Source organism: Stenotrophomonas sp. (genome assembly GCF_050737575.1).
Lineage (GTDB): Bacteria > Pseudomonadota > Gammaproteobacteria > Xanthomonadales > Xanthomonadaceae > Stenotrophomonas.
On sequence record NZ_JBOHXW010000001.1, the window covers coordinates 399,888 to 630,573 of the forward strand.

Annotated in this window: 202 protein-coding genes and 7 tRNA genes (1 of these 209 running past the window's edge); 62 read left to right on the top strand and 147 right to left on the bottom strand. The window is 62.6% G+C overall.

What is annotated here, in order from left to right; translation table 11 throughout:
- The 4 genes from ACREP4_RS01865 to ACREP4_RS01880 all read left to right on the top strand — a co-directional run.
- Window positions 1-522: the final stretch of a polysaccharide biosynthesis/export family protein gene (locus tag ACREP4_RS01865; protein ID WP_431594506.1), read on the top strand. Its footprint begins 585 nt before the window's first position; the window shows 522 of its 1,107 coding nt (coding positions 586-1,107); its start codon lies beyond the left edge, outside the window; it ends in the stop codon at window positions 520-522.
- Between the two features lie 12 nt (window positions 523-534).
- The gene (locus ACREP4_RS01870) at window positions 535-1,215 is read left to right on the top strand and encodes a YjbF family lipoprotein (RefSeq protein ID WP_431594507.1); all 681 of its coding nucleotides are present in this window, start codon (window positions 535-537) and stop codon (window positions 1,213-1,215) included.
- Window positions 1,212-1,964: a capsule biosynthesis GfcC family protein gene (locus tag ACREP4_RS01875; protein WP_431594508.1), complete on the top strand. Its 753-nt coding sequence runs from the start codon at window positions 1,212-1,214 to the stop codon at window positions 1,962-1,964. The genes ACREP4_RS01870 and ACREP4_RS01875 overlap by 4 nt, the downstream gene beginning before the upstream one ends.
- Before the next feature lie 101 nt (window positions 1,965-2,065).
- Window positions 2,066-4,129, top strand: coding sequence for a YjbH domain-containing protein (locus ACREP4_RS01880; RefSeq protein WP_431594509.1), 2,064 nt, complete (start codon window positions 2,066-2,068; stop codon window positions 4,127-4,129).
- A gap of 687 nt (window positions 4,130-4,816) precedes the next feature.
- On the opposite strand, the gene ACREP4_RS01885 is transcribed toward ACREP4_RS01880, so the two are convergent.
- From ACREP4_RS01885 to ACREP4_RS01930, 10 genes are all read right to left on the bottom strand, one after another.
- Window positions 4,817-6,076, bottom strand: a complete 1,260-nt coding sequence (locus tag ACREP4_RS01885) for a hypothetical protein (protein ID WP_431594510.1) — start codon at window positions 6,074-6,076, stop codon at window positions 4,817-4,819.
- Entirely contained in the window at window positions 6,048-7,115 is a 1,068-nt protein-coding gene (locus ACREP4_RS01890) for a glycosyltransferase (protein ID WP_431594511.1), read from the bottom strand. Before ACREP4_RS01890 ends, ACREP4_RS01885 begins: the two co-directional genes overlap by 29 nt.
- The gene (locus ACREP4_RS01895) at window positions 7,112-7,951 is read right to left on the bottom strand and encodes a WecB/TagA/CpsF family glycosyltransferase (RefSeq protein ID WP_431594512.1); all 840 of its coding nucleotides are present in this window, start codon (window positions 7,949-7,951) and stop codon (window positions 7,112-7,114) included. The genes ACREP4_RS01890 and ACREP4_RS01895 overlap by 4 nt, the downstream gene beginning before the upstream one ends.
- Window positions 7,891-8,535 carry a glycosyltransferase family 32 protein gene (locus ACREP4_RS01900; RefSeq protein WP_431594513.1) on the bottom strand — a complete coding sequence of 215 codons (645 nt, stop codon included), beginning with the start codon at window positions 8,533-8,535 and terminating at the stop codon, window positions 7,891-7,893. Before ACREP4_RS01900 ends, ACREP4_RS01895 begins: the two co-directional genes overlap by 61 nt.
- Window positions 8,532-9,641: a polysaccharide pyruvyl transferase family protein gene (locus ACREP4_RS01905; RefSeq protein ID WP_431594514.1), complete on the bottom strand. Its 1,110-nt coding sequence runs from the start codon at window positions 9,639-9,641 to the stop codon at window positions 8,532-8,534. The genes ACREP4_RS01900 and ACREP4_RS01905 overlap by 4 nt, the downstream gene beginning before the upstream one ends.
- Window positions 9,638-11,026 (bottom strand): Coenzyme F420 hydrogenase/dehydrogenase, beta subunit C-terminal domain, encoded by a 1,389-nt coding sequence (locus ACREP4_RS01910; RefSeq protein WP_431594515.1) that lies wholly within the window; start codon window positions 11,024-11,026, stop codon window positions 9,638-9,640. Before ACREP4_RS01910 ends, ACREP4_RS01905 begins: the two co-directional genes overlap by 4 nt.
- The gene (locus ACREP4_RS01915) at window positions 11,023-12,303 is read right to left on the bottom strand and encodes a polysaccharide biosynthesis C-terminal domain-containing protein (RefSeq protein WP_431594516.1); all 1,281 of its coding nucleotides are present in this window, start codon (window positions 12,301-12,303) and stop codon (window positions 11,023-11,025) included. Before ACREP4_RS01915 ends, ACREP4_RS01910 begins: the two co-directional genes overlap by 4 nt.
- A gap of 23 nt (window positions 12,304-12,326) precedes the next feature.
- On the bottom strand, window positions 12,327-14,537 hold the full coding sequence (locus tag ACREP4_RS01920) for a polysaccharide biosynthesis tyrosine autokinase (protein ID WP_431594517.1): 2,211 nt from the start codon (window positions 14,535-14,537) through the stop codon (window positions 12,327-12,329).
- Window positions 14,538-14,607: 70 nt separating this feature from the next.
- Entirely contained in the window at window positions 14,608-15,042 is a 435-nt protein-coding gene (locus ACREP4_RS01925) for a low molecular weight protein-tyrosine-phosphatase (RefSeq protein ID WP_431594518.1), read from the bottom strand.
- A 104-nt stretch (window positions 15,043-15,146) separates the two neighbouring features.
- Window positions 15,147-16,598 carry an undecaprenyl-phosphate glucose phosphotransferase gene (locus ACREP4_RS01930; protein WP_431594519.1) on the bottom strand — a complete coding sequence of 484 codons (1,452 nt, stop codon included), beginning with the start codon at window positions 16,596-16,598 and terminating at the stop codon, window positions 15,147-15,149.
- Between the two features lie 638 nt (window positions 16,599-17,236).
- Here ACREP4_RS01930 and galE point away from each other — a divergent pair.
- The gene (gene galE / locus ACREP4_RS01935) at window positions 17,237-18,244 is read left to right on the top strand and encodes a UDP-glucose 4-epimerase GalE (protein WP_431594520.1); all 1,008 of its coding nucleotides are present in this window, start codon (window positions 17,237-17,239) and stop codon (window positions 18,242-18,244) included.
- A 203-nt stretch (window positions 18,245-18,447) separates the two neighbouring features.
- Here galE and kdsA read toward each other — a convergent pair whose 3' ends face one another.
- The gene (kdsA, locus tag ACREP4_RS01940; protein WP_431594521.1) at window positions 18,448-19,293 is read right to left on the bottom strand and encodes a 3-deoxy-8-phosphooctulonate synthase; all 846 of its coding nucleotides are present in this window, start codon (window positions 19,291-19,293) and stop codon (window positions 18,448-18,450) included.
- Window positions 19,294-19,552: 259 nt separating this feature from the next.
- Here kdsA and amaB point away from each other — a divergent pair, with 259 nt between their 5' ends.
- The 6 genes from amaB to ACREP4_RS01970 all read left to right on the top strand — a co-directional run bounded on the left by amaB (window position 19,553) and on the right by ACREP4_RS01970 (window position 25,265).
- Window positions 19,553-21,085, top strand: a complete 1,533-nt coding sequence (gene amaB / locus ACREP4_RS01945; protein WP_431594522.1) for an L-piperidine-6-carboxylate dehydrogenase — start codon at window positions 19,553-19,555, stop codon at window positions 21,083-21,085.
- 88 nt (window positions 21,086-21,173) lie between these two features.
- Window positions 21,174-21,461: a DUF4190 domain-containing protein gene (locus ACREP4_RS01950; RefSeq protein WP_431594523.1), complete on the top strand. Its 288-nt coding sequence runs from the start codon at window positions 21,174-21,176 to the stop codon at window positions 21,459-21,461.
- A gap of 7 nt (window positions 21,462-21,468) precedes the next feature.
- Complete coding sequence (locus tag ACREP4_RS01955) at window positions 21,469-22,239, top strand: class I SAM-dependent methyltransferase (protein ID WP_431594524.1); 771 nt, start codon at window positions 21,469-21,471, stop codon at window positions 22,237-22,239.
- Between the two features lie 4 nt (window positions 22,240-22,243).
- Window positions 22,244-23,299 (top strand): quinone-dependent dihydroorotate dehydrogenase, encoded by a 1,056-nt coding sequence (locus ACREP4_RS01960; RefSeq protein ID WP_431594525.1) that lies wholly within the window; start codon window positions 22,244-22,246, stop codon window positions 23,297-23,299.
- Window positions 23,296-24,342, top strand: coding sequence for a UDP-N-acetylmuramate dehydrogenase (gene murB, locus ACREP4_RS01965; RefSeq protein WP_431594526.1), 1,047 nt, complete (start codon window positions 23,296-23,298; stop codon window positions 24,340-24,342). Before ACREP4_RS01960 ends, murB begins: the two co-directional genes overlap by 4 nt.
- 53 nt (window positions 24,343-24,395) lie before the next feature.
- Window positions 24,396-25,265, top strand: coding sequence for a DMT family transporter (locus tag ACREP4_RS01970; protein WP_431594767.1), 870 nt, complete (start codon window positions 24,396-24,398; stop codon window positions 25,263-25,265).
- A 194-nt stretch (window positions 25,266-25,459) separates the two neighbouring features.
- Here ACREP4_RS01970 and ACREP4_RS01975 read toward each other — a convergent pair whose 3' ends face one another.
- From ACREP4_RS01975 to trpB, 55 genes are all read right to left on the bottom strand, one after another.
- Window positions 25,460-25,726, bottom strand: coding sequence for a putative hemolysin (locus tag ACREP4_RS01975; protein ID WP_431594527.1), 267 nt, complete (start codon window positions 25,724-25,726; stop codon window positions 25,460-25,462).
- Between the two features lie 129 nt (window positions 25,727-25,855).
- Window positions 25,856-25,932 (bottom strand) — tRNA-Pro (locus tag ACREP4_RS01980).
- 61 nt (window positions 25,933-25,993) lie between these two features.
- Window positions 25,994-26,350, bottom strand: a complete 357-nt coding sequence (locus ACREP4_RS01985; protein WP_431594528.1) for a MerR family transcriptional regulator — start codon at window positions 26,348-26,350, stop codon at window positions 25,994-25,996.
- Window positions 26,331-26,630 carry an integration host factor subunit alpha gene (locus tag ACREP4_RS01990; RefSeq protein ID WP_232147785.1) on the bottom strand — a complete coding sequence of 100 codons (300 nt, stop codon included), beginning with the start codon at window positions 26,628-26,630 and terminating at the stop codon, window positions 26,331-26,333. The genes ACREP4_RS01985 and ACREP4_RS01990 overlap by 20 nt, the downstream gene beginning before the upstream one ends.
- Window positions 26,631-26,651: 21 nt before the next feature.
- On the bottom strand, window positions 26,652-29,033 hold the full coding sequence (gene pheT, locus ACREP4_RS01995; protein ID WP_431594529.1) for a phenylalanine--tRNA ligase subunit beta: 2,382 nt from the start codon (window positions 29,031-29,033) through the stop codon (window positions 26,652-26,654).
- An 85-nt stretch (window positions 29,034-29,118) separates the two neighbouring features.
- Window positions 29,119-30,114 carry a phenylalanine--tRNA ligase subunit alpha gene (gene pheS / locus ACREP4_RS02000; RefSeq protein ID WP_431594530.1) on the bottom strand — a complete coding sequence of 332 codons (996 nt, stop codon included), beginning with the start codon at window positions 30,112-30,114 and terminating at the stop codon, window positions 29,119-29,121.
- A gap of 200 nt (window positions 30,115-30,314) precedes the next feature.
- Window positions 30,315-30,674: a 50S ribosomal protein L20 gene (rplT, locus tag ACREP4_RS02005; protein WP_431594531.1), complete on the bottom strand. Its 360-nt coding sequence runs from the start codon at window positions 30,672-30,674 to the stop codon at window positions 30,315-30,317.
- A 10-nt stretch (window positions 30,675-30,684) separates the two neighbouring features.
- Window positions 30,685-30,882, bottom strand: a complete 198-nt coding sequence (rpmI, locus tag ACREP4_RS02010; RefSeq protein ID WP_002811096.1) for a 50S ribosomal protein L35 — start codon at window positions 30,880-30,882, stop codon at window positions 30,685-30,687.
- Between the two features lie 286 nt (window positions 30,883-31,168).
- A complete protein-coding gene (gene infC, locus ACREP4_RS02015) occupies window positions 31,169-31,708 on the bottom strand; it encodes a translation initiation factor IF-3 (RefSeq protein ID WP_269791908.1) in 540 nt (179 codons plus the stop codon).
- A gap of 53 nt (window positions 31,709-31,761) precedes the next feature.
- Window positions 31,762-33,666, bottom strand: coding sequence for a threonine--tRNA ligase (gene thrS, locus ACREP4_RS02020; RefSeq protein ID WP_431594532.1), 1,905 nt, complete (start codon window positions 33,664-33,666; stop codon window positions 31,762-31,764).
- Window positions 33,667-33,974: 308 nt separating this feature from the next.
- Window positions 33,975-34,048, bottom strand: a tRNA-Cys gene (locus ACREP4_RS02025).
- Between the two features lie 77 nt (window positions 34,049-34,125).
- Window positions 34,126-34,201: transfer RNA gene (locus ACREP4_RS02030), tRNA-Gly, on the bottom strand.
- Window positions 34,202-34,379: 178 nt separating this feature from the next.
- A tRNA-Gly gene (locus ACREP4_RS02035) sits at window positions 34,380-34,455 on the bottom strand.
- Between the two features lie 28 nt (window positions 34,456-34,483).
- A tRNA-Gly gene (locus ACREP4_RS02040) sits at window positions 34,484-34,559 on the bottom strand.
- A 48-nt stretch (window positions 34,560-34,607) separates the two neighbouring features.
- Complete coding sequence (pgsA, locus tag ACREP4_RS02045; RefSeq protein ID WP_431594533.1) at window positions 34,608-35,222, bottom strand: CDP-diacylglycerol--glycerol-3-phosphate 3-phosphatidyltransferase; 615 nt, start codon at window positions 35,220-35,222, stop codon at window positions 34,608-34,610.
- 8 nt (window positions 35,223-35,230) lie between these two features.
- A complete protein-coding gene (uvrC, locus tag ACREP4_RS02050; RefSeq protein WP_431594534.1) occupies window positions 35,231-37,078 on the bottom strand; it encodes an excinuclease ABC subunit UvrC in 1,848 nt (615 codons plus the stop codon).
- A complete protein-coding gene (locus ACREP4_RS02055; protein ID WP_431594535.1) occupies window positions 37,075-38,490 on the bottom strand; it encodes a hypothetical protein in 1,416 nt (471 codons plus the stop codon). Before ACREP4_RS02055 ends, uvrC begins: the two co-directional genes overlap by 4 nt.
- Window positions 38,487-38,975 (bottom strand): low molecular weight protein-tyrosine-phosphatase, encoded by a 489-nt coding sequence (locus tag ACREP4_RS02060; RefSeq protein ID WP_431594536.1) that lies wholly within the window; start codon window positions 38,973-38,975, stop codon window positions 38,487-38,489. The genes ACREP4_RS02055 and ACREP4_RS02060 overlap by 4 nt, the downstream gene beginning before the upstream one ends.
- Window positions 38,972-39,736: a 3-deoxy-manno-octulosonate cytidylyltransferase gene (gene kdsB / locus ACREP4_RS02065; protein ID WP_431594768.1), complete on the bottom strand. Its 765-nt coding sequence runs from the start codon at window positions 39,734-39,736 to the stop codon at window positions 38,972-38,974. The genes ACREP4_RS02060 and kdsB overlap by 4 nt, the downstream gene beginning before the upstream one ends.
- A 70-nt stretch (window positions 39,737-39,806) precedes the next feature.
- Complete coding sequence (lpxK, locus tag ACREP4_RS02070) at window positions 39,807-40,829, bottom strand: tetraacyldisaccharide 4'-kinase (protein WP_431594537.1); 1,023 nt, start codon at window positions 40,827-40,829, stop codon at window positions 39,807-39,809.
- Window positions 40,829-42,577, bottom strand: a complete 1,749-nt coding sequence (gene msbA, locus ACREP4_RS02075) for a lipid A export permease/ATP-binding protein MsbA (RefSeq protein WP_431594538.1) — start codon at window positions 42,575-42,577, stop codon at window positions 40,829-40,831. Before msbA ends, lpxK begins: the two co-directional genes overlap by 1 nt.
- On the bottom strand, window positions 42,574-42,996 hold the full coding sequence (locus ACREP4_RS02080) for an ExbD/TolR family protein (protein ID WP_431594539.1): 423 nt from the start codon (window positions 42,994-42,996) through the stop codon (window positions 42,574-42,576). The genes msbA and ACREP4_RS02080 overlap by 4 nt, the downstream gene beginning before the upstream one ends.
- Window positions 42,997-43,002: 6 nt before the next feature.
- Window positions 43,003-43,668 carry a MotA/TolQ/ExbB proton channel family protein gene (locus ACREP4_RS02085; RefSeq protein WP_431594540.1) on the bottom strand — a complete coding sequence of 222 codons (666 nt, stop codon included), beginning with the start codon at window positions 43,666-43,668 and terminating at the stop codon, window positions 43,003-43,005.
- The gene (locus ACREP4_RS02090; RefSeq protein WP_431594769.1) at window positions 43,562-46,069 is read right to left on the bottom strand and encodes a DNA internalization-related competence protein ComEC/Rec2; all 2,508 of its coding nucleotides are present in this window, start codon (window positions 46,067-46,069) and stop codon (window positions 43,562-43,564) included. Before ACREP4_RS02090 ends, ACREP4_RS02085 begins: the two co-directional genes overlap by 107 nt.
- A 307-nt stretch (window positions 46,070-46,376) precedes the next feature.
- Entirely contained in the window at window positions 46,377-48,485 is a 2,109-nt protein-coding gene (pnp, locus tag ACREP4_RS02095; protein WP_431594541.1) for a polyribonucleotide nucleotidyltransferase, read from the bottom strand.
- 147 nt (window positions 48,486-48,632) lie between these two features.
- Window positions 48,633-48,893 (bottom strand): 30S ribosomal protein S15, encoded by a 261-nt coding sequence (gene rpsO, locus ACREP4_RS02100; protein WP_431594542.1) that lies wholly within the window; start codon window positions 48,891-48,893, stop codon window positions 48,633-48,635.
- A 172-nt stretch (window positions 48,894-49,065) separates the two neighbouring features.
- On the bottom strand, window positions 49,066-49,977 hold the full coding sequence (truB, locus tag ACREP4_RS02105; RefSeq protein ID WP_431594543.1) for a tRNA pseudouridine(55) synthase TruB: 912 nt from the start codon (window positions 49,975-49,977) through the stop codon (window positions 49,066-49,068).
- 113 nt (window positions 49,978-50,090) lie between these two features.
- Window positions 50,091-50,468 (bottom strand): 30S ribosome-binding factor RbfA, encoded by a 378-nt coding sequence (gene rbfA, locus ACREP4_RS02110; protein WP_431594544.1) that lies wholly within the window; start codon window positions 50,466-50,468, stop codon window positions 50,091-50,093.
- Window positions 50,469-50,543: 75 nt separating this feature from the next.
- Window positions 50,544-53,201, bottom strand: a complete 2,658-nt coding sequence (gene infB / locus ACREP4_RS02115) for a translation initiation factor IF-2 (protein ID WP_431594545.1) — start codon at window positions 53,199-53,201, stop codon at window positions 50,544-50,546.
- Window positions 53,202-53,296: 95 nt separating this feature from the next.
- The gene (nusA, locus tag ACREP4_RS02120) at window positions 53,297-54,808 is read right to left on the bottom strand and encodes a transcription termination factor NusA (RefSeq protein WP_431594546.1); all 1,512 of its coding nucleotides are present in this window, start codon (window positions 54,806-54,808) and stop codon (window positions 53,297-53,299) included.
- A gap of 4 nt (window positions 54,809-54,812) precedes the next feature.
- Window positions 54,813-55,403 carry a ribosome maturation factor RimP gene (gene rimP / locus ACREP4_RS02125; protein WP_431594547.1) on the bottom strand — a complete coding sequence of 197 codons (591 nt, stop codon included), beginning with the start codon at window positions 55,401-55,403 and terminating at the stop codon, window positions 54,813-54,815.
- A gap of 201 nt (window positions 55,404-55,604) precedes the next feature.
- Window positions 55,605-55,681 (bottom strand) — tRNA-Met (locus tag ACREP4_RS02130).
- A gap of 201 nt (window positions 55,682-55,882) precedes the next feature.
- Entirely contained in the window at window positions 55,883-57,343 is a 1,461-nt protein-coding gene (gene nuoN / locus ACREP4_RS02135) for an NADH-quinone oxidoreductase subunit NuoN (RefSeq protein ID WP_431594548.1), read from the bottom strand.
- Window positions 57,344-57,379: 36 nt separating this feature from the next.
- Window positions 57,380-58,891, bottom strand: coding sequence for an NADH-quinone oxidoreductase subunit M (locus tag ACREP4_RS02140; RefSeq protein WP_431594549.1), 1,512 nt, complete (start codon window positions 58,889-58,891; stop codon window positions 57,380-57,382).
- A 19-nt stretch (window positions 58,892-58,910) separates the two neighbouring features.
- Window positions 58,911-61,022 carry an NADH-quinone oxidoreductase subunit L gene (nuoL, locus tag ACREP4_RS02145; protein WP_431594550.1) on the bottom strand — a complete coding sequence of 704 codons (2,112 nt, stop codon included), beginning with the start codon at window positions 61,020-61,022 and terminating at the stop codon, window positions 58,911-58,913.
- Window positions 61,023-61,028: 6 nt separating this feature from the next.
- Window positions 61,029-61,334, bottom strand: a complete 306-nt coding sequence (nuoK, locus tag ACREP4_RS02150) for an NADH-quinone oxidoreductase subunit NuoK (protein ID WP_057633757.1) — start codon at window positions 61,332-61,334, stop codon at window positions 61,029-61,031.
- Window positions 61,331-61,984 carry an NADH-quinone oxidoreductase subunit J gene (locus ACREP4_RS02155; RefSeq protein ID WP_431594551.1) on the bottom strand — a complete coding sequence of 218 codons (654 nt, stop codon included), beginning with the start codon at window positions 61,982-61,984 and terminating at the stop codon, window positions 61,331-61,333. The genes nuoK and ACREP4_RS02155 overlap by 4 nt, the downstream gene beginning before the upstream one ends.
- A 9-nt stretch (window positions 61,985-61,993) precedes the next feature.
- Entirely contained in the window at window positions 61,994-62,482 is a 489-nt protein-coding gene (gene nuoI / locus ACREP4_RS02160; RefSeq protein WP_057633763.1) for an NADH-quinone oxidoreductase subunit NuoI, read from the bottom strand.
- A 3-nt stretch (window positions 62,483-62,485) separates the two neighbouring features.
- Entirely contained in the window at window positions 62,486-63,580 is a 1,095-nt protein-coding gene (gene nuoH, locus ACREP4_RS02165) for an NADH-quinone oxidoreductase subunit NuoH (RefSeq protein WP_431594552.1), read from the bottom strand.
- Window positions 63,577-65,823, bottom strand: a complete 2,247-nt coding sequence (gene nuoG / locus ACREP4_RS02170) for an NADH-quinone oxidoreductase subunit NuoG (protein ID WP_431594553.1) — start codon at window positions 65,821-65,823, stop codon at window positions 63,577-63,579. Before nuoG ends, nuoH begins: the two co-directional genes overlap by 4 nt.
- The gene (nuoF, locus tag ACREP4_RS02175) at window positions 65,820-67,157 is read right to left on the bottom strand and encodes an NADH-quinone oxidoreductase subunit NuoF (protein WP_431594554.1); all 1,338 of its coding nucleotides are present in this window, start codon (window positions 67,155-67,157) and stop codon (window positions 65,820-65,822) included. Before nuoF ends, nuoG begins: the two co-directional genes overlap by 4 nt.
- Window positions 67,158-67,160: 3 nt before the next feature.
- Window positions 67,161-67,688: an NADH-quinone oxidoreductase subunit NuoE gene (nuoE, locus tag ACREP4_RS02180; protein WP_431594555.1), complete on the bottom strand. Its 528-nt coding sequence runs from the start codon at window positions 67,686-67,688 to the stop codon at window positions 67,161-67,163.
- Window positions 67,689-67,779: 91 nt separating this feature from the next.
- Window positions 67,780-69,009 (bottom strand): NADH-quinone oxidoreductase subunit D, encoded by a 1,230-nt coding sequence (locus ACREP4_RS02185; RefSeq protein ID WP_431594770.1) that lies wholly within the window; start codon window positions 69,007-69,009, stop codon window positions 67,780-67,782.
- Between the two features lie 89 nt (window positions 69,010-69,098).
- Window positions 69,099-69,851, bottom strand: a complete 753-nt coding sequence (locus ACREP4_RS02190; protein ID WP_431594556.1) for an NADH-quinone oxidoreductase subunit C — start codon at window positions 69,849-69,851, stop codon at window positions 69,099-69,101.
- Between the two features lie 33 nt (window positions 69,852-69,884).
- Window positions 69,885-70,439, bottom strand: coding sequence for a NuoB/complex I 20 kDa subunit family protein (locus ACREP4_RS02195; protein ID WP_431594557.1), 555 nt, complete (start codon window positions 70,437-70,439; stop codon window positions 69,885-69,887).
- Window positions 70,430-70,786 carry an NADH-quinone oxidoreductase subunit A gene (locus tag ACREP4_RS02200; protein WP_431594558.1) on the bottom strand — a complete coding sequence of 119 codons (357 nt, stop codon included), beginning with the start codon at window positions 70,784-70,786 and terminating at the stop codon, window positions 70,430-70,432. The genes ACREP4_RS02195 and ACREP4_RS02200 overlap by 10 nt, the downstream gene beginning before the upstream one ends.
- Before the next feature lie 111 nt (window positions 70,787-70,897).
- Window positions 70,898-70,982: transfer RNA gene (locus ACREP4_RS02205), tRNA-Leu, on the bottom strand.
- 48 nt (window positions 70,983-71,030) lie between these two features.
- Window positions 71,031-71,462 carry a preprotein translocase subunit SecG gene (gene secG / locus ACREP4_RS02210; protein ID WP_431594559.1) on the bottom strand — a complete coding sequence of 144 codons (432 nt, stop codon included), beginning with the start codon at window positions 71,460-71,462 and terminating at the stop codon, window positions 71,031-71,033.
- A 28-nt stretch (window positions 71,463-71,490) separates the two neighbouring features.
- Window positions 71,491-72,246 carry a triose-phosphate isomerase gene (gene tpiA, locus ACREP4_RS02215; protein ID WP_431594560.1) on the bottom strand — a complete coding sequence of 252 codons (756 nt, stop codon included), beginning with the start codon at window positions 72,244-72,246 and terminating at the stop codon, window positions 71,491-71,493.
- A 163-nt stretch (window positions 72,247-72,409) separates the two neighbouring features.
- A complete protein-coding gene (locus ACREP4_RS02220) occupies window positions 72,410-73,348 on the bottom strand; it encodes an isopenicillin N synthase family dioxygenase (RefSeq protein WP_431594561.1) in 939 nt (312 codons plus the stop codon).
- Window positions 73,349-73,421: 73 nt separating this feature from the next.
- The gene (gene glmM / locus ACREP4_RS02225; RefSeq protein ID WP_431594562.1) at window positions 73,422-74,777 is read right to left on the bottom strand and encodes a phosphoglucosamine mutase; all 1,356 of its coding nucleotides are present in this window, start codon (window positions 74,775-74,777) and stop codon (window positions 73,422-73,424) included.
- On the bottom strand, window positions 74,777-75,658 hold the full coding sequence (gene accD / locus ACREP4_RS02230) for an acetyl-CoA carboxylase, carboxyltransferase subunit beta (protein ID WP_431594563.1): 882 nt from the start codon (window positions 75,656-75,658) through the stop codon (window positions 74,777-74,779). Before accD ends, glmM begins: the two co-directional genes overlap by 1 nt.
- 353 nt (window positions 75,659-76,011) lie before the next feature.
- Window positions 76,012-76,815: a tryptophan synthase subunit alpha gene (trpA, locus tag ACREP4_RS02235; RefSeq protein ID WP_431594771.1), complete on the bottom strand. Its 804-nt coding sequence runs from the start codon at window positions 76,813-76,815 to the stop codon at window positions 76,012-76,014.
- A gap of 7 nt (window positions 76,816-76,822) precedes the next feature.
- A complete protein-coding gene (locus ACREP4_RS02240; protein WP_431594564.1) occupies window positions 76,823-77,428 on the bottom strand; it encodes a hypothetical protein in 606 nt (201 codons plus the stop codon).
- Window positions 77,429-77,439: 11 nt separating this feature from the next.
- Window positions 77,440-78,657, bottom strand: a complete 1,218-nt coding sequence (gene trpB, locus ACREP4_RS02245) for a tryptophan synthase subunit beta (RefSeq protein ID WP_431594565.1) — start codon at window positions 78,655-78,657, stop codon at window positions 77,440-77,442.
- 95 nt (window positions 78,658-78,752) lie between these two features.
- Here trpB and ACREP4_RS02250 point away from each other — a divergent pair, with 95 nt between their 5' ends.
- On the top strand, window positions 78,753-79,643 hold the full coding sequence (locus ACREP4_RS02250) for a LysR family transcriptional regulator (protein WP_431594566.1): 891 nt from the start codon (window positions 78,753-78,755) through the stop codon (window positions 79,641-79,643).
- 169 nt (window positions 79,644-79,812) lie between these two features.
- On the opposite strand, the gene ACREP4_RS02255 is transcribed toward ACREP4_RS02250, so the two are convergent.
- The 13 genes from ACREP4_RS02255 to prmB all read right to left on the bottom strand — a co-directional run bounded on the left by ACREP4_RS02255 (window position 79,813) and on the right by prmB (window position 98,169).
- On the bottom strand, window positions 79,813-80,907 hold the full coding sequence (locus ACREP4_RS02255; RefSeq protein ID WP_431594567.1) for a toxic anion resistance protein: 1,095 nt from the start codon (window positions 80,905-80,907) through the stop codon (window positions 79,813-79,815).
- A 65-nt stretch (window positions 80,908-80,972) separates the two neighbouring features.
- Window positions 80,973-81,701: a hypothetical protein gene (locus ACREP4_RS02260; RefSeq protein ID WP_431594568.1), complete on the bottom strand. Its 729-nt coding sequence runs from the start codon at window positions 81,699-81,701 to the stop codon at window positions 80,973-80,975.
- Between the two features lie 10 nt (window positions 81,702-81,711).
- Complete coding sequence (locus ACREP4_RS02265) at window positions 81,712-87,063, bottom strand: DNA repair ATPase (RefSeq protein WP_431594569.1); 5,352 nt, start codon at window positions 87,061-87,063, stop codon at window positions 81,712-81,714.
- 134 nt (window positions 87,064-87,197) lie between these two features.
- Window positions 87,198-89,201, bottom strand: coding sequence for a hypothetical protein (locus ACREP4_RS02270; protein WP_431594570.1), 2,004 nt, complete (start codon window positions 89,199-89,201; stop codon window positions 87,198-87,200).
- Window positions 89,201-89,884 carry a hypothetical protein gene (locus tag ACREP4_RS02275; protein ID WP_431594571.1) on the bottom strand — a complete coding sequence of 228 codons (684 nt, stop codon included), beginning with the start codon at window positions 89,882-89,884 and terminating at the stop codon, window positions 89,201-89,203. Before ACREP4_RS02275 ends, ACREP4_RS02270 begins: the two co-directional genes overlap by 1 nt.
- Window positions 89,885-90,061: 177 nt before the next feature.
- Window positions 90,062-90,733 (bottom strand): phosphoribosylanthranilate isomerase, encoded by a 672-nt coding sequence (locus ACREP4_RS02280; protein WP_431594572.1) that lies wholly within the window; start codon window positions 90,731-90,733, stop codon window positions 90,062-90,064.
- Complete coding sequence (gene truA / locus ACREP4_RS02285; RefSeq protein WP_431594573.1) at window positions 90,730-91,503, bottom strand: tRNA pseudouridine(38-40) synthase TruA; 774 nt, start codon at window positions 91,501-91,503, stop codon at window positions 90,730-90,732. The genes ACREP4_RS02280 and truA overlap by 4 nt, the downstream gene beginning before the upstream one ends.
- 44 nt (window positions 91,504-91,547) lie before the next feature.
- Window positions 91,548-91,907, bottom strand: coding sequence for a VOC family protein (locus ACREP4_RS02290; protein WP_431594574.1), 360 nt, complete (start codon window positions 91,905-91,907; stop codon window positions 91,548-91,550).
- A 10-nt stretch (window positions 91,908-91,917) separates the two neighbouring features.
- A complete protein-coding gene (locus ACREP4_RS02295) occupies window positions 91,918-93,795 on the bottom strand; it encodes a FimV/HubP family polar landmark protein (RefSeq protein ID WP_431594575.1) in 1,878 nt (625 codons plus the stop codon).
- 93 nt (window positions 93,796-93,888) lie between these two features.
- A complete protein-coding gene (locus ACREP4_RS02300; RefSeq protein WP_431594576.1) occupies window positions 93,889-94,914 on the bottom strand; it encodes an aspartate-semialdehyde dehydrogenase in 1,026 nt (341 codons plus the stop codon).
- Between the two features lie 83 nt (window positions 94,915-94,997).
- Complete coding sequence (locus ACREP4_RS02305; protein WP_431594577.1) at window positions 94,998-96,050, bottom strand: 2-hydroxyacid dehydrogenase; 1,053 nt, start codon at window positions 96,048-96,050, stop codon at window positions 94,998-95,000.
- Complete coding sequence (aroC, locus tag ACREP4_RS02310) at window positions 96,043-97,140, bottom strand: chorismate synthase (RefSeq protein ID WP_431594578.1); 1,098 nt, start codon at window positions 97,138-97,140, stop codon at window positions 96,043-96,045. The genes ACREP4_RS02305 and aroC overlap by 8 nt, the downstream gene beginning before the upstream one ends.
- A 99-nt stretch (window positions 97,141-97,239) precedes the next feature.
- Complete coding sequence (prmB, locus tag ACREP4_RS02315; RefSeq protein ID WP_431594579.1) at window positions 97,240-98,169, bottom strand: 50S ribosomal protein L3 N(5)-glutamine methyltransferase; 930 nt, start codon at window positions 98,167-98,169, stop codon at window positions 97,240-97,242.
- Window positions 98,170-98,392: 223 nt separating this feature from the next.
- On the opposite strand from prmB, the gene ACREP4_RS02320 reads away from it, so the two are divergent.
- Window positions 98,393-99,040, top strand: a complete 648-nt coding sequence (locus tag ACREP4_RS02320) for an SCO family protein (RefSeq protein ID WP_431594580.1) — start codon at window positions 98,393-98,395, stop codon at window positions 99,038-99,040.
- Window positions 99,037-99,885, top strand: a complete 849-nt coding sequence (gene asd / locus ACREP4_RS02325; protein ID WP_431594581.1) for an archaetidylserine decarboxylase — start codon at window positions 99,037-99,039, stop codon at window positions 99,883-99,885. Before ACREP4_RS02320 ends, asd begins: the two co-directional genes overlap by 4 nt.
- Window positions 99,886-100,065: 180 nt before the next feature.
- On the opposite strand, the gene ACREP4_RS02330 is transcribed toward asd, so the two are convergent.
- Window positions 100,066-101,646 (bottom strand): transglycosylase SLT domain-containing protein, encoded by a 1,581-nt coding sequence (locus ACREP4_RS02330; protein ID WP_431594582.1) that lies wholly within the window; start codon window positions 101,644-101,646, stop codon window positions 100,066-100,068.
- Between the two features lie 123 nt (window positions 101,647-101,769).
- Between ACREP4_RS02330 and ACREP4_RS02335 the strand changes: the two genes are divergently transcribed.
- The gene (locus ACREP4_RS02335; RefSeq protein ID WP_431594583.1) at window positions 101,770-103,275 is read left to right on the top strand and encodes a helicase HerA-like domain-containing protein; all 1,506 of its coding nucleotides are present in this window, start codon (window positions 101,770-101,772) and stop codon (window positions 103,273-103,275) included.
- 3 nt (window positions 103,276-103,278) lie between these two features.
- A complete protein-coding gene (greB, locus tag ACREP4_RS02340) occupies window positions 103,279-103,782 on the top strand; it encodes a transcription elongation factor GreB (RefSeq protein WP_431594584.1) in 504 nt (167 codons plus the stop codon).
- Here greB and ACREP4_RS02345 read toward each other — a convergent pair whose 3' ends face one another.
- Both ACREP4_RS02345 and rimO read right to left on the bottom strand, forming a co-directional pair.
- Complete coding sequence (locus tag ACREP4_RS02345) at window positions 103,783-104,616, bottom strand: DUF3025 domain-containing protein (RefSeq protein WP_431594585.1); 834 nt, start codon at window positions 104,614-104,616, stop codon at window positions 103,783-103,785.
- The gene (rimO, locus tag ACREP4_RS02350) at window positions 104,613-105,974 is read right to left on the bottom strand and encodes a 30S ribosomal protein S12 methylthiotransferase RimO (RefSeq protein WP_431594586.1); all 1,362 of its coding nucleotides are present in this window, start codon (window positions 105,972-105,974) and stop codon (window positions 104,613-104,615) included. Before rimO ends, ACREP4_RS02345 begins: the two co-directional genes overlap by 4 nt.
- A 396-nt stretch (window positions 105,975-106,370) precedes the next feature.
- On the opposite strand from rimO, the gene ACREP4_RS02355 reads away from it, so the two are divergent.
- The 3 genes from ACREP4_RS02355 to ACREP4_RS02365 are packed head-to-tail and all read left to right on the top strand — an operon-like array spanning window position 106,371 to window position 107,648.
- A complete protein-coding gene (locus ACREP4_RS02355; RefSeq protein WP_431594587.1) occupies window positions 106,371-107,030 on the top strand; it encodes a dienelactone hydrolase family protein in 660 nt (219 codons plus the stop codon).
- Complete coding sequence (locus ACREP4_RS02360) at window positions 107,027-107,449, top strand: HIT domain-containing protein (protein WP_431594588.1); 423 nt, start codon at window positions 107,027-107,029, stop codon at window positions 107,447-107,449. The genes ACREP4_RS02355 and ACREP4_RS02360 overlap by 4 nt, the downstream gene beginning before the upstream one ends.
- 31 nt (window positions 107,450-107,480) lie before the next feature.
- Window positions 107,481-107,648, top strand: a complete 168-nt coding sequence (locus tag ACREP4_RS02365) for a LiaI-LiaF-like domain-containing protein (RefSeq protein WP_170183049.1) — start codon at window positions 107,481-107,483, stop codon at window positions 107,646-107,648.
- A gap of 72 nt (window positions 107,649-107,720) precedes the next feature.
- On the opposite strand, the gene dcd is transcribed toward ACREP4_RS02365, so the two are convergent.
- Both dcd and apbC read right to left on the bottom strand, forming a co-directional pair.
- Window positions 107,721-108,293 carry a dCTP deaminase gene (gene dcd, locus ACREP4_RS02370; protein ID WP_431594589.1) on the bottom strand — a complete coding sequence of 191 codons (573 nt, stop codon included), beginning with the start codon at window positions 108,291-108,293 and terminating at the stop codon, window positions 107,721-107,723.
- 163 nt (window positions 108,294-108,456) lie between these two features.
- Complete coding sequence (gene apbC, locus ACREP4_RS02375; protein ID WP_431594772.1) at window positions 108,457-109,302, bottom strand: iron-sulfur cluster carrier protein ApbC; 846 nt, start codon at window positions 109,300-109,302, stop codon at window positions 108,457-108,459.
- A 284-nt stretch (window positions 109,303-109,586) separates the two neighbouring features.
- Here apbC and ACREP4_RS02380 point away from each other — a divergent pair, with 284 nt between their 5' ends.
- Complete coding sequence (locus ACREP4_RS02380) at window positions 109,587-112,592, top strand: TonB-dependent receptor domain-containing protein (RefSeq protein WP_431594590.1); 3,006 nt, start codon at window positions 109,587-109,589, stop codon at window positions 112,590-112,592.
- A gap of 79 nt (window positions 112,593-112,671) precedes the next feature.
- Here the strand turns inward: ACREP4_RS02380 and ACREP4_RS02385 are convergent, their stop codons facing one another.
- Window positions 112,672-113,124 carry a transposase gene (locus tag ACREP4_RS02385; protein ID WP_431594591.1) on the bottom strand — a complete coding sequence of 151 codons (453 nt, stop codon included), beginning with the start codon at window positions 113,122-113,124 and terminating at the stop codon, window positions 112,672-112,674.
- Window positions 113,125-113,347: 223 nt separating this feature from the next.
- Here ACREP4_RS02385 and ACREP4_RS02390 point away from each other — a divergent pair, with 223 nt between their 5' ends.
- Entirely contained in the window at window positions 113,348-116,194 is a 2,847-nt protein-coding gene (locus ACREP4_RS02390) for a TonB-dependent receptor domain-containing protein (protein ID WP_431594592.1), read from the top strand.
- Between the two features lie 63 nt (window positions 116,195-116,257).
- On the opposite strand, the gene ACREP4_RS02395 is transcribed toward ACREP4_RS02390, so the two are convergent.
- Window positions 116,258-117,907 (bottom strand): sulfotransferase, encoded by a 1,650-nt coding sequence (locus ACREP4_RS02395; RefSeq protein WP_431594593.1) that lies wholly within the window; start codon window positions 117,905-117,907, stop codon window positions 116,258-116,260.
- A gap of 52 nt (window positions 117,908-117,959) precedes the next feature.
- Window positions 117,960-119,555: a phytoene desaturase family protein gene (locus ACREP4_RS02400; protein WP_431594594.1), complete on the bottom strand. Its 1,596-nt coding sequence runs from the start codon at window positions 119,553-119,555 to the stop codon at window positions 117,960-117,962.
- Between the two features lie 315 nt (window positions 119,556-119,870).
- Here ACREP4_RS02400 and ACREP4_RS02405 point away from each other — a divergent pair, with 315 nt between their 5' ends.
- Window positions 119,871-121,964, top strand: coding sequence for a M13 family metallopeptidase (locus ACREP4_RS02405; RefSeq protein WP_431594773.1), 2,094 nt, complete (start codon window positions 119,871-119,873; stop codon window positions 121,962-121,964).
- A gap of 278 nt (window positions 121,965-122,242) precedes the next feature.
- Window positions 122,243-124,249, top strand: a complete 2,007-nt coding sequence (locus ACREP4_RS02410; protein ID WP_431594595.1) for a M13 family metallopeptidase — start codon at window positions 122,243-122,245, stop codon at window positions 124,247-124,249.
- 96 nt (window positions 124,250-124,345) lie between these two features.
- On the opposite strand, the gene ACREP4_RS02415 is transcribed toward ACREP4_RS02410, so the two are convergent.
- The 7 genes from ACREP4_RS02415 to ACREP4_RS02445 form a co-directional block, all read right to left on the bottom strand.
- Window positions 124,346-124,990, bottom strand: a complete 645-nt coding sequence (locus ACREP4_RS02415) for a rhomboid family intramembrane serine protease (RefSeq protein ID WP_431594596.1) — start codon at window positions 124,988-124,990, stop codon at window positions 124,346-124,348.
- A 42-nt stretch (window positions 124,991-125,032) separates the two neighbouring features.
- On the bottom strand, window positions 125,033-125,383 hold the full coding sequence (locus tag ACREP4_RS02420) for an MGMT family protein (protein WP_431594597.1): 351 nt from the start codon (window positions 125,381-125,383) through the stop codon (window positions 125,033-125,035).
- Window positions 125,380-126,321: a DMT family transporter gene (locus ACREP4_RS02425; protein ID WP_431594598.1), complete on the bottom strand. Its 942-nt coding sequence runs from the start codon at window positions 126,319-126,321 to the stop codon at window positions 125,380-125,382. The genes ACREP4_RS02420 and ACREP4_RS02425 overlap by 4 nt, the downstream gene beginning before the upstream one ends.
- A gap of 251 nt (window positions 126,322-126,572) precedes the next feature.
- Entirely contained in the window at window positions 126,573-127,925 is a 1,353-nt protein-coding gene (gorA, locus tag ACREP4_RS02430) for a glutathione-disulfide reductase (RefSeq protein WP_431594599.1), read from the bottom strand.
- Window positions 127,922-129,172, bottom strand: coding sequence for an NAD(P)/FAD-dependent oxidoreductase (locus ACREP4_RS02435; RefSeq protein WP_431594600.1), 1,251 nt, complete (start codon window positions 129,170-129,172; stop codon window positions 127,922-127,924). The genes gorA and ACREP4_RS02435 overlap by 4 nt, the downstream gene beginning before the upstream one ends.
- 16 nt (window positions 129,173-129,188) lie before the next feature.
- A complete protein-coding gene (locus ACREP4_RS02440) occupies window positions 129,189-130,406 on the bottom strand; it encodes a DUF418 domain-containing protein (protein ID WP_431594601.1) in 1,218 nt (405 codons plus the stop codon).
- 214 nt (window positions 130,407-130,620) lie between these two features.
- Window positions 130,621-131,100: an FKBP-type peptidyl-prolyl cis-trans isomerase gene (locus tag ACREP4_RS02445; RefSeq protein WP_431594602.1), complete on the bottom strand. Its 480-nt coding sequence runs from the start codon at window positions 131,098-131,100 to the stop codon at window positions 130,621-130,623.
- A 110-nt stretch (window positions 131,101-131,210) separates the two neighbouring features.
- Between ACREP4_RS02445 and ACREP4_RS02450 the strand changes: the two genes are divergently transcribed.
- From ACREP4_RS02450 to ACREP4_RS02460, 3 genes are all read left to right on the top strand, one after another.
- Window positions 131,211-131,738 (top strand): C40 family peptidase, encoded by a 528-nt coding sequence (locus ACREP4_RS02450; RefSeq protein ID WP_431594603.1) that lies wholly within the window; start codon window positions 131,211-131,213, stop codon window positions 131,736-131,738.
- A 105-nt stretch (window positions 131,739-131,843) separates the two neighbouring features.
- Window positions 131,844-132,590, top strand: coding sequence for a C40 family peptidase (locus ACREP4_RS02455; RefSeq protein WP_431594604.1), 747 nt, complete (start codon window positions 131,844-131,846; stop codon window positions 132,588-132,590).
- Between the two features lie 195 nt (window positions 132,591-132,785).
- Complete coding sequence (locus ACREP4_RS02460; RefSeq protein ID WP_431594605.1) at window positions 132,786-134,126, top strand: sigma-54 interaction domain-containing protein; 1,341 nt, start codon at window positions 132,786-132,788, stop codon at window positions 134,124-134,126.
- 178 nt (window positions 134,127-134,304) lie between these two features.
- Here the strand turns inward: ACREP4_RS02460 and ACREP4_RS02465 are convergent, their stop codons facing one another.
- From ACREP4_RS02465 to ACREP4_RS02495, 7 genes are all read right to left on the bottom strand, one after another.
- Window positions 134,305-135,639: a hypothetical protein gene (locus ACREP4_RS02465; RefSeq protein ID WP_431594606.1), complete on the bottom strand. Its 1,335-nt coding sequence runs from the start codon at window positions 135,637-135,639 to the stop codon at window positions 134,305-134,307.
- A gap of 53 nt (window positions 135,640-135,692) precedes the next feature.
- Window positions 135,693-136,460, bottom strand: coding sequence for a hypothetical protein (locus ACREP4_RS02470; RefSeq protein ID WP_431594607.1), 768 nt, complete (start codon window positions 136,458-136,460; stop codon window positions 135,693-135,695).
- Between the two features lie 12 nt (window positions 136,461-136,472).
- Window positions 136,473-137,174, bottom strand: a complete 702-nt coding sequence (locus ACREP4_RS02475; RefSeq protein ID WP_431594608.1) for a C39 family peptidase — start codon at window positions 137,172-137,174, stop codon at window positions 136,473-136,475.
- Between the two features lie 149 nt (window positions 137,175-137,323).
- Window positions 137,324-138,778 carry an adhesin gene (locus ACREP4_RS02480; RefSeq protein ID WP_431594609.1) on the bottom strand — a complete coding sequence of 485 codons (1,455 nt, stop codon included), beginning with the start codon at window positions 138,776-138,778 and terminating at the stop codon, window positions 137,324-137,326.
- Between the two features lie 45 nt (window positions 138,779-138,823).
- Window positions 138,824-139,423 (bottom strand): hypothetical protein, encoded by a 600-nt coding sequence (locus tag ACREP4_RS02485; protein WP_431594774.1) that lies wholly within the window; start codon window positions 139,421-139,423, stop codon window positions 138,824-138,826.
- A gap of 35 nt (window positions 139,424-139,458) precedes the next feature.
- Window positions 139,459-139,992: a hypothetical protein gene (locus ACREP4_RS02490; protein ID WP_431594610.1), complete on the bottom strand. Its 534-nt coding sequence runs from the start codon at window positions 139,990-139,992 to the stop codon at window positions 139,459-139,461.
- Window positions 139,993-140,336: 344 nt separating this feature from the next.
- Window positions 140,337-141,659, bottom strand: coding sequence for a dicarboxylate/amino acid:cation symporter (locus ACREP4_RS02495; RefSeq protein WP_431594611.1), 1,323 nt, complete (start codon window positions 141,657-141,659; stop codon window positions 140,337-140,339).
- Between the two features lie 149 nt (window positions 141,660-141,808).
- Between ACREP4_RS02495 and ACREP4_RS02500 the strand changes: the two genes are divergently transcribed.
- From ACREP4_RS02500 to ACREP4_RS02515, 4 genes are all read left to right on the top strand, one after another.
- A complete protein-coding gene (locus tag ACREP4_RS02500; protein ID WP_431594612.1) occupies window positions 141,809-143,515 on the top strand; it encodes an alkaline phosphatase in 1,707 nt (568 codons plus the stop codon).
- Between the two features lie 214 nt (window positions 143,516-143,729).
- The gene (gene tilS / locus ACREP4_RS02505) at window positions 143,730-145,028 is read left to right on the top strand and encodes a tRNA lysidine(34) synthetase TilS (protein ID WP_431594613.1); all 1,299 of its coding nucleotides are present in this window, start codon (window positions 143,730-143,732) and stop codon (window positions 145,026-145,028) included.
- Window positions 145,029-145,060: 32 nt separating this feature from the next.
- On the top strand, window positions 145,061-145,321 hold the full coding sequence (locus tag ACREP4_RS02510) for an exodeoxyribonuclease VII small subunit (protein ID WP_269791507.1): 261 nt from the start codon (window positions 145,061-145,063) through the stop codon (window positions 145,319-145,321).
- The gene (locus tag ACREP4_RS02515) at window positions 145,311-146,189 is read left to right on the top strand and encodes a polyprenyl synthetase family protein (protein ID WP_431594614.1); all 879 of its coding nucleotides are present in this window, start codon (window positions 145,311-145,313) and stop codon (window positions 146,187-146,189) included. The genes ACREP4_RS02510 and ACREP4_RS02515 overlap by 11 nt, the downstream gene beginning before the upstream one ends.
- Here ACREP4_RS02515 and ACREP4_RS02520 read toward each other — a convergent pair.
- From ACREP4_RS02520 to pmbA, 3 genes are all read right to left on the bottom strand, one after another.
- On the bottom strand, window positions 146,167-146,385 hold the full coding sequence (locus ACREP4_RS02520; protein ID WP_431594615.1) for a hypothetical protein: 219 nt from the start codon (window positions 146,383-146,385) through the stop codon (window positions 146,167-146,169). The genes ACREP4_RS02515 and ACREP4_RS02520 overlap by 23 nt on opposite strands.
- Before the next feature lie 11 nt (window positions 146,386-146,396).
- Window positions 146,397-146,801: a DUF4870 domain-containing protein gene (locus ACREP4_RS02525; protein ID WP_431594616.1), complete on the bottom strand. Its 405-nt coding sequence runs from the start codon at window positions 146,799-146,801 to the stop codon at window positions 146,397-146,399.
- A 106-nt stretch (window positions 146,802-146,907) separates the two neighbouring features.
- Complete coding sequence (pmbA, locus tag ACREP4_RS02530; RefSeq protein WP_431594617.1) at window positions 146,908-148,275, bottom strand: metalloprotease PmbA; 1,368 nt, start codon at window positions 148,273-148,275, stop codon at window positions 146,908-146,910.
- A gap of 234 nt (window positions 148,276-148,509) precedes the next feature.
- On the opposite strand from pmbA, the gene yjgA reads away from it, so the two are divergent.
- Window positions 148,510-149,106, top strand: a complete 597-nt coding sequence (gene yjgA, locus ACREP4_RS02535; RefSeq protein WP_431594618.1) for a ribosome biogenesis factor YjgA — start codon at window positions 148,510-148,512, stop codon at window positions 149,104-149,106.
- Window positions 149,107-149,323: 217 nt separating this feature from the next.
- On the opposite strand, the gene tldD is transcribed toward yjgA, so the two are convergent.
- From tldD to ACREP4_RS02555, 4 genes are all read right to left on the bottom strand, one after another.
- A complete protein-coding gene (gene tldD / locus ACREP4_RS02540) occupies window positions 149,324-150,769 on the bottom strand; it encodes a metalloprotease TldD (protein ID WP_431594619.1) in 1,446 nt (481 codons plus the stop codon).
- A 141-nt stretch (window positions 150,770-150,910) separates the two neighbouring features.
- Entirely contained in the window at window positions 150,911-154,732 is a 3,822-nt protein-coding gene (locus tag ACREP4_RS02545) for a YhdP family protein (RefSeq protein WP_431594620.1), read from the bottom strand.
- Between the two features lie 39 nt (window positions 154,733-154,771).
- Window positions 154,772-156,262, bottom strand: a complete 1,491-nt coding sequence (rng, locus tag ACREP4_RS02550; RefSeq protein ID WP_431594775.1) for a ribonuclease G — start codon at window positions 156,260-156,262, stop codon at window positions 154,772-154,774.
- A gap of 5 nt (window positions 156,263-156,267) precedes the next feature.
- Entirely contained in the window at window positions 156,268-156,864 is a 597-nt protein-coding gene (locus tag ACREP4_RS02555; protein ID WP_431594621.1) for a Maf family nucleotide pyrophosphatase, read from the bottom strand.
- 132 nt (window positions 156,865-156,996) lie between these two features.
- Between ACREP4_RS02555 and ACREP4_RS02560 the strand changes: the two genes are divergently transcribed.
- Together ACREP4_RS02560 and ACREP4_RS02565 are read left to right on the top strand one after the other, a co-directional pair.
- The gene (locus tag ACREP4_RS02560; RefSeq protein ID WP_431594622.1) at window positions 156,997-157,734 is read left to right on the top strand and encodes an SIMPL domain-containing protein; all 738 of its coding nucleotides are present in this window, start codon (window positions 156,997-156,999) and stop codon (window positions 157,732-157,734) included.
- 314 nt (window positions 157,735-158,048) lie between these two features.
- Entirely contained in the window at window positions 158,049-158,711 is a 663-nt protein-coding gene (locus ACREP4_RS02565; RefSeq protein WP_431594623.1) for an energy transducer TonB, read from the top strand.
- A 268-nt stretch (window positions 158,712-158,979) separates the two neighbouring features.
- On the opposite strand, the gene ACREP4_RS02570 is transcribed toward ACREP4_RS02565, so the two are convergent.
- Genes ACREP4_RS02570 through ACREP4_RS02595 form a run of 6 tightly spaced genes read right to left on the bottom strand, consistent with a single transcriptional unit; the run spans window position 158,980 to window position 165,568 of the window.
- The gene (locus ACREP4_RS02570) at window positions 158,980-159,399 is read right to left on the bottom strand and encodes a type IV pilin protein (protein ID WP_431594624.1); all 420 of its coding nucleotides are present in this window, start codon (window positions 159,397-159,399) and stop codon (window positions 158,980-158,982) included.
- Between the two features lie 8 nt (window positions 159,400-159,407).
- Entirely contained in the window at window positions 159,408-162,965 is a 3,558-nt protein-coding gene (locus tag ACREP4_RS02575; protein ID WP_431594625.1) for a pilus assembly protein, read from the bottom strand.
- Between the two features lie 11 nt (window positions 162,966-162,976).
- Window positions 162,977-163,534: a pilus assembly PilX family protein gene (locus ACREP4_RS02580; RefSeq protein ID WP_431594626.1), complete on the bottom strand. Its 558-nt coding sequence runs from the start codon at window positions 163,532-163,534 to the stop codon at window positions 162,977-162,979.
- Window positions 163,531-164,550, bottom strand: a complete 1,020-nt coding sequence (locus ACREP4_RS02585) for a prepilin-type N-terminal cleavage/methylation domain-containing protein (RefSeq protein WP_431594627.1) — start codon at window positions 164,548-164,550, stop codon at window positions 163,531-163,533. Before ACREP4_RS02585 ends, ACREP4_RS02580 begins: the two co-directional genes overlap by 4 nt.
- Window positions 164,547-164,993, bottom strand: coding sequence for a type IV pilus modification protein PilV (gene pilV, locus ACREP4_RS02590; RefSeq protein ID WP_431594628.1), 447 nt, complete (start codon window positions 164,991-164,993; stop codon window positions 164,547-164,549). Before pilV ends, ACREP4_RS02585 begins: the two co-directional genes overlap by 4 nt.
- Window positions 164,993-165,568, bottom strand: coding sequence for a GspH/FimT family pseudopilin (locus tag ACREP4_RS02595; protein ID WP_431594629.1), 576 nt, complete (start codon window positions 165,566-165,568; stop codon window positions 164,993-164,995). The genes pilV and ACREP4_RS02595 overlap by 1 nt, the downstream gene beginning before the upstream one ends.
- Before the next feature lie 115 nt (window positions 165,569-165,683).
- On the opposite strand from ACREP4_RS02595, the gene ACREP4_RS02600 reads away from it, so the two are divergent.
- Window positions 165,684-166,703 carry a sensor histidine kinase gene (locus ACREP4_RS02600; protein WP_431594630.1) on the top strand — a complete coding sequence of 340 codons (1,020 nt, stop codon included), beginning with the start codon at window positions 165,684-165,686 and terminating at the stop codon, window positions 166,701-166,703.
- 200 nt (window positions 166,704-166,903) lie between these two features.
- Here the strand turns inward: ACREP4_RS02600 and ppnN are convergent, their stop codons facing one another.
- The 5 genes from ppnN to grxD form a co-directional block, all read right to left on the bottom strand.
- Window positions 166,904-168,292 carry a nucleotide 5'-monophosphate nucleosidase PpnN gene (gene ppnN / locus ACREP4_RS02605; protein ID WP_431594631.1) on the bottom strand — a complete coding sequence of 463 codons (1,389 nt, stop codon included), beginning with the start codon at window positions 168,290-168,292 and terminating at the stop codon, window positions 166,904-166,906.
- A gap of 111 nt (window positions 168,293-168,403) precedes the next feature.
- Window positions 168,404-171,640, bottom strand: a complete 3,237-nt coding sequence (locus tag ACREP4_RS02610) for a TonB-dependent receptor (RefSeq protein WP_431594632.1) — start codon at window positions 171,638-171,640, stop codon at window positions 168,404-168,406.
- A 218-nt stretch (window positions 171,641-171,858) separates the two neighbouring features.
- The gene (locus tag ACREP4_RS02615) at window positions 171,859-172,452 is read right to left on the bottom strand and encodes a YhgN family NAAT transporter (protein ID WP_431594633.1); all 594 of its coding nucleotides are present in this window, start codon (window positions 172,450-172,452) and stop codon (window positions 171,859-171,861) included.
- Entirely contained in the window at window positions 172,449-173,165 is a 717-nt protein-coding gene (locus ACREP4_RS02620) for an SDR family NAD(P)-dependent oxidoreductase (RefSeq protein ID WP_431594634.1), read from the bottom strand. The genes ACREP4_RS02615 and ACREP4_RS02620 overlap by 4 nt, the downstream gene beginning before the upstream one ends.
- 23 nt (window positions 173,166-173,188) lie before the next feature.
- Window positions 173,189-173,509, bottom strand: a complete 321-nt coding sequence (gene grxD, locus ACREP4_RS02625; RefSeq protein WP_431594635.1) for a Grx4 family monothiol glutaredoxin — start codon at window positions 173,507-173,509, stop codon at window positions 173,189-173,191.
- 120 nt (window positions 173,510-173,629) lie between these two features.
- On the opposite strand from grxD, the gene ACREP4_RS02630 reads away from it, so the two are divergent.
- On the top strand, window positions 173,630-174,208 hold the full coding sequence (locus ACREP4_RS02630; protein ID WP_431594636.1) for a superoxide dismutase: 579 nt from the start codon (window positions 173,630-173,632) through the stop codon (window positions 174,206-174,208).
- An 87-nt stretch (window positions 174,209-174,295) separates the two neighbouring features.
- Here the strand turns inward: ACREP4_RS02630 and ACREP4_RS02635 are convergent, their stop codons facing one another.
- From ACREP4_RS02635 to purE, 3 genes are all read right to left on the bottom strand, one after another.
- The gene (locus tag ACREP4_RS02635) at window positions 174,296-174,631 is read right to left on the bottom strand and encodes a carboxymuconolactone decarboxylase family protein (RefSeq protein ID WP_431594637.1); all 336 of its coding nucleotides are present in this window, start codon (window positions 174,629-174,631) and stop codon (window positions 174,296-174,298) included.
- 69 nt (window positions 174,632-174,700) lie between these two features.
- Window positions 174,701-175,843, bottom strand: a complete 1,143-nt coding sequence (locus ACREP4_RS02640; RefSeq protein ID WP_431594638.1) for a 5-(carboxyamino)imidazole ribonucleotide synthase — start codon at window positions 175,841-175,843, stop codon at window positions 174,701-174,703.
- Window positions 175,840-176,343: a 5-(carboxyamino)imidazole ribonucleotide mutase gene (purE, locus tag ACREP4_RS02645; protein ID WP_431594639.1), complete on the bottom strand. Its 504-nt coding sequence runs from the start codon at window positions 176,341-176,343 to the stop codon at window positions 175,840-175,842. The genes ACREP4_RS02640 and purE overlap by 4 nt, the downstream gene beginning before the upstream one ends.
- 59 nt (window positions 176,344-176,402) lie before the next feature.
- On the opposite strand from purE, the gene ACREP4_RS02650 reads away from it, so the two are divergent.
- From ACREP4_RS02650 to ACREP4_RS02665, 4 genes are all read left to right on the top strand, one after another.
- Window positions 176,403-176,672 carry a Trm112 family protein gene (locus ACREP4_RS02650; protein ID WP_431594640.1) on the top strand — a complete coding sequence of 90 codons (270 nt, stop codon included), beginning with the start codon at window positions 176,403-176,405 and terminating at the stop codon, window positions 176,670-176,672.
- Complete coding sequence (nadC, locus tag ACREP4_RS02655) at window positions 176,672-177,529, top strand: carboxylating nicotinate-nucleotide diphosphorylase (RefSeq protein WP_431594641.1); 858 nt, start codon at window positions 176,672-176,674, stop codon at window positions 177,527-177,529. The genes ACREP4_RS02650 and nadC overlap by 1 nt, the downstream gene beginning before the upstream one ends.
- Before the next feature lie 114 nt (window positions 177,530-177,643).
- Complete coding sequence (locus ACREP4_RS02660) at window positions 177,644-178,642, top strand: DUF2272 domain-containing protein (RefSeq protein ID WP_431594642.1); 999 nt, start codon at window positions 177,644-177,646, stop codon at window positions 178,640-178,642.
- Window positions 178,643-178,756: 114 nt separating this feature from the next.
- Complete coding sequence (locus tag ACREP4_RS02665; RefSeq protein WP_431594776.1) at window positions 178,757-179,107, top strand: DUF3301 domain-containing protein; 351 nt, start codon at window positions 178,757-178,759, stop codon at window positions 179,105-179,107.
- A gap of 341 nt (window positions 179,108-179,448) precedes the next feature.
- On the opposite strand, the gene ACREP4_RS02670 is transcribed toward ACREP4_RS02665, so the two are convergent.
- From ACREP4_RS02670 to ACREP4_RS02695, 6 genes are all read right to left on the bottom strand, one after another.
- On the bottom strand, window positions 179,449-179,889 hold the full coding sequence (locus ACREP4_RS02670; RefSeq protein WP_431594643.1) for a ClpXP protease specificity-enhancing factor: 441 nt from the start codon (window positions 179,887-179,889) through the stop codon (window positions 179,449-179,451).
- 122 nt (window positions 179,890-180,011) lie between these two features.
- Window positions 180,012-180,650: a glutathione S-transferase N-terminal domain-containing protein gene (locus ACREP4_RS02675; protein WP_431594644.1), complete on the bottom strand. Its 639-nt coding sequence runs from the start codon at window positions 180,648-180,650 to the stop codon at window positions 180,012-180,014.
- 138 nt (window positions 180,651-180,788) lie between these two features.
- Window positions 180,789-181,532 (bottom strand): cytochrome c1, encoded by a 744-nt coding sequence (locus tag ACREP4_RS02680; RefSeq protein WP_431594645.1) that lies wholly within the window; start codon window positions 181,530-181,532, stop codon window positions 180,789-180,791.
- Window positions 181,525-182,784, bottom strand: a complete 1,260-nt coding sequence (locus ACREP4_RS02685) for a cytochrome b (RefSeq protein ID WP_431594646.1) — start codon at window positions 182,782-182,784, stop codon at window positions 181,525-181,527. The genes ACREP4_RS02680 and ACREP4_RS02685 overlap by 8 nt, the downstream gene beginning before the upstream one ends.
- Before the next feature lie 2 nt (window positions 182,785-182,786).
- Window positions 182,787-183,407, bottom strand: coding sequence for a ubiquinol-cytochrome c reductase iron-sulfur subunit (gene petA, locus ACREP4_RS02690; RefSeq protein WP_431594647.1), 621 nt, complete (start codon window positions 183,405-183,407; stop codon window positions 182,787-182,789).
- Window positions 183,408-183,579: 172 nt separating this feature from the next.
- A complete protein-coding gene (locus ACREP4_RS02695) occupies window positions 183,580-184,506 on the bottom strand; it encodes a lytic transglycosylase domain-containing protein (RefSeq protein WP_431594648.1) in 927 nt (308 codons plus the stop codon).
- A gap of 143 nt (window positions 184,507-184,649) precedes the next feature.
- Between ACREP4_RS02695 and miaB the strand changes: the two genes are divergently transcribed.
- The 8 genes from miaB to ACREP4_RS02735 all read left to right on the top strand — a co-directional run bounded on the left by miaB (window position 184,650) and on the right by ACREP4_RS02735 (window position 192,731).
- The gene (gene miaB, locus ACREP4_RS02700) at window positions 184,650-186,095 is read left to right on the top strand and encodes a tRNA (N6-isopentenyl adenosine(37)-C2)-methylthiotransferase MiaB (protein WP_431594649.1); all 1,446 of its coding nucleotides are present in this window, start codon (window positions 184,650-184,652) and stop codon (window positions 186,093-186,095) included.
- Between the two features lie 552 nt (window positions 186,096-186,647).
- On the top strand, window positions 186,648-187,634 hold the full coding sequence (locus tag ACREP4_RS02705) for a PhoH family protein (RefSeq protein WP_431594650.1): 987 nt from the start codon (window positions 186,648-186,650) through the stop codon (window positions 187,632-187,634).
- Entirely contained in the window at window positions 187,631-188,116 is a 486-nt protein-coding gene (gene ybeY / locus ACREP4_RS02710; RefSeq protein ID WP_431594651.1) for an rRNA maturation RNase YbeY, read from the top strand. Before ACREP4_RS02705 ends, ybeY begins: the two co-directional genes overlap by 4 nt.
- A gap of 78 nt (window positions 188,117-188,194) precedes the next feature.
- The gene (locus ACREP4_RS02715; protein ID WP_431594652.1) at window positions 188,195-188,881 is read left to right on the top strand and encodes a hypothetical protein; all 687 of its coding nucleotides are present in this window, start codon (window positions 188,195-188,197) and stop codon (window positions 188,879-188,881) included.
- 78 nt (window positions 188,882-188,959) lie between these two features.
- Window positions 188,960-189,535 carry a hypothetical protein gene (locus ACREP4_RS02720; protein WP_431594653.1) on the top strand — a complete coding sequence of 192 codons (576 nt, stop codon included), beginning with the start codon at window positions 188,960-188,962 and terminating at the stop codon, window positions 189,533-189,535.
- 71 nt (window positions 189,536-189,606) lie between these two features.
- Complete coding sequence (locus ACREP4_RS02725; protein ID WP_431594654.1) at window positions 189,607-190,485, top strand: HlyC/CorC family transporter; 879 nt, start codon at window positions 189,607-189,609, stop codon at window positions 190,483-190,485.
- Window positions 190,486-190,523: 38 nt separating this feature from the next.
- On the top strand, window positions 190,524-191,708 hold the full coding sequence (locus tag ACREP4_RS02730; protein ID WP_431594777.1) for a DUF4105 domain-containing protein: 1,185 nt from the start codon (window positions 190,524-190,526) through the stop codon (window positions 191,706-191,708).
- A gap of 15 nt (window positions 191,709-191,723) precedes the next feature.
- A complete protein-coding gene (locus tag ACREP4_RS02735; protein WP_431594655.1) occupies window positions 191,724-192,731 on the top strand; it encodes a magnesium and cobalt transport protein CorA in 1,008 nt (335 codons plus the stop codon).
- Window positions 192,732-192,829: 98 nt separating this feature from the next.
- Here ACREP4_RS02735 and ACREP4_RS02740 read toward each other — a convergent pair whose 3' ends face one another.
- From ACREP4_RS02740 to ACREP4_RS02770, 7 genes are all read right to left on the bottom strand, one after another.
- The gene (locus ACREP4_RS02740; RefSeq protein ID WP_431594656.1) at window positions 192,830-194,197 is read right to left on the bottom strand and encodes an NAD-dependent succinate-semialdehyde dehydrogenase; all 1,368 of its coding nucleotides are present in this window, start codon (window positions 194,195-194,197) and stop codon (window positions 192,830-192,832) included.
- A 189-nt stretch (window positions 194,198-194,386) separates the two neighbouring features.
- Complete coding sequence (locus ACREP4_RS02745) at window positions 194,387-195,232, bottom strand: ABC transporter permease subunit (protein WP_431594657.1); 846 nt, start codon at window positions 195,230-195,232, stop codon at window positions 194,387-194,389.
- A complete protein-coding gene (locus ACREP4_RS02750) occupies window positions 195,229-196,161 on the bottom strand; it encodes an ABC transporter permease subunit (RefSeq protein ID WP_431594658.1) in 933 nt (310 codons plus the stop codon). The genes ACREP4_RS02745 and ACREP4_RS02750 overlap by 4 nt, the downstream gene beginning before the upstream one ends.
- Window positions 196,158-197,288 (bottom strand): ABC transporter ATP-binding protein, encoded by a 1,131-nt coding sequence (locus ACREP4_RS02755; RefSeq protein ID WP_431594659.1) that lies wholly within the window; start codon window positions 197,286-197,288, stop codon window positions 196,158-196,160. The genes ACREP4_RS02750 and ACREP4_RS02755 overlap by 4 nt, the downstream gene beginning before the upstream one ends.
- Before the next feature lie 502 nt (window positions 197,289-197,790).
- Entirely contained in the window at window positions 197,791-198,915 is a 1,125-nt protein-coding gene (locus tag ACREP4_RS02760) for a polyamine ABC transporter substrate-binding protein (protein WP_431594660.1), read from the bottom strand.
- 233 nt (window positions 198,916-199,148) lie between these two features.
- The gene (locus ACREP4_RS02765; protein ID WP_431594661.1) at window positions 199,149-200,546 is read right to left on the bottom strand and encodes a glutamine synthetase family protein; all 1,398 of its coding nucleotides are present in this window, start codon (window positions 200,544-200,546) and stop codon (window positions 199,149-199,151) included.
- Window positions 200,547-200,552: 6 nt separating this feature from the next.
- The gene (locus ACREP4_RS02770; RefSeq protein WP_431594662.1) at window positions 200,553-201,311 is read right to left on the bottom strand and encodes a gamma-glutamyl-gamma-aminobutyrate hydrolase family protein; all 759 of its coding nucleotides are present in this window, start codon (window positions 201,309-201,311) and stop codon (window positions 200,553-200,555) included.
- A gap of 176 nt (window positions 201,312-201,487) precedes the next feature.
- Here ACREP4_RS02770 and ACREP4_RS02775 point away from each other — a divergent pair, with 176 nt between their 5' ends.
- The 3 genes from ACREP4_RS02775 (at window position 201,488) to ACREP4_RS02785 (ending at window position 204,808) form a co-directional block, all read left to right on the top strand.
- A complete protein-coding gene (locus ACREP4_RS02775; protein ID WP_431594663.1) occupies window positions 201,488-202,780 on the top strand; it encodes an NAD(P)/FAD-dependent oxidoreductase in 1,293 nt (430 codons plus the stop codon).
- Between the two features lie 170 nt (window positions 202,781-202,950).
- Window positions 202,951-204,258 carry a GGDEF domain-containing response regulator gene (locus tag ACREP4_RS02780; RefSeq protein WP_431594778.1) on the top strand — a complete coding sequence of 436 codons (1,308 nt, stop codon included), beginning with the start codon at window positions 202,951-202,953 and terminating at the stop codon, window positions 204,256-204,258.
- An 88-nt stretch (window positions 204,259-204,346) separates the two neighbouring features.
- On the top strand, window positions 204,347-204,808 hold the full coding sequence (locus ACREP4_RS02785) for a bacteriohemerythrin (RefSeq protein WP_431594664.1): 462 nt from the start codon (window positions 204,347-204,349) through the stop codon (window positions 204,806-204,808).
- A gap of 138 nt (window positions 204,809-204,946) precedes the next feature.
- Here the strand turns inward: ACREP4_RS02785 and ACREP4_RS02790 are convergent, their stop codons facing one another.
- Window positions 204,947-206,245, bottom strand: a complete 1,299-nt coding sequence (locus tag ACREP4_RS02790; protein WP_431594665.1) for an MFS transporter — start codon at window positions 206,243-206,245, stop codon at window positions 204,947-204,949.
- Window positions 206,246-206,593: 348 nt separating this feature from the next.
- On the opposite strand from ACREP4_RS02790, the gene ACREP4_RS02795 reads away from it, so the two are divergent.
- Window positions 206,594-207,028, top strand: a complete 435-nt coding sequence (locus ACREP4_RS02795; protein ID WP_431594666.1) for a PepSY domain-containing protein — start codon at window positions 206,594-206,596, stop codon at window positions 207,026-207,028.
- Here ACREP4_RS02795 and ACREP4_RS02800 read toward each other — a convergent pair.
- Window positions 207,025-207,312: a putative quinol monooxygenase gene (locus tag ACREP4_RS02800; RefSeq protein WP_431594667.1), complete on the bottom strand. Its 288-nt coding sequence runs from the start codon at window positions 207,310-207,312 to the stop codon at window positions 207,025-207,027. The two genes, ACREP4_RS02795 and ACREP4_RS02800, sit on opposite strands and share 4 nt — an antisense overlap.
- Window positions 207,313-207,654: 342 nt before the next feature.
- A complete protein-coding gene (locus ACREP4_RS02805; protein ID WP_431594668.1) occupies window positions 207,655-209,154 on the bottom strand; it encodes an aldehyde dehydrogenase in 1,500 nt (499 codons plus the stop codon).
- Between the two features lie 167 nt (window positions 209,155-209,321).
- On the opposite strand from ACREP4_RS02805, the gene ACREP4_RS02810 reads away from it, so the two are divergent.
- The 8 genes from ACREP4_RS02810 (at window position 209,322) to ACREP4_RS02845 (ending at window position 217,747) form a co-directional block, all read left to right on the top strand.
- Window positions 209,322-210,197 (top strand): plasmid replication/partition related protein, encoded by an 876-nt coding sequence (locus tag ACREP4_RS02810; protein ID WP_431594779.1) that lies wholly within the window; start codon window positions 209,322-209,324, stop codon window positions 210,195-210,197.
- 52 nt (window positions 210,198-210,249) lie between these two features.
- Window positions 210,250-210,894, top strand: coding sequence for a DUF5671 domain-containing protein (locus tag ACREP4_RS02815; RefSeq protein WP_431594669.1), 645 nt, complete (start codon window positions 210,250-210,252; stop codon window positions 210,892-210,894).
- Window positions 210,891-211,319, top strand: a complete 429-nt coding sequence (locus ACREP4_RS02820) for a hypothetical protein (RefSeq protein WP_431594670.1) — start codon at window positions 210,891-210,893, stop codon at window positions 211,317-211,319. The genes ACREP4_RS02815 and ACREP4_RS02820 overlap by 4 nt, the downstream gene beginning before the upstream one ends.
- A gap of 66 nt (window positions 211,320-211,385) precedes the next feature.
- Entirely contained in the window at window positions 211,386-212,609 is a 1,224-nt protein-coding gene (locus ACREP4_RS02825) for a DUF445 domain-containing protein (RefSeq protein WP_431594780.1), read from the top strand.
- 537 nt (window positions 212,610-213,146) lie between these two features.
- Window positions 213,147-215,366 (top strand): TonB-dependent siderophore receptor, encoded by a 2,220-nt coding sequence (locus ACREP4_RS02830; protein ID WP_431594671.1) that lies wholly within the window; start codon window positions 213,147-213,149, stop codon window positions 215,364-215,366.
- Window positions 215,367-215,475: 109 nt separating this feature from the next.
- Window positions 215,476-215,802: a DUF3649 domain-containing protein gene (locus tag ACREP4_RS02835; protein ID WP_431594672.1), complete on the top strand. Its 327-nt coding sequence runs from the start codon at window positions 215,476-215,478 to the stop codon at window positions 215,800-215,802.
- Window positions 215,799-217,421: a PepSY-associated TM helix domain-containing protein gene (locus ACREP4_RS02840; protein WP_431594673.1), complete on the top strand. Its 1,623-nt coding sequence runs from the start codon at window positions 215,799-215,801 to the stop codon at window positions 217,419-217,421. Before ACREP4_RS02835 ends, ACREP4_RS02840 begins: the two co-directional genes overlap by 4 nt.
- Entirely contained in the window at window positions 217,418-217,747 is a 330-nt protein-coding gene (locus tag ACREP4_RS02845; protein ID WP_431594674.1) for a DUF3325 domain-containing protein, read from the top strand. The genes ACREP4_RS02840 and ACREP4_RS02845 overlap by 4 nt, the downstream gene beginning before the upstream one ends.
- 332 nt (window positions 217,748-218,079) lie before the next feature.
- Here the strand turns inward: ACREP4_RS02845 and ACREP4_RS02850 are convergent, their stop codons facing one another.
- The 3 genes from ACREP4_RS02850 to ACREP4_RS02860 form a co-directional block, all read right to left on the bottom strand.
- A complete protein-coding gene (locus tag ACREP4_RS02850; RefSeq protein WP_431594675.1) occupies window positions 218,080-218,619 on the bottom strand; it encodes a GNAT family N-acetyltransferase in 540 nt (179 codons plus the stop codon).
- 19 nt (window positions 218,620-218,638) lie between these two features.
- On the bottom strand, window positions 218,639-220,780 hold the full coding sequence (gene rlmKL, locus ACREP4_RS02855) for a bifunctional 23S rRNA (guanine(2069)-N(7))-methyltransferase RlmK/23S rRNA (guanine(2445)-N(2))-methyltransferase RlmL (protein WP_431594676.1): 2,142 nt from the start codon (window positions 220,778-220,780) through the stop codon (window positions 218,639-218,641).
- 139 nt (window positions 220,781-220,919) lie between these two features.
- Window positions 220,920-221,447, bottom strand: coding sequence for a hypothetical protein (locus ACREP4_RS02860; RefSeq protein ID WP_431594677.1), 528 nt, complete (start codon window positions 221,445-221,447; stop codon window positions 220,920-220,922).
- A 51-nt stretch (window positions 221,448-221,498) separates the two neighbouring features.
- Here ACREP4_RS02860 and ACREP4_RS02865 point away from each other — a divergent pair, with 51 nt between their 5' ends.
- Window positions 221,499-222,062, top strand: coding sequence for an N-acetylmuramoyl-L-alanine amidase (locus tag ACREP4_RS02865; protein ID WP_431594678.1), 564 nt, complete (start codon window positions 221,499-221,501; stop codon window positions 222,060-222,062).
- 18 nt (window positions 222,063-222,080) lie between these two features.
- Here the strand turns inward: ACREP4_RS02865 and ACREP4_RS02870 are convergent, their stop codons facing one another.
- Genes ACREP4_RS02870 through ACREP4_RS02880 form a run of 3 tightly spaced genes read right to left on the bottom strand, consistent with a single transcriptional unit; the run spans window position 222,081 to window position 224,761 of the window.
- Window positions 222,081-223,007 (bottom strand): DUF1684 domain-containing protein, encoded by a 927-nt coding sequence (locus tag ACREP4_RS02870; RefSeq protein WP_431594679.1) that lies wholly within the window; start codon window positions 223,005-223,007, stop codon window positions 222,081-222,083.
- A gap of 51 nt (window positions 223,008-223,058) precedes the next feature.
- Window positions 223,059-223,961, bottom strand: coding sequence for a sulfurtransferase (locus ACREP4_RS02875; RefSeq protein ID WP_431594680.1), 903 nt, complete (start codon window positions 223,959-223,961; stop codon window positions 223,059-223,061).
- Window positions 223,958-224,761, bottom strand: coding sequence for a CoA pyrophosphatase (locus tag ACREP4_RS02880; RefSeq protein WP_431594781.1), 804 nt, complete (start codon window positions 224,759-224,761; stop codon window positions 223,958-223,960). Before ACREP4_RS02880 ends, ACREP4_RS02875 begins: the two co-directional genes overlap by 4 nt.
- 351 nt (window positions 224,762-225,112) lie before the next feature.
- Between ACREP4_RS02880 and ACREP4_RS02885 the strand changes: the two genes are divergently transcribed.
- Together ACREP4_RS02885 and ACREP4_RS02890 are read left to right on the top strand one after the other, a co-directional pair.
- Window positions 225,113-225,547, top strand: coding sequence for a post-PEP-CTERM-1 domain-containing protein (locus ACREP4_RS02885; protein WP_431594681.1), 435 nt, complete (start codon window positions 225,113-225,115; stop codon window positions 225,545-225,547).
- Complete coding sequence (locus ACREP4_RS02890; RefSeq protein WP_431594682.1) at window positions 225,544-227,232, top strand: PA domain-containing protein; 1,689 nt, start codon at window positions 225,544-225,546, stop codon at window positions 227,230-227,232. Before ACREP4_RS02885 ends, ACREP4_RS02890 begins: the two co-directional genes overlap by 4 nt.
- On the opposite strand, the gene ACREP4_RS02895 is transcribed toward ACREP4_RS02890, so the two are convergent.
- The 3 genes from ACREP4_RS02895 to asnB all read right to left on the bottom strand — a co-directional run bounded on the left by ACREP4_RS02895 (window position 227,229) and on the right by asnB (window position 230,348).
- Complete coding sequence (locus ACREP4_RS02895) at window positions 227,229-227,927, bottom strand: type VI secretion system Vgr family protein (RefSeq protein WP_431594683.1); 699 nt, start codon at window positions 227,925-227,927, stop codon at window positions 227,229-227,231. The genes ACREP4_RS02890 and ACREP4_RS02895 overlap by 4 nt on opposite strands.
- Window positions 227,928-228,148: 221 nt before the next feature.
- Entirely contained in the window at window positions 228,149-228,574 is a 426-nt protein-coding gene (locus ACREP4_RS02900; RefSeq protein WP_431594684.1) for a RidA family protein, read from the bottom strand.
- 88 nt (window positions 228,575-228,662) lie between these two features.
- Window positions 228,663-230,348: an asparagine synthase B gene (asnB, locus tag ACREP4_RS02905; protein WP_431594685.1), complete on the bottom strand. Its 1,686-nt coding sequence runs from the start codon at window positions 230,346-230,348 to the stop codon at window positions 228,663-228,665.
- Window positions 230,349-230,686: the final 338 nt, after the last annotated feature.

The following is a 230,686-nucleotide window of genomic DNA, read 5'->3' on the forward strand; positions in this document are numbered from 1 at the left end:
CTGGATCCAGTTCAAGCGGACTTGTCCGGCATCCGCCTGACCCGCGATGGCATCACCCACATCATCGACCTGGACCGCATCGGCCAGGACCGTGCCGGCGCCAATATCTATCTGAAGGCTGCCGATCAGATTTACGTGCCCTACCTTGATCGCAAGGAAGTATTCGTCGTGGGCGAAGTGAGCCAACCGGGTGCGTTGAGCTTCCGTACTGGCGACATTTCACTCAGCCAAGCGCTGGGGCGCGCGCGCGGCCTGCTGCAGACCACGTCCAACGGCAATGCCATCTACGTCATCCGTGGCGCCGGTGATCTACAGCAGGCGCCGTCCAAGGTATTTCATCTGGAAGCCCGCTCCCCGGCCGCTTTCGCGGTGGCGAGCCAGTTTGAACTGTTGCCGGGCGACGTGGTGTTCGTCGGTGCCGCGGGCGTTACCCGCTGGAGCCGCTTCGTCAATCAGCTGCTGCCGTTCTCGGCAATCATCAGCAACGCGGCCAGCACGCGCAGCGATCTCGACAGCAATTGACGCCGCTGAATGATGAGCAGGAACGCTCCGATCAGCTGGCCGATAACGCGCCTCATCTTCACCCTGCTTCTGCTGGTTGCGATGACCGGTTGCGGCGCGATTGGTCAGTCCAGCGTCAAGGCGGTTCGCCTGGCAATTCAGGGCGCCCCGGATGTGCAGGCCACAGCGGACGAAGTGGCCGCCAATCGCTTCCCGCAGATCAAGGTCACCGGCCCAAGCGGCGGCGCCATTCTGGTGCTTGGCAACCTCGATGGCGGTCGCCAAGCGTGGTACAGCAGTGAGCGCAGCATCGTGTTTCTGCGCGACGGCGTGGTTGTCGCCACCCACGGCGGCAGCCCCGAGCTGCGGCAGATGTCGATCATCGGCACGCATCCCTTTCACGACTTGCGCCAGCTCAAACCTGGCACGCGCGTCGTACGTCGCTATGACGTGATGCCCGGCCATCGCTATGGCATGCACGTCACCGGCACCCTTCAGAAGCAAGGCAACGAGCGCGTGCAGATTCTGGGGCGAACGCGCGAACTGCTGCATGTCCGCGAGCAACTGAGCGGCAGCGGTTGGAAGCGCGACAACCACTATTGGGTTGACCCCGGCAACGGCTTCATCTGGAAGAGCGTGCAGGCCATTGCGCCCGACACCAGCCTGGAAATCGTCCAACTCAAACCCTACGCTCCGGACCTCAAACCGCGATGAACCAGCGCCTGCCCGCCGCAATACTCGGCATGATGCTGGCCGCATCCAGCCACGCAGCTTCACCGATCAACATCGAAGCGCTCGGCAGTGTTCGTCATCCGGGCATGCACACCTTGCCCACGGATGCGCGTTTGAGCGCCGCAGCGCTTGCCGCTGGCCCTGACGAGCAGGCGTACATGTTGGGCGCCGCATTACTGCGCTCGCAGGCTGTTCCCGCTCAAGCCAGGCTGAAAGCCGGCGTGTTGTTCGACCTGGAATTGCTGGCAGCGCAATCCTCCACCGCCGAGGCGGCAACGCACATGCAGCGCCAGTTCCAGCACATGCCGGTGACCGGCCGCGCCATGCAGATGCTGGACCCTCGCCCACTTGAAGCGACACTCGCGCAGAACACGCCAGCACAGAACGGCGACCGCCTCGTCTATCCGCGCCGGCCCGATACGGTCAGCGTCATCGGCGCGGTGCTGAAACCGTGCACCTTTCGCCACGATTCGCTCACATCGGCGACGACGTATCGCGCGCAATGCCCTGCCTTTCCCGCTGCGAACAGGGATGCGCTATTCGTCATCCAACCGGATGGAAGTCATCAAAAGATCGGCATTGCAGCGTGGAATCGCCAACGCGCGACATCACTCGCGCCAGGCGCGGTCGTGTTCGTGCCCTTGGCCGAACACCTGGTGCGCAACATCGCTCCCGCCATCAATGAGGAAGCGGCCGCCTTCCTTGCCACCCAGGTATTGGATGCCCGCTGAGCATGAACATGAAAGTTTCCCCGTCTACGTCGCTAGCCGGCGCTGGCTTGGCACTGCTTGCGCTCAGCATCTGCAACGTGCTGCACGCACAGGAAGGGCCCATGCCCACCGCCAGCGACTGGGGGGGCATTGGCTTGCTGCAGACACCTACCGCGCGCATGGCCGATGAAGGTGAACTGAGCTTCACCGCAAGCCACACCTCGCCCTACAGCCGCTACACCATGACCTTGCAGCCGATGCCTTGGCTGGAGGGCTCGTTCCGCTACATCTCGGTGGCCAACCGGCGTTACGGCTCGGAGTCGTTGAGCGGCACGCAGAACTACAAAGACAAATCCATCGACTTCAAACTGCGCCTGCTGCGCGAAAGCCGCTGGATTCCCGAGGTCGCCATTGGCATGCGCGACATCGGCGGCACGGGTCTGTTTTCCAGCGAATATCTGGTCGCTAACAAGCGCTGGGGACCGGTGGATGCGAGCCTGGGGTTGGCCACGGGCTACATCGGCAATCGCGGTGATTTCAGCAACCCGCTGCGACATATCGATGACCGATTCGCGACCCGACCAGGCTATGAGAACAGCACCGTCACTGCCGGCAGTTTGAACACCAGCGGCATGTTCCGTGGCCCCATTGGCGTGTTCGGCGGCCTCAGCTACCAAACGCCTTGGAAGCCGCTGCAGCTGAAGCTCGAGTACGAAGGCAACGATTACCAGCACGAGCCGCAGTACAACCACCAGCGCCAGCGTTCGCCGATCAATGTTGCTGCTACCTACATGCCGCACCGGAATCTGCAGTTGCTGGCTGGCTGGGAGCGCGGCAACAAAGCCGTGTTTGGTATCAGCATTCACGGCAACCTTGCCCAGGCGCGACCGTCGCCTAAACCGCTCGATCCGCCACCGTTCAATTCGCGGGCACAGCGTGCCGCCAATGCGGCTGCCGGAGCAGCATCGCCCCGGAAGATGGCAACTGATTGGCCCACCATCGCCGAACAACTTGAAGAGAATGCAGGTCTGCGCGTCTCCCGGATTTCCCGAAAAGGACCGGAGCTGATCGTCACCGGCGAGCAACAGCGCTATATCCAACCTGCACAAGGACTGGGCCGCACCGCACGCGTCCTCGACGCTTCGCTGCCCAACGACATTGATTGGCTCACGGTCCGCAACACGCGCGCCGGCGTGCCCATTGTTGAAACCAGCATCAAGCGCGACGTGTTCGCGGCCTATCTGGACAACCGCGCAACGCTGCCGCAGTTGGCGCGCAACATCGAACTGGGGGCGCCCCCCAATCAGTACCGCCACACCGTGTATGAAGCACCGCTGCGTCATTTCAATGGCGAGTTCAATGTGGGCTACCGCCAAACGCTGGGTGGACCGGACGGCTTCATCCTGTTCCAGCTGACCGGCCTGTACACCGCGGATCTACACTTCACGCAGAACCACTGGCTGCACGGCGTACTGAGCTACAACGCGTACAACAACTACGACAAATTCCGCTATGACGCGCCGAGCCGCCTACCGCGTGTACGCACGCATATCCGTCAGTACCTGACCACCGAAGACCTCACGCTTCCCAATCTGCAGTTGACCAGCACCGCTCAACTGGGGCGCGATCTCTACGGAATGGCCTATGCCGGCTTGCTGGAGACCATGTACGCCGGCGTTGGCGTGGAACTGCTGTACCGCCCATTCGGCCGATCATGGGCGCTTGGTTGGGATCTGAATCAGGTTCGACAACGCGACTTTGACCAGCGTTTTTCCCTGCGCGATTACCGCGTCACCACCGGCCATGCCAGCCTGTACTACAGCTGGGGAACGCAGCAGAAGATGGTCGGCACGCTCAGCGCCGGGCGCTACCTGGCCAAGGATTGGGGCGCCACCGTGTCGGTGGCCCGCATGTTCAACAATGGCGTCAGCATGGGCGCGTATGCGACCAAGACCAACGTGTCATCGGAAGACTTCGGTGAAGGCAGCTTCGATAAAGGCATTTTCGTCTCGGTGCCGTTCGACCTGATGCTCCCCCGCTCCACCCGATCCCGCGCGAACCTCAACTGGAATCCGCTCTATCGCGATGGCGGCGCGCGACTGACACGGCGTTATGAGCTGTTCGTGCTGACAGCGGAGCGGGATACAGATGCGATCCGTCACAACCTCACAGAAACAACCCTTTAGCTATAGCTCTAGCGGGACTCACAAAGAGCGAGGTGACGCTGGCCCCCTATGCGAGCGTGTGTGATGGCCCAGCGGTCTCCGCTCAAGTCCTATAGTTAATGCAGCGACATAGTCTGCTTCCGCGATCAGCATCCCAAACATCTGGTATCGGAGTCGTTGAGGAAGGCGCCCCACTTCCAATCACCTCTCCGGGTGTCGCAGAGAACGCTCGAGCACGGCCTGTGGCATACGCTAAAGACCTGATTCAGACCGGCCAAGGTTGTGTGGGGCTAGCCACCGCAGGACAAGTTCCCACGCTTCGCGACACTAAGCCAGCCGTCTTTTCCGCCCCATCCACGGCACATAGCCGCGGCCCAGTGCTGATCCGAAAGTTCGACTCGGGATCCTTTAGGCTTGGCACCCTGCCCGTCCCCAAAAGCCTACTTACGGACCTGCCAGCTTTTGACCTGGAATATCCGTAGTACCGGAAGCCCCCTCCTGTACTTCGGCACGGAAAATTCGGCTTCTAGTTTTGTTGGAATCCTGGTTCACGTGGGTACTGGCCACGTACGTCTTCAACCTTGGCCTGCATGTTGCACGCTTTCCATCCCCGACCCAACTCTAGATCTCCCGCGAGGTCAGATCGAAATGGTAGTGAACAATAGCAATCGTTACTCGCCCTGCATGACCTCAAAGAACAGCGTCGCCTTATGCCGGGCCGTCCAGCTCTTGATCTCCTCTTCGATCACCTCGCTCATCAGTGTCTCTTCTGGAAAAATTAACGCTTGAGCAGATTCTTGGTGGGTCCTTGCGCCTTCGCACCCCCAGCGCCAAAGCGATTGCCAAACTGACGAAGACGCTGTTCATTGCCGAAACAGAAAGTGCCGAACTACAAATGATCCCCAAAAACACCAACACCTCGATAGTAGAGTAACCGCTCCCGCGAAGAGCCCGGGCCAGGAACCCCAGCAGAAAGAGAAGCCCCAAGACTCCATGATCGAAAATGGCACGAAGGAAGTAGGAATGGAGAATGACTGAATAACAGCGCCCATCGCCTGTGAAACTGAAAAGCTCCTGGTAATAGACCAAGCTACTGCAGGCGTAACTGGAAAGCGGCGTTAAAGGGGCACTGCCGAAGAGAAACTTCCAAGCGGGCCAATATTCAACCTCGCTCGCAAATACCATCATGAAGTTGTACCGATCTATCGACTCCACTCCCCCGCCATCTGATCGAAAGGCGAAAATCGAAGCCGCGACCAGCGCCAGCACTGCAAGTCCGGCCACATGAAAGAAGGTTCGAAGCGTAAGCCGATTGAGAAAAATGCCACAGTAGAGCATCAGCAGTGCAAGCATCGAGCTTCGCGAGCCCGAAAGACCAATAACTGCAGCCAGCACGCCGAACCAAACAGCCCATTTTGGCCCAAGATCATCCCTCAATACATAAAATACGATTACGAGAAAAATGATCTCGAAGTTATTTTCCACGTACAACCCCGGCCGAGACCCCATTCGCGGCGTAAGATCAAGAAGCGCGGAATAGGCATACTTCAAGAACATGATGACAAGCAACAATTTGACGAGCCTAACCGCCCTTTCTCTCGAAAATACGTTCCTCCTGAAGAACACGCACAAGGGAACAATGTAAAAAAATGCCTTGTATGCTTGCGCGAAATCCAGAAAACCGGCAGGCATCGAAAACGTCATCAAAGCATACGAAATACCCACATAGAGGATCGCAGCAGCGAAGAATCCGATGAGGGGGCGCTTCGGAATTCTAAATACCAACAGGGCACACATCAGAAGCACCATCTCGAAGATGGCATTCGCGGGAAGCACGTTGTACTCGAACGGACTCAAAAGCCCGACCAACCCTACAAGCAAGAAGGAATAGAAGTACAACTTGTCCGCCAATTCGGCTATCGATAAGCGCATCGAATTTCTACCAGAACTTCCAGCCACTGAATCCATGACCGCTCAAGAACACCTTCCTTCCTCGCAGCACCTTACTTAACAATCTCGCAACACCACCCCGAAAGCTCTTTACCACCGCCATAACAATAGGCACACCCCATCCGGCTCGGAAAGCTATCAAAACATAAAGGCGCTGGCTAAGCGAAAGACTCCTTCCCATTAGCATCCTGCGATCGGACGGAATTTCGCTAAAAAATTGACAGGCATCGGAGTAGCAATCCCGATAAGTCAGCAGACTACATCCACTCCAAAGCCCTGCAGCAAACTTCGGCAACGAATAGAAGAAGAGTTCCTTGATGATCGATGGCCCCACGCGCGCCTCTTCACCCTTTGAAAAACGCAACAGATGAGTCAACGCAACGAGCTGGTCGCCGAAGCGGGTGTAATTCCCATGGATACTTGACACTGCACGAACGCCATACCGATATCGCACCAACTTATCCACGCTGATTCTCGTTGAGCCAAGCAACCATAAGGGAACCACCGCCAGATCCTCATGAATCCTGCCTTCCAAAAATTGAAGATTCGGCTTAAAGAAAATTTCCCGTCGAATGATCTTATTCCAGGCACTGTGACCGAGAACATCAAAGCGAGTTATCGAATTGACCTCAACAGGGCCACTCTCAAACGGCGGCCTAACGGTACCCAGAGAGCACTCCGCATCAACGTCATAGCTCTCAAATCCAGTCAGGAGCAGATCAAAATTACCGGGAGAGAACTGCGAAATAAAATCAGATGGCCGCTCAACCATCACCATGTCGTCCACGTCAACAAACCACAGATAGCGCCCACCTGCCTCCCGAGCACCGAGATTCTTCGCACGCCCCTGTCCACCATTCTCTAGATGCAACACTTTGACGGACGAAAACTGTGCAGCGAAGCTGTCCAATGAACCGCCTGTGTCGTCGGTTGACCCATCATTCACCAGTACCAGATCCACACCTTCGACATCCAGCAACGGCCGCACCGATGCCAGGAACGACGACAGATGCGAGCTTCCGTTATAAACGGGTACGATGATCGAGAGTAGGCTCATGACCCGTTTCCAGGTGGATTCTTAATCGCTTTCCAGCGAATCTGAGCGTCAGCGAAGAAAAAGTGCTGGTAATCAACCAGATAGCGGCGCCACAGGCGGCGCGGCTCTCGGAGCAAGCGATAGGGCGCGCGCAGATTCAGCCGATTGATCCAATCGGGATAATATGTGACCCCGGATACCGAGGCTTGGTCAAGATAGCCCCCGCATGTAAAACCCAACCCTTTCCAGCCTGACGCCTTCAGGCCGAGAAGAAACTGATCTTGCCTAGGCGCTCCCATACCGCAAATAACCACGTCGATCTGTTTTTCATCCACACATTGATAACAATCTCGCAACTGTGTCGAACTTTCAAAGAAACCAGAGCGAACCATCACTACATCCACATCGAACACTTCACGAAACAGTGATGCCGCGGTTTCCGCGACCCCAGTCATACCGCCAATCAAGGCAACCCGCAGACGATGCTCTCGACAGAACGAGAGCACCTGCGGGGCCAACGAGTTGCCATCGAACGACTGCCGAGGCACTGACCGCCCCAGCTGTCGCGCAGCACTTGACGCCAACAGCTCGCCATCGGGAAACACTACATCGAATGCACTCAGTGCCTCAAAATACTCTGGACAATCCATCATCACCCGCACTGAATACGGATTGACGAACGTAACCAGTAGCGCCTCATTCAGCTCCACGCTGAAATCACGCCAATCAGGCATTGGCTTGGATAAAAGACCAACGAGTTGTTGCAACCGTCCCGCTGCACTTTCCCGCTCCGCACTCACAACCCGAGCTTCTTCAATGCACGGGATACGAGACTCTGCCGCCAGGACTTTCCCCAATGATGGATTGCGTACGTGTCCCGCGTGATACTACTGAGCATCAGCTCCTTTACAGGTCGCGAAGCGTCATATGGGTTGTATGGATAAAAGTGCTCTTCGGACAGGACGGAGATCGTGTCCGGATCGCCGGCTGCAATGCAGGCCATGGCCACCTCTGGTGCAATGAGATATGACTTTCGTGCAGAGAATCTATCGTCGATATAATTCATGCATGCGCGGGGAAACCAATGCCCTGGAACAGAACCAATCACACCGGTGGTAGGCCGACCAGGCGCCTCCCTCCCCAAGAAGCAGGCATTATCCAACAGCGGGTCGAATGACTTAACCACCTCGATATCGGCATCCAAGTACACCCCCCCCTCTTCACTGATGGCGCGAAGCCGGATGTAATCCGATAGAAAGGCCCACTGCCCCTTCTTCAGACAATGCCTGAGAAATGGGGTATCGAGTCTCGAATTCGATTCATCCCATCGCACGAGGCGATAGCCCGGCAGCTTCTCGAGCCAACTGTCCACACATCGCTGATACAGCGGCGGCAACTCCCTGCCACCGAACCAGCAATAATGAATAACTCTAGGAATCATACTGAAGCTCCTCGCGCAAGGGCAGCAGCCAAGAAGTCGCGCGAATCCCTTCTCAGCTCCGCGAGGCGTTGATTCACGACAACGTAATCGATCACCCCGCTGGGATAATGCACCTCGCCCTCGACGGCCTCAATCAAACGGTCCTGCAAACCAAGCAACGTCAATAGTGATTTGAAGCGCGTCAATCCGCGAACAATATTGCCGACTGCAACGAACTGCTTCTCAAAAACAATTGAGAAGATCATTCCATGATAGGAATCAGTTACCACGAATTCTGCATCACGAAAGCGGCACAACCACTCCCCCATATTCACGTAACCAGCCAGATCTACTTCTGGCGCGGCAACGATCACCTTCGACAGCCGTTCGGATCGTTGCACCGCTTCCACGACGGCAAGCGTCGCCGCAGAACCATCCAACACGTAGGCATACAAGCCACGTTCCGCGCGGCCCGTTGCCAACGCCGCGACCACCGACTCATGAAAGCTACGGTCTATCAACAATGTGGGATCAAGCACATGAGCTACACCCTCGCAGCCGAAGTACTCGGCGCACAGAGCGATACCACTATCTTCACGAACCGATACTGCGCTGAAACCTGATAGCAGGCGCGATACAGCAGCTACCTTGTACTCATCCGTCCAGCGATCGGTACCAAAAGACGCCGCATATGAAATGCGTCGAACCATCGAACCCTCAAGAAACGAAAGGAAGTAGCTGTCATAGAAGCCATCATCGATGTAATCAAGGCGCCAGACCTGGTCGCTTCCAACTACAACAGTATCCACACCAAGACGATCACATTCTGCCTTTAGCTCCAAATCCGAATAACAGAGACGAGACTTCCCGGGCAGGAATTCATCAATGAATTTCGCATGCCGCTGCAGCTTGAGGTGCTGATTCCGGAAGTTCGCCAGATTCTGGCCCGGCAACCACTTAAGAACCTCGACAATCGCTCGCTTCCACCACACCCTGTTGTGCGCTTTACGCAGAAGTACCGGATGATGTCCGAACTCCTGCAGTAACGCATACAGCGCTGCGGCCTGGATGATGCCTCCATAATTGGAGTGCAGAGGCAGCGTCAGCAGCCCAACTCGTTGCATCATGACCTTCTTCCCCATGGCCGGAGGACAAGCGCGTGGAGCACTGCCCTCAGTGTTCGATACGTCCTGCGTAGCAGTTGACGACTTTGATGGTTGTAGAGCACGTCGTATGGCAGAAGCCTCAAGAAGTACCAGGCCAGTCCTCCTCGTCGTTTCGCGACTAGCAACGCGCCGTGCGAGGCTTGTGATAGCCGCATACGCGTGATGTACCGACGCGCCTGCAACGACGTCAAGCCACCCTCAGAGGGCGGCACACGTTTGTGCGGACGCCAGATTCCACGCGTGTCCATATAGGCCAAGCGTGCCCGCAACCCCTCCCCCCGATGGCGGAAAGTGGCCGCTTGCGATTGGTGAATCCGCGCGGGCTCAATTGCATCAAGTGCAACATCTCCACGCTCATACGCATCGATCAACAATCCCCGGATGACTGGATTGCGAACGATCACCACGTTGGTCCCGAGGCTGTTCATCACATACTCCGGCAACCATGCATCGCCCAGAACTACGTCCGCAGTTTCGCAAGCAACATCGTCACAGAAGTCGCATGCCAGCGGCTTAAACAACCCCAGCCCCCAATCAGAGCCGTAGAGGCGAAAATTTTCGACTTGCTCTGTTCGATCATGCGAGCGCACTTCTATGGAATAGTCATTGGCAGGCCGCAGTTTGTCCTTGACACGAAAATCGACATCAACCAGCTGCTTCGGCTCGACACCCAACTGCCAAGCAAGCGATTCCGCAAAGCCTCGCGACTTCATATGGCCGCAGAATATTCCAACAAAGTATTTGATCTTCCCGTGCAAAAGCGGGTCTGACGCCACGGCTTGACGCAGGGCCTTGATGTGACAAGGAACTCCGGTGATTGCAAAGCTACGCCCACTCCCCCGACGCACCTGATCGAGAACATCGTGAACTCCAGTAGGGTAGTAGATCGACTTCACACGCGATCGCAGTTCCTCGATCGTGTCTGAAATCAGGTACTCAAAGAGTCCTTCACCGGGGCCACGCCCCACGTGGATGACCGCATCCACCTCACCACATCGGAGCAGCTCCTCCAGCACCCACGTCGTCAATCCACCCGAACTCCCGGTGGCACGATGAGGGCCTCTCACAGCATGACCTGCATGTAAGGTCAAATAGAATCCGGTTGATGGATGATGCCTGATGCCCTGCAAACCGCCGAAGAGTGGAGCTGCAATCTGGTCTTCATTCTGGCCATCGCCGAATGGACAGGTATCCGCAGCGAGCTCATCCAGTTGTGGATGGACCGGTTCAGGCATTCCGAGATCATTGACGCGCATTCTGACGCCCGATTCCGCAGACGCACAGCCACCACAGCCTACGCAGTAGCCACCCTTGACGACATCTCCCAGCGAAATGCGCCCTTTCATGCCTGAAAACCGTGACAAAGGAATCGGTTCGCAGCTCGTATATATAGCCCCACGAGCAGGGCTTCGGTCACAACTGCGGCGAGGATGGCCCCATTGATTCCAGCGATACCTATCAGCAGATAATTCAACAGCAGATTGACACCTGCGACGATCGCCATGATGCGAATCTTCGACCGCATGCGATCACCCGTACTGAGAATGGCTCCCGCACTGGTAGACACCAGCCGCATTGGAATACAGGGCGCTAGCCAAGCAAGTATTTTTGCGGCCATTGAATACTCCGAGCCGAACAGCAAGGGGACCAAGTACGGTGCCGACACCGCGACTGCAATAGCCGCCACTATCCCCAGCCCCAGCATGTATCGGTTTCCATCCCGATAAGCAGCCCGGAGCGCATCGGGGCTCTGATACGCCCACCGATGAAACCGAGGCATCAGCAGCTTCTGGTAAATGGCTGTCGGCAGCAGGTACAGCGCAGCCAGCAGACTGACCGCCACGCCCAAGCCGGCGGTCGCTTCAGGCCCCAGATAGTGGCTGACAAAGATGATGGCGCTCTGGAAGTAGATCAGAAAAAAGAAATTGCCCAGACCAAAAGCCCAAGCCCCTGATGCAACTTCCGATACAGTTGGCGGCGTAACAGCCACGCCTGTTGCGGTATTTCTGTGCCCGACAATGTTCATTCCGCCGGATGCCACGCTGACTATATGAGGAATGCCCGCAATCGCCAGAACACCACCTACCACCGCATACATCCAGGCAAACGTCATCGCATCGGACAAGCGGGCCGTCATCAGCACCCACACTACCAGCAGAAAACGCATCACCTGCGGCATGATCTGCCATGACATCAGCGGCACCGCTCTCTCTTCCAGCAGAAAGCGAGTTGCCACAATCTCCGCACTTGCAGTCGACAACAAGGTGATAGAGAGAATCAAGATACATCCGGCAACCGGATCCTCGATGCCCATGCTGATCACGGCCCATATCGCAACGCCCAGCATGGTCGTCAATGTACTGGTCACACAGAATAGAAAAGTTGGCCGTATCCAGCGCATGGCCTGCCAGCCCTCACAACCGAACACTTTCAGCCAGAATCCTTGCAAACCAAAGCCGGCCAACGGCGAAATTATATTGATTGCGGTGAACGCAGCGACGAATATCCCGTACTCATGCGGCCCAAGCACGCGGGCGGTCAGCACTTGGGTAAGGAAGGCCAAGCCTGCCCCTCCGATCACAAAAAGACAGACGACCGAGATGTTTTTGATTGAATGATTCATGATAACTAACCGCTTTTCCGATCTCAGGAAGCGGTTGAGCTGTACTCGTAGTAGCCATAGCCGTAGGAATCGGTTGCCTTCCGCTTGACCGCATTGAAGACCACCCCCTTCAACTGAACCTTGTTTTGCTCGAATCGATTGCGAGCTGACTCCAATTCCCTGCGCTGATTCAATCCACAGCGCGCCACGAGCAAGCAGATACCAGCATGACTGCCGACGATCGCCGCATCTGTGACAGCCAGAATCGGAGGTGTATCGATGATGATCAGATCGAACCGCTCTCCTACTTCTGTCAGCAGATCGGTGAAGTTTCGATGCATCAATAGTTCCGATGGATTTGGCGGAATGGCTCCCCGCGAGATAAAGCTCAGGGTTTCAAGGCCAGGAACCGTATGAACAACGCGCTCAAGCACAGCGCTACCCGCCAGAAGTTCTGACAGCCCCGGCCCCTGCTTCGTGCCGAATATTTTGTGAAGCACGCCTTTGCGCATATCAGCATCAATGATCAACACTCGTTGCCCAGCCTGCGCGACCACTCCGGCCAGATTCGAAGAGACAAATGTTTTACCCGCTCCAGGAGTGGCTCCTGAGATCACAACCACATTGTTCTTGGATTCCAACCTAGCGAAGTGCAGGCTCGTCCGCAGACTCCGTATCGCTTCAACGGCCAGGTCAGCGGGGTTGATCAACGCAAGCAGCTTGGCTTCGACAACGCCACTCGGTTGGATCGACAACTCGCTCTGCTGCTGAACACTAAGCGGGATGGCGGCGTAAACCGACATACCCAGCGCCTCGATCTGCGCGGGATCTTCGATACCGCGACTCATCAGCTTCCGGAGCAAAACCAGGCCGATAGACAGGAACAATCCTGTCATCATTCCGATCGCGACTATCAGCAATCTACGTGGCGCAACCGGAGTGGATTTGTCCACCTCGGCCGCATCCACGATGCGGACATTTCCTACGGAACCCGCACGGGCCACATCAAGCTGTTGGACCTGATTTAGCATCGCTGTGTACATTTCGTTCGCCACCTTCAAGTCACGCGTCAGCCGCAACAACTCCTGCTGCGCTTCCGGCAATCGTCTGACTTGTCCAGCGAAGCCGCGCCTCCGCTCTTCCAGATCGCCCACTTGGCGTAGCAATGTCCGGTAAGCAGGATGATCTCGCGTGAATTTTCCTTCCATCTCGGCTCGCTGCAACTGCAATTGCTGAAGAGCAGCCTCGATAGCCACCTCCTGATCGAGCAGACCTTTTGTCTGCAACGCCAGATCTACGGAATTCGCCCTGGTCTGGTAATCACTGAGTGCAGCCTGCGCCGTCTCTACCTGCACTCGAACAACAGGCAATTGCTCCCTGACAAACTTCAACTGCGCGGATGCCTCGGCGGAACCCCGCTCCACGTTCTGACTCACATATGCTGAAGCAACCTGCTGAAGAACTGTCCGTACCAATTCCGGCTCTACCCCTTCATAAGCCAATCGAAGGATTCCGGAATTTTTACCGGCCTCGGTAACGACCACTGCCTTCTGCAACCGATTGACAACACTACGCTCCTCCAACCGAGTCACCTGAAAGCGCATGCCTGGATGCGCTCGCATCTCCGACACCTGCATAGTCATACCCGCACCCGTTGCCAGCGTCCCCACCTTCCCCGCCAGCAGCTGTTCGCCCTTACGGTCAAAGAGGACGTAGTCGCCATCAACACCGGCAACCAGGTGTAGTTTCTCGCCTAGAAGATCACTGGGCACGTCCATCTGGTGGATCCTGAGCCGCTCTCCTCCCCAGCCAAACTGATTCAATCCAAAGCGGACATCCGACAGAGCCTGCGAATGGCTTGCCTCAGCACGCCTCGCAAGAAGCCCGCCAAATACTGGAAAACGTGAGGAACTCACCTCGATGTCGAGCCCCAGCGTCCGCACCGCGCTACCTATTACGCTGCGGGATGAGATCAAGGCCATCTCAGTATTTGCATCCGCAGCTCCTCTACCGAGACCCAATGACTGGGCAACATCCGTTACCCCCAAGACGGCGGGAGTTCTGGATTCCACTTGCACAACAGCATCAGCCCGATAGACCGGAGCAGCCAACAACGCATAGATTCCAGCTACCAGAACGAACGCTCCGGTGATGGATGCAATCCACCACTTGTGATCAAGCAGCACCCCCATCAACTCACGAAGATCGATCTCATCGGCATTGCTCTGAGCACTTTCGCGCATGTCCGTCTTCATCAAACCTGTTGCTCTTCTTTCCAGAAATCGATTTCCATGAGTGCGAATTGAAACGCGGACTCAATGGCGTTTATAGATAGCGACACCAACCGGCCACAGCTTCCTCGATCAATCCATGAACATGCTCAAAAGCCGCACGCTGCTGCCGATACGGATCCGGAATTTCTCGCTCCGATTGCCACTTCCCAAGAAGAAATGCCTTCCCAGTCGTGTGCGGGGCGACAGCGACAATCCGATCCAAGTGCTTCAGCTCCATCACCAGGATCAGATCGGCCCAGCGCAATAACTCATCGTCAATCTGTCGCGCCTTATGGGCGCTTCCATCTAGGCCAACCTCCTGCAACAGCGCCTTAGAGGTAGCATCCATTGGGCGGCCAGCCATCGCGGCCAAGCCCGCTGATGCAACCTCCAGATCGCGTCCAGAGACAGCTGCGCGAAGCATCACCTCTGCCGCAGGGCTTCGACAGATGTTGCCCACGCATACCAGCAACACCTTCCTGAACATCTGTAATCCTACGAATCCAAATCAATAGAAGCTCTGCGAAATCTACGAGCGCCAAGTGCGATCACACGCCGCTGGCACGGGAGCACTCCACCGTCCTGCCAACATCAATACGCTGCCCGTTGACCAAGCACCTTTACAGCGGTCAGCAGAATGATCCGCAGGTCCAAAACAGGACTCCAACGACGGATGTAGTCAATGTCGTACTGCACGCGCTTTCTCATCGACCGTATATCCGGAGTTTCGCCACGCAGCCCATGCACCTGTGCCCAGCCAGTAATTCCTGGTTTGACGTAATGCCGGTGCATGTAACGCTCTATCAAACGCTCATAATGATTGTTGTGCTGAACTGCATGTGGGCGTGGACCCACTACCGACATGCTTCCGCCAAGTACGTTGAATAGCTGCGGCAGCTCATCCAAACTCGTTCTTCGCAAAAAGGCACCAAGCCGCGTAACACGCGGGTCATTCCTGGATGCTTGAGTAATCTTTCCAGGAACGTCCTGATGGACGCGCATGGAACGAAACTTGAGCATCCAGAACTCCCTTCCGGCAAGGCCGTGTCGGCGTTGCCGGAATAACGCAGGACCTGGCGAGCTCAGCTTCACAGCCACTGCCAGCAGCGCCAGCAAGGGCGCCAACAGAGTTAGCGCAGCCGCGGCAACCACTAGATCGAGAACCCGCTTGATCAAACGGTAGTCCTGTTTGGCCAACCCTTGACGGATGCCAATCATCGGCACGTCCCCGGTAAAGTGCACCCCCGGGTTCAGCATGCCAAGGCCGCTGATATCGGGAATCAGCCGCACGGGGACGGGAAAGCGCTCGATCACCTTCAACACACTTTTTACCGGAGCAGTCCCACTCAACGGCAATGACACCCACACTTGGTCAAACGCGCCACGATGCTCCTCCATGTAACTGGCCAGATTCTCCAGAGAGCCCAACCGCGGTGGCGCCGCACTTTCTCGCAATGGAACATCGTCGGCACTGGAGAAGTAGCCAATTACCTTCTTCCCGATTTCCGGCTTTCCGGTGAAGAGGCGATGCAACTTCAAGGCAGGCCCACGCAGGCCAATCAACAGCACACGCTCACAATCCAGACCCCGAGCTCGCAGCCTGTGCAGTTGCACGCGCACGGCAACCCTGGAAATCGTAAGCATCAAACCGCCAATCACGTACCACAGCACCAGCCATGCAGCGGGAACCGTGCCCCCCATGCCTGTCCATCTTGCATACAGCCCAAATGCAGCAAATGCCACACTCCATGCCAACAGCAGCAATCCGACATCGGCGAAGAAGCCTCGAAGCCACCAGCTTCGGTACACCGGAATCGTGGTGAAACACACCATCACGTTCAACAAAAGTGCACCGAATGACATGCGAGCCAGTGAACTCGGCGCCTGCATCCCACTGAGCAGAAGGTGAGCGACTACCGCTACAGCAAGCACAGCAGTCGCATCAAGGAGACGCAACGCGAGATCCAAAGCCACACGCCCTTCGACGCGCACACGCGTCGACCCGAACTTGGCCGGTGCCTTTTCTGCAACTCCATGCGTCACTTGCCACTCTCCTTGAAAATCCGGCAGCGCTTCGACAAGGCCACCTCAGGCAGCCCTGAAACAAGAGCACTGCCTCTCGACATATTCCGCACAAAAGCTGCGACACAAAATTCCGCTCAGAATGGTCGAATTAGAACTACGATCACATGATTGATCGGCGGCATTTAACCAACTACTTTCCGTGCATACCAGTGCACAACACCAGTTTCAGACCATGCTGACCTATGACCGTCAGCTACGTCCCAAATGCCACGATTAACCACTAGGAATCAGGACAATTCCCAGCTCAATATCAAAGCACCCAATGCTTTCGGCACGCTGAGGTCCGTCGACCAGATACCGAAATCTCACTATCCGACCAGAACGACGTCGCCGGATGAGCCAATTTTCCGCGGGCAAGTGGATCAACCAGCTATCCGACCTACCGCTACTACCGAAGATGGCGACAGCGCAGATCAGATGATTCCGATCTAGCTCCAGGCGATGCATGGCGCAGCGTGCAATAGAGAAAGGAATCGGTTGTCGGGAATGCTGCTGGTTCTCCGCCCGATATCGGAACCGATCAATTATTCACGGCTAGCGTTACCATCGCTGCACATCATTCCCGCACTAACTCGTTCTACCGGAAACGTTCATTGATGAACTCAAAGCCATCCAACATCCTCATCTGCGGCGGCGCCGGCTACATCGGCAGCCACATGGCTCACTGGTTGAGCGAACACGGCCACACCGTCACCGTGCTGGACAACCTTTCCACCGGGCATCGCGATGCGGTGCGTTGGGGCGAGTTCGTCGAGGCCGATCTGCTGGATTCCGCGTCGCTGGATCGCGCCTTCCAGGGCCGCCGCTTCGATGCGGTCATGCACTTCTGCGCCCGCTCGCTGGTCGGTGAGTCGGTCAGTCAACCGAATGCGTACTACGCCAACAACGTCACCGGCACGTTGAATCTGCTCGATGCCATGCGCCGGCACGGCGTTGATCGCATCGTGTTCTCATCGACTGCTGCGGTGTTCGGCAATCCGGTCAGCGAGCGGATTGATGAGGATCACCCGAAGCAGCCGATCAATCCTTACGGCGCCAGCAAGTTGATGGCCGAGCGCATCTTGGCCGATGCCGCGACCGCCTATGGCCTGCGCTCGGTCGCGCTTCGCTACTTCAATGCGGCGGGTGCCCTGCCCGATCACGGCATTGGCGAGGCCCATGCCTGCGAAACCCATTTGATTCCCAACGTGCTGCGTGCCGCGCTTGGCAATGGGCCGGCGCTGAAGGTATTCGGCGATGACTACCCGACCACCGATGGCACCTGCGTGCGCGATTACGTGCATGTGCAGGATCTGGCGCAGGCGCATGCACTCGCACTCGCGTACATGGAAAGCAACGAGGGCGCGCATGCCTTCAACCTCGGCAATGGCCGGGGCTTCTCCGTGCGCGAAGTGATCGACTGCGCGCGTGCGATCTCCGGTCACGCGATTCCGTATGAAGTCGCACCGCGTCGTGAGGGTGATCCGGCAACCCTGGTGGCATCGAGCCAGAAGGCGCGCGAGCTACTGGGTTGGCAGCCGCGCTGGACCGAACTGGCGCCGATCGTCGAGAGCGCCTGGCGCTGGCATCGCGATCCGCCGAGCTGGTTTCCGAGTCACGCCTGATCTGGCGTCACGGATGTTCGATAAAGAAACAGCGCTGCCATAACTACGGCAGCGCTGTTTCTGTTTGAGCTGCATTCAATGCATTGATTGAAGTTGCACTCCACGTCCGCTGCCTTGCGCATACGAACGACGATTCCGCTCAAGAACCACACTAACCGGCGGTCGCACTGACACACCGGTCGCGCGTTCTACATCGCCCGAACTCAGGCGATATCCAGCACCGGGAACGACTTCACCAGCTCATCCAGCGCCTTGATCTGCGCCAGGAACGGCTCCAGCACATCGAGCGGCAAAGCGCTGGGGCCATCGCAGCGGGCGTTATCCGGGTCCGGATGGGCTTCCAGGAACAGACCGGCGATACCGACCGCCATGCCGGCACGTGCCAGCTCGACCACCTGACGACGGCGACCGCCCGATGCCTCACTGCCCGCGTCGCGACGCTGCAAGCTGTGGGTGACGTCGAAGATCGCCGGCAGGCCGCCGGTGGCTTCAATCATTTCGCGGAAGCCGAGCATGTCGACCACCAGATTGTCGTAGCCGAACTGCGCGCCACGCTCACACAAAATAATGCGTTCGTTGCCCGCCTCGCGGATCTTGCTGGTGATGTGCTTGATCTGGGTGGGGCTGAGGAACTGCGGCTTCTTTACGTTGACCGCGCGACCGGTGCGGGCGATGGCGGTGACCAGGTCGGTCTGCCGTGCGAGGAAGGCCGGAATCTGCAGCACGTCCACCACTTCCGCCACAGGTCCGGCCTGCGCAACTTCGTGCACGTCGGTGATCACTGGCACGCCGAAGCGCTGCTTCACCTGCTCGAAGATGCGCAAGCCTTCTTCCATACCAACGCCACGGAACGAAGTGATCGACGAACGGTTGGCCTTGTCGAAGGACGCCTTGAACACATAAGGAATCCCCAACTTGCGGGTGACCTCCACATAACGTTCAGCGGCGTACAGCGTGGAGTCCAGGTCCTCCAGCACGTTGAGTCCACCAAAGAGCACGAAGGGCAGCTTGTTGCCAACCACAACGCCATCGGAAATCGTTACGTTCATTTGTTCGTCCTGTTCAACATCAGGGGAAGCCCCCGCCAAGGTGGGCGAATATCGCCGAAATCGGCGCCGAGCGACAGCACTTCGCGCCGCGACGCAGCAGGCGCGCAACTGATCAATGCAAGCCAGCGGGCCGCGGCCATTTCAGCCAGACGCGCCAGCGTAGGGCCATCGGTTCACTCTGATACTATGTGGCGCTCACCCCGTCGCCCCCACTGCACCCACGACGGCGCCAAAATAACGTTTAGAAACAGGAGTTTGCATGTCTTCCGAGCTACTCAAGGCTTTGGCTCTGGATGCCACCAACGCTGGCACCTATCTGGGTAATGGGGAATGGTCGGCCGCCACGGGCGCGGGCGTCCTCAAGCCGCAGAACCCGACCACCGGCGAGGTGATCGCAGAAGTTCAAGCCACGACCGAGGCTGATTACGAAACCGTGATCGCCCGTGCGCAGGAAGCCTACAAGGTGTGGCGCACGACGCCCGCCCCGCGTCGCGGCGAAGCCGTACGCCTGTGCGGCGAAGCACTGCGCAAGCACAAAGATGCGCTGGGTTCGCTGGTGGCGCTGGAAATGGGCAAGTCCAAGCCGGAAGGCGACGGCGAAGTGCAGGAGATGATCGACATCGCCGACTTCGCACTGGGCCAGAGCCGCATGCTGTACGGCTACACCATGCACTCCGAGCGCCCGGGCCACCGCATGTACGAGCAGTACCACCCGCTGGGCCTGGTCGGCATCATCTCGGCCTTCAACTTCCCGGTTGCGGTGTGGAGCTGGAATGCATTCCTGGCCGCCATCTGTGGCGACATCTGCATCTGGAAGCCGTCCAACAAGACGCCGCTGACCGCCATTGCCACGATGAAAATCTGCAATAACGCACTCAAGGACGGCGGTTTCCCGAACCTGTTCTTCCTGATCAACGATGCCGGCACCGCGCTGTCGGAAAAGATGGTCGAAGACCGCCGCGTGCCGCTGATCTCGTTCACCGGTTCGACCCAGGTCGGCCGCACCGTCAACCAGAAGGTCGCTCAGCGTCTGGGCCGTTGCCTGCTGGAACTGGGCGGCAACAACGCCATCATCATGGACGAGACCGCCGACCAGAAGCTGGCCGTGCCGGGCATCGTGTTCGGCGCCGTCGGCACTGCCGGCCAGCGCTGCACCACCACGCGCCGCTTGATCGTGCATGAATCCATCTACGACAACGTGCTGGCCACGCTGGTCAAGGCGTACAAGCAGGTCGAAGGCAAGATCGGCGACCCGACCGATGCCGCCAACCTGATGGGCCCGTTGAACAGCCCGGAAGCCGTGCAACAGTTCCTCGGTTCCATCGCCAAGGCCAAGGCGGCCGGCGGCACCGTCGAAACCGGCGGCACCGCCATCGACCGCGCGGGCAACTTCGTGCTGCCGGCGATTGTCACCGGCCTGAAGAACAGCGATGAAATCGTCCAGCACGAAACCTTCGCGCCGATCCTGTACGTGATGAAGTACAGCACCCTGGATGAAGCCATCGACATGCAGAACGGCGTGCCGCAGGGGCTGTCGTCCTCGATCTTCACCGAGAACCTGAAGACCGCCGAGAAGTTCCTGTCGGCTGCCGGCAGCGACTGCGGCATCGCCAACATCAACATCGGTACGTCCGGTGCGGAAATTGGTGGCGCTTTCGGTGGCGAGAAGGACACCGGCGGCGGTCGTGAGTCCGGTTCGGATGCGTGGAAGGTGTACATGCGTCGCCAGACCAACACCATCAACTACTCCGATTCGCTGCCGCTGGCCCAGGGCATCAAGTTCGACCTGTGATGAACGCGGCTCCCGCTTCGGCGGGAGCCTTTCAACGATGCGGACGGGATACCCCCGTCCGTCTCCGCATCTGATTGGAGGTTCAACGATGAGCATCCCCGCACCACGCCAGACCAGCACGTATGCCGTGATCAGCCTGGTTGCCGGTATTCTCGGCTGGACCCTCATCCCCTTCCTGGGCAGCATCGGCGCCATCATCTTCGGCCACCTGGCACGCGGTGAGATCAGCCGCAGCAACGGCCGGATGGAAGGCGATGGCTTGGCAATCGCCGGGCTGATCCTGGGCTGGTTGTCGGTGGCGATGTGGATCATCGGCATCCTCGCCTTCATCCTGTTCTTCGGCGGCTTGGCCTGGATCGCAGCATTGAATTCGTGAGGTCCGCATGAGTCACTCTGATTCAACCGAACGCTTCAGCAGCCGCGTAGCCGACTACGTCCGCTATCGCCCGGGCTATCCGCCCGCGCTGCTGGAATGGTTGCATCACGACATCGGCGTACCGAGCGAAACGCGCGTTGCCGATATCGGCGCAGGCACCGGCATTTCCACGCAGGTGTTTCTGGCGGCCGGCCACCCGGTGATCGCCGTGGAGCCCAACGGCCCCATGCGTGATGCCGCCTCGCAATGGCTCGGTGCCGACTATCCGCGCCTTCAGCTCGTCGACGGCACTGCCGAAGCCACAACCCTCGCCGACGCCAGTGTCGGCTTGGTCGCTGCAGCGCAGGCCTTTCATTGGTTTGACACCAACGCGGTACGCCGCGAATGGGCGCGTATTCTGCAGCCCGGCGGCATGGCCTTGGTGTTCTGGAATTCCCGTCTGTTGGACGCCTCGCCCTTCCTTCTTGGCTACGAGCGCCTACTGATCGACTACGGCACCGATTACACCGAGGTCGCCGAGCGTTACCAAAGTGATGACGAAATGCGCGTCTGGTTCGGCGACGGCCTGCGCGGCATCGCGCGCTTCCCGAACGTGCAGCATCTGGATCTGGAAAGCCTGCGTGGCCGCTTGTTGTCTTCCTCGTATGCGCCGCAAGCCGGGCATCCGCGCCACCTTCCCATGCTGGCCGCACTGCAGCAGTTGTTCGATGCCTGCGCCGTCAACGGCCAGGTTGCCTTCGAGTACCAAACCCGTGCGTTTATCGGCACGTTGAACTGAGCTTATGTATTCCATTGCCCGCCCCTTTTTGTTTGCTTTCGACGCCGAGCGCGCGCACGGTCTCGCACTGTCCGCGCTGGACCTGGCCTGGCGCACCGGCACCACACCGCTGGTCGCAAGCCGCGCCAAACCGCTGCCGACCACGGTTTATGGTTTGAATTTTCCCAATCCCGTTGGCTTGGCTGCTGGCCTGGACAAAAACGGCGAGCACATCGAAGCGCTGTTCGCGCTGGGCTTCGGCTTTGTCGAAATCGGCACCATTACCCCGCGCCCGCAGGAAGGAAATCCCAAGCCGCGCCTGTTCCGGCTGCCCAAGCACGGCGCCATCATCAACCGCATGGGCTTCAACAACCTGGGCGTGGATGTGCTGGTGAAAAACGTCGAGCGCGTACGCAATCGCCCCGGCCCGCTCGGCATCAACATCGGCAAGAACAAGGACACGGCCAACGAAGATGCGTTGTCCGATTACCTGATCTGCATGGAAAAGGTGTACCCGCTGGCCGACTACATCACGGTCAACATTTCTTCGCCCAACACTGCCGGTCTGCGCGAGCTGCAGGAAGAACAGGCATTGCGTCGCCTCATCACCGGCTTGCGAGATGCACAGGAACGGCTGGCCAGTCAGCACGGTCGCCGCGTGCCGATGCTGGTCAAGGTGGCGCCGGACCTGAACGATCGCGACATCGACGCCGCCGCGCGTGTACTCAGCGAACTCAGCGTCGATGGCGTCATCGCCACCAACACCACCATCAGCCGTGGGTCGGTTGAAACCGATCCGCTGGCCAAGGAAGCAGGCGGTTTGTCGGGCGTACCGTTGCTGGGTCAGTCCACGCTGGTGCTGCGTCGCTTGCGCGCGCGCCTGCCGGAATCCGTGCCGTTGATCGGCGTGGGCGGTATCAGTTCCGGCGCTGACGCCGTGGCCAAAATGGCCGCTGGCGCCTCGCTGGTGCAGTGCTACAGCGGCTTGATCTTCCAGGGCGCCGGCTTGATCGGCGACTGCGTCGATGCGATTCGTCGCCGTCGCGAATCTCCTTCCGGAGGCGCCGTCGCACCGCTATGACGACCACTCCCCCCGCCTGGTCGCTCACTGAGCGCGCTTCGCTGCAGCACCTCAATACCTTCCACGTCACTGCGTATGCGCCGCGCCTGTTGCAGGTGAACGATCCCGCCGCCCTTCCCGAAGTGCTGGCCACCATCGTCGGCAACAGTCCCCTGCTGGTACTGGGCAGCGGCAGCAATGTGCTGCTGGCTGCCGACCCGGAAGGCACGGTGCTGACCTTCAACAACCGCGACATCACCATCCTTGAGCACCGCGCCGATCACGCCATCGTGCGCGCCGGTGCTGGCGTCATCTGGCATGAGCTGGTGGCGTGGTCGCTGGGCGAAGGCTTGTCTGGACTGGAAAATCTGGCGCTGATTCCCGGCACCGTGGGTGCCGCGCCCATCCAGAACATCGGCGCCTATGGCGCGCAGGTGGGCGATTTCATCCAGACTGTCGAAGTCTGGGATACGCGGGAGCAGACGTGGGCGCGACTGGATCAGGAAGCCTGCCGCTTTGCGTACCGCGACAGCCTGTTCAAGCACGAAGCCGATCGCTACCTGATTACCGCTGTCGAGTTCCGCCTGCCGCTGCTGCATGAGCTGCGGCTGGACTACGCCGGCATTCGCGAAGAACTCAAAGCCATGGGCATCGACCTGCCCGTCGCCGCCGATGTCGCCAACGCCGTCATCGCCATTCGTCGCCGCAAACTGCCCGATCCCGATGTACTCGGCAACGCCGGCAGCTTCTTCAAGAATCCGGTGCTGCCGTTGGATCAGGTGAACGTGCTGCTGCAGCACTATCCGGAATTGCCGGTGTTCCCGGGCAATGACGAAGGCAGCCGCAAGATCTCCGCCGCATGGATGATCGAAGCCAGCGGCTGGAAAGGACAGCGCGACGGCGATGCCGGCATTTCGCCCAACCACGCCTTGGTGCTGGTCAATCACGGCGCGGCGACGGGTGCTGAGCTGTTGGCGCTCGCGCGTCGCGTGTCGGCATCCGTGCTTGAGAAATTTGGTGTACTCATCGAACCAGAGCCAAGGCTGATCGGCGCGCAGTGGTGAGTAATTCTGCAACCCCCTCTGCCCTTTCCATCCCGGTACGCGCGGCGCTGTTGATGTTTGGCAGCGCGATGGCGTTCGGCCTGATGGCCATCGCCATCCGCTACGCCACCCGCTACGTACCCACCCAGGAAGTCGCCTTCTTCCGCAACGCCTTCGGCTTGCTGGCGCTGTTGCCGGTCCTGCTACGCCCGGGCCGCGGCTCACTTCGTACGCAGCAGCTGCCGCGCTATTTCATGCGCAGCGCAATCGGCCTGGCCTCAATGCTGTGCGGCTTCTGGGCGATAGGTCACCTGCCGTTGTCGCAGGCCATCTCGCTGTCGTACTCGACGCCGCTGTTCGTGACCATCGCGGCGGTGTTGTGGCTGGGCGAAAAGGTGCGCATTCGACGCTGGGCGGCGGTGATCGCCGGCTTCATCGGCGTGCTGGTGATCGTGCGCCCAGGCTCACACGGCTTCGAGGCCGGCAGCCTGATCGCCGTGTTGGCCGCTTTGCTCAGCGCGCTGGTCGCCATCCAGATCAAACAACTCACCCGCATCGACGGCCCGGACACCGTGGTCTTCTACACCTACGTATTCTGGGTGCCGTTGTCGCTGGTGCCTGCCTTGTTTGTCTGGGTATGGCCCGCCGGCATCGCCTGGTTGTGGCTGCTGCTCACCGGCGTGATGGGCACGGCCGGCCAGCTGCTGTGGACCCGCGCATTGAAACTGGGCGAAGTCTCGGCACTGACGCCCATCAGCTTCACCCAGCTTCCGCTCGTCGTCGTCATGGGCTGGCTGCTGTTCGGCGAAACCCTCGACCGCTGGACCGTACTCGGCGCGCTGATCATTCTCGGCTCCAACGCCTACATCGCCCATCGCGAAGCCGTTCTGGCACGCCGGTCCGCCACGCAATCGCCCATAGCCGCCGCCAAGCCCGGCGAATAAACCGGGCAGCCCGCGCTCCGCGTTCGAGCAACCTCGGGGTGCAGCGAGCCGAGCGCACAGGTAGTGCCGAGCCATGCTCGGCAGAGCCTCACAAGGAATCCTGCCTTACGCGCACCCTGCTGCTGCAGAACGCGCGACGCCCAAGCCGTCAGATCAAACAAAAGCAAAACCACACCCAAGATCAATCACGCAAATCAGCCAGCCGGCTTCGGATTGTCGCTGCGAAAAAGCTCCCACTCGTCCACCTGCGACCCATCAGGTAAGTGGCACACGCCAAACTCACCACCATCCTTATCCTTCCGGATCTCCACCTTGCCGCCCTTGCTCACGCAATGCACCGAGGCAGGATTGGCCATCCCGATCCGCTGTGGCCCAACCTCAACCTTCGCCTCCTTGGCCGCACAACCCGCCAAAACACCAGCAGCGATGACGACGCCAAAACAGCCTACGGATGACTTCATGGTTCAGCTCCTTCAGCGCCTCTGATGACAGGCAACAGCGATCACGCTAGCAAAGCTCCGGTCAAGAACGGCAGAAAGCAAAAAGGGCCTGTGCAACGAAGCGCAAGCCCTTGTTCTTAAATCAGTAATTGGTCGGGACGGCCGGATTTGAACCGACGACCCTCTGCCCCCCAGGCAGATGCGCTACCAGGCTGCGCTACGCCCCGATCGTTACTGCTTCGCCTTGCGGCGAGCCGGCGATTATACCGGCTTTGAATCAAAAATGGATCAGCGGCGCAGCAATTGCAGCACTTCTTCCAACTCCATCCGCACCTGCTTGATGATCTGGTTGCTCAGTGCCGACTCTTCCTTGGCACCGTCGCCTTCCAGGCGCAAACGTGCGCCACCGATGGTGTAACCCTGTTCGTACAGCAGGCCGCGGATCTGCCGCACCATCAGCACGTCATGGCGCTGGTAGTAACGACGATTGCCACGGCGCTTGCCCGGCTCAAGGCTGGGGAACTCGGTTTCCCAGTAGCGCAGCACGTGCGGCTTGACGTCGCACAACTCGCTGACCTCACCAATGGTGAAGTAGCGCTTTGCCGGAATCGGCGGAAGTTCGCGGTTACTGCCCGGATCCAGCATATGCCTCTACCCTTTCCTTGAGCTTCTGGCCCGGACGGAAGGTCACTACCGTACGAGCGGAAATCGGAATTTCCTCGCCGGTTTTGGGGTTGCGGCCCGGGCGCTGGTTCTTGCGCCGCAGGTCGAAATTGCCGAAACCGGACAGTTTTACCTGACGCCCCTGTTGCAATGCATCGCGCAGCACATCGAAGAACGCGTCGACAAACTCCTTGGCCTCACGCTTGTTCAGACCGACTTCGTCGAACAGACGATCCGCCATCTCCGCCTTTGTCAATGCCATACCAGCTCCCTGTGTGCCGCCTCAACCACGGATCTTTGCGCCGTGCCCGCGATCAATGGCAGCCACCACCTCGGTGACCACGGTCTCGATGTCGCGATCCGTGAGAGTGCGTGATTTGTCCTGCAGAATCAAGCCCATAGCCAAGCTCTTGAAACCCGGTTCGACGCCCTGCCCAACATAACGATCGAACAGCACCACCTCGCGCAGCAGCTCACCTGCCGCCTGTCGAATGGTCGCAGCCAACTCGGCCCAGCTGACCGATTCAGCAACTGCCACCGCCAGGTCACGGCGCACTGCCGGGAACCGCGAAAGCTCGGCTGAGCGCGGCAATGCACGTCCCGCCAACGGCTCCATATCCAGCTCGAAGCCCAGCACGTCCACATCGATGTCCATCGCCTTGGCCACGCGCGGATGCACTTGGCCGATCCAGCCGATGCACTGGCCGTCGCGCCAGATATCGGCCGAACGGGCCGGGTGCGCATACGCACGCTGCGAGGCACGGAACTCCAGCACAGCGCCGGAAGCAGCAGCCAGCGATTCCAGGTCGCCCTTCAGATCATGGAAATCCACCTTGCGCGCCTTATCGCCCCACTGCAGCGCAGCGGCGTCGCCGCATACGGCGGCAGCGATACGCACCGTCTCCTGCGGTGCCGGCCTGCCCTCGCCGGCGGTCTGCGCGAACACGCGGCCCACCTCGAACAAACGCACACGCCCCGCCTGACGGGCCACATTGCGGCCCAGCGTTGCGACCAGCCCCGGCAGCAGCAGCGGGCGCATCACCGCCAGCTCGGCGGACAACGGGTTGGCCAGCGGCACCAGAGCTTCGTCCTGGCTCCACTGTGCAAGCAACTGCGCGTCAACGAAGGCGAAGTTGATGGTTTCCAGCATGTCGCGCGCCACAAGCTGCCGACGCACGGACAGATCGTCCAGACGCGTCTCGCTCGGCATGGCGATGCGCGCAGCGCCGCCCGGCAACGTGGTCGGGATCTTGTCGTAGCCGTGGATGCGGGCCAGCTCTTCGATCAGATCCTCTTCGATGGCGATATCGAAGCGGCTGCTCGGGCCAGTCACAGCCCAGCCATCGGCGGCGGCCTCCACCTTCATGCCAAGCGCGCGCAGGATGCGCTCGACTTCGGCGTCTTCAATCTGGATGCCCAGCACGCGCAGGATGCGTGCGCGGCGCAGCGTGATGGCAGCAGCCACCGGCAGATCGGCTTCGCGCGCAGCCTCGGTGACCGGCGCCGGCGTACCGCCCGCCAGCTCCAACACCAACTTGGTTGCATATTCGATCGCGGTACGCGGCAACTGCGGATCAACGCCGCGCTCAAAACGATGGCCGGCGTCAGTGTGCAGGCCCAGCTTGCGGCCGCGCCCCATGATGGCGGCCGGCGCGAAATGCGCGGCCTCCAGGAACACGTTCTTGGTTTCGTCGGTCACGCGGGTATCGAAGCCACCCATCAGGCCGGCAAGACCCACCGGACGGTCTGCATCAGTCACCACAAGGAAACTGTCGTCCAGCGCGGCGTCGCGACCATCCAGCAGCTTGAGCGTTTCACCCGCACGCGAACGACGCACCGCGACACTGCCCTTGAGCGTATCCAGATCGTACGCGTGCATCGGCTGGCCCAGTTCCAGCATCACGTACTGGGTGATATCCACCAGCAGCGACACCGGGCGCACGCCACTGCGACGCAGACGCTCGGCCATCCACAACGGCGTGCGTGCGGCGGTGTTCACGCCTTCAATCACACGACCGAGGTAGCGCGGCGCTTCAGCGCCTGCATCGAGTTGGATCGACAACTCACGCGATCCCTGCGCCGGCACCGCAGCAGCGGCAAACGGCAGCACTTCGCAATGCGTCGCAGCGGCCACATCGAAGGCGATGCCACGCACGCTGAAGCAATCCGCACGGTTCGGCGTCAATTTGATTTCGATACTGGCATCCGGCAAGCCGAGATAGTCGACCAGCGACATGCCGACGGCTGCGTCATCGGGCAGCTCCAACAGACCGGACGCATCGCTGTCCAACCCCAGCTCCTTGGCCGAGCACAACATGCCGTTGGACTCCACGCCACGCAGCTTGGCCGGCTTGATCTTCAACTCGCCGATCTGCGCACCCACCATCGCCAGCGGTGCGACCAGCCCGACACGCGCATTCGGTGCACCGCAGACAATCTGCAGCAGCTCGCCCTGCCCCGCATCGACCTTGCACACCTGCAGACGGTCAGCTTCCGGATGACGCTCGGCTTCGACAATGCGTGCAACCACTACGTGATCCAGGCCAACGCCCAACGCCGTGACTTCCTCGACCTCCAGGCCAATGGCAGTCAACACCGCGCTCAATTCATCGCGCGAAACGTTGGTGGGAACGTGGCTACGCAGCCAGCTTTCGGAGAATTTCATCGTTTTCCATCCTGGTGGGCCGGCGCATGCGCCTGGCCTGTGTGGAGATACCGCAGCCGAGCATTACTCGGCGCTGACATGGGGCTCAGGCGAACTGGCGCAGGAAGCGCACGTCGTTCTCGAAGAACGCGCGCAGGTCATTCACGCCATAACGCAGCATCGCAAAGCGCTCTACGCCCAGGCCGAATGCAAAGCCGGTGTAACGCTCCGGATCGATGCCGACACTCCTCAGCACGTTCGGATGCACCATGCCGCAGCCCAGCACTTCCAGCCAGCGAGTGCTGCCATCGGGCTGCTGCCACGCGATATCCACTTCCGCACCCGGCTCCACGAACGGGAAATAGCTCGGCCGGAAACGCATCTCGAAATCGCGTTCGAAGAACGCACGCACGAACTCGGACAACGTGCCCTTGAGGTCGGCGAAGGTGGAATGCTCGTCGACCAACAGGCCTTCAACCTGATGGAACATCGGCGAGTGGGTCTGGTCGCTGTCGCTGCGGTACACCTTGCCGGCGGCAATCATCCGCAACGGTGGCTTGTGATCGCCCATGTAACGCACCTGCACACCGGAGGTATGCGTACGCAGCAGACGGCCATCGCCGAAATAGAAGGTGTCGTGCATGGCGCGCGCCGGATGATGCGGCGGGAAATTCAGCGCCTCGAAATTGTGCCAATCGTCCTCAATCTCCGGACCTTCAGACAACTCATAACCCAAGCGACCGAAGATCTCGGTGATGCGCTCCAAGGTACGCGTGACCGGGTGCAACCCGCCGCGTTCGCCATGACGGCCCGGCAATGTGACGTCGATACTTTCCGAGGCCAGACGCGCATCCAGCGCAGCGTCTTCCAACAGCACCTTGCGCTCACCCAGTGCAGTGGAAACCGCGTCGCGTGCGAGGTTGATCGCCTCACCAGCTGCCTTGCGCTCGTCGGCCGGCAATGCGCCGAGCTGCTTGAGCTGGGCAGTGATGCTGCCGCTCTTGCCCAACAGCGAAACACGCAGGTTTTCCAGCGTTTCCGGGCTCTGCGCCGCGGCCACATCGGCCAGCGCCTGCGCAGTCAAGGATTGGATATCACTCATGGGATCGACGAAACCTCTGGCCGGCGTGCCTACGCGGTAAGCGCCGGGCCGACCCCCGTCGCCACCATTGCTTGATCGCCGCGCAATCATCGGCAGCGGCAATCAACACAAAAAAGAATGGGGAAGGACTTGCGCCCTTCCCCATGCATTGTCTCACCACAGCCGCTGCGCGTGAACGCTACAACTGCTGCAGGAAGAACTTACGCTGCCAGTGCGCTCTTGGCCTTTTCTGCCAGCGCGGCAAAACCGGCTGCGTCGTGCACAGCGATATCAGCCAGCACCTTACGGTCCAGGGTGATACCAGCCTTGAGCATGCCATTCATGAAACGGCTGTAGCTCAAGCCGTTGATGCGAGCAGCCGCATTGATGCGGGTGATCCACAGCGAACGGAAATTGCGCTTCTTCTGCTTACGGCCAATGTAGGCGTACTGCTGTGCCTTGATGACTGCCTGCTTGGCAACGCGGAAAACCTTGCGACGGGCGTTGTAATAGCCCTTTGCGAGATCCAATACTTTCTTGTGGCGGCGGCGCGCCTGCACACCACGCTTTACTCGTGCCATGGTTCAGTCCTCAGAGGTAGGGAAGCATACGGTCCAGACGGCCTGCGTCTTCTGCACGGACGTGATTCGTCTGACGCAGGTTACGCTTCCGCTTGGTCGCTTTCTTCGTGAGGATGTGGCTACGGTTGGCGTGACCGCACTTGTACTTGCCGGAGGCGGTCTTGCGGAAACGCTTGGCCGCCGCCCGGTTGGTCTTGATCTTGGGCATTGCTATGTCCTTGATGGTCGCTTTTCACTGACTGGGCGGTGGCTACGCCACACTTTCCGTCCGTGCCCTTGTCTGTTTAAAGCCCACACTCCCGATGGAGGCAGGCAGGTCCTGGGTAACACAAACAACAATCCCGGCGAACCGGGCCGCCCATTATGCCCACGAAGCCAGCCACTTGCAATCGCAAGCAGCGCTGATCTCAATGGGAAATGAGCATACAAACAGGGAGGCCGGCTTTTCGCCCCTCCCTGTTCAGCTGACAGGCGGCTTGATGCCGCCTTGCCGCTTACTTCTTCTTCGGCGCGATCATCATGACCATCTGCCGGCCTTCCAGGCGCGGACGGGACTCGATCACGATGTCCTCACCCAGATCGGTCTCGATCCGGTTGGCCATTTCGCGACCCAGTTCCTGATGGCTCATTTCACGACCACGGAAGCGGATGTTGACCTTGATCTTGTCGCCTTCTTCCAGAAAACCGCGCATCTTGCGCAGCTTGATCTGGTAGTCGCCCTCGTCCGTGACCGGACGGAACTTCACTTCCTTGATCTCGACCTGCTTGGTCTTCTTCTTGGCCTCATTGGCCTTCTTCTGCGCTTCGAACTTGAACTTGCCGAAGTCCATGATCTTGCACACAGGCGGATCGGCCTGCGGCTGGATTTCGACCAAGTCGAGACCCTCATCTTCGGCCATCGACAGCGCTTCATCGCGCGTCAACACACCAATCATTTCTCCGTCACTGCCAATCACGCGGACGCGCGGCACACGGATTTCCTGATTTTTGCGGTTCTGTTTGTTGTCAGGGGTACTGATATTGCAATCTCCCAGTGGAATCGAACCGGCCCCAACGGATATCCGCGGGGGCCGGGGCTCTAACGTGCTTACTGCTTCAATTCGGCCTGCAGCCGTTCGACAAAGGCCTGGACAGACATCGAGCCCAGATCCTCACCCGACAGCGTACGTACTGCCACGGCGCCATTGTCTCTCTCGCGGTCGCCCACGACCAGCAGATATGGCACCCGTTGCAGGGTGTGCTCGCGAATCTTATAGCCGATCTTTTCGTTGCGCAAATCGGCCTCGACCCGGAAGCCTTGATCCGCAAGGGTTTTGCGAACCTGCTCAACGTACTCGGCCTGCGCGTCGGTAATGTTGGCCACCACGACCTGAACGGGCGCCAGCCAGGCCGGGAATGAGCCGGCGTGGTTCTCGATCAGGATGCCGATGAAGCGCTCCATCGAACCGACGATGGCGCGATGCAGCATGACCGGGTGCTTTTTCTGGCTGTTTTCGTCCACGTACTCGGCGCCCAGACGGCCCGGCATCATGAAGTCGACCTGCATGGTGCCCAGCTGCCAGGTACGACCGATGGCGTCCTTCAGGTGGTACTCGATCTTCGGACCGTAGAACGCACCTTCGCCCGGCAGCTCCTGCCACTCGACACCGCAATGCGACAGCGCCGTGCGCAGTGCGCCTTCGGCCTTATCCCAAGTGGCATCGTCGCCGAGACGCGATTCCGGACGCAGCGCGATCTTGATCTGGATGTCGTCGAAACCGAAGGCCTCATACACCGCCAGCGCCTGCTGGTGGAAAGCCGTCACTTCGGCTTCAACCTGGCTTTCGGTACAGAAGATGTGGCCATCGTCCTGAGTGAAACCACGCACGCGCAGGATGCCGTGCAGCGCGCCCGAAGGCTCGTTGCGGTGGCACGAACCAAACTCGCCATAACGGATCGGCAGATCGCGATAGCTGTGCAGGCCCTGATTGAACACCTGCACGTGGCCCGGGCAGTTCATCGGCTTCAACGCGTAGGTGCGCTTCTCCGATTCGGTGAAGAACATGTTGTCCTGGTAGTTGTCCCAATGACCGGACTTCTGCCACAGGCTCACATCCAGAATCTGCGGACAACGCACTTCACCGTAACCGCTGTCGCGATACACCTTGCGCATGTACTGCTCGACGACCTGCCAGATCGACCAGCCCTTCGGGTGCCAGAACACCAGGCCCGGCGCCTCTTCCTGCAGGTGGAACAAGTCCTGCTGCTTGCCGATGCGACGGTGATCGCGCATTTCGGCTTCTTCGATGCGCTTGATGTAGGCCTCAAGCTGCTTTTTGTCGGCCCAAGCGGTGCCGTAAACGCGCTGCAACTGCTCGTTTTTGGCATCACCGCGCCAGTACGCGCCAGAGATGCGCGTCAGCTTGAAAGACTTCAGGAAACGCGTGTTCGGCACATGCGGGCCACGGCACATGTCCACGTATTCCTGGTGGTAGTACATACCCATCGCAGTGATGTCATCGGACATGTCTTCGATCAAGCGCAGCTTGTAGTCCTCGCCACGCGCCTTGAAGATTTCGATCACTTCCGCACGTGGCGTCACCTTCTTGATGACGTCGTAATCGGTGGCGATCAGCTCTGCCATGCGCTTCTCGATCGCCGCCATGTCTTCCGGCGTGAACGGGCGCTCGCTGTAGATGTCGTAGTAGAAACCTTCCGCGATAACCGGGCCGATCACCATCTTGGCGTCCGGGTACAACTGCTTGACCGCATGGCCGACCAAGTGCGCGCAGGAGTGGCGAATGATCTCCACACCTTCTTCGTCTTTGGCAGTGATGATGCGCAGCGATGCGTCGTGAGCGATCACATCGCTGGCATCCACCTGCACGCCATCCACGACGCCGGCAATGGTGGCTTTGGCCAGACCGGCGCCGATGGATTGGGCCACGTCCATGACGCTGACCGGATTTTCGAATTGACGGACGCTGCCGTCTGGGAGAGTGATGTTGATCATGGGGATTCACCAGAAGCCATTGCCGGTTTTCGGCGCGGCATGACAGGAAATTCGGGGCAATAAAAAAGCGCCACAACGGCGCCTGCAACAGGGCTGTGGCGTGGCATCAACAGTGGGCAGCGGTAGTGCTCATGTCACACACTCGACCGGCGTTTTTGCGCGGGCCACCTATCAACAGGAGTTCGGCTGAATTCTAGCGCAATCGGCGCACGATGGCCGCCCCTTCGCCAGCCCGGCTTGGCAGGTCCAGATCAAAGCGGAGCCAAATTTCGGGCAAAAGAAAAGCCCTGATTTCTCAGGGCTTCAAATGGAGGCCTGGGTCGGAATCGAACCGGCGTACGCGGATTTGCAATCCGCTGCATAACCACTCTGCTACCAGGCCAAACTTTGCAACTTGAACTACCGGGAGACTTCTTCCCGATATGAAAAAACCCCGTTTTACGGGGTCTTTTCAGAATTTGGAGCGGGAAACGAGACTCGAACTCGCGACCTCAACCTTGGCAAGGTTGCGCTCTACCAACTGAGCTATTCCCGCTTGGGATGCGGCGCATTCTACAGACTTCAGAATCAACGCGCCAGCATTTTTAACAATTTTCTTCACATCATTCGGGAGTTGCTTCCAACTTCCTTCAGGGAACATCCGTTGCCAGCCGCGGCGACGAACCACCCAACCCCTCAAGGCGCCATACAGGACGGCAGCCTCTAACTTGAACTGGAGCGGGAAACGAGACTCGAACTCGCGACCTCAACCTTGGCAAGGTTGCGCTCTACCAACTGAGCTATTCCCGCATGAGGCGGTACCAATTCAATCCCAAACTGGAGCGGGAAACGAGACTCGAACTCGCGACCTCAACCTTGGCAAGGTTGCGCTCTACCAACTGAGCTATTCCCGCTTGGGAGGCGAAATTCTACAGGCAATCGCCTACCTGTCAACAGCCCTTTCAGCTTTTTCTGGCGCGTTCGCGTGCAGTTTTTTCTTCTTCGCGCAGACTCGGCCATGCAGCCACCATGTATTGCACGCCCGAGATCAAGGTCAGCATCGCGGCAATGGCCAGCATCCAGTCACCGATATGGAAAACCGGCGCCCCCATCCAGATATCCGTGTACGGCACTTTGGGCGAAACCGAATACAACAGACACAACAGCGCAACCATCTGCGCGGTGGTCTTGACCTTGCCGATCATCGCCACGCGCACCTTGGCACGCTGCCCGATCTCGGCCATCCATTCGCGCAATGCCGACACCGCGATTTCGCGGCCGACAATCACCGCCGCCCAGAATGCCATCCACGGCGTGGGATGCCCTTGCACGATCAGGAACAGCGCCACCGCCACCATCAACTTGTCCGCTACCGGATCAAGGAAAGCGCCGAATGCAGAATGCTGCTCGTAGCGTCGCGCCACCCAGCCATCGAGCCAGTCGGTAATTGCCGCCAGGCCGAAAATGGCCGCCGAGGCGAAGTTGGTCCAGGCATAGGGCAGGTAAAACACCAGCACCAGTACCGGGATCATCACGATCCGCAACAACGTCAGCCAGGTGGGGATGGTCAATTTCATTAAATGTATTACTCCGCTGTCAAATCGGGAACCGACAGGCCATGAAGGTTAGCGTAGATACGCGCGGCCAGGGCATCATTGATTCCTTCCACCCGGGCGATTTCCGCCTCGCCAGCGGCTTTCAGCCCCGCCATTCCGCCGAAATGCTTGAGCAGGCTCGCGCGCCGACGCGGACCGATGCCGGGAATATCTTCCAGCTTGCTGGTCATGCGCGCCTTCTGGCGGCGACCACGGTGCCCAGTGATTGCGAACCGATGTGCTTCGTCGCGCACCTGCTGAATGAACTGCAGGGCCGGCGAAGCCGCGCCAGGGCGCAGTTCGCGCCCATCGGGCAACACCAGTGCTTCGTGCCCGGCGCGCCGCTCCACACCCTTGGCCACGCCTACCAGCACCACGCCTTCGACGCCCAGATCGGCCAACGCCGCCTGTGCCTGCGCCAACTGGCCGGCGCCGCCGTCGATCAACAGCACGTCGGGTAGCACGCCGCCCTCCTCCACTGCACGTCGGAAGCGGCGATCAATGGCCTGATGCATGGCCGCGTAGTCATCGCCCGGCTCGATGCCGCTGATGTTGTAGCGCCGGTATTGCGCGCGCACCGGCCCGGCGGCGTCAAATACCACGCAGGACGCCACCGTGGCTTCGCCCATCGTGTGACTGATATCGAAACACTCCACGCGCTTGACCGGCTCGGCCAGGCCCAGCAAGTCGCGCAATGCATCGCTGCGCGCCCGTTGCGCACCTTGGCTGTCCATTTCCGTGACCAAGGTGATCTGCGCGTTGCGGCTGGCCAGTTCGACGTAGCCTGCGCGCTCGCCACGCACGTTCCATTTCAACACCACTTTGCGTTCGGCCGACGCACTCAATGCGGCTTCGATCATCTCCGCATCGGGAATCTGCCGATCCAGCAGCACTTCCGGCGGCGGCGCGTGTTCGACGTAGTACTGCGACACGAACGCGGCCAGCACTTCCTCGGCGCTGTCTTCGCCATTGGTTCGCGGGAAAAACGCGCGCGTACCAAGGTTGCGACCATCGCGGAACGCCAACAACATCACGCACGCACTGGCGCCTTGCATGGCGCAGGCGAGCACGTCCAGATCGGCGGCTTGCCCATCCACGTATTGACGGTTCTGCATGCTGCGCAGCGAGGCAACAAGATCGCGCAGACGCGCAGCGCGCTCGAATTCCAGCGCATCGCTGGCTGCCTGCATCGATTGCATCAATTCATCGGCAAGCTGGTCACTCTTTCCTTCCAGAAACAACCCCGCGCGCCGCACCGATTCGTCGTAATCGGCCTGCGCCACCAGCTCCACGCACGGCGCGCTGCAACGGCCAATCTGATACTGCAGACACGGCCGCGAGCGATTGCGGAACACGCTGTCTTCGCAGCTGCGCAGCTTGAACAGCTTGTGCATCAAATTCAGCGTTTCGCGCACCGCACCGACGCCCGGATACGGGCCGAAATAGCGGCCAGGGATTGCGCGCGGACCGCGATGCAGCGCGATGCGCGGCCATTGCTCACGGGTCAGCAGCACCTGCGGATAGGTTTTGTCGTCGCGCAGCGAGACGTTGTAACGCGGCGACAGCGACTTGATCAGCTGGTTTTCCAGCAGCAGCGCCTCGGCTTCGGTGCGGGTGACGGTCGCGTCCATCCGCACCACCTGCGACAGCATCATCATGATGCGGGTGCTTTTGGGCGAGCCGTTGAAATAGCTGCCCACACGCTTGCGCAACGCACCGGCCTTGCCGACGTAGAGCAGCGTGTCGTCGGCTGCGTACATCCGGTAGACGCCGGGCGCGGTACTCAGCGCGGCAGCGAATGCCTTGCCATCAAATGCGGGGGAAGCTGCTTCGTTCATCCTTCAATCGGCACGTCACTCAACTCACCACTGAGCGGATCAAACCGAAGCACGGCGTGCGCGTCGGTTTCGGCGATCCAGATCGCGCCAGCGGCCACCGACAACGCGCCGGGGCCATGCAGGCGACGCGGCAGGTTGACGGTGGAAATATCACCACCACCCAGTCGCAGCGTGCGCAACGAGCCATTACCGGCGTCGGCGATCCACAACATTGGCGAATCCGGGCCCATCGCGATTGCCAGCGGGTATTGCAGACGCGCATTCAAACGTGGCCCGTCGACATTGCCCGACTCCCACGGCCCCTGCCCGACCAAGGTCTGCACCAGGTCGCCTCGCAGTTGCACCGAGCGGATCGCCGAACCCAGCGAGTCACAGACATACAACGTCTGCTGTACAGCCACCACGCTGGTCGGCTGGGCGAACGCGGCCAGATGCCCGCTGCCGTCACGCACTTCCACCGGGCCAGCACCCGAGCGCCAGCGCAGTTCGCGGCTGCCCAGGTCGTAGCTCCAGATGCGGTTGTCGCCGGCCATGGCGATCAGGATTTGATTGTCGGCCACCGCCACATCGGCCGGATGGTTCAGCGCACTGTCCCAGGGCTGGTTCAACACGCCGGCCTGCGGGTCACCTGCGCGCCCGTTGCCGCACAAGGTGTCCACTTGTCCGCTCTGCAGGTGGATGCGGCGCAGCGCGTGATTACCGGTGTCGGCGACGTACAACACGTCGCGCACCAGCGTCAGCCCTTGCGGCCGGTTGAAGGCTGCTTCGCCAAGGCCGCCATTGATCAGGTCCGCGCTGCCCAAGCCGAATTGGCGCAGCACGCGACCGGCGTGATTGCACTCCAGGATGCGGTGATGGCCGGTATCGGCTACATACAGGCGCTCCGGGGTGACGACCAACCCGCCGGGGAACAACAGCGGCAGACGCGGCTCGGCATTGATCTCGCGAGCACCAAAGCCCTCTTCATCCAACGGCCGCTGCTGGCCTTCACACAGCCCGTTGAGCGCCCGCTCCAACTCACCTGTCGCACCGACCAAGCGTTCCTGCTCGATGCCCTTGGCATCCAGCAGAACCAGCGTCGGCCATGACTGCACGTCGAACTGACGCCATGCATCCCAGTGCGCGTCCAGCACGATGGGCGCGCTCACACCCTGCCGGCGCAACAGCTTCAACGCCTGCTGCGGTTCGCGCTCGAACTCGAAGCGCGGCACCTGCACCACAATCAGATGCAGGCGCCCGGGATTGCGGGCCTGCCAGCGCGTCACTTCAGCGACACGCTGCATGCTCCAGACCGAGGCGCCGTTGACGAAAGCCAGTGCCACCGGACGACCGCGCAGCTCCTGCAGGGTGGCAGGTGCCGCGTTGAGCCAGATGCCGGACGTGGGCAGTTCCATCGCGCGTTTTTCGTTCATGTCGGGATTATGCCGGAGTCATCTCGTTGGAACAGTCGCTGCACCGTCGCGCGGGCGGCCGCGTCCACCAGTGTCCAGCTGCGCTCAAAATCCGCATCGCCACCGTAATAGGGATCGGGCACCACCGCGCTGTCGCTGATACCGGCCCACGGCAGCCACAGCACCGCCCGGTCACTGGCCTCTGCAGGTGCGAGCTTCAGCGCCTCAGTCAGGTTTTCGCGGTCGGCGCAGAAGATGTGGTCGAAATGCAGGAAATCCTCGGTGATCAGCTGTCGCGCCCGAAGCGTGGAGATATCCACCCCATGCCGCTTTGCGCAGGCCACGGCGCGACGATCCGGCGGATCTCCCGCGTGCCAGCCCGACGTGCCAGCCGAGTCCACCTGCACCCGACCGGCCAGGCCGGCCTCGGCGATCCGCGCACGCAGCGCGCCCTCGCCCATCGGTGACCGGCAGATGTTGCCCAGGCAGATCACCAGCAGCTTCAAAGCGCGCCCTTCATCAGCGCATCGGCGCGCTCAAGATCTTCCGGCGTATCGATACCCGGCGGGAACGGCGCCGGCGACAACGCCACGGCGATGCGATGCCCGGCTTCCAGCACCCGCAACTGTTCCAGCGATTCGATCTGCTCCAACGTGCCCGGCGACATCGCCGCGAACTGCTGCAGAAAGCCGGCGCGGTAGCCATAAATGCCGATGTGCCGCAGCCACTGCGCGGCCGGCAGCGCGTCGCGTGAACGCGCAAAGGCGTCGCGATGCCACGGAATCGGCGCGCGACTGAAGTACAGGGCATCGCCGTGTACGGTGCGCACCAGCTTGACCACGTTGGGATCGAACAAGGTCGGCGCATCTTCCACCGGCGTGGCCAGCGTGGACATCGGCGCACCGCTGTCGGCCAGCACGCTGGCGACGGCTCGAATGCCGGCGGCCGGTGCAAACGGCTCGTCACCCTGCAGGTTCACCACGATCACATCGTCGGCCCAACCCGCTTGCCGGGCACACTCGGCCAAGCGGTCGGTTCCCGAGGCATGTGCCGGGTTGGTCATTGCCACGCGGATGCCATCCAGGCCATCGACCACATCGGCGATGCGTGCGTCGTCGGTGGCTACCCAAACCTCAGTGGCGCCAGCCGCCAAGGCACGGCGCGCGACATGCAGCACCATCGGCTCGCCAGCCAGCAATGCCAGCGGCTTGCCTGGCAAACGCGTGGACGCGTAACGAGCGGGAATGGCCACCACGAATTCTGGAATCACACTCATCTCAACTCCTTGCAGCGACAGCCGAACTGCCGCTCGATCATTCCCTGCCGTACACGACACGTCATTCGCGCGCCAGCTTGCCCAAGCGATCAAGCAGCGCGATCCAGAAGGCCGCTGGCAGTTCGGCCTGCAACGGCACGGCGTAATGCCAGCGATTGGCGAAACTGCGGCATTTCACCGCGTCCTTTTCGGTCATCAGCACCGGCAATTCGCTGCCGAATGACAGATCCGAAGCCACGTAGCGATGGTGGTCGGCAAAGGCATGCGGCACCACGCCAATGCCGCGCGCACGCAGCATCTGGAAGAAGCGCTGCGGATTGGCAATGCCCGCCACCGCATGCACGCGCTGGCCCGCAAAGGACTGCAGCAATTGTTCGCGACCGCCGTTCAACGGCCGCGCACTGGTGATACGCAAGCGCATCGACCACTCACCAAAGCCCGCGCCGGCAACGTCGCCGGTTGCATCACTGGCCTGCCCCAGGTTGACCACGCGGAAGTCACATTCGCGCGCACGCGCCACCGGCTCACGCAAGGGACCGGCCGGGATCATGCGGCCGTTGCCGTAACGGCGCACCGCGTCGACCACTTCAATTTCGATATCACGCGCTAAGCGGTAATGCTGCAGGCCGTCGTCGCAGACCACCACGTCGCAACCAACCTCCATCAAAGCCTTGGCCGCAGCAACGCGGTCGGCGTCCACGCGTACCGGCGCACCGGTTTTCCAGGCGATCAACGCCGGCTCATCGCCGCCCAGCTCGACGGCCAACTCCGACGTGACCCAACGCGCCGTCCCTGCTTCGTCGCGACCATAGCCGCGACTGGCGACGCCGGGCTTCCAGCCGGCCTCACGCAAACGATTGACCAGTTCAATCGTCAACGGTGTCTTGCCGGTGCCGCCAGCGGTGATGTTACCCACCACGATCACCGGCACGGCGACCTGCTTACTGCGCAGCCAGCCGCGCCGATACAGCTGTCGTCGCAAGCCGGAAACACCGGCATACACCGGCGCCAGCACCTTGGCGAACAACGGCACGGGCGCGTCGTCGTACCAATAGGCCGGCGTCTGCGGACCACGCTTCTCCATCAGTCCTGGCTCTCCCGGAACTGCATGCGATACAGGTGCTCATACAAGCCGCCCAATGCCAGCAATTGCTGGTGGGTGCCGCGCTCGACGATGCGGCCCTGATCCATCACCAACACCTGATCGGCATGTTCGATGGTGGACAGGCGGTGCGCGATGACCAGCGTGGTGCGGTCGGGCATGAGCTTCTGCAGTGCGTCCTGCACCAGACGCTCGGATTCGTTGTCCAGCGCGGCAGTGGCTTCATCCAGAATCAGGATCGGCGCGTCCTTGAGCATCGCGCGCGCGATGGCAAGACGCTGACGCTGACCACCGGACAGTTTGCCGCCCTTGGCACCGACCTGCGCATCCAAACCCTCGGGCATCTGCTCGACGAACTCCAGCGCATTCGCGCCAGCAATGGCTCGGTTCAAGGCATCGGGGCCGCGCTCGCGCAGCTCACCGTATGCGACGTTCTCCGCGACGCTGCCATTGAACAACGTGACCTGCTGGCCGACCAGAGCGATCTGCCGACGCAGATCAGCCAGTTTGTAGTCCTGCAGCAGATGACCGTCGAGCAGGATCTGTCCGGCTTCCACTTCGTAGAAACGCGGAATCAGCTTGATCAAGGTCGACTTGCCGCTACCGGAACGGCCAACAATCGCGGTAACCGTTCCCGGCTGCGCGATGAAGCTGATGTCCTGCAATGCCGGCTTCGGCTGCCCTGGATAACGGGCGGTGACATTGCGGAACTCCAGCTCGCCTTTGGCGCGTGCCAACGGCACAGTGCCGGTATCAGGTTCATCGGCTGAATCCAGTACCGCAAACAAGCGCTGCGCCGAAGCGATCCCGCGCTGGGTCATGTTCTGGACGTTGGTCAGCTGCTTGAGTGCGGGGATGATGGCCAACATCGCCATCAACAAACCAACGAAGTCACCGACGGTCAGGCGCCCTGCTGCGGCCTCGTGACCGGCAATCAACAGCAATGCCGCCAATCCCACCGAACCAATCAACTGCACCATCGCCGAAGAAATGCTGCGCGTTGCTTCCACCTTCATTGCCAGGCGCAGGTTGGTGTTGGCCAGCGACGAATAACGCTCCAGCTCATTGGGCTGCGCACCGTAAATCTTCACTTCCTGATTGGCCGACAGGGTCTGGTCCGCCGCCTGCAACAGATCTGCACCACTTTCCTGGATGCGATGACTGATGCGGCGATAGCGCTTGGCCACTTTGTTCATCACCCAGGCCAGCGGTGGCGCCAACGCGAAGATGGCAAGCGTTACCTGCCAGCTCAGGTACAACATCACGATCAGCGCGCCCAGCGCCTGCAGCGACTGCTGCAGCACCACTTTCATCGCATCCACGGCGGCCTGCGCGACTTGGTCGCTGTCCGAACCCAACCGCACCAGCATTGAAGGCACCGGCTCGGAATCGAAGCGCTGCCCGGGTAGGCGCATGTACTTGCCCAGCACCCGCACACGCATGTCGCGGGCGATGCTGCGCGCGGCTTTGCCCATGCCGATATCAGTCAAATAGCCCGCCACACCACGCAGCAGGAACAAGCCGACAATGGCCAGCGGCATCCAAACGTTGATGTCCTTCGGATTCACCAGACTATTGGTGACCGGGCTCATCATCGCCACGAAGTAACTGCCCGCACTGGCCTCGACCAGCATGCCCAACCCAGCCAGCAGCAACAGTCCGCGATACGGCTTTGCAAACGCCAAGAGCCGTTTGTACGTCTGCCAAGCGGTTTCCGTCGTAATGCTCATGGCTTCGCCTCCGGCGCCGTGGCAATCGCGATCCTGCGGAACCCCAGCTGACCCAACGCATCCTGCGCGGTTACCACGGCCTGGTACGGCGTGCGTGCATCGGCACGCAGCAGCACCGTCTGTTCGCGGTCATCACCGGCAACCTGCGCGATGGTCTGCTTGAGTGCTTCCACGTCGGTGCGCAGCACTTCCTGGTCATTGATGAAGTAGCGGCCATCGGCATTCACCAACACGCTCAGCGAGCGCGGCGGCGAGGTGTTCTTCTGATCACTGGCCGTTGGCAACTGCACTTGCAGGGTCGAGCGTGCATCAAACGTGGTGGTGACCACGAAGAAGATGATCAGCACCAAGATCACATCGATCAATGGCACCAGATCGATATGCGGTTCGTCCTGGCTGCGGCTATCGCGGATGCGCATCGTGACTCAGGCCTTCGCGGTTGCTGCCGGGCGCGGCGCTGCCGCGGCGGCGTTGGTCGTCAGCACGGCGGCGCGGCCATCCAGCGAATCCAGCAACGCAGACGCTTCCTGCTCCATTTCGATCACATAGCCATCGATGCGGCTGCGGAAATGACGATGGAACATCAACGCCGGGATCGCCACGATCATGCCGGTAGCGGTGCACACCAGCGCCTTGCCGATGCCGCCGGCCAGCTGATTCACATCGCCCACGCCGTGGTCGAGGATGCCCATGAACATCTGGATCATGCCGACCACCGTGCCCAGCAGGCCCAACAACGGACCGGCCGACGCAATGGTGCCCAGCGCATTGAGGAAGCGCCCCATCCGGTGCACCAGATGACGGCCAGTGTCCTCGATGCGCTCGCGGATCTGGTCGCGCGGACGATTGCGGGCTTCCAGTGCCGCAGCCAGCAGTGCGCCGAGCGGAGAGTTGGCACGCAGTGATTCGATATGCGAGGCGTCCAACTTGCCGCGTGCGGCCCAGTTGCGGACTTCCTGCCCCAGCCCCGGCGGCAGCACCTCGTTACGGCGCAGGCTCCAGAAACGCTCCAGGACGATCGCCAACGCCAGCACCCCCAACAACAACAACGGCAGCATCGGCCAACCGCCGGCCTTGACCAGTTCCCACACGTTCCAACCCCTCCGGCACCATGGCCGTCTGTTCGATCCCGGATAGGATAGCAGCCGCCCGCGCCCGCTCAGCGGCATCCCACCAGCGTGAACGCGCCATCCGCCGCTCACGCAGCTGCAAGCCGTCGCGACCCAGCCAGACCCGCACCGCGCCGCTACCTGCACTGCCCAGCACTTCGGCACCGGCACGCTGCCAACGCGCGACAACGTCACGGCGCGGATGGCCAAACCGATTACCGTGCCCAGCCGATACCAACGCCAAGCGCGCACCGGTCGCCCCCACGAAATCCGGGCCGGATGAATTGCCGCTGCCGTGATGCGGCAGCACCACCACATCCGCCTTCAGCTGCGCCCGCGCACGCTTGACCAACCCGCGCTCGATCACCTCGCCAACATCGCCCATGAGCAGCACCGAGCCGTGCCTGCCCGCCACCTTCAGCACACAGCTGGATTCATTGCGCAGATACGGGAAGTCGGCGACCGGATGCAGAAACTCAAAGCGCACGCCATCCCATTCCCAAGCGTGACCGGCCACACACTCAGAAGCCGCCGGCCACGGCAACCCCGGCGGCGCATGCAGCTCGTCCACAGGCAACGCCGCCTGCACGGCGGGCACGCCACCGGCGTGATCGTGGTCACCATGACTGATCACCAAACGATTCAGCCCATCCACGCCCAATGCCCGCAGCGCCGGCACCACCACCCGTTCGCCAGCATCAAAGCCGTCACGTACCGCCGGGCCCGCGTCGTACAGCAAGGTGTGCTGCTGCGTGCGCACCAGCACCGACAATCCCTGGCCTACATCCAGCATCACCAGCTCGAACTCCTCCTTGGCCGGCAGTTCACGCCAAGGCAGTAACAACGGAAGCCACAACAACAGTGCCAGCGGCTTGGCCGGCACCCCGCTCGGCAACAACATCCATAGCGCGCCCAACAAGGCCAACGGCAACGCGAACCACGCAGGCTCAGGCAGCCACCACAACGAGAAGCGAGTGCCCGCAAGAAATTCAAACAACGGCCAACTCAGATCAAAGCACCATGCCGATGCGCGCCACACAAGCGCGCCACTCCCTGACCACACCACCTCCAGCGCAGTACCGAGCACCGCCAACGGCACCACCACCAGGCTCCACCAGGGAATGGCGACCAGATTCGCCAATGGCCCAATCGCCGACGCCTGACCAAACAACATCGCACTCAACGGCAACAAGCCCAGCGTCGCGACCCGCTGCGCGGACAGAAAGCCACGCAACCAATGCGTGCGCTCCGGCAGACACCACGCCAACCATGCAACGCCCGCAAAACTCAGCCAGAAGCCCGCACTCAGCACCGAAAGCGGATCGACCAGCAGCACCGCCAGCGCGGCCAAACCCAGCGAACCCAACACATCGACCGGCCGCCGCCACAAACGCGCCAGCACGATCACCGCCACCATCAACACCGTGCGTACCGTCGGCAACGCGAAGCCTGCTACCGCCGCATAAACCAGCGCCGCGATAAATGCACCCGCAGCTGCCGCCTGCGGCCGTGGCCAGCGCAGGCCCAACCACGGCAGCAAACGCCAGATGCCGCCGATCAACCAAGCGCCACACACCGCCACCATGCCGACATGGAAACCGGAGATCGCAATCAGATGCGTCAGCCCGGTGGCGCGCAGCCGCTGCCAGTCGTCATCGGTGAGGCCGCGCGTGTCGCCCAGGGCCAATGCCTGCACATAACGCGACGATGCCGATGGCACCTGCCCCGCAATGCGCGAAGCCATGCGCTGCCGCCACACCGCCAGTCCACTTGGCGGCGCAAGCAAACGTGCGGTTTCCGGAGACCGCACCAAACCTGTCGCACTGATCCGCTGCGCAAGCGCATGCCGCTCGGCATCAAAGCCACCGGGATTGGACAGCCCACGCGGCACACGCAGCCTCACCTGCAGTCGCCAACGCTGACCGGCATGCAATTGCATGCGCGGGCCCGGCGATGTGGCGCCGAAATCGTCGTACCACGACAGCTGCAGCCGCCGTCCCTGCAGGTGAGGCGTTGTGTCGTCGCCGTCCACCCGCAACAGAAAGCGCGTCCGTCGCGCCTCATGCTCCGGCAGGCTGATCACCGCACCGCTGACCGTGAATTCACGTCCTTCTGCAGCGAACGGCAGCTGCGCCGCCAATCCCCAACCGGCATGCAGACCGACCCAGCCGATTCCCGTCAACACCACACCCGCAAGCCGCAGGCTCCGGCCGCGCCACCACAACACGATGCCCGCTATCGCGAACAACCCGGACACCGACAACGGCGGCAGTACAGGCGCCCCAATCGCCGCGCAGATGCCCGTTAGAAAAAACACTGCGACGGCCTTGCCGGCGACCGGAACTTCCGCTGCGGCGAACGCGAGCCGACCGCGTGCGCGCATCCCTGTTTGACTACCGCCCATGTCTCGCCCCTTCTGTTCCCAGAAGATGCTTGGCCAACAGGATCCTGAAGCACCATCGGCAACAAAGGCCGGCGCAGGTCGGGCAACGCCGCGCCCAACTGTTAGTGCCAAGCCATGCTCGGCAGCGGCCGCACCGGCAATGTCAGAGCACAGCATGACTGCGCAACTGAGCGTGGTCTGCCATAACGCCGCGCCACGCTCAGCACTCACTTCTTCCAGCAAAAAAAGAACAAAAAAAAAAGCGGACCCGAAGGCCCGCTCTTTCTTTCAGCGAAACACCGCAGCCTTATTCGGCCGGGGTGCCCTCGCCTTCTTCAACGGCCTTCATCGACAGGCGGATACGGCCCTGCTTGTCGACTTCCAGCACCTTGACCTTGACCACATCGCCTTCCTTCAACACGTCGCCAACCTTCTCGACGCGGTCGCTGGAGATCTGCGACACGTGCACCAGACCATCCTTGCCCGGCAGGATCGTGACGAACGCACCGAAGTCCATGATCTTGGCGACCTTGCCTTCGTAGATGCGGCCCGGCTCGACGTCCGAGGTGATCTGCTCGATGCGGGCCTTGGCGGCCTGTGCAGCGGCGTTGTTCACCGAAGCGATGGTGATGGTGCCATCGTCCTGGATGTCGATCTGGGTGCCGGTTTCCTTGGTGATGGCCTGGATGGTCGAGCCACCCTTGCCGATCACTTCGCGGATCTTGTCCGGGTGGATCTTGATGGTCAGCAGACGCGGCGCGTAATCCGACAGCTCGGCACGCGGCGAGGTCAGGCCGTGCGCCATTTCGCCGAGGATGTGCAGACGGCCAGCCTTGGCCTGCTGCAGTGCCTGCTTCATGATCTCTTCGGTGATGCCTTCGATCTTGATGTCCATCTGCAGGGCGGAGATGCCCTCAGCGGTACCGGCAACCTTGAAGTCCATGTCGCCCAGGTGATCTTCGTCACCCAGGATGTCGGACAGGACGACGAAACGCTCGCCTTCCTTGACCAGGCCCATGGCGATACCGGCAACCGGCGACTTGACCGGCACGCCGGCGTCCATCAGCGCCAGCGACGAACCGCAGACCGACGCCATCGACGAGGAACCATTCGACTCGGTGATTTCCGACACAACACGGATGGTGTACGGGAAGGCTTCCAGCGACGGCATCACTGCCAGCACGCCGCGCTTGGCGAGACGGCCGTGGCCGATTTCGCGACGCTTAGGGCCCATCATGCGGCCGCACTCACCCACCGAGTAGGGGGGGAAGTTGTAATGGAACAGGAAGTTTTCCTTGTACTCACCGGCGACGGCGTCGATCACCTGGCCATCACGGGCGGTGCCCAGGGTGATGGTCACGATGGCCTGCGTTTCACCGCGGGTGAACAGCGAGGAACCGTGGGTACGCGGCAGCACGCCGGTCTTCACGGCGATCGGGCGGACGGTGTCCAGCGCACGGCCGTCGATGCGGACCTTGGTGTCCAGCACCGAGTTACGCATGGTGCTGTATTCCAGCTCGCCGAATTCCTTCGACAGCTCGGCCGGGTTCCAGCCTTCAGCGGCAACGCGGCCAGCCAGGGCTTCAACCGTGTCCTTCTTGATCGCCGAGATGGCGTCGCGACGCTGCAGCTTGTCACGCACCTGGAAGGCTTCGCCCAGCTTGTTGCCGACGGCTTCCTGCAGCGCGCTGATCAGCGTGGTGTTCTTGGCCGGAGCAACCCAGTCGCTCGGCTTGGTACCGGCTTCAACGGTCATCTCATTAATGATGTTGATGACCTTCTGCATTTCGCGGTGACCGAAGGTCACAGCGCCAAGCATCACTTCTTCGGACAGCAGCGCGGCTTCGGATTCGACCATCAGCACGGCATTAGCGGTACCAGCGACCACCAGCTCCAGCTGCGATTCCTTCAGCTCCGACACGGTCGGGTTGAGGATGTATTCGCCATCCTTGTAACCCACCTTGGCCGCAGCGATCGGACCCTTGAACGGGGTGCCGGCCAGCGACAGCGCAGCCGAGGCACCGATCAGGGCAGCGATGTCGCCGTCCACGTCCGGGTTCATCGACATCACCGTAGCGATGATCTGGACTTCGTTCTTGTAGTCTTCCGGGAACAGCGGACGGATCGGACGATCGATCAGACGCGAGATCAGCGTTTCCTTCTCGGTCGCACGGCCTTCGCGCTTGAAGAAGCCACCCGGGATACGGCCGCCGGCGTAGAACCTTTCCTGGTAGTCAACGGTCAGCGGGAAGAAGTCCTGGCCTTCGCGCGCGCTCTTGGCGGCGACGGCAGTGACCAGCAACACGGTGTCGTCCATCTTGACGATGACTGCGCCGCCGGCCTGACGGGCGACTTCGCCGGTTTCAAGCGTGACGGTGTGTTTGCCGTACTGGAAGGTTTTGGTGATTTTTGCCACGGAAGTTCCTTGGAATGCTTTCTTCGAATGGACCGTTGCCAACCCATGCCGGCAATGGTTGGCCGGGCGGTTCCGGCCGATCTACGACGATTTTGAAGCGCTTAAAACAAAGCCGCGGCGCATCGCTGCGCCGCGGCGGTATTTCGATTAGCGGCGCAGGCCGAGCTTTTCGATCAGTGCCTTGTAGCGAACGACATCCTTTTTCTTCAGGTAGTCGAGCAGGCTACGACGACGGTTGACCATCTGCAGCAGGCCGCGGCGGCTGTGGTGATCCTTCTTGTGCTCCTTGAAGTGACCGCTCAGCAGTTCGATGCGTGCGGTCAGCAGGGCCACCTGGACTTCCGGGGAACCGGTGTCGTTGGTGCCACGAGCGTTGTTCTCAATAACTTTCTGGGTGTCGATCGACATTGTTTTTTCTCTTTGATGCGTGGCCAGCAGGAACGTACAAAACGCACCGCACAGCTCGCCGTTTGAAATAACCGCCTGCCGACGGCAGGACAGTGCCCCTTCAAGGGCCGCAAAATTGTAACGACCTCAACCATTTGCCACAAGGAGCGGGTGGTACTAGGCGCTTACTCGTTCAGAGATTGAAGCGACGCTGTGGGCTCAACCGCCCGTCCGCTTCCACCTGCCCCAGCCCCAGCGGCAGGCCGTCCAGGCCGAAGACACCGGCCAGACCCTCCGGCCACTCTGGATTGCGCAAGCGCTGGCCAAGGCAGAAGCGGGTAGCCTGGCCCGGATCGAGCTCCACCCGGCCAAAACTGCTCAGGCCCGCATCGATCGGCAGCAGCCATTCCAGCAACGACGCTTCATCACCCCGTTCAGCCACTTCACGCAGGGCATCCAGCCCGATCATGTGCGGCGCCATGAATGGCTCCACCCACAACCGGCGCAGCGCCGTGATGTGCGCGCCGCAGCCCAGCACCTCACCCAGATCGCGGGCGATGCTGCGGATGTAGGTGCCCGAACCACAGGTCACCCGCAGCGACAGGCGCTCGCCCTCCTGGGCCAGGATTTCGATGTCCTGCACATGCACTTCACGCTCCGGCGCCTCGATGGTCTCGCCGCGGCGCGCCTTCACATACAGCGGCTCGCCGCCCTGCTTCAGGGCCGAATAAATCGGCGCCCGCTGCAGGATACGGCCAGTAAAACCGGCCAATGCCGCTTGCAATTGCTCACGACTGATCGCCGGCACGGCGCGCTCGCGCAGCACCACGCCATCGGCGTCATCGGTGTCGGTGGTTTTGCCCAGCGTGATTTCAGCGTCATACGCCTTGGCCGAGCCCAACAGCAGGCCGGCGATCTTGGTCGCCTCGCCAAAACACAGCGGCAGCAGGCCAGTGGCCAGCGGATCAAGGCTGCCGGTGTGGCCGCCCTTCTCTGCACGGAACAAACGGCGGGCCACCTGCAGCGCGGTGTTGGAGCTCATGCCGGCAGGCTTGTCGAGCAGAACGATGCCGTCCAAACGACGGAATTGAATACGGGGGCGCATGAAACACCATTCTCGGGCCGGCGCGAGATCACTCCACGCTCGGCGGGAACTGGAAACAACCTGCAACGTTGAGCGCAGGCCAGATATGACAACAGCCCTTGCGGGCTGCTGCTTCATTCTTCGTCGGAGCCAGGCTTCTGTTCCGATGGCGGAAGCAGATCGCGCAACAGATTGTCGATGCGCTCACCACGGTCCACCGAATCGTCGTAGTGGAAATGCAGCTCCGGCACATGCCGCAGCTTCATCGCCCGGGCCAGCGCCATGCGCAGCTCATACGCGATCTCGCGCAGGCCCTTCATCGCCTCTTCCGAACGTTCCGGCATCAGCGCGGTGACGAACACCTTGGCGTGAGCCATGTCGCGGGTGATTTCCACGTCCGAAACGCTGACCGAGGGCAGCCCATGCTCGCGCACAGCCGCGTGCACCAGCGTGCCCAGATCACGGCGGATCTGCGCGGAAACACGGTCAGTACGGTGGAAAGTCTTCGGCACGTTGTCTAGCTCGCTTGATTGTTGCGTTGATGAAACAAGGCCGGCCCGCGCACTGCGGACCGGCCGATACTGCAATTACAGGGTACGCGGCACTTCGATACGCTCGAAGCACTCGATCTGATCGCCCGGCTTCACGTCGTTATAGGCCTTCACGCCGATACCGCACTCGGTACCGTTGCGAACTTCTTCCACGTTTTCCTTGAAGCGACGCAGCGATTCCAGCTCGCCCTCGAACACGACCACGCTGTCGCGCAGCACGCGGATCGGCTTGTTCCGCTTGACCACGCCTTCCACGATCATGCAGCCCGCCACAGCACCGAACTTCGAGCTGCGGAAGACGTCGCGGACCTCGGCAATACCGATGATCTCTTCGCGGATCTCCACACCCAGCAGACCGGAAGCCACCTGCTTCACCTGGTCGATCACGTCATAGATGATCGAGAAGTAACGCAGGTCCACGCCGTTGGATTCAATGATGCGGCGAGCCGAAGCATCTGCACGCACGTTGAAGCCGATCACGGTGGCCTTGGAGGCGACCGCCGAATTGGCGTCGGACTCGGTGATGCCGCCCACGCCGGAGTGGATCACGTTGATGCGGATGTCGTTGTTGGACAGGCCGACCAGCGACTGGCTCAGTGCCTGCACCGAACCCTGGACGTCGGCCTTGATCAACAGGTTCAACACCTGCTGGCCTTCGCCCTTGCCCAGCTGCGACATGATGTCTTCCATGCGGCTGCCGGCAGTGGCCACCAGGCGCGACTCGCGACGCTTGGTTTCACGCTGCTGTGCAACGTCCTTGGCCAGACGCTCGTCTTCGACGACGACAAAGTCATCGCCTGCTTCCGGCACGCCGGACAGACCCAGCACCTGCACCGGAATCGACGGGCCAGCTTCAGCCACCTGACGACCGGCCTCATCGAACAAAGCGCGCACGCGGCCGTACTGAATGCCGCACACCAGGTAATCGCCCTTCTTGAGCATGCCCTGCTGCACCAGCACCGTCGCGACCGGGCCACGGCCCTTGTCCAGCGAAGATTCGATGACCACGCCCGAGGCGCGGCCTTCGGACACAGCCTTCAGCTCAAGCAATTCAGCCTGCACCGAAATCGCGTCCAGCAGATCGTCGATGCCCAGACCGGTCTTGGCGGAGATTTCCACCATCTGCACGTCACCACCGAAGTCTTCGGCCACGACTTCCTCAGCGAGGAGTTCGTTCTTGACCCGCATCGGATCAGCCGAGGACTTGTCGATCTTGTTGATCGCAACCACGATCGGCGCCTTGGCGGCACGTGCGTGCTTGATGGCTTCCTTGGTCTGCGGCATCACGCCATCGTCGGCGGCAACCACTACCACCACGACGTCGGTGAGCTGCGCGCCACGGGCACGCATCGAGGTGAACGCGGCATGGCCCGGGGTATCCAGGAAGCTGATCACGCCCTTCGGCGTATCAACGTGGTACGCACCGATGTGCTGGGTAATACCGCCGGCTTCGCCAGTGGCGACCTTGGTGCGACGGATGTAATCCAGCAGCGAGGTCTTGCCGTGATCGACGTGACCCATGATCGTGACCACCGGCGGACGCGTGACCGCATCGCCCTGGTTCACATCATTGATGGCCAACAGCGCGTCTTCGGCGTCGTTGTTGCCGGCACGCACGGCCTTGTGGCCGAGTTCTTCGGTCACCAGCACGGCGGTGTCATGGTCGATGGACTGGGTGATGGTGGCCATCACGCCCATCTTGAACAACGCCTTGACCACTTCGCCGCCCTTCAGGGCCAGCTTCTGTGCCAGATCGGCGACAGTGACGGTCTCGCCAATGGCGATCTCGCGCACCACCGGTGCCGTCGGACGCTCGAAGCCGTGACTGCCACTGCTGTTGCGCGACTGATCATTGCCACGACGGCCCTGCGGTGCACGCGCACCCGGACGGCCACGGGAATTGTTGTTATTGCTGTTGCCGCGGCGTGCACGGTCGGATGCCGACAAGTGCAGCTGGCCACCAAAACGGTTGCCGCCATCACCATCGGAACGCGACTTGTTGCCGGGCTTGGCATTCGCACCGCCACGGTCATCACGCGCCGGAGCGGGTGCTGAGGTCGGTGCGCGTGCCACGCCGGGCGCAGGACGTGCGCTCTTGGCCGGAGCCGGTGCCGCAGCGACTTCCGACTTGGCCGGAGCAGCCTTGGCAGCTTCGGCTGCCTTGACGGCGTCCTCAGCAGCCTTGCGCTCGGCCTCTTCGCGCTGACGCTCAGCGTCTTCGGCCGCCTTCTGGCGAGCGATGATTTCCTCATCACGCGCACGATCCTTCTCGGCCAGCATGCGCTGTTCGTCCAGATTGCGCTGACGCGACTCTTCGAGCTTGCGCAGGATATCTGCACGCTCTTCGTCCGGCGTCATCGCAGCCTTGCCACCTTCCGGCTTGACGTAGGTACGCTTCTGGCGAACCTCGACATTGACCGTGGTCTTGCTGCGACCAGCATTGACCGTCACTTCCTGGTGCTTGCGACGCGCCAGGGTGATCTTTTTCGGCGCGGCCTCAGCCTCGTCGGCGGGCTGCTCTTCCTTGCCGTGGGAACGGCGAAGGAAACCAAGCAGCTTCACTTTCTCGGTACTGGTCACGATCTGATCGGGACCGCTGAATTTCATACCGGCCTGAGCCAGTTGTTCCAGCAGTTTCTCGACCGGCGTGTTGACCAGTTCGGCGAGCTTGCGGATGGTGGTTTGCTGCGACATTCGGATCCTATGATCTTGTTGGCGCCCCCTCGATACAGACGAAGGCAGCGCGGAGTCTACGCCCTGAGCGGCTCAGGGCAATGTTCATCGCTGGCTCATTCGCCACGCTCCAGGCGGGCGATCTCCTCGGCGCGGGCTGCCAGGACCAGCGCCGCGGCGCGTTCAAGATCCATACCCTCAATGCCGAACTCCAGAACCTCGTCGGCAGCCAGATCCGACAGATCCTCGCTCGTACGCACGCCGTGACCGGCCAATGCATACGCAGTTGCTTCATCCATGCCCTTCAATGCCAGCAGGTCGTCGGAAGGCACGCCATTTTCGGCACCCTCTTCCACTGCCAGCGCTTCATTCAGCAGCGCATCGCGAGCACGGGCGCGCAGTTCCTCGACGATGTCCTCGTCGAAGCCCTCCACCGCCAGCAACTCGCCGACCGGCACGTAGGCAATTTCTTCCACGGTGCCGAAACCTTCGGTCACCAGGATGCCTGCGATTTCCTCGTCCACTTCCAGCTTGTCCATGAACAGCTGACGCGCAACGACCTGCTCAGCCTCGGACTTCGCCGTGACCTGGTCCTGCGTCATCACATTCAGCTGCCAACCGGTCAGGCGGCTGGCCAGACGCACGTTCTGGCCGCCCTTGCCGATGGCCTGCGCCAGGCGATCTTCCGCCACGGCCAGATCCATCGAGTGACGGTCTTCATCAACAATGATCGACTGCACTTCGGCCGGCGCCATCGCATTGATGACGAAGTTGGCCGGGCTCTCGTTCCACAACACGATATCCACGCGCTCGCCATTGAGCTCGTTGGACACCGCCTGGACGCGCGAACCGCGCATACCGATACAGGCACCGATCGGATCGGTGCGGGTGTCGTGTGCCAGCACCGCGATCTTGGCGCGGTCGCCCGGGTCGCGTGCACAGGCCTTGATCTCGACCAGGCCCTGGCCGACTTCCGGCACTTCGAGCTTGAACAGTTCGATCATGAATTCCGGCGCGGCGCGGCTGATGAACAGCTGCGGGCCACGCGGTTCCGAACGGACTTCGGCCAGGTAACCACGCACGCGGTCGCCAGCGCGCAGTACGTCGCGCGGAATGCCCTTGTCCTTCGGAATGAACGCTTCGGCGTTGCCGCCCAGATCCACATAAATATTGCCACGCTCAGCGCGCTTGACCACACCGGTCACCAGCTCGCCCACGCGATCCTTCCACGCATCGACAACCTGCTGACGCTCGGCTTCGCGCACACGCTGCACGATCACCTGCTTGGCAGCCTGCGCGGCGATGCGACCGAAGTCCGGGTTTTCAATCTGCTCTTCGATGTAATCGCCGAGCTCGACGCCGTCGGCTTCCTCGATCGCATCCATCATGCGGATCTGACGGTCCGGCGATTCCATCACCACGTCATCAGCAACCACTTCCCAGCGACGGAACGTTTCGTAGTTGCCGTCTTTCTGGTTGATGGACACGCGCGCAAGCACGTCCTGATCGGGATAGCGCTTCTTCGCCGCCGAGGCCAGCGCCGCTTCGATCGCGTCAAAAATCACTTCACGCGGCACGCCTTTTTCGTTGGCGACTGCGTCAACTACCAGCAACAGTTCCTTGCTCATCGGCTCACTCCGCGCGCGGCTTTTTGGCCGCCGGTTCGTTGTTGGATTTATTCTTGGCCTTGTCACCCTGCTTGGGCGCCGGACCAGTCGGTTTGGTCGGAGCAAGGCCCAAAGCGGCCCAGTCCGGAATGATGCGAGCCTTGTCGATGTTGTCGAACGAAGCCACAAACGGCTTGCCATCCACAACAAACGTCACAGTGCCCTTGGCCAGATCCACTTCAGCGATCTCGCCCTGCAGACGGCGGCGGTTCTCCTGCGGCAACTTCAAGGCCACCTTGGCCGACTGGCCCAGGTGCTGCTCGAAATGCTCCAGCGTGAACAGCGGGCGATCAACGCCCGGGGAAGACACTTCCAGCGTGTAATTACCGCTGATCGGATCTTCCACATCCATCTGCGCCGACACTTCGCGGCTCACCCGCTCGCAGTCGTCTACATTGACCATGCGCTCAGGCTGTTCGGCCAGCGGCACGTCAATGTAAAGGCGCAGCGTCGCGCCGCCGGGTGCCGGCAAATACTCGACGCCCAACAAATCGAGCCCCAACGCTTCCACGGTGGGGCCCAGCAGATTCGCGATTTCAGTAGCTTTGTCGCTCACAGCCTGCCTTGTTTCGATAAATGAGGACCGGCGTTACCCAGTCGGGACTTTCCGTATTGCGGAAACAACAAAGGGCCCATCAGGGCCCTTTGTCCGGCATGAATCCGGTGAATTGGATTCCGGTTACAAGAACGGAAGCATTCGTTCTTGCGAGCCCAGACTCTGGCCTTTATCAGCATGACTGATGATAAAGGCCGAAGCTGGTAGCGGGGGCAGGATTTGAACCTGCGACCTTCGGGTTATGAGCCCGACGAGCTGCCAGACTGCTCCACCCCGCAGCAGAAGCGGAATTATGAAGTAATTAAGCGAAAGTTGCAAGCTTTATTTACTTCACCGATTTCCCCGTTTCGGGAGAAACCACCGGAAGAAACTCTTCCGGGTGAACCACCTTTCGGTGATTCCGACTTCGCCGGTGAACCGGCGCCGTCGTCAACTCAGGAGGTGAATATTACACGTTTCACGAGAGTTTGTATCGTTTTTTATGACAAATGTGCAAAAGCATTGCGCATCCACTCCAGAATCGGCCCCAAACCCAGCGGCAGCACCAGAAGTACGATGGAATTCACGCCCAGCACGATGCCCAGGATGCGGTCATTGTTACGCGGCAACGGCTCACCCACCGGTTCATCAAAGTACATGACCTTGATGACACGCAGGTAGTAGAAGCAGCCGATCACCGCACAGAGGACACCCAGCAGCGCCAGCCACAGCAAACCGCCGTTGACTGCCGCGCCCAGCACCGACAACTTGGTCCAGAAGCCAAGGAACGGCGGGATACCGGCCAACGAGGCCATGATGCACAGCACCAGTCCAGCCATCCACGGACTACGGGCATTCAAACCCTTGAAGTCCTCGATGTTCTCGGCTTCAAAGCCGGCGCGCGACAAAGCAATGATCGCGCCGAATGCGGCGGTCGACATGATGGCGTACGCCACCGCGTAGAACATTGCGGCCGAATAGCCCTGCTCGCCACCACCGGCAATGCCCATCAGCAGGAAGCCGATGTGCGAAACGGTCGAGTACGCGAGCATGCGCTTGAGGTTGGTCTGCGCGATGGCCATCAGGTTGCCGACGATCAGCGACAAGGCAGCCAGGCCAGCCAGCACATACTGCAGCTCGGCCGACAACGGGCCAACGCCCGCTTCCAGGAGGCGATATGCCATGCCGAAAGCCGCCAGCTTCGGTGCCGAACTGATGAACAGTGCGATCGGCGCCGGCGCACCCTGATAGACGTCGGGCAGCCACATATGGAACGGCGCGGCGCCCAGCTTGAAGGCCACGCCGGCGATCATGAACACGGCACCGGTCAACAGCAGCAGGCGTTCATCGGAATGCGCGATGGCGGCATGAATCACGTCCAGGTGCAGCGAGCCGGTGGCGCCGTAAACCAGCGACATGCCGTACAGCAACAGACCCGAGGCCAACGAACCCAGCACGATGTACTTCATGCCGGCTTCCGCCGCCAACTTGTTCTCACGGTTGCTGGCAACCAGTGCGTAGGAACACAGCGCCAGCAACTCCAGGCCCAGGTAGACCATCAGCAGGCTGCCGGCCGAAACCAGGATCATCATGCCGGCGGTGGCGAACAGGATCAGCACCGGGATTTCGCCCTGGAACAGATTACGTTCGCGCAGGTAGCTCCAGCCGTAGACAAGGCTCAAGCCACTGACCAACACCACCACGGTCTTCATGATGTCGGCGGCGTTGTCACGGATGAACATGCCGTGGAACACCTCGCCCTGCCCGCCCACGCCGCCAAGCAGCATCACGAAGGCGACAGCAAGGATGGCTACCGAGATGAAATGGGTCCAGACCTTGTGTCGATCACTGATGAACAGATCAAGGATCAGCAGAGCGAAGGCGCCACCAATCACCACCATTTCTGGCAGCAACGGCGGGAGGTCGGCGGTGGTCAACGGCAGAAGCGTCGGCGTGGTCATCATCAAATCCTGGAATCAATACTCTCGACGGGCCGCTTAGAGCAGCTTGCTCGATGCGATCTGCATCGCCAGCTTGGCGATGGACGGCTCCATCAGGTCGGTCAACGGCTTGGGATACAGGCCCAACGCCAGCGTACCGACGGCGAACACACCCAACACCAGCCATTCACGGCCGTTGATGTCCTTCAGCTCGGCGACATGGGCATTACCCACTTCGCCGAAGAACACACGCTTGTACAGCCACAGCGAATACGCGGCGCTGATGATCAGCGTGGTGGCAGCGCCCAGCGCAACCAGCGGATTCCATTGGAATGCGGCCAACACGATCATGAACTCACCGACGAAACCGCTGGTGCCCGGCAGGCCCGAGTTGGCCATGAAGAACAGCAGTGCAAAGGCGGCAAACCACGGCATCACGTTGACCACACCGCCGTAATCGGCGATGCGACGGCTGTGCATACGGTCGTACAGCACGCCCACGCAGGAGAACATGGCGCCGGACACGAAGCCGTGCGAGATCATCTGCACCATCGCGCCCTGCAGGCCCAGACGGGCTGCGTCGGCGTTGCCGGCCTCACGCACCAACCACAGTGCGGTGAAGGTGCCGAGGGTGACAAAGCCCATGTGCGCGACGGACGAATAAGCGATCAGCTTCTTCATATCGTCCTGCACCATGGCCACCAGACCAACGTAGATCACCGCCACCAGCGACAGCGCGATCACCAGCCATGCCCACTCGCTGCTCGCGTCCGGCACGATCGGCAGGTTGAAGCGCAGGAAGCCGTAGCCACCAATCTTCAGTGCGATGGCCGCCAGGATCACCGAACCGGCAGTCGGCGCTTCAACGTGCGCGTCCGGCAGCCAGGTGTGCACCGGGAACATCGGCACCTTCACGGCGAAGGCGATCAGGAACGCGAAGAATATCCACGTCTGCTCCTTGGCCGAGAGCTGCAGCTGATACAAGTCGGCCAGCTGGAAGCTGCCACCCTTGATGTACAGGTAGACCAGTGCCACCAGCATCAGCACCGAGCCGAGGAAGGTGTACAGGAAGAACTTCATCGCCGCGTAGATACGACGCGGGCCGCCCCAGACACCGATGATCAGGAACATCGGGATCAGCATGGCTTCGAAGAACACGTAGAACAGCATCGCGTCGGTCGCGGCAAAGATGCCGACCGTGACACCTTCCAGAACCAGGAAGGCGGCAACGTACTGATTGACGCGCTTGTCGACCACGCCCCAGGCACCGATCAATGCCAACACACCGATCAGCGTGGTCAACAGGATCAGGGCGATGGCGATGCCATCAACGGCAAGGTTGTAGCCAATGCCGAAGGCCGGGATCCACGGATGCTGCTCGACAAACTGCATGATGTCGGCCGCAGTGCGGTCGTAACCGCTGAGCAGACCGAGGCTCAACAGGAAGGTGAGCAGTGCCACCGCCAAGGACGCCCAACGGGCGGCCTGAGCGTTGCGCAAGGCGAGGATCAACGCACCGCCGAGAATCGGCAGCCAGATGAGAATACTAAGTAGAGGCCAGTTCGACACGTCTTCTATTCCGTACAAGTCAACGCCAGAAATGCATCAGCAGGCCCAACAGGGCAATCAGACCGATGATCATTACGAAGGCGTAGTGATAGAGGAAACCGGATTGGGTGCGGCGCAGCAGGTTGGCAGCCAGTTCGACCACGCGGGCCGTACCGTTGACCGCTATCCCGTCGACGACCGTGCTGTCCACGGCACGGGCGGCCTTGCCGAGCTGCACACCGCCGCCGGCGAAGCCGTCGATCCAGAGCTTGTCGAAGCCGTACTTGTTTTCCAACACCGAAACCACCGGCGCCAGACTCTTGCGGGCCTTGCCTGCCAGTTCCGGCTTCCAGACGTAGAACGCCCAGGCCAGCACGAAACCTGCAACCGTCAGCCAGAACGCCGGCATCTGCATGCCGTGAATCGCGTAGGCCACCGAGCCGTGCCAGAACTCGGCACCGACCGCAGCAATGGTGTCACGCGCCGGATCGTAGAAGTCCACGATGCCGGTGAAGAACGACATTGCCTGGCCCGGCACGCCAACCGCAGCAGCGTGACCGTCCCAACCGGTACCGAACAGCATCGGGCCGATGGTGAAGAAGCCGATCAGCACGGACGGAATGGCCAGCAGGATCAACGGCACCGTCACTACCCACGGCGACTCGTGCGGCTCATGCGCACCATGACCGTGATGGTCATCGTGATCATGGCCGTGATGACCGTGGTCATCATGCGCATCGCGGAAGCGCTCCTTGCCGAAGAAGGTCAGGAACAACAGGCGGAAGCTGTAGAAGCTGGTGACGATGACGCCACCCAACACTGCCCAGTAGCCATACGTCGCTACCCAGCTGGCGTTGGCGTCATGCGCATGCAGCGCCGCGGCTTCGATGATGGTGTCCTTCGAGTAGAAACCCGAGAAGAACGGCGTACCCACCAGCGCCAACGTACCGATCCACATGGTGATGTGGGTGATCGGCATGTACTTGCGCAGGCCGCCCATCTTCATCATGTTCTGTTCGTGGTGCATGCCGATGATCACCGAGCCGGCACCGAGGAACAGCAGCGCCTTGAAGAAGGCGTGGGTCATCAGGTGGAACACGGCGCCGGAGTACGCCGACACGCCCAGTGCAACGGTCATGTAGCCCAGCTGCGACAACGTCGAGTACGCAACCACGCGCTTGATGTCGCTCTGCACGATGCCGATCAGGCCGGTGAAGAACGCGGTGGTGGCACCAATGAACAGGATGAAGTCCAGCGACGCCTGCGACAGCTCGAACAGCGGCGACATGCGGGTGACCATGAAGATACCGGCGGTCACCATCGTCGCGGCGTGGATCAGTGCCGAAATCGGGGTCGGGCCTTCCATGGAGTCCGGCAGCCACACATGCAGCGGAACCTGTGCCGACTTGCCCATCGCACCGATGAACAGACAGATGCAGATGACGGTGGCGATGCTCCACTGGTGATCGCCGATCAGCTGCACCATGGCATGGCCGGTCGCGTCCGAACCCAGCACGCTGCTGGCGTTGGCAAACACCGTGGCGTAATCCAGCGAGCCGAACGCCCACAAGATACCGCCGATACCCAGCAGGAAGCCGAAGTCGCCGACGCGATTGACCAGGAAGGCCTTCATGTTGGCGAAGATGGCGCTGGGCTTCTTGTAATAGAAACCAATCAGCAGGTACGACACCACACCCACCGCTTCCCAGCCGAAGAACAGCTGCAGGAAGTTGTTGCTCATCACCAGCGTGAGCATGGAGAAGGTGAACAACGAGATGTAGCTGAAGAAGCGCTGGTAACCATCATCCTCGGACATGTAGCCGATGGAGTAGATGTGCACCAGCAGCGACACGAAGGTCACCACCACCATCATCATCGCCGTCATGCGGTCGATCATGAAACCGACGTGGGCCGAGTACTGGCCGACCTCGAAGAAGGTGTAGAGGTTCTGGTTGAACGGTTGCGCCCCGCCCCAAAGCAGCTGGTACAGCGTGTGCGCCGAAAGCGCAAAGCTGACCGCCACGCCGAGGATGGTGACGTATTGGGCGCCCTTGCGCCCGACCTGGCGTCCGAAGAGGCCGGCGATGATGCTGCCGAGCAGCGGTGCAAGCACCGCCACAATCAACAGACTCTTGGAGAGAGTGATTTCCATCTCGGATCAGCCCTTCAACGAATCGACTTCGCCCACGTTGATGGTGTGGCGGGTACGGAACAAGGTCACCAGGATCGCAAGGCCAATTGCAGCTTCCGCTGCGGCCACGGTCAGGATGAAGAACACGAACAGCTGTCCGGCGGTATCGCCGAGCTGACGCGAGAAGGCTATGAAGTTGATGTTCACCGACAGCAGCATCAGTTCGATCGACATCAACAGCACGATGATGTTCTTCCGGTTGAGGAAGATGCCGGCTACGGAGATGCAGAACATCACCGCGCCCAACGCGAGCATATGGCCCAGAGAAATCATGGCTTGGCCTCCTCGCCACCATCGGTTTTCGTTTCCGACTGCACGACCGGCTTTTCAGCGGCCATCTTGACGATGCGCAGGCGGTCTTTTGCCTTGGTCATGGTCTGCTCGGTCGGGTTCTGCGTCTTCAGGCCCTGACGACGGCGCAGGGTCAGCATCACAGCTGCCACCACGGCGACGGTCAGGATCACGGCCGCGAACTCGAACGGCAGCAGGTACTCGGTGAACAGGCTGCGGGCCAGCCAGGTGACATTGGAGGTATCGGCCGCAACCGCAGCGGCGTTGTCCACCGGGAACGGCGCGGTACGGGCCTTGATGCCGATCAAGGTCAGCATCTGCACCAGCATCACCACCGCGACCACCAGGCCGACCGGCAGGTAACGCACCCAGCCTTCACGCAGATTGGTGGTGTCGATGTCCAGCATCATCACCACGAACAGGAACAACACCATCACCGCGCCGACATACACCAGCACCAGCGTGACACCCAGGAACTCGGCCCCCACCAGCAGCCACACGCAGGCCACCGAGAAGAAGGTCAGGATCAGACACAACACGGCATACACCGGGTTGCGCACGCTGATCACGGACGCAGCAGAAATGCCTGCGATGACCGAGAAGAACCAGAAAGCAATATTTACCCAATCCATCTCAAGACCTCAGCGGAAGGCAGCGTCGGCGGCGCGGCGCTCGGCGATTTCGGCTTCAAGCCGGTCGCCAATGGCCAGCAGCTGCGGCTTGGTGATGATGTTCTCGCCACGCTTCTCGAAGTGGTACTCAAGAATGTGGGTCTCGACGATCGAGTCCACCGGGCAGCTTTCTTCACAGAAGCCGCAGAAGATGCACTTGAACAGATCGATCTCGTAACGCGTGGTGCGGCGGGTGCCGTCTTCGCGTTTGGCCGAGTCGATGGTGATGGCCAGCGCCGGGCACACCGCTTCGCACAGTTTGCAGGCGATGCAACGCTCTTCACCATTGGGATAACGGCGCAGCGCGTGCAGGCCACGAAAACGCGGCGACTGCGGGAACTTCTCCATCGGGTACAGCACGGTGTACTTGGGCTTGAACGCGTACTTCAGCGTCAGCCACAGGCCGCCGAGCAGCTCGAGGAGCAGCAGGCTTTTGAAATAGTGGGTGATCTTATTCATGAATCAAACGCCCTTCTGGATCACGCCGTAGAACACCATCAGTGCCGTCACCGCGATCCAGAAAATGGTCAGCGGGATGAACACCTTCCAGCCCAGACGCATGATCTGGTCATAACGGAAGCGCGGGAAGCTGGCACGGAACCAGATGTACGCACTGGCGAAGAACAGCACCTTGAGCAGCAACCACGGCCAACCGCCGGTCCAGATCCAGTTGATCCACGGCGAGATATCCGCCGTGACCCAGCCCTGGATCGGGCTCAGCCAGCCACCGAGGAAGAAGATCGCGATCAGGAAGCTGACCAGGATCATGTTGGCGTACTCGGCCAGGAAGAACAGTGCAAATGCACCGCCGGAGTACTCCACCATGTGGCCGGCAACGATTTCCGACTCGCCTTCCACCACGTCGAACGGCGCGCGGTTGGTTTCGGCGACGCCGGACACCCAATACACGACGAACAGCGGGAACAGCGGCAACAGGAACCAGTCGAACAGACCGGAGTTACCCTGCTGCGCCAGCACGATCTCGGTCAGGTTCAAGCTGCCGGCCGCGATCATCACGCCAACCAGTGCGAAGCCCATCGCGATTTCGTAGCTGACCACCTGTGCGGCAGAACGCATCGCACCGAGGAAAGCGTACTTGGAGTTGGACGCCCAACCAGCGAGGATCACGCCGTACACGCCGAGCGAGGTCATCGCCAGCAGATACAACAGACCAACGTTGGCGTTGGACAGCACCAGCTTGTAATCGAAAGGAACCACTGCCCACGCCGCGAACGACGGAGCCAGCACGATCAGCGGCGCCAGGATGTACATCGCCTTGTGCGCACTGGCCGGAGCGATGATTTCCTTGAACAACAGCTTGGTGACGTCAGCGAAAGCCTGCAGCAAGCCGCCCAGACCGACATACATCGGCCCGTGACGCACATGCATCCAGCCAATCAGCTTGCGCTCCCACAGCACGTAGAAGGCAACCGAGATGATCACCGGCATGGCGATCAAGAGAATCTTGATCACCGTCCACAGCACGATGCCGATGTCGCCCAGGGACATGAACCACTGGAACAAGGGCTCGATCGCGTTTAACAGCAACTCGTTCATGCAGCCACCACCGTTACACGAGCGGCACCCAGCGGCGCGGTTGCGCCGTGGCCCGATTCAATCCACACCGTACCGGCGGCGACACGCGCATCGACCACCACCGACAACGTGGCACGACCTGCATCGGTACCGACCTTGGCCATCTGGCCTTCGCTCAGCTGCAGACGCGCGGCGTCCTGAGTGTTGAGCACGATGCGCGGTTCGTTGTTCAGCGGATGCGACTGCAGCGCCTGCGCACGACGCACGACGGCGTCGGTGCGGTAGATCGCCGGGGTCGATGCCACTTCCAGGCCTTCACCAGCCAGCTGCGGCTGCGCCGAAGCGGCAACCTTCACCGAGACCGGCTGCAAGCCAGCACGCAGGCCTGCCAGATCGGTGAAACCGAAACCTGTCAGCTGCATGTCACCGCCCAGGGCGCGCAGCACACGCCAGCCCTCGCGGGCCTCGCCTTGCAGCTTGCCGCCGGCGCGCGTGGTCTGCTCACGACCGTCGAGATTGGTCAGCGTCGCGTCAATTTCCGGCAGCGCACCAATCGGCAGAATCACATCGGCCACATCACGGGTCGAGGTGCAGGCGAACTGGCTGAACGCGACAACCTTGGAACCGGCCAGCGCCTTGCGGGCGGCGGCAGTGTCGGCGAAGTCCAGGCCCGGCTCGATGCCATACAACACATAAGCCTTGCGCGGCTGCGCCAGCATTGCGTTGACGTCCTTGCCGGCCGGCAGCACGCCAGCGCGGGACAGGCCAATCGCATTGGCACCCTGCGGAATGCGGCACAGCTTGGCGCCCGTAGCAGCAGCGAAGTCGCTGACAGCAGAACGGATCGCAGCGGCCTGCGGATGATTTTCAGCAATGGCGCCGACGATGATGACGGTGTTCTTGCCACCCTTCACCGCGTCAATCAGCTGCGCGTTGCCCAGTGCGTCGACGAAGCGTGACGGTGCGACGATCTGCTTGCCGGCCAGCTTGAACGCAAAGTCGAAATCAACCGGGTTGATCGTGAAGATCTGCGCGCCATTCGTGGTCTGTGCCTTGCGCAGACGCGCATGCAGCAGCGGTAGTTCGTGGCGGATATTGCTACCCAGCACCACGATACGGTCAGCAGCTTCGATCTCGGCCAGCGAGGTGCCAAATACCTCAGCAACCGGCGCATCGGAGAAGTCGCGATTGTTGATGCGGTGGTCGATGTTGTTCGAGCCCAGTGCCGCCGCCAGACGCGACAGCAGCGCGCCCTCCTCGTTCGAGGTGGACGGGTGCACCAGCACGCCAAGGTCATCACCACGGTTGGCTTCAAGAATTTCGCGGGCAGCGGCCAAACCCTCGGCCCAGCTCACGTCCTTCCACTCACCATTGATCTTCTGCATCGGCTTGGTCGCGCGGTCTGCAGCGTACAGGCCCTGGTGCGAATAACGATCACGGTCGGACAGCCAGCATTCGTTGACCAGCTCGTTGTCACGCGGCACCGCGCGCAGCACTTCGCCGCGACGCACGTGCAGGAACAGGTTCGAGCCCATCGCATCGTGGTAACCCAGCGATTCGCGTGCAGTCAGTTCCCACGGGCGTGCCTTGAACTGGAACACCTTGTTGGTCAGCGCGCCGACCGGGCAGACGTCGATGACGTTGCCGGACAACTCGGTGGTCAGCGGCTTGCCGTCGTAGGTACCGATCTGCAGGTTCTCACCGCGGTACATGCCACCCAACTCGTAGGTGCCAGCGACATCGGCGGTGAAGCGCACGCAACGCGTGCACTGGATGCAGCGGGTCATCTCGGTGGCAACCAGCGGCCCCATGTCCTCATCAACCACAACGCGCTTGCGCTCGTTGAAGCGGCTGACCGAACGGCCGTAACCCAGCGACACGTCCTGCAACTCGCACTCGCCGCCCTGATCGCAGATCGGGCAGTCCAGCGGGTGGTTGATGAGCAGGAACTCCATCACCGAACGCTGGTACTTGAGCGCCTTCTCGTTGCGGGTCTGGATTTTCATGCCATCCATGACCGGCGTGGCACAGGCCGGTGACGGCTTGGGCGACTTTTCAACATCGACCAGACACATACGGCAGTTGGCCGCGATCGGCAGCTTCTCGTGATAGCAGAAGCGCGGGATCGGAATGCCAGCCTTGTCGGCGGCCTGGATGATCATCGAACCCTTGGGTACGACCAACGCCTGGCCATCGATCTCGATGGAGACGTGCCCATCCGGCACGACTGGCGTCACATTGGGATTTGCCGGTTGCGCGCTCATGCGGCAGCAGTCTCCACCTTCTTGCCGTCAACCATCGAATGACCGTTGACGATGTAATACTCGAATTCATCCCAGAACTGGCGCAGGAAACCCTGGATCGGCCATGCGGCCGCTTCACCAAACGCACAGATGGTGTGGCCTTCAATCTGCCCCGCCACTGTCTTGAGTTGGTGCAGGTCTTCCATCGTTGCCTGACCTGCAACGATGCGCTCCAGCACGCGGTGCATCCAGCCGGTACCTTCACGGCACGGGGTGCACTGGCCGCAGGATTCCTTGTGGAAGAACTGGCTGATGCGGCAAGCAAACTTCACGCAGCAGACACTGTCATCCAGCACCACGATGGCACCCGAACCCAGGCCGGAACCCAGTGCACGGATGGTGTCGTAATCCATCGGCAGACCCTTCAGCTCGGCAGCGGTAAGCACCGGCATGGAGACACCACCGGGGACCGCGCCCTTGAGCGTGCGACCCGGCTTCAAACCACCGGCAAGCGCCAGCAGCTCGTCGAAGGTCGTGCCCAGCGGCACTTCGAAATTGCCACCGCGCTGCACGCAACCGGAGACCGAGAAGCACTTCGGGCCGCCGTTGGCGGTCTTGCTCAAGCCCTTGAACCATTCCGGACCGTTACGGATGATCGCTGGCACCGACGCATAGGTCTCGGTGTTGTTGATCGTCGTCGGCTTGCCGTACAGGCCAAAGTTCGCCGGGAACGGCGGCTTGTAACGCGGCTGGCCCTTCTTGCCTTCCAGCGACTCCATCAGCGCGGTTTCTTCGCCGCAGATGTACGCACCGGCGCCCAGCGCGCCGTAGATATCGATATCCGCACCGCTACCCAGCACGTTCTTGCCCAGCCAGCCGTGCTTGTAGGCATCAGCCAAGGCCTGCTCGAAATGCTCGAACGGCTCGTGATGGAACTCACCACGCAGATAGTTGTAAGCAACCGTCGAACCGGTGGCGTAGCAGGCAATCGCCATGCCCTCCACCACCGAATGCGGGTTGTAACGCAGGATGTCGCGGTCCTTGCAGGTGCCCGGCTCCGATTCGTCCGAGTTGCACAGGATGTACTTCTGCACATCACCCTTGGGCATGAAGGACCACTTCAAACCGGTCGGGAAGCCCGCACCGCCACGGCCGCGCAGGCCGGACTGCTTGACCATCTCGATGACGTCGGCCGGCGGGATCTTCTCCTCGAGGATCTTGCGCAGCGCGGCGTAACCGCCAGTCTTCAGATAGCTCTCGTACGACCACGGGGTGTCGTAATGCAGCGTGGTGTAGACCACGTTGTGCGGAAGCGGCGCCGGTCCGACCGGGCCCTTGGATTCGTGGTGTGCCATGTCTTACTCCAGCCCATCCAACAGCGCGTCGACCTGATCCAGCGTCAGGCGCTCATGGTAATGACCGTTGATGACCATCATCGGTGCGCCAGCGCAACCGGCCAGGCACTCTTCCTCTTTCTTGAGGTAGACGCGGCCGTCAGCGGTGGATTCACCGTGCTTGATGCCCAGCTTCTTCTCGCAATGGCGGACGATGTCGTCGGCGCCGTTGAGCCAGCAGCTGATGTTGGTGCAGATAGCGACGTTGTTGCGGCCGACCTTCTCGGTCTCGAACATCGAGTAGAAGGTGGCGACCTCGTAGGCCCACACGAACGGCAGATCCAGGTACTTGGCCACGCCGGCGATCAGCTCGTCGCTGAGCCAGCCCTGGTTCTGTTCCTGTGCCGCATGCAAGCCCTGCAACACGGCCGAACGCTTGCGCTCGGGCGGGAACTTGGCCAGCCAGTGATCGATGTGAGCACGGGTCTTGTTGCTCAACACCACCATCGGGTCGACGTCACGCGCCGTCTCGAAATTACCTGTCGCCTTCATCGGCCGACCTCAACGAATACCAGATCATGAAGAACCGATGCCCGCAGCAGACAAGCCGCGCAGGCACCGGACGTTGTGTTGTTAGCCGGCATTACCGGTCGACCTCACCGAACACGAGATCGTAGGTGCCGATCATCGCCACCACGTCGGCCAGCATATGGCCGCGCACGATCGAATCGAGCGAGGACAGGTGAGCAAAGCCCGGCGCACGCAAGTGCGCACGGAACGGCTTGTTGGCACCGTCGGAAACCAGATAGCAGCCAAACTCGCCCTTGGGCGCTTCCACTGCGGCATAGGTTTCACCGGCCGGCACGCAATAGCCTTCGCTGAACAACTTGAAGTGGTGGATCAACGCTTCCATGTCGTCCTTCATCTCCGCACGCGCGGGAGGAGCGACCTTGAAGTTCTTGACCATCACCGGGCCGGGGTTGGCCTTCAGCCACTGCACACACTGCTTGATGATGCGATTGGATTCGCGCATCTCGGCAATACGGACCAGATAGCGGTCGTAGCAGTCACCGTTGGTGCCCAGCGGGATATCGAAATCAACCGCATCGTACTTGGCGTACGGCTGCTTCTTGCGCAGATCCCAGGCAATACCCGAACCACGCAGCATCACACCGGTCATGCCCCAAGCCAGCGCATGCTCCGGCGTGATCACGCCGATACCGACCGTACGCTGCTTCCAGATACGGTTGTCGGTCAGCAGGGTTTCGTATTCGTCGACGCGCGAGGGGAACTCATTGGTAAAGTTCTCCAGGAAGTCGAGCAGCGAGCCTTCGCGCGAAGCATTCAAACGCTTCAGCGCATTGCCCTTGTGCCAACGCGATTCCTTGTACTTCGGCATCGTGTCCGGCAGATCGCGGTAGACGCCGCCCGGACGGTAGTAGGCCGCATGCATGCGCGCGCCAGAAACTGCTTCGTAGCAGTCCATCAGCTCTTCGCGCTCACGGAAGGCGTACAGCATCACTGCCATCGCGCCCAGATCGAGCCCGTTGGAGCCCAGCCACATCAAGTGGTTCAGGATACGAGTGACTTCGTCGAACATGGTACGGATGTACTGCGCACGCTCCGGCACTTCGATACCCACCAGGGTTTCGATGGCGCGGACATAAGCGTGCTCGTTGCACATCATCGAGCAGTAATCCAGTCGATCCATGTAACCGATCGACTGGTTGAACGGCTTGGACTCGGCCAGCTTTTCGGTCGCGCGATGCAGCAGACCCACATGCGGATCGGCACGGACGATGGTTTCACCGTCCATTTCCAGAATCAGACGCAACACACCATGTGCGGCCGGATGCTGCGGGCCGAAGTTCATCGTGTAGTTGCGAATCTCCTGCCGGGATTCGGCCGGATTACTGGCAAAGGCCTGCGAGGCCTGATGGAATTCCTTGTTTACTTCCGCACTCACTTGCTTGCCTCCGTCTGCGCGCGCTCGCCTTCCGCGGTCTGGAAGCGGGCGTCATCGCGGATCACGCGCGGCACGCCGACGCGCGGCTCGACCGAGGTCACCGGCTCGTACACCACACGCTTCTTTTCTTCGTCGTAACGCACTTCGACGTTGCCGATCAGCGGGAAATCCTTGCGGAACGGATGACCCACAAAGCCGTAATCGGTCAGGATGCGGCGCAGATCCGGGTGACCCTCAAAGATCACGCCGTACAGATCGAACGCTTCACGCTCGAACCAGTTCAAACCCGGCCAGATGTCCACCAACGACGCAACCACCGGCAACGACTCGGTCGGCGCGAAGCAACGGATGCGCAGCGCCTGGTTGTGCTGATAGGAACGCAACTGGGCAACCACCGCGAAGCGCTGCTTCGGCAGTGCGTCGGGCTGGGCGCCATTGGCGGCTTCATGGCTGGGGAATTCACCCCAGGCGAAACGACCGGCACCGGTGCCTTCCACGCCGCGGCTGAAGCCGTGCGAGGAGACATCGGAGGTATCCCATTCGTCGCTGCCGTAGCCGAGGTAATCGACACCGCACAGGTCGGTGGCGTGCTCGAAGCCGAATTCGTCACGCAGCGCCAAAGCGACCACATGCCAATCAGCCGACGGAACCTCCAGCGTCACTTCGCCGCGCGGTTCAACCACAGAGACCTGCGCACTGGCGAAACGCGCGCGAAGTCGGTCAATGAGTGAAGATGCTTGCTGGGCCATGGGGGCTGGCGTGCTCTTGATTTGAAAAGGGGGTCAGCGGGCGATGGTCTGGGTGCGCCAGATCTTCTTCTGCAGCTGAAGAATGCCGTACACCAGCGCCTCAGCCGTCGGTGGGCAGCCCGGGACGTAAACGTCCACCGGCACCACACGGTCACAGCCACGCACCACTGCATAGGAGTAGTGGTAGTAGCCGCCACCATTGGCGCAACTGCCCATCGAGATGACCCATTTCGGGTCAGGCATCTGGTCGTAAACCTTGCGCAGCGCCGGGGCCATTTTATTGACCAGCGTGCCAGCAACGATCATGACGTCAGACTGACGCGGCGACGGACGGAACACGATGCCGTAGCGATCCAAGTCCAGGCGCGCCGCACCGGCGTGCATCATTTCCACCGCACAGCAGGCCAGACCGAAGGTCATGGGCCACATCGAGCCGGTACGTGCCCAATTCAACAGCGCATCAACGCTGGTGGTCACATAACCCTTCTCGAGCAGAGGGTTGTCGCCTTCGGGACGGAGAATGTCATCAACCCGCCCTTCCGGGATCGGATTGTTCATCAGGCCGTCGAGAGTCTGAATCACTCCCATTCCAGCGCTCCCTTCTTCCACACGTAGATAAAGCCGAGGAACAGCATGCCGACGAACAGACCCATGGTGACGAGCGAACGCGCGCCCAGCTCCATGAAGACCTGGGTCCAAGGCACGATGAAGATGATTTCCAGATCAAAGACGATGAACTGGATGGCGATCAAGTAGTAACGCACGTCGAACTTCATGCGCGCGTTTTCGAACGCCTCGAAGCCACACTCGTATGCGGAAAGCTTCTCACTGTTCGGCGAACGCGGAGCGAGAAACCGACCGATGAGCATCAGCGTCACGCCGATGCCGGTGGCGACGATCAGAAACAGCAGGGACGGCAAATATTCGGCCAGCACAGCGATTCTCTCTTGCCTCTGCCCTGAACGCCTGACGGCGACGGGACATGGGGGATTGACGGGACTTGCCACGCCGGGCGCTGCTACGCCCGCGAACCCGCTTACAAACTATGGTGCCCAAGAGGGGACTCGAACCCCTACGACTCTCGTCGCTACCACCTCAAGGTAGTGCGTCTACCAATTCCGCCACCTGGGCCTACGTCAGCACTACTGGTCAGCAGTGCGCCGCGTATTGTAACCGTCTTCAGTCTTTTTGTGAGCCTTCGACCGGCTTTTCTTCATTCCCTGACGGAATATTTTCTGCCGGGACAGTTGCCTGCGGCACTTCGCCCACAGCCGCAGCCGGCGGAGCGGCCTGCAGCTCACCGGCCGGCACTGCCGGGGCAGCCACCGGAGCGACGGCTTGCGACATCACACCCAGGCCTTCACCCGTCGGGCGAGCACCATGGGTGGCGTACCACGCCATGAACAGACTGATGCCGAAGAACACCACGGCCAGCCACTTGGTGGACTTGGACAGGAAGTTGGATGCACCACGCGCACCAAACACCGTCCCGGAGGCGCCCGCACCAAAGCCGGAGCCCGCAGCGGCGCCGGAGCCACGCTGCATCAGGATCAGCGCGATCATCGAGATCGCCACCAGCACATAGACCACATTGAGGATCAACATCAGCATTTTTGAAATCCGTCCCGGACAATTCCAGTTAGCGACCGGCGGCTGCCCTCGCGATGGCCAGAAAATCGGCCGCCACCAGTGAAGCGCCACCTACCAGCCCGCCATCCACGTCAGGCTGTGAGAACAGCTCTGCTGCATTGTCGGGCTTGACGCTGCCACCATAGAGGAGCGGCAACGAATCGGCGATTCTAGCATCGCGCTCGGCGACTACGCCACGAATGAACGCATGCACGGCCTGCGCCTGCTCCGGGCTGGCGGTGCGACCGGTGCCGATCGCCCATACCGGCTCATAGGCCACCACGGCTTTGGCGAATGCCTCGACCCCGGCCAGCTCCAGCACCGGCGCCAGCTGCGCGGCAATGACCTGCTCGGTCTGGCCGGTTTCGCGCTGCTCCAGCGTCTCACCGACACACAAGACTGGGATCAGGCCAGCATGAATTGCCGCCACGAACTTGCGCGCCACCAGCTCGCTGCTTTCGTGATGGTACTGACGCCGCTCGGAATGGCCCACCAAGCCGTAGCGCGCACCGACATCCACCAGCATCGTCGCCGACACTTCGCCGGTATAGGCGCCCTTCTCATTGCAGCTGACATCCTGCGCGCCAAAGGCCAGTGCAGTGCCCTCGAAGTCTTCCACCAGATCGCCCAGGTAAGGCAGTGGCGGCAGAATCACCAACTCCACACCTTCCAGTGGCAGCCCAGCGGCCACCCGCCCCACCAGTTCGGTGGCGAATTGACGACTGCCATGCAGCTTCCAGTTACCAGCAACGATCTTGCGGCGCATCCTGAGCCACTCCCTATAAAAAATGTGGGCAAAGGATAGCTGAAATAGCGACACCAGCAGGACAATCGCCGGACATCGCGGGACAAGATGCAAAAACGCCGCCGAGCCAATGGCTGCGACGGCGTCGTTTTCATCCCGACTGGCAGAGGCCAGCAGCCGGCACTTACTTCAGCTTGATCTCGCGCAGGCGCTCTTCAAGGAAGCCGTGGGCGGTGATCGCCTCCGGGTAGCGGCTCGGGTTTTCCGGAGTGATGCACGAGGGCAGCACATCAATCAGGAAATCCGGGTTCGGGTGCAGGAAAAACGGCACCGAATAACGCGGCTTGCGCGCCAGCTCGCCCGGCGGATTGACCACGCGGTGGATCGTCGACGGGTACACGTGGTTGGTCAGGCGCTGCAGCATGTCGCCGATGTTGACCACGATGGTGTCCGCGTCCGAAGTGAACGGCACCCACTCACCCTCATGCGACTGCACCTCCAGGCCGGCGGCGCTGGCACCGACCAGCAAGGTGATGAAGTTGATGTCGCCATGCGCACCGGCGCGGACATTGGGGATGTCCTCGGTGGTGATCGGCGGGTAGTGGATCGGGCGCAGGATCGAGTTGCCGTTATTGGTCTTGTCGGCAAAGAACTCCTGCGGCAGACCGATGTGCAGCGCCAGTGCCGACAGCACGCGCGAGCCCAGTTGATCCAGCTTTTGGTACAGGCCATAGCCGTGCTCCTTGAAGCCGGGCACTTCGCTCGGCCACAGGTTCGGCGGCATCACTTCGCGATACTTGGAGTCATCGCCGATCTCACGGCCGATGTGCCAGAACTCTTTCAGATCGAAATGTGCGGAGCCCTTGGCGGTTTCCACGCCGAACTGCGTGTAGCCCCGCGCGCCACCGCCGCCAGCGATGTGGTACTGCTTTTTGGTCTCTTCCGGCAACGCGAAGAATGCCTTGAACACGCCATACGCGGCGTCGATATCGGCCTGCGGAATACCGTGGTTGCGAATGCCCGCAAAACCCCATTCACGATACGCCGCGCCCAGCTCGGCCACAAAGGCCTCACGGTCGGTATCGAAGCGGGTGATGTCGAGGGTGGGAATACGGGAACTCATTCAACTACTCCAGAGAAAGGAACGGGGCGCCGGCTATTGAAACCGACGCCCCGGCAACAACCTATGATCCAGCTCAAACCTGTGCGGCAGCCGAACGCACTGCTTCGGCCAGGGCCTCAAGCGTGGAGGCCATCAGGCCAGCCTCATCAGCCTCGACCGTGACCCGCACCACCGGCTCGGTACCGGAGGGACGCAGGAATGCCCTGCCCCGCCCGGCAACTGCCGCCTGTGCCGCAGCCAGTGCAGCCTGCACCGGATCGCTCTTGACCACTTCACGCGCGCCCGATTCCAGTCGCACATTGATGGTTTTCTGCGGCACCGCAGACAGCCCCGCCATCGCCTGCCGCAGACTGATATCTGCCCGGCCCAGCACTTCCAGCACCTGCAGCGCACTGACGATGGCATCACCGGTGGTGGCACGGTCCAGGCACAGAATGTGACCCGACGCCTCACCGCCCAGCGTGCCATTACCTTCAACCAGCGCCTGGTGCACGTAACGGTCACCGACGTTGGAACGAACGAACGGAATACCCAGGCGCTCCAGCGCCTGCTCCAGCCCGTAATTGGTCATCAGCGTGCCGACCACCGGACCGCGCAGGCGGCCATTGGCCTGCCACGCCTTGGCCAGGATATAGAGCAGGCCGTCGCCGTCCACTGCCGCACCGGTGTCATCGACCATCAACACGCGGTCGCCGTCACCGTCGAACGCGATGCCCATGTGGGCGCCGGTCTCGACGACTTTGCGCGACAGGTTGTCGATATGCATCGAACCCACGCCGTCATTGATATTGACGCCGTTCGGCTCGGCGCCGATGGCAATCACCTCAGCACCCAGCTCGCGGAACAGCAGCGGCGCGACGTGGTACGTGGCGCCATGGGCGCAATCCAGCACCACCTTGAGGCCGTGCAGATAGAAATCACGCGGCACGCTGGCCTTGCAGAACTCGATGTAACGGCCGACCGCATCGCGCGCGCGCACCGCCTTGCCCAGGTGCTCGGATTCCACCGTGGTGAACGGCTGATCCAGCGCTGCTTCCAGCGCCAGCTCAGTGGCGTCGTCAAGCTTCTCGCCTTCGCCGGAAAAGAACTTGATGCCGTTGTCGTAGTGCGGATTGTGCGAAGCACTGATGACAATGCCCGCGTCCGCGCCCAGCGTGTGCGCCAGAAACGCCACTGCTGGGGTAGGCATCGGGCCGATCAACTGCACGTTGGCCCCGGCTGCAACCAGGCCCGCCTCCAGTGCCGACTCGAACATATAGCCGGAAATCCGCGTGTCCTTGCCAATCACCACGGTCGGCTGGCGGCCCTTGCGCTCGACCAGCACGCGACCGAGCGCATTGCCCAGGCGCAACACGAAATCAGCAGAGATAACGCCCTGCCCGACCCGACCGCGAATGCCGTCGGTACCGAAGTACTTGCGGGCCGCCATCACTCAATCACTTCTTCGTGCTGCGGCTGACGCATCATCATCGCCAGCAGGTCAGCCAAGCGGTCACGCATTTCGCGGCGGTCGCAGATCTGGTCGATGGCGCCGTGTTCGAGCAGGAACTCCGAACGCTGGAAGCCTTCCGGCAGTTTTTCACGCACGGTCTGCTCAATCACGCGCGGGCCGGCGAAGCCGATCAGCGCCTGCGGCTCGGCGATGTTGATATCGCCCAGCATCGCGAACGAGGCCGACACGCCACCGGTGGTCGGGTGGGTCAGCACCGAGATGTAGGGCAGACCGGCTTCACGCAGCTTGGCCAGCGCGGCCGAGGTCTTGGCCATCTGCATCAGCGAGAACAGGCCTTCCTGCATGCGCGCGCCGCCGCTGGCGGAGAAGCACACGTAAGGCGCGCCCATTTCCAGCGCAGCCTCGGCAGCCAGCGAGAAACGCTCGCCGACCACCGAACCCATCGAGCCGCCCATGAAGGCGAAGTCGAACGAGGATGCCACCAGCGGGCGTCCCTTCAACAGGCCGCGCATGGCGATCAAGGCGTCGTATTCGCCCGTGTTTTTCTGGCTGGCCTTGATGCGCTCGACGTATTTCTTCTGATCCTTGAACTTGAGCACATCGGTCGGCCCGAGGCGGGCGGCGATCTCGGTGGTGCTATCGGCATCAAAGAGCGCTGCCAGGCGCGCGCGCGCGCGGATGGCCATGTGATGTCCGCACTTCGGGCAGACCTCAAGGTTCTCTTCCAATTCGGGGCGGTACAGGGCCGCGCCACAGCTGCTGCATTTTTCCCAAAGACCCTCTGGGACGCTGCGCTTCTTGGACGGTGTGTTGTCGGTGCGGATGCCCGACGGCATCAACTTGCTGAGCCAACTCATGCGGAATGATGGTTCCATTCAGGGCGGCCCGAAGGCCGCGACAGGGCCGACAGTCTAGCTCACCGCTGCGACCACGGCGCATCCTGATTGGCTCGAAACCCTACTGCTGCGTACGTTTGCACTGTGCCAGACCGCCCGCCGCCGCACGACCAGATCCTGCTATCTGCCATTGAAATGCGGCCTTGGGCAGGGTGACAAGAACACGGCGGCCTGCTTTGCTGCGCTCCATGCAGCCCGGGGAAGCGCAGCGCCCCCCCCGGGGCTACACTGCCCGCCCGTTTGTCGGCGCAGGCACCTATATCGCTTCGGTAGAAGCCTTCTGCTTTCCCGCCCGCACCGTTTAACCGGCTGCTTCAGTTCCCCAGAGCTTGGCGCAGCGGCTTGAGGAAACGGCTGGCCGCCTCGGCGGCTTCTGCGGGACTTGCCGCGTCGGCCATGACTGAAACCAAGGCACTACCGACCACCACGCCATCGGCATCCACCGCCATGGCGGCGGCGCTGGCCGCATCCTTGATGCCGAAGCCAGCCACCACCGGCACCGTGGAACGGCTGCGCAATTGCCGCAGCCGCTCGCCGGCCGCGACGCTGTCCAGACGCTCGGACGCACCGGTAACGCCGGCAAAGCTGACGTAGTACAGATAGCCCTGCGCGGCGTCGCACAGGAGGTCGAGACGAGCATCCGTACTGGTTGGCGAGGCCAGCAGAATCAGCGCCAGCCCGGCGGCAGTGAACGCGGCACGGGTTTCCTCGGCCTCTTCCGGCGGCAGGTCCACCAGCAACACGCCGTCTACGCCAGCGGCAACCGCCTCGCTGGCAAAGTTGGCGGCGCCTCGGATCTCAACCGGATTGAGATAGCCCATCAGCACCACCGGCGTGATCGCATCACGCGCACGGAATGCTGCCACACTCTCGAAGAGGTAGCGCAGGTTCGCGCCCCGGGCCAACGCGTGCTCGGAACTGCGCTGGATGGTGGGGCCATCGGCCATCGGGTCGGAAAACGGCACGCCCAGCTCGATCACATCCGCGCCGGCCTCGACCAGCGCATGCATGACCGGCACCGTGGCTTCCAGCAACGGATCGCCCGCGGTGATGAAGGGAATCAGCGCCTTACGGCCGGAGGCCCGCAGACGGGCGAAACAATCGTCGATTCGGGTCACGGCCATCTCAAGCACATCCTTCAATCAGTTCAACCGCTTCAGGCTGGCCCCAGTAGATCGAGGTCACCAACCCATTGAGTGTTTCCAGGCGAATGGCCAGCTTGGCGGCCTTATCGGTCCAGGTCAGGTAGTCGCCATCGGGCGAGACATACGCATGCGGGCTGGTCACCACACCGGCGGGAAGGCGCTTCTTTGCCTCGATCACGCTCATGCCCACCCACACACCGAACGGCAGTACCGGAGCGTCTGCTGCCGGCGCATCGACCTTGATGCTGGGATCGTCCATGCCATCCACCTCGAACCGGGCGATGTGGTCGGCCAGCACCATCATCGACATGCCTTCCGGCAGACTGCCCTTGTCGTAGTACTCGCAGTCGCCTTCCATCAGTTCGCGCATGCCCGCCGAGACGAACACCTTGTCTCCCGGCGCCTTGCCGAACGGAGCGCCGATGCGCAGCTCGCCGAATTGAGCGAGATCAGCGGATGACGAAGCCACAGATGCCGCTGCAGGAACCGCAGCGCTCGAAACCGGCGCTGCAGGCGGCGCCACATCCTGCTCGGCCGGCTTGCAGGCAGCCAATGCCGCCACCGCGCACAACAACGCGCCTCGCATGACCGGGCCGTTCACAACACCAACCCTTCGCGTGCGGCGATGGTGTGCACGTCCTTGTCACCACGGCCGGACAGGTTGCACAGCACCAGCGCATCCTTGGGCAGCTCGCGCGCCAGCTTGATCGCCTGCGCGACCGCGTGGCTGGATTCCAGCGCCGGCAGAATGCCCTCGATGCGGGTCAGGCGATGGAACGCGGCCAGCGCCTCTTCGTCGGTGATGCCGACGTATTGCGCGCGACCGGTATCGGACAGGAACGAATGCTCCGGGCCGACGCCGGGGTAATCCAGACCGGCGGAAATGGAATGCGTCTCGGTGATCTGGCCGTCGTCATCGCACAGCACATAGGTGCGATTGCCGTGCAGCACGCCGGGGCGACCGGCCGAAATGGACGCGGCGTGGCGACCGGTATGAATACCGTCGCCCGCTGCTTCGGCGCCGTAGATCTTCACTTCACGGTCGTTGAGGAAGGCATGGAACAGGCCAATGGCATTGGAACCACCACCGACACAGGCGGTGATGGCATCCGGCAGGCGACCGTAATCTTCCAGCATCTGCGCGCGCGCCTCGCGGCCGACGATGGCGTTGAAGTCACGCACCATGCGCGGGTACGGGTCCGGGCCGGCGACGGTGCCGATGATGTAGAAGGTGTCGCGCACATTGGTCACCCAGTCGCGCATCGCTTCGTTGAGCGCGTCCTTGAGCGTGGCCGAGCCGCTGCTCACCGGCACCACGGTCGCGCCCAGCAACTTCATCCGGTAGACGTTGATCTTCTGCCGCTCGATGTCGGTGGCGCCCATGTACACCACACATTCGATACCCAACCGCGCCGCCACGGTGGCAGTCGCCACGCCGTGCTGGCCGGCGCCGGTCTCGGCAATGATGCGGGTCTTGCCCATGCGCGCGGCCAGCAAGGCCTGGCCGATGGTGTTGTTCACCTTGTGCGCGCCGGTGTGGTTCAAATCCTCGCGCTTGAGCAGGATCTGCGCACCGCCCACATCCTTGCTCAGGCGCTCGGCGTGGTAGATCGGGCTGGGACGGCCAACGTAATGCTTCAGGTCCTTGTCGTAGGCGGCAATGAAGGACGGATCGGCCCGCGCTTGGTCGTAGGCGGCGGCCAATTCCTGCAGCGGCCCGACCAGCGTTTCAGCGACGAAGCTGCCGCCGTAGCGGCCGAAATGCCCGCGCGCATCGGGGAAGGCGTGGAAATCAGAGATCGACGGATCAGTCATGGCATCACAGCTTACGAAGAACAGGTCTGCACTCTAACGCAGGCCAGATGACATAAAAATCGATTCTTTCGCGGCCATATGTTAGAAAAACTCACATGAAACCCAGCCAATCCCTGCCTTCACTCAACGCCCTGCGCGCTTTCGAGGCCGCCGCCCGGCTGCGCAGCGTCAGCCAGGCCGCGGCCGAACTGCACGTCACCCACGGCGCGGTAAGCCGGCAACTGCGCGCGTTGGAAGACGAACTCGGGCTGGCCCTGTTCGAGCGCGATGGGCGCGGCATCCGCCCGACCGCGGCGGGCAATCGTTTGCTGGAAGCAACCTCCGGGGCGTTTTCACAGTTGCGTGACTGCATCGCCTCGCTGCGCCGCCCGCAACGTGGCGACGCGTTTGTGCTGGGCTGCCCCGGCAGCCTGCTCGCCCGCTGGATGATTCCGCGTCTGCAGAACCTGCAGCGCGATCTGCCGGGACTGACCCTGCACCTGGCCGCACAGGACGGCGACTTCACACCCCACCTCGACGGCCTGGATGCCGCGCTGCTGCTCGGCCAAGCGCCGTGGCCAACCGGATGGACCGTGCACACGCTGGCGACCGAACGTATCGGCCCGGTGTTCAGCCCGTCGATCAAGGGCGCACAGGTACTGGCGCATCAGCCAGCCGACGCGGTGCTGGCCCATGAACTGCTGCATACACGCTCGCGCCCGCAGGCCTGGCCGACCTGGGCCGCGCTCAATGGCATCGAGGCCGCCGCGCTGCGCTACGGCACTGGTTTCGAGCACCTGTATTACCAGTTGGAAGCGGCGGTGGCCGGGTTGGGCATCGCCATCGCACCGGAACCGCTGGTCGCCGACGACCTGGCCAATGGCCGATTGATCGCACCGTGGGGTTTCGTCGATACCGAAGGCTGCTGGGCCTTGTGCACGGCTGGCAACAACGACGACCCGCGCGTATTGAAACTGGCAGAGTGGCTCCAACGCCAACTCGCCTGAGTCCCAGTGCAGGAGCGGCCTTGGCCGCGAAGCTGATGTTCTGCACGCCGTACGCGAAAGCCGCAACCCGGCATTGCCGGGTTACAGGTTATTTCTGCAGCCGAACCTTCGCTTGCTTCGCGGCCGAGGCCGCTCCTACATGCTGCGAAGTCGATTGGCGTTGGCGGCGTCAGCCCTGCGTCGGGGCGGCCAGGCGTTGCTGCACATCCTCGCGCAGGCGCGCCAGCTCTACTTCGGCCTGCTGCCGCTGCTGCATGCCTTCGCGATGGATGCTGCGCACTTCTTCGACCGTGGCAATCAACTGCTCGTGCACGTGCCGCAATGTGGCCACGTCAATCACGGCGCGTTGATTGGCCTTGGCGGTTTCCACCGAGGTTTGACGCATCAGGTCCGCATTGCGGCGCATCAGCTCGTTGGTCGCGTCGTCGATGGCGTTGGACAACTCAACTGCGTTTTTCTGCTCGCCCAGCGACAGCTGGATGGCGAACTGGCGCTTCCACGAGGGAATGGTGATGTCACGCACCGCGTTGAATTTTTCAATCAACTGAATCGCGTTGGCCTGGATCAGCCGGATCATCGGCAGCGACTGATCAGCCGCGTGCTGCATCACCGTCAGATCGCCGACGCGCTTGTCCAGCAGGCGGATGGCGTTGTCGATCTCGCCACGGCGGATGCGCGATTGCGGATCCTCCAGGCCCACCAGCGATTGCAGTTCACCATTGAGCTCAGCCAACCGCTGCTTGCCTGCGGCGACATGCAGACCAAGACTCTGCCGCTCGTCGCGGACGATGGCGTGCATGCGGTCGAACTCGCCAACACGTTGGCCCATCGTCGCCTGCTGCGTACCGACGTCGCGCATCAGCTGTTCGATCTGCTGGTTGGTGTCACTGAACTTCTGCACCAGCTCGCCCTTGGAGGCGCGCATGCGGTCGATCAGGCCGCCGATCACCGGCACCTTGGAGCGCTCATTCAAGCCGTCGAGTTTCAGCGAGCGGGCAATGCGCACCACCTCGCCCAGTTTGTCGCCCGACGCATCCAGGTCGCGGTTGCGGACATGCTCCAGCAACTGCGTGGAGAACGCAGCGCTCTTGCCGGCGGCTTCGCGCCCAAACACATGCAGGTTGCCGGGGCTGATGTCGTCCAGGCTGCGCGTGATCTGGGCGATCTGCGGGCGGTCGGCTTCGGTCAGGCCCAAGGCAACCAGCGCGGTGACATCCAGCGCCACGGAGAATTCGGCCGGCACCGGCATGTTGTCCTGGGTCATCTGCAGCTCTCCTTGAGGATGATGCGCGGCGCGGCGCGCGAGTCTTGGAACACGATTGAAGCGTTTCAGCGAAGTCTAGCCTGCATCGCCTCGACCTCGGCCAGTATCCGTGCCTGCGCGTCCGCTGCCGAGGCCAGCCGTGCCGACATGCCCGCCGCCTGGGTGGCCAGCACCTGCTGCCGCCACAGCGGCAGCAGCACGTCGCGGATGCGCTGATAACGCTCCAGCAATTCGACACCCTGCGCATGCAGCAGCTGCAGCTGCGACGCTTCCAGCGCACGCAGCCGAGCCACGCTGCGCAGGTGCTGCAGACGCCGCTGCAGCGCAGCAGATATCAACTCTTTATCTGGACCGACCTGTGCCTGGACATCGAGCAACACGCGCTCGCCCGCCTCGGCCCAGGCATCAATCGCATTGACCGCAGCACCGACAAAAGCGGCCTGCTCCAGCCGTACCGGCAACCCGCGCCGCAAGTCGGCGACGATGCCGTCGGCACGCAACAGGCAGACATCCAGCTGCCCGGCCAGGCGTTCGGCCTGCGCCTGCGCTTCCACGTCGCGCCCCAGCAGCCTCCCCAACAAACCAACGCTACGACGAATGGCGCCGACATCGTGCGCGCGCATGGCCTGATGGATGTTGTCCATCTCAGCCACCAAACGCACGGCGGCATGGTCGTTGTCGGAAGGCGATGTCTTCTGCTCGACCACCGCCAGCAGCGGCGCGCCATAGTTGGCCACCGCCAACGGATCCTCCAGCGCCAACGCAGGAACCGGCGGCTCCGGCAAACCGATCATGCCAGCAGACTCAGGATTCACCGGACGCATCGTCCTTATGACTGCCCTGCTGGCCCGGCACCACCACTTGGCCACCGTAGAAGTGCCGCATCAGGGCTTCATCCAGCGCCTTCTCTTCCGGGCTGCGTGCTCGGCGAACCCGCGGCGTGGGCTTCTCTGTCGCGGGTTCCTTGGCCAACCAGTCACGCAGTTGCGCCGCGAGTTGCGTCAACGCGTCGCCTACTTGACCTTGGCGTTGCTGCGAATCGGCCAATGCGCGCAGCAGCGGCTCGAAATCCTGCACCGGCGCCGCCAGCGGCGTTTCAGCCTGCGCGACAACGGGCGTCGGCCGTGCGGCCACTGCCTGCAGCAAGGCAACGATCTGCTCCCACGGTACTTCCGACGCTGCAGTCACCGGAGCTGCGACCGGCACCTCATCGGCGCGCAGCCCCTGCAGGCCACTGGCGATATCGGCCAGCTGCGCGACGACGCGCGCGCCGGTATCGGCATCGTCGCCGCCCATGGCCTTGTCGCGCATGAAGTCGCGCTTGATCTGCTCCCAACGTGCCAGCTGCGTCGCGTCCATCACTTCGCGCAATTCGGCGAGCTTGAGCAGGTTTTCTTCGGAGCCGCTGGTGAGCAGCTGCGACTCGCCAAGGTAATGGTCAGTCACCAGCTGCTGCAGCTCGGCGGCATTCATCACCGGCGAAATCTTCTCCGACAGCTTGTTCATGTTGCGGTAGCTGCCCTGCAGCCGGAACGAGGGCTCAACGCGGTACTTGTCCGACTGCGCGGCGCTGGCGATGTATTGCTGGTTGACCCGATACACCACCTCGCGCACCTGCATCAGCCGCTCCAGCGTGGCGACGATCTCGTTGATCTCCGCGCCGCTGTAGGCATGGCTCAATGCATTGGTCGAAACCTCCTTGCCGCTGGCCTTGTCCACCAGCACATAGAGATCGGCCAAGTCGCGCGTGGCCATCGGCGCCAGTACCTGGCTGGAGGTGAGGCTGTTCTCGATATAGCTGAGCTTGAAGGCCTCTTCCATTCCGCCGAGTACATCGCCGAGGTTGTAGATATCGGCACGGTTGGCCAGCATATCCGGCACTTTGAACACTTCGCCGGACTCGGTGTACGGGTTGCCGGCCATCACCACACAGAATTTCTTGCCACGCAGATCGTAGGTCTTGGTGCGGCCTTTCCACACACCCTCAATGCGACGGGTGCCGTCGCACAGCGAGATGAATTTTTGCAGAAATTCCGGATGCGTGTGCTGGATGTCGTCGACATACAGCATCGTGTTGTTGCCCATCTCCAGCGCCAGATTGAGCTTCAACAGCTCCTGCCGCGACGTGGCATCCGGCGCCTGCTCGGGATCCAGCGAACGCACTTCGTGGCCCAGCGCCGGGCCGTTGATCTTCATGAAGACCAGGCCCAGACGATTGGCCGCGTACTCCATCAACGTGGTTTTGCCGTAGCCGGGCGGGCTGATCATCATCAACAAGCCCATCAAATCACTGCGCTTATTCTCGCCAACCGTGCCCATCTGCTTGGCCAGGTTGTCGCCAATGATCGGCAGATAGACGTCGTTGATCAGTTTGTTGCGCACGAACGAACTAAGCGGGCGCGCCTGGAACTCGGAAAGCCGCAATGCGTCACGCTCGCGCGCACTGATGCGATGGCGCAGCGCCTGATAACGCTCGAAGCCGGGCTGAAACTGGTGCCGATGCGCCTGCCAGCGGCCAAGAAAATCATCTACCGACAATGGCAGATGTCCTTCGCGAATGCGCGGGTGCTCGCCGAGCAATCCAGCCACATCGGCGATCAGCGTCACATCGCGCACCTGGCTGCGCAGGCTGCGCTCAGCCAGCAGCATCGCCACGGCCTCCGGCACATAGCCCGCCAGCGCGACAAATTGCGGCTGACTGCACATTGCCTGCAGCCAATGTTCGACCTGTGCCCACTGCAGCGCCGGCCGCTTGGCCAGCTTCTGCAACGAACGATCAAATGCTTCGCTCTGCGCTGCGACCTGCAGCTGTTCGCGCAGACCATTTACCAGCTGCCGCGCATAGCCGCTGAAGCCAAACGTCGGTTCGCCAGCCGCCAGTTCGGCGAGCAGGTAGTCCGCACCGGTCATTGCTGCGGCCGTGTCGAACGACAGCTCGTTCTCCGCCTGAAAAGCCGCCAACGCCTCCGCGATTTCACTGCGCAAGGCATCCAAGCCTTCGCGTGCAGCAAACATGCGGGCGATGGCAAATGCGCCTGCGGCGCGCTCGACCCACTGCACAACGTCTTCACGTTTGCCTTCGCGCGACCAGAACAACAACGCCAACGCGCGCGCAGCCGGCGCATGGACCAAGGCACCAGCGCTTTGATACAGCGGCAACAACGCCTGCAGAATCAGCGTGGCGTCGTGGTCGTGAATGCCTTTTTCGTAACCTTCGCGGTAACGCGGTGCTGCGAAGTCGCGCACACGCTTACCGAGCACGTCGGCCTGCGCCGCATCGCGCAGCAGCAGCTCCACACTCAATCCGTCGCGGCCGAGGATGGCCGCATCCAGAATCAAACCGGCCAGATACTCGCCGCGATACAGCGTGGGCGACTCCGAATCCAGCGTCACCGGCCAGTAATCGCGCAGCGCTTCCAGCTCCGGATCGACAATGGATTCGTAGTAGTCGGTTCCAGTCAGGTGCACCGACAAGCCATCACCGCGCGGCAGGATGGTCAAATCCAGCGGTTGCGTATTGACGCTGAAACGGTGGCGACCAAGGCGAATCACATTGCCGCCGCTCTCGAACAGATCGCTGCGATCACGCAATGCACGCACCGCTTGGTCGCGCACGCCTTTCAAGCGCGCGTCGACATCATCGGCCTTGACGCTGTCCTTGTACTCACGCAGACGCTCGGCCAACTCACGCAACTTCAGAATCAGCGGATCGCCGGCAAAGAAGGCATTGAGCTCGTCCACCGTGGTAAAACGCTCGGCGCGTTTGGCCAAGCCCTCAAGAATACGATTGGCGGCATCCAGCACCGACTGCGCCTTGCGCTGACGGGCATCCAGCAAGGTCTGCTTGTGCGACTCGAAGGTGTCCAGCAACTCCTCGCGCTTGTTGAGGATGTCGCCAAGGAACTGTTCGTGCTCGCCGAACTGGCTCTCCAACTCTTCCAGCTGCACCATCAAGCGCGACAACTGTTCGTCGGCGCGCTCAGGATCGGTCGCCAGGCCGAGTGCGCTGGTGATGGCCTGACTGAACAGCGAGAACTGCGCGCCGAACTGCGCAACGGCCTCGGCCGAGCCCAGCGAACGACGGCGCTGGTCAGCACGTGCGCGCGACTGGTTGAGCTTGGCGTAAATGCCGGAAATCGCCTCGACCACGCGTGTGCGCTGCGCGGCGTCATCCACCTTCAAGCTGGCCATCAGCTCGGAGAGCATGTCCAGCTCGCCCGACATCGCCTGCATCTGCTCGATCTGCGTGGACAGCTGTTTTGCGGTCTCCGCCTGCTGGGCGATGGAGTCCAGCTCCTGCAGGCGTTCGCCAAACGGCAGCAGCGCCTTGTCGCTACCGAGGAACTCGCCCGTCGCCACGCCGACGCGATCATGCGCATCCTGCAGCGAAGCGTTCATCGCATCAATCGCGGCGACGTCCACATAACGGAAGTCGCGCACGGTCAACAGCCGCCCGCGCAGCTTGCCGACCTCGCCCAATGCCTCGACGAACTCGCTGATCCTCGTCCAGTTCTGCGGCTGCACGCGACCAAGCAAGGCGCGGTGCTGACCGGTGACGTCGGCCATCGCCTGCGCCGACTGCTTGCGGATGCTCTCGACTTTCTCGTACTCATCGAGCATCGATTCGCCGGTCGCACTGATCTCGCGCAGCAGCGTGGCCGCGCCTTCGCAGTTGGCGTCGTCCAGCCAGTGGTGCGTATCAAACAGACGGCGTGCGTTGTGGGTCAGCAACTCGTAGCGCTGCAATGACACCTCGCGGCTGTCGATCTCACGCCCCATGTCCAACAGGTTTGAGATGCCGCGCACCAACTCGGCGTTGCCGATACGCGCCATGAAGCTGGTGCCGGCCGGCCGGTGCGCGGCGAACTCGTCACTGCTGAACGGCGTCTGCCAGACCTGCATCGGATGGATGCGGGTCGGCTCCTGATTTTCGGCGTTGAACAACACCATGCGGCCGTCGCGCAGGAATGCGTAACCCAGCCCGAACACCGGATTCTGCAGCGCCCTCTGGATGCTGTTGTAAACGAACAGCGCCGACTTGCCCGCCTCGCGTTCGTAGAAGATGTACAGCATGTCCTCGCCGTTGGGCGAGCGGATGGAGCGCTTGTAACGCATGCCCTGCATCGAGGCATCGAATGCCTTGTGTTCGCCGCTTTGCAGGTAGTAGCCACCGGGAAAAATAATGCCGTGGTCGTCCGGCAGCTGCACGCAGGCCTGGACGATGGCGTCATTGCGCACCACCTTGCCGGTCAACGTGTTGAAGATCAGCCCGCGACACACGTCCTCGCGATACGGCTGCACCTTGAGCAGGATCAGCGAACCCACCTGGGTGAACTCGATGTCGGCGTCATCCACCGACTGGGTGCTGTCCTCGACCGGCTCGCTGTAGACGCCCTGCCCGGTCTCGGTGTTGTTCTCGACCTTGATGGTCAGGTCGCCGCCGGTGGTTTCCACGAAGATCGTGTCGAGGATGTTCAGGTGCGGGAAGCGCCCGGTCACCAACATGTCGCGGCTTGCCCGCGTCCACTCGAAGTCAAACGGCGGCGGCAACGCGATGTCGCGCTCGCCGCGTGCATCGATGTAAGTCAGCTCGCCACTGGGCGGCAACGACCAGCGGAACACCCGCACGTCGCTGCTGCGCTCACCAATCTGAAACGCGGCCAGCAACTTGCCGTCGCGCACGATCAGCTGCAACAGCCGCGCATGCTTGTAGTAGGCGTAAAGCTCGGTGAAGTCGTGCACAAAGCCCGGCTGGGCGAGGAAACTGGTTTTCAGGTCAACCGGGGTAACGTCGTAGCCCTCGGCGCCTTCCACCATGCGGTACAGGCCAAACACATCCTCGACGCGCGTCTGCGTCTTCAAACCGATGAACACGTTGTAGCCGAACAGCAACAGGTCATCGCCGACCTGCACGATGTCGCGGCCGACGCAGTTGTTTTCGGTGCGGATGCGGAAGCGCCCGGCGACCTCCATGCGGCTGTCGCCGAACTCCTGCAGGCGCCGTTGGTTCATCACTTCGACCAACTGCCGCAGGCGCGTGCCTTGATCGCTCAGGCGCTTGCGCAGTACCTCGTAGGCGCCGCCCTGCGCCACCGCTTGATCGGCGATGGAACCGGCATCGGTCGAAACTGCGGAGTCCTGGTTTGTATCGGCCATCGGTTGTTCCCTGCCATGACGCCGCGCGGCCGATCAGCAGCAGAGCGAGCGCCATCATTCACGCCAGCACCGGAACCACGCCCGGCACCCTCGATTGAACGCCTGGGCGATGAACCGCCCAGGCGCGTGCTCACTCAGCCTGCATCCGTCTCGGCAGCCGCACCGCCATTGGTGAGCTGCCTGGACGGTTTGCCGCGTGCAGCCATGTCCACACCCAGGTAGCGCTGCATCAAGTCCTGCACGATCGGACTCTTGTCGGTGAGGCCCTCAATCGACCGGCCCAGCGACACCGCCTTGACCAGATTCTCGAACATGCCGCCGTCACCGCCGACCATGTCGATGTCGGCATTGCGCAATGCACTGGCGACGATCTCGGCATTCTCCTTGGACACTTCCTTGCCGGCATCCAGCGTCGCCATGGCCTGCTTCAGGCTGGTTTCCAAGGTCATGCGGAACTCTTCGTGACCGCGCGCCGTGTCGCCCAACGAATCGATCGCCAGGAACTTGCGGGTCAAGCCTTCGGCTTCGGCCGACAGCTTCTTCTCGATCACCGAAGCTTCGGCCAGGCCCAGCGTCTCGGTCGCAGTCGCCTTGGCGCGGCCCATCTGCTCTTCGCCCAGCGCATGTGCGGCCAGCTGCTCGGCCAGCACGCGCGCCTCGGCGCTGCCCTGCTTGAAGTTGGCATCGGCCATGGCATCGACCACGCGCGCTTCGGCAATGCCGACCTTCTCGATAGCCAGCGCACCGGCTTCCTTGACCTGCGCATCCGCCAGACCCGGCGCCGCACGTTCGGCGCGGACGCCATCCGCCAATGCCTTCTTGGCTTCGGCCTGCTTGCCGGCGGCGTCGAACTCCGCCTGTGCCAGCGTGGTGATTTCCACCGCCTTGTGCTTGGCGGCAGCCTCGCTGGCCTCGGCTTCCTTGACCTGCTTGAGCAAGGCTTCCTGCGCCCGGGCTTCGGCTTCCAGAATGGTGACCTGCTTCAAGCGGTCGGCCTCGGACACCTGACGCACTTCCTTGATGCGTTCTTCTTCCTGCGCAACGGTCTTGTCGATGGAGATGCGTTCGCGGGTGATGTTGGCCACGTCCATCTTGCCCTGCTCGACCACCTTGTCACGCTCCACGCCCTGCAGCTGCACTTCGCGGTCGGTGGTGACCTGCTCCAACTGGCGCGCACGCGCAACGCGCTCGACTTCAATGGCGACTGCACGCTGGCGGTTCTGCTCGGCCACTTCCACTTCGCGCAGGCGGTTCTGATCGCGGATATCGATCAACTGCTGCGCCTCGATGCGGGCGTTCTCCGACAGCTGGCGCTGCTCTTCCTGCACCTTGAGCGTCTCTGCTTCCTCGCGGGCGCGAATGGTTTCCACCTCACGCTTCTGCCGCGCTTCGGCTTCGGCCTGCTCGCGTTCCAGCGCAAGCGTGGCTTCCTTGGCTTCGACATTCTTCTTGGTGATGGCCAGTCGCTCGTTCTGCGCCAGGTCATTGGTGATGACGTTCTGCGCAGCGGTCAGCTCGGTGATCTTGCGGATGCCTTCGGCGTCCAGGATGTTGCTCGGGTCGAGCAATGACTTCGGCGTCTGTTCCAGGTAATCGATGGCCACGTCTTCCAGCGCGTAGCCGTTCAGATCGTTGCCGATCACCGCGATGATTTCGTCGCGGAACTCCTGGCGCTTCTCGAACAACTGGGTGAAGTCGAACTTCTTGCCGACCGTCTTCAGCGCTTCAGAGAACTTGGCGTTGAACAGTTCGTCCACCGCGTTCTTGTCCGATGCACGATCGGCGCCAATGGCTTTGGCCACGCGCAGCACGTCGGCCTGGGTTTCGTTGACACGCAGGTAGAACGCCACGGTGATGTCGGCGCGCATGTTGTCACGGCAGATCAAGCCTTCCTTGCCACGGCGATCCACCTGCAAGGTGATCAGGCTGATGCGCATGTGTTCGGCGCGGTACAGCACCGGAATGATCAACGCACCGGTGAAGTGCACCTTGGGCGTGGCGCTCATGTCGTTGACGATCAGCGCAGTGCCTTGGTCAACTTTTTTGTAGAACGCTTTGAACAGGCCTGCCAGCCCCAGGAAAAACACCAGCAGGATGCCTACGCCAATTACGAACGGGGCCAGCGCAGCTAGACTCATCAGTGGATCTCCTTGTCGCCTGAAACGTGAGGAATGGAAACGTCCAACGCTGGCAGTTCGGCATCGCCGACCACCAGGTAGTGATTGTGTTCGCGCAGATAGTCGACCAGGCGCACCTGGTCGCCGCGCACATAGCGGCGGCCATCGCGGCTGCGCACCTGCAGGATCAGCCCCGCGCCGCCGTCATCGACCTGCGCATAGCCGTGTTCAGCCGTGACCTCGGGGGAAGTCACCCGCCCGGCTTTGCCGAGAATGGATTCCTGTTCGACCGGACGCAGCTTCATCAGCAGGCGGCGGATAGGCCGCAACACCCACGAAGAAACCACCGCACCGGGAACCAGCGCACCGATAGCCACGGCGCTGCCAATGCCCCAGCGCAGCGGCGTGGGCAGAGATTGAAGCAGGAAGAGGTGGACCAGATAGGTGATCGTCCAACCGAAGAAAGCCAGCAGCAGTACCACCAGCATGGTCGGCGCACCGCCCAGACCCAGCCGCGCGAACATCGCCGCCAGGCCAGTGGCTCCGTCATCGCCGGAATGAAAATCGGCACCATCGCCGCTGCCAATGCCGCCGTCATCGACGATGCCGGTCGCGGCCAGCATCCAGTAGATCACGGCAAAGCAAAGCACGACGCTATATGGCAGCGTCGGATATGACAGCACTACATCCAGAAATTCCGCCATGTACCCTATCCATGTGGCACTCGGCTACCGTGCGGCTCGCTCCTTTCCATCGTGGAAAGACGCGGGCTATCCCCGCAGGCATCCGTGCATTCGCCCTTGCCGCATCATAAGGGAATACCCCTACGCAGGAACGCCCGGCACTCCGGATTGCCAATCGCCATGACTCAGTGTGTGACGTCAGCCTGCAGATTCAGTTTCATCGACAGCGGCGTCGGCACGGCGCACTTCCTCGACAAACTGACGCATCTTGTAGCCGTCCTTGAGGCCCGGCGCGGACTCGATGCCGCTGGACACATCCACGCCCCAAGGCTGGGTCACGAGAATGGCGTCATGCACGTTTTCCGGGCGGATGCCGCCGGCCAGCAGGTACGGGCGGTGCACACCGGACGGAATCCGTGACCAGTCGAAGGCCACACCGGTGCCGCCACTGCCGCCCTGCGCATGGCTGTCGAACAGGAAACCGGCCGCATGCGGGTACATCTGCTGCAGGCCGCGCACGGTGACTTCGGCGCCGCCGCCCATGGCGATGGCCTTCAGGTACGGCATGTTGAAGCTGCGGCAGAACGCGTCGTCCTCGTCACCGTGAAACTGCAACAAGGTCGGCCGTACCGCGCGCAGCACTTCGCGGATTTCCTCGCGATTGTTGTGTTGGAACAGCGCCACCACATCCACCATCGGCGCGATGGCCTGGCGCATTGCCCGCGCCTCGGACGGTGCCACGCGGCGTACGCTGCCTTTGGCGAAGATGAAGCCGATGGCGTCCACGCCCAGTTCGCTGGCCAGACGGATATCGCCGGCACGGGTCATGCCGCAGAACTTGATGCGGGTACGGAACAAGGTACGGCTCATAGCGTCACCTCTGCCGGCAATTGCCAAGCATCAGAATACAGCGGCCCGACGAACACCAGCCCCTGCGGCGGCGCAGTCGGCCCAGCCAGATTGCGGTCACACCCAGCCAACAGCTCGCTGATCCATTCCTCCGGCTTCTCACCAGCCCCCACCATCAGCAGCGAGCCGACGATATTGCGCACCATGTGATGCAGGAAGGCATTGGCTTGGACCTGCACTTCGACCACGTCGCCCTGACGACTCACCGTGATTTCGTGCAGGTGCCGGCGGCCGTGCGTTGCCTGGCACTGCGAGCTGCGGAATGCACCAAAATCGTTCTCGCCCACCAGCCGCTGTGCGGCGCGATGCATGGCATCGGCGTCCAACGCGCGGCGCTCCCAGCTCAATATCTGCCGATACAGCGCCGGACGAATCTGGCGATTCAACAAGCGATAGCGGTACCGTCGCGCCTTGGCCGAGAAGCGTGCGTGAAATGCATCATCGACCGGCACACACCAGCGCACGCAGATCGACGGCGGCAGATGTGCGGTGGTGCCCAGCACCCAATTGCGCGGCGAGCGCTCCACCTCACTGTCGAAATGCACCACCTGGCATTCACCATGCACGCCGGCATCGGTGCGGCCGGCACAGACCACGGTGATCGGCGCATTGGCCATTTTTGACAACGCATCCTGCAGCGTCGCCTGCACACTTACGCGGCCGCCTTCCCCGAGCTGTTGCCAGCCCTTGAACTCGCTGCCGTCATATTCCACGCCCAGCGCGTAACGCATCTTCAAACCTCTTGTTTTCAGGCGCCGCAGAACGCGGCTGCCACTTAGTCGCTGTCGCGCTCGGACCACACCGCCAGCTCATTGCCACCGGGCTCGATGAACTGAAAACGGCGGCCGCCGGGGAAAGTGAAGATCGGCTTCACCACGTTGCCGTCGCGGGCTTCCACCTCGGCCTGTGCCGGCGCCAATTGCGCGGCGTACAACACCAGCAACGGCGCACCCGCCTCGGAAGTCACCGGCGTGCCGCGAAAGAAGCCACCTTGCAGCAGCCCGTCATCGAAAGCGGTGTAATCGGGGCCGTAATCCTCGAACGTCCAGCCAAACACCTGCTCGAAGAAACGACGGCTGGCGGCCGGGTCGCGCGAGGCAAATTCCACATAATCGATACCACGTTCGCGCTTCATCTCAAGCCCCTCAGCCGAGTCGATTCAACAGCTCAAGGGCTTCGTTCCGCGCCGACGGATCGCTGCCAACGGCCACTTCGTTGAGCAGCGTGCGCGCGGTTTCTGCGTCACCCAGGTCCAGATAGGCAATGGCCAGCTCCAACCGTTCACGGCCAGCGGGCGCTGGGTTCAGCGGTGCAACCGCAGCCATGTCACCAGCCAGCCAACGGGCCTCATCGGCGGCGGCCGGCTCGGAGACCGGTGGCCCTTCCTGCGGGCGCGCATAACCGCGCGATGCTTCAAACATGAAGGTCGGTTTGTGCTCAACCGGCGGCAGCGGATCAACCGCAGCCGGCGCTTCGGGGATCACCCAAGCCGGTACATCGACAACCTGCGGCTCGCGCGTTGCGTGACCTTCTTCCTTCCAGCTTTCGGCGACGAACGCGGCCGGCGCGTCGACATCGGCGACCGGCACCTCGTCACCAACGCGGTCAAGTTCGGCGGCGGTTGCCGGCATGGCGGAAGCCAGCGCCTCGGCATTGAAGCCATCCCGCGATGCAGCCTTCAGCGGCGAGGGCTTGCGGCGGCGTGAGAGCAGCCATGCCACGGCGCCCAGCACCAGCAGTGCCAAGCCCAGCCACAACCATCCCAGCGAAGCGGCGGCCTCCTGCTTGTTGCTTGCAGCCAAACGCTGTTGGGCAGCAGCCAGATCCGAATCCTTCATCGCAATCAACGATTGCTGCTGTTTCTGCAGCTTTTCCAGCTCGGCGACGCGATCACGCAGCTCCTGCATTTCCACATCGCGCGTGGCGAGGTCTTCCCGCGCCTGTTGCAGTTGTTCGTTTGCCAGCATGTCACCCTCGCCGCCGGCATCGAGGCCGGTCGTCATTCCTGCAGTCTGTTGACCACCGGCAACGGCCGGGGCGATCTCCAACCGCGCGTCACTCGGCGCTGCGGTGGCATGGGGGTTGGCAGCGGATTTTGCCGCAGCTGCCGCATCAGCGATGGCCGGTTGCGGGATTGGTGCACGCGCCTGGCGCCATTGCGCGGTCTGCTCGCGGACGATGTTGCGGGCTTCGACGGCGTTGACCCGTGCCAGTTCTTCCTCGGCCGGCGTACGCAGCACCGCGCCCTGCTTGAGCAGGTTGACGTTGCCGCGAATGAAGGCTTCCGGGTTGGCACGCATCAACGCGACCATGTTCTGGTTCAACGAATAGCCGTTTTCGCGGGTCAGTGCGCTGGCGATCTGCGACAAGCTCTGACCGCGCTGCACCGGAGCCAACACCCCCTCAGCGTGCGGCGCAGCGGCGACTGGCGGACGTGCGGCGGCACGAACGGGAGCCGCCGGTGCGGCCGGGGCAGCCATTGGCGTGGCAACCGGCTGCGGCACTTCCGCCGGTGCCTGCGGCAGCGGCTCTGGATCGCGAACAATGAGGTTGGACGGCGCGGCCTCCGGTGCATCGATCACCGGCTCGGCAACGGCCGTGGCGGTTTCCGGCGCGGCGACCAAGGCCGAGTACTCGCGCACCAGCCGGCCCTGCCCCCAATCCACTTCGATCAGGAAGCCCACCGAGGGCACCTGCACCGGCGTGGAACTGGTCACGCGAATCACCGCGCGGCCTTCGCGGTCCTGGGCGAACTGGAACTGCAGCTCGCTCACCAGACCATCCGGTGGCGGCAGCCCGACACGCTCGAAGGTTGCCGGTGCGGCCAGCCCTGCGCGGGCGTTGTCCAGTTCGCTCGAATCGCTGGTGATGACCGGAATCTCGGCCACCAGCGGCTGCCCGGGCTTGGACAGCACGCGGATGTTGCCCAGCCCCAAGGCCATCGCGGCGCTGCTGAACAGCGCCAGGATGAGAACCATCACGCCTTGTATGGAGCGCATCGCGCCTGTACCCGGAAGTTTCATGGCGGCAAATATAACGGCTGTACCGCCTTTCTAGTACCGCGCTGTGCACACGGAGGTAACAACGCCGGCATTGCGCCGGCGTTGTCTGCCACCTCAGCCGCCGTTGGCGACCAGTTCGGCCACCTGCACCGCGTTGAGTGCGGCGCCCTTGCGGATGTTGTCGGCCACCACCCACATGTTGAGACCCCGCGGGTGCGAGATGTCTTCACGGATGCGGCCGACGTAGACCGGGTCGGTGCCCGAGGCATGGGTGACCGGGGTCGGGTAACCGCCCGCCTTGCGCTCGTCCACCACCTTCACGCCCGGTGCGGCGGCCAGCAGTTCGCGGGCCTGCTCGGTGGTGATCTTCTTCTTGGTCTCGATGTTGACCGCCTCGGAGTGGCCGTAGAACACCGGCACGCGCACGGCGGTCGGGTTCACCAGAATGGTGTCGTCGCCGAGGATCTTGCGGGTCTCCCAGACCAGCTTCATCTCCTCCTTGGTGAAGCCGTTGTCCAGGAACTCGTCGATGTGCGGGATCAGGTTGAAGGCGATCTGCACCGGGAACTTGGTCGGCTCGATTTCCTGGAAGCCCAACAACTGCGCAGTCTGCTTACCCAACTCTTCCATGCCGCTCTGGCCAGCGCCGGACACCGACTGGTAGGTGGCGATGTTGATGCGCTCGATGCCGTATTCGCGATGGATCGGCGCCAGCACCGGCATCAGTTGCATGGTCGAACAGTTCGGGTTGGCGATGATGCCGCGCGGGCGGTTCTTGGCCGCTTCCGGGTTGACCTCGGACACCACCAACGGCACGTCATCGTCGTAACGGAAGGTGGAGGAGTTATCGATCACCACCGCACCAGCAGCAGCAAACTTCGGCGCGAACTCCTTGGAAATGCCACCACCGGCCGAGAACAGGGCGATCTCGACGCCGGCCGGGTCGAACGTGGCCAGGTCTTGGATGGTGATCTTCTGACCTTCAAAGTCGACCGTCTGGCCGGCCGAACGCTCGGAGGCGAGCAAAGTCAGCTTGCTGATCGGGAAGTCGCGCTCAGCCAGGATCGACAACATGGTCTGGCCAACAGCGCCAGTGGCGCCAACAACGGCTACATGGAAACGACGGGCTTCATTGCTCATGGGGTGCACTCGTAAAAGGTTTGGGGGGGGACACACGTCGAGCCAGGTTCGGGGAACCTCCAGCGGTCAGCCGCAGAGGCTCCCTACCGTTTTTTGCTGTCGATTTTGCTGGCGGTAATGGTCATGCGGGCGCTGCCGTTGGTCAGCAGATCGGCATTGATCGCATTGGCGGGACGGCCGGCTTCCGGCCCCAGGCCCAACCCGGCCAGCAGGTTGTCCACCGCCACCTGCACCATCGCCCGGCGCGTGGCCAGCGATGCACTGCCGATGTGCGGGGTCAGCACGATGTTGTCCAGCGCCAGCAGTTCCGGGCGCACGTTCGGCTCGTTTTCGTAAACGTCCAGCCCCGCCGACGCCAGCCGGCCATTGCGCAGCGCATCCACCAGCGCCAGCTCGTCAACGATGCCACCACGGGCGATGTTCACCAGCGTGGCGGTGGGCTTCATCTTCGCCAGTGCGGCGGCATTGATGATGTGGTGATTCTGCGCGGCGTACGGCAGCACCAGGACCAGGTGATCGACGCTGGCCAGCAGCTCATCGAAGCCGACATAGCGTGCGCCAACCGCCTGCTCCTGCTCGGCCGGCAGCCGCGAACGGTTGTGGTACAGCACGTTCATGCCAAAGCCGTGATGACCACGACGGGCAATGGCCTGGCCAATGCGGCCCATGCCGAGAATGCCCAGCGTGCTGCCATGCAGATCAGCGCCGAGCATGGTGGTGAACGACCACTGGCCCCACTTGCCCTCGCGTAGCCAACGGTCGGATTCGACAATGCGCCGCGCCGCCGCCATCAACAGCGAGAAGCCGAGGTCAGCCGTGGTTTCGGTGAGAACGTCTGGCGTATTGGTGGCGATGATGCCGGCCGCACCCAACGCGGCAACATCCAGGTTGTTGTAGCCCACACCGACATTGGCGATGATCTTCAATTCCGGTGCGTTGGCGATTTCGGCGGCGCCGATGCGATCGTTGAGCGTGACCAGCGCACCGTCCACATCGGCCAGATGCGTGGCAATCGCGGCACTGTCGTGCGCGCCGACCTCATCGGTGGCAACCACGTCGCAGTACGCCGCCAACTGCGCGACGGTGTCGTCGAACAGTGGCTGCGAAACCCAGACGCGCGGTCGTTGATCAGCCATCGACGTGACCGGGGATGCGCGGCGCCATGTCGCCGACATCGCCACATTGCGCGCGGTGACGCAGCGCCTGGTCCACCAGCACCATCGCCAGCATCGCCTCGGCGATGGGCGTGGCGCGGATCCCTACGCACGGGTCATGGCGACCGGTGGTGATCACATCCACCGCATTGCCGGACGTATCCACCGTGGCGCCCGGCAGGCGCAGGCTGGAGGTCGGCTTTAGCACCATCGACGCGACGACCTGCTGCCCGGTGGAAATGCCACCGAGGATGCCGCCGGCATGATTGGACTGGAAGCCTTCCGGTGCGATCAGGTCGCGATGTTCGGTGCCCTTCTGCGCGGCGCTGGCGAAGCCGTCGCCGATCTCCACACCCTTGACCGCATTGATGCTCATCAAGGCCGCAGCGATGTCGCCATCCAGCTTGCCGTAGATGGGTTCACCCCAACCGGGCGGCACGCCATCGGCAACTACATTCACGCGCGCACCGACCGAATCACCGGACTTGCGCAGCGCATCCATGTACGCCTCCAGCGCCGGCACCTGTGCGGCGTCGGGCCAGAAGAAGGGGTTCTCTTCAACCGCATTCCAGTCAAAACCGACCGGAGTGATTTCGCCCAGCTGCGACAGGTAGCCGCGCACGGTCACGCCGTACAGTTGCTTCAACCATTTCTTGGCGATGACGCCAGCCGCCACGCGCATGGTGGTTTCGCGCGCCGAAGAACGGCCGCCACCGCGCGGATCGCGGATGCCGTACTTCTGCCAGTAGCTGTAATCCGCATGGCCCGGGCGGAACTGCTGGGCAATGTTGCTGTAGTCCTTGCTGCGCTGATCGGTATTGCGGATCAGCAGCGCAATCGGCGTGCCGGTGGTGCGGCCTTCGTAGACGCCGGACAGGATTTCTACTTCATCGGCCTCACGACGCGCCGAAGTGTGGCGACTCTTGCCAGTGGCACGGCGCTGCAGATCGTGCGCGAATTCTTCCGGCGCGATCTCCAGCCCCGGAGGACAACCGTCGATCACACAGCCGATGGCCGGCCCGTGGGATTCGCCAAAGGTGGTGACACGAAAAAGATGTCCGAAAGTGTTCACGTTGCTGTTTTGCTCTCGCTGTCTGCGGTTGCCCTGCTGCCGTCATTCCCACGAAGCCGGCGAAGACGACAAAGGCGCGAGCCTTCGTCGTCAGCCTTCTTAGGCCCGTGCTGCCGCCAGTTCGGCGATCCGGTCGTGGTGGGCGCGCAGTTCGCTCGCCTCCACTGCAAAGATGCCCATCTGCCCGACCTTGAACTCGATCCACGACATGTAGACCTCCGGCAGCAGCTTGATCAGGTGCTGTTCGGATTCGCCCACTTCGCAGATCAGCAGACCTTCTTCGGTGAGGTGATCCGGCGCGTCGCGCAGGATCTTCAGCACCAGGTCCAGGCCGTCGTCGCCGGCACGCAGCGCCAGGTCCGGCTCATGCGAATACTCCTGCGGCAGCGCGTCGGTCTCGTCATTGGTGACGTACGGCGGGTTGGTCACGATCAGATCGTAGACGCGGCCCTTCAGTCCGTTGAACAGGTCGCTCTTGACCAGCTCCACGTTGTAGGCCAGCAGGCGCTCCTTGTTCTCCACTGCCAGCGACAGCGCGGCATCATTGACGTCGCTGCCGTCCACCTGCCAGTTCGGGTAGTAATGGCCCATGGCGATGGCGATGCAGCCCGAACCGGTGCACAGGTCCAGCGCGCGGCTGACATCGCGGCCGGCCAGCCACGGCTCAAAGCCATTGAGGATGAGCTCGGCAATCGGCGAACGCGGCACCAGTGCACGCGCATCGCTCTTGAAGTTGAGCCCGGCAAACCACGCTTCGCCCGTCAGATAAGCAGCCGGCAGGCGCTCGCTGATGCGGCGCTCGAACAGTGCCAGCACACGCTCGCGCTCTTCCAGCAGCACGCGCGCAGCGCCGTACGCCGGGCCGAGATCCGGCGGCAGGTGCAGGCTGTGCAGGGTCAGCTGGGTCGCCTCGTCCAAGGCGTTGTCGTAGCTGTGGCCGAAGGTCAGACCTGCGGCATTGAAACGGCTGGCGCCGTAACGGATCAGATCGATGATCGTGTGAAGTTCAGCGGCCGCTTCGGCAGTCATGGCATACGGAAATACTTGAATGGTCTGCGATTATAGGCGCCTGCCCGGTATATTGAGCGCCCAGTTGCAGCGGAAACTTCGGCGATAGCCGCCAACCGGCACCGAATCAACCGCCAAAACCGCATCCTGGTGCAGCGGCGGATGCCGGCAATCCCCTACACTCGCGTGCCCCGCCTGTGGCCCAGTGCCTGCGGCGGCACCCTCTTGAACGGAAGCAACGGCCATGTTCAGCCGCAATACCAGCATCATTCTCGCCATCGCCCTGGCCGCCGGACTTGGCCTGGTCCTGGCCCAGAAGGTCTTTGGCCCGAGCAGCCAGGGCACCGCCGGCAGCAGCTCGATCATCTTCTACGGCACGCCGCGGACGCTGCCGGAGTTCGATCTGGCCCAGTCCGACGGCACCCGGCTGATTCCCGGCGAGCTGCGCGGCCATTGGACCCTGGTGTTCCTGGGCTTCACCTCGTGCCCGGACGTCTGCCCGACCACCCTGACCGAATTGGCCCAGGCCCAGAAGCAGTGGCAGTCCATCCCCGACAGCCTGCGCCCGCGCGTGGTCTTCGTCTCGGTGGACCCGGAGCGTGACACCCCGGCGCGACTGGGCGAATACGCCCACGCCTTCCACAAGGACACCATTGCCGCGACCGCCGACGTGCCGTCGCTGGAGCGCTTTGCCACCTCGCTGGGCATGCTGTTCCAGAAGGTGCCGGGCAAGCATTTTGAAGAAAACCCGGGCGACTACAGCATGGATCACTCGGCCAGCATCGCCGTGCTCGATCCGCAAGGCCGTCTGGCCGGGCTGATGCGGCCCCCATTCAATCCGCAGGCCATCGCCAGCGACCTGATCAAGCTCACCGAGAACACCGCACCATGAGTCTGGTAACAACGCTCAGCTACATCCTGCCCCACCGCCTGCTGTCCTCCGTGGCGCGCTCGCTGGCCTATTCGCAGAACCCGCGGATCTCGCGCTGGCTGATCGACACCGTCAGCAGCAAGTTCAACGTCAATCTGGCCGAAGCCGCCAACCCGGACCCCCGCAGCTACCCCAGCTTCAATGCGTTCTTCACCCGCGCTTTGAAGCCCGGCGCACGCGTCGCCGCTGCCGACCCGCGCACGTTGACCATGCCGGCCGATGGTCGCATCAGTCAGTTGGGGCCGATTGCCGACGGCCGCATTTTCCAGGCCAAGGGCCAGTCGTTCACCGCCGCCGAGCTGCTGGGCGATGCCGCCGACGCCGAGCCGTTCAACAACGGCCTGTTCGCCACCGTGTATTTGTCGCCGCGTGACTATCACCGCGTGCACATGGCCTGGACCGGCACCCTGCGCGAAACCGTGCATGTCCCCGGCCGCCTCTTCAGCGTGGGCACCGATGCGGTCGCCAACGTACCGGGCCTGTTCGCCCGCAACGAGCGACTGGTGTGCCACTTCGATACCGATTTCGGCCCGATGGTGCAGGTGATGGTCGGCGCACTGCTGGTCAGCGGCGTGGAAACGGTGTGGAGCGGCGAGGAAATCCCTGCTTACGGCGACCGCATCACCCGCAAGGACTGGCGCGGCAAAGGCATCACGCTGGAGCGTTTTGCCGAGATGGCGCGCTTCAACTACGGCTCCACGGTGATCGTGCTGCTGCCGCCGGGCGTGGCAGCGTTTGATCCTGCATTGAAGGCTGAGAGCCCGGTGCAGCTGGGTCAGCCGCTGGCGAAACTGCTGCAAGGCTGATCGCAGGCTGGGAGGGAACGAAGCGTACTCCCAGCCTGCTTGGGTGCAACGGTAAGGCTGGGATTGCCTCCCAGCCTACGAAATGCCTGAGAATTCCTCCTCGCGACCGACCCAACCAACAAAGCACAACAAGAAAGGGCGCCTTGCGGCGCCCTTTCTTCGTTCAAGCAAGCGCCGAACTCAGCGGCGGCAGCCTTCCAGTTTCAGGCTCTGCCCGGGCTTCAGCGCATAAGCCGGTGCACGAAGGCCGTTGGCACGCGCCAGCGCGGGAACTCCGCACTGGAAACGGTTGGCGATGCTGCCCAAGGTATCGCCGCGAACCACGGTGTAGCTACGCGGCGTGCGACGGGCCGGAGCGGGTGCCGGACGCGGTGCGGGCGTCGCCACCGGCGGTGCGGCCTGCGCGGCCTGCATTGCCTGCACATCACCCACCGCGACGCTGCCGGTGAAACTTGCCGCCGACGGGCGCTTGATTGCTGCATTGATATCGGCGGTGATCAAGGTGCGCGCCAGATCCGCCCGTGGGCCGCTCACGCAATACCGGTTGTACAAACCGGCGATGCGGGTGGTGGCGTTGATGGTGGTGCCGGCCGGAATCCAGCCGTCAGCCTCGTAACGCGGATTGAGGTTGCGCAGCGCGCGCATGTAGCCATCACGGGTGCCGGTGCTACCCAAGCAGATGGTCAACTCATAGATCGTGGTGGACTTGGCCAGGCGAATCGTCGCCGGCTGCGCGTTGATCTTGGGAAGCTCCACGCCGTACTGCTGCGGGTGCAGGAATATCCACGCGGCGGCGATCACCATCGGCACGTAGTCCTTGGTTTCGCCCGGGAACTGGTTGTAGGCCGAATCGGTCCAGAAGCTCTGCCCGCCTGCCTCACGGTAAATGCGGGCAGCGCGGCCCTCGCCGCCGTTGTACGCGGCCAGCGCGTACTCGATGTTCTTATTGAGCCCGCGCATGCGCTCATTCATATAGGCCGCACTGGCCTCGGCGGCGCTGCGCGGATCAAAGCGCGTGTCAAAGCCGGTGCCGTCCGGGCCCAGACCGAAGCGGCGGCCGGTGGCCGGCATGAACTGCATCAGGCCCGCTGCACCCACGCGCGATGAGGCATGCACGCGGCCATTGGATTCCTTGGCCATGATGCCGAACAGCAGCGCCTCAGGCAGGCCGTTCTTCTCCCACTCCGGCCACATCACCGGACGCAGGTTCATGTAGTTCTCGTAGCTGGTCAGCAGCGACGGACGCATATCGGTGAGCCAGCGGCGGATGCCGGCCTGGATGGCCGGGTTGTACTCGACCATGTCGTCGAAGGCGTGGCGATGATCGTTCAGCAGCGCTGCCGCACGCGCAGCCTCGGGCACGTTGGCGATCAGCGGCGCAATGTGATCCGGGTCGGCTTCCAGCGGCCCAACATCTTCGGCCACATCTTCACCAGTGCTGTCGGACTGCTTCTTGAGCAGGCGCTTATACGTGGTCAGCAGGCCGCTGACCTGGCAGCCTTTCTGCGCGATGCAGGCGGTGAGCACGTCCTCCATGTCCTCCAGCGCCGCATCGGCTTCCACGGTTCCGCGCGGATCGGCATTGGTCACCAGCACCAGCGCGTCGTTGTAACGCTTCTCTGCGGCGGTCATGCGCGCATCGATGGCGTCCACCTTGGCCTTGTCGCGGGCAGAGATGGCGTGGGCGGCCGGCATCACGGTCAACAGCGTGGCGGCTACCAACAATGGCAAGGGACGAACCGAAAACAGGGAAACGGGCATCAGCGACACTGCAGACGAAAGGTGAAGCAGGGTAGCCGCCGGACTTGTCCGGGGGCAACAATGGCACCGCGCCGATACAGTCGGCCGTTAGAATCCTCTCCTCATTCATCTCTGAGTGCCTCCATGGACCCGATCCTGCTCGGCAAAGGCGTCACCGACGACATCGCCGTCACCCTGCTCCCGCGTTTCGGCAACCGCCACGGCCTGGTGGCCGGCGCAACCGGCACCGGCAAGACAGTGACCCTGATGACGCTGGCCGAAGGGTTCTCGCGACTGGGCGTGCCGGTGTTTCTTGCTGACGTGAAGGGCGATGTGGCCGGCCTTGCGGTCGCGGGCGAAGGCAGCGAGAAGCTGGCCCAGCGCGCGGCCGAACTCGGCGTCCCCGATTACGCGGCAGCGGCCAGCCCGACCGTGTTCTGGGATCTGTACGGCAAACTCGGCCACCCGGTGCGTACCACCGTCAGCGAGATGGGCCCCACCCTGCTCTCGCGCATTCTTGAATTGAACGACACCCAGTCCGGCGTGCTCGACATCGTCTTCAAGCTGGCCGACGACCGTGGCCTGCTGCTGCTCGATCTGGACGATCTGCGTGCGCTGCTCGGCCTGGTCGCCGAAGAACGCAAGGACATCTCCACCGAATACGGGCTGGTCAGCGCGCAGTCGGTGGCGGCGATCCAGCGCTCGCTGCTGCGCCTGTCGCAGGACGGCGGCGAAGCCTTCTTCGGTGAGCCGGCGCTGGAACTGGCCGACATCATGCGCGTCAATCATGACGGCCGCGGCGTGATCGGCATCCTCGCCGCCGCGCAGCTGATCCTCAAGCCGCGCCTGTATTCCACCTTCCTGCTGTGGCTGCTGTCCGAGCTGTTCGAGCAGCTGCCGGAAGTGGGCGACCTGGAAAAACCCAAGCTGGTTTTCATCTTCGACGAAGCGCACCTGCTGTTCGACGACGCGCCGCCGGCACTGGTGCAGCGCATCGAGCAGGTGGTGCGCTTGATCCGCTCCAAGGGCGTGGGCGTGTACTTCTGCTCGCAGTTCCCGGATGACGTGCCGGGCAACATTCTTGGCCAGCTCGGCAACCGCGTGCAGCACGCGCTGCGTGCGTTCACCCCACGCGACCAGAAGGCGGTCAAGACCGCAGCCGAAACCTTCGTGCAGAACCCCAAGCTCGACGTGGTCGCCACGCTGTCGCAGCTGGGCACCGGCGAGGCGTTGGTTTCCACACTGCAGGACAAGGGCATTCCCTCGCCGGTGCAGAAGACCTTGATCGCACCGCCGCGTTGCCGCATGGGCTCGATCACCGATGCCGAGCGCGCCCAGGTACGTGCCGGCAGCCCGGTCGGCACCCGCTATGACACCCCAGTCAACCGCGAATCGGCCGCTGAACTGCTGGCCCAGCGCGCGGAAAAAGTGGTCGAAAAAGCCGATGCGCCGAAGGCCCGCACCCGCGAGCAGGACGAAGCACAGGAAGGCGGTTTCGGCCAGAGCATCAAGGACGCCATCTTCGGCACCAAACGCCGCCAGGGCATGATCGAAACGATGGCCAAGCAAACCACCCGCACCGTCGGCACCAAGCTGGGCAACCAGATTGTGCGCGGCATCCTCGGCGGCATTTTTGGCGGAAAGCGCTGATCCATGAGCCGTTGGCGCCCGCCTGCCGAGAAGAGCACCGCACTGATCACGCCGCAGGGTCATGCGCGCCTGAAAACGGAACTGGATGAACTGTGGCGTCAGCGCCGGCCGGAAGTGGTCAAGGCGCTGGCCGCCGCAGCGGCCGAAGGCGACCGTTCCGAAAACGCCGAGTACACCTACCGCAAGAAGCAGCTGGGCGAGATCGACCGCCGCGTGCGCTACCTCAGCAAACGGCTGGAAGCCCTGCGCGTGGTCGACACCACGCCCAGTGACCCGGAGGCTGTGTTCTTCGGTGCGACGGTCGAGCTGGAGAACGTGGCTTCCGGCGAAAGCCACACCTACCGCATCGTCGGCCCCGACGAAACCGACGCACCCAGCGGCTACATCAGCATCGACTCGCCACTGGCGCGCGCCTTGTTGAAGAAACGTATCGACGATGAGTTCGCAGTCGAGCTGCCGAGCGGTGCCACCCGTTTTGTGTTGGTCGACGTCAGCTACGAAAGCTGATCAACGCAACGGACGCGGATACACGCGGCCTTCGCGCAAGGGGCGGAAGTAGTCGGCCTGCGCGTAGAAGTCCGCGTCCTGTTGCGGATGCCAACCGGGTACGCCGGCCAGCGGCAACGGACGCAGCTCCGCCGGCGCAGCAAGCACCTCACCGGCCATGATCGCTTCGGCGACGCGCGCAATGCAGGCCGAATCATCATCGCCCTGCACCACCAGGCACTTGCCAACCAGCAAGCGCCCCGGCACCAGCATCTGTTCCATCAACGCGTGACCAATGACGCCCGCGACGGCGATATCGCCGTTGCGCCAGCGCGCGGCATGCGCCTGAAAAAGTGTTGACCAGTCGTGCGTATCCCACGCATCAACCAGCGCGATATCACGCACCCGCACGATCACACCGGTTTCGTCGAACTGGGTCAGCGCCTGCTGCGCGCGATTACGCACTGTCGGCCCCGTCACTGCGATATGCCGGCATTGCTGCGCGTTGAACGCATGTTTGATGGCCGGATAGCGCGCCCAGACCATCGCATTGAACAGGTCATGCCAGTTCTGCAACCGCGTAGCGATGCGCCCCTGCTGGATGCGGATTTCGTAATGCTCGCCGTCTTCCAGCAACGCCGCGTCCTGCGCGACGAAACAGCGACCCGGCAACGACATGCACGCGTTGAGTGTTTCGATATCCGGCCAGTCATCGGCCGTCATCAGCGCGTGCCACGCCGCGAATTCGCCAAACAATGGGTGCTGAAAACAAGCCGCATCCACCTGCTCACGCGGTGGCGCGATAAAGCGACGCCGGGCAGTGCCAGCGCCGCTTTCAGCCGCTGCTTCGGTCACAGCACCTTGAGATCGAACGGCGTGCTATTCGCTTCAATGATCGCGTCGCCAAACAGATCGTGATCGTCGCTTTCGGTGATCTCGACGTTGACGAAATCACCGATGCGCAGTTTGGCTTCAGCGGCATTCTGGATATGCACCAGGCCGTCGATTTCCGGCGCGTCGGCCTTGGACCGGGCCACGGCGATGCCGTCTTCGATCACATCGACCAGGCACTGCTGCACGCTGCCAATCTTGGATTCAAGCTTGGCGGCGGAGATGGCGGCCTGCTTTTCCATGAAACGCGCCAGACGCTCCTGCTTCACTTCTTCCGGCACGGGATCGGGCAGATCGTTGGCGGTCGCGCCGTCCACCGGCGAGTACGCGAATGCGCCGACGCGGTCGAGCTGGGCGACATCGAGGAATTCGAGCAACTGCTCGAACTCGGCATCGGTCTCGCCGGGGAAGCCGACGATGAAGGTCGAGCGCACGGTGATGTCCGGCGCGATCTCGCGCCAGCGCAACACGCGCTCCAACGTTTTGTCGACCGCACCTGGGCGCTTCATCAACTTCAAAATACGCGGGCTGGCGTGCTGGAACGGAATGTCCAGGTACGGCAGGATTTTGCCTTCGGCCATCAACGGCACCACGTCATCCACATGCGGATACGGGTAGACGTAATGCAGGCGCGTCCACGCATCCAACTCGGACAGACCTTCGCACAGCGCCTTCATGCGCGTGGCGTATTCCTTGCCGCGCCAGGTGCCCGGCGCGTACTTGCGGTCCACGCCGTAAGCCGAGGTGTCCTGCGACACGACCAGCAGTTCGCGCACACCGCCCTTCACCAGGCGCTCGGCCTCGCGCAGCACCTCGTCAACCGGGCGCGATACCAGATCGCCACGCATCGACGGGATGATGCAGAAGCTGCAACGGTGGTTGCAGCCTTCGGAAATCTTCAGATAGGCGTAATGGCGCGGGGTCAGCTTGATGCCGTAGTCCGGCACCAGATCCACGAACGGATCATGCTTGGGCGGCAGCGCCGCATGCACCGCGTCCATCACGCTGACGTAATCCTGCGGGCCGGACACCGACAGCACGTCCGGGTAATGCTCGCGGATCATGTCGCCCTTCTTGCCCAGGCAGCCGGTGACGATGACCTTGCCGTTCTCGTTCATCGCCTCGCCGATCGCGTCCAGCGACTCCGCCACGGCCGAGTCGATGAAGCCACAGGTGTTGACCACCACCACGTCGGCCGAGTCGTAGGACGGCACGATGCTGTAGCCCTCCACCCGCAGCTGGGTGAGGATGCGCTCGGAATCGACCAACGCCTTCGGGCAGCCAAGGCTGACGAAGCCGACTTTTGGGTTCAGCTGGGACATGTTCACGAAATTCTTGGGGCCGGGGCCGGAATGACCGCAGGGCCGGAAAGCGGGCGATTATACCGACCCCCAGCCGCCGCGCCCTGCAACTGGCTTAATGGGGCCAAGCAAGACAAAGATCCGCAAAGCCCCTCTCCCGCATGCGGGGTGAGAGGGGCAGCTTGCGAACCACTGGTTCGCTGCCCCACGAACGCCCTTGCGCCAGCGCAAGGGCCGGGGCGCGGAGCGGGGGTTGGAGTGAGGGGGCGCCGCAATCCCCTCCGCCGCAGCGACGACGAACGCGTCGCCACGCGCCTGAAGGCGAACTATGGAAAGCTCCCCCCATCCGCCCTCCGGGCACCTTCCCCCGCAAGCGGGAGAAGGGAACCTGACATTCCCACCACCACGGAGCGTCTCATGCCCCAATGGATCACCCTCCCCACTGCCCTCGGCCCGGTCCGCGCCTGGCAGGCCTTGCCGGAAGGCACCCCGCGCGCCGGCCTGGTCGTCATCCAGGAAATCTTCGGCGCCAACGCGCATATCCGCCATGTCGCCGAACAGTACGCCGCCGAGGGCTATGCGGTGCTGGCGCCCAACTTCTTCGACCCGCTGCAGCCGGGCCTGGAGCTGGACTACGACGCCGATGGCGTCAGCCGTGGCAAGGAACTGGTGACCGAGCTGGGCGTGGATCGCGCCGTCAGCATCGTGGAAGCCGCGGCCCAACAGCTGGCCCAGTACGGGAAAGTCGGCACGGTCGGCTACTGCTGGGGCGGCACCATCGCCCTGCTGGCTGCGCAACGACTGGGCTTGCCGTCCGCCAGCTACTACGGCGCCCGCAATGTGCCATTCCTGGACATCCCCTTCAAAGCCCCGGCGATCTTCCACTTTGGCGACCAAGACGCCTCCATCCCAGCCGCCGCCGTTGCAGCGCACCGTGAAAAGCAACCCACATTGCCGGTATATGTGTACCCGGCCGACCACGCCTTCAACCGCGAGGTCGGCATGCACTACCACGCTCCCAGCGCCGAACTGGCGCGCGAACGCACCTTGGCCTTCTTCAGCGAGAACCTGCGATGACCGAAGCTGTGACGTCCGATTTCGAACTCGATACCCGCCTTGCCGCCGACAGCGTATTGATTGCTGACGGGCCGCTGTCCCAGATCCGCCTGATGAACGACGACCGCTTTCCGTGGGTCGTGCTGGTGCCGCGCGTACCCAACGCCAGCGAGTGGATCGACCTGGATGGCGGTCAGCAACGGCTGCTGCTGGCCGAGATCAACCAGATCTCCCAGCACCTAAAGCAGAAACCCAATGTCACCAAGATCAACATCGGCGCGCTGGGCAACATCGTCCGTCAGCTGCACATCCACCTGATCGGCCGCAACGAGAGCGACCCGGCGTGGCCCGGCCCAGTCTGGGGCAGCGGCAAGGCGCAGCGCTTCGATCCAGACGTGTTGGCGCAGCGTGTCGAAATCTGGCGCCAGCGGCTACGATAAGCGCCTTCCCACCCAACGGACATTTCCGCCGATGCGCTCCAATTTGATCGCCGCCCTGATCCTGATCATCGTCGGCCTGTTTTTCCTGGCCAAGAACCTGGGCTGGATCAACGGCAACATCGGCACGATGCTGGCCACCTGGTGGCCGGCCATTCTGGTGGCCGTCGGTATCGGCATGTTGTTCGGGCGCGGCAAGTAAGCGCCGCCAGCCGGAAACAGGAAGGGCGCGGAATTCCGCGCCCTTCTTTTATCTGCAAACCGTCTGCGCCGATCAGGTGCGCGGCAGGGTCACGCCGGTCTGGCCCTGGTACTTGCCACCGCGGTCCTTGTACGAGGTCTCGCAGATGTCGTCCGGGTCGGCCTGGAAGAACAGCATCTGCGCCACGCCTTCATTGGCGTAGATGCGCGCCGGCAACGGCGTGGTGTTGGAGAACTCCAGCGTCACGTGGCCTTCCCATTCCGGCTCCAGCGGCGTGACGTTGACGATGATGCCGCAGCGCGCGTAGGTGCTCTTACCCAGGCACACCACCAGCGTGTCGCGCGGAATACGGAAGTACTCCACAGTGCGCGCCAGCGCGAACGAATTCGGCGGGATGATGCACTCGTCGGCGACGATGTCCACAAAGCTTTTCGGGTCGAAGTGCTTGGGGTCGACGATGGTGGAGTTGATGTTGGTGAACACCTTGAACTCACGCGAGCAACGCACGTCGTAGCCGTAGCTGGACGTGCCGTAGCTGACGATCCGCTGGCCATCCACCTGCTTCACCTGGCCGGCTTCGTACGGCTCGATCATGCCGTGCTGTTCGGACATGCGGCGGATCCAACGGTCGCTCTTGATGCTCATTCAATGATCCTGATTGCGTGGTGCCGCAGCATGGCCACGGCGGTCGGGGTGGCCGATTCTAGCGTAGACCCGGCGCCCATCCGTACCCGTCAATATCCGGGTACACATATATATAAGAGACTCAGGGATGCCGGGCCTGTCTGTCCAACCCCCTGATCCGGCGTCAGATCAGCGACGAGACAATCGGAATGCTGGCGCGCGGCCGCTTGGCCAGCTCCTCCATCATCCGTTGCGCCGCCGCCAGGTAGGCCTTGGCCGCTGCCGAATCCGGTGCCGAGACCACAATCGGCGTACCCGCATCGCCCTGCTCACGGATGCCAATATCCAATGGCAACGAGCCCAGCAACGGCACCCCGTACTGCTCGGCCATGCGCTGGCCACCGCCCTCGCCAAACAGATGCTCGACGTGACCACAGCCGGAGCAGGTGTGCATCGCCATGTTCTCGACGATACCGAGCACCGGCACCTCGACTTTCTCGAACATCTTCAAGGCCTTGCGCGCGTCCAGCGTGGCGATGTCCTGCGGCGTGGTGACAATCACCGCACCGGCCACCGGGATCTTCTGCGACAGCGTCAGCTGGATGTCACCGGTACCCGGCGGCAGATCGATCAGCAGGAAATCCAGGTCATCCCACAACGTGTCGTTGAACAGCTGTGTCAGCGCAGATGTCGCCATCGGCCCGCGCCAGATCATCGGCGAGTCCTGTTCGATCAGGAAGCCGATGGACATGGCTTCCACTCCGAACGCCCGTAGCGGCTCGATGCTCTTGTTGTCCGGGCTTTCCGGGCGGCCACTCAAGCCCAGCATCGCCGGCACGCTCGGCCCATAGATATCCGCGTCCAGCACACCCACGCGCGCCCCGAGCTTATGCAAGGCCAGCGCCAGGTTGACCGACGTCGTGGACTTCCCCACCCCGCCCTTGCCTGACCCAACCGCAATGACATTGCGGATACGTGAATGGGGAGAGAGGCCTTTTTGAACCTTGTGCGACGCCACCGCGCTGATCAACCCGCTCACTGCAACCTCAACAATTAAACACAGTCGCGAACTATAGCCGTATCCCCAGAAACAGACTCCGGAATGGCCTTCGTCGCGGCCAACCAACGCGACCACAGAAAATGACATTTTTCCTTGCATTTCAATGCCTTATAAGACAATTCCGACATTGACAAGAAATATTAACCGTGTGTTAATCCGCCGCCACCGGCAGTGAAACTTTCTGAGAGGTATGGGAGTCGGGCGTTGCCACTGCCGAGCCAAGGCCCGCGAATTCCACCAAGGAGCAACACCAGATGGCACGTCACACGTCACCCAATCGCAGCCCCCTAAGCCTCGCGCTGACCTCCGCACTGATCCTTACCGCTACCGGGCATGCCGGCGCGCAGGAAGCACCTGCCGGCAACGGCGGCCAGGACGAAAAAGCCACGCAACTGGACCGGGTCAACGTCACCGGTTCACGTATTGCGCGCACCGGCTTCATCACCCCTTCGCCGGTCACCGCGATCACTGCCGAGGAAATCCGCGGCACGGGTGCCCTGAACATCGGTGACCTGATGACCAAGATGCCGCAGCTCACTCCGAGCTACACCATGGGCAACTCGACGCGCTTCATCGGCACCGCCGGTCTGGGCCTGCTTGATCTGCGTGGCATGGGCACATCACGCACGCTGGTACTGGTGAATGGCCGCCGCCATGTTGGCGCCAGCCCTGGTTCCACCGCGGTCGACGTGAACACCATTCCGGTTGAATGGATTGAGCGTGTAGAAATCATCACCGGTGGTGCCTCGGCCGTGTACGGCGCCGACGCCGTCGCCGGCGTGGTCAACTTCATCATGAAGAAGTCCTTCGAGGGCTTTGAACTTCGCGGACAGAAGGGCATGGCCAACGAGGGGGGCTTCGACCGCTCGTTCGTCAGCTTCTCCGGCGGCAACTCGTTCGCTGATGGCCGCGGCAACGCTGCCATTGCAATGGAGTACAGCAAACAGGATCGCTTCGGCCGTGGTGATCGCGCAATTGGTCGTGAGTATCTGGTCAGCGTTCCGAACCCGTCGTTCGATAAAAGCAAGCCGCCGAGTGAAAGCAACCCGCAAACTGTGCTGAGCCGCCCGGGTGGTAACCACTCGATTTCCTACGGCGGTACGTTCAATGCTGGCGCTGCATTCGACTTCCGCAATCCCGCAACCTACGGCAACCGCTACGTCTTCAATGAAGATGGTACGTTCCGGAAGAATCGCTACGATGGCGTTGTTGTCAGCAACACTTCGTGTGTGGACTGCGATTTCGCCGACCTGAACGCGGTAGCAGACTTGCAGCCGGCATTTGACCGCTTCAGCTTCAACACGGTTGTCAATTTCGATCTGAATGACAACCACCGCATGTTCTTCGAAGGCAAGTACAGCAAAACCGAATCCAACTACTACGGTCAGCCCAGCTTCGATTCCAGCCTGCGCGTTCGCCGTGACAATGCATACATCAGTCCCGAACTGGGCGCACTGATGGACGCGAACAATATGACCCAGCTGGTCATGGGCCGCTTCAACGGCGACGCTGGCCGTCGCGGTGAATCGATCGAGCGCCAGACCACGCGCGCCGTGCTCGGCGTTGAAGGCTACCTGTCCGAAAACTGGAGCTATGAAGCGTCGGCGAACTACGGTCAGACCACGATCGCCCGCCAGAACCTCAACAACCGCATCAATGAACGCTGGCATGCAGGCTTGGATGCAGTGGTCGACCCGAGCAACGGGAAGATCGTCTGCCGCTCGTCAATCGACGCCGACGCCATCAACCCGAATACCGGGCTGCGCTACAACCCACTTCTGGTGAATGGCTGCGTTCCGTTCAGCGTTTTCGGCAACGGCGCGGTCAGCCAGGAAGCCGCTGCATGGTTCAACACCTCGGCACTGAATAGCTCCAAATTGTCCCAGACGGTGTTGTCGGCCTCCGTCGCCAACGGCTCGCTTTTCTCACTGCCGGCCGGTGACATCGGCTTCGCCGGTGGCGTCGAATACCGCAAGGAGCAGAGCCAGGAGAATACCGATCCGCTGGCTGCGGCAGGCTTGACCTTCCTCAACGCCATCCCGAGCCGCAGCGGCAAGTACGACGTCAACGAAATTTTTGTTGAAACCACCATCCCGCTGCTGGCAGACCTGCCGGGTGTGAACCGCCTCGCTCTGGATCTGGCTGGTCGCTACTCGGACTACAGCACCATCGGTTCGACCCGCACTTGGAATATCGGCCTTGATTGGACCATCCTGCCGTCTTTGCGCTTCCGTGGCACGCACGCCAAGGCGGTCCGCGCACCGAGCATTGGCGAATTGTTCAATCCGCAGTCGCAAAATTTCGCTGCGATCAACGACCCCTGCAACACCAACGTAGTCAACTCCAACCGCCCCTCCACAGCCAAGGATCCAGCCCTGCGTGCAGCCAACTGTGCGGCATTGGGCATTCCGGCGGACTGGGTTGACACCTACTCGGCCTACCGTCCAGGCGTGAGCGGTGGCAATCCGGACCTGAAACCCGAACGTGCAAGCTCGGTTTCGTTGGGCTTCGTTTGGCAGCCAGAGTTCTTCGAAGGCTTCGGCATGTCCATCGACTACTGGCGCGTCACCTTGAACGACGCCATCGGTGCGGTGTCGGCACAGACCAACGCAACCCGTTGTGTTGACGCTCCCGGCGGCATCAACAACGCCTTCTGCAGCTCCATTCTGCGTGCACCGAGCGGCGGCTATACCTCGCCGAACGGCAACGACTTCCCGGGCTACAGCATCTACAGCTGGAGCGCTCTGAACGAGAACCTGGCCAAGTCACGCCGCGTTGGCGTCGATCTGGAAATGGACTACCGCTTCGATCTGCTGGGCGGCAACACCACCCTGCGCTTCGTTGGCACCCGCATGATCCAGTCACGCGAGTGGGCGTTCCAGGACTTCCCGGAGGAGTACACCGAATGGGTCACCTCCGTGACCGATCCGCGTTGGCGCGCGCAGTTCAATGTTGGCTACAAGATCGCCGATTTCCGCGTCAAGTGGGACATGGTCTACGTCGACGGAAACCTGCGCGTCTCACCGGACAGCTACAACTCCAGCCCGGGCCAGGCTTCGCCGATCCGCAACGGCTCGTATACCTACCACAACACCCAGGTGGGCTACACACTCCCGAACTCGAAGATCGACCTGTACATCGGCGTCGACAACGTGTTTGACAAGGATCCGCCGCGCAACTACTTCGGTGCCGACGTGGGTTCGGGGTTCTACGACAACATCGGCCGTTTCATGTACATGGGCGCCAGCTACAAGTTCTGATCTGACGATTCAGTCGTACATGTGGAAAGAACAAGCCCGGCATATGCCGGGCTTGTTCATTTATTCAAATCTCAAAGCACTAAACGCCGCTAGAGCACTCGCCGCTCAGACATGCAACATCAATCTGGACCCATTCACCACGCTGGCGTCCTACGTTGGCCATGGCCGCTATCAGCTTGTGCTTCATACGCCACGCGGCGCAATAGCACACGCTCAGTACGACCCACCAACACAGCCGCAACGGCAGCTTAGAGCCGGCCAGAATCGTCCCTTCGGTCACGCAGGTCTGCGCCCAGTACTGCGCGCACGGCCTCAGCCACTGCGTGCCGCGCTGGAACCGACTGCTTCTGCGGTGCTGGCAGCTGGGGCAAACAAATCCGCCCGGCCAAAGTAGCTGCATCCAGGCCTGGAAGCACTCCGCCTCGGCTCCATAACGCGCCAAAAACTGAAGCCCCCTGACCAGACACCGGGACGCGACGGTAGTCAGGCCCCTTCTAGGGCAGCAGAAATATGAATAGAGAGAAATTTCCACTCCCCCAAGGAAACTCCCAATGGAATCAAAGCACAAACGCCAAAATCACTATCAGGCTGATCCTATAGTTTTTTTTCCAAATTAGTGCTTTCGCGCAATTTATTCGTTAAAGTCAGGTTACGTTCACCTCAAAGCAAGCGCCCTGATGACTGACTTTAGGGCAGCCCAAAAGAGCGATTGAGGCCGAACTACCAACTTCCGGATCATGCAGGGGATACAACAAGTGCAAGCCCGTAAAGGTGACTCCATCAAGCGCAGCGTGCTGACCAGCGCATTGCTGACCGCAATCCTTATCCCGGCCACTTCAATGGCTCAGGAACAAGCCAGCGCAGCCAAGACCCTCGACAAAGTCACGGTCACCGGCTCGCTCATTCCGAAAACTGAAGTCGAGACGGTAACCCCCGTCATCACAATCACCGCCGAGGACATCCATTCGCGCGGCTTCACCAGCGTTGCGGACGCACTGCGCTCCAACAGCTTTTCGAGTGGCGGCGTCCAGGGTGGCGAAACCTCCGCCTCCTTCACCCAGGGTGCTGAGGCCGTCAGCATGTTTGGCTTGGACCCCGGCTACACCAAGTACCTGATCAACGGCCGCCCGATGTCCAACTATCCGGCGCTTTATAACGGCAGCGACGTGTTCAACAGCATCAGCGGCATTCCGATCGATGCAGTGGAGCGGATCGAAATTCTGCCCGGCGGCTCTTCTTCGCTGTACGGCTCCGACGCACTTGCCGGTGTGGTGAACTTCGTTCTGAAGAAAGATTACGACGGCACCACGTTGCGCGTCCGAGGCGGCACCTACTCTGAAGGCGGCGGTTCAAGCTTCCGCGCCAGCCTGTCCAACGGACTGCGAGCATTCGACGACCGCCTCAGCGTGGTTACGTCCCTCCAGTACGAAAACCGTGATCCGGTTTGGGGTTACCAGCGCGACCTGACAAAAACTGTCAACCTGCATGGTTACAGCGCCCCGGTCGCATCTCGCGACTATTTGATCATCGGCTATCAGGACATCGGCAACCTTGGCCTGTCGAAGAACGCCTATTTCCTGCCCGACGGAATCGATTGTTCCAACACCACCACCCAGTTCGGTGGCACTGAAGGTTTCCAGAACCGCCCAGGGAGTGGTCAGTACTGCGGTTCACTGTACTCGCCTGGTTACAAAACCATTCGCAATGGCAAGGAAAGTGCTCAGTTGTATAGTCGAGCCACCTTCGACGTCAGCGACAACTTCCAACTCTATGGCGAAGTTTTGTACAGCCGCGAAGCCGCCGAGTACGCAACGGGCAGCTCCTATACTTGGTGGGGAACGGGCACCAAATACGGGTATTACTACGATCCTGACTACGATTCGTTGCTCAACCTACAGCGCGCGTTCTCTCCGGAAGACATCGGCGGCGGTGGCTACAACAATCTGCTCAACAAGGACACCACTAAAAGCTACACCTTCACCTTGGGCGGCAATGGCAGCTTCGGCGAAGCGTGGGACTATGACCTCAGCTTTACTCGTAACGAGAGCAAGCTAACCTCGCGGAGCTGGGTTCGTTATGCAGACAAGATCAATGATTTCTTTGAGCAGACCATCCTTGGCGAACAGCTGGGCGTAGATCCCTATTTCGGCAACTACCCGGTTTTCCGTCCGAACTACGATGCGTTCTACTCCACCCAACTTACTCCCGAGCAGTTCGCCAGCTTTACCGGCTTTGGCACTGCCAACGCCAAGACCTGGGACAACCTCGGACGCGCCCAGCTGACCAATGGCGACCTTTTCTCGCTTCCGGCAGGGCCGGCAGGTCTCGCCGTAGCCGTGGAAGTGGGCAACGAAGGTTGGAATTACACGCCGATGCCCGGCATCATGGATGGCGAAATCTGGGGCCAAACCGACGTCGGCGGCGCCGGTCACCGCGTTCGCTATGCCGCCATGTCCGAGCTGCGCCTGCCTGTCGCCAGCATGCTGACGGCCACGCTGTCCGGTCGTTATGACGCATTCAAGGCCTATGGCGAAACCATTGACAAGCCGACATGGGCTGCAGGCTTGGAATTCCGCCCATTTGATAGTTTGTTGATTCGCGGCAAGTACGGCACCGCATTCAAGGCACCGACCTTGTCTGATCAGTTCCAGGGCTTGAGTGGTTATTACACATTCGATACCGACTACTACCGCTGCGGCCAGGAAGGCTACACACCCGGGGACGTAGACGGCTGCTCTTATGAGTCCGAGCAGTACTTCGGCACACAGTCCGGCAATACAGAACTCAATCCGATTAATGCCAATACATGGAATCTTGGCTTTGTGTGGGCTCCGATTCCGAACCTGTCGGTCAGCGCAGACTACCTGTTCTGGGATATTGAAGACGAAGTCAAGCAACTCTCTGCGGATCAGATTCTGCAGCAGGAGTACTACTGCCGCCGTAACGAGGCCGGCCCCGGCGTTACCTCGTGCGACAACGTATATGCCTGGGTCCAGCGCAATACGAGTAACGAGGCACTGCTCTCGGTCTATACGCCCAAGGTCAATGTCGCCAAGCAGAAGCTGGAGCTGTTCACTGCATCGGCAAATTACATGCTGGACGTTGGCAACTGGGGCGCCCTGAACTTCTCGGCCAATTACACCGGAAAGCGCAAGCACAAGCTGCAGACCGACCCGTCCCAGCCGTTCATTGACCTGATCAATGAGCCGAATGCCAACTGGGTCTATGACGCAGGCCCCAAGTGGAAGGCAGATGGCGCCATCGGCTGGGCCATTGGTAAGTGGACTTCCACCCTGTACGCAAACATGCTCGGTTCGACACCGAACTATCTTGCGTATGCCAATGACAGCTTCAGCTACGTCCATAGCTCGGGCGCGAAGGCAGGAAAGTGGGGCACCTACACCACCTTCAACCTCGGCGTTGACTATGCAGCGATGGAAAACCTGAAGCTTTCCCTGCAGATCAACAACGTTGCCAACAAGATGCCGGAGGATCAGGCCCACAACTACCCGGGCACGGCAACCACCCCGTACAACAGTGCGCTTTACAGCGCCCTGGGCCGCTCAGTCTTTGCCGAAATTCGTTACGATTTCGCCAAGTAATCTGATAAGCAGAAAAGAAGAGGCCCCCGTTCACACGGGGGCCTCTTTGCATATGCGGACCGATCAATCAGATAGCGATTGCGGGACGGAAATTCCGCCTTCGCCAAGCAATGCGCGCAGCGGCTCCATGGCGGCACCGTAGCGCCTCCAGCGCTGCAGGAAACGGGGATGCAGCGGCTCACGAACCTGTACCGCACTCGCCGTCGCCGTTGGAGCCTCGTTCTCATGGAAGCGGAGGCAGGCTTCATCCCACGGCAAGCCGCAATGGTCAATCAAGCCGCGCGTAACAGCCTCTTGATCCCCCACAAGGTCTTCGTAGCACACCTGAAAAATCCGACCTGGAAAGGCACTCATCCAATGCTGCATCAGCCTTTCAAACTGAAGGTAATAGCGCCCTACATCCAGCAGATCATACGAGTAGTCGTAGAACGATGACTCCACCGCGAACAATTGCCGGAAATTACCAAGGCATGTATCCATTGGATCGCGGCGCAACAGAATAATTTTCGCACCTGGCAGCGCGTTCAATATGTGCCCCACATACTGAAAATTGTGGGGGAGCTTATCGACGAAATGTGGCGTATGCCCGGTCCCCGGCCGAGTGGATCGCACATACAGTTCGCCAACTGCAGCCCAATCCATTGCCGCGCTTCGTGCGACCACATCTCTGTCCAACAGCGTTCGCCCTGTTGCGCCGCTAAGACGGCGCACCGCCATCGGGAAGTTCATCAACTCTCCAGCAGAGTGGACCATTGGATGGCTTGAGAGGATTCTCTCCACCAACGTGGTTCCGGTACGCGGCATGCCAAGCACAAACAATGGCTCGCTACTTGCGAACCCCTTGGCCTCTACCTTGCGACCATCAAACTCCGCGATAAGCGCTGCAAACAAGTCCGCGTCATCCTGCGACTTATATCTACGACTCAGGGCGACCTGCCGTTTGCCTGCTACAAGGTGATCAAATGAAGCGGGGTAATCGCCAATATCCTCCAGCTCCTTAGCCACGGCCAGGTTCAAGTACAGACCCGCCTCCGGCTCCTTCCCGTACTGGTCAAGCAGCGCATGCAAGCATTGCAAATGATTCGTCTGGCGACTCTGCTTCTTCAACTGCGAGAGGGATAAGTGGGCTCTCCATTGCCTTGGATCGAGTTCGATACATTTCTGGTATTCCTGCTCCGCAGCCTCCATATCGCCCGCGAACAACAGCGAAGTGGCGAGGTTGTATCGATAGCCCGCACGTTTCGGCAGCAGTTCGACTGCTTGCGCAAATGCCCTGGCTGCCAACGCATGTTCATTGCAGCGCGTCAGCACTACACCCAAGGTATCTGAGGTCAATGCATCCGTATTGCCGGCATCCAACGCCCGAACTGCCGCCTCGGTAGCCTCCCGCATACCTCCTGAAGTGGCATAGGCTCGTGCCAGTTGCGCAAGGTAGTCAGGGCGGCTTGGATTCAGCCGAACCGCTGTTCTCAGGTGTGCCACGGCGGCGCGCAAATCGTTCAAACCAAGCGCAGCCACTCCGGCTACAAATTGAACTCCTGCATGATCGCTGACCAAAGGCAACAACGGCTCAATTAGACGTGCTGCGTCCTTCCATTGAGCCTGATTCAACGCCTGTACTGCTTGCGCATACAGCGCACGAACCTGATCATCTGAGCCGTTCGGCCGCAAGATTTTGGCCATTTTTTCTACTCCACCCTTGTAGCCAGCCATTTCAACATATCGCAGCACGTACTGGCTTCGTCACGCCGCAGCCTCTCATCCGTCAACCCAGCAAGGCCATCGCCGCATTGAACCCCGGCGCGCCCGTAACCCCACCACCCGGATGCGTTCCCGAGCCACACAAATAGAGCCCAGGAATCGCGCCGCGATAGTTGGCTTGGCCGACCATCGGGCGGGCGCTGAACAACTGGTTGAGGCTCAATGCGCCGTGGAAGATGTCGCCGCCGATCAGGCCGAAGGTTCGTTCAAGATCGAGTGGGCTCATGATCTGGCGGCCGAGTACCGAGGCCGCAAAGCCTGGCGCGTGTTTGTCGACGGTGGCGATCATCAGGTCGGCGACTTCATCGCGGTGATCGTCCCAGCTTCTGCCATCGGGTAATTGCGGTGCGACGTGCTGGCAGAACAGGCTGGCGACGTGTTGTCCCGGAGGTGCGAGCGAGTCATCCAGCGTACTGGGAATCAGCATCTCCACGATCGGTTCACGTGACCAGCCGTGTTGACGTGCATCGAGGTAAGCGCGATCCATGTAATCCAGACTCGGCGCGATGATGATGCCGGCGGTGAGGTGGTCGCCCTGCCCCGGTAGCACCGTGAAATCCGGCAACCGTGACAGCGCGACATTCATGCGGAACGTACCCGAGCCGCAGCGCCAGTTGCGCATGCGTTCGCGCGTTGCTGGCGGTACGTCGGCCGAATCGAACAGTCGCTCGTACAACAGTTTCGGATTGACGTTGGCGACGATGGCCTTGCCACGCAGCACTTCGCCTGTCGCCAGCATCACGCCCGTCGCCACGCCGTCTTCAACCAGCACCTTCGCCACGCCGGCATCGGTGCGGATTTCCACGCCCGCTTCCGTTGCCGCGCGCGCCATCGCCTGGGTGATCGCGCCCATGCCGCCGATGGCATGGCCCCACGCACCTTTGACGCCGTTGCTTTCACCGAATACGTGATGCAGCAACACGTACGCGGTGCCCGCCGCGTAGGGGCTGGCGTAGTTGCCGACAATGCCGTCGAAGCCGAACAGCGCTTTGATCGCTGCGCTCTCGAACCAACGATCCAGATATTCGGCGGCGGAGATGGTGAACAGGTCCAACAACTCCTGCTTCAAACCCGCGTCCAGTTGCTGCAATTGCAGGCCCAGCTTGCCGACTTTCCACAGTTCCGGCAGCGCGCGCAGCCAGCTGCCATCGGTGACGTTGGGTGGTGCCTGCAATGCGAGCGCGCGAAGTACGTCGGCGAAGATTTCCAGCCGGCGCTCGTACTCGGGCAGACGCTCGGCATCGCGCTGCGAAAATTTGGCGACTTCGGCCTGTGTGCGGCCACCACCAGCCAGCAGATACTGACCATCGGGTAGCGGCAGGAAGTTGTTGATCCGGCGCGGCACCACCCGCAGGCCGTGCCGCGCCAACTCCAGGTCCGCAATCACTTTGGGTTGCAGCAGCGACACCGTGTACGCGGCCACGGAGTTGCGGAAACCGGGATGAAACTCCTCGGTGACTGCCGCGCCACCGACGACCGAGCGGCGCTCCAGCACCAATACACGCTTGCCGGCCTTGGCCAGATACGCCGCGCAAACCAGGCCGTTATGGCCACCACCGATGAGGATCGCGTCCCACTGTTTGGCTGATGTCTTGGTCATTGGCGCTGTATAGCATTCGCGGGGAATCGCCGCCCATCGGGATGCCCTCAAATTCCGTGGTCGGCTGCGGCGGTGTTTTGAAGTCTCGGGGTGAAAGCTCCCCCCTCCCGCCCTCCCCTTGCCTTCGACAAAGGGAGGGGGTCTATCTTCTTGGCCTGTCAGGGCGCAAGCCACTCGTACGCCTGCGTGTCCTTCAATAGCAGGGCATTACCTTCGACACCCCTTGGCGATCAGTTTCAGGCGTATCTTCTGCGATCGGCCCTGGTTGCGGGGCCATACCTGTGCTCTGCAAACGGCCTGGAGGCCATTCCCGTGATCGTTAGTAACCCCAAGATCCTCCTGCTGACCCTGGCCGTTTCGGCCGCGCTGGTCGGCTGCAAGAAAGAAGAAACCCCGGCTACTACGGGCGCTGCTCCGGCAGCTGCCGCCACCGAACTGAAGCTGGACGAATCCAAGCTGCCGGCCTACAACGCCTTCACCGCTGCCGACCTGGACGCCAGCAAGGACGCCTGTACCGACTTCGGCGGCTATGTAAACGACAAGTGGCTCAACGCCAACGAAATTCCGGCTGACCGCACCAGCTGGGGCGCCTTCACCATCCTGGACGAGCGCTCGGTCGCCGTGCAGCACCAGCTGGCCGAGCAGGCCGCCGCGATGAAGAATGCCACCGGCGTCGAAAAGATCGTCGGCGACTTCTGGGCCGCCGGCATGGATGAAGCCAAGATCAATTCGCTGGGCATCACCCCGCTGCAGGCCGACCTGACCGCGATCGATGCGCTGCAGGACACCGCCGCCATCGCCGACTACCTGCGCAGCACCGCCGCCAAGGGCGAAGGCTTCCTGTTTGGCTTCGGCCCGGAAGCGGACTTCAAGAATTCGTCGATGAACATGGCCTACGCCATGCAGGGCGGCCTGGGTCTGCCGGATACCACCTACTACACCGACGCCAGCAAGGCCGACAAGCTCAACGCCTACAAGGCACACGTCGCCAAGGTGCTGGAGCTGTCGGGCGTTGCCGCGGCCGATGCCGCCAAGCAGGCTGACGAGGTGGTGAAGTTTGAAACCCGCCTGGCCAAGGCGTCCAAGTCCAGCGTCGAGCTGTCGCGCGATGTGTCGCTGTACTACAACCCGGTCACCGTGGCCGATGCCGACAAGCTGACCCCGAACTTCAGCTGGACCGAGTTCTTCAAGGCCCAGGGCATCGCCGCACCGGCGTCGTTCTCGCTGGCCATGCCGAGCTTCCACGAAGAAGTCAGCAAGATGCTGGGCGACACCGACCCGGCCGCATGGCGCGCCTACCTGCGCTTCCACACCGTGGATGGCGCTTCACCGTTCCTGAGCGACGCGTTCGTGCAGGAAAACTACGCGTTCTACGGCAAGGAACTGAACGGCCAGAAGGAAATCAAGCCGCGCTGGAAGCAGGTGCTGGGCACGGTTGAAAACAATGCCGGCGAAGCCTTCGGCCAGATGTACGTCAAGGTCGCTTTCTCGCCGGAAGCCAAGGCCAAGATGGAAGAGCTGGTCAAGAACCTGGCCGGCGCACTGAAGGACCGTATCCAGGGCCTGGCGTGGATGAGCGACGAAACCAAGGCCAAGGCCATCGCCAAGTGGGAAACCTTCACCCCGAAGATCGGTTACCCGGACAAGTGGCGTGACTGGAGCGGCCTGAGCACCACGCACGACGACTACCTGGGCAACGTGCGCGCCGCCAACGCTTTCAACTACAAGTTCGCGCTGGCCAAAATCGGCCAGCCGGTCGACAAGACCGAGTGGGGCATGACCCCGCAGATGGTCAACGCCTACTACAACCCGCTGCAGAACGAGATCGTGTTCCCGGCCGCCATCCTGCAGCCGCCGTTCTTTGATCTGAACGCCGACGACGCCGTGAACTACGGCGGCATCGGTGCTGTCATCGGTCACGAAATGACCCACGGTTATGACGACCAGGGCAGCCGCTTCGGCCCGACCGGCAACTTCGAGAACTGGTGGACCCCGGCTGACGCCAAGGGCTTTGAAGGCCTGACCGGCAAGCTGGTCAGCCAGTTCAACGAGTACAAGGTGGGCGACCAGCAGGTCAACGGCACGCTGACCCTGGGCGAGAACATCGCCGACCTCGGCGGCCTGGCCACGGCGTACGACGCCCTGCAGAAGGCAACGGCCGGCAAGGAAGACCCGAAGGTCGAAGGCTTCACCCGCGACCAGCGCTTCTTCTTCAACTGGGCCACCGTGTGGCGCACCAAGTACACCGACGAGAACGCCAAGGTCCGCCTGGCCACCGACTCGCACGCCCCGGCGCAGTTCCGCGCCATGGGTGCACCGTCGAACCTGCCGACCTTCGCGGCGGCGTTCCAGTGCAAGGCCGGCTCGCCGATGGTCCGCGCTGGCGACAAGCAGGTGGTCATCTGGTAATTGCCGCGTTGCGGTGATGTTGCACAGGGAGGCCCGGCATTGCCGGGCCTTCTTCTTTGCGCGATATGTAGGAGCGGGCTCGGCCACGAAGCCGACGGGCATAGAACACGCTTACCGGACTGCAATCGCAGGTGCCCGGATCGGCTGGCATTCGCGGCTTCGCGACCAAGGTGGCTCCGACGCAGGCCAATCCGCAAAAACCGCGACCACACCCGGCGCCAATCACGCAGCAGCTTGTTAAACTCCGCCCACTTTGTCCTTCTGCGGATATGCACTACATGCCTACCCTTCGCCCGCTCTCTATCGCCCTGGCTTTCAGCCTGGTGGCCGTCCTGTCCACGAACGATGCCCAGGCGGCACGCAAGAAAGCTGCGGCACGGGCACCGGCGGTAAGCGCGGCCTGCACCGATTTCTACGAGCTGACCAACGCCAACTGGCTCAAGGCCAATCCGGTTCCGCAGACCGGCGCGGTCACCGCACTGGGCCAGCTGGCCAACAACGCCCGCGACCAGCAGCGCCAATTGCTGGACCGCTCGATGAACAGCCCGCAGGGCAACGTGCAGAAGCTGCTGGGCGACTTCTGGGCCAGCGGCCTGGATGAAGCCGCCGTTGAAGCCGATGGCTCCAAGCCGATTGCGCCGCTGCTGACCCGCATCGACGCGATCAAGAAGGCCAAGGACATCCCGGCCTCGATCGCCGCGCTGCACCAGGTGGGCATCCCGGTGGCGTTCAACTTCGCCCCGGACGTCGACCTGAAGGCGCTGGACCGCCACATCGGCTACTTCATGCAGGGCGGCATGGGCCTGCCCGACCCGGCGTTCTACACCCGCACCGATGCCGACACCGTCGCCCTGATGAGCCGTTACCGCGGCTACGTGAAGCAGATCCTCGCGCTCACCGGCACCCCGGCCGACAAGCTCGACGCCGAGTCGGCGCTGGTCATCCAGTTGGAAACCGAGCTGGCGCGCAGCGCCCATTCGGTGGCCGACATCAACAACCCGTTCAACAACTATGCGCCGGTCGCCACCAAGGATCTGAGCCGCTACCGCAACCTGCAGCTGGACGCCTTCCTCAAGGCACAGGGCGTCAATGACGACCTGGTCTCGATGGCCGATCCGGCCCTGTTCCAGCAGCTCAACAGCATGGTCACGCGCCTGCCCGCCGCGCAGTGGAAGGCCTATCTGCGCTGGCGCGTCGGCGACTCGATGGCGCCGTACCTGTCCAAGGCCTATCGCGATGCCGAGTTTGAATTCCGTGGCCGCGTGCTGCGTGGTCAGACCATCGCCCCGGCACGTACCGACGCCGTGCTCGACGCCATCAACGTGGCCGCCGGCCCGATGCTCGGTCACGAATATGCCAACGCCTATCTCAGCCGCGACGCACGTCGTCAGGCCGGCATCATGGTCGATCAGATCCGCGAAGCGCAGATTGCCGCCGTCAAGCGCAGCACCTGGCTGAGCGCCGAAGCCCAGGTCGAAGCCGAAGCCAAGCTGGCGGCGATGAAGATCGAAATCGGCACGCCATTGCGCGACCTGGACTACACCGTGCAGCCGATGGGCCGTGGCAGCTTCGGCGGCAACATGTTGATCGCCTCCACCTGGCGCCACGCGCAGGAAATGAAGCGAATCGGCAAGGGCAATGCCGACCGTCGCTGGGACGTGCTGCCGCAGCAGCCGGCCATCAGCTACGACATCGCGCAGAACCGCCTGATCGTCACCGCCGCCGCCCTGCAGGGCCCGATCTTCACCGAGTCGGCCAGCAGCGCTGAAAAATTCGGTGCGTTTGGTGGACTGGTCGCGCACGAAGTCAGCCGCGCCATTGATGCCAAGGGCGCCATGATCGACGCCAAGGGCGAACTGCGCAGCTGGTGGACGCCGGCCGACAAGAGCGCCTGGACGCTGCTGGGCAACCGCGTTGCCGCGCAGTACAGCGGCTACGCATTCCCGGGCGTGAAGGATGCCAAGGTCAACGGCGAACTGACCCGCGACGAGAACATGGCCGACATCTCCGGCGTGGAAATTGCCTGGGAAGCGTTCAGTGCTTCGCAGGCCAATGCCGCAGCGGCCGACAAGCAGGCGTTCTTCAAGGGCTGGACCGCATTGTGGGCACAGCAGCTGTCGCCGAACGATGCCGTGCAGCGCTTGGCCTCGGACGTGCGCGCACCGGGCCGCTGGCGCGCCAACGCGCCGCTGTCCAACCTGCCGGCCTTCGGTGCGAGCTTCACCTGCAAGCCGGGCCAGCCGATGCAGCGCACCGACGCCGAGCAGATCAAGATCTGGCGTTGATGCGAAATTGAAGAAAGCAAAAAGGCGCGGAATTCCGCGCCTTTTTGCTTATTTAACGGTGTAGAGCCGAGTCATGCTCGGCTCTACCGTCGTCTGCTACTTAACCCGGCGCAGATGCGGGCCGCGCTTGTTGAACGGCGGTTGCCCGCGCCAATAGCGAATCAGCAGCCAGCCGAACAACATGCCGCCCAAGTGCGCGAAGTGCGCCACGCCCGGCTGCCAACCGGTGAAGCCCAGCAGCAGTTCAATCGCGCCGAACACGATCACAAAGGTGCGGGCCTTCATCGGAATCGGCGGGAACAGCAGCATCACCCGCTGGTTCGGGAACAACATGCCGAAGGCCAGCAGCAGGCCGAACACGCCACCCGATGCGCCCAGCACCGGATTGAATTCGCCAAACAGCGAGGCCACCACCAACTGGCAGATGCCAGCGCCGACCACGCAGACCATGTAGTACGTGAGGAAGCGCTTCTCGCCCCAAGTCATCTCCAGCGGCGCGCCAAACATGAAAAGCGCCAGCATGTTGAAGAACAAGTGACCGAAGCTGCCATGCAGGAAGCCATAACTCAGCAACTGCCACGGTTCAAAACCCGGCGAATCCAGGAACGCGTTCTGCGAGCCGAATGGCCACAGCATCAGTTGATTGAAGATACCTGCGGTCTGCGGCAACTGCTGCAGCAGGAACAGGGCGACGTTGGCGATCAGCAACGTCTGGGTGATCTTGGGCAAGCGCGGGAACATGACGGCATCCGGGTGAACTGCCGTCCATGATAGCCGCAGCCGCTAGCCCGGCCCCCAGATCGCTTCATCCAGTGTGCGCGGCGGTTTGGGCCGCTTCACCCGGCCGTTCTCGACCGTCACGCCTTCTGCACGCAGCCGTTGGCTCTGCTCGCGCCAACCACGCGAGCCCTCCGGCATGGCGATGCGTCCGTCCGAACGCAGTACCCGATGCCAGGGCAGTTCCGGGTCTTCGTTGTTGCCCAGCAGTCGTGCCACCAAACGTGCCCGGCCCGGCAAGCCGGCTTTGGCCGCCACCTCGCCGTAGCCCAACACCTGCCCATGCGGAATGGCGCGAATGGTGTCCAGAATGCGGGCATGACTGACGGCTGGATCACCCGTATCTGGAGCAGTCATCGCTTCTTCGCTATCCCGCTGCCGACCAGCAGCACGCCCGCCAGCACCAGCACGGTGCCGACGCTCTGCCACGGGCCCATCGGTTCGTCGAGCAGCCATACGCTCAGCACAATGGTGGAAACCGGGCCCAGCATACTCACCTGCGCCGCCAGCGACGAGCCGATACGCTTGACTCCGACCATGATCGCCAACACCGGCAACACCGTGCAGACCGTGCCGTTGAGCAACGACAGCCAATACACCTGCGGCGCATACGTCCACAACGCGCTGATTGGCTGGAACAGCAGGTATTGGCCGATGCACAACACGCAGGCAACCATGCTGGCGTACGCCGTCAAACGCACCGCGCCGATACGCGCCACCGACTGGCCGCTGCCAAACAGATACACCGCATAGCTCAGCGCGCTGGCGAATACCAGCGCCGAGCCGATCAGCGTGCGATGACCATCCAACTGGATGTCATGCCCGAATGCCAGCAGCACACCGAGATAGCTCACCAGCAATGCCGCCACCTGCATGCGCGTGGGCCGTTGTTTAAGCACCACCAGTGCGATCAGCACCACCAGGGTTGGGCTGAGATACAGAATCAAACGTTCCAAGGTTGCGCTGATGTATTGCAGCCCAAGGAAGTCGAGATAGCTGGACAGGTAATAGCCACTGAAGCCCAGCAACGCCCCCCTTCCCCTATCGCTACGCGACAGCGGCTGCGCGCGTCGTGCCGCCCACATGCCCATCACGATGAAGAACGGAAACGCGACCATCATCCGCAGCGCCAGCAATGCAGTGGCGTCGGCGCCGTGGCGATACGCGAGTTTGACGATCACCGCCTTGCCGGAGGCCGCGATGGCGCCCATACCAGCCAGCAGCAGGCCATTGATGAGCAGGCGTCGGGAGCTGGTAGGAAGTGGCGTGGTGGCCGGTTGCGTTGAAGCGGTCATCGGCGAAGGGCGTGCGGGGGGCGCCCATTATCAGGGATGCGTTGTGGTGCGTGATGCCGTGGAAGCCAGGAGCAGCGCTGAAACAAGCGCGTGAAGGCTGAGGAGTGAGAGCTACAGGCTGAAAGCTGAAAGCCCCCTCTCCCGCCCACCCCTTCACTTCGCGAACGGGAGCGGAGGCACACCTTTCACGCAGCGCAGGGGAGGATTGAGGAGGGTTGTCGTTGCTCTGCGGATCTCCACACACTCCCGCCCTAGCGCATCAACACCACTTCTTCCGCCGAGGTGGGATGGATGGCCACCGTCTCTTCCATCTGCCTGCGCGTCACACCGGCCTTCACCGCCACCGCGAAACCCTGCAGGATTTCATCGGCGCCTTCACCCAACAGGTGGATGCCCACCACTTTTTCGTCGTCACCTGCACAGACCATCTTGAACACGCTGCGCACGTCGCCATCGCCCAGGGCCTGCAGCATTGGCCGAAAGCGGCTGTGGTAGGTGCTGACCTTGTCGAAACGCTTGCGCGCTTCTTCTTCGCTCAATCCCACGGTGCCGAAGGGCGGGTGTGCAAACACCACGCTGGGCACGTTGTCATAGTCGAGCTTGGCGTCGGGCTGCCCGCCATACAGGCGGTCCATCAAGCGACGAGCAGCGGCGATGGCGACGGGCGTCAGCGTTACCCGGCCAGTGACATCCCCCACGGCAAAGATGCTCGGCACCGAGGTGTTCTGGTAGTCATCCACGGCGATGGCGTGTTTCTCGCCCAGCGTCACTCCGGCGTGTTCCAACCCGAGTCCACGGGTGTTCGGCGCGCGGCCGGTGGCGAACAACACGCTGTCGAAGACCGCATTTTCCGGGCCGTTGTGCAGCAAGGTACGCACGCGTGCGTGTTGCCGTTCGAGCGCTTTTACCTCACAACCGAAATGCAGTTCCACGCCCTGCACTCTCAAGTTTTCGGCTAACTGTTCCGACACCTCGGCGTCGAAGTGCCCCAGCAAACGTTGGCCACGCACCAGCAGTGCAACGTCGCCACCCAGCGCACGCAGCACGCCGGCCAGTTCAACCGCGATGTAGCCGCCGCCGATGATCGCCACACGCTCAGGCCGCGCCTGCAATGCGAAGAAGTCATCTGACACGCCGCCCAGTTCAGCGCCGGGCAGATCCGGTTTTACCGGATGCGCGCCGGTGGCGATGATGATGTGCTGCGCGCGCAGCTGGGTACCGTCGTCGCATTCCACCGTGTGTGCGTCCAACAAACGGCCACGACGGCTGATGCGGATCACACCGGTTTCGTCCAGCCGCTTCTGGTAGCTGGCGTGGATGTTGGCGATATAGCCTTGCCGCCGCCGCACCAGCTGCGCCCAATCCAGCGCCGGCTCGGTGGGTACGTCAAAGCCCATTTTTGACGCCAGGCCAATACGGTCGGCAAGGTCCGCCGCCAGCCACATCGCCTTCTTCGGCACGCAGCCCACGTTGACGCAGGTGCCGCCCAGCGGCGCAGGTTCCAGCATCGCCACGCTGGCGCCGTGGTGTGCCGCGCGGAATGCCGCCGCCAAGCCGCCGGAGCCGCCGCCAATCACCACGACATCGTAGTTGCCGGCGCTCATTGGAAACGCTCCGCGCGATACGGCGTTGGATCAATGGCAGGTGTCTGCCCGGTCATCAAATCGGCCATCAGTTGCCCACTCCCACTGCTCATGCTGATGCCGAGCATGCCATGACCGGCTGCTAGCCAGACGTGAGCATGCGTGGGCGAGCGCCCGAGGATGGGCATGTCATCCCAGGTCATCGGCCGCCAGCCATACCAACGTTCATGCACGGTATCGCCCAGCGGCTGTTGCAGATAGTCATGCGCAGCCTGCTGCAAGGCGTGCAAGCGGGTGTCATTCAAACGGCGGTCGTGCCCGGAGAATTCCATCGTGCCGCCGAGACGCAATTGCCCGTTCCAGGCGATGACGAACACCGAGCGGTCCTTCAACACCACCGGGCGGCTCGGCACCTGCGCCGGTTGGCTGCCGGTGATGGAGTAGCCCTTGCCCGGTTGAATCGGCATGCGCAGGCCAACACGGCGCACCAACGCTGGCGACCACGCGCCAGTGGCAAGCACGAGTTCCGCGGCACGGCGCTCGCCCTTCGACGTCTGCACACGAACACCCTGCGTGTGTGGATCAAACGACAGCAGCGTGCAGTGCTCTTCAATCTCTACGCCACGCGCGCGCAACACACGACCGAGTTCGGCGGTGTAGAGATCCGGACGCAGACTGGCGTCGCCGGGAAAACGGATCGCCCCAACGACGCCGTCATTGAATGCGGGTTCCTGACGCAGATAGTCAGGGCCATCGATCAGCCGCGTGTCGATACCAAATTGGTGGAGGGCTTCGCATTCGCGCGCGTGGCGCTCGAAGTTGGCCTGATCGCGGAACACATAATCCAAGCCCTTTTCGGCGAATTCGCAATCAAGCCGATAGCGGCGCACCCAATCAGCCAGACGCTGTCGCGAGTCATTCAACAAGGCCGCGCGGCCTTGCGTGCTCTGCAGCCAATCGTGGCGATTGCAGCGCGCAGCAAAACGCGCCAACCAACGCCACAACGCTGGATCAAAACGCGGCGGGATATACAGCGGCGCTTGTGGCGACAGCATCCAGCGCAACGCCCGCATTGGCACGCCGGGCGCGGCCAAGGGTGGCGCATGGCTGGGCGTGATGGTGCCGCAGTTGCCGTGCGAGGTTGCACCGCCGAGTCGGCCAGCATCGAGCACGCGCACCTGTCGCCCTGCTTCGGACAGTGCCAGCGCGGTCGCCAAGCCGGTGGCACCGGCACCAATGATCAGAACATCGTCTTGGGGGGATTTCACCCGCCAATTCTATTCCTCAGCCTTCGCGCTGACGCCGCAATGGTGGCAGTTGCAAGTATGTGATCGCGCGCCACAGCCATTCCACCGGGCCGAAGCGGAAGTAGCGGAGCCAGCAATGGCTGAGCAACACCTGCACCGCGAACAACGCAGCCGCGAACAGCAACTGCCAAGCGCGACCCATCTGCTCGAACCAACCCAGTCCGTAGCCGTAGAACACCAAGGTGCAGATCAGCGACTGGCCAAGGTAATTGGTCAACGCCATGCGTCCGGCCGGTGCCAAGCAACGCAGATACGCGCTCCAGCGCACGCCCCACGCCAGGTAACCCAAGCACATCAAAAGCCCGGCAACCGCATTCAACGCGTAGGTGCCGGTTGAACGCAGGTCAAAGCGCCCCGGGGCCACATACGGCAGCCACCAGACACTGAGCAGCATCAACGCCAAACCAATCGGCAATGCACCCCAACGCAAGCCTGCGAACAGGCGTGGATGTTCGGTCGGCCGGGCAATCGCCCCGCTGCGTGCAAACCACGCGCCGATCAGGAACATGCCCAGCACTTGCGGCCCCACGATCATCAGCGCGCCCAACGCGGTGCCGAAATCCCGCAGCCGTTGCAACACCGCAACGCCATAGCTGCCGTGCGCATAGGCTTGCCGTTGCGCTTCAATCGAAGCCTGCGCGGTGTCTGCCAGCTTGGCGGCTTCGGCTGCCGGCAGCAGCGACATCACCGCGCCCAGCAACAGAATCAATACGGCCGCGCCCAGATACGCCGCCGTGCCCAGCGCCGGCAACCAGCTGCGCGGTGCTTCGCGAAAGGCCAGCAACACGAAGGACAACAAGGCATAAGCCACCAGAATGTCGCCAGCCCACAGCAGCAGCGCGTGCAGCAAACCGATCAACAACAAGCCCGAGCTGCGACGCAGATAGAAGCGGGTGAAGTCGCGACCGGCAGCTTCGGCGCGCTGCGCCATCACCGCAAAACCCACGCCGAACAACAGCGAGAACAAGGTAAAGAACTTGCCCTGCACGAAGACGTAGACGAAGCCATCGGCCCAGCGGTCCAGCCCCTGCCAATGCGCGTCGATGCCGGTGAAGGACAGGTCCAACGGGCCGGCGAAGGCTTCCAGATTCATCAGCAGAATGCCAAACAGTGCCAGACCACGCAGGACGTCCAACGTGGCGATGCGCTCATTTGGCGTGACAGGCTGGAAAGCAGAAGTGGACAAGGCGAGCACGCTCTGGCGACAGGTGCGCGATTAAAGCACGCGCCCCGTCCTGCAACGGAGTGCCGGACAATGGCGGTGCCCGATTGCGGTAGCGCCGAGCCATGCCCGGCAGCAGCTCTCCCGGTAACGCCCCAGCGCTGCGTAGCTGCGCGCTGGCTCGGCCCTGAAACGCAAACGGCCCGCACAGGGCGGGCCGTTTGCTGCATTGCTGCCGGTGCGGCAATCAGTGCTGGTGACCACCGTCGCCGTGCACGTGACCGTGCTGCACTTCTTCTTCGCTGGCTTCACGCACTTCGATGATTTCCACGTCGAAATGCAGATCCTTGCCGGCCATCGGGTGGTTCAGGTCAACGTCGACCACGGTCATGCCGACCTTCTGGACGGTGACAGCGCGCGGGCCGAAGTTGGTCTGCAGGATCACCTGCGTACCCGGCACCAGACGGGTGGTGCCGAAATGCTTCTTCGGCACGCGCTGGGTCAGACCTTCGCGGCGCTCGCCGTAGGCTTCGGTCGACTTCACGTCAACGCCAAACTTCTCGCCGGCTTCCTTGTCCATCATGGCCGCTTCCAGGCCCGGGATGATGTTGCCGTGGCCGATCAGGATCGCCAGCGGATCACGGTCCGTGGAGCTTTCGATCGGCTCCTGGCCGATTTCCGAAACGGTGTAGTGGAAACGGACGACGCGGTCTTTTTCGATCTTCATGCCTAACTCTGTCTGGTGGCTGCCCGGGGCAGACGTTGAGACGGCCTTGCCGGCCGCCGAGGACGCCGCCATGATGACGGCCTTCTGAGGTGGCGCATTATCCGGGCTCCATGCACATCACGCCAGTTTTCCGCTCCCGCCCGTGGCAGTTGGCCGCCACGCTCCTGATCACTGCAGCCTTGGCCGCCTGCGGGCACAGCCCCCGCAAGCCTGCGCCGCCGTCGGGTCAGACCTATTCACCGGTGGCGCCAGCCGACCCCGCTGCAGCCGCCTCGGTGTTGATGCGGGCGCTGGGTCTGGTGGGCACGCCCTACCGCTACGGCGGCAATACGCCGGAATCCGGTTTCGACTGCAGCGGTCTGGTGACCTATGTGTACCGGGACATGCTGGCGCTGAACCTGCCGCGCACCTCGCGTGAGCTGTCTGCCATCCAAGGCCCGAAGATCGCCACCGACCGCCTGACCACCGGTGACCTGGTGTTTTTCGGCAGCAAGGGCAACGTCTCCCACGTAGGAATTTATGTCGGTGAAGGCCGCTTTGTGCATGCGCCAAGCACCGGCGGAACCGTAAGACTGGATTACCTGTCCGGCCCGTACTGGCGCGACCATTACACCGGCGCCAAGCGAGTTTTGCGGTAAACCGTGAATCACATCACCATAAATAACGAATAATTAACGAAATTTGTACCTATACCCACGCTTCAAAGGGCATGATCGCCCATCGAATTTTTTTGTGACTGCCGCGTGACGACTGACAACACGTCCTACCCGAGCCAGCCGAAGCCCTTTTCACGCTCCACCCGCCGCCTGTTGTGCGCCGTGGCGCTGGCCTTCGCCAGCCTGCCCGCCTTCGCTCAGAGCGCTGCGGAAGTTGAACCCGCTGCCAAGCCGGCACCCGCCCGCGCTGAAGCACAACGCAGCAAGGCCGACGCCGCTGCCACCGCCACCCTGGCTGCCCTGCTGCCACATCTGGCCGCCAGTGACACCATTCCGCTGATGGACCGCTCGGCAATGTTTGCCGGCGACCTGAGCCGCCTGATTTCCGCTTACGACGCCTCCAAGGGCGTTGCCGCCGCCACCGATGCCGCGCTCGCCAACGACGCTGACGGCAAGGTGCAGTCGGTTCTGCGCCGCGCCATGACCCTGCTGGGCACGCCGTACCGCTGGGGTGGCACGTCCCCGGACGCCGGTTTCGACTGCAGCGGTCTGGTGGGTTACGTATTCCGTACCGCGCTGGGCATCGAACTGCCGCGCGTGTCCCGCGAGATGGCCAGCCAGGCCAGCTCGGAACTGATCCGCGACCGCGCCTCGCTGGCTGCCGGCGACCTGGTGTTCTTCGGCCGTCGTGGTCGTGTTGACCATGTCGGCATCTATGTCGGTGAGGGCCGCTTCCTGCACGCCCCGAGCACCGGCAAGGACGTGCGTACCGATACGCTGCTCACCGGCTATTGGAGCGACAAGTTCATGCAGGCGCGCCGCGTCCCGCTGTAAAGCGTTCGCAAGCCGTGCCGCCAAAGCCGTCGCCCTCCCGGGTGGCGGCTTTTTTCATGGGTGTGACAATTCGCGCGAACCGAACAAACCTTAATACGACTCATGCCAAACGTGCGCCAATTCACATATCAGATGTGATTGCACCCTTCTGAATCAGGGGTATATGGTTGCCACCGAACGCAAAGGTGACCACGCATGGCCGCAGCACCTGATTCGAGCAAACGTTGTGTTATCTGGTTCGGGAAGCCGGGGGCGCGAGAAAAAGTGATGCTGGCTGCGGATGGCTGGCAAGTACGTGCGGTTCTACCCCAACAGCCCGCCGACATCGGCATGCGCGGCGGCGACATGGTGGTTGGCTTGATTGATTTCCGCTCCAGCTCAGACACCGAGTTGGAGCGCATCCGTCAGCTCACCGCCGAGCACGGCCACATGCCGCTGTTTGCCCTCACTCCGGCCACGGATGAAGGCGACACTCATTTGTCACATCCCCTGCTTGCCGCCTGCCGACAACAGTTCCCGCATCCGCCGGATATCCGCGAACTGCTGCGCCAGCTGCAGGCGCTGGGCGATGCGCCCCTAGCGCTGGCCCACGATGAAGTGCTCGACACGCTGCTGGGCGAGAGCGATGTGATGCTGGTGATGCGCGCCACGCTGCGCAAGTTCGCGCCGGTCGATCTGCCGGTGTTGATCACCGGCGAGACCGGCACCGGCAAGGAAGTCGCCGCGCATGCGCTGCATCGCCTGTCCTCGCGCCATGGCAAACCCTTCCAGGCGGTGAACTGCGGCGCCATTCCCTCCACCTTGGTGCAGTCGGAATTGTTCGGCCACGAACGCGGCGCTTTCACCGGTGCAACGACGCGCCGTCATGGTCTGTTTGAAACCGCGCACAACGGCACGGTGTTCCTGGATGAAATCGGCGATCTGCCGCTGGATGCACAAACCAGCCTGCTGCGTGTTCTGCAGGAAGGCACCATCGAACGCGTGGGCAGCAACCAGCCCATCCATGTCGACGTACGCATCCTTGCCGCGACCCACGTGGACCTGGAACGCGCGGTGGACAACGGCAGCTTCCGCCGCGATCTGTATTACCGCCTGAACGTCTTGCGTTTGCCGATGCCGCCGCTACGCAACCGCGATGGCGATATCGAATTGTTGTCGCGCCATTTTCTGGCGGATTTCCGCAGTCGCCACCGCATTCGTGCGCGCGGCTACAGCAGTGAAGCCCGTCATGCGATGGAACGTTTTCAATGGCCCGGCAATGTGCGTGAGCTCTTGAACCGGGTGCAGCGCGCGGCCATTACCGCCGAAGGTGAATTGATCACCTGCACGGATCTGGAACTGGGCGCCGACGGCAGCGGTGCCGATCACGGCCAACTCAGCCATGCGCGCACGCATGCCGAACGCGAAACCTTGCTGTCATGCCTGCAGCAGAGCCGCTACAACGTCAGTGCCTGCGCGCGGATGATGAAGGTATCGCGCGTGACGATTTATCGAATGTGCCGCAAGCATCAGTTGACCTTGGAAGCGTTGCGTTGAGGTTTGCAGGAATCAGCCCCCTCCCTTTCGCATAGCGAAAGGGAGGGATGGGGAGGGGTGCTTTTTGGCTGAAACATTCGCGGTTTCGCGGTAACGCCCCTGCCGAGCATGGCTCGGCACTACCGTGCCGCTGTTGCATTTCAGAACTACTCACTTCTCACGCCAATGCGCCAACACTTCAAAGCATGTACGGCACCTTGAACGCCAGGCTGAAGTCCGGTGCATCCGGGGTCAGGCCGATACCGAGCATGCTCACGAACGTGGCCTTTGGCGTCAGCGCGTAGGTCACGCCGAGGTTGAGCGTGCCGGCGTTGGCGTCGCTGCCGATCACCTTCATCCATTTGCCGTCCTTGTAACGGGTGGACGCGCGGGCGCTGAGTTTGTCGCTGAAGGAAATACTCAAACTGGTGCGTTCGTTGAAGGCGAACGCGATACCCGCGCCGAAGTAATACGAGCCGCCCAACTTCACTTCGCCCGGGTTGATCGTGTCCGGGTTGGAGTCAATGTCATCGAAGCTGCGTTTGAACGAATGGATGTAGCCCAGGTTGGCGAACAGAATCGCCGGGTCCGCCGTTTTCACTGCTGACAAACCCAGGTTGGCCTGCCACACGCCATTGCCGGTCGGTTGCTTGGCCGGCACCGCGAAACGGATGAAGTCATCGTCGTCGCGTTCGATCACTTTCCAGTCCAGGCCATACGGCTCGCGGCCCGTCGGTGCGGTGACGCCGCCAGTCAACACGGTTTCCGGACGCCAGCCGCGTTCGCCGAACAACTTGTAGTTGGCGCTGGCAGTGACATCGCCAATGCCGGTGCCGTGGGTTTCTTCCTGTGCGATGGCTGCGGCCGAACCGCCAGCGCCGCCCTTCTGGTAAATGGTTTTGCGGGCGATGTAGGGCACATCCAAGTTCAAGGTCAGCCGTGGATTGAGGCCCCAGCGCGCGGCGAAGTTGTAGGTGACCGAGTCGGACTCCACGTTCTCGATGGCGATGTTGCCCAGGAAGATCGCGTCCAGCGCAAGGAAGCCGTTGAGGGTGAGTTGCTTGCGGTCGTAGCGCGCATAGCTGACGCTGTTTTCCAGCGTGAGGCGGCGATTGAACAAGGCCGACTGCTGCTGTTTGACGTCGTCCACACTGCGCCGCGCGGCCTCTTTGGCCTGCTGCGCTTCAGTCGCGCTGCTGGCATAGCCGTCGCCGGATCCCGCGGGCTTCGGCGGCGATTGCTGCGCGGCTTCGGCGGCGATTGCTGCCGCCTGCGGTGGCACCGTTGCCGGCGCCATGGCCTGCGCCGTCTTGCCGCCAACCCGCGCCTGGATCGCCTGCACCTGCATGTCCAGTTCACGCAGCCGTCGCACTTCCTGCGCGTAGCTGGCCTTCAGTGCCTCCAGCTGCGCGACCAGTGCGCGTACATCCTCTTCATCCGTGCTCGTGCTGTTGCCGGCTTCCGCCTCCTGCGCCGCCACTGAAGGCGAAACCACAGCCAGACTCACCAGCGCCGCCATCGCCAGTCGGTTCATTGTCGTATTCCTCTGCGTTGTCCTTGCCAATGCCCGTGCAATGCACGGGCGGTTCACTGGCCACCCACCCCGCCAATCCCCCGATTGAGCGTGATGGCTTGTGCCACGTTTTGTGCCAGCGGCAGATTGCCGCCCAACGATTGCCTGACCAGATCGATCTGCAGGCGGTTACCCACCTGCTGACCGTCGGCCATCAACTGGATGCTCTGCCCCACGCTGCCACTGCGCATCCATTGCTGCACTGCCCCTTGGCCTTCCAGACGCAACTGCAATTGCGCCGTGTTGCCGTCAAAGCTGGCCGAGGCACTGGCTTCGCCCGCCTGTGCCAACGCGCTGCTCGCCCCGCCCCCATTGCCCTGCCCCGGAATCACACCGTCATTGCGCACGTTCAGATGCAACACGTTGCTGGCGCGGTTGCCGTCGCCTGCGATCTGCACGCTCTGGCTCAGACCAGCGACGTTCTGCAAACCGCTGCCATCAATGGCCCGACCGCTCGCATCGGGCAGCGGCGCGTTGGCGGCGGTGATGTTGACGCTGGGGGTGAAGCTGACTTTGGGCTTGTTGCCCTTGCTGAAATCCATCGCCAACGTGAGCGCGCCCTGCAGCGTCTGGCCGCTGGCGGTCTGCCAGTTGGAAATCATGGTCACGCCGAACCACGCCACCGCATTGCCACCGACGGTGTAACGCCCGCGCATCAGATTGAGTTCGTTATCGGGAATTTCCTGCAGACCCTTGCCGGCGTGTGCAGTGGTCTCTCCGGCCTGGATGGGCAGCGCGACACCCAGCGCAAGCACCAACAGACAGGGTTTGAAAATGGTCATGACATCGCTCCTTCAGAACAGGTCGGCATGGGTAAAGCCGAAGTCGACCAGTTCGGCATCGGTGATCGGCCCAGGCCCCTGGCGTGCAGCCAGCGCACGCGCGCTTGGCCGTTCACTGGGTTGCAGCAGTGCCGTGTTGCGGTCGAAGTCGCTGCCAATCACCACGAACACCGCGCGTGACGGCCACGCCTCCAGAAACTCAGCCAAGGGCACCACCCGGTTACCCAGAATCGGGTCGGCCACTTCAGCCATACCATCGCGGATCTGCTTGAGCACGACGAAGTGGCGGAAGCCGCGCACATCCATCAGCACCAGCCCGGGCACCCGCAGGCTTGCCAGGCGATCTTCGTTGACGCGATAGCCGCGTCCGCGCATGCCCAGCGATTCGACGTAACGTTTGATGTCCAGCAGCGAGAACCCACGCTGGCGGACCAGTTCCGGATCAGCCACGCCCATCATCCCTTCGATCACCGTCGCCTCGTCGGTGTTCAAGTGGTAGGCATGTTTGAGAATGGTTGCCAATGCAGCCGCACCGCAGCTGTAGTCGGTGTGCTGTCGCACCAGGTTGCGGAAACGACGCTCCTGCATGCTCTCGACCTGGCCGCTGTACAACCCGCCGTTGGGCAACACGCCACTGAAGGCGACGTCGCCGGCGCGCACCATCTGCGGTGCCATCAGCAATGCACAAGCCAGAATCAGAGTCTTGCCGAACATGAGTGTCGCGTCTCCAACGTCTTCAGCAGGTGGGAGCCCCAGCTCCACGGGGGAGAGGAACAGGGGCTCCCGGTGTCACCCGGCCATTGGCGGATGGCCGGGCTTGTTGCTCAAGGCTGAAACATCATCCAAGCGGATGACGCGGCCAGTTACGGCTCGTTGCCGCCACCACCGCCGGTGCCACCACCCGTGGAGGGTTGTGCGACAGCCAGTGCCAGGCTGTTGGCCTGCAGGTTGCCGGTGCCCGAGGACACGTTGACGCCAATGTTGCCGGAGGCGCCAGAGAACGCGCTGCCTGACAGGCTGGCGGTATTGGTCGCATCAACCGCGATCCAATCGATGTCCAGTACATGCCCGCTCAAGCTTGCGGTCAGGTCGGCGGTGCCCATCTCCGAGAAGCTCAGGTTGCCCTTCTCGTCGGTATCCCATGCCATGCCGCCCACTCCCGGCTTGTTCGGGTTGGCCACAGCACCCTGGGTCTCGTTGTCCCAATCCGAGTGACCGGTCTGGTCACCTGCCGGATGCCTGTCGCCTTCCCAGTTATCCGGGTAGAAGTTGGTCTTCTGGTAGGAGTTGCCGGTGCCGGTGTAAGTGCCGGTGCCGGTGCCCTTGGTGGTCCCGGTGACCTTGCCGCTCATGCTGATCGAGTAGCTGTTGACCAGGTAGTCGTAGTAGCCGTCATTGCTGACTTCGTTGCCCGAGGACACCTGGTTGGAGCTGATGCTCGAAGTTGCATAGGCGCTGGTGGCTACCGAGGCGGCCAGAGCGTTCTTCTGCTCGTTGTTGTTGCCCGAGGTGACGTTCACGCCGATGTTGCCCGAGGCACCATTGAAGGCATTGCCACCCACACCGGCGGTGTTGGTCACACCGTAGTTCATGGTGTAGTTGTTCATGCCGCTCTGGTGGACGAACACTTCCGCGTCGGCCATGCCGAAGCTGAAGGATGCATCGGCTGCCGACAGCGCAGCTGCGTTGTCCTGGGCGTTGTTGTCGCCGGCGGCGACGTTGAAGCCAAGGTTGCCCGAGGCAGTGGAACCCACGTCATCGGCAATCGACGCGTCGTTGGTCAGCAGGCCGTTGTCGGCTTCGTTGTTGGAGATCGACTGACGGTTGTCGATGATGGCAATCGCCGCCGAATCCAGGTCGATGTCACCGGTGATGGTCGGATCACCGGAGAAGTTGACGTCCGAGCTCAAGCGGATGTCCTTCTCGAAGTTCACATCAACGCCGTGGTTGTTCTTTTCCTTACGCTCGTCGGCGCTGATGTTCGAGGTCTTGTTGACGTTCTCGGTGACATCGTTGGACCAGGTGCTGGTGGTCTCGGTGTTGGTGCGCGTGTCGGTGTTGCTCCGGGTATCGGAGTAACGCAGCCAGGCAGCGGCATCCAACTTCAGGTCGATATCGGTATCGACGTTGGTATTTACGTTCGTGTTTACGTTCGTATTGGTGTTGGTATTCGTGTTGGTATTGGTGCGCGTCTCGTTCACGTTGTGCTGGTGATCGATGTTCGCGCTCGCGTCTTTGTCGTCCGCCGCACTGGCCGCCGCACTCATGGTGAGTGCCGTGACCGCCATGGCGAGTACAGTCCATTTATTCGCTTTCATGGTGCCCTCTTCAGTTTTCTGATGATCGAGTGGATGGAACGTTGCTCACGGGGTGCCCTGCACGGAGATGCTGAATCTGTTCTCCGTTGCATTGCCTGATCCCGCGATCTGATTGAGTTGCAACACACCGTCAAACCCGCGCAATGCGGATGCTTCCACGCCCACCCTGCGGGTGACGCGCGGATCATTGACGGCAGGTTGCCCCCCTGCCGACGCGAGCGCCGAGGACGACGCCATTGCGTCATCGCTTGCCTCGCGTATGCCCTGTGCGGCCAACGTCGCGGTCACGGAGTTCAACTCCGCGTTGCCGCTGCCACTGGCCTGATTGATTGACGCAATGCCGCTGGCGCCGGCCAGTGCATTGCCTGCGATGCGGGCGCTGGCCTGCATCGGTGTGTCGAATACATCGGAGAGATGTCGCTGCGTGGCGCTGACGCTTGCCGTTGCATTACGGCCGCTGGCGAAGCTGTGCAGATTGGCCTGCAGGTTCAAATCACCGGCGGCCTGATTGACGGTGATTGCGCCGTTGGCACCGGCCAATGCATTGCCGTCGATATGCGCATCCGTGGACAGGTACGACAACATGCCCGCATATGCGTCCGCCCTGGATTGCGCCAACAGCGGCGCAGCCATCGCCACGCCCATGATCAGCGCAAAGCATTTCGCTGGAAGGTGCCGGCTCATTTGCCACCTGGCCCGGTCGGCTGACCCAGCGGGAACTGCGCCAATGCGCCGCGCACCTGGTCACCAATGCCGCGCGTGGCGCCGCCCACCGCGCCCATCGGGCCGCCGATGGTGCGTGCCATCTGTCCACCGGAGAGTGCACCGCCGTCGCCGACCACACGACCCAGCGTGCCACCCACCACGCCAACGGTGACGCGCTCGACCGTGGTCTGCCCATGGTGGGACAGGGACGCATCGGCCAGGCCGGATTCCATCGAGGCGTAATCCGCATCGCTGAGTTCGTCCATGCCGCCTGCGCCCAGTGCGGCGGCCAACTCTTTGCGCGGCGATGGATCGGCAATCAAGGCCATGCCCGGCGGTTGCATGCGGTAGGCCGGCCGCGTGGAGACATCGCGCAGCAACACAATCTCGCCCGGCTGCGCCTTTACACCTTGGCGCGCGCCCGACGCCTGCACCACAGTGCTGGCAGCTGTCATCAGCACCAAGGCCCCGATCAAACCGGTGACGCGATTACTGGTCCTGCTGTCCATTGCCCCGCCCATTCGTTCCGATGGGGGACTAAGAGCAGCAACCATGCCAACGCACTTTTATCAATGAAAACAAGGCGATGAGTGCAAGGTGTAAACCGCGCGACTGTATCCCTGTCACAGCGGCACAGCGGGGCGCGGGTACACATCGGCAGCCATTCACGGAACCACGAGCACGCAGCAGCGCGGCTCTCCAGCCGCTGTATCAGCCGTGTTACAGGTCGGTGTTACACCCTGTTACAGCTGCCGAAGGGATCACGATTTTCGGCAGCACCTGCTTCGGCAAACAAAAAAAAAGAAGGCCGGCAAGCCGACCTTCGTTCTTGTGTGTTGCGATGCTCCCAACGTTAGCTGCGGGTATCACCACTGCCCACGCTGACCGTTCCCACCGCGTCGTAAACCTGCTGGTCCAGCAATCCGGTTTCCTTGGCCACGATCACCGGCACCACCATCTGTCCGGTCACGTTGGTCATGGTCCGCATCATGTCGAGAATGCGGTCGATGGCGTACAGATAACCGATGGCTTCCAGCGGCAGGTTGGCCGCGCTCAGCACCACGGTAGCCATCACCACTGCCGTACCCGGCACGCCGGCCGTGCCGAAGCTGCCCAGCACCGAAGCGATCATCACCACCACGTATTGCTCGGGCGTCAGCGGCACGCCGGTGTATTGCGCGATGAACACCGCGCACAGCGCCGGGTAGATCGCGCCGCAGCCATCCATCTTGATGCTGGCACCCAGCGGCACCGCAAACGAGGCGTAATCCTTGTTGACGCCGAGATTGTCGGTGATCGAGCGCATCGCCACCGGCATCGCCGCAAAACTTGACGAGGCCACGAACGCCACCTGCATGCCCGGCGCCGCACCCCGGAAGAACTTGATCGGGTTCAACCCATGCGCCAGCAGCAAGCCGCTGTAGACGATGACGATGTGCAGCGCGCAGGCCACGTACAACGCCAGCACGAAGTTACCGAGCGGCAGCAGCTTCTCGAAACCGTAGGTGCCCACCAGCCCGGCGATCAAGCCAAAGGTACCCAGCGGCGTCATCTCCAGCACGAAGCGGGTGACCTGGATCATGATCTCGCTCATCTGGCCCACCAGCTTGCGGGCCTCGCTGACCTTCTCGCCCAGTTTGACCATCGCAAAGCCGAGCAGACCGGCGAAGAAGATCACCGGCAGGATCGAACCACGCCCGGCCGCCAGCACCGTTTCGCCGGCCGCATTGACCCGCGTGCCGATGCCGGCCAGCGCGTAGAACACATTGGACGGCACCACATCCATCAGCACCCGCGCCACCGACGGCACGTCACGCGGCGTGTACGCGCTGTCCACGCTCAGCTTCAGGCCACCGGTGCCCGGCTGCATCACCGTGCCCACCGCCAGCCCGATACCCACCGCCAGAATGGCGGTGATGATGAACCACAGGAAGGTGCGCCCGCCCAGCGCGGCCACCGACTTCTGGCCATGCAGCGAGCTGATCGCGTTGATCACCGCGAAGAACACCAGCGGCACCGCGATCATCTTGATCAGGGTGACGTAGATCTCGCCCAAGGGGCCAAACCACATCTCGGCGGCGGGCCCCAGGACCCAACCGGCCAACGCGCCCAGCACGAAGCCGCCCACAACACGCTGCCAGAAGGGAATCCGCAGCCAGGCAGATACCACGTTCATAAAGGGAATCCGGAAAACAAAATCGAGGCGGCCACGATAGCGCAAGCCTTGCCGCAGCACGATCCCGGCAGGGAAAAGCTGCGTGTCATATGCATGCCTTCCGGGCTTGCCCATAATGGCCGTCTGTCTTCACGCCGGTATCACTACAGATGCAAAAAGCCACGTTCCTGTCCGCTGCCCTGTCCACCCTGCTGCTCGGCGCCTGCGCCAGCACCGCGCCCCAGTCCTCCACGGCCGCCACTTCGGCAATCCACGTGGACGTGCCCAAGGTGGCGCACCCGGACGGTGAAACCCCGCAGTGGTGGTACCGCGATGGCGCAGCCCGCGCAGCGGCCAATGGCGCCATGGCCGGCAAGGCAAAGAACGTGATCCTGTTCTTGGGCGACGGCATGAGCCTGACCACCGTCGCCGCCGCCCGCATTCTGGAAGGCCAGCGCAACGGCAATCCGGGTGAAGAGAACCTGCTGTCCTGGGAGCGCTTCCCGGCCACGGCATTCAGCAAGACCTACAACACCGATTCGCAGACCCCCGATTCGGCCGGCACCATGACCGCCATCACCACCGGCGTGAAAAGCCACATGGGCGCCATCGGCGTCAGCGCCGGCAGCCGCAACAACTGCGCCGACAGCCTCAACAAAGAACTGCTGACCTGGCTGCAACTGGCCGACAGCGCTGACATGGCGACCGGTATCGTCTCCACCGCGCGCCTGACCCACGCCACCCCGGCCGCCACCTATGCGCACTCGCCCGAGCGCAACTGGGAAAACGACACCGACCTGCCCGAAGCGGCCAAGGCCGCCGGCTGCGCGGACATCGCCCAGCAGTTGCTGTCCACCTCGCGCTACGGTCGTGGCCCGTTGGTCGCCCTCGGCGGCGGTCGCGGCCAGTTCACCACCATCAACGAACAAGACCCGGAATACGACGACAAGGTTGGCCTGCGCCTGGACGGCCGCAACCTGGTCGCCGAATGGCAAGCCGCCCATCCGCAGGGCGCCTATGTCTGGAACGCCGACCAGCTCAAGGCCGCCGGCAACGCACCGGCACTGCTTGGCCTGTTCGAGCCGGACCACATGCAGTACGAGCAGGACCGCGCCAAGGACCGTGCCGGTGAGCCGTCGCTGGCCGAACTCACCCGCGCGGCCATCGCCAACCTGTCCAAGCACAAGGAAGGCTATGTGCTGATGGTGGAAGGCGCGCGCATCGACCACGCCAACCACAGCGGCAACGCCGCCCGCGCACTGGGCGACACCATCGCCATGTCCGACGCGGTCAAGGCCGCCATGGACGCCACCTCGGCCGACGAGACGCTGATCATCGTCACCGCCGACCACTCGCACACGCTCAACTTTGTCGGCTACCCGGCACGCGGCAACGCCATCCTCGGCAAGGTCAAGGACAAGGGCGGCGAAGACGGCATGGGCGCGTTGGACTTGGCCCGCGACGGCATGGGTATGCCGTACACCACGCTGAGCTACGCCAATGGCCCGGGCTACACCGGCGCCAGCAACCAGCAGCCAGCCGGCCCGAAGAAATTCCCGCACGGCCCGAGCAGCTTCGAGGCCGCCAATGGCCGCCCCGACCTGACCCACGTCGACACCGAGCACCCGGATTACATGCAGGAAGCGCTGGTGCCGTCCAAGAGCGAATCGCACGGTGGCGAAGACGTCGGCATCTGGGCACGCGGCCCCGGCAGCAATGCCGTGCGCGGCACGATGGAACAGAACACCATCTACCACCTGATCGTGCAGGCCACTCCACGTCTGCGTGAGCGGCTGTGTGCGCTGTCCACCTGCGATAGCAAGGGCGTGCCGGTCGATCTACCGAAGCCGAAGAACTTCGAGCGCAAAGCGCAGTGACGTGTAGTTGAGCCCCTCTCCCGAAAAACGGGAGAGGGGTTGCGGTGGGGGCGCTCGAAAGTCAGCCCCGTAGGCTGGGATGCAGCACTGCGCAATCCCAGCACCGCCGAGCCAAACGCTGGGATTCCATCCCAGCCTACGGGCTGCTCCCATCATCGTTTGCCGCCCGCACGAATTGCGGTTGCCGCACCCCGCGCCGATACTCGGCACCGCCATGCACCTGCTTCCGCCCTCTCTGCTCGACGCTGCGAACCACCTCCCGGTGATGGTCGGCTTCAGTGGTGGGCTGGATTCAACCGTGCTGCTGCACCTGCTCGCTCACACTGCTGCGCGTGCACCCGGCAACTTGCGCGCGGTGCATGTCCATCACGGCCTGCAAACGCAGGCCGATGACTGGGAGCGGCATTGCCGCGATGTCTGCGCACAATGGAATATCCCGCTGCAGGTCATCCGTGTCGACGTCGCCCGCGACAGTGGTGAAGGGCTGGAAGCCGCCGCGCGCAATGCCCGCCACACCGCCTTCAAGGCACAACTGCAGCAAGGCGAATGGCTGGCCTTGGCGCACCATCAGGACGACCAGGCCGAAACCTTCCTGCTGCGTGCGCTGCGCGGATCGGGCGTTGACGGGCTGGCGGCTATGCGTGAGTTGCGCGCGTTCGGCAACGGCCAGCTGTGGCGCCCCTTGCTACTCGTGTCCCGCGCCGCGCTGGAAGCCTACGCGCAGCAACATCAATTGCAGTGGATCGACGACCCCAGCAACGACAGCGACGGCTTTGATCGCAACTTCCTGCGCCTGCAGATCATGCCGCTGCTACGCGAGCGCTGGCCGCATGCGGCCGCAGCGATGGCACGCAGCGCCGCGTTGACGAGCGATGCCAGCGACCTGCTCGAACAGCAGGACAGTGACGACCTGCGCACTTGCCTTCAGGCCGACAACACACTTTCCATCGCGGCACTGAAACAACTGAGTGACGCCCGCCAAGCACGCGTGCTGCGCCGCTGGACGCGCCACTGCCAACTGCCGCCACTGCCGGCCAACGGCGTGCGCAGCATCCACCGGCAGCTCCTGCAGGCCGCAGACGACCAGCAGGCCGAGTTCCGCTGGGGCAAGGCAAGAATCGTGCGCTGGCGCGAGCAGCTGCACGCGATAACACTGCTGCCGGAATGGCCGCCGGGCTGGCAAGTACAGTGGGATGGCCGCACCCCGATCTCGTTGCCCGACGGCGCAACCCTGTCGCTGCACGGCACCAACGCATTCGACCAACCGCTCACGCTACGCCAACGTCAGGGTGGTGAGCGTATCCAGCTGCCGGGGCGCGTGCATTCACACGCGCTCAAACACTGCCTGCAAGCGGCCGACACGCCGCCGTGGCTGCGCCCGCATCTGCCGTTGCTGTGCGATGGCGAAACCGTACTGGCCGCCGGTGATCGCATCATTTCCGCAGCGTTGCAGCTCTGGTTGCAGGCGCATGACGCGCAGCTGCAGTGGCAACCGCCAGATCCGGTGAATTGACCCTTTCCCGCTGGCCGCTCACACTTGCCCCCATGCCCAAGAAGTCCCCCAACGAAGCCTCGCCGGTCGCCCACTTCGAGCAGTCGCTCGACGAACTGGAGCTGCTGGTAGAGAAGATGGAAGCCGGCGATCTGAGCCTTGAGCAGTCGCTGGCCGCCTATGAACGCGGTGTCGGCCTGTATCGCCAGTGCCAGCAGGCGCTGGAACAAGCCGAACTGCGCGTGCGCCTGCTCACCGATCCCGCCCAGCCGGAAAAATCCGAGCCGTTCGACAGCGTTGGCAATGACGACTGACGCCCTGTTTGCCGCCTGGCTGCAACGCATCGAACAGCAACTGCAACGCGCCCTGCCCGACCCCGACATCGCCCCGAAAGGCCTGCACCAAGCCATGCGCTACGCAGCATTGGGCGGCGGCAAGCGCATGCGTCCGCTGCTGGTGTACGCCGCCGGCCACGTATTTGGTGCTGACGATTCCCGCCTGGATGCTGCCGCAGTGGCAGTCGAATTGATCCACGCCTATTCGCTGGTACACGACGACCTGCCGGCAATGGACGACGACGATCTGCGTCGCGGTCGCCCGACCACCCACATCGCATTTGACGAAGCCACCGCGATCCTTGCCGGTGACGCCCTGCAAACCCGCGCCTTTGAAGTGCTGGCAGAAGCCGATCTGCCAGCGGAGCTGGCCTTGGCCTGCCTGCGCACCTTGGCCAGTGCTTCCGGTGCCGCCGGCATGTGTGGCGGCCAAGCGCTGGATATCGACGCCACCGGTCATCAGCAGCCACTGGCCGACCTCAAGCGCATGCACGCACTCAAGACCGGCGCACTGATTCGCGCGGCGGTACGCATGGGCGCGCTGTGCGGTAACGCCAGCGACGACGAACTCGCGCGGCTGGACGCATTCGCCGACACGCTCGGCCTCGCCTTCCAGGTGCGCGACGACATCCTCGACGTGGAAGCCAGCTCCGAGCAGCTCGGCAAAACCGCAGGCAAGGATCAGGCACAGGACAAGTCCACCTTCCCGTCGCTATTGGGCATGGACGGCGCCAAGGCCACGCTCGACGAACTGGCCGACACCATGCAGGCGACGCTCGCACCGTTCGCCGATCGCGCCGCTGCACTGTCCGCATTGGGCGAACTCACCGTAAAGCGATCGCACTGAGCCGCAGGCTGGGATGAAATCCCGGCCACGCATCGTCGTTGATGCGAATGACGCCGGTCTCGATGCCGGCAACAACGCAACAATCGGAATGCCGCATCACGATCACCGACTCACCATTCCTGCTGCGCAACGTCTCCAATACATACAAACACCAGAAACAAAAAAGCCCGGATTTTCCGGGCTTTTTTGCAACCACCTGCAGATCGATTACTTGATCAGGCGCAGGGTGAACGGATAGCGGTACGTCACGCCTTCATTGGCCTTGATGCCAGCCATGATCGTGAGCACCAGCCACGCCACGCCCAGTGCGATCGAAAGCGGGATCACCACAATCAGGCCGATGCCGAGCGTCACCACCGACAACACCACCAACGCCAGCGCAACAATCGCCAGCGTGATATTGAAGTTCAACGCTTCCTTGGCCTGATCAGCTGCAAAGCTCATGGTGTCTTTCTTGACCAGCCAGATCACCAGCGGGCCAACAATGTTGCCAACGCCGCCGGTGACAACGCCGGTCAACGCGGACAGGTGACCAAACATCGCCCACTGACGCTCTTCACTGCTTGCATCGCCAACCGGCGGCGGTGGCGGATTGTTCTGATAGTCGCTCATAGCGTCCCCTTATCCTTGTTGTGGGTTGAAATGTGTAACGGATCTACCGCTATAAGAATGACGCCTAAATCAGGATAAGCATAGCCCGCAACTATCAAATGCCATCTCAATTGTCGCCGGCCACCGTCATCTTCCCGACCAGGATCGAGCCGACCGACACATGCGAGCGCGGATCGACGTCGCTGCCCACCGCCTCGATCCCGGCGTACATCTGTTTGAGGTTGCCGGCGATGGTGATGCCGTCGACCGGATAGGCAATCTGCCCGTTCTCCACCCAGAAGCCGGCAGCACCGCGCGAGTAGTCGCCGGTGATGCCATTCACGCCCTGCCCCATCAGCTCGGTCACCAGCAAACCGGTGCCCATACCCGACAGCATGGACGCGCGGTCGCCCGCGTTGGCCGCCACTTTCAGGTTATGCACGCCACCGGCATTGGCGGTGGTCTTCAAGCCGAGCCGACGCGCCGAGTAGCTGCCCAGGATGTAACGCTGCAACACGCCATCGGTGATCAACGCCGAATTGCGCGTGGCCACGCCTTCGCCATCGAAGGTGCTGGAACGCAGGCCGCGCGGCAGCAGCGGCATTTCATCGACGGCAAACCATTCCGGGAACAGCCGGGTGTTGACGCTGTCGAGCAGGAAGCTGGCGCGGCGGTACAACGCGCCGCCAGACACCGCACCCAGCAAATGGCCGATCAGCGAGCGCGCCATCTCTGCGGAAAACAGCACCTGCACTTCGCCGGTCGGCAACGAGCGCGGCTGCAGGCGCGACAGCGTACGCTCGGCAGCGATGCGGCCCACCTGCGCCGGGTCGGTCAGGTCTTCGCGCGCCAGTCCGCTGGTGTACCAGCCGTCGCGCTGCATGCCATCGCCTTGACCGGCGATCAGCGCACAGCCGATGGAATGGTGGCTGCTGCGCTCCCGGCCGATGAAGCCGTGCGAGTTGGCGTACACCGACAAGCTCTGCGCGGTGGCCGCCGAGGCGCCGTCGGAGTTGCTGATGCGGCTATCAGCCGATCGCCCTGCCGCTTCACAGGCCAGCGCCAGGTCCAACGCCTCATCGGCGCTGAGCGCCCACGGATGCCAGCCATCCATGTCCGGGAACTGGGTCGCCATCAACTCGGCATCGGCCAGGCCAGCGGCCGGATCGTCTTCGGTATGGCGGGCAATCGCGCAGGCCTGCGCCACGGTGGATTCCAGGCTGGATTCCTGCAGATCGGCGGTGCTGGCGCTGCCCTTGCGGTGGCCGAAGTAGACGGTCACGGCAATGCCGCGATCGTGGGTGGATTCCACCGTTTCCACCTCGCCCAGGCGGACGTTCACATCCAGCCCGCGCTCCTCGCTGCAGCTGACCTCCGCCTGTGTGGCGCCCAGGGCACGGGCCTTCTCCAACAGCCGCTGGGAGATGCCGGCCAGCTGTTCCAGGCGCGGCAGGCTGTCATCGGTGGAAGCGTTGTGGGTGGTAATGGCGTTCAATGCTTTATCCTTGTTGGCCGAATCCCTTCACATCGCCCGGCGTAGCCTGCCCGGACGGGGTGCGGATCCTTTGCGAAGCACCGGCCATCTGGGCCGGACTTGAGATGTGATGCGAGCCCCTCGCAAGGTTTCCGGTCAAGCATGGCCGGAAAGGCATGATGCGAATCTCTCGCGAAACCCCGGCCCTTTGTGACCGGATTTTTCAATAACTGAAGTTTAGTGGGTAGCAGTACGATGCGCGGACGCGACCAAGATACCGGCGAATTTTTAGGCGAAAGCCGCAGCCAGAACCGGCGCGAAGCGCTGGAAGTGCTGGCCCTGGGCGAGAAGCTGGTAGAGCTGACTCCGGCCCAGTTGGCACGCCTGCCGATTCCGGAAGGCCTGCTGGAACATATCGAGTACACCAAGCGCATCACGTCGCACGGTGCCCGCAAGCGCCAGCTGGCCTTCCTGGCCAAGCAGATGCGCCGCGAAGAGGACGAAACCCTGGAGGCCATCCGCGACGCGCTGGATGCCAACAGCGACACCTCACGCCGCGAAGTGGCCATCATGCACCGCATGGAGCGTTGGCGTGAGCGCCTGCTGGCCGAAGGCGATGCCGCCCTTGCCGAACTGCTGGACGAGCACCCCGACGCCGATCGCCAGGAGCTGCGTACGCTGGTACGCAATGCACTGGCCGAGAAGGCCAAGAACAAGCCGCCGCGCGCCTACCGTGAGATCTACCAGGTGCTGCGCGAGCTGATGCTTGCACCGGTGCTGAGCGCGGCTGCGGAAGTTGGTGGCGATGATGATGACGACGCTGATGATGTGGAAGGCGACGAACAGGATTGATCTGGACTGAGGGGCTTTGCTGCTGGTTTGGTTCTGTAGCGAAAGGCTCCCCCTCATCCGCCCCTTGCGGGGCACCTTCTCCCGCAGGCGGGAGAAGGGATTGCATATCTGCAGTTCGAGGGGGACTCTGCAAAGTTCCAAATGCCAGCTGTCCCTTCTCCCGTTTACGGGAGAAGGTGCCCCAATGGGGCGGATGAGGGCCGCTCCTGAAGCACCCTCAAGCCTGCGTACCACCCACGGTAATCCCTTCGATCAGCAACGACGGCTGGCCGACGCCGACCGGCACGCTCTGGCCGTCCTTGCCGCAGATGCCGACGCCTTCGTCCAGCGCCAGGTCGTTACCGATCATGCGCACTTTCTGCATCGTCTCCGGGCCGTTGCCGATCAAGGTGGCGCCCTTCACCGGCGCGGTGATCTTGCCGTCTTCAATCAGGTACGCCTCGGTGGCGGAGAACACGTATTTGCCGCTGGTGATATCCACCTGGCCGCCACCAAAATTCACCGCGTACAAGCCCTTCTTCACCGAACGGATCATCTCCTGCGGGTCGTGATTGCCGGCGCGCATATAGGTGTTGGTCATGCGCGGCATGGTCATGTGCGCGAACGATTCGCGGCGACCGTTGCCGGTAGGCTTTACGCCCATCAGGCGTGCGTTGAGCGTGTCCTGCATGTAGCCGACGAGAATGCCGTCCTCGATCAGCGTGGTGCACTGCGTGGGCGTGCCTTCGTCGTCGATGTTGAGCGAGCCACGGCGGCCGTCCAGAGTGCCGTCGTCAACGATGGTGACGCCCGGTGACGCCACGCGTTCGCCGATGCGGCCGGCATAGACGCTGGTGCCCTTGCGGTTGAAGTCGCCTTCCAGTCCGTGGCCGACCGCCTCGTGCAGCAGCACGCCGGGCCAGCCCGGGCCGAGCACCACCGGCATCACCCCGGCCGGGGCCGGGATCGCTTCCAGATTGACCAGCGCCTGCCGCAGCGCTTCGCGGGCCAAGCCTTCCGGGCGGTCATTGGCAAACAGTTCTTCATAGCTGTAACGGCCGCCGCCGCCGGAATAGCCGGATTCGCGGCGTCCGTTCTGTTCAACGATCACCTGCACGTTCAAGCGCACCAGCGGCCGCACATCGGCCGCCAACACGCCGTCGCTGCGCGCGATCAGCACGGTATCGACGCCGCCGGACAGGCTCACCATCACCTGCTGCACGCGCGGGTCCGCCGCGCGCAGGTAGCGGTCCAGACGCTTCAGCACCTCGACCTTGGCTTCGTTACCAATGCTGTCCACCGGATCCAGCGCCGGATACAGCGCGCGGCCGCTGCCGCGCACCAGCGCGCGCACGTCCTGCGCACCGCCATCGCGGGAGATGGCGCGGGCCGACTGTGCGGCAGCCAGCAACGCGGCCGGCTGGATGTCGTCGGAATAGGCAAAGCCGGTCTTCTCGCCGGAAATGGCGCGCACGCCAACGCCTTGCTCGATGGCATGGGCGCCGTCCTTGACGATGCCGTCCTCCACGCTCCAGCTCTCGCGGCGCGAATGCTGGAAATACAGGTCGCCGAAGTCGATGCCCGGCCCCAGCAGGGTGCCGAAGGTACGTTCAAGGCGGTTGGCGTCCAGCCCGGCGGGCAGCAACAGGCGGGTTTCGGCGAGCGTGAGGGCGTTGTCGGTCATGACATTCCAGATGGGGGCCGGGCCTGCGCTTCGCAAGCTGGCGGGGCAATCAGAAGTGGATTCGCGCCCCGGAAACGCGGGGCGCGCAATGGAAGCGCGAGGGGATCAGCGGCTCCAACGATGAGGGCTGCGCACAGCGTGTCAGAGACCGGGGGCGGCTGGCGTGATTACCGGCGGCGGCGCGCGCGGGGTGTCGCGGTCGATCACTTCCACCTTGGGGTCTTTCCACGGCCCGGTGACCTTGTAGGTCTTGGAGCCGATTTCGCCCAACGGCTTGCCAAGCACCGCATTGGCCGCAGCGCCGACCGCCGCGCCCACCGGGCCACCTGCGACCGCGCCGACCACGGTGAGCAGATTGCCCGAGCGCGGGTTGACGTCGATGGTCTGGTCGAACTGCTGGCTGCGCAGGTCGGCCTGGCCGCGAATGGTGATGTTGGCCGCCGGCGCCTCGATGGCGATTTTGTCGGTGCTGGCCATGCCGCCGTCAAAACGCACCGCGCCTTCGACGTGATTGAACGCCAAGCCCTTGGAGAAAAGATCGCGAAAATCCAGCATCAGTCGACGCGGCAGCTGCGCCACACTCAACAGCCCGAGCACTCGACCGGCGCCCGGCTCCACTTCCAGCAGCTGGCCGTTGCGCAGGTTCATGCTCAGCCCGCCTTCCAGATTGGCCAGACTGAACGCCATCGGCGCGGCGTTCCAGTTGACCTGCAACTGCATCTGCCCTTGCCCGCTACGCACCTGGCCGCCGTAGCCGAGCCGCTGCATCAGATCACCGAGGTCTTCGGTCTGCACGTTGGCGCTGGCTTCGGTGCGGGCTTGCGCGCCCATGCCGCGCCACTGCCCATGCACGTCGATGGTTTGTTTGGGCGCGCGGATCTGCAGCTCCTGCACGCGCAGGCCATCGGCCAACGGTTGGGTGCGCAGGCGCGTCTGGCCCAGCTTCACCGTGCCGAATTCCAGGTCTTCGATATCCAGCGCCAGCGGCGGGATGTTGGCCGGATTGACCGGGGCCATCGGCGTGTCGGTGGATTCCACCGCTGCCGCTTTGGCGGCCTGCCAATGCACACGCTCAAGCTGGCCGCTGACGGTGCCGCCATCGGCCTGCGGAATATGCAGGTTGCCGGCCAATGCCGGGCCGCTGAGCTGCACCGCCACCGCATCGGCACCCGGGCGCAATTGCAGGCGCGTCTGCGGGAAACGCCCGCCGATCAGCAGCAATTGGTCGGCCAGCACGTCGACATGTTTCAGCGCGAGTCCGTCCTTGTCCTGGGCGCTATCACCACCGCGCGCCAGGCTGATCCACTCCAGCGCATCAAGTGAGGGCGTGCGGCCGTTGACCACCAATCCGTCGGCTGGCGGTTCGTGATCCACCCGATCACTGCCCATCGTCACCTGCACGCCGGTCTTGCCGTTCTGGCTGCGCGCGGCCAAGGCCATCAACTTGCCGAAAGCGACATCGATACGCCCGCTGCCCATCGGCAAGGCGGCCTGCACGGTGGTTGGCAGTGCCTCGCCGGCCGGCTTATTCAGTGGCGCCGGCAATTGCAGCCGCGTGCCCTGCAGATCCGACTGCAGGGTGAGCAACGTTGGCGGCGCGGCACGGCTGCCCGCCGCGACCTTGGGCAAGCTGACGCCAACGGTCCAGTTGGAGGTGCCGTGCACATACGGTTTGAGCCAGCCCAGCTCGGGCGCGCGATTGAGCAGGTTGCCAGCGTCCAGCGTGGCGGTGAGTTCCGCCTCGAACGCATTCGCGGGATTTTTGACCGGGTCGCCCGCGCGCAATGCCAGCACGCCATCGCGTTCCTGATGCCGCACCTGCAAGGCCGGCGCGTCAAACCCATTGCCACCGTACTGAACCTTGCCGCGCACGTTGTCGAACTGCAGATCCCAGCGCTTGTCGGCCAGACGCGCGCCGCGCAGATCCACCGTGCCCTGCAGGCGGCCGGCGCCATCGCCGCGACGCAACGGCTGCTGCAGGTCGAAGCTGACGCCGGCCGTGCCGGATACCGTCAGGTTGTCCAGGGTTTCGCCATAGGTCGCCTGCAACGGGCTCTGCTTCAACATCGCCAGCAGCTGGCTGCCATCGTCCACGGTATTGGCGCGCACCTGCAGCAGCGACTCGTGGAAGTCGGCAATGCCGGCCTGCATGCGGTCGACCTTCACCCCGGCCAGCTCGCCCTTGCCCTGCAACTCAAACCCATTGGCGATGAAGTTGATGTCCGCATCCACCTGGCGCATCACCGGCCAATCCTTGTGGAAGCGGATGCTGCCGTCATCAATACGCCCACCAGCTTCAAAGCGGCCGTCATGGTTGTCGAACGGCCAGTCGTCCAGGTCGCCCACGGCCAGCCCGGTGCCGCCGCGCAGGGTGCCGTCCACCAGCGCCGCGTCCAGCCAGTCCATGGCGGCCTGGCTCATGCTTGAGCGCACCCAGAAACTCTTGGCGGCGGTCAGCGGAACGTCGTCGATCTTGGCAGCCAGACTCATCCACGGCCGCGTGCCGTCGCCCTGGAACCACATGCTGCCGCGCACATCGGCCGCGTAGTTGCGGCCCTGCACACGCAATGCCGGCGTACCGACCTGCCAACCGTCGCCCTCGCGCCAGCCGATCAATTCGCCTGACAGGCGCAGCTCGTGCAGCACGCCAAACCCGGTGGGCCAGTCGAAACGCACTTCGTGGTCGGGCAGCAGGCTCAGCGATACCGCTTGTGCGTCGCCTTCAAAGCGCCCGCGCAGGCCACTCAAACCCGGGCTCTTGCCGACGGGATCGAAGCTGGCATCAAGCAGCTCACCTTCCGCGCGCAACGGGCCATCGGCATCGCCGACGATGCGCACGTCGGCAAAGCGCAGCTTGGGCCGCGACTGGTTCAACCAGCGCCGCAGATCCGGCGACAAGCGCTCGCTCAGCGCCGCCACGCGCAGCAGCGGGCCAGCGTCGAGTTGTTTGCCCTGCAGCGCGAAATGTTTGCCGCCGGCCAGCAGCAGGCCATCGAGCACCTGTGGCTCGCCGCTTTCGGTAATGCGCAACAACGGCGCATCCAGCCGCCAGCCGCCGTCGATGGACTTCCAGCGCGCACGCAGCTGCAGCTGTTTGAAACTGCTGGAAGGTGCCTCGGTTGCCGACTGCAACGGCGCGCCGGACAGTTGCACGTCTTCCAGCTCGCCTTCGGCGGTGACGGCGACCACGCGGTGATCGTGCAGCTGCACCCAACCATTCAACTCACCCTTGCCTTGGCGCAACTGCACGCCGGCAAAGCGCAACAACGGCGACCACGCCGCAAGATCCGCCGGCTCGGCCGACAGCCACGCCTGCCCATCGCCGCGATCGCGCTGGAAATCCAGCACTGCGGTCAACGGTGGTGCCGCGGTATCAATCCAACCTTTGGCGCCGACCCGCAACCGCTGGCCGTCCACACGAAGGCGCAGATCCACGCGCGGAACGCGCGCCTGCACGCCGATGGACGGCGCCGCGACCTGCAACTGGCCGCCGATAACCTGCAACTCACCCAGACGCCGCAGCGCATCGAGTGGATCGCCACCGCTGTCAGCGCTGGGCAAGCCACGCACCGACCAGCGGCCGTCGTCGGCGCGCTGCAAGGTCAAGGTCAAACCACGCAGGCGCAATTCGGTCAGCGGTGCACCCGGCAACAGGCCCGAATACAACGCAACAAGCACTTCAGCCTGACCGACACGCACACCGCCGCCGCTGCCAATACGCAGGCCATCGAGCTGCAGCAGCGGACCGCGCCGGGTCCAACGCGTGTCCAAGCGGTCGAACGCCACCGGCTGGCCGGCGCGTTCACTCAACCAGGCGGCGACCTTGTCCGGGTGCGACTCCACCATCGGCAACAACTGGCTGAGCGTGCCGACCAACAAAGCCACGCCCACCAGAACCAGCGCCAGTGCAAACAGCACATGACGTCGGAGATGCCGCAAACGGTGGTGCCACAGCGTGGTCATTCGCCAACGCCGCCCTCCACCACGGAAGCGAGGCCGCGATCAGAGCAGCACAACATCGAACTGCTCCTGCAGGTACTGGTCATCGGCCTGGAAACGGATGCTCTTGCCGAGGAATTCCTCCAGCTCGGCCACCGCCGCCGACTCTTCGTCGGTGATGCGCGCCACGACCTTGGACGAGGCGATCACCAACAGGCGCGCCGCCTCGAACTGGCGCACGGCGCGGGTGATCTCGCGGAAGATCTCGTAGGTCACAGTCTCGGTGGTTTTGATGCTGCCGCGCCCGCTGCACTGCGGGCAGGTTTCCGACAACTGCCGCTCCAGGCTTTCGACCGTGCGCTTGCGGGTCATTTCGACCAGACCCAGCGGCGAGAAGTCGTAGACCGTGGTTTTGGCGTGATCGCGGGTCAGCGCTTTTTCCAGCGTACGCAGCACCTGACGGCGATGCTCGGGATCATCCATGTCGATGAAATCGATGATGATGATGCCGCCCAGGTTGCGCAGCCGCAGCTGGCGCGCCACCGTCTGTGCCGCCTCCAGATTGGTACGGAACACGGTTTCTTCCAGATTGCGCTGGCCGACGAACGAACCGGTGTTCACGTCGATGGTGGTCATCGCCTCGGTCTGATCGATGACCAGATAACCGCCGGATTTGAGCGGCACCTGCTTGTTCAACGCCCGGACGATCTCATCCTCCACGCCAAACATGTCGAAGATCGGGCGGTCGCCGGTGTACAGCTCCAGCTTCTCGTCCAGCACCGGCATGTACTTGGCGACAAAGGCCTTGAGCTGGATGAAGGTTTCCTTGGAATCCACCTTCACCTTGTCCACGTCCTTGCGGATCAGATCACGCACCGAACGCAGCGGCAGGCTCAGGTCTTCATAGATGACGCTGCACGACGCCGCTTCGCGGCCACGCCGTTCCACCACATTCCACACGCGCGACAGGTACGAGATGTCCTCGGCCAGCGCCTCGGCCGGCTGGCCTTCGGCATTGGTACGCACGATGTAACCGTAGCCGCCGTGCTGGGCGGAAATTTCCGTGACCAATGACTTGAGGCGGGCGCGCTCGGCTTCGTCTTCAATGCGCGCCGACACACCGACCATCTTCGACTGCGGCAGCAGCACCAGATACCGCGAGGGAATGCTGATGTGCGTGGTCAACCGCGCACCCTTGCTGCTGATCGGGTCCTTGACCACCTGCACCACCACGTCCTGCCCGTCGCGCAACAACTCGACAATCGGCACCGACGAGGGCAACGGCAGGGTCGGCGCGGTTTCATCGGTGTCGCCGACCACCGGCGCCGGTCGCACCACATCGTTGGCGTGCAGGAACGCGGCACGCTCCAGCCCCACTTCGACGAACGCGGCCTGCATGCCCGGCATCACCCGCTGCACCTTGCCCTTGTAAATGTTGCCGACCACGCCACGGCGCCAACCGCGCTCGATGTGCAGCTCCTGCAACATGCCGTTCTCGATCACCGCCACACGGGTTTCGCGCGGCGTGACATTCACCAGAATTTCTTCGGACACGTCCTTCATTCCCCCTCGTCCATGGAACTGCTTGCCGCCCCGGCAGCGAAGGCCGACAGCAATGCGTCGGTCTGCTGCAACGGCAACCCCATTACCCCTGAATAACTGCCCGCCAGATGGCTGATGAAACGCTCCGCGCCCCCTTGGATCGCATAGCCACCGGCCTTGCCCATCGGTTCGCCGGTGGCGACGTAGGCAGCGATCTGCTCAGCGCTCATTGACGCGAATGTCACTTCGGACGTCACCGTCTCCAGCGCATGCCGCCCGTGCGCCACCAGCGCCACCACGGTGATTACCCGGTGCGTACGGCCGGCCAGCGAGGCCAGCATCGCGGCCGCATCGGCCGCATCAGCCGGCTTGCCATACACCCGGTCACCCAGCACGACTTCGGTATCCGAGCCCAGCACGACCGCCTGCGGGTCATCGGCCAGCCGCGCCAAGCCGGCGCGCGCCTTGTCCAATGCCACCCGGCACACGTAGGCTTCGGCTGGCTCACCTGCGGCACGCACCTCCGGCACGTCCACATCCAGGACATGGAAGGGCACACCAAGGCGGGTCAGGAGTTCATTTCGACGGGGGGAGCGGGAGGCAAGATAAAGCATCGCGGAAGCATAACCTGCGCCAGCTACCTGAATGATCCGCCACGTCGCGAATGTGACAGCAACCCCGCGCTGGCTCACCACACGTTCATCGCTCCGAACTTCAACTTCACGATCCATCCAAGGAGGATCCTCATGCGCCGCCAACACGCCTTCGCCCCGCTGCTGCTGTCCCTGTCACTTGCCTTGGGAGCCACGATGACCGCCCACGCTCAAACCGTCCCGACCGTTGTCGCCAGCGACGCCACGTTGCTGAACATCTCCGCCCAGGCCGAGGCACGCCGCGTCCCGGACATCGCCACCCTGTCGGCCGGCGTGGTCACCCAGGCTGCGGATGGCAACACCGCCATGCGCGAAAATGCCGTGCAGATGGACAAAGTGATGGCCGCGATCAAGGCCGCCGGCATCGCCGAGCGCGACATCCAGACCAGCGGCATCAACCTCAGCCCGCAGTACCGCTACGCCGAGAACGAGCCGCCGAAGATCACCGGCTACCAGGCCAACAACACCGTCAGCCTGAAAGTGCGTGACATCGCCAAGCTGGGCAAGGTGCTGGACAGCCTCGCCGCCCAGGGCGCCAACCAGATCAACGGCCCCAGCTTCGAGATCGACCAGCCCGAGCCGGTCTACGACGAAGCCCGTCTGGCCGCACTGAAGAAGGCCCAGGTCCGCGCCGAGACCTACGCCAAGTCGCTGGGCCTGCGCGTGCGCCGCATCGTCAGCATCTCCGAAGGCAGCCAGGGCGGCTTCCGCCCGATGCCGATGATGGCCATGGCCGGCCGCTCGGCCAAGGCAGAAATGGACACCGCTGTCTCCCCGGGCGAAACCACCGTCTCGGTCAACCTCGACGTGGTGTTCGAACTCGGCCGCTGATTCAAGCGTTCCATGTGAATCGACAGCGGCGCCTTGGGCGCCGTTGTCGTTTCCGGAGGCAATGCAAGAAGCGGCGCCATTCAAACCGCAGCAAACGCGACCGTAGGCTGGGATGAAATCCCAGCACCACAAAACCCTCCCCAGCAACTCCAGCAATCCCCAAAAGCTGTCCAGCAGATAACCAACAATCCAAACCCCGCTTGCCGCCGCCCCAATTCACTGGCGCACTGGCCTCACGCAGGCCGGAACCTGCAACCCCGTCCTGTGTCATCGCGCGTTGTCTTCTGTCACACGCCCACGCATGGAGGTCGAACATGGTCCGCACGCAACCCCGCACCCCGTCGCTGCACTTCGAGCCGTCCCGCATCTTCGCCTACAGCACTGCCATCGCCCTGCACGCACTGGCGCTGGGGATGTTGCTGATCCCACTGGCCCAGGCCCCCATCCGCAACGACACCGTGCGCGAACCGCGCTGGCAGGTACCGGAAGTGAAGCCGGTGACCCCCACGCCACCGCGTCCTGATCCCATCCCCGTCACTCGCGCGCCGGCACCGCCGCGCCAACCCGCCCTGCCCGCGCCGGTCGACAACGCACCCATGCCGATCTTCGCCACCGAAGCCATCATCAGCGCACCGGTCGACGTCGCACCCGTCGAAACCAACGCACCGGCCATTGATTCCATCGCACCGTCCTCGCCACTGGAAGGCGTGCAGCTGCGTTACCAGCGCGCACCCGCACCGGCCTATCCGCGCGATGCGTTGATGGCCGGCGCACAAGGCACCGTGACCCTGCGCGTACTGGTCGGCGAAGACGGTTCACCACTGGAAGTCACCATCGAACGCAGCAGCGGCAACCGCAGCCTGGACGCTGCTGCACGCACCCAAGTGCTACGCCGCTGGAAGTTCCACCCGGCCGTGGATGCCGGCCGCCCGGTACAGGCCTACGGACTGATTCCCGTTGATTTCAAACTGGGCTGACGGCAGGAAGACGTGCATGTTGAGTACCTGCAGGGAGGCGCCGGTTTAGCGTTTCCCTGCAGGTCGCTGTTTGAATGTAGAAGCAGCATTTATTGCTACGAACCAAGCCACACAGCGCCCAGCAAACCACTCAATCGCGAAGCGCATTGCCTCGTACCCGATCCACCACCCCGAACGCCAAAAAACAACATGGGCCGCAACGGCATCGCCGGCGGCCCATGTTCATTTCGCGTCAGTGTGAATCAGTAAATGGGTGCAACGCCGTACATTAGAAACACTGCGCAGCAACAGTCCCCGTCACTCCGTTCGCCGTACGCTCACCAGCCTGATTGATGCCGAGTGTTCCGCACTTGGTGTCCTTCGTGGCCTGCGATCCTTTCGGCGTCGCGGTCAGACTGAAGGTGGTGGCATCCGGCTTACCCGGATCAATCGTGTAGTACTCCGCGATTTCATCGTCACAGGCAGTCGTTGGCACTTGCGCATCCTCGTACCCCTTCATCGGATAGCTGGTGTAATGGCGCTCCAAAAACTGCACTTTCTCCAGCAAACACCCGGCAGCAGCCACACGCCTCGTCTTGACCACATGTTCGACGTAGCTCGGGTACGCAATACCGGCCAGGATGCCGATGATCGCCACCACGATCATCAGCTCGATCAACGTGAAACCCTTTTGATTGGACATCGTCATTCCCCTGTTCATTCCGGCAGGATCTCACGCCAGCTGATGCGACTCGCTCGGCCACCAGCGGGTGGATTGATATCCTCACTCTGAGTTTCTTTGCCACCGCCACCGCTGATCGCACTACCGGCACCTTGACCGGTACCCACGGTCACCAGCGTATCGGTCACGTTCACTTCTGTGGGTTGCCCTCCCTCTACGCCCACCGAACCGATGACCCCGGAATTTCCATCCTTGTCGGTCAAACCAGTGGAGTCGGTGAAGTAACCACCACTTTTCGGGCTGGTGCCAGTGAACAGGTTGATGGCATTGATAAAGCCCCTGCCGTTGGCGCCGGTGCAGTCCACTCCCGTTGCCGGAATCACCGAGGTCAGATACATCGCCGAACCGTACACCGTCGGGGCCGAGGTCACCCGCTCCGGCACCGGCAGATCGATATACCAGCCCTGTTTGCTACTGCTCAGTGCGGAATACGCCTCAAAGCCACGCGCGTCCTGGCCTGTCTTGGTCTTGCCGGAGAACGGGATGGTCCGCGCTTCCAGATCGGTACGGCTGCTGATGGTCGAATTGGAATCGACAATGCCGTAGATACTCTGCACCTGCGAGGGTACGTTCGGGTCATCACCGGGCACGTCAGCGTTGGAGATGAAGCGGCCGGTACCGAAGCCAACAAACACCTTGCCCGACGTGTCGCGGCCCACCGCCAAACCACCAGTGATCGGCTGCGGCTTGTTCTGCGGATCCTTGGCCTGGAACAATTTGACCGCCGCCGTCGGGTTGGTACCTTCGAAATTCCAGCGCCAGATGTTGCCCTTCAGGTCGCCGCCATACACAACGTCGATCTTTCCGTCGCCATTCAAATCGGCCATACCAGTAGACATCAGCCCGTTGCCGGTGCCCGCATCAGCCACCAGCTTGTGGGTCTTGATGATCGAACCACTTGCAGAAAGTTCGTAGGCATACAGCACGGCCGAGCCATTGGTGCTGTCAATGCCGTTCGGCACCAACGCATAGGTCTTGCCCGCGTTGCCATTGCGAATGCGAACCGCACCAAACACGTAGCCCATGTCCGCATCCGGATCGCTGCCACTGTCCGGGGTCTGGAAGGTCTCATCCCATAGCACGTCGCGGGCGGACATCCTGTCCGGAGCGGTCACATCCAGCGCGAACACGCCACGACCACCACGCCCCAGCGCCCCCACCAGGATGTTCTTGCCATTCCCCTGGTTGGCACGACTGATTACGTCGATGGAACCATCGACAAAATAGCGATGCTCATAGTCCGGCGAACTAAGCGTGGCCATGTTCTTGAAATCCAAGCCCTTGGGCACATATGAAAACAGGACCTTGCCGTTGTCCGTCCTCAAGGCATGCAGCATGCCGTCGTTGGCACCGACAAACACGGTACTGGCATCCACTTCACCCACGAAGGCAGGGGAAGAATCGATGATGTCACCCAGCGGGTAGGCGCGTTTGCGTAGCGTTCCGTCTTTTTGACCTTCTTCCTTGCTCTGATCGCCACGCAGGTAATCGATGTTGTCAGCGGCACCGACCGATGCCGCTGTTCCGGTTGCCGCGCGCGCAAACACGCTGGACGAGGCAAGTGCGTTATTGAACAGCTGAGCCGTACCGCCAAAGCTGGTCAATACCGTGCGCTCAGCGAATTTGGCATTGACGCCCCCAGTCGCAAAGGTTTTCGACAACGTCCACAACGGCGTACTCGACACCCCGGTCAAGGCCGCATTGAAGGGGCTGGCGGTCATGTCGCCAATCCAGGTGCCGGAGGTGAAGCCGGCCACGAAGGTCAACGTCGTCGATTCGGTTTTGGTCGAACTGGACGCAATGTTGGAACCGGACGCACTACGTGCAGCGATGTTCTTCAGCGCTTCATCCAACGCATCGGCGAACTTGTCGGTATCCGTGGCCACCACGAAGCTGCCCTTTCCGTTGAGGCTCGCGTGCCACAGGTCATCAATACGTTCCGCGCCAGCATTTTTGATAGGGTCCGGCCAGGTGGTCGGTGGCGGCTTGGTCGGGTCATATTTGCCCTGCAGACCAATGGAGATACCAAATGTCACCATGTTCTGCCACGTTTTCTCCTTGTCATCGTTGGCCAGACCCGGCATCAGATCCGTCTTCCAATAGTGGTACGCCACATCGGCAAGCGTGTCGCTGTAGTCATCACCGTATGTGCTGCCCTTGTCGGCATTACCCACCTTAGGACTGTAGCCGCCAGCACTATTGTCCTGATTCCAATAGCCGTCGGTGGTCAACAGCGCGTAGTTCTGACGACAGGCCAACATATTGCCAGTGCTGTCCTTCCAGGGATCATCGGTACTGAAGTAGCGCCCAGCTCGCTGCAGTGCGCCGTGCAGGGGGGTATTACCCGACGCACCTGCGCCCTGTAGTCGATCATAGAAATTCTGGCGATTATCAAGGTCAAATAGACCATCATTGGTTTGGTAGGGAATCGGATAAGCCGGAATCGCCCCTCCCACACTTTCGGATCTCCCACCTCGATTCCAAATCGTGTCAAAACCGACTCGGAAGTTCTGACCCAAGCGCCCAAAGGCTTCAGACGCACCGGCTTTGGCCATCTTATTGCGCGTACGATGGTATTGGTACCAATTAGCGAAATTTTTCAGCTCATCCAGTTGCGCGCGCGGCGGGAGAATATTGTTATTCAGATCCTTCACGGTGCGCGGCGGGGTCGCATCTTCCCACTTCTCAGCAAAAGCGGTGTAGCTCAGATTCGCTGCATTCCGGTTGCCTGCGTTGTACACCCGGAAGCTGATGTTCGCTGGCGGCGAAACATAGTTAACGCTTTCCACGCTTGAGCCATTCTCACTAACGTAACGCGCCGTACCACTGCAATTATTGTTTGAATATACGTACAAATCGCCGTCACCATTACCTCCACCGAATGTATTGATGATCACCGTCGCGCCCGCCCCCGCCACATTGAGCGTGATGCAGGACGACCATCTCCCGCTACTGATGGAGCTAAAAGACGAAGACGCCAGTTGCTTGCTCGCCGTTCGCCGTTGTACGACCCCACCTGCAGACGACGTACTGGTAGCGATGGCGTACTTATCATAATCCGCCGCTTTCGAGGGAACGGTGATATTCGGCTTGGGTATATAGAAAAACGAATCTTCCTTGTCTCGCAGATCCAACGAACCGGCCACCTCGGTCAATGAGGTAGCCACTTTCTTGAAGTCGGCCGCTGCCAACCTATCATCCAACTTGGCACTCGAGGTCCGCCAGGGCAGATAGCTTTTGTCCGGGTTGTAATACAGCGTATTGGTCACATAAGAGCGATCATTGATGTTGTCACTCAACAACGAACTGCTGTCATTTGGCATCCGCAGATAGCCCATCGACCCGGAATCATCCAGGATCATCAGAATATTCGGCGGAATCGAATCACCACCGGTCAGCAGCGGGTAGTTCGGAAACGAGGTCGTATCAGCGGCCTGCGCGGAGGCTGCCGCCATCATCGACACCAGTGCTACGCATGTGCCAATACGAAAGCGCTCAGCCAGGTCACGATTGGAATGAGAATTGGTTTTCATGGCGTGCCCCATCAGCGGCGATACAACGATTGAACAATGACCTCGGCACCCGAAGGGGTGGAGGCATACGCGGTAATGCGGTAGACGCTCTGTTCGGCAGTGCTGATGCAGGCTTTGGACACATCAACGCAATCCGATGCACCGCCACCACTAACCGAAGTACCAAAGTCCTCAATCACAAACAGGGGCGAAATCGAGACCGCTCCATCAGCGCTCTTCACTGCGACACCGGTTTGATATTGACCACCCGTGGTCCAGAAATTACGCGCGTTCCACGCTGGCTCATCAGCAGGGTCTGGCGTGGCACAGCGGCCCTTGTCGCAACCAGAAGGTGGAAAGGTGATGGTAGAGGCGTCACGCACAACGATTTCCGCCTGCCGCAAACCAGCCTCAGCCACCTGAAACGCCAGTCCGCGTGAAATCGTATTGGCTGCCATACGTTCCTGCATGATGGCCCCGCGCATCGAGGCCAGACCCAATAGGGTGATCACGATAAGCAACATCAGCACCACGATCAGCGCCGCGCCGGACTGCCTTTGCCGCATCGAATGGGAATACATCGTCTTCATTGGATGTCGTCCTGATGGTTCCGCAGCACGATGAAATCCTCCATGGTCCGTTGCAGCACGGCACCGCCCTCACCCTTCACGTCACCCGCTGCCATCGCCCCGCGTTGTGCCTGAAAAGTCATCGCGAGATGAATTGCGGTCACCAGCGACCAGTTGCCTCCGCCAGCCACCGTTGCGGCATCCACATAATTGGTAGCGTCGCCCACCTTGTAACGCACGGTCATGGCAGTGATGCCTTCTGCGATTTCACTACGACCGCCCTGCGCGGTGCGATACAGCGAGGTTCCCCCGCGTCCGTTGTCTTCCACCGTCCAACTCGCCTCATACGGCGCCACCACAAATGCGGGCGAACGGCCGATACCACGCGGGCAGGCAAGCGAATCCGCAGCAGTCGGCACGCGCGGAACGCGGAAGCAATAACCAGGGCCGGAAACCGTTTCGTCGCACTTGCCGGCATCTGGCGCCGTCGTGAGTCCTGCCCCGCAGTTGGTGCCGGCGGCATGCTCCACCGTCGCACCGGAAATAGCAGTCGCCTTGAAGGCAATGGCATGGTCACTGTTGCAGGCCATCAATTGCTCGCCTGCCGTCAGCTTGTCCACGGAGCTCAAGGTCAGTGCGTTATCCGGTCGGGAATGCTCGGTCACCCGGTACTGCTGGCCATTGGCAAGGTACAAGGAAACGAAATCGCGCCCACCCGCCGTACCGCCGAACACACCATTGGCAAAACGATCCCAGAACTGCGAATCCGGCGCAGTAATCTGCACCGTGATCGGATTGGCGGCGTTAAAGCGCGAGCACGGGTTCACACCAGCTTCGCGAATGTCACGCGCAATCAACTCAAACGCGGCTCGCTGGTTTTCCTGAATGCGATTCACTGACTCGCTCGCGCCGTACACGCGTCGATTCGACATGAAAATACTGCCCGCAGCAGCGACCACCAACAGGCCCAGTAACAGCGCCACCATTAATTCGATCAGCGTAAAGCCCCGCTGACGGGCACCCATATTGGCGTTCATAGCTGACTGGCCACCTCAACCCGCTCCTCCTCAATACCACCCGTGGCACGCGTATCGTTCCACTGCACGCCCACCGTGCAAGTCATGGTGTCCGCAATGCAGACCACGCGGCCCTTCGCATCGGGCGCGACGGTCTGTTTCAACCCGCTCAGCCATGCATCCATGCTGCCCGGGTCACCCGTGTTCTCGCCTTCGACAAAGATATTGGTGTTGTACTTACCCAGGTTGTCGCGATCGGCGCGAATGATGTCCATCATCGAATACACCTGCACGGCCGCCTGCGTCCGACTGGCCGAGCTACCGGTATTCTTCAAGGTAATGGCCTGCAGCGCAGCGATACCCAGCACGCCGATTGCCAGCACCAGCACGGCAACCATCACTTCGATCATGCCGATGCCGCGATGTGCGGCCGGGCTGAAACTGAAACGTCGATTAGCACCCATCAGATATCTCCCGGAGCGGAGCAGTCCGCACCCGCCTCACGCCTGGCGCTGGTAATGCGCACCACTGCAGCAGAAATGTCCACCGCGTTCTGCCCACTCAGATCCGCCGCACACAACGAAATAGTGCCACTGCTTTTGGCGCCTACCTGGACAAAACCTGACGGCGTAAAGGTAATGCGCGTGTTGCCGCCTGTAATGTTGGGGCTGAGCTTCAAAGCCACCTTCGGATTCGCCGCAACCGAACGCAGCGTTGTAGAGGCGCCATCCTTGGTTGAGAACACAATCCACTGACTGCCTGCAGCACCCGAGCAGGTCTTGCCGTCATTGCTCGGACAAACGGTCGTCGGCAGCCGGCGTGAGATCGCCTCGGTACGGGCAACCTGCAAGGCAGCGATCATTTCGTTGCCGCTGGATACCAAACGATTGTGGCTGATCATCTTGCTGAAACTGGGCGCAGCAATGGCCGCAATGATTCCTGCCACCGCCACCGTGACCATCAGTTCGACCAGCGTAAAGCCCTTGCCAAAGCGCTTCCCAAGCGCCCTTACGCTCCCCGTCGGCATATTCCCGACCATGCGCAAGCTCCCCAGATTGACTAAGCTGACACGCTAAGCCAGCCCCGCCCGCCAGTCACTTACAGACCGATGGACGGCACTTCGCCCACGACCAATGGCAACTTGCCCTCCGCCCATGCCAGAACAGCCTACCCTCACGCCGCTGGACACCCTATGGAAGGCGCCGGCGATCATCTGGACAATCCTGGCCGGCGAAGGCCTTGCCATCATCCTAGCACTGGCGCCGGAACATAACGGCAGCCGCTGGGTACTGTTCGGCGCCCTGTCGCTGATGGTGCAGTGGATATCACTGTCGTCGCTGGGCGCGTTGTATCTGCTGCGCAACCCGCTGTCCCGGTTGCCGCCCACCTGGATCGCCAACATCGCGCTGCTCGTACTGGTTGCCTGCAACCTGCTGGTCTGCACCGCAAGCTGGTGGGCACTCAAAGGTCTGCTGCCCATCTCCTCGGAGAACTGGCTGCCTTCACTGCTCCGCTTCACCTCGATCATCGTCACCTTCGGCTTGTTGGGCCTTGCGGCTTTCCAGAACCACTGGCGCCTGCGCCAACTGGCCGTCCGCGCCAAGCAAGCCGAGCTGGAGGCGCTGCAGGCCCGCATTCGTCCCCACTTTCTGTTCAACACACTCAACACCGGCGCCGCACTGGTTCACCAGCGGCCGGAAGATGCCGAGCGCTTGTTGCTGGACCTGGCCGATCTGTTCCGCGCTGCGCTGGCCGGGCCGCAGGAAATCCCGCTGGCCGAGGAAATCGCACTCTCCAGACGCTACGTGGAAATTGAAGCACTGCGCTTCGGTGATCGCATGCGCATCCACTGGGAGCTGCCCTCGCCGCTTCCGCAACTGCAGGTGCCCACGCTCTCGATCCAACCACTGGTCGAGAACGCGATCCACCACGGCATCGAGCCGTCCGCCGAGGGCGGCGACATCCGCGTCACCGTTGCGCAGAACAAGCAGCAGATCATCATCACGATCGAGAACGATCTGCCCGCAGCCGGCGCCCGACCACTGCGCACCGGCCACAAGGTCGGCCTGGAATCAACGAAGGCGCGCATCCAGGCAATGACCAACGGCGAAGGCGACGTCACTACGCGCATCGAGAACGGAAGGCACATCGCCACCGTCACCCTGCCCGCCTGAAGCCGCCGCACACAAAAGCCGCGACGCATCCACGTCGCAGGCTGGGATGAAACCCCAGCATCGCAAGGCCAGCGCAAGCAGAAAATCCGTTGACCGGGCGGCCCCATCGCTTCGCGACTTACGCCACACCTCAAACCGCGTAAACCAACCCCCTTCGCATTGCACGAAGGGGGATTTCAAAAAAACTTACTTCAGCGAGGTCAAGCCACGACCTGATAGCACGGGCGGTATTCACCGGAGATCTTCATGCGGCGCTGCTCGACAAACGCACGCAGCAGCGCGTCCAGCGCCTGCATCATTTCAGTGTCGCCATGAATCTTGAACGGGCCGAATTCTTCAATGCGGCGCATGCTCTCTTCCTTGACGTTACCGGCAACGATGCCGGAGAACGCGCGTCGCAGATCCGCCGCCAAGTCCGGCGCCGGACGCCCCTTGTGCAGATTCAAACCCGCCATCGCTTCGTGCGTCGGCACGAACGGCTGCTGGTATTCCAGCGGAATTTCCACCTGCCAGTTGTAGAAGAACGAGTCACGCTGCGCCAAGCGGAACTCGCGCACCCGCTTGATGCCCTGCGCCATCTTGCGCGCCACGACTACCGGATCGCCGACGATGATTTCGTAACGCTCAGCTGCCTTGTCACCCAAGGTCAGACGAATGAAACGGTCAATCTGCTCGAAGTACGGCGCAGCAATCGCCGGGCCACTGAGGATCAGCGGGAACGGCAGTTCCTTGTTTTCCTCACGCAACAGAATGCCCAGCAGGTACAGGATTTCCTCCGCCGTACCAACACCGCCCGGGAACACAATGATGCCGTGACCAAGGCGCACAAACGCCTCAAGACGCTTCTCGATGTCCGGCATGATCACTAGGTGATTCACGATCGGATTCGGTGACTCGGCCGCGATGATGCCCGGCTCGGTGATGCCGATGTAACGCGTATTGGTCTTGCGCTGTTTGGCGTGCGCGATGGTCGCGCCCTTCATCGGGCCCTTCATCGCACCCGGGCCGCAGCCGGTACAGATGTCCAGCCCGCGCAGGCCCAACTCGTAACCCACCTGCTTGGTGTACAGATACTCGTCACGCGAGATCGAGTGACCGCCCCAGCACACCACCAGATTCGGATCGCTCGGCTGCAGGATGCGTGCATTGCGCAACACACCGAACACCGCATTGGTGATGCCGTCCGACGTCTCCAGGTCCGATGCGTACTCCGGGCCCAGCTCGATGGCCATGTACGCCAGGTCGCGCACCACCGAGAACAACAACTCGGCGATACCGCGAATGATTTCGCCGTCAACAAATGCCGCCGACGGCGCATTGCTCAGGTCGATGCGAACGCCACGATCCTGCTGCGTCACCTGCACATCGAAATCCGGATACAGATCGCGCGCCGCGCGCGGGTCATCCGAGGCACTACCACTGGTCAGCACGGCCAGCGCGCAACGGCGCAGCAACTCGTGCATACCGCCGCCCGAGGCGTCGCGCAGCCGCGCCACTTCCGTCCGCGACAGCACATCCAACCCGCCGCGCGGGTAGATACGCGCATCCTGCACCGGCAGCGCCCTCGCTGCCCCCTCAATCTTGGTCATTTCCACTTCAACTCCTTCTCATTGGCGATCGACTTTAGCGCTGCCCCCATGAAAAGGAAAACGGCCGGGTTGCCCCGGCCGTTTTCGGTTTACATCCGATCAATCAAACGATCAGAACTTGTACTTCAGGCTCAGCATCATCGACCAGCGCGACACGCCCGTGTTGCCCTTGTCGTTGTTGTTTTCCTGGATCGAAGCGTTGTCGGTCTTGCCGGTGAAGTTGTAGATGTACTTGCCGGTTTCCGGGTCAACACCACCATAGTTGGCCACGCGACGGGTCGCGTAGAAACCATAGTCGTCGATCAAGCCCCACTTCTTGTTCAGCAGGTTGCCGACGTTCATCACGTCCAGCGCGATCTCAGCCTTGTGACCCTGGAAGAAGCCCGGGATTTCCTGGCTGATACGCACGTCGAAGCTGTTGACCCACTTGGCGCGGTGCGAGTTGGCCGAAACGACCTGGCCCTTGTAGCCAGCCAGCTCCGGGTTCTTGTCCAGCCACTCGAAGAACGACTGCTCCATAGCGGCGTCCTGCTGGAACTTACCGCCCACGACCTTGCCGAACAGCACATCGCCGTAACCCGACGGCACGTAGAACAGGTCGTTGGTACCTGCGCCGTCACCGTTGGCATCGTTGTAGAAGATGTAGCTGTACGGACGACCCGAACGGCCTTCATAGAACAGACCGACGCGGGTAGCGTTGTCACCGAAGAAGGCGTGCTTCCACTCCAACGTACCGGTCACACGGTCCTTGATCGCATAACGCGAGTTGTAAGCCACGTTGTCGTTGGCGTTCAAGCTCAGCGTGTTGTTCCAGTTCGAGGTGTTCTGCGAGCTGGACAGCGGGCTCACTTCCTTGGACTGGGTATAGGTGTAACCCAGCGACCAGCCCCAGTTCTCGGACATCGGCTTGGACAACGAGAAGGTGGCCTGCGAGCCGCTACCCTTGTCGGTATTGCGCAGCAACAGCACATCGCCGATATCGCTCGGACGGTTGGCACGGTTGCCAGCACCATTGCTACCGTCTGCGATGCCGTAGTTCACGCCCTTATCGACGCGGCCGTTATTGGCATCCAGGCCAGCAGCGTTCCAGTAGATCGCACGACCATCCTGGCCATAGGCCGTCGGAGCCATCACATCCAGGCGCTCGAAGTACAGACCGTCCTTGACCTTGGTGAACAGCAACTCAGCAGAAGCCACGACGCCGTACCACGGCAGTTCGTGATCAAACGCCAGGTTGGCCTTCCACACCGATGGCAGGCGGGTGCCCGGCTCGATCAGGTCGACGTTCATACGCGCAGTGGCCGGGCCACCTGCCGGGATGTACGGATTATTGCCATCCGGGGTAAAGATCGCGCCCGGGTTGCGCTCGTCGTACTCGATGTAGTTCAGACCCGTGTTCTGGTAGGCACCGGCCAGCCAAACGTTCGGGGCCATACCGCCAAACAGGCCCACGCCGCCGCGCAGCTGGGTCGGACGATCGCTATCGAAGGTGTAGTTGAAGCCAACGCGCGGCTGCACCAGATTGGTATCAACCAGCGTGGTGTTGTTGTAGCCGTACAGTTCTTCGATACGCGGGTTGTACAAGCCCTGCTTGCTGTAGCTCGGGATGTCGATACGGACACCGAACATCAGGCTCAGGTTGTAGTTGATCGCCCAGGTATCCTGCACAAACACGCCGGTGTTCTTCAGCGTGAAATCGGCCGGGATATCCGACCGCGAACCGTCAGCACGCGGAGCGCGCAGCTGGTAGCGAGCCGGCTTGTTTTCCAGGAAATCATTCAGGCTGTTGAACTCGTACACACCGTTGAGGTTACGGCCGTAGAAGTTGGTCAGGTCGTTCTTCGAGTAATCGAAGCCGAACTTGACGGTGTGGTCACCGACGTACCAGGTACCCGCACCGAAAGCACTCAGTTCCTTGCTCTCGACGATGTTCACATGGGTGTTCTGCTCGGTACCCAGGTAGAGCGAGTCATTGCCGAACTTGATACGGACCTGCGGCATGTTGACCAGCGGCACGCGGTTGGCCGAGTAATCCTTATGCGACACCTTGAACTCGGTCGAGAAGTTCTCGGACCAGTCACTGAACAGTTCACCCATCCAGGTTTCGTATTCGGTCGGCTGCTGGTACCAGAAGTTGCTCAGCGAAATTGCGCTGCTGCTGACCTGCGGGAAGCGAACAACGTTCTGCTCCATCTTGTTATAACGCAGGGCGGCACGGTGGTTTTCGCTGATGTTCCAATCCAGCTTCGCCGCGTACTCTTCAATCTCGGTGTTGTTGGCCTGGGAGACCAGGCTGCCGGGGTTGTAACCCAGGCCGTTCATGTAGTCCTGCACCTTCGTCACGTCGGCAGTGCTGATGGTGCCCTTGCCGATCGGCGTATCGCCGAGGCTGATGCCCGCAGCCGAACGCTCATACTTTTCGTAGTTGGTGAAGAAGAACAGCTTGTCCTTGATGATCGGGCCACCCAAGGTCATGCCGTAGGTTTTCTCGTCTTCAAAGCCGTTGAACTTTTCGCCACGCAGCTCTTCGCGGACCATATCCTTGTCACGGTACGAACCATAGATCGTGCCGTGGAATTCATTGGTACCCGACTTGGTCACGGCGTTGATCACCGCACCGGTACCGCCTGCAATGGTCGTGTCGTAGTTGGCCAGGTCGATATTGATTTCCTGGATGGCGTCCATCGACACCGGCTGACGCTCGGTCGGCAGGTTGTTGGAGCCGAGGCCGAACGGATCGGAGGCACTGATGCCGTCGATGCGAATGGCGTTGTAACGGGTGTTCTGACCACCGGCCGAGATCGCGCCGTCAGCCTTGCTGACCTGCGAGATGCGCGGATCCAGACGGATGTAATCCTGGATGTTGCGGTTGGCCGAAGGCAGCGCATCCATCATTTCGCGGGTCACGTTGCTACCCGAACCCATTTTGTTGGCGCTGAAAATTTCCGAACCACCACCGACAGCCAGAACCTGCACGGCTTCCAGGTTGGTCGCAGCCAGATCACCAGCCAGCGCTGCGTTGACAGTGTTGACCTGATTCAGGTTCAGGTAGACACCCTCTTCGGTCTTGGTGCCTTCGCCCGACTTGATGATGGTGATGGTGTACGGGCCACCAACGCGCAGGCCGCGGGCGTTGTAGCGACCAGCCGCATCGGTGGTCGCACGGCTGACCGTGCCCGACTCGACGTGGGTGATGGTGACTTCGGCGCCAACAACCGGCTGACCGCCGTTGTTGATGACCTGACCGCCGACGCCGGCGGAGGTGCTCTGGGCGAAAGCCGGTGCGGCCGTAAGGGCGACAACCAGGCCAAGAGCAAGCTTGGACATCCTGATGCGTGGGTGATTCATAGGTAGGTAGCCTCGAAACGAGTGGCGATTGAGAAAAAACGCGATCCTTCAGCCCCGGGGTCAACCGGGCGCCTGATCGGCTTGAATCTGGGGGTCCCTTACCGAAGCGGTTGCAGCCGCAACGGTTAAGATAAGGTTAACACGGTAGTGACTGTTTATGACTGGAATAAGACAGTCATGCTGCAACGCGGCAAGACAAAAACTGCCAAATCAATCAGTTAATGGATTGACTCGAGGTAGGCAGCCACCCCGTCCAACAGCATCTGCACGGAAATCGCGACAAGCAGCATGCCCATCAGCCGCTCCAGCGCGATCAGCGCGCGGGATCCCAGCAGCTTGTAGAGCAGCGTCGCCGACATCAAAATCGCTGCTGTGGCGCCCCACGCCAGCAGCAACGCCAAACTCCAATCCCCCAGCCGATGCGGCTCGTTGCTGCCCATCAGCATGACCGCTGCCATGCCGGACGGCCCCGCCACCAGCGGGATAGCCATCGGCACGATAAATGGTTCGCCATCAGGCACCGCCCCCATCAGGCCTTCCGGCCGGGGGAAAATCATGCGGATGCCGATCAGGAACAACACGATGCCGCCGGCAATGGCCACCGACTCCTGCCGCAGATGCATGAGCTCCAGCGCATAGCGGCCAGCCCACAGGAAGGCCATCAACACGCCCAGCGCAATCAACAGCTCACGGATCAGCACCACCCGCTGCCGCTTGGGCGTCAGCGGTTTGAGCAGGCTCAGGAAAACGGGAATATTGCCCAGCGGATCCAGGATCAGGAACAGCATCAAGGCTGCTGACAGGATGGTCACGCCGGCAGTTCCAGCACCCTCCCCCGCCACGGCGCGCCGCTGGCCGCCAGCAATTGAACGCAGGCCTCGGCGTAGTTCACCGGGTCGACCGCCACTGCATCCTCTTCGTGGGTAAATGCGCGCGCGCGCAACCCGGTGCGCATCGGCCCCGGCTGGAGGCCACTGACCCGGACCGGGCCGTTGCTGAGTTCGTGATGCAGGGAATCCAACAGGCCCCGCAATCCGTATTGAGCGACGCCGTAACCCCCCCAGTAGGCTTGGCCGACTCGCTGCGGGTCGTCCAGCGCAAAGACCACGGCGGCATCGTCGCGTTGCCGCAACAGCGGCAGGCAGGCCTGCGTGAGCCAGGCGCGGGCGGTCAGATTCACATGGATGGCGCGCGCGAACGCGGCCGGGTCACCAAGCGCGAACGGCGTCAGACCCGGAAAATTGGCCGCGCAATGCAGCACTCCGTCCAGCCGCCCCAGCTCGGATTCCAATCGCTCGGCCAGCGCTGCGTAGTCGTCCGGGCTGGCGCCTTCCAGATCCAGCGGATAGAGCAGCGGCTCCGGCCCGAGCCGGGCGGCGCTGTCATAGACCCGGTTGAGCTTGGCGACCTTGCGCCCCAGCAATACCACTGTGGCGCCTGCGGCCGCGCAAGCATTGGCGGCCGCAGCCCCCAACCCTCCTGCCGCGCCCGCCACCAACACCACCCTGCCACTCAGTTCCGGCATCCCGGCACTCCGTGGCTGCGCACTCACGCTTGACCGGCCTCGGCGACGATGCGCTTGAGTTCACCGGATTCGAGGAGCTCCAGAATAATGTCGCAACCGCCGATCAACTCCCCATGCATATAGAACTGAGGGAAGGACGGCAGGTTCGAGTAACGCGGCAGATTGGCGCGCACTTCGGGAAACTCCAGCACGTTGACCGTGCGTAGATTGATCGCACCGGCGGCCAACAAGGCCTGCACCGCACGACTGGAATAACCACACATCGGGTACTGCGGCGTACCCTTCATGAACAGGACGAGGGGATGTTGTTCCACCTCCGCCTGGATTTGCTCCATCACCGGCATTCAAATTCTCCCTGCTGCTGCGAAAGAACGGCCTGTCCTGGTCGGATAGACTTTCCGTGGCCGCCAATTGTAAGCCGAGCCGGCCCACTCCCGGCGCCCTCACCTCGAAAAGAATGTCCCATGCCCGTAGAACTGCCTGAATTGCCCTATTCCCGCACCGCGTTGCAACCGCACATGTCGGCCGAAACCCTCGACCTGCACCACGGCCGCCATCACCGCGCTTATGTGGATGCAGTCAACGCGCGCATCGCCGGCACCGAAATGGACGACATGCCGCTGGAGGACATCGTCCGCAACAGCCAAGGCAGTTTGTTTGAGGCCGCCGCACAGGCATGGAATCACGCATTTTTCTGGCAATGCCTGCACCCGCGCGCAGGCGATGACCCACACGGCGCACTCGCCGAACGCATCAATCTGCAGTTCGGTGATGTGCAGAAGCTGCGCGAGGAATTCAACCGCGCCGCGATGGCCGTTTTCGGCTCAGGCTGGGCCTGGCTGGTGCAGCACCCGGACGGCAAGTTGGCCATCACCACCACGCGCAACGCCAATACGCCACTGACCGGCGACAGCACGCCGCTATTGACCTGCGATGTGTGGGAACACGCGTATTACAGCGATTACCAGAATGAGCGCGCGCGCTATCTGCAGGCGTTCTGGAAACTGGTCAACTGGGATTTCGTCAGCGCACAGTTGCGCTGAATTGCGTAGCGCCGTTGTGCCGAGGTCAGCACAACGGCATTGTCAGTAGCGCCTCAGCGCAGCATGGCTGCGCTCTATCGCGCGGACTCAATCATGGGCGGCGACCGCGTCCAGCACGCGCGCCGAATACACCAGCGCAGCGCCGGCATTCAGTGCAACCGCAACGCCCAGCGCTTCGGCAATTTCCTCGCGACTGGCGCCTTGTTTCAACGCTGCATCGACATGCGTGGTGATGCAGCCATCGCAGCGGGTGGTCACGGCGACGGCCAGTGCAATCAGTTCGCGGGTTTTGCCGTCCAGATGCGCGGTCTGCGCACCCGCTCCGCTGAGCGTGAGATAGCCCTTGAGGGTATCGGGCGACAACTTGCCCAGCTCGCCGATGCGGCCTTTCAGTTCACGGCGGTATTCATTCCAATCCAACATGGGACGTCTCCGGTTGAAGTGCCGGAGACGTTACGCCCGAGGACCTTATGGCGGTGTAACGACTGCGCCTCAGCGGCGCAGCGTTTCCAGCACCGGCGCCACCTGCTCCGGAACACCCAGCGCAGCACCAACGCGTTCCAGCGCATCCGCCAACGCCGTCGCCGAGTCATCACGCAGGTTCGCGTGACCGACCTTGCGGCCTTCGCGCGACTGCTTGCCGTAGTCATGCCAATGGCCGCCCGGCTCAGCCAACACCGGACCGGCATCCGGCATCTGCCCGATCCAGTTCAGCATGCAGGCATGGCCCAGCATGCGGGTGTCGCCCAGTGGCAAACCCAGCACCGCGCGCAGGTGGTTTTCAAACTGCGAGGTTTCGGCGCCATCACTGGTCCAATGACCGGAGTTGTGCACACGCGGTGCCATCTCGTTGGCCAGCAGCGCATCGCCACGGCAGAACAATTCGAGCGCGAACACGCCGACATAATCCAGCCGCTCAGCCACACGACGTGCATAGGCGATCGCGGTTTCCTGCTGTGCAGTCGAAACCGTTGCCGGCGCCAAGCTCGCCGACAACACGCCGTCCACATGCCAGTTGCCGGTCAGCGGCCATGCGCGGAACTCACCATCGCGGCCGCGTACGGCAACGACACTGATTTCGCGATCAAACGCGACGAAGCCTTCCAGGATCAAACCGGTCTTTTCGACCTGCGCACCCAGCACCTGCCACGCGGCGTCGATATCGGCGGCATTGCGGATACGGAACTGGCCTTTGCCGTCGTAGCCAAGGCGACGTGTCTTGAGAATGCACGGCATGCCGAACTCAGCCACCTTGGCAGCCAACTCGTCGCGGCTGCGGATATCGGCGAACGGCGGCAGCGCGATCCCCAATTCTTGGAACAAGGTCTTTTCGCTCAGGCGATCCTGCGCCACCGCCAATGCGGCCGGGTTCGGAAACACCGGCTTGCGCTCTGCCAGCCAGCGCGCGCTGGCAGCCGGAACGTTCTCGAAATCGAAAGTGACCACATCCACCTTGGCGGCAAATTCAGCCAACGCGGTGGTGTCATCGAACGCCCCCACCTGCAGCGGCGCGACTTGCCCGGCGCAGGAATCTGCCGCGGGATCGAACACCACAAAGCGCAGGCCCAGCGGGGCACCGGCCAACGCCATCATGCGGGCCAGTTGCCCGCCGCCCAGGATGCCTACCGTAGTCATTGGCGCGGGTCGTCCGCAGCCATCACATCGTCGGTCTGGCGCGTGCGGAATGCCTCAAGCGCCTGACCGATGGTCGGCTGTTCCGGTGCCAGCATTGCGGCGGCAAACAGCGCGGCATTGGAGGCACCGGCGTTACCGATAGCGAAGGTGGCGACCGGAATACCGGCCGGCATCTGCACGATCGACAACAGCGAATCCATACCGTTCAGCGCCTTGGACTGCACCGGCACGCCCAGCACCGGCACGGCGGTCTTGGCGGCCAGCATGCCCGGCAGATGCGCGGCACCACCGGCACCGGCGATGATCGCGCGCAACCCGCGCGGACCGGCCTGCTCGGCGTAGGTAAACAGTACGTCCGGCGTGCGATGCGCCGAAACCACCTTCACTTCATACGGAACGCCCAGCGCATCAAGCTTCTGGGCAGCGTGCTGCATGGTTTCCCAATCGGAACGGGAACCCATGACGATGCCGACAAGCGGCACGGAGGGGTTGGGGGTCATTGGCCGTCACCTGCTGCAAAGACGTATTCTAGCCGCCTTCCCCGCAAGACCACGACCTGATGGATCGCAAACTGCTCGACCTGCTTGTCTCCCCGGACACCCGCCAGCCGTTGGCCCAGCTGGAAAGCGCTGGCCTGGACGCGCTGAACCACGCTATCGCCGCCGGCACTGTCAGCCGCACCGACGGCACTGCCCAGACCGAGGCGCTGCGCGAGGCCCTGGTCACCCGTGACCGCAAACAGGTGTTCCGCGTCGAAGACGGCATCCCGGTGCTGCTGGCCGATGAGGCCATCGATACCGCGCAGATCACCGATTTCCCGGGCAAGTAATGCTGCCGCACCCGCCGCTTGCCCCGCCGCAGGAACAGATCGACGCCGATGTCGCCCGCGCCCTGGCCGAGGACATCGGCAGCGGTGACGTCACTGCCGCCCTGCTGCCCGACAGCGCCGACATCGCCTATCTACTGTGCAAGCAGGATGCGGTGATCGCCGGCCGGCCGTGGTTCGACGCCACCCACCGCGCGCTCGACCCGGACGTACAGATTCACTGGCGGGTGCTGGAAGGTGACGCGGTCAAGGCCGGCACCGTGCTGGCGACCCTGCAGGGCCGCAGCCGCAGCCTGGTCAGTGCCGAGCGCACCTCGCTCAATTTCCTGCAGACCCTGTCTGGCACTGCCACGATTACCGCGCGCCATGTGGCCGCAGTGGTTGGCACCAAGGCGCGCATTCTCGACACCCGCAAAACCCTGCCCGGCCTGCGCCTGGCGCAGAAATACGCGGTGCGTTGCGGCGGTGGCGACAACCACCGCATCGGCCTGTTCGACACGGTGATGCTCAAGGAAAACCACATCCGCGCCGCCGGCTCGCTCACCGCCGCCGTGCAGGCCGCACGCGCGCAGCAGCCGCAGTTGCCGCTGGTGGTGGAAGTGGAAGACCTGCAGCAGCTTGAAGAAGCCCTCGCCGCCGGTTGCGAACGCATCCTGATCGACGACTTCACCCCGGCCATGCGCCGCGATGCCGTGCGCATTGCTGCCGGACGCATTCCGCTGGAGGTCTCCGGCAGCGTTGACCTGGTCGGCCTGCGCGCGATTGCCGAAGACGGCGTGGACTGCATATCCATCGGCGGTCTGACCAAGCACGTGCAGGCCATCGATCTGTCACTGAAACTCGGCCCGCCACCGGGCTGAGTCTTCATCGATGCCACCGATGCAGCGTTACCGCGCGCACTTCCTGCAGCCGCGCTCACGGCATCCACACAACCTCAACTGCAACACTCCCCCTGCACCCCCGCGGAGTCCGATGTGGCGTACCGATCCTTGTTGTGCGGCCTTGCCCTGTTCGTCCCCGCCTTCTCCGCTGCGGCGGTCGAGGCCTGCGACATTCCCGTGCGGTTCGGCGTCAGCGAGGCGGCCAAGGCCATCGTCCGTGCCGCCTGCGACGAACATCGGCTGTGGTATCGCCCCTTCATTGACCGCGATGGCCGCATCGCCAGCCTCGGCGTCACCGAAGCCGAATCCGAACACCTGGCCGACAACGGCCTGATCGCCTGGCAGCGCGTCGCCGGTTATTGGCGTGAAAGCGGCACGTTGTCGCCGATGGGCGCCATTCCCGGCGCCACCAGCTGCATGCAGTCGGCAGGCAACCGCTACACCGACAGCGACTGCCGTGCGTTCCTGATCGACAACCCGTGGTCGGCGGCTTTCATCTCCTGGGTAATGACCCGCGCCGGCGTGCCGGGCTTCAATCGCTCACCGCGCCATATCGACTACATCCGCGCCGCTTATCAAGGCGGCGCCAACGGCTCGCCCTATCGCCTGGCTGATCCGGGCGCCGAGAAACCTGCCCCCGGCGACATGCTGTGTTTCCTGCGCAACCGCAGCAGCACGTTGAACTACGCTGGATTGATCGAAGCACTGGGCACCGGCCGCGCCGGCAACTGGAAATCGCATTGCGAAGTGGTCATCGGTGCCAACGTCGGCGGCGACCGCACGCTGTATCTGGTCGGCGGCAACGTCGCCAACTCCGTGGTGATGCGCAAGCTGACACTGGATCGCACCGGCCTGCTCGAACTGCCCAAAGCCAACAACACGCAAGCCACGGCTTCGATCACCGAACAGGGCTGCTCGCCTGGCCACGAGGAGGAGTGCAACCTCAACCGTCAGGACTGGGCGGCACTGCTGAAGCTGACCGCCACCGCTCCGGCACCTGCTTTGGCGCCCGAGCAAGCACCTGCATCCCAGTCCGCAACGCCGTTGCCGCCACTGTCGGACGAGCCGACCCCTGTACCGCCCACACACTGACAGGCTCCGGCCGCTATCTGCGGAAGTGCTGTGCCAATCGCCGTCGCTTCAATGTCCGTTTTTGGAACGAAATGATGCTGCGCCAAGGGCGATGGGATGCCCTACAGTATCGGCATGCCTACCCTGCTTATTTTGATGATCGTCGGTGCGATTGGTTTTGCTGCCTGGGATCGATCCCGCGCCGCCGCTGACCGCGCCACCGAACTTGGCCGCAATGCCTGCCGCGCGGCCGATGTGCAATGGCTGGACCAGAGCGTGCACGCCACCGGCCTGCGCCTGCGCCGCCTGCCCAGCGGCTGGCTGGGCTTCGAGCGCAGCTTCCGCTTCGACTATTCCTACGACGGCGTCGACCGCCATACCGGCCGCCTGGTGCTGCGCGGCGGCCAGCTGATCTCTTTCACCGGCCCGTCGGCCGCCCAGATCGGCCGCCTGCGCAAGAGCACGGAAGAAGCCGAGGACGTTTGATTCCAGCGTCGCTGTGGGCGCGGCTTCGGCCGCGCGCTGGCGATGCCGCCCGCGTCGGAGAGGGCTGCCATCAAGTGATCTGCAATTGCGGGTGCTATTCGAGCCCGCAAACCAATAGCTTCGCGTCCAAGGCCGTTCCTACAGTGGCTCTGCAACCTTGGTAGGAGCGGCTTTAGCCACGAAGCTCGCAACGTGACAACCATTGCGAAGGCCAGCGACCAGGCATTCCACAACTGCGAATGCAGCGCGCGCACGGAGCCTCCGCTTCGCGACTTATGCCGTTCCTCAAATACCGTTCCTCCAACGAAAACCGCCACCTTTCGGTGGCGGTAGCGAGCGGATTACTTGACCACGCGCAGATGCGGGCGCTTGCCTGCCGGTGGCGGCGGTGGTGCATCCGGCGGCGTGGAATCAGGCGGCAGATCGTCATCGACGCTCAATTCGGCACCCGGAATATCGTCCGGCAGCGCCATGCCCTGTCCGGTCTCACGCGCATACACGGCCAGCACCGCTGCAATCGGCACATGCACCGCGAAACTGGTCCCGGAGAAACGCGCAGTGAAGCTCACCGCATCATTGTCGATATGCAGGCGCATGACCGCCCGCTCGGCAATGTTGAGCACAACGCGTTCTTCCTTGACCGCAGTAGGTGGCACCTGCACACCCGGCACGCCGGCATCGACCATCAGGTGCGGTGTCATGCCGTTGTCGTTGATCCACTCCACCAACGCCCGCAGTAGATACGGGCGATGGCTGCTCATACGGAAAGTTTCTTCAGTCATGTGACAAGTGTACTTGGCATTGATGCATGAACGCCGCCCTCAGGCGGCGTCCGATGATCCGACATACAGCCGGCATCCATGCTTTTGGGTGTCACTGGCCGCCGCGATGACGGCCTGACAACTCAGCCGCCGGGCAGCTCGCGCAGCTTCCTTTCCTGGTCGGTCAGACTGCGGACGAAGCCCGGATGGCGGAACAGGCGATTGCCATAGTCCTCGATCGGCTTGCCGTCCTTGGGCAACGGAATGCCCAGCGACTCCAGACGCCAGATGATCGGCGCAATCGCGCAGTCAGCCAAGCTCATTTCCGGATTGAGGAAGAACTTGCTCGCCTTGAACAGCGGCACCGACTGCGCCACCAATTCCTTCAAGCGCTTGCGCCCCGCCTCGGCCTGGGTTTTGTTGCCCAGTTGGATGGCCTGCACCTGCGGCACCCAATCGTGCTCGATGCGCAGCATCGCCAGACGCAGGCGCGCGCGCGACAGCGGATCCACCGGCATCAACGGCGGATGCGGGTAACGCTCGTCCAGGTATTCGCTGACCACGGATGCCGCATACAACACCAGCTCGCGCTCAACCAGGGTTGGCACGGAATGGTAGGGATTGAGGTCGATCAGATCTTCCGGCGGATTCTGCGCGTCAACCGGCACCAAGTCGTAGTTCACGCCCTTGGCCGCCAGCACCAGCCGCACACGATGGCAAAGCACATCGTCGTTGGCAGAGAACAAAGTCAGGGTATTACGCATACGCACACTCGCCGCCATCAAAGGCTCTCCAACGGCCGGAATCCGCCAGCCTTGCGGCACCACCGGCCCATTGCCTGTGGTTGCCTCGGTCCTCTGAGTGTGCCAATCGGCAGGCACTGTTGCCAAGGCCCCCGTTCACTCGGCTTGCCGCGCCGCTCAATGAACGTCTTTCCAATACTCGGCCTTGACCAGATAGGCCAAGAACGTCAGCAGCGCAAGGAACAGCACCACCCATACACCCAGACTCTGCCGCTTCAGGGCGGCCGGTTCGCCTGCGTACTCCAGGAAATTAGTGATGTCACGCACCGTCCTGTCGTATTCCCGCGCATCCACGTTGCCCGGCTGGCCCATCGTGAAGCCCACCACCGGCGGCTCCAGGCCTTCCTGCTCCGGCTTGCCGTGGATGGCGTGCTGGATGCCCTGCAGCTCCCACAGCGGGTTGGGCATGGACGCATTGGGGAATACCGAGTTGTTCCAACCCAACGGCCGCGACTCGTCCAGATAGAACGACTTGAGGTAGCTATAGATCCAATCGGTGCCGCGCACACGGGCGATCAGACTTAGATCCGGCGGCATCTTGCCGAACCACTTGGTGGCTTCGTCATGCGGCATCGCCACTTGAATCTGCTCACCAAAAGCGGCGTCGGTAAAGTTGAGGTTGTTCATTACCTGCTCTTCGCTCAGGCCCAGATCTTCGGCCATCCGCGAATAACGCAGGTATTTGAGCGAGTGACAGGCCGAGCAATAGCTCATGTAAGCCTGCGCACCGCGCTGCAACGAGGCCTGGTCACCCAGGTCATTGCCCGCTTGCTGCAGCTTGCCGCCTTCAGCAGCCAAGGCCGACCCACCGAACAACACCGCGACGGCCAGTACCAGCCGCACCATCCACTTGTCAGTCATGCGTCGTCACCCGTTCCGGTACCGGCTTGGTGCTGTCGAGTTTTGTCCATAGGGGCATGGTGATGAAGAAGGCGAAGTACAGGAAGGTCAGTACGCGGCCCACCCAGGTTTCCCAGATTGCCGTGCCCGGGCCAGAGCCAATCACCATCAACCACAGGAAGCACACCACCAGCATGCCCAGCATCACCTTGGAAATCGGGCCGCGGTAGCGGATCGACTTGACCTTGGCCTTGTCCAGCCAAGGCACCAGGAACAGGATGGCGATGGCCGAAAACATCACGATCACGCCGCCCAGCTTGTTCGGCACCACCCGCAACATCGCGTAATACGGCGTGTAGTACCAGACCGGCTTGATGTGCTCTGGCGTCACCAGGCGATTGGCTTCGGTGAAGTTGTCATGCTCCAGGAACAGGCCACCAAAGGCCGGCGCGAAGAAGATGATGAAGGCCGCAAGCGTGAGCAGGAAGCCGACGCCAACCAGATCCTTGACCGTGTAATACGGGTGGAACGGAATGCCGTCAGCCGGCGCATTCGACGACCAGCGGTTGCCCTTGGGCCCCTTCTTGATCTCCACGCCGTCCGGGTTGTTGGAACCCACTTCGTGCAGCGCGCCCAGATGCAGCACCACCAGCAGCAACAGCACCAGCGGCAGTGCGATGACATGCAGCGCGAAGAAACGATTGAGGGTGGCATCGCCGGGCAGGTAATCGCCCATGATCCATTCGGTCAGGCCGTTGCCGATCACCGGAATGGCGCCGAACAGCGAGATGATGACCTTGGCGCCCCAGAACGACATCTGGCCCCACGGCAGCACGTAGCCCATGAAGGCTTCGGCCATCAGCACCAGGTAGATCAGCATGCCCAGGATCCAGACCAGCTCGCGCGGCTTTTTGTAGCTGCCGTACATGAGCCCACGGAACATGTGCAGGTACACCACGATGAAGAACAGCGAGGCGCCGGTGCTGTGCATGTAGCGGATCAGCCAGCCCCACTCCACGTCGCGCATGATGTATTCGACCGAGGCAAAGGCCTCGGCGGCGCTAGGCTTGAAGTGCATCGTAAGAAAGATGCCGGTGAGAATCTGGTTGACCAGAATCACCATCGCCAGCGAGCCGAAGTAGTACCAGAAGTTGAAATTCTTCGGCGCGTAATACTCGCTGACGTGCTTGCGATACACCGGCATCAGGCCCGGGGCACGCTCATTGACCCAGTTGGCGACGCCGGTGGCGGTACGAACAAGAATGTTGGCCATGCTCAGGCAGCCCCCTGCGGATCAACGCCGATGACGATGGTGTTGTCGTCCGTGTAATGGTGCGGCGGCACCAGCAGGTTGATCGGCGCCGGCACATCCTGGAACACACGCCCGGACATGTCGAAGCGCGACTTGTGGCAGGGGCAGAAGTAGCCGCCCTTCCACTGTGCGTCGTACGGCTCGGGGCGGATTTCGGCAACCATTTCCGGCGAGCACCCCAAATGGGTACACAGGCCGACCAGCACGGATACATCGGGCTTGATCGAGCGGTACTCGGGGTTGGCCTTGAGCACATATGCCGGCTGCTGATCCACGTTGCCGGACTCAGGGTCCTTCAAGCGGCTGTCCAGCGTTGGCAACGCATCGAGAATGGCTTTGGACCGTTTGACGATCCAGATGGGCTGGCCGCGCCATTCCAGGATCAGCCGTTGGCCTTCCTGCAGCGCGCTGATGTCTGCGGTCACCGGCGCGCCCGCGAGCTTGGCGCGAGCGCTGGGATTCCACGACTTGATGAAAGGGACTGCTGCAAAGCCGACGCCAACTGCTCCGACCACCGCGGTGGTCGCTGTCAAAAACCGCCGACGGCCGGTATTGACTGGATCGTTTACCCCATCGTTTGCCATCCGGCACTCCGATATTGATTAGGTAGCTTAAGGCTGCCAGCAGTCTGGTGGGGGCCAGCCCGCTCTGAAACAAATCGTTCGCGAGTGTAGCGGAACGCTTAACGCCCGCACAACGCGATCAAACACCAGTCCGCGCAATTTGTCACGGCCTGTTGCAACAGGAACAACCCGGTTACTGCCGCGAAGCCTGCTCGCCCCGGTAGCGATCAGCCAGCTGTGCCACTCGCCTGACGTAGTACTGGGTCTCCTTGTAAGGAGGCACGCCGCCATGACGATCCACCGCGCCTTCGCCGGCGTTGTAGCCCGCCGCCGCCAAGGTCAGGTCACCGTTGAAACGACGCAGCAACCAGGACAGGTACTGCACGCCACCACGGATGTTCTGCCCGCTGTCGTAAGAATCGGTCACACCGAATCGACGTGCGGTCGCTGGCATCAGCTGCATCAAGCCCTGCGCGCCGGCGCGACTGAGCGCGGTGGGATTGAACGCCGACTCGGCGTGGATGATGGCGCGGACCACCGCCTCTTCCACCCCGAACTCACGGGCGGCGGCGGCGATTTCGGTATTGAACGCTTGGGTGTTGAGGCGTACCGAACCAAAGTTCACGCCCGACTGCACGCCGCAGGCGAAGCAGCGCTCGATGTAGCTGTAATTGATCGTGCGTACCGCGCCGATGCTGGCCACCTGCGCCGGGCGGGCGCTGGTGTAGTGGCGCACGCCGTCCTTCATATAGGAGTAGACCTGCCCGCTGACCACGCGTTGCGCTCGGCTGGCCGGGGCAGCGGGTGCCGGTGTTGCGGCAACGGCGGGGGAGGCAATCTGGGCGGCTACCCTCGTGGGGCTGGCTTCGGCGTTGGCGGCGGCGCCCACCACGGGCGCTGACACGGGTACAGGCGCCGGTACTGGAACCGCAGGATGGCGCGCGCCGCCCGAGGAGGGGCGATAGCTGCTGACCACGCTGCAGCTGGCGCCGCTGACGCGCTTGTTGACGTAATTCGGAATTCCATCGCTGCCAATGCACTTGTACAGCGTGCCGGCACTGGCCGGCAGGGCGACCAATGCAGCAACCAGAATGCCGGTGATCCCCAATATCCCCTTCATGGGCGGGAGTCTCCCAGCTTCACCGGGGCTTGCCAAGTATTTGACGCCGCCGTTCCGCCCTTGATCGTCCCCGGCCGATACAATAGGCCGCTTCGATGCCGGCCCTTGGCCGCCAGCCCGCCCACCCGTCTGGAATAAGCACCATGCCCGGGACGCCAGCCTCTCCCCTGCCGATCACGGCCGGCTCTGCCGCGCCGCCTGTTGAAATGACCACTCCTGAATTGATTCCCCTGCCCGGCGTCAAGCCGAAGGTTGCCGGCGGCGCGCGCGGCAAGCTGTACATCAAGACCCACGGTTGCCAGATGAACGAGTACGACTCGACCAAGATGGCCGACGTGCTCGCCGAGGCCGAAGGGCTGGAGCTGACCGACAACCCCGAAGAAGCCGACGTGGTGCTGGTCAACACCTGCTCCATCCGTGAGAAGGCGCAGGAGAAGGTGTTCAGCCAGCTCGGCCGCTGGAAGGCACTGAAGGCCGGCGGCCGCAACGTCATCATCGGTGTCGGCGGCTGCGTGGCCTCGCAGGAAGGCGAAGCCATCATCAAGCGCGCGCCGTATGTGGACCTGGTGTTCGGCCCGCAGACCCTGCACCGCCTGCCGGAGCTGATCCGTGCCCGCCGCGAGCAGAACAAGCCGCAGGTGGACATCAGCTTCCCGGAGATCGAGAAGTTCGACCGCATGCCCGAGCCGCGCGCCGAAGGCGCCTCGGCGTTCGTGTCGATCATGGAAGGCTGTTCCAAATACTGCTCGTTCTGCGTGGTGCCTTACACCCGCGGCACCGAGGTCAGCCGCCCGTTCGAGGACGTGCTGGTTGAGTGCGCACAGCTCGCCGAACAAGGCGTTCGCGAGATCAACCTGCTCGGCCAGAACGTCAATGCCTACCGTGGCCCGTACGGCGACGGCGAGATTGCCGACCTGGGCCTGCTGATCCGCACCCTGGCCGAAATCGACGGCATCGGACGCATCCGCTTCACTACCTCGCACCCGCTGGAATTCAGCGATTCGCTGATCGACGCCTACCGCGACGTGCCGAAACTGGCCAACTACCTGCACCTGCCGGTACAGGCCGGCAGCGACCGCATTCTCAGTGCGATGAAGCGCGGTTACACCGCGTTGGAGTTCAAAGCCAAGATCCGCAAGCTGCGTGCAGTACGCCCGGATATCTCGATCAGCTCGGACTTCATCGTCGGTTTCCCCGGCGAGACCGATGCCGATTTCGACAAGACCATGAAGCTGATCGAAGACGTGGGCTTCGACCAGAGCTTCTCCTTCATCTATTCGCGCCGACCGGGCACCCCGGCAGCCGATCTGGAAGACACGCTCAGCGATGCCGACAAGCACGCGCGGCTGTCGCGGTTGCAGGCCCACATCAGTGCGCATGCCGCCGGCATTTCCGAGCGCATGGTCGGCACCGTGCAGACGGTATTGGTTGAAGGCCCGTCGCGCAAAGATCCGAACCAGCTGACCGGCAAGACCGAGAACATGCGTTCGGTGAACTTCTCCGGCCACCCGCGCCTGATCGGCCAATTTGTCGATGTGGTCATCACCGAAGCACTGAGCAACTCGCTGCGCGCGCGGGTTGTTGTGTAAGGCTACGCTGCGGCGCAGGGATTGTTAGCTTCGCGGCTTAAGCCGCTCCTACAGCGTCTTAAGCGGTTGTAGGAACGCCCTCGGGCGCGAAGCTGGCGACCTGAAAGGTGGAGCGTTTTCCGGCTGGGCGCTGTTGTCTTCAGCGCCGCAGGCTGGGACGGAGCGCAGCGCAATCCCCGCGCCAAGCGGTGTCGATCATCGTCATGCTGGGATTTCATCCCAGCCTACGGATCGCGGCTGGTCATTTTTTCATCACACCGCCAGAAGCCCCGCCAGCATTGGGCTGCGCGCGGTTATCCACACCTTCATGCAGTTTCGATCCACATCCGATGTGGACAACCCAGCGGCGCATGGCACTTTTTTGACCAAACTGTCAGAGGCCTTGCGGCACAAGGGCTGCGGCACGATATCCACAGCTTCGTCGCGCCCGCATCCACATGGGTTGTGGAGAACCTGCCAACGCCCGCAGCGCGCTGGTGGATACCTGCCCACGGCGCTACCCTTCCCTGCTCAGGACTCGGCCCTGCCGCACCCGCAATAAGCGATTGAACGATGACCACGACCACCCACCGCGACTTCACCCTCGACCCCATCGACAACGAACGCCTGGCCAATCTGGCCGGCCCGTTCGACGAGCACCTGCGCCAGATTGAACTGAAGCTGGGTGTGGAGATCGCCAATCGCAGCCATGTGTTCCGGGTCAGCGGCCCGGGCAAGACCGCTGCCGAGGCCGAGAAACTGCTCAAGGTGTTGTATGCAGAGGCTGCCGACACCCTGTTCGACAGCCACGGCATCCACCTGCGACTGAACCAGGCCAACGTCGACCAGGTGGTCGATCACGCCTATGAAGCGCAGGACATCGCGATCAAGGTCAAGCGCGGCACCGTGCGTGGACGCGGCGCCAACCAGACCAAGTACCTGCACCAGATCGCCACCCACGACATCAACCTCGGCATCGGCCCGGCCGGCACCGGCAAGACCTTCCTGGCCGTGGCCATGGCCATTGAAGCCTTGAACGAATCGCGCGTGCAGCGCCTGATCCTGGTGCGCCCGGCGGTGGAAGCCGGCGAGAAACTGGGCTTCCTGCCCGGCGATTTGACCCAGAAAGTCGACCCGTACCTGCGCCCGTTGTACGACGCCCTGTACGAAATGATGGGCGTGGAAAAGGTCGCCAAGCTGCTGGAGCGCAACGTCATCGAAATCGCGCCGCTGGCCTATATGCGCGGGCGCACGCTCAACGATGCGTTCGTGATCCTGGACGAGGCGCAGAACACCACCATCGAGCAGATGAAGATGTTCCTGACCCGCCTGGGCTTCGGCTCCACGGCCGTGGTGACCGGCGACCTCACCCAGACCGACCTGCCCAAGCACATCAAGTCCGGCCTGCGTGACGCCATCGAAGTGTTGCGCGACGTAGAAGGCGTGAGCTTCACCTTCTTCGAGGCCCGCGACGTGGTCCGCCACCCGCTGGTCGCGCGTATCGTCAATGCGTATGACCGCCGCGATCTGCAGCAGGTCAAACCTGGAGCAATCGAATGACCAAGGGCCCCGTTCGTCTTGATGTAGCCGTGAGCTACGCACTGCCCCGCGCCGGCCTGCCGGCCGCGGTGAGCTTCCGCAAATGGGTGGCCGCCGCGTTGAAGGGCCGCATCCGTGAAGCCGACCTGGCCATCCGCGTGGTCGATGCCAAGGAAGGCCAGTCGCTCAACCGCCATTACCGTGGCAAGGACTACGCCACCAACGTGCTCAGCTTCCCGGCTGAATTGCCCGAAGGCCTGCCCAAGGGCGTGAAGTTCCCGCTGCTGGGCGACCTGGTGATCTGCGCGCCCGTGGTTGAACGCGAAGCCGAAGAACAAGCCAAAACGCTCAACGCCCATTACGCCCACCTCACCGTGCACGGCGTGCTGCATCTGCTGGGCTGGGATCACGAAGACGACAAGGAAGCCGAGGCGATGGAACAGCTGGAGCGCGAGATCCTCGCCGACCTGGGCATTGCCGATCCTTATGCGGGTGAGCGCTGAGTCGGGTTCCGGCCGGGTAACGACGCACAACCACACCCGTTTGTTAGAGTCGTCCGCAACCAAGGATAGGAAAAGACCATGCAGTCAAATGCCCTTCCCAGGCGGACGCTATACCTTCTGGCAATCGCCCTGCTCGCACTGATCAGCGTCGGTCTTCTTTCCCCCGCTCCTCCTGGTTTCATCCTGGGCGTAGTTGTCGCCCTAGGCGCCATCGTGTTGATGGGGGTCGGACTGATACCCCAGGTCCGCGACGCGCTGAAGCGGCGACTCGATACACCCCGCGGTGAAATCGTCTGCATCGTGGTAACCGTGATCTTCCTCTTTGCTACCGTCACCTGCGTCACGGTGTGGTGGGTGCTGGCTTCGCGCAATGCGGAAATGCAGCGTGCGGTGATGACGAGGAACCATATGGCCGTACTCTTGAGTGCCGCGTCAGCAATGGCGCTCACAGGCCCCATCGCCTGGCGCTGGCTTGCCTCCCGCCTGTTGTCCCAGCCGGTTTCGTCCCTGCGATTTTTCCGCGCCACCTCCGGTGCAATGCGCTTGCTGATCGTGCTCAGCCTGGTGTTCCTGCTGCTCACCTCCAGGTTGTACCAGGCCATTCAGCCGTGGACCGAACGACCCTTCCTGCAGTGGCTGGAGGGAGTGCTGACCGTGGTGCATTGGAGCTTGGCCGCAGTGGTTGTATTTGCCTTCCTGTCCGGTGTGAGCCAGCTGCTGCAGCGCTGCTTCGGCCCTCGGCAAGACCCCCGATCCCCGCACTGAGCCTGCCGCCGGCCGCTATCATTGGCGACCACATCCAACTCATGCGGATCGCCTGTGCGCCCGACTTCGTTCCTACCTTTGTTGCTTGCCATCGGCGGCACCGCCCAGGCCCAGTCCAGCATCGACCTGCCCGCGTTGATTGAATGCCGGCAGAGCGTCAGTGAGTTCGCTGCGCTGGTGCCGGTTGCCGCCGATCCGCTCAAGGCCGTCGCGTTGGGCTGGCGGCCGTTGCCACAGGGCAACCTGTTCATGAACGAGTACCTGCTGAACACGCCAATCACCGTGTTCGGCCGCAGCGCCGAGCACATCGCCATAGCCGGCGGCACCATCGTTGCCCTGTTCGACATGCCCGACCCGCGGCCGCTGGCCAAGGAGATGGCGCTGGAAATCGGCTACGACGCGCCGGAGAAGTTCATGGCCGGGCGCGAATTGGTCAGTCGCGATGTCATCGATGCCAAGTCCGGTGAGGCGCTGATCGAGTCGGTGATCCTGAGCGTGTCCAACGTCAAATCGCACCCGGGCAAGACCTTGGCCGGCTGTACTTACAGCCTGGACCAGCCGGCCGAAGGTGAAGCCCCGGCCAGCCCGGCGACCCCAGGCAGCGAGGCCCCGGCCGAGGTGACCGAATCTGCTCCGGTCACCCCCGCTGGTTGAGCGGCCGGCAACAAACATCCTGCTAGACTTCCCGGCACCGCCCGGCCTGCCGGGTGCCGTCAAACCAAGAGATGTCTGAAGACGACAGTACTACCTCGCCAGAAAACGGCGAGAAGAAACGCAGTTGGTTGGAGCGCCTGAGTTCGGCGTTCTCCAACGAACCCCATACCCGCGACGAGCTGGTAACGATCCTGCAGACCGCACAGCAGGACGGACTTATCGCCGCCGATACCCTGCGCATGATGGAAGGCGCCATTTCGGTGGCCGAGCTGACCGTCGGCGACGTGATGATTCCGCGCTCGCACATGGTGTCGCTGCAGGTGGAGTCGCCGTTCCTTGAGCTGATGAAGCAGGTGGTCGAATCCGGCCATTCGCGCTTCCCGGTGCACGGCGAGAACAAGGACGACGTGCTCGGCATTCTGCTGGCCAAGGACTTGCTGCGCGGCGTTGTGGCCGACAACAGCCACGCCACCATCCGCGAGCTGTTGCGCCCGGCGGTGCTGATCCCCGAGTCGAAGAAGCTCAATGTGTTGCTCAAGGAGTTCCGGCTCTCGCGCAACCACATGGCCATCGTGGTGGACGAGTACGGCGGCGTTGCCGGCGTGGTCACCATTGAAGACGTGCTGGAGCAGATCGTCGGCGAGATCGACGACGAGCACGATGAAACCGAAGACCACACCGCACAGATCGCCGCGCTTGCCGATGGCCGCTATGTGGTGGACGCGCTGACCACCATTGGTGATTTCAACGAGCGCTTCGGTGCCGATTTCTCCGATGACGACTACGACACCATCGGCGGTCTGGTCACCGAAGCCATCGGCCATCTGCCGGAAAACGGCGACGAGCTGACGCTGGACCGCTTCGTGTTCCGCGTGGCCCGCGCTGACGCACGCCGCGTGCAGGCATTCCACGTCACCATCCTGCCCCCTGAAGACCAGGACGCCGCTTGATCACCTTCCGGTTGCCGCGGCTGCTGTCCGCGTTCGCATTGCTGTTCCTGCTGCTGACCGCCGGCATTGCCGCCGCGCAACCCGTTCCCACCGATGCGCCGGCCCCCGCGCCGCGCATCGGTGTGGTGACGATGCAACCGGGCGAGGTTTTCTTTGAGCGCTTCGGCCACGATGCGCTGGTGGTGGCCGACCCGGTGACGGGCCAGGCCACCTCGTACAACTTCGGTTTCTTTGATCCATCCGAGCCGGATTTCGTCGGCAACTTCGCGCGCGGGCGGATGATGTATTACCTGGTGGCACTGCCGCTGGAACAGGACCTGGCCCAGTACAGCGACGCCGGCCGTGGCGCCAGCATCCAATGGCTGGACCTGCCGCACGAACAAGCACGCGCATTGGCCGATGGTCTGGCCGAGCGGGCCAAGCCCGAGAACGCGCGTTACCGCTACGACTACTTCACCGCCAACTGCGCCACGATGGTGCGCGATGCGCTCAATCAGGCGATGGACGGCGGTCTGCAGTCACAGCTTGCCGGCCGCTCTCGCGGCAACACCTATCGCAGTGAATCGGTGCGACTGGCCTCGCCGTCGTGGTGGATGTGGCTGGGCTTCGACCTTGGCTTCGGGCCCAGTGGCGACCGGCCGCTGTCGCGCTGGGAAGAAGCGTTCGTGCCGATGCGGCTGGCCGACAGTCTGCGCGAGGTACGCAACAGTGAAGGCCGACCGCTGGTACAGGCCGAACAGGAATTGCTGCCGCAGCGTCTGGCACCCGAACCCAAGGAACATCAGCGTCGCTGGTGGCCGTGGCTGCTGCTCGGCCTGGCGATTGCCGGTGCCATCGTCGCTGCACGTCAACGCCCGCGTCTGATCGCCGGCTTCGCGTTGCCGTTCTGGTTGTTCTGCGGCGTGGCCGGTGCGTTGCTTGCCTACCTGTGGGGTTTCAGCGAGCACTATGCCGCCTGGGCCAATCGCAACCTGCTGCTGGTCAACCCGCTGGCGCTGCCGCTTGTTCCCGGCGCGTGGACATTGCTGCGTGGCCGTCAGCCGCGCCGCTGGTTCAACGTGACGCTGTGGCTGCTGGCGGTGATTGCCGCGCTGTCGTTGCCGCTGCATTGGCTGTCGCTGCAGGCGCAGTTCAACATGCAGTGGATTGTGCTGTTGCTGCCTATCCACATGGCGCTGGCGTGGGTGCTCGGCAAGCGACGCTTGGCGGTCACGGCCCGCTGAGGCACGATGCCCGGCATGGAATCCATCACCACTCCCCTGCCGAACAACCCCGCCTGTGTCATCAGCTGTACCTGGTATGGCGAGGACGGCAAGCCCCGCGCACTGGACCTGGACAGCATCAGCGACATGCTGCAGAGCGATGCCAAGGGCTTCGTCTGGGTCGGCCTGTACGAACCCAGTGACGAAGTGCTGGACAAGATCGAAGAAGAATTCGACCTGCATCCCCTGGCCATCGAAGACACCCGCAAGGCGCACCAGCGGCCCAAGATCGAGACCTATGGCAACTCGATGTTCGTGGTGGTGCACACCGCGCAGGTGGTGGACGAACGCATCCGTTATGGCGAAACCCACGCCTTCCTCGGCCCGCGCTTTCTGGTGACGGTGCGCCACGGCGCATCGTTGTCATATGCGCCGGTACGCGCGCGGCTTGAGCAGGAGCCCGAATTGCTGGCGATGGGACCATCGTTCTGCCTGTACTCGGTGTTGGACGCCGTGGTGGACAACTACTCGCCCATCACCGACAGCTTCCGCGACACGCTGGACACGTTGGAGCAGGACATCTTCGCCGACACCTACAAGCGTCGCACCGTCATCCGTCTGTACGAGCTCAAGCGCGAGCTCAACAAGATGCGCCTGGCCGTGGCACCGCTGCAGGATTCACTTGCGCAGCTGCAACGCAGTCAGGCGCAGTTGATCAGCGAAGAGGTGCGGCTGTACCTGCGCGATGTGCAGGATCACGCTGCCCGCGTCAACGACGCCATCGATACCCTGCGCGAAATGCTGGGCACCGCGTTGAGCGTGAATCTGTCGCTGGTGACGCTGGCGCAGGGCGAAACGGTCAAGCAGTTGGGTGCCTGGGCCGCACTGTTGGCCGCACCGACCTTGGTCACCAGTTGGTACGGTATGAACTTCGCGCACATGCCCGAGTTGGCCGGGCGTTTTGCGTATCCGCTGTTGATGCTTGGCGTCGGCGCGGTCTGCGTGGTGCTGTACCGCTTGTTCAAGCGCTCAGGCTGGCTGTAGAGCGGCTTCAGCCGCGAAGCCAATGGACTGGCGGCGGCGCCCCTCCCCGACCCTCCCCTTCGCCTGCGGCGAAAGGGAGGGCAGAACCCCTTCCAGCGTCAGGCCACGTAGATGGTTTTGATGTTCATGAATTCATGGATGCCGTGCTCGGCCAGTTCGCGGCCAAAGCCCGAACGCTTGGTGCCACCGAAGGGCAGACGCGCGTCGCTCTTGACCACCGCGTTGACGAAGGCAGCACCGCATTGCAGTTGGGCGGCAACGCGCTCACCGCGCTCGGCATCGCGGCTCCACACACTGCCGCCGAGGCCGAAGCTGGTGTCGTTGGCAACACGCACCGCCTCGGCTTCGTCTTTCACCCGCAGGATCGCCGCGACCGGCCCGAACAGTTCCTGCTCGTACGCCGGCATACCCGGCACGACGTTGTCGAGAATGGACGCCGGGTAGCCGGCATTGCTGTCCGCAATCGGCTCGCAGCCCAGCAACACCTTCGCGCCCTTGGCGATGCTGTCCTGCACCTGGCGATGCAACTCGTCGCGCAGATCAGCGCGCGCCATCGGTGCCAGCGTGGCGGCTTCGTCCTGCGGGTCGCCATACACACGGGCCTTGGCGGCTTCAACGAAGCGCTGCACGAAGGCATCGGCAATCGACTCCACCAACACGAAACGCTTGGCGGCGATGCAGGTTTGGCCCGCGTTGTCGAAGCGTGATTTCACCGCTGCGGCAACGGTCAGCTCAAGATCGGCATCGTCCAGCACCACAAAGGCATCGCTGCCGCCCAGTTCCATCACGCACTTCTTCAACTGGTCGCCGGCATTGGCGGCGATGGAACGCCCTGCCCGTTCGCTGCCGGTCAAGGTAACTGCCTTGATCCGGCGATCACGCAGCACGTCGGCAGCTTGGTCGTTGTCGATATGCAGCACGTCGAACACGCCGTCCGGAATGCCCGCAGCGGCGACCACCTCACGCAGCAGGTCGGCACAACCGGGCACATTGCTGGCGTGTTTGAGCAACGCCACATTGCCGGCCATCAGCCCGGGCGCGAGGAAGCGGATCACCTGCCAGAACGGGAAATTCCACGGCATCACCGCCAACACGCAGCCGATGGGCTGGTAGGTGACGTAGCTGCGTTGCGCGTCGGTGGGAATGGATTGAGGCGTGAGGTAATCGACCGCGTGATCGGCGTAGTACTCGCAGGCCGCCGCGCTTTTTTCGATTTCCGCCAAGGCCTCGCGACGCAGCTTGCCCATTTCCGCGGTCATGGTCCGTTGGATGTCGTCGCGCCGATCGCGCAGGCCGGCGGCGAGCTTGTGCAGCAACACTCCACGCGCGTCCAGCGACAGTGCAGACCAGGCCGGAAATGCGGCTTCGGCTGCGGCCAGGCGCTGTTCGACAGCCGCTGCGCCCATCAATTCGACCGTACGCACGGCCTGACCATTGAAGGGATTGATTGTCTGGTACGACGCCATGGGATCACCTGCATTCAACGAATGCGGAAATGGTAGCGCCGACAGTGTTGCGCGCAGGTAAACCCCGCGCGCAAAACATTTCTGTAGCGCCGAGCCATGCTCGGCTGAAGCTTTGCCGGAAAGCCCTGCCGAGCATGGCTCGGCACTACCGAAATCGTTCCCTGCAAGTGCCGGGAACACCGGCTGCGATCAACCGTTTTCCTGCAACGCCAGCTGCATGTCCCGCTGGCGACGCTTCTCCGAGCGCGCGGAGATCCACCAGCCGATCACCGCCACCAGCGACACCGCCAGCACCATCAGCGTGGCCAATGCGTTGATCTTCGGGCTCACGCCCATGCGCACCGAGGCGAAGATCTTCATCGGCAAGGTGGTCGAGCTGGGGCCGGCGACGAAGCTGGCGATCACCACGTCGTCCAGCGACAGGGTGAAGGCCAACAACCAGCCCGATACCAGCGCCGGGAAGATGATCGGCAAGGTGATCAGGAAGAACACCTTGAGCCGGTTCGCGCCCAGGTCCATGGCCGCTTCTTCCAGCGAGCGGTCCAGCTCCTGCAAGCGCGAGGACACCACCACCGTCACGAAGGAAATGGTGAAGGTGACGTGCGCGATCCAGATCGCCACAACTCCTTTCGACGGCAGGCCGAACAGACCGCCCATCGACACCAGCATCAGCAGGATCGACAGGCCGATGATCACCTCCGGCATCACCAGCGGCGCCGTCACCAGCGCACCGAAAAGGGTTTTGCTGGGGAAGCGCTTGAAGCGGGTCATCGCCATCGCTGCCATGGTGCCGATCACCATCGAGGCGCTAGCGGTCCAGAACGCGATCTTGATGCTGATCCATGCCGCCTGCAGCAACTGGCGGTCGCGGAACAACTCGCCGTACCACTGCGTGGAAAAGCCCGCCCACACCGTCGCCAGCCGCGAGGAGTTGAACGAATACACCATCAACAACAGGATCGGCAGGTACAGGAAGGCGAAGCCGAGCAGCAGGATGCTCCACCCCAGCCAGGAGGTGCGGCGGCTCATGCTCATGCCAGCCTCCCTTCCAGCTCACGCTGTTGGGAGCGGTTGAAGATGATGATGGGCACCAGCAGCAACAGCAGCATCACGATCGCCACCGCCGAGGCCAGCGGCCAGTCGCGGTTGTTGAAGAACTCGCCCCACAACACGCGGCCGATCATCAAGGTATCCGGGCCACCGAGCATTTCAGGAATGACGAACTCACCCACCGCCGGAATCATCACCAACATGCAGCCGGCGATGATGCCGCTGCGCGACAGCGGCAGGGTGATGCGAAGAAATGCCTGCCACGGGCGCGCGCCCAGGTCGTAAGCGGCTTCCAGCAGGCGGTTGTCGAGTTTCACCAGGTTGGCGTACAGCGGCAGCACCATGAACGGCAAATAGCAGTAGACGATGCCGACATAGGCCGCGAACGGGGTATAGAGCATGCGCAGTGGCTGGTCGATCAAACCGAGGTCCATCAACGTGCGGTTGATCAAGCCATTGCTGTCGAGAATGCCGATCCACGCATAGACGCGGATCAGGAACGAGGTCCACGACGGCAGCACCACCAGCATCATTGCGATGTTGCGCGCCGACGGCGACATGCGTGAAATCACATAGGCCATCGGGTAGCCGATCAACAAGGTCAGCAGGGTCGAGATGACCGCGATCTTGATCGAGCTCAGGTAGGCGACCACGTACTGGCTGTCGGTGAACAGCGCCGCGTAATTGCCCAGGTTGAGGCTGACCTTGAAGGCTTTGTCCGCGACCACGTACTCGAGGATGGGCGTGTAGGGCGGAATCGCCGAGGCCATCTTCGAGAACGACAATTTCAGCACGATCAGGAACGGGATGGCGAAGAACAGCAGCAGCCACAGGTACGGCACGCCGATCACGCCCGCGCGGGTCCCCGGCAGCCAGCGCCGCCAACCGGTTGAGTTGGGAGCGGTCACGCTCATGAGGTGAGCACCACGCCGTCGTTGTCGTCCCAGGACACCCAGACTTCATCGTTCCAGGTGATGCCGTCGCTGTCCCACCGCTTCATGTTGGCGAAGTTGGAGAGGATCTTGGCGCCGCTGGGCAAACGCACGTGGTAGACCGAATGGCTGCCGAAGTAGGCAATGTCCTCGACCACGCCGAATGCCTTGTTGGTGTCGCCTTCCGGTTCTTCCTTGGCGATGTGCACTTTTTCCGGGCGCAGCGCGAAGGCCACCGGCTGGCCTTCGTAGCCGGTGATGCCGTGGCCGACGTAGATTGGTGCGGGAAAGTCGGCGGTGCGCACGGTGACGTACTCGGGCAGGTCTTCGTCGATCACGCCTTCAAACGAATTCACCGAGCCGATGAAACCCGCCACGAAACGATTGGCCGGCTGCTCGTAGATGTCGTCGGGCTTGCCGATCTGCTGGATCCAGCCCTGGTCCATCACCGCGATGCGGGTGGCCATGGTCATGGCTTCTTCCTGATCGTGGGTGACCATCACGCAGGTCACGCCCAGCTGTTCGATGATGTTGACCAGCTCCAGCTGCATCTTGGAGCGCAGCTTCTTGTCCAGCGCGCCCATCGGTTCGTCCAGCAGCAACAGCTTGGGACTCTTGGCCAGCGAGCGGGCCAGCGCCACACGCTGCTGCTGACCGCCGGACAGCTGATGCGGCTTGCGCTTGCCCAGCTTCTGCAGCTGCACCAGTTCCAGCATCTCCCCGACGCGGCGGGTAATCGCATCCTTCGCCATACCATCCTGCTTCAGGCCGAAGGCGATGTTCTGCTCCACCGTCATGTGCGGGAACAGCGCATAGGACTGGAACATCATGTTGATCGGCCGCTCGTACGGCGGCAGCGTGGTGATCGGCTGGCCGTCGAGCAGGATCTTGCCCTTGGTGGGCGTCTCGAAGCCGGCCAGGCAGCGCAGCAGCGTGGATTTGCCACTGCCCGATCCGCCCAGCAACGCGAAGATTTCGCCCTTGCGCACGTCCAGATTGACGTCATCGACAGCGACGAAGCCATCGAACTCCTTGCGCAGATCGCGGATGGACAGATAGCCGGGCTCGCGGTTCAAGGCGATGGCATCCGGCTTGGCTTCAACGGACATGCAGGGCTCCGGGAGCAGGCAGTAGGGAAAACGGGCGTAGTGTAGCCCCCGTGTTTTGCAGACGACACCGCCGGGTATGGCGGTTGAGCTTGCAGGGACAGTACGTGGCGTGTGGGTGAGGACAGGTGAAAGCCTCGCAGCCCGGTGTGGTGGTGGCTGAAATGACAAAGCCTCCTTACGAACAAGGAGGCTTTGTTGGTTTGGGGGTTTGAGCAGGGTTACCGCTCATCCGCCTGAAAGCTGATAGCCCCTCTCCCGCTGAAGACTGATAGCCCCTCCCCCGCGTGCGGGAGAGGGGTTGGGGTGAGGGCAGCTTTTAAGCTTTTTGCTCTACGGCATGCCTCAAAGCGCAAAGCCCAAGCCAAAGCCCCCTCATCCGCCCTTCGGGCACCTTCTCCCGCATGCGGGAGAAGGGAGTCGCCGAGCACGGCTTTGCTCTGAAAGCCCCTCTCCTGCGAAGCGGGAGAGGGGTTGGGGTGAGGGTAGCTTTTAAAGCAACCCATCAACGGCCGGTCTTCACCTCAGTCCACAGACGGGTGTACAGCTTGTCCGTCTCCGGGGTGTTGATCGCGTAGGTGAACATCTTGGCCGCCGTTTCATCGGACGGGTAAATGGTCTTGTCGTCGCGGATCGCCGCGTCCACCAGCGGGGTGGCCGACTTCACCGGGTTGGCGTAGTGGGTCACGTTGGTGTTGTTGGCAGCCACCTGCGGCTCAAGCAGGTAGTTGATGAACGCATACGCGTTCTCCGGGTGCTTGGCGTCCTTCGGGATGGCCAGCATGTCGAACCACTGCGGCGCACCTTCCTTCGGGATCGAATAGGCCACTTCGACGCCGTTCTTGGCTTCCTCGGCGCGGTCACGGGCCTGGATGATGTCACCCGACCAACCGACCACCAGACAGGTGCTGCCATTGGCCAGCGAACCCACGTACTGCGAGGAATGGAAGTTCTGCACGAACGGGCGGATCGACTTGAGCAGGTCGGCGGCCTTCTGCAGCACGGCCGGGTCGCCGCTGTGCGGGTCTTCGCCCAGGTAATGCAGCGCGATCGGAATCATGTCGGCCGGGGTGTCCAGGATGGTCACACCGCAGTCCTTCATCTTGGCGATGTTTTCCGGCTTGAACACCAGGTCCCAGCTGTTGGCGATATCCGCGCTGCCGCCGAAACGTTCCTTGAGCTTGGCCACGTTGTAGCCGATGCCGGTGGTGCCGATCATGTACGGCACGCCGTACTTGTTTTCCGGGTCCTGGCCAGCGATACGCGCCATCACCGCCGGGTCCAGATTGGCCAGGTTCGGGATCTTGCTCTTGTCCAGCGGCAGGAACACGCCGGCCTGGATCTGGCGGCCGAAGAAGTTCAGCGTCGGCACCACGATGTCGTAACCGCTGTTGCCGGTGAGCAGCTTGGTCTCAACCATCTCATCGCTATCGAACACGTCGTAGGTGACCTTGACGCTGGTCGCTTTCTCGAAGTTCGGGATGGTGTCCTCGGCGATGTAATCCGAGTAGTTGTAGACGTTGAGGACCTTGACCTCGCCGCCTTCGGGCGTTTTACCGCCGTCTTCCTTGCCACCACAGGCAGCGAGAAGGGAGATGGCGATGCCAGCGGTCAGGATGCGCAGATTCATGGGTTCTCCAGTGTGATCCGGGAGCGATGTAGGGGAACCGGCAAGGCCGGCGGGTGGCGCATTGTCCCATCCGCGGACGGCATCACGCCAATCAGCGCCCCGCAGGAGCGCCGATTGGCGCGAAACCAGCGTATCGGGGCGGCTGGGCGAAGCTGACAGACGAATGGGTTACCGGCTTCGCGCCCAAGGGCGCTCCTACCGGATCTCGAACATTTCGGTGCGGCGACGGGCGCTCAGACATTGAGCAGCAGGAACTCCCGCTCCCACGAGCTGATCACGCGGAAAAATGTCTCGTACTCCTTGCGTTTGACCGAGATGTAGGCCCGGCAGAAGCGCTTGCCCAGCAGCTCCTGCAGCGCCTCGCACTCTTCCAGCCCGTCCAGGGATTCGCCCAGTGAACGTGGCAGTTCGTAACCCAGTTCCTTGGCATTGCCGGTGATCGGTTGCGTGGGCTGCAGCTTCTCGCGCAGGCCCAACAAACCGCAGGCCAGGGTCGCGGCCATCGCCAGGTACGGATTGGCATCGGAGCCGGCAAAACGGCTTTCCACGCGGCTGTTTTCCAACGTATCGATCGGCACGCGCAGGCCGCAGGTGCGGTTGTCGAAACCCCACTCCACATTGCTCGGCGACACCTCGCCAAACATCAGGCGGCGGTAGGAATTCACGTTTGGCGCGAAGAACGCCATCGCTGCCGGCACGTACTTCTGCAGGCCCGCCAGGTAGTGGTCGAAGGTCTCGCTGTACTCGCCTTCGCTGACACCGGCAAACACGTTGATGCCATCGGATTTGCGCACCAGGCTCTGGTGGATGTGCATGGCGCTGCCCGGCTCGGTCTCCATCGGCTTGGCCAGGAAGGTGGCGAACACGCCGTGGCGCATGGCCGCCTCGCGCATGGTGCGCTTGAACAGGAAGACCTGGTCAGCCAGCGACATCGCATCGTTATGGGTGAAGTTCACTTCCAGCTGCGCCGCGCCGGATTCGTGGATCAGCGTGTCCACGTCCAGTTTCAAGGCGTCGCAGTAGTCGTACATCAGGTCGAGGATGGGATCGAACTCATTGACCGCGTCAATCGAATACGACTGGCGTGCCGTCTCCGGGCGACCGGAGCGGCCGGCTGGCGGCAGCAGCGGGAAATCCGGATCGGTGTTTTTCTGCACCAGGAAGAATTCCACTTCCGGCGCGACCACCGGCTTGAGCCCCAACTCCTCGTAGCCGGCCAGCACCCGCCGCAGCACGTTGCGCGGCGCCAGCTCATGCGGCTGCCCGCCCTTGGTATAGCAGTCGTGGATGATCTGCGCGGTGGGGTCGGCAGCCCACGGCACCATGCGTACAGTGTCCGGATCCGGGCGCAGCAGCATGTCCGCGTCCGCTGGCGAAGTCAGCTCGTAGTAATCGTCCGGGAACTCACCGGTGACGGTGGTGGCGAAGATGCCTTCAGGCAGGCGCGTGCCGTAATCGTGGCGGAACTTGTCGGCCGGGATGATCTTGCCGCGCGCATTGCCGGTGATGTCCGGCACCAGGCACTCCACCTCGGTGATGTGCCGCTCCTTGAGCCAGCGCAGCAGCGAGCTTTCTTCCTGCACATTGGCAACGGTCTTGACGGTCTTGCGGGTACGGGGGCGCGAGGTCATGGCGGATCAGCTTTTTGGTTTTTGCATCTGGTAACGACGACAGGCCTCGCCGAAGGCTTTGAAAATGCCCAGATAGAACGGGTTTTCACGCACCCGCCACTCCGGATGGAACTGCACACCAAGCAGGAACCCCGGGCCCGGGCCACGGAAGGCTTCAATCAGCCCATCAGGTGCGCGGGCTTCAACCTGCAGCCCCTCACCCAGGCGCGCAACGCCCTGCCCATGCACGGTGTTGACGCGGACCTGCTCGCCGCCGGCAATCCCGGCCAGCAACCCACCCGGCACCAGTTCCAGTGCGTGGGCCGGGCCATATTGCACGTCCAACGGTGAATCCGGATCTTCACGGTGATCGGCCAGCCCCGGCACGTCATGCACTTTCGGGTGCAGGCTGCCGCCGAAGGCGACGTTGACCTCCTGAAAGCCCCGGCAGATCGCCAGCACCGGCAAGCCCATCGCCAGCGCCTGCGGCAGCAGCCCGAACACATTGGCGTCACGCGCCGGGTCGTGTGGATTGCCCGGCCAGCTGGGGTCACCGTCGTAATGATGCGGCTCGATGTTGCTGGTGGCGCCGGTCAGCAGCAGACCGTCCAGTTGCCGCAGCCAGTGCTCCGCCGGCAATGGCGGTTGCAGCAGCGGCAGGATCAGCGGTGTGGCGCCGGCGCCCTCCACCACCGCCCGCACATACTTTTCACCGACCACGAGAAACGGGTGCGATCCAATCGGTTTGCTGTCGGTAGGCAGGCCGACCAGCGGCAGAGTGGTCATGCATCTGGCTCAGAAGACGTGCAGGCACGCTACCCCTGGCCCTGCATTTAGGCAACCGCACTGCACCTGTCATTCAAATCTCACGCGGCACAATGGGCCCGTTACTCCGCCGCGTGCGCTTGGCGCACACAAGCCGGCCGTTACACTCCCTGCCCCACATCCAACCGATCTGCCCGATGTCCGTGGACACCCCACCGCCCGCTTACCCGCCCAGCTGGTACGCCAGCAGCCAACCGGAACTGCCTGCACGCACACCGCTGCGCGGTCAGTCGCGTGCCGACGTGGCGGTGCTGGGCGCCGGTTACACCGGCCTGACCGCTGCGCTGGCTTTGGCCGAAAAGGGCTACAACGTCACGGTGCTGGAAGCCGAGCGCGTGGGCTGGGGCGCATCCGGCCGCAATGGCGGCCAGGCCATCGTCGGTTACGGCTGCGACCAGGACACGCTGGAAAAACTGGTCGGCGATGCCGATGCGCGACAGCTGTTTGATTTCTCGCGCGACGGCATGCAGCTGCTCAAGCAGCGCATCGTCCGTCACGACATCGACTGTGATTGGCGCGACGGTCACGCCAGCGTGCCGATCCATCCGCGTCAGGAACGCGCGTTGCGTGCGGACATCGAACGCATGGCGCAGCGCTACGACTACCCGCTGGAATGGTGGGACCGCCCGCGCCTGCAGCAGGAACTGGCCAGCGACCGCTACCTCGGCGCGATGTACGACGCTGCCAGCGGCCACCTGCATCCGCTGGCCTACGCGCAGGGGCTGGCGCGTGCGGCCGAAGCGGCCGGCGTCGTCATCCATGAGCATTCCCCGGTGGTCCAGATGCAGCGCGGCCCGCAACCGGCGCTGATCACCGCACAGGGCCGCGTCGATGCCGATTTCGTGGTGCTGGCCGGCAACGCCTGGCTGCAGGACATCGCCCCGGAGCTGGAAACCCGGATGATGCCGGTGGGCACCTATATCGGCGCCACCCAGCCGCTGGGCGCCGAGCGCGCCAAAGCGCTGATCCGCAATGACATGGCCGTGGCCGATGTGAACTGGGCGCTGGATTACTTCCGCCTCAGCCGCGACCACCGCCTGCTGTTTGGCGGCCAGGCCAATTATTCCGCACTGCCACCGCCCGGCCTGCGCGCCAGCATGACCCGGCGCATGCGCCGCGTTTTCCCACAGCTGGCCGACGTGGAGCTGGACTACGTGTGGGGCGGCTATATCGACATCACCCGCAACCGCGCCCCGCATTGGGGCCGGCTCACGCCGACGGTGTACTTCGCACAGGGCTTCTCCGGCCACGGCGTGGCGACAGCCGGTTTGGCCGGTGAAGTGATTGCCGAGGCCATTGCCGGGCAATCAGCTCGATTGGATGTGTTCGAGAAGATTCCGCACGGCGTGTTCCCGGGCGGCAAAGCGCTGCGCATGCCGATGCTGGTGGCGGCGATGTCCTGGTACAAGCTGCGCGATCTGCTGTGGTGAGGCGGGGACTGAGATTCGCGACACCGTAGGCTGGGATGAAATCCCAGCACGTCCTGATGACCTTGATGCTGGGATTCCATCCCAGCCTGCGTTTGGGCTGCGGACACCGCCGCTAAAGCTTTCTGCCAGCCAGTCGCTACATGTTGCAGATGACCATCAGCCTCTCCCCTATGGCCGCACTGTCGCCCGCCGGTTTCGACAGCCCGCCCATCACGCCGCTCCCCCAGCGCATCCTGCTGGTGGAGAACTCGCGCACGTTCACCAGCATGCTGCGCGAAGCCATCGAGCAGCGCCTGGAGTTGCCGGTCAGCGTGGCGTCGAGCCTGGCCGAGGCCGGGGAATTGCTGGATCGCGAGGATGGCTGGTTTCTGGTGCTCACCGGCCTGGTGCTGGCCGATGGCGACCGCGATCAAGTGGTCGCCTATTTCGTCAATCGCGGCCTGCCGACCATTGTGGTCAGCGGCGTCTATGACGAAGACCTGCGCAAGCGCGTGCTGCAGCAGCAGATCATCGACTACGTACTGAAGAACACCCCCGGCAGCATCGACTACCTGGTGTGGCTGGTGCAGCGAATGGAACGCAACCGGCGCATTTCCGCGCTGGTGGTGGATGACTCACCGTCCGCACGCTCGTACGCGGCCGCGTTGCTTGGCATGTATGGCTACCACGTCAGCCAGGCGGCTGATGGCGCCGCCGCGCTGATTGCGCTGGAAGCCGACCCGGCCATTCGCCTGGTGATCGTGGACCAGGAAATGCCCGGCATGGAAGGTGTCGAACTGACCCGGCGGCTGCGCGCCCTGCGTGCACGCGACAAAGTGGCGGTGATCGGCATTTCCGGCAACACCGATCCGTCACTGATTCCGCGCTTCCTCAAGAACGGCGCCAACGACTTCCTGCGCAAGCCGTTCTCGCGGGAAGAATTCTTCTGCCGCGTCTCGCAGAACGTAGACCAGCTGGAGTTGATCGGCACGCTGCAGGATCTGGCGACCCGTGACTTTCTCACCGGCCTGCCCAATCGCCGCAGCTTTCTGGAAAACAGCCAGCGTCAGTTGGCCCACCCCAGCGACCGCCGTGATGTGGCCGTGGCCATGGTCGATATCGACCACTTCAAACACATCAACGACAGCCTCGGCCACGAAGCCGGTGACCAGGCGATCCGTGCAGTGGCGGGCATCCTGCAATCACACACGCGCCCGCAGGACATCAGCGCACGTTTCGGTGGCGAGGAGTTCTGCCTGCTGGTGAACGGGCTGGACGATGCCGCCAGCGCCGCGCATTTCGAGCAACTGCGGCAAGCGGTGCAAAGCCTGCGCCTGCAGTTTGGCGACAAGACCTTGGCCATGACGGTGAGCATCGGCGTGTGCCGCATGCCGTCGCGCCCGGGCAACCTGCACCAGCTCATCACCGAAGCCGATCGCCAGCTGTATCTGGCCAAGGCCGGCGGCCGCAACCGGGTCTGCAGCGCAGCCGCACAGTGAGCGCCATCTCGTTTTGATCCAGATCAACGCGCGCTGAAACCCCCGCCCCTACAGTGCCCCGCAAAGCACTTCACAGGGGATCAACGCGATGGCACTACTGATTTGGCAGGATGACCTCAACACCGGCATTGAGGTCATCGACCATCAGCACATGCGCATCGTGGAGATGCTCAACCACCTGCATGTCGCGCAGAAAAGCCTTGAACGCATGGCGGTGGCCGAGGTGATCGACGAACTGGTCGATTACACGATGTCGCACTTCGCCTTTGAGGAGGAGTTGATGGAAGAAGCCGGCTACCCGTTCTGCGCCGCACACAAGCGCGTGCATGAAGTGTTTGGCAAGCGCGTGAGCGAGTACCGCCTGCGCTTCCAGGCCGGCGAAGACGTCACCGACGAACTGCGCAACATGCTGTCGCGCTGGCTGTTCAACCATATTCGCGGCGATGACAAGGCCTATGCCGACCAGGTCAAACGCCACCTCAACCAGTTTGCCCGTGAACACGAAGAAGGCAGCTGGCTGGGCCGCACCTTGAAGCGGATTTTCCGCTGACCGTTTGTGCGGGAACGGCGTGATTGCGACTCCCTCCTCCAGAAGACTCGCAATCGCGTCGTTCCTGCCTCCCTTTGCTGTAGGAACGCCGCAGATCCGCACCGCCTTTCGTCTTTGTGTGGGATGCAAGGCAACGCGCTATGGCGTTCCTACGGCCCCTCGCTTCTGCCGCTGGCCGATGGCCCACAGCGCCCAAGCGGTGACCAGCGCCGTCGCGCACAGATAGCCGCCAACCGCAGCGATGCCGAACTTGCCGGCCAGCCAGGTCGCCGCATACGGCGCGGGCGCCGCACCCAGAATGCCGGCCAGATTGAAGGACAACGATGAACCGGTATAGCGCACCTGCACCGGATACAGGCTGGCCAACATGGTCCCGCACGGGCCATAGGTCAGGCCCATCAGGAACAGTCCCAGCGACAGAAACACCAACACCTGCAGCGGATGGCCGGCCTGGAACAGCGGCTGGAACAACAGCCCGAACACGAAGATGCCGGTCGTCGCCCACAGCATTGCCTTCACCGTGCCGTGGCGGTCGCCGTACAACGCGGCCAACGGAATGCCGGCAGCGAAGAACAGGATGCCGACCATCTGCAGCAGCAGGAAATCCTCGCGCGCGTAACGCAGCACCGACGTGCCATGGCCCAGCGTGAAGACCGTCATCAGGTAGAACAGTACGAAGGTGGCGAACGCGGCCAGCGTGCCCACCAACACCGCGAAACCGTGGTTCTGCAGCACCTCGCGCATCGGCAGCCGCACCCGCTTGCCGCTGTCCACGGCCTTCTGGAAATCCGGTGTTTCGTGAATATTGAGCCGCACCCACAGCCCCACGATCACCAGCAACGCGCTCGCAACGAACGGCACGCGCCAGCCCCAGGCCAGGAAGTTTGCATCGTCCATCAACTTGCCCAGCAGCAGGAACGTGCCGGCCGACAACAGGAACCCCAACGGCGCACCCAGCTGCGGAAACATGCCGTACCAGGCGCGCTTGCCGGGCGGTGCGTTCTCGGTGGCCAGCAGCACCGCCCCGCCCCACTCGCCGCCCAGCCCCAAGCCTTGGCCGAAGCGGCACAGCGCCAGCAGGATCGGCGCCAGCAACCCGATGTCCGCGTGGGTCGGCAACAGGCCAATCGCCACGGTGGACAGGCCCATCGTCAGCAGGGCCGCCACCAGCGTGGCCTTGCGGCCGATGCGGTCGCCGTAATGCCCGAACACCGCCGAGCCGACCGGCCGCGCGATGAAGGCCACCGCAAAGGTCGCCAGCGATTGCAGCAGCGCCGCTTCGTTGCTGCTCTCGGGGAAGAACAACTGCGGGAACACCAGCACCGCTGCGGTGGCGTAGATGTAGAAATCAAAGAACTCGATGGTAGTGCCCACCAGGCTGGCGGCCAGCACACGACGGGGGGAATTCAGGGGAACGGGGATGGCAGCGGTCGACATGGTTCGGGTTCGGAAAACGTTGGCGCCAAGTCTGCCACGCGCCCCCCGCCTGCCGCCGCCTGGTTACAGCCGACACCGTTCCTGACGCCGTTGCCGGATCCGCAGACTGGCTGGCATTGTAGGGCTTCTCGCGGAGGATCGACTGGCTCGCCAAAACCACCAACGTGAGGCCGATGCGCACGTACTGAACGGTTTACTGACGTCGTGTTCAGTACGCGTGCACATCGATTAATCCTGGCCAAGCGCGGGGCTGGCAAAGGCGTGTTTTTCACGGTGTCCGCCCTATCAAGGACGGTAGGTTGGGCACAGGCGATTCATGCCTTGCCATGCTCTCAAAGGAGAAACACGATGATGCATCGACATGTACGTTCCGGCCTGCTGGCCATGGCCTTCACGCTGGCTGCAGCCGGCGCGGCACAAGCGCAGAACACGATGACGGCACCGCAGGTACGTGCACAGTTGGAAGCCCTGGGCTTCACCGACGTGCATGACGTCAAGTTCGACGGCGGCATGTGGGAAGCCGATGCCACCAGCGCCGACGGCAAGCGCACCGAGCTGCATCTGGACCCGCGCACCGGCACGGTGTATCCGGACACGGCAGTGTCGCAATTGAGCGAGGCCGACATCCGCGCCAAGCTGTCCACCGCCGGCTACAGCAACGTTCACGACGTGAAATTCGACGATGGCATGTGGAAGGCGGACGCCAAGTCCTCCACCGGCACCAAGGTGGAAGTGAAGCTGGATCCGATGAGCGGCGACGTGATTGCCGAAAAGCGGGATTAAGCGAAAGCATCCATCAACAGAAACGTGCCCGGCAGGCGCTGGTATTGATCGATCTGTGGCACCAGTCGCTGGAAGTGCTCAGTGGCGCAATGCGCATCCAGCGCCGCGCGATCAGGCCATTGTTCGATGAAGACAAAGTGCCCCGGGTCTTTTTGGTCAATGAACAAGTCATAGGCCAGGCACAGCGGCTCCTGCCGGGTTTTTTCGATCAGCTCGCGGTACAGCGGCTCTACCTGCGCAACAAACTCGGGCTTGATGAAATCCTGTGCGATGACTTTGAGCATTTGTTTTCCGAACGATAAGGATGGGGGAACGGGTGCGGTGACGCGGGTGAGGTGATGGGCGGCGTTGCGAGTGAGGATTGAGTGGAAGCTGCATCTCCATCCAGATCAGGAGCTAGCGCCCGAGCTAGATCCAAAGCCAAAGCACCACTCCCCAACCCTCCCCTTCGCTGCGCGAAAAGGAGGGGGCTTTGGGCTCCCCCGCGCCTTCGACGCGTGGAAGGAACTGCTCCTGCAGCCACATGGAACCGCCCCTCTCCTTTGGCAAAGCCAAGGGGGAGGCTGGGAGGGGGGTGGCTTCTGCTATTGCTCCAATTCTTCGCTACGCATAGAACAGAAAGCCACTCACTCCAGACTGATCCACGTCGCTTTCATCTCGGTGTATTTGTCGAATGCGTGCAGCGACTTGTCGCGGCCGTTCCCGGACTGCTTGTAACCGCCGAACGGTGCACTCATGTCGCCGCCATCCCAGTAATTCACCCAGACACTGCCCGCGCGCAGACCGCGCGCCACGCGATGCGCGCGTGAGATATCACGCGTCCACACGCCGGCGGCCAGTCCGTACTCGCTGTCGTTGGCCAGTTGCAGCGCCTGTTGTTCGCCATCGAATGCAATGACCGACAACACCGGCCCGAAGATCTCCTCGCGGGCGATGCGCTGCTGCGGTGACACGTCGTCAAACACCGTCGGTTCGACATAGCAGCCGCCGGCCACCACGTCGGCACGCTTGCCGCCCAGCAGCAGGCGCGCACCTTCGGCCGTGCCCTCTTCGATATAAGCCAGCACGCGCGCGGCCTGGGCTTCGTCCACCATCGCGCCCATCGCTGCATCCGGCTCGAAGGGATGCTTTGGCTGCATGTGGCGGCCGTGCTCGATGACCTTCGCGACGAACTCGTCCTTGATCGAACGTTCCACCAACAACCGCGACGCAGCCGTGCAGACTTCGCCCTGGTTGTAGAAAATGCCGCTGGCCGCCGCTTCTGCTGCTTTATCCAGATTGGGCGCGTCGGCGAACACAATGTTCGGGCTCTTGCCGCCGCATTCCATGTAGGCGCGTTTCATGTTGGACAGGCCTGCGCATTGCAGCAGCCGCTTGCCCACGGCGGTGGAACCGGTGAACACCAGTCCATCGACATCCATATGCAAGGCCAGCGGCTCGCCCGCGCCCTTGCCATTGCCCGGCACCACGTTGAATACACCTTCGGGCAGGCCGGCTTCGGCCACCAATTCGGCAAAGCGCAGGGCACTCAACGGCGATTTCTCCGACGGCTTGAGCACCACCGAATTGCCGGCCGCCAGCGCGGGGGCGATCTTCCACGCTGCCATCAGCAATGGGAAATTCCACGGCACAATCGCGCCGACCACACCCAGCGGCTCGCGGGTGATCAGGCCCAGTTCGTTGCTGCCGGTGGGCGCGACTTCGCCGTAGAGCTTGTCCACCGCTTCGGCGGTCCATTGAATGCAGCGGATCACCCCGGCGATATCGACATTGCGCGCCTCGCCCACGGGCTTGCCCATGTCCAGCGTTTCCAGCAGCGCCAGCTCGTCGGCATGTTTTTCCACCAGCGCCGCCAAGCGCAGCAGCACCTGCTTGCGACGGGTCGGCTTCAGGGTCGACCAATGGCCGGCCTGGAAGCTGCGCCGCGCGGCGGCCACGGCGTGGTCGATATCCAGCTGGCCGCAGTCGGCCACCTGCGCCAGTACGCGGCCGTCAATCGGACTGATGCAGGCGAACGTCGCGCCGCTGGCTGCATCCACATGACGGCCGTCGATGAATGCGCGGGTGCGCAGCGTCAGGCCGGCGGCCAGCGTCTGCCATTGTTCGCGGAGGTGGGGAGTGGTCATGGCTGAATCCTGTTGTGCAGCAAGGCGGCCGGGGCCGCAGGCCTGCATGGTACGCCGCCGCGTGTTCACAGCCGGTATGAATCCGGACCGCTTCCTGAGCGAATGGGATTGGCCGCGCAGGGCTCCGGATCACTACAATGCCGACCCACGTTTCAACCGGCAGCCGCATGGACATCATCGTCAACCAAGAACTCAAGGCCTATATCGACCCGCTGACGCAGGACGAACACGACGCGCTGGAGCGCAGTCTGCTGGCCGAGGGTTGCCGCGACGCGCTGGTGCTGTGGGGCGACGTGCTGATCGACGGCCACAACCGTTACGGCATCTGCACCAAACACGGCATTCCGTTCAACACCGTGCAGAACACGCGCTTCCAGTCGATGGACGATGTGCACCTGTGGATGATCGAGCAGCACCTGGGCCGCCGCAGCGTGTCCGACTTCCAGCGCGGCGTGCTGGCGCTGCGCAAGCGGGCGATTGTCGAGGCGCGCCACCGTGCCGAGCAGGAACAACTGCGCCGTGAGAGCGAAGGTGAGGCGGCGCTGGGCAACGGTGAGGCCGAAGGCGATTCGCCGCCGTGGGACCCAGCGCCCAAGTTCTCCAAGGCCGACCTGGCCCGCGAAGCCAAACTCAGCGCCAGCCAGGTGAATCTGATCGAAAAGATCAGTGCACATGCCGCGCAGGAAGTAATTGAAGCGGTGAAAGCAGGCGAAATCTCACTCAGCGCCGCCGCCGTGGTCGCCAGCCTGCCCGAAGAAGAGCAGCGTGCCGCCGCACAGGGCGGCAAGAGCGAGCTGAAGGAAGCTGCCAAGCGCGCACGCGAGTCGCGTCGCAAGCCCAAGCCGGCCAAGGAATTCGAGTTCGACGAATCGGCCTCCGGCGCAGACGACACGGCCGCCGTGCATCCGGAAGTGGAAGCCCTGCGTCAGCGCGTGGCTTCACTCACGGCCGAGAACCAAGCCCTGCGCATGGAACTGGATGCACTGCGCGCACGGCTGGTGCCGGCACATTCGGACGAGTACAGCGAAGCCGCCGACGCTTGATCGCCCCCCGCCCACGCCCTACCCTGCGGCCACGTCCTGCAAGGAATGAGCGATGGCATCGGCATCACCGGAACTGGAACACTTCGTTCGCGAAGCTTTGATGCGCGGCCACAACCGCCAACAGGTCAACGAGGCCTTGTTGGCGGCAGGTTGGAGTGACCAGCAGATACGCGGTGTGCTCGATGGCTGGGCGCAGGTGGATTTCGCCCTGCCCGTGCCGCGCCCACGCGCGTCACTGTCCGCGCGCGAAGCCTTCCTCTACCTGGTGCTGTTCAGCACGCTGTATTTCTTCGCATGGAACCTGGGCAGCCTGTTGTTCCAGTTGATCGAATACGCGTTGCCGGATCCGGCCGACGCCGATTGGAAGCTGCTACGCCTGAGCGGCGGCATCCGCTGGGCGATCTCGGCACTGGTGATCGCCTTCCCGGTGTTCGTCTTCGTCGCCCGCCACGTCAGTCGCGATGTGGAACGCAACCCGATCAAACGGCTGTCGCCGGTACGCCGCTGGTTGACCTATCTGACCTTGTTCGTCGCCGCCACCGTGTTGATCGGCGATCTCACCGCGCTGGTCTTCAACCTGCTCGGCGGCGACTTGAGCCTGCGCTTCGTGCTCAAGGTGCTGGTGGTCGGCGCCATCGCCGGCACGGTGTTCGGTTATTACCTGTGGGACCTGCGCCAAGAGGAGGTCGACGCATGAGCCGTACCGCTTGGGGAAGCCGCGTACTTTGGGCCACCGGCATCGTGACTGCCGCAGCCATCGCAGCCGGTGTCTGGGTCATTGATTCGCCCTCACAGCAGCGCCTGAAACGGCTGGATGCCGCGCGCGTGTCGGACCTGCAGACGCTGGAGATCGCCGCCCGCAATTACTGGCGCGAAAACGACACGCTACCGCCCAACATTCTGGCGCTGGCCGCGCAGCCCGGCATGGTGCTGACCTACAAAGACCCCTCCGGCGGTCCCGACTACCGTTACCGCACGCTGGACGCCACGCATTACGAGCTGTGTGCGCAGTTCGACACCAGCAGCGCCGAGGGACCGCAACGCGGCCGCATCGGCGAATGGACGCACCCGGCCGGCCATCACTGTTTCCGTCGCGCGGTGGGTGAAAAGGACAGCGAGTAAGCCGTGAGCCTCCTGGATGATCCCCGCCGCGCCCAACTGCGCCGCCTGAAGCTGTATGCACTGGCGATGTTGCTGGCGATGCTGGCCGGTTTCATCGTCAGCCACCTCAACGGCGAGCGCGGCATCTGGGCCTGGGTGGGCGCGTTCTGTGAAGCCGCGACGGTGGGCGCATTGGCCGATTGGTTTGCCGTGGTCGCGCTGTTCCGCCGTCCGTTGAACCTGCCGATCCCGCACACCGCCATCATTCCGCGCAACAAGGAACGCATTGCCGACAGCCTGGCCGTGTTCGTGCGCGACCACTTCCTGGAACCGGAAGCGCTGCTGGCCAAGCTCAAGGTGTTCGACCCGGCCGCACGTTTGGGGCAATGGCTGTCCGAGCCGCAGCAAGCGCACATGCTTGCCGGCTTGGCGCGTGGCTGGGCGGTGCAGGCATTGGACCTGCTCGATGAAACTGCCGTGCGTCGCGCCATCCAGAAATTCGTGGTCGAACAACTGCGGCAATGGAACGCAGCAGCAACCGCCGGCGAACTGCTCGGCCTGCTCACCGCCGACAACCGCCATCAGCGCGTGCTCGATGAGGGCCTCAAGCGCGTTGCCGACTGGTTGGACAAGGAGAGCGTGCGTCAACACGCCTCGGCGTTGATCGTGCGCTACATCCGCAAGGAATGGCCCAAGCTGGCCAGCACGGTGGATTGGGTCAAACCGATTGACGAGATCGGCGACACACTCGCCGATCGCCTGGCACGCGCCGGACTGGAAGAACTGCAGGCGGTATTGTCCGAAGCCGAGCATCCCTTGCGGCAGGATTACGCACGCTGGCTGAGCGACTACATGCAGCGCCTGCGCAACGATCCCGCATTGGCTGCCAAGGTCGACGCACTCAAGCAGCAGGTCATCGATCACCCCGCCGTGCAGGATTACGTGCAGGGCTTGTGGCAGCGCGTGCACGACTACCTGCGCGATGATCTTTCAAGTGAGAACTCTGCTCTCGCCGGCCATCTTGAACGCAGCCTCGGCAAGCTCGGCGCGGCCATCGGCAGCGACCCGGCACTGCGCGACGCCCTCAACCAGCACATGCTGTCTGGCGCGGAGAAACTCACCAACCGCCTGCGCAGCGGCGTCACTGCGCACATCGCGCAGACCGTGAAAGCCTGGGACGAAGAAAAACTGGTCGAACAACTGGAACTGAGCGTCGGCCGCGATCTGCAGTACATCCGCTTCAACGGCACCTTGGTGGGTGGTTTGATCGGGGTGTTGTTGCATGCGATTACGGAGTGGCTGCGGTTTTGAGGGTTGTAGTTTTGCTGAAGAGCCCGTAACGCCTGACGCCGTCCCTTCTCCCGTCCACGGGAGAAGGTGCCCCGCAGGGGCGGATGAGGGGCGCTTTCGATGTTCTCGAAAATCCAGCATCTGCTTCGGACCCGCCTGCACCTTCTTCATTTGCATTGATCTCGACGTCCCCTCACCCCAACCCCTCTTCCGCACACGGGAGAGGGGCTATGAAGCTGCGGCCGCCGATATCACTCGCATCCCCAAAAAGTTCACCAAGCACCCAAAGACAATTTAGCTTGCCCTCACAAATAAGAATGGTTATCGTTACGAGCTAGGCCGTACGCCCAGCCTCTCGCGGCATGGATGCCCTGCATCTCCCCGCACAGCCCCGTGTACCCCCGATAAAAATTTTGCCGCGCGACGCTCACAGCGATCGCGTTGTGCATGCGGGCAGCACGCGGGAATTTCACTCCGGCAGCGCACACATTCTTTGTGTGGCGAAGCCGTGGGCACTCCTCTGTTGGCCGCTCCACTTCGCCACTTGAGGAAACATCGATGCATCGCCCCACTGCCACGTTCCCGCTTTCATTGCTGTCCGCAGCGCTCACCCTCGCCCTTGCCAGCAATGCGCACGCTGAAGCCGCGCCGGCAAGCAGCGCCACCACGCTGGATACGGTGAAGGTGGTTGCCGATGGCGACCTGCCCACCTCGTACACCGTCAAGCAGGCACGCACCGCGACCAAGCTGGATCTGTCGCTGCGCCACACGCCGCAGTCGGTCACCGTGCTCACCCGTCAGCGTCTGGATGACATGGGCCTGTTCGCGATGTCGGACGTGATGGGCCAGGTGACGGGCGTGCATGTGTCCGTCACCGACAGCGAGCGCATCAACTTCGTGTCGCGTGGCTACAACATCACCAACTTCCAGGTGGATGGCATGCTCAACACCTTCGGCGGCTACATCAAGACCAACAACGACAGCGTCATCTATGACCGCATCGAAGTGGTACGCGGCGCCACCGGCCTGACCACCGGCGCGGGCGATCCGTCGGGCACCATCAACTACGTGCGCAAGCGCCCTACCGACGAATTCGCGATGAGCGCGAACCTGGTGCTTGGCCGCTGGGGCAATCAGCGTCTGGAAGCAGATATCGGTGGCCCCGTCGCACTGGATGGCCGCGTGCGTGCGCGCTTTGTCGCCGCCAAGCAGCAGAGCGACTCCTTCCGCGATGTGTATCGCCTCGACAAGAACGTGTTCTACGGCATCGTCCAGGCCGACCTGAGCGACAGCACCCTGCTGGAAGTGGGCTACGAATATCAGTCGCCAGAAACCTCCGGCGTCACCTGGGGCGTGGTGCCGTACTGGGGTGCCGACGGCAAGCCGGCCAATCTGCCGCGCTCGACCAATCTGTCGGCGCGCTGGAGCCAGTGGCCCATCGTCGAGAAGAGTGCCTTTGCACGCATCGAACAGAGCCTGGGCCACGACTGGTCGATCAAGGGCAGCTTCACCCGCTCCAAGCGCGAGACCGAAGGTGAAGTCTGGTACGGCGCATCCGGCTACCCGCGCGCGGATGGCACTGGCGTCAACGCCTTCATCGGTGCGTTCGGCGAACGCAGCGACATGCAGGTGTTCGACCTCAATGCGAGCGGCCCGTTCAAGTTGTTCGGTCGTGAGCATGAGCTGGTAGTCGGCGTCGGCCAGTCCGTGCGCAAGGGTGAAGTGCCAGGCTCGGACTTCGACACCCCCGATGGCTACGAGCAGGTACCTGATTGGCGCCACTGGACCGGCAACGTGCCGCCGCTGCAGGTCAACCGCTACAACTGGCTCTCTTCGCAGGACGAACTCAAGCAGCGCGCTGCCTACGTCGCCGCACGCCTGCAGTTGGCCGACCCCTTGATGGCGGTGCTGGGCGCACGCTATGGCAGCTGGGAAACCCGCAGCTGGAGCTACGACCGCGACGCTTCCGGAAAATTGCTGGGCACCGAGCGCGGTGGCTACAAGCCGGATGATTCGCTGACGCCCTACGCCGGCCTGATCTACGACTTCAACAAATTCTTCAGTGCCTACGTCAGCTACACCGACATCTTCCAGCCGCAGAATTATCGCGACAAGAACAACAGCTACCTGGAGCCGGTGGTCGGTGACATGTGGGAAGCCGGCATCAAGGCCGAACTGTTCGGCGGTCGTTTGAATACCTCGGCGGCGGTGTTCAAGGGCGAGAAGGACAACGTTGCCGAAATCGACGACTCGGTGCCGGAAGGCTCGCTGCCGGACGGCTCAACCGCCTACCGTTCCACCGGCAAGGGCAACGAGGTCAAGGGCTGGGAAGTGGAAGCGCAGGGCAGCATCAGCGAGCGCTGGAACCTGTCCGCTGGCTACGCGCACACCATCATCCGCAACCAGCAGGGCGTGCGCCAGAACACCACCACGCCGGTGAACACCTTCCGCCTCAACACCGGTTGGCATCCGAGTGGTGCATGGAGCCGGCTGTCGCTCGGCGGTGGCGTGACCTGGCAGAGCGAAATCTGGCGCATGAGCAACCGCCCCGCCGATGACTACCTGACCAGCGGCAAGACCTACAAGTCGCGCATCACCCAGGACCCGGTGGTGTTGGTCAACGCCTTTGCCGGTTACCGGTTCAACGACAACTTCTCGGCGCAGTTGAACATCAACAACCTGCTCGACAAGAAGTACTACAGCAACGTTGGTTTCTATGACGGCGTGAACTGGGGCGAGCCGCGCAATGTGCGGTTGAGCCTGCGCTGGAAGCTGTAACCGTCTCCAGGGAAGGCACTGCTCCGTGCAGTGCCGGCCATGGATGGCCGTTCTTTGATCACCGGCGTGCAGCCGGTGATGCCACTTCGATTCGACATTGCAGGTTCCTGTGGACAGCACGCCTTTCGCCAGCCCCTGGCACACCCGTCTTGGCAGTTTCTTCGCACGCCCCTGGTTGGGCGTGTTGTCGCGTTCGCTCGCCGCCATCTTCGGCGGCTACGCATTGGCCGCAACGTGCGCGATGTTCTTCGCCGTCGCCCTGCCCATCGCACGTAGTCAGGCCGTGCTGACCGGCATGCTGGTCGCCATCGTGTTGTGCGCCTGCGCGGCGTTGTGGGCGTTCGCCACCCGCACCGCACTGCGTGCATGGGGCGGCATCCTGATTCCCACCGCGCTGTTCTGGCTGGGCACACAGTGGTTTGGAGCAGCGGCATGAAGAATGGTTTCCGCCAATCCATGGCATGGCTGCACACCTGGACCGGCTTGTTGGTCGGCTGGCTGCTGTTGCTGATTTTCATGGCCGGCACCGCCAGCTATTACCGCGAAGAAATCAGTCGCTGGATGCGCCCGGAGCTGCCGCGCAGCACGGTGAGTGCCGACGACGCGGCCGCCCGCGCCATCACCTTCCTGCAGCACAAGGCACCGCAGGCCGAGAGCTGGAACGTCACCCTGCCCGATGCCCGCAACCCGGCCATGCGCATGTTCTGGCGCAATCCCGAATCCATGGTCAAACCGCCGGCCGAAGGCGAGAAACGCCGACGCCGGGGCGGTGGCCGCTTCGGCGATGCGACTGTTGATCCAAACACTGGCACCGAAGTCACCGCGCGTGAAACCCGGGGCGGCGACTTCTTCTACCGCGTGCACTTTGACCTGCACTACATCCCCGTGGTGTGGGCGCGTTACCTGGTGGGTTTCTGCGCGATGTTCATGCTGGTGGCGATCATCACCGGCGTCATCACCCACAAGAAGATCTTCAAGGACTTCTTCACCTTCCGCCCCCAAAAGGGGCTGCGTTCGTGGCTGGATTTCCACAACGTCAGCGCGGTGATGGCGCTGCCGTACCACGCCATGATCACCTACACCGGCATCGTCACGTTGATGTTCATGTACCTGCCATGGGGCGTGAATACCGCCTATCCGAAGGACGAAGATGCGTTCTTCAGCGAGGCGTTCGCGCGCATGGCCGACATCGAATCACCGGGACAAGGCACCGCGGTCGCGCTGCCGATCCAACAGTTGATGGACAGCGCACGCAAGCGATGGAATGGCGCAGACGTTTCCGGTTTCACTCTGTACCGGCCAGGCGCGGCCAACGCGATCATTGATATTCACCAGCGCGACGGCAAACGTCTGTCGGTGGACACGCCATCCCTGCGTTTCAACGCGGTGAGCGGTGAGTTGATTGAAGCCAGTCCAAACGCAGGCGGTGCCACCGCCACCCGTGGCGTGATGTACGGCCTGCATCTGGCGCGTTTCGCTGATTGGGGGCTGCGTGCCCTGTTCTTCCTGTCCGGCCTGATCGGCTGCCTGATGGTTGCCAGCGGCGTGATGCTGTGGGCAGTGAAAGAACGGCCCAAGCATGCCAAGTCCGGCAAGACCGGCTTCGGCCTGCGTCTGGTCGACGCTTTGAACATCGGCGCTGTCGCCGGCCTGCCGATTGCCTTCGCCGCGTATTTCTGGGGCAATCGTTTGCTGCCGCTGCAGATGACCGACCGCAGCGACGCCGAGATCAACGTATTCTTCTACGCGTGGGCGGCATCGCTGCTGGCCGCTTTCATCTGGCCCAAGCGGATGATGTGGGCGTGGCAGTTGTATGCAGGCGCGGCAATGTTCGCGCTGATTCCGTTGCTCAACGCCTTGACCACGCACACGCATCTGGGTGTAACCCTGCCGCAGGGCGACTGGGTGTTGGCCGGCTTCGACCTGTGCATGCTCGCCTTCGGCGCGATGCTCTGGTACTGCGGCCTGCGCATGCAGCGTTGGCAGCCGGCACTGAGTGCGGCCGAGAAAAAACGCCGCCAACAAGCAGCAGCGGCCACGGAGGCATCGGCATGATGCTGCTGTCACTTGCCCTGTCGTATTCGGGCTTCACCGCGCTGTCGCTGGCCATGGACAAACACCAGCAGGAGTTGCACGGCAAGGCACAGCACAACACCAAGCGCATGCGCGTGTGGCGCTGGCTGGGCTGGGCGGCACTGACTGTCGCCTTCGGCCTGTGCGTCTGGAGCCAAGGCTGGGCGCTGGGCCCGGTGGTGTGGCTGGGTGCGTTGACCGCTGCCGGATTACTGATCGCCTTCGGCCTGTATCCATACCGGCCGCGCTGGATCGTGCCGCTGGCGTGGGCGCTGCCGGTGCTGGGGCTGGTTGCAATGCTGTTGTGAATGTCGGGCAGCACCTTCTCCCCGAAGTCGAACTCCCCTTCTCCCTCCGGGAGAAGGTGCCCCAAAGGGGCGGATGAGGGTCCGAGCGGCGCTTATTGTCACTAGCTACTGCCGCACCCTCTCCCCAACCCCTCTCCCATCAAGGGAGAGGGGCTCGCATCAGTACCCGCTGACGCAACGCTTGCGACTGCAGCTTCAAAGCCCCTCTCCCCTTGCGGGGCGACGGAGAGCAGCTTGCGAATCATTGATTCGCTGCTCTCCTAGCGCCCTTGCGTCAGCGCAAGGGCCGGGGGGCGGAGCAGGGGTTGGGGAGAGGGGGGAAGGCTCCCGCGCTATCCCGGAATCAACGAAAACATATGCGCAGGCACCGGCTGCCCATTGATCAGCAATCGATTGCGCGCTATCCCCTCACGCAGGGCACCGGATTTGAGTGCCACTTTTTCGCTGGCCGTGTTGCCCACCGCCACGACTACTTCAATGCGCTGCAAGGCTTCGTTGGCGAAACCATGCGCGGCAAGCGCGCGCACGCAGCGCGGTGCAATGCCCTGCCCTTGCATCGATTGCCGCACCCAGTACCCGAGGTTGCAGAAGCGCTGCTCGCGGCGGATGTCGTTCAAGCCCGCACCGCCCAGAAAGACGCCGCTGTCCTGGCAGAAAATCCCGAACTCCAACGCCGTTCCGGCTTCGCGCTGCGCACGACAGGCGGCGAACCATTCCAGCGCCTGCGCGGCGCTGTAGTCATGCGACGCCCACGGCATCCATCGGCGGATGCTCTCCGCCGATTCCCGCACCGCCTCGACGAACACTGCGGCATCGCCATCCTCGAACGGCCGCAACAACACGCCTTCAAATGCAATGGAAGATGGCTGCATGTGACTCCTTTCCCGCGCTTCAGCCCAGCCGCCGCAGCTCCCACGCACGGTGGATGCGCGCGTTGCGCTCGAAATCCGGGCCGATGGTCTGCGCGGAAATCTCCTGGCAGTTGGCGAACGTGGCAATCGCTGCTTCATCCAACTTGAAGCGACGGAAGTTGTTGGAGAAATACAGCACGCCATCGGAGGTCAAACGGTTCACCGCGGCGTCCAACAACCGCACGTGCTCGCGCTGGATATCGAAATCCTCTGCGCGGGCCGAGTTGGAGAACGTCGGCGGGTCGCAGAAGATCACGTCGTAACGGTTCTTCTCCGCTTCCAGCCAGGTGATCGCATCGGCCTGCACCAGCGAGTGCTGGCTGCCGCCCTTGCCGTTGAGCGCGAGGTTGTCCGCGCACCACTGCAGATAGGTGCCGGAGAGATCGACACTGGTGGTCGAACTGGCACCGGCCACTGCGGCCTGTACGCTGGCCACGCCGGTGTAGCAGAACAGATTGAGGAAGCGCTTGCCGCGCGCTTCGTCGGCCATGTGCCTGCGCAGCGGACGGTGGTCGAGGAACAGACCGGTGTCCAGGTAATCAAACAGATTCACCCGCAGCAGCGCGTCGTTCTCGCGCACCAGGATGAACTCGCCACGCTGCTCGAAGCGGCCGTACTTGCTGCCGCCCTTGCCACGCTCGCGCGACTTCAGCGCGACCTGCTCGGCCGGCACCTGGAACACCTCACGCGCGGCCGACAGCAATTCATTGCGACGGCGGCGCACATCCACATCAGGAATGGTGGCCGGCGCGGCGTATTCCTGCACATGCAGGAAGGTGCGGCCCTTGCCGCCGTCCTCCCGGTAGACGTCGATGGCCGCCGCGTATTCGGGCAGATCGGCGTCATACGCACGGAAGCAACTGACGCCTTCGCGCGACAGCCAGTTCTTGAACTTCTTCAGGTTCTTGCGCAGGCGGTTGGCCACCATCTGCGCGCCTTCGCTGAGTTCGCGCGGCTGGCCATCGTTCTCACGCGCCGGCACGGCGATGGGGTCGCAGATGATCAGCGCGCACTCGATGGCACCGTTGAACAGCTGGTAGGTCTTGCGCGCGCGCAGGCCGGTGGCAAACGCCAGATCGGCGCTGCCGCACAGCAGGCTTGCGCGCCACTGCGGCACCGCACGCTTGAGCGCGTCACCGATGCGGCGGTACAGCATGGCGTCGGCAGCAAGGCGTTCGTCGTAAGGCGGATTGCAGACCACGCAACCGGTTTCCTGCGGCGGCACCTGCATATCGGCCACGTCACGCACGCCGAACCAGATGGCCTCGCTGACGCCGGCCACCGCTGCATTTTCCTTGGCCGCGCTGATCGCCTTCGGGTCGATATCGCTGCCGTGGATGACCTGCTTCAACGCCGCACGACCGGCCGTTTCACGCGCGCGCGCTTCGGCCATCAATTCCTTCCACTGCGCCTGGTCGAAACCGCGCCAGCGGCTCGGCGGCAGGCTGCCATGACGCTGCAGGCCCGGTGCGACGTCGGCGGCCATCAAGGCGCCTTCGATCAGCAGCGTGCCGCTGCCGCACATCGGGTCCAGCAAACCACCGCCCTGCGCGTGGATCTTCGGCCAGTCGGCGCGCAGCAGCACGGCGGCGGCGAGGTTTTCCTTCAGCGGCGCATCGTTCTGCGCCATGCGCCAACCTCGACGGTGCATCGGGCCGCCGCCCAGGTCGATGGAAATGGTGGCGCGGCCCTTGCGCAGCGACAGGTTGATGCGCACGTCCGGGAACTCGACATTCACCGACGGCCGCTCCATGCCCTGCGACCGCAGGCTGTCGACCACACCATCCTTGACCCGCTGCGCGGCAAAGCGCGCGTGGGTGATGGCGGTGCCGGACACATGCGCGTCCACCGACAAAGTCAGCTCGGAAGTGATGTGCTGGTCCCACGGCATGGCGACCACGCCCTGATACAGCGAGCCCTCATCCGGACATTCAAACTCGGCCAGCGGCCACAACACGCGGCTGGCCAGGCGCGACCACAGCACCACCCGCTGCGCGTCGCGCAGTTCACCTTCGGCATTGACGCCGGCAATGGTGGCGGTGGCCTTGCTCAGGCCCATCGCCAGCAGTTCGTCGGCAAGCAGGTACTCAAGGCCCTTGGCGCAGGAAACAAAGAATTTCACGGGATCGGATCAGCTGTCAGAAAGGAAGGGATGCGGGCGGGCACGGCGACCGGCCCCGGAGGGCATCCAGGGTCGCTATTGTAGGCAGTTGCAGGCCCCGACGCCGGATCGGCTGCCCGGGGCGGCCTTCACAGGCGGCTCAGAGCGCGCGCAGCAGGGCCTCGAAGGCCTGCGCGGAGGCCTCGACGTGGTTGCTCAGGCGGTGACCGTCATCGACCAGCAGCAGCCGCGCCGAGCGCTCAGCGGCCCAGCGGATGACTTCAGCGGCCGGGATCAGCTCATCGCCCCAGGCATGCACCACGCTGATCGGCACCGGCGCGGCGTCCAGCGCCGGCATCGGCCCCATGGTGGTCGGCGGCACCATCAGGAACAGGCCCTTGACCGGCACCTTCAGCGAGGTGATCGCCGAAATGTAGGCGCCCAGACTGGAACCGGCCAACACCAACGGACCGCGCGCGGCCATCTCGGCGGCCCGCTCGATCAGCCGCTGCAGCCGCGCCGGCACATCGCCGACCGAGCTGATGTCGTGGCGGGCATCCAGATCGGTGTAATCCGGGCGCTCATGGCTCCAGCCAAGGCGCTGTGCGACCTCGGCCAACGCGGTGACCTTGGTCGCCTCCGGGCCGCTCTCGAAACCGTGGGAAAGAATGCAATGTCCGCGGCTCATGGCGACCGCACGCAGTAATCAGGACTCATGCGCGAATGCTAGCATCACGCCATGCCACTACCGCCCCCCATCACCGCCGTTCCCCTGCCCTACGAGGCGCTGCTGACCCACCGAACACTGTCGGACGTCGATCTGGTGGTGATCCATTGCACCGAACTGCCGGACCTGGCCACCGCCCGCGAATATGGCGAACGCGTGCATTACGAGGCCGGCACCGGCAACAGCGGCCATTACTACATCGACCGCGACGGCAGCATCCTGCAATACGTCGCACTGGATCGGGTGGCGCACCATGTGCGCGGCATCAACCCGCGTTCCATTGGTATCGAACTGGTCAATCGCGGCCGTTGGCCGGACTGGTTCGATTCCCGTAACCAGCATATGCCCGAGCCTTACACCGAAGCGCAGATCGCCGCGCTGATACGGCTGCTGCAGTGGCTGCCAGAAACACTGCCATCGCTGCGCTGGATTGCCGGCCACGAGCAGCTGGACACCGCGCGCATGCCGGCCAGCGATGACGCCACGCTTGAGGTGCCGCGCAAGCTCGATCCCGGCCCGTTGTTCCCGTGGCAGGACGTGCTCAACGCCATTCCGCAGCAACCACTGCCGCTCTGACGGCCACAGGCGCTGCGCCTACTGCGCCAGCGGTTGGTACTTCTCGCCCGCCGTCACTGCCAGATCCAGCCGATTGGCGGCTGGCGCAATCGGGCAGACCACATGCGGCGTCAATGCGCACGGCGGGTTCATGGCGCGATTGAAATCCAGCACCAACTTGCCGTCCTGCGGCGCAGCTGCGTACAGGTAGCGCGCGCCGCCATAGGTTTCACGGCCGCTGGTGCGGTCGGTGAACACAAAGAAAAGCCGTTGCGATGCCGGTGCCGCTTCATCCAACACCGGCTGCAAGCGATGGCTGCGCCCGTTTATCTCGAACACCGCTTCGCCCAACAGAGTGGCCGGTAACGGCGTGCCAATCGAGGTCAACAACACCGAGTGGCGTGGCTCCGGGAAGGGATGCCACTGCGCTTCCACCCGCCAGCGGGTTTCCACCGGGAAGTAATCAATGCCGCGAAAATCACGACGCCGCGGCGAACTCGCATCGCGATAACGCCAGCCCAGCGTCACGCCGGTGCGCACCAGATAGAACTCACCGCTGCCCAGTTGGATACGGCTGGCATCGCGAACGCCGGCCGTCACCGGGCGCAACGTGGCCTGACGCAACGGTTTGCCATTCAAAGTCGCGCCGGTACCGGCCTGGCCGTGGATGACCGCCGTACCATCTGCAGCAACCTCCAGCGTCCCCAGTTGCGCCGGGCCGCTCGGCAACACGATGTCATTGGTGGCGGCGCTGCCCACGCGATGGCTGCCCAGTTTTACCCGGCCCGAACCGGTGTAACTCAGCCAGCCATCGGGCGCACGCAGACGTGCGATCCGCTGCGAGCGCCACTGCTCCACTTCACGGTGGTACTGACGCGAGTCGAGCAGGAACGGATTGTCCTGCTGCTTGCAGGCGACCAGCGCCAGCAACAGCAGTACACCGCTCCCCCACTTCCTGAAATCCATCCTGCCCCCTGTTGAATCGGTCACACGGCGTCCCGCTGCAGGCAGGCGGGCTCAGCCGGTCGCCACCGGCCGTTGCGCGTCACTTGACCAACCGCTCCACGAATCCGCAAACACTTTCACGCCATGCAGGCCGACATGTTCAAAGGCCAGCAGCAGGTGGCAAGCGGTCACGCCCGAACCGCACATCACCACCGCTTGATCGGGTGCGTAGTCGGCAAGCAGTGGCTGCAGCTCCGCTCGCAACTCCTGCGCCGGGCGAAAGCGACCCTCGCGCAGATTCATTGCCAATGGCCGATTGAGTGCACCCGGCACATGCCCGGCGATGCGATCAAGCGGCTCCACTTCACCGCGATAACGCTCGGCGGCGCGTGCATCCAACAACCAACCCGGTGCATCCGACAAACGCGACTGCACCTCATCGGCACTGACCACTTGGCTGAGGTCGAACGACCCCGGATACGGCGCCACCGCCGGCACGTTCACCTCACCAGATTGCAACGCATGCCCGGCGGCCTGCCACGCGGCCAAGCCGCCCTCCAGCACCGCGACATCGCGATGCCCGATCAAACGCAGCAGCCACCACAAGCGCGCGGCCGCCATGCTGCCATCGGCGGCGTCGTAAACCACCACCTGCGTGCTGGGCGTGATGCCCCAACGGCCCAGCGTCGCGGCGAAGGCCTCGCTGTCGGGCAACGGGTGTCGGCCGTGACCTTGCTTATCGAGATTGGACAGATCGCGATTCAGATCTGCATAGACCGCGCCGGGAATATGCCCGGCCGCGTATTGAGCGGCACCCGACTGCACATCGGCCAACGAGAAGCGTGCATCCACTACACGCAGCGCGGTGCTGGCGGTGGCGCGCGCATCGACCAACCGCAGGCGTTCTTCATTCAACGCCGCTGCAAGGCCCGGCACATCGACCAGCGTGGTCCAGCCCAGTTCTGTTGTTTTCATCCGAGCAACTCCAAGCGACGACGCAGGTTATAGAGAATGGCGGCGGTGGCGCCCCAGATGCGATGCCCCGGCCATGCGTATTCCATGACATGCCGAACGCGGCCGCGGTGTTCCATTTCCACCAGACGCAGGTTGTCCGGGTTCATCAGGTAATCCAGCGGCACCTCGAACACTTCGGCCACTTCGCCCGGCTCCGGGCGCGCGACAAACGCGGGGTCCACTATCGCCACCACCGGCGTTACGCGGAAGCCGGTGATGGTGATGAAGGGATCCAGATAACCCAGCGCCAGCACTTGGCTGGACGGCAGCGCGATTTCCTCATCACTCTCACGCAGCGCCGCCGCCAGCGCATTGCGGTCGCTGCGTTCCACCCGTCCACCGGGGAAACCCACCTGCCCGCCGTGATTGCGCAGCGCCTCGGTGCGACGCGTCAACAGCACCTGCGTTCCGTTTGCGCGCGGCACCAAGCCTGCCAGCACCGCCGCCTCGACCGGCGGACCGGGAGGCAGCAGGTCTTCCAGTTCTTCGCGGTTCCATCCCGCGCCGCCGGGCGCATTGCCCAGCGGCAGCAAGGCCTGTTGCAGACGCTCGCGGCCAGCCAGCTGCGCGGCAAAGCCGGTGGCCTCATTGGCACGCACAGGCAACACCTGCTCCATCAAACGGCGCCGTTCGCTGTCGCTCATGCGCATCCAACTCCCGATCTCGTTGCCCGTGCGCCAACAGCCCCGGCAGTAACCGTCACTGTCCAGGGTACACAGACCGATGCAGGGGCTGGGTACAGCATTACGCGGTGGATCCATCAATTCAGACATCGCGCTAGCGTAGCGCGCCGCGATGACAGCGCACAGCACTACCGCGCGAGACCTTGGCCTGCCTGCACGCGAATGCCTCTCCCGACGTGCCGCACAGATCAGCGCCGGAAAATCTCCGCCTCGCACTGTACCCACCGTGCCCGCATTTCATTTTGTGAGGCGCATTGAAGCGCGTTGAAGCCCCGTATTTAGCCAAGCAGACTCGTCCTGCCTTCAGGGGGAGGCAGTCACCGCCCGACGCGAAATTCCTCGCCGCAGAACACCGGCTTCAATCCTGCCAGTGCTTGGCCCGGGCGTTTGTCTTTTCGCTTTTCTCAGCCTGCTACGGGAGCTTGAAAAATGAATTTGGCCAGATCCGCTTTGCTGTCTTCGCTTGCGCTGGGCGTATGCCTTGCCGCACACGCCGCCGATGCGCCCACAGACACTCCGCAGCATCCCGCTCCCGCCCAAAGCGGCATGGTCGCAGGCATCGACGCCGCTACCGGCAAGCTGCGCACGCTGACGGACGCTGAAATCCAGGCCCTTTCCAATAAGGCCAACACCATGGCCACCAGCCGTAGCAGCGCCACACCCAATGCGGCCTGGGCAAAAATGCCGCAGACCGAAGCGGACGCGGCCAAGACCTTTCGCAGGCATGCAAATGGCATGACTTCGGCCGAACTGCCAGTCTCCTCGATGAGTTCCCTGACGGCCGAGATCGCCAACGACGGCAGCCTTACCATTCTCGAAAACGGCGCCCCGCTGGGTCATGGCCAGCAGCAGGTGTCCAAATGAAGACCTCATTGCTTTGTGCTGTGGTGGGCGCAAGCCTGTTCGCCGCAACGGCTCAGGCTGCCGTCATCACTCCAGTTAACCAGGATCCCGCCAACAAGGGACTCAATGACCCCAGCCCGCGTGCGCCCGAAGGCGGCAATCCGGGAAAGACCGTCGGAGAGCAACGCCGGCTCGTCTATCAATTCGCGGCCGACCTGTGGGGCTCGGTACTGCAAAGCGAGGTGGAAACACGCGTTGGCGCCAGCTTCCAGGACCTTGAATGCACAGCCACCGGGGGTGTGCTCGGCTCGGCAGGCCCTACCTGGGTAGGTGGCAAGGACCCCACTGCAACCGAACCAGGAATGCTCGCCCACGGTGCCTTGGCCAACGCCATTGAAGGCAAGCGGCTATCTGCAGCTGCCACGGACATCACCAGCCGTTTCAATGCCAATCTCGGCGGCAGGAACCCGAACGGCACGGCGTGCATGACCGGGTCCGGCTGGTACTACGGCCTCGATGGGAAAACACCCGCCGGGCAGATCAACTTCCTTGACGTGGTGATGCACGAGATCGGCCATGGTCTGGGCTTCTCGGGATTCGTCGGCTACACCTCCGGCGTCCTCGGTGAACGCACGGGTGCTTTCCAGTACCGCGGCTATTCGGACGTCTACACACACAATGCGTTCGACAACCTGACCGGCAAGCGCTTTGACGACCCGAGCATGACCAACGCCATGCGTGCGACGTCCATCCGGACGCGCGGCGCCCCGGCTTGGGATGGCGCCAACACCAAGGCCCAGACGGCCTTGTGGCTGGACCCGGCAATCGTGCTCTCGATCCCGGACACCACGCCTGCAGTGGCCAGCCAGTTTTTCGGCACCGCATCGTTCGGCCCTGCTGCCACTCCGGAGAACTTCAGTGGACCGTTAGCCATCGCCAACGATGCAACCGGCACAGATACCGCTGATGCCTGCGAGGCACTACCCGCCGGCAGTCTGACCGGGAAGATCGCCTTCATCAACCGCGGTACCTGCGCGTTCGAGATCAAGGCCTTCAACGCGCAGACCGCCGGCGCGGTGGCTGCCATCATCGGCAACGTTGCTTCTTCCGGCGATCCAGGTACCGCTCCTGGCATGGCGGAAGACGCCAGCGTCGAAGCCACCATTCCCACCGTGAGCGTGAACCTGGCCGATGCACAACGCATCACAACAGCACTGAATGCGGGCACTGCCCTCACTGCGTCATTGGGCAAAGTAGCCGGGCAGATGGCTGGCGCAGACGCAGCCGGACGGGCCTTGCTGTACGCACCGGCAGCCGTTGCCAGTGGCTCTTCGTTCTCGCACTTTGAGAGTGTGTTGATTCCCGATGCATTGATGGAACCAGCCAATAGCGACAACACCGACTCCGCACGCATCGTCGATCTGTCACTGGCCATCTTTGCCGACGAAGGTTGGGTATTGAACAACGGCAATGCGCGCATCGGAACCTGCGACACCGGGGTGAAGCTGTTCAAAAACCCAGGTTTGATTGCCGGCGCCAATGTGCAGGCGCAAGACCGGCTATGCCGCGTCAGTGCCAACGGCAACCGCAGCCTCTATCTGCGCTGCATGAACGACACCGCCGCCGACCTGAAGGCCGTGGGCATGGTGAGCAGCGTCGAACAAGCCGGCATCCGTTCGTGCGCAGCGAAGGTGATCACACCCTAAGTGGCTTGCTGGCGCTCGCTGAACGCCGTGATGCCATCGCTGTCTTCTGCAGCATCGGCGCGATGGAAGCGCAGCGTGCCCAATCCAGGCATTGCCGCTTCCGGCTCAAACACCACCAGCGTGTGCGCGGCATCGCCGGTCTGTGTCTGCTCGATGCGCCATGCCAAACCGGCCTCGGCCAACAGACGTGTAACGAACGCCCAATCGGTTTCGCGGTATTGCGTGGTGATCGCCCGCTTTGGAAGTGCGGACTGCACGTCGAAGCGGAACAGCGCCTGCGGGTAATCCGCGAACACTTGCTCGCAGATGGCGCGAATGTCCCTGTCCTGGAAGATCAGCGCATTGCGACGGAAGCGCAGCAACGCCGTCCACGGCTCCAGCACCAAGCGATAACGGGCCAAACCGCCGTCACTGCCAAGTTGCGCGACTTCCGTACACAAACCGTGCCATTGCCGCAGCGCGCCGTCGGCCAGCCGCAGTTGCAAGGTCAGTGGTTGTTCCAGCCACGGATCGATGTCCAGCAAGGCATCGACGGAAAGGCAATCAATCTGAAAGCGCGGCTCGCCGCAGACGCTTTCTTCGCCCTCAAAGCGTTCCACGATCAGGCCGTCGTGCGGCCCGTGCAGTTGAATCAAACGATGGTGATGCGACAAGGCCGCCAACGAGGCGAGCATTGCCGAGCGCGGGATGTCCATATCGACAGGCTCATGCGGGGGATTGTCAGGCGGGCGGCGCCAAGCACCACCCGCGCGGATTATCCTCGTCTGCACGCAGCGGGCAGGACGCGCGACACCGTTTTTGAGACATATCCGAAGAAGTGGTCAGAATCACTGATCACCCGCAAACGCGAGCGATGCAAAAGAATGTCTGCGCCGCTCCCCCAACTGCCCGCGCAGTGACAACGCGCGGCCTGCGCTTACTTGAGCCGCACGGTCCACTCCACTTCCAGCACTGCCCCCCGATCAAACAGACGGCTGACCTGCACCCAGCTGGCCGCGGGGTACTTCGCGTCGGTGAAGAAGGTCTTGCGCTGCGGAATGACCTTGATCAACGCATCAATGTCGGTGGTGAAAACGGTCTCCTTCACCACATGGCTGCTATCCACACCGAAGCGCTTCAGGATGTCACTCAACTGGCGATAACACGATTCCACCGCCACCGACATGTCCGCACCGGAGCAGGCAATACCCGAGATATGCAGCGTATCGCCATCACGCACGATGCCGCTGTAGCCAATATCGGCCTCCCAGCTCCCCAGCGAATGCCGTTCCAATGCAACGTCCGCGGCATTGGCGGAACAGATGAACAACAGGCTTGAAAGCAGCGGAAAAAGAAAGCGCATGAGTTCCCTCTTCTGTGTTGGATTGAAGTTTCAGCCACATGAAATCCATACAACATGGCCCGCATCATTGCGGGCCATGCTGCACCACTCAGCCAGCCAAGGCTTGCTCGTGCACACCGGCCACGGCGCGGCCGGACGGGTCTGCCATGTTGGCGAAGCTGGCATCCCAGGCAATCGCTGCAGGTGACGAACAGGCAATCGACTTGCCGCCCGGCACCGTTTCCGACGCAGCACGGCTGGGGAAGAACTGCTCGAACAAGTGGCGGTAGTAGTACGCCTCCTTGGTCTGCGGCGGGTTGTACGGGAAGCGCTTGTCGGCGGCCGCCAGCACGCGGTCGCTGACCTGCGCTTCGGCATGCGCCTTCAAGCCGTCAATCCAGCCATAGCCAACGCCATCGCTGAACTGCTCCTTCTGCCGCCACAGGATTTCCTTCGGCAGATAGCCTTCAAACGCCTCGCGCAGCACCGCCTTCTCGATACGACCGCTGGCCTTGTCCACCATCTTGTGGCGCGCATCCATCTTCATCGCCACGTCCATGAACTCGCGATCCAGGAACGGCACGCGCGGCTCCACGCCCCACGCCATCATCGATTTATTGGCGCGCAGGCAATCGTAGTTGTTCAGTGCATCGAGCTTGCGCACCAGTTCCTCGTGGAATTCACGCGCGTTCGGTGCCTTGTGGAAATACAGGTAGCCGCCGAAGATTTCGTCACTGCCCTCGCCGGACAGCACCATCTTCACGCCCATCGCCTTGATCCGCCGCGCCAGCAGGAACATCGGCGTGGACGCGCGAATGGTGGTGACGTCGTACGTCTCCACATGACGGATGACTTCCGGCAGCGCGTCCAGGCCTTCCTCGAAGGTGTACTCGAAACCGTGGTGCACGGTGCCCAGCATTTCTGCCGCCACCTTGGCTGCGGCCAGATCCGGCGAACCCTTCAAGCCGATGGCGAAACTGTGCAGACGCGGCCACCAGGCCTCACTCTGGCCGCCATCTTCAACGCGATGGCGTGCGTAACGCGCGGCCACGGCGGCCACCAGCGACGAATCCAGGCCACCGGAAAGCAGCACGCCGTACGGCACGTCGGTCATCAACTGGCGATGCACCGCGCGCTCGAAGGCTTCGCGCAATTCGGTCAGCGAGACATCCACACCTTCCACCGCGTCGTAGTCGCGCCAAGGGCGTTCGTAGTATTTGGTCAGCGTGTCGGTGCTGCTGTCATACCAATGGCCCGGCGGGAACTGCGCCACATCAGCGCAGGTGTCCGACAGCGATTTCATCTCGGAGGCCACGCACAGGCGGCCCTGCTTGTCGTGGCCCCAATACAGCGGCACCACACCAATCGGGTCGCGGGCGATGATCACCCGGCGCTTGGCTTTGTCCCACAGCGCGAAGGCAAAAATGCCGTTGAGACGGTTGAGGTAGGAGGCCGGTTCGTCCTCCCGGTACAGCGCGTTGATCACTTCACAATCCGAGCCGGTCTGGAACGCGTACGGCTGGGTGAGTTCCTTCTTCAGCTCCTGGTGGTTGTAGATCTCGCCGTTGACGGCCAGTGCCAATTCGCCGTCTTCGGACAGCAGCGGCTGCGAGCCGCCGGACGGGTCAACGATGGCCAGGCGCTCGTGCACCAGGATGGCGCCTGCATCTACATACACACCGCTCCAGTCCGGGCCGCGATGGCGCTGACGCTGGGATTGATCAAGCGCCTGACGACGCAATGCCTGCAGGTCGTCGCCGGGTTGCAGGCCGAAAATGCCGAAGATGGAACACATGGGAAAGCTCCTGGGATTTTGTGGGGACAAACATTCGAAGCAACGGCGACCAGACACTGGAGCCGTTTGGTGTTCCCGCCCGGCATAAAAAAACCCGCATCGACCGATGCGGGTTTTCTGGTGTCCTGAGCGTGTTGCCTGTTCTAGCTCTGGTCGCAGTCCCGCAGTGGCCGCGCACGATTATTCGCGCGCAGATTATTGCGGTTGTTATTGTTGACGGCGGTGGTCAGGAACGAGGACATGGCGCCGACCGTATCCCGGTTTCAGCAGCCACGCAACTGTTGCTTTGGCAACAGATTCAGCGAGCGGGCCGGCGCGCTCCCTGATAATCGCCGGCC

Bases quoted from the DNA above. Each gene is read 5' to 3' on its own strand.
- ACREP4_RS02735 (WP_431594655.1), top strand. From the start codon at position 191,724: ATGGAATCCATCACCACTCCCCTGCCGAACAACCCCGCCTGTGTCATC.
- ACREP4_RS02525 (WP_431594616.1), bottom strand. From the start codon at position 146,801: ATGAGCGACTATCAGAACAATCCGCCACCGCCGCCGGTTGGCGATGCA.
- ACREP4_RS02380 (WP_431594590.1), top strand. From the start codon at position 109,587: ATGGCACGTCACACGTCACCCAATCGCAGCCCCCTAAGCCTCGCGCTG.
- thrS (WP_431594532.1), bottom strand. From the start codon at position 33,666: ATGATCAACATCACTCTCCCAGACGGCAGCGTCCGTCAATTCGAAAAT.
- ACREP4_RS02080 (WP_431594539.1), bottom strand. From the start codon at position 42,996: ATGCGCATCCGCGATAGCCGCAGCCAGGACGAACCGCATATCGATCTG.
- ACREP4_RS02335 (WP_431594583.1), top strand. From the start codon at position 101,770: ATGGACCCGATCCTGCTCGGCAAAGGCGTCACCGACGACATCGCCGTC.
- greB (WP_431594584.1), top strand. From the start codon at position 103,279: ATGAGCCGTTGGCGCCCGCCTGCCGAGAAGAGCACCGCACTGATCACG.
- ACREP4_RS02640 (WP_431594638.1), bottom strand. From the start codon at position 175,843: ATGACTACGGTAGGCATCCTGGGCGGCGGGCAACTGGCCCGCATGATG.
- ACREP4_RS02280 (WP_431594572.1), bottom strand. From the start codon at position 90,733: ATGAGCCGTACCTTGTTCCGTACCCGCATCAAGTTCTGCGGCATGACC.
- pheS (WP_431594530.1), bottom strand. From the start codon at position 30,114: ATGAGTGATATCCAATCCTTGACTGCGCAGGCGCTGGCCGATGTGGCC.
- tpiA (WP_431594560.1), bottom strand. From the start codon at position 72,246: ATGCGCCGCAAGATCGTTGCTGGTAACTGGAAGCTGCATGGCAGTCGT.
- ACREP4_RS02635 (WP_431594637.1), bottom strand. From the start codon at position 174,631: ATGTTGGATTGGAATGAATACCGCCGTGAACTGAAAGGCCGCATCGGC.
- ACREP4_RS02805 (WP_431594668.1), bottom strand. From the start codon at position 209,154: ATGACCACTCCCCACCTCCGCGAACAATGGCAGACGCTGGCCGCCGGC.
- pgsA (WP_431594533.1), bottom strand. From the start codon at position 35,222: ATGAAATTGACCATCCCCACCTGGCTGACGTTGTTGCGGATCGTGATG.
- yjgA (WP_431594618.1), top strand. From the start codon at position 148,510: ATGCGCGGACGCGACCAAGATACCGGCGAATTTTTAGGCGAAAGCCGC.
- ACREP4_RS02185 (WP_431594770.1), bottom strand. From the start codon at position 69,009: ATGAACTTCGGCCCGCAGCATCCGGCCGCACATGGTGTGTTGCGTCTG.
- ACREP4_RS02775 (WP_431594663.1), top strand. From the start codon at position 201,488: ATGTCCGTGGACACCCCACCGCCCGCTTACCCGCCCAGCTGGTACGCC.
- ACREP4_RS01960 (WP_431594525.1), top strand. From the start codon at position 22,244: ATGTATTCCATTGCCCGCCCCTTTTTGTTTGCTTTCGACGCCGAGCGC.
- nuoL (WP_431594550.1), bottom strand. From the start codon at position 61,022: ATGGAAATCACTCTCTCCAAGAGTCTGTTGATTGTGGCGGTGCTTGCA.
- ACREP4_RS02810 (WP_431594779.1), top strand. From the start codon at position 209,322: ATGGACATCATCGTCAACCAAGAACTCAAGGCCTATATCGACCCGCTG.
- ACREP4_RS02790 (WP_431594665.1), bottom strand. From the start codon at position 206,245: ATGTCGACCGCTGCCATCCCCGTTCCCCTGAATTCCCCCCGTCGTGTG.
- ACREP4_RS02820 (WP_431594670.1), top strand. From the start codon at position 210,891: ATGAGCCGTACCGCTTGGGGAAGCCGCGTACTTTGGGCCACCGGCATC.
- ACREP4_RS02825 (WP_431594780.1), top strand. From the start codon at position 211,386: ATGTTGCTGGCGATGCTGGCCGGTTTCATCGTCAGCCACCTCAACGGC.
- ACREP4_RS02220 (WP_431594561.1), bottom strand. From the start codon at position 73,348: ATGAGTTCCCGTATTCCCACCCTCGACATCACCCGCTTCGATACCGAC.
- galE (WP_431594520.1), top strand. From the start codon at position 17,237: ATGAACTCAAAGCCATCCAACATCCTCATCTGCGGCGGCGCCGGCTAC.
- ACREP4_RS02240 (WP_431594564.1), bottom strand. From the start codon at position 77,428: ATGCGAGGCGCGTTGTTGTGCGCGGTGGCGGCATTGGCTGCCTGCAAG.
- ACREP4_RS02895 (WP_431594683.1), bottom strand. From the start codon at position 227,927: ATGGACATCCCGCGCTCGGCAATGCTCGCCTCGTTGGCGGCCTTGTCG.
- ACREP4_RS02450 (WP_431594603.1), top strand. From the start codon at position 131,211: ATGCACATCACGCCAGTTTTCCGCTCCCGCCCGTGGCAGTTGGCCGCC.
- prmB (WP_431594579.1), bottom strand. From the start codon at position 98,169: ATGACTGCCGAAGCGGCCGCTGAACTTCACACGATCATCGATCTGATC.
- ACREP4_RS01900 (WP_431594513.1), bottom strand. From the start codon at position 8,535: ATGATTCCTAGAGTTATTCATTATTGCTGGTTCGGTGGCAGGGAGTTG.
- ACREP4_RS02465 (WP_431594606.1), bottom strand. From the start codon at position 135,639: ATGAACCGACTGGCGATGGCGGCGCTGGTGAGTCTGGCTGTGGTTTCG.
- ACREP4_RS02330 (WP_431594582.1), bottom strand. From the start codon at position 101,646: ATGCCCGTTTCCCTGTTTTCGGTTCGTCCCTTGCCATTGTTGGTAGCC.
- uvrC (WP_431594534.1), bottom strand. From the start codon at position 37,078: ATGAACGAAGCAGCTTCCCCCGCATTTGATGGCAAGGCATTCGCTGCC.
- ACREP4_RS02475 (WP_431594608.1), bottom strand. From the start codon at position 137,174: ATGTTCGGCAAGACTCTGATTCTGGCTTGTGCATTGCTGATGGCACCG.
- ACREP4_RS02800 (WP_431594667.1), bottom strand. From the start codon at position 207,312: ATGCTCAAAGTCATCGCACAGGATTTCATCAAGCCCGAGTTTGTTGCG.
- asnB (WP_431594685.1), bottom strand. From the start codon at position 230,348: ATGTGTTCCATCTTCGGCATTTTCGGCCTGCAACCCGGCGACGACCTG.
- ACREP4_RS01875 (WP_431594508.1), top strand. From the start codon at position 1,212: ATGAACCAGCGCCTGCCCGCCGCAATACTCGGCATGATGCTGGCCGCA.
- ACREP4_RS02055 (WP_431594535.1), bottom strand. From the start codon at position 38,490: ATGAACGAAAAACGCGCGATGGAACTGCCCACGTCCGGCATCTGGCTC.
- ACREP4_RS02445 (WP_431594602.1), bottom strand. From the start codon at position 131,100: ATGAAGATCGAAAAAGACCGCGTCGTCCGTTTCCACTACACCGTTTCG.
- ACREP4_RS02500 (WP_431594612.1), top strand. From the start codon at position 141,809: ATGCAAAAAGCCACGTTCCTGTCCGCTGCCCTGTCCACCCTGCTGCTC.
- ACREP4_RS02840 (WP_431594673.1), top strand. From the start codon at position 215,799: ATGAAGAATGGTTTCCGCCAATCCATGGCATGGCTGCACACCTGGACC.
- ACREP4_RS02580 (WP_431594626.1), bottom strand. From the start codon at position 163,534: ATGAAGACGATGTATTCCCATTCGATGCGGCAAAGGCAGTCCGGCGCG.
- nuoF (WP_431594554.1), bottom strand. From the start codon at position 67,157: ATGGCACACCACGAATCCAAGGGCCCGGTCGGACCGGCGCCGCTTCCG.
- secG (WP_431594559.1), bottom strand. From the start codon at position 71,462: ATGCTGATGTTGATCCTCAATGTGGTCTATGTGCTGGTGGCGATCTCG.
- ACREP4_RS02410 (WP_431594595.1), top strand. From the start codon at position 122,243: ATGCCTACCCTTCGCCCGCTCTCTATCGCCCTGGCTTTCAGCCTGGTG.
- ACREP4_RS02295 (WP_431594575.1), bottom strand. From the start codon at position 93,795: ATGAAACTTCCGGGTACAGGCGCGATGCGCTCCATACAAGGCGTGATG.
- ACREP4_RS02795 (WP_431594666.1), top strand. From the start codon at position 206,594: ATGATGCATCGACATGTACGTTCCGGCCTGCTGGCCATGGCCTTCACG.
- nuoE (WP_431594555.1), bottom strand. From the start codon at position 67,688: ATGAAGGCGACAGGTAATTTCGAGACGGCGCGTGACGTCGACCCGATG.
- ACREP4_RS02575 (WP_431594625.1), bottom strand. From the start codon at position 162,965: ATGAAAACCAATTCTCATTCCAATCGTGACCTGGCTGAGCGCTTTCGT.
- nuoN (WP_431594548.1), bottom strand. From the start codon at position 57,343: ATGACCACGCCGACGCTTCTGCCGTTGACCACCGCCGACCTCCCGCCG.
- ACREP4_RS02255 (WP_431594567.1), bottom strand. From the start codon at position 80,907: ATGACCCAGGACAACATGCCGGTGCCGGCCGAATTCTCCGTGGCGCTG.
- ACREP4_RS02585 (WP_431594627.1), bottom strand. From the start codon at position 164,550: ATGAACGCCAATATGGGTGCCCGTCAGCGGGGCTTTACGCTGATCGAA.
- ACREP4_RS02760 (WP_431594660.1), bottom strand. From the start codon at position 198,915: ATGAATCTGCGCATCCTGACCGCTGGCATCGCCATCTCCCTTCTCGCT.
- ACREP4_RS02560 (WP_431594622.1), top strand. From the start codon at position 156,997: ATGCGCCGCCAACACGCCTTCGCCCCGCTGCTGCTGTCCCTGTCACTT.
- ACREP4_RS02470 (WP_431594607.1), bottom strand. From the start codon at position 136,460: ATGACCATTTTCAAACCCTGTCTGTTGGTGCTTGCGCTGGGTGTCGCG.
- ACREP4_RS02490 (WP_431594610.1), bottom strand. From the start codon at position 139,992: ATGGACAGCAGGACCAGTAATCGCGTCACCGGTTTGATCGGGGCCTTG.
- ACREP4_RS02765 (WP_431594661.1), bottom strand. From the start codon at position 200,546: ATGACCTCGCGCCCCCGTACCCGCAAGACCGTCAAGACCGTTGCCAAT.
- dcd (WP_431594589.1), bottom strand. From the start codon at position 108,293: ATGAGCATCAAGAGCGACCGTTGGATCCGCCGCATGTCCGAACAGCAC.
- ACREP4_RS02355 (WP_431594587.1), top strand. From the start codon at position 106,371: ATGCCCCAATGGATCACCCTCCCCACTGCCCTCGGCCCGGTCCGCGCC.
- ACREP4_RS02495 (WP_431594611.1), bottom strand. From the start codon at position 141,659: ATGAACGTGGTATCTGCCTGGCTGCGGATTCCCTTCTGGCAGCGTGTT.
- rpsO (WP_431594542.1), bottom strand. From the start codon at position 48,893: ATGTCGATCGACACCCAGAAAGTTATTGAGAACAACGCTCGTGGCACC.
- ACREP4_RS02685 (WP_431594646.1), bottom strand. From the start codon at position 182,784: ATGGCCAACATTCTTGTTCGTACCGCCACCGGCGTCGCCAACTGGGTC.
- ACREP4_RS01985 (WP_431594528.1), bottom strand. From the start codon at position 26,350: ATGCTGGATCCGGGCAGTAACCGCGAACTTCCGCCGATTCCGGCAAAG.
- ACREP4_RS02460 (WP_431594605.1), top strand. From the start codon at position 132,786: ATGGCCGCAGCACCTGATTCGAGCAAACGTTGTGTTATCTGGTTCGGG.
- rpmI (WP_002811096.1), bottom strand. From the start codon at position 30,882: ATGCCCAAGATCAAGACCAACCGGGCGGCGGCCAAGCGTTTCCGCAAG.
- ACREP4_RS02665 (WP_431594776.1), top strand. From the start codon at position 178,757: ATGCCTACCCTGCTTATTTTGATGATCGTCGGTGCGATTGGTTTTGCT.
- ACREP4_RS02270 (WP_431594570.1), bottom strand. From the start codon at position 89,201: ATGAGTCTAGCTGCGCTGGCCCCGTTCGTAATTGGCGTAGGCATCCTG.
- ACREP4_RS01890 (WP_431594511.1), bottom strand. From the start codon at position 7,115: ATGAGCCTACTCTCGATCATCGTACCCGTTTATAACGGAAGCTCGCAT.
- rimO (WP_431594586.1), bottom strand. From the start codon at position 105,974: ATGTCCCAGCTGAACCCAAAAGTCGGCTTCGTCAGCCTTGGCTGCCCG.
- ACREP4_RS02770 (WP_431594662.1), bottom strand. From the start codon at position 201,311: ATGACCACTCTGCCGCTGGTCGGCCTGCCTACCGACAGCAAACCGATT.
- ACREP4_RS02670 (WP_431594643.1), bottom strand. From the start codon at position 179,889: ATGACTGAAGAAACTTTCCGTATGAGCAGCCATCGCCCGTATCTACTG.
- ACREP4_RS02750 (WP_431594658.1), bottom strand. From the start codon at position 196,161: ATGAGCGTGACCGCTCCCAACTCAACCGGTTGGCGGCGCTGGCTGCCG.
- ACREP4_RS01880 (WP_431594509.1), top strand. From the start codon at position 2,066: ATGCCCACCGCCAGCGACTGGGGGGGCATTGGCTTGCTGCAGACACCT.
- ACREP4_RS02885 (WP_431594681.1), top strand. From the start codon at position 225,113: ATGAATTTGGCCAGATCCGCTTTGCTGTCTTCGCTTGCGCTGGGCGTA.
- ACREP4_RS02515 (WP_431594614.1), top strand. From the start codon at position 145,311: ATGACGACTGACGCCCTGTTTGCCGCCTGGCTGCAACGCATCGAACAG.
- ACREP4_RS02545 (WP_431594620.1), bottom strand. From the start codon at position 154,732: ATGACCACGCTGTGGCACCACCGTTTGCGGCATCTCCGACGTCATGTG.
- ACREP4_RS01915 (WP_431594516.1), bottom strand. From the start codon at position 12,303: ATGAATCATTCAATCAAAAACATCTCGGTCGTCTGTCTTTTTGTGATC.
- ACREP4_RS01950 (WP_431594523.1), top strand. From the start codon at position 21,174: ATGAGCATCCCCGCACCACGCCAGACCAGCACGTATGCCGTGATCAGC.
- ACREP4_RS02420 (WP_431594597.1), bottom strand. From the start codon at position 125,383: ATGACTGCTCCAGATACGGGTGATCCAGCCGTCAGTCATGCCCGCATT.
- grxD (WP_431594635.1), bottom strand. From the start codon at position 173,509: ATGCCGGTGATGGAGCAAATCCAGGCGGAGGTGGAACAACATCCCCTC.
- nadC (WP_431594641.1), top strand. From the start codon at position 176,672: ATGCTGCCGCACCCGCCGCTTGCCCCGCCGCAGGAACAGATCGACGCC.
- ACREP4_RS02850 (WP_431594675.1), bottom strand. From the start codon at position 218,619: ATGCAGCCATCTTCCATTGCATTTGAAGGCGTGTTGTTGCGGCCGTTC.
- nusA (WP_431594546.1), bottom strand. From the start codon at position 54,808: ATGAGCAAGGAACTGTTGCTGGTAGTTGACGCAGTCGCCAACGAAAAA.
- accD (WP_431594563.1), bottom strand. From the start codon at position 75,658: ATGAGTTGGCTCAGCAAGTTGATGCCGTCGGGCATCCGCACCGACAAC.
- truA (WP_431594573.1), bottom strand. From the start codon at position 91,503: ATGCGTTACGCGCTGGGCGTGGAATATGACGGCAGCGAGTTCAAGGGC.
- ACREP4_RS01970 (WP_431594767.1), top strand. From the start codon at position 24,396: ATGTTTGGCAGCGCGATGGCGTTCGGCCTGATGGCCATCGCCATCCGC.
- ACREP4_RS02875 (WP_431594680.1), bottom strand. From the start codon at position 223,961: ATGAAAACAACAGAACTGGGCTGGACCACGCTGGTCGATGTGCCGGGC.
- ACREP4_RS02290 (WP_431594574.1), bottom strand. From the start codon at position 91,907: ATGAAGCGCGAACGTGGTATCGATTATGTGGAATTTGCCTCGCGCGAC.
- kdsA (WP_431594521.1), bottom strand. From the start codon at position 19,293: ATGAACGTAACGATTTCCGATGGCGTTGTGGTTGGCAACAAGCTGCCC.
- ACREP4_RS02555 (WP_431594621.1), bottom strand. From the start codon at position 156,864: ATGCTTTATCTTGCCTCCCGCTCCCCCCGTCGAAATGAACTCCTGACC.
- trpB (WP_431594565.1), bottom strand. From the start codon at position 78,657: ATGACTGATCCGTCGATCTCTGATTTCCACGCCTTCCCCGATGCGCGC.
- ACREP4_RS02260 (WP_431594568.1), bottom strand. From the start codon at position 81,701: ATGATCGGTTTGCCGGAGCCGCCGGTTCCTGCGTTGGCGCTGGAGGAT.
- nuoI (WP_057633763.1), bottom strand. From the start codon at position 62,482: ATGAATAAGATCACCCACTATTTCAAAAGCCTGCTGCTCCTCGAGCTG.
- tldD (WP_431594619.1), bottom strand. From the start codon at position 150,769: ATGACCGACAACGCCCTCACGCTCGCCGAAACCCGCCTGTTGCTGCCC.
- ACREP4_RS02600 (WP_431594630.1), top strand. From the start codon at position 165,684: ATGCCAGAACAGCCTACCCTCACGCCGCTGGACACCCTATGGAAGGCG.
- ACREP4_RS02705 (WP_431594650.1), top strand. From the start codon at position 186,648: ATGACCACGACCACCCACCGCGACTTCACCCTCGACCCCATCGACAAC.
- ACREP4_RS02480 (WP_431594609.1), bottom strand. From the start codon at position 138,778: ATGAAAGCGAATAAATGGACTGTACTCGCCATGGCGGTCACGGCACTC.
- ACREP4_RS02610 (WP_431594632.1), bottom strand. From the start codon at position 171,640: ATGAATCACCCACGCATCAGGATGTCCAAGCTTGCTCTTGGCCTGGTT.
- ACREP4_RS02845 (WP_431594674.1), top strand. From the start codon at position 217,418: ATGATGCTGCTGTCACTTGCCCTGTCGTATTCGGGCTTCACCGCGCTG.
- ACREP4_RS02680 (WP_431594645.1), bottom strand. From the start codon at position 181,532: ATGACTGACAAGTGGATGGTGCGGCTGGTACTGGCCGTCGCGGTGTTG.
- ACREP4_RS02195 (WP_431594557.1), bottom strand. From the start codon at position 70,439: ATGGGAGTGATTCAGACTCTCGACGGCCTGATGAACAATCCGATCCCG.
- ACREP4_RS01920 (WP_431594517.1), bottom strand. From the start codon at position 14,537: ATGAAGACGGACATGCGCGAAAGTGCTCAGAGCAATGCCGATGAGATC.
- ACREP4_RS02745 (WP_431594657.1), bottom strand. From the start codon at position 195,232: ATGAGCATGAGCCGCCGCACCTCCTGGCTGGGGTGGAGCATCCTGCTG.
- lpxK (WP_431594537.1), bottom strand. From the start codon at position 40,829: ATGGAGAAGCGTGGTCCGCAGACGCCGGCCTATTGGTACGACGACGCG.
- ACREP4_RS02275 (WP_431594571.1), bottom strand. From the start codon at position 89,884: ATGGCGGAATTTCTGGATGTAGTGCTGTCATATCCGACGCTGCCATAT.
- ACREP4_RS02740 (WP_431594656.1), bottom strand. From the start codon at position 194,197: ATGGCGTCGTACCAGACAATCAATCCCTTCAATGGTCAGGCCGTGCGT.
- asd (WP_431594581.1), top strand. From the start codon at position 99,037: ATGAGTCTGGTAACAACGCTCAGCTACATCCTGCCCCACCGCCTGCTG.
- ACREP4_RS02415 (WP_431594596.1), bottom strand. From the start codon at position 124,990: ATGTTCCCGCGCTTGCCCAAGATCACCCAGACGTTGCTGATCGCCAAC.
- purE (WP_431594639.1), bottom strand. From the start codon at position 176,343: ATGACCCCCAACCCCTCCGTGCCGCTTGTCGGCATCGTCATGGGTTCC.
- ACREP4_RS02365 (WP_170183049.1), top strand. From the start codon at position 107,481: ATGCGCTCCAATTTGATCGCCGCCCTGATCCTGATCATCGTCGGCCTG.
- ACREP4_RS02865 (WP_431594678.1), top strand. From the start codon at position 221,499: ATGCCACTACCGCCCCCCATCACCGCCGTTCCCCTGCCCTACGAGGCG.
- ACREP4_RS02870 (WP_431594679.1), bottom strand. From the start codon at position 223,007: ATGGATTTCAGGAAGTGGGGGAGCGGTGTACTGCTGTTGCTGGCGCTG.
- miaB (WP_431594649.1), top strand. From the start codon at position 184,650: ATGCCCGGGACGCCAGCCTCTCCCCTGCCGATCACGGCCGGCTCTGCC.
- ACREP4_RS02510 (WP_269791507.1), top strand. From the start codon at position 145,061: ATGCCCAAGAAGTCCCCCAACGAAGCCTCGCCGGTCGCCCACTTCGAG.
- ACREP4_RS02320 (WP_431594580.1), top strand. From the start codon at position 98,393: ATGTTCAGCCGCAATACCAGCATCATTCTCGCCATCGCCCTGGCCGCC.
- ACREP4_RS02755 (WP_431594659.1), bottom strand. From the start codon at position 197,288: ATGTCCGTTGAAGCCAAGCCGGATGCCATCGCCTTGAACCGCGAGCCC.
- ACREP4_RS02595 (WP_431594629.1), bottom strand. From the start codon at position 165,568: ATGGTCGGGAATATGCCGACGGGGAGCGTAAGGGCGCTTGGGAAGCGC.
- ACREP4_RS02620 (WP_431594634.1), bottom strand. From the start codon at position 173,165: ATGCCGGAACTGAGTGGCAGGGTGGTGTTGGTGGCGGGCGCGGCAGGA.
- ACREP4_RS02360 (WP_431594588.1), top strand. From the start codon at position 107,027: ATGACCGAAGCTGTGACGTCCGATTTCGAACTCGATACCCGCCTTGCC.
- ACREP4_RS02860 (WP_431594677.1), bottom strand. From the start codon at position 221,447: ATGAGCCGCGGACATTGCATTCTTTCCCACGGTTTCGAGAGCGGCCCG.
- glmM (WP_431594562.1), bottom strand. From the start codon at position 74,777: ATGGCGGCCCGCAAGTACTTCGGTACCGACGGCATTCGCGGTCGGGTC.
- ACREP4_RS01910 (WP_431594515.1), bottom strand. From the start codon at position 11,026: ATGAAAGGGCGCATTTCGCTGGGAGATGTCGTCAAGGGTGGCTACTGC.
- ACREP4_RS02570 (WP_431594624.1), bottom strand. From the start codon at position 159,399: ATGACGATGTCCAATCAAAAGGGTTTCACGTTGATCGAGCTGATGATC.
- ACREP4_RS02400 (WP_431594594.1), bottom strand. From the start codon at position 119,555: ATGACCAAGACATCAGCCAAACAGTGGGACGCGATCCTCATCGGTGGT.
- ACREP4_RS01925 (WP_431594518.1), bottom strand. From the start codon at position 15,042: ATGTTCAGGAAGGTGTTGCTGGTATGCGTGGGCAACATCTGTCGAAGC.
- ACREP4_RS02300 (WP_431594576.1), bottom strand. From the start codon at position 94,914: ATGAGCAATGAAGCCCGTCGTTTCCATGTAGCCGTTGTTGGCGCCACT.
- ACREP4_RS02565 (WP_431594623.1), top strand. From the start codon at position 158,049: ATGGTCCGCACGCAACCCCGCACCCCGTCGCTGCACTTCGAGCCGTCC.
- amaB (WP_431594522.1), top strand. From the start codon at position 19,553: ATGTCTTCCGAGCTACTCAAGGCTTTGGCTCTGGATGCCACCAACGCT.
- ACREP4_RS02395 (WP_431594593.1), bottom strand. From the start codon at position 117,907: ATGGCTGGCTACAAGGGTGGAGTAGAAAAAATGGCCAAAATCTTGCGG.
- ACREP4_RS01905 (WP_431594514.1), bottom strand. From the start codon at position 9,641: ATGATGCAACGAGTTGGGCTGCTGACGCTGCCTCTGCACTCCAATTAT.
- truB (WP_431594543.1), bottom strand. From the start codon at position 49,977: ATGCGCCCCCGTATTCAATTCCGTCGTTTGGACGGCATCGTTCTGCTC.
- ACREP4_RS01955 (WP_431594524.1), top strand. From the start codon at position 21,469: ATGAGTCACTCTGATTCAACCGAACGCTTCAGCAGCCGCGTAGCCGAC.
- nuoK (WP_057633757.1), bottom strand. From the start codon at position 61,334: ATGATTTCTCTGGGCCATATGCTCGCGTTGGGCGCGGTGATGTTCTGC.
- ACREP4_RS02630 (WP_431594636.1), top strand. From the start codon at position 173,630: ATGCCCGTAGAACTGCCTGAATTGCCCTATTCCCGCACCGCGTTGCAA.
- ACREP4_RS02485 (WP_431594774.1), bottom strand. From the start codon at position 139,423: ATGGGCGTGGCGATGGCTGCGCCGCTGTTGGCGCAATCCAGGGCGGAC.
- ACREP4_RS01990 (WP_232147785.1), bottom strand. From the start codon at position 26,630: ATGGCATTGACAAAGGCGGAGATGGCGGATCGTCTGTTCGACGAAGTC.
- ACREP4_RS01975 (WP_431594527.1), bottom strand. From the start codon at position 25,726: ATGAAGTCATCCGTAGGCTGTTTTGGCGTCGTCATCGCTGCTGGTGTT.
- ACREP4_RS02650 (WP_431594640.1), top strand. From the start codon at position 176,403: ATGGATCGCAAACTGCTCGACCTGCTTGTCTCCCCGGACACCCGCCAG.
- ACREP4_RS02305 (WP_431594577.1), bottom strand. From the start codon at position 96,050: ATGGCTGATCAACGACCGCGCGTCTGGGTTTCGCAGCCACTGTTCGAC.
- pheT (WP_431594529.1), bottom strand. From the start codon at position 29,033: ATGAAATTCTCCGAAAGCTGGCTGCGTAGCCACGTTCCCACCAACGTT.
- ACREP4_RS02190 (WP_431594556.1), bottom strand. From the start codon at position 69,851: ATGGCCCAGCAAGCATCTTCACTCATTGACCGACTTCGCGCGCGTTTC.
- ACREP4_RS02815 (WP_431594669.1), top strand. From the start codon at position 210,250: ATGGCATCGGCATCACCGGAACTGGAACACTTCGTTCGCGAAGCTTTG.
- ACREP4_RS02890 (WP_431594682.1), top strand. From the start codon at position 225,544: ATGAAGACCTCATTGCTTTGTGCTGTGGTGGGCGCAAGCCTGTTCGCC.
- ACREP4_RS01885 (WP_431594510.1), bottom strand. From the start codon at position 6,076: ATGGATTCAGTGGCTGGAAGTTCTGGTAGAAATTCGATGCGCTTATCG.
- ACREP4_RS02715 (WP_431594652.1), top strand. From the start codon at position 188,195: ATGCAGTCAAATGCCCTTCCCAGGCGGACGCTATACCTTCTGGCAATC.
- infB (WP_431594545.1), bottom strand. From the start codon at position 53,201: ATGTCGCAGCAAACCACCATCCGCAAGCTCGCCGAACTGGTCAACACG.
- tilS (WP_431594613.1), top strand. From the start codon at position 143,730: ATGCACCTGCTTCCGCCCTCTCTGCTCGACGCTGCGAACCACCTCCCG.
- ppnN (WP_431594631.1), bottom strand. From the start codon at position 168,292: ATGACCAAGATTGAGGGGGCAGCGAGGGCGCTGCCGGTGCAGGATGCG.
- ybeY (WP_431594651.1), top strand. From the start codon at position 187,631: ATGACCAAGGGCCCCGTTCGTCTTGATGTAGCCGTGAGCTACGCACTG.
- ACREP4_RS02900 (WP_431594684.1), bottom strand. From the start codon at position 228,574: ATGCGCTTTCTTTTTCCGCTGCTTTCAAGCCTGTTGTTCATCTGTTCC.
- gorA (WP_431594599.1), bottom strand. From the start codon at position 127,925: ATGAGCGCCGGCAACTACGATGTCGTGGTGATTGGCGGCGGCTCCGGC.
- ACREP4_RS02830 (WP_431594671.1), top strand. From the start codon at position 213,147: ATGCATCGCCCCACTGCCACGTTCCCGCTTTCATTGCTGTCCGCAGCG.
- ACREP4_RS02155 (WP_431594551.1), bottom strand. From the start codon at position 61,984: ATGGATTGGGTAAATATTGCTTTCTGGTTCTTCTCGGTCATCGCAGGC.
- ACREP4_RS02695 (WP_431594648.1), bottom strand. From the start codon at position 184,506: ATGAAGGGGATATTGGGGATCACCGGCATTCTGGTTGCTGCATTGGTC.
- ACREP4_RS02675 (WP_431594644.1), bottom strand. From the start codon at position 180,650: ATGGCGGCGAGTGTGCGTATGCGTAATACCCTGACTTTGTTCTCTGCC.
- petA (WP_431594647.1), bottom strand. From the start codon at position 183,407: ATGGCAAACGATGGGGTAAACGATCCAGTCAATACCGGCCGTCGGCGG.
- ACREP4_RS02250 (WP_431594566.1), top strand. From the start codon at position 78,753: ATGAAACCCAGCCAATCCCTGCCTTCACTCAACGCCCTGCGCGCTTTC.
- nuoH (WP_431594552.1), bottom strand. From the start codon at position 63,580: ATGAACGAGTTGCTGTTAAACGCGATCGAGCCCTTGTTCCAGTGGTTC.
- ACREP4_RS02780 (WP_431594778.1), top strand. From the start codon at position 202,951: ATGGCCGCACTGTCGCCCGCCGGTTTCGACAGCCCGCCCATCACGCCG.
- ACREP4_RS02880 (WP_431594781.1), bottom strand. From the start codon at position 224,761: ATGGATCCACCGCGTAATGCTGTACCCAGCCCCTGCATCGGTCTGTGT.
- murB (WP_431594526.1), top strand. From the start codon at position 23,296: ATGACGACCACTCCCCCCGCCTGGTCGCTCACTGAGCGCGCTTCGCTG.
- ACREP4_RS02725 (WP_431594654.1), top strand. From the start codon at position 189,607: ATGTCTGAAGACGACAGTACTACCTCGCCAGAAAACGGCGAGAAGAAA.
- msbA (WP_431594538.1), bottom strand. From the start codon at position 42,577: ATGAGCATTACGACGGAAACCGCTTGGCAGACGTACAAACGGCTCTTG.
- ACREP4_RS02425 (WP_431594598.1), bottom strand. From the start codon at position 126,321: ATGACCGCTTCAACGCAACCGGCCACCACGCCACTTCCTACCAGCTCC.
- nuoG (WP_431594553.1), bottom strand. From the start codon at position 65,823: ATGAGCGCGCAACCGGCAAATCCCAATGTGACGCCAGTCGTGCCGGAT.
- ACREP4_RS02785 (WP_431594664.1), top strand. From the start codon at position 204,347: ATGGCACTACTGATTTGGCAGGATGACCTCAACACCGGCATTGAGGTC.
- pilV (WP_431594628.1), bottom strand. From the start codon at position 164,993: ATGGGTGCTAATCGACGTTTCAGTTTCAGCCCGGCCGCACATCGCGGC.
- ACREP4_RS02265 (WP_431594569.1), bottom strand. From the start codon at position 87,063: ATGGCCGATACAAACCAGGACTCCGCAGTTTCGACCGATGCCGGTTCC.
- rplT (WP_431594531.1), bottom strand. From the start codon at position 30,674: ATGGCACGAGTAAAGCGTGGTGTGCAGGCGCGCCGCCGCCACAAGAAA.
- ACREP4_RS01870 (WP_431594507.1), top strand. From the start codon at position 535: ATGAGCAGGAACGCTCCGATCAGCTGGCCGATAACGCGCCTCATCTTC.
- ACREP4_RS02090 (WP_431594769.1), bottom strand. From the start codon at position 46,069: ATGCGCGCACGCGGTCGGCTCGCGTTCGCCGCAGCGGAAGTTCCGGTC.